The 230,686-nt window shown below is 55.5% G+C and carries 216 protein-coding genes, 2 tRNA genes, 2 other RNA genes, 3 pseudogenes and 1 other annotated feature (2 of these 224 cut by a window edge); of the genes and pseudogenes, 114 read left to right on the top strand and 109 right to left on the bottom strand.

The features are described from left to right. The 4 genes in view from USF70_RS08340 to narI are tightly spaced (each overlapping or abutting the next) and all read left to right on the top strand, a layout consistent with a single transcriptional unit that may run on beyond the window. A protein-coding gene (locus USF70_RS08340) for a nitrate reductase subunit alpha (RefSeq protein WP_320735525.1) crosses the window boundary here: on the top strand, positions 1-2,683 show its 3' portion. The gene continues 1,061 nt to the left of window position 1, outside the view; the window shows 2,683 of its 3,744 coding nt (coding positions 1,062-3,744); its start codon lies beyond the left edge, outside the window; its stop codon occupies positions 2,681-2,683. Further along, a complete protein-coding gene (gene narH / locus USF70_RS08335) occupies positions 2,680-4,215 on the top strand; it encodes a nitrate reductase subunit beta (RefSeq protein WP_023312109.1) in 1,536 nt (511 codons plus the stop codon). The genes USF70_RS08340 and narH overlap by 4 nt, the downstream gene beginning before the upstream one ends. Continuing rightward, on the top strand, positions 4,212-4,922 hold the full coding sequence (narJ, locus tag USF70_RS08330; protein WP_045404951.1) for a nitrate reductase molybdenum cofactor assembly chaperone: 711 nt from the start codon (positions 4,212-4,214) through the stop codon (positions 4,920-4,922). Before narH ends, narJ begins: the two co-directional genes overlap by 4 nt. Then, positions 4,922-5,599, top strand: coding sequence for a respiratory nitrate reductase subunit gamma (gene narI, locus USF70_RS08325; RefSeq protein ID WP_023312107.1), 678 nt, complete (start codon positions 4,922-4,924; stop codon positions 5,597-5,599). The genes narJ and narI overlap by 1 nt, the downstream gene beginning before the upstream one ends. On the opposite strand, the gene USF70_RS08320 is transcribed toward narI, so the two are convergent. Next, entirely contained in the window at positions 5,596-6,492 is an 897-nt protein-coding gene (locus USF70_RS08320) for a DMT family transporter (RefSeq protein ID WP_167818551.1), read from the bottom strand. The genes narI and USF70_RS08320 overlap by 4 nt on opposite strands. A gap of 108 nt (positions 6,493-6,600) precedes the next feature. On the opposite strand from USF70_RS08320, the gene USF70_RS08315 reads away from it, so the two are divergent. Further along, complete coding sequence (locus USF70_RS08315) at positions 6,601-7,044, top strand: Lrp/AsnC family transcriptional regulator (RefSeq protein WP_143346874.1); 444 nt, start codon at positions 6,601-6,603, stop codon at positions 7,042-7,044. A 115-nt stretch (positions 7,045-7,159) separates the two neighbouring features. On the opposite strand, the gene USF70_RS08310 is transcribed toward USF70_RS08315, so the two are convergent. The 6 genes from USF70_RS08310 to USF70_RS08285 all read right to left on the bottom strand — a co-directional run bounded on the left by USF70_RS08310 (position 7,160) and on the right by USF70_RS08285 (position 9,221). Next, a non-coding RNA gene (locus tag USF70_RS08310) (RtT sRNA) lies at positions 7,160-7,290 on the bottom strand. 45 nt (positions 7,291-7,335) lie between these two features. Continuing rightward, a non-coding RNA gene (locus tag USF70_RS08305) (RtT sRNA) lies at positions 7,336-7,466 on the bottom strand. 45 nt (positions 7,467-7,511) lie between these two features. Beyond that, positions 7,512-7,596: transfer RNA gene (locus USF70_RS08300), tRNA-Tyr, on the bottom strand. 35 nt (positions 7,597-7,631) lie between these two features. Further along, a tRNA-Tyr gene (locus USF70_RS08295) sits at positions 7,632-7,716 on the bottom strand. 157 nt (positions 7,717-7,873) lie between these two features. Further along, complete coding sequence (purU, locus tag USF70_RS08290) at positions 7,874-8,716, bottom strand: formyltetrahydrofolate deformylase (RefSeq protein WP_023312104.1); 843 nt, start codon at positions 8,714-8,716, stop codon at positions 7,874-7,876. Positions 8,717-8,762: 46 nt separating this feature from the next. Further along, complete coding sequence (locus USF70_RS08285; protein ID WP_039263576.1) at positions 8,763-9,221, bottom strand: YchJ family protein; 459 nt, start codon at positions 9,219-9,221, stop codon at positions 8,763-8,765. Positions 9,222-9,335: 114 nt separating this feature from the next. Here USF70_RS08285 and rssA point away from each other — a divergent pair, with 114 nt between their 5' ends. From rssA to galU, 3 genes are all read left to right on the top strand, one after another. After that, a complete protein-coding gene (gene rssA, locus USF70_RS08280) occupies positions 9,336-10,238 on the top strand; it encodes a patatin-like phospholipase RssA (RefSeq protein ID WP_023312102.1) in 903 nt (300 codons plus the stop codon). Positions 10,239-10,329: 91 nt separating this feature from the next. Continuing rightward, entirely contained in the window at positions 10,330-11,343 is a 1,014-nt protein-coding gene (gene rssB / locus USF70_RS08275) for a two-component system response regulator RssB (RefSeq protein ID WP_048980116.1), read from the top strand. Between the two features lie 200 nt (positions 11,344-11,543). Next, positions 11,544-12,452, top strand: coding sequence for a UTP--glucose-1-phosphate uridylyltransferase GalU (galU, locus tag USF70_RS08270; RefSeq protein ID WP_033145759.1), 909 nt, complete (start codon positions 11,544-11,546; stop codon positions 12,450-12,452). A 201-nt stretch (positions 12,453-12,653) separates the two neighbouring features. On the opposite strand, the gene hns is transcribed toward galU, so the two are convergent. Beyond that, entirely contained in the window at positions 12,654-13,067 is a 414-nt protein-coding gene (gene hns / locus USF70_RS08265) for a histone-like nucleoid-structuring protein H-NS (protein WP_008502781.1), read from the bottom strand. A 549-nt stretch (positions 13,068-13,616) separates the two neighbouring features. On the opposite strand from hns, the gene tdk reads away from it, so the two are divergent. Next, positions 13,617-14,231 (top strand): thymidine kinase, encoded by a 615-nt coding sequence (gene tdk, locus USF70_RS08260; protein WP_167819561.1) that lies wholly within the window; start codon positions 13,617-13,619, stop codon positions 14,229-14,231. A gap of 65 nt (positions 14,232-14,296) precedes the next feature. Here tdk and adhE read toward each other — a convergent pair whose 3' ends face one another. After that, a complete protein-coding gene (gene adhE / locus USF70_RS08255) occupies positions 14,297-16,975 on the bottom strand; it encodes a bifunctional acetaldehyde-CoA/alcohol dehydrogenase (RefSeq protein ID WP_023312099.1) in 2,679 nt (892 codons plus the stop codon). Positions 16,976-17,453: 478 nt separating this feature from the next. Between adhE and USF70_RS08250 the strand changes: the two genes are divergently transcribed. From USF70_RS08250 to USF70_RS08220, 7 genes are all read left to right on the top strand, one after another. Then, positions 17,454-18,101, top strand: a complete 648-nt coding sequence (locus tag USF70_RS08250; RefSeq protein WP_023312098.1) for a YchE family NAAT transporter — start codon at positions 17,454-17,456, stop codon at positions 18,099-18,101. A gap of 770 nt (positions 18,102-18,871) precedes the next feature. Beyond that, on the top strand, positions 18,872-20,503 hold the full coding sequence (oppA, locus tag USF70_RS08245; protein WP_320735524.1) for an oligopeptide ABC transporter substrate-binding protein OppA: 1,632 nt from the start codon (positions 18,872-18,874) through the stop codon (positions 20,501-20,503). Between the two features lie 84 nt (positions 20,504-20,587). Continuing rightward, positions 20,588-21,508: an oligopeptide ABC transporter permease OppB gene (gene oppB / locus USF70_RS08240; protein WP_008502786.1), complete on the top strand. Its 921-nt coding sequence runs from the start codon at positions 20,588-20,590 to the stop codon at positions 21,506-21,508. A 14-nt stretch (positions 21,509-21,522) separates the two neighbouring features. Continuing rightward, entirely contained in the window at positions 21,523-22,431 is a 909-nt protein-coding gene (oppC, locus tag USF70_RS08235; RefSeq protein ID WP_023312096.1) for an oligopeptide ABC transporter permease OppC, read from the top strand. Between the two features lie 11 nt (positions 22,432-22,442). Then, a complete protein-coding gene (locus tag USF70_RS08230) occupies positions 22,443-23,456 on the top strand; it encodes an ABC transporter ATP-binding protein (protein ID WP_023312095.1) in 1,014 nt (337 codons plus the stop codon). Next, positions 23,453-24,457, top strand: coding sequence for a murein tripeptide/oligopeptide ABC transporter ATP-binding protein OppF (oppF, locus tag USF70_RS08225; RefSeq protein ID WP_023312094.1), 1,005 nt, complete (start codon positions 23,453-23,455; stop codon positions 24,455-24,457). The genes USF70_RS08230 and oppF overlap by 4 nt, the downstream gene beginning before the upstream one ends. Positions 24,458-24,471: 14 nt before the next feature. Next, positions 24,472-25,341, top strand: coding sequence for an ion transporter (locus tag USF70_RS08220; protein ID WP_033145756.1), 870 nt, complete (start codon positions 24,472-24,474; stop codon positions 25,339-25,341). 31 nt (positions 25,342-25,372) lie between these two features. Here the strand turns inward: USF70_RS08220 and USF70_RS08215 are convergent, their stop codons facing one another. Continuing rightward, positions 25,373-25,702 carry an HI1450 family dsDNA-mimic protein gene (locus USF70_RS08215; RefSeq protein WP_006810881.1) on the bottom strand — a complete coding sequence of 110 codons (330 nt, stop codon included), beginning with the start codon at positions 25,700-25,702 and terminating at the stop codon, positions 25,373-25,375. Between the two features lie 33 nt (positions 25,703-25,735). Continuing rightward, entirely contained in the window at positions 25,736-27,196 is a 1,461-nt protein-coding gene (cls, locus tag USF70_RS08210) for a cardiolipin synthase (RefSeq protein ID WP_008502791.1), read from the bottom strand. A gap of 158 nt (positions 27,197-27,354) precedes the next feature. On the opposite strand from cls, the gene USF70_RS08205 reads away from it, so the two are divergent. The 3 genes from USF70_RS08205 to USF70_RS08195 all read left to right on the top strand — a co-directional run bounded on the left by USF70_RS08205 (position 27,355) and on the right by USF70_RS08195 (position 29,321). Continuing rightward, a complete protein-coding gene (locus USF70_RS08205; RefSeq protein ID WP_086379783.1) occupies positions 27,355-27,528 on the top strand; it encodes a YciY family protein in 174 nt (57 codons plus the stop codon). 109 nt (positions 27,529-27,637) lie between these two features. Continuing rightward, positions 27,638-28,273, top strand: coding sequence for a leucine efflux protein LeuE (gene leuE, locus USF70_RS08200; RefSeq protein ID WP_033145755.1), 636 nt, complete (start codon positions 27,638-27,640; stop codon positions 28,271-28,273). Positions 28,274-28,367: 94 nt separating this feature from the next. Further along, a complete protein-coding gene (locus tag USF70_RS08195) occupies positions 28,368-29,321 on the top strand; it encodes a helix-turn-helix domain-containing GNAT family N-acetyltransferase (RefSeq protein WP_033145754.1) in 954 nt (317 codons plus the stop codon). 41 nt (positions 29,322-29,362) lie between these two features. On the opposite strand, the gene USF70_RS08190 is transcribed toward USF70_RS08195, so the two are convergent. Then, positions 29,363-29,659, bottom strand: coding sequence for a YciI family protein (locus USF70_RS08190; RefSeq protein WP_029741731.1), 297 nt, complete (start codon positions 29,657-29,659; stop codon positions 29,363-29,365). Positions 29,660-29,879: 220 nt separating this feature from the next. On the opposite strand from USF70_RS08190, the gene tonB reads away from it, so the two are divergent. After that, positions 29,880-30,608, top strand: coding sequence for a TonB system transport protein TonB (gene tonB, locus USF70_RS08185; protein ID WP_223537848.1), 729 nt, complete (start codon positions 29,880-29,882; stop codon positions 30,606-30,608). Between the two features lie 37 nt (positions 30,609-30,645). Here tonB and yciA read toward each other — a convergent pair whose 3' ends face one another. From yciA to USF70_RS08165, 4 genes are all read right to left on the bottom strand, one after another. Continuing rightward, positions 30,646-31,041, bottom strand: a complete 396-nt coding sequence (yciA, locus tag USF70_RS08180) for an acyl-CoA thioester hydrolase YciA (RefSeq protein WP_008502796.1) — start codon at positions 31,039-31,041, stop codon at positions 30,646-30,648. A gap of 104 nt (positions 31,042-31,145) precedes the next feature. Then, complete coding sequence (locus USF70_RS08175; RefSeq protein WP_025756566.1) at positions 31,146-31,685, bottom strand: septation protein A; 540 nt, start codon at positions 31,683-31,685, stop codon at positions 31,146-31,148. A gap of 56 nt (positions 31,686-31,741) precedes the next feature. Then, a complete protein-coding gene (locus USF70_RS08170) occupies positions 31,742-32,485 on the bottom strand; it encodes a YciC family protein (protein ID WP_032656704.1) in 744 nt (247 codons plus the stop codon). 25 nt (positions 32,486-32,510) lie between these two features. Then, positions 32,511-32,915 carry a YkgJ family cysteine cluster protein gene (locus USF70_RS08165; RefSeq protein WP_180402695.1) on the bottom strand — a complete coding sequence of 135 codons (405 nt, stop codon included), beginning with the start codon at positions 32,913-32,915 and terminating at the stop codon, positions 32,511-32,513. A gap of 282 nt (positions 32,916-33,197) precedes the next feature. Here USF70_RS08165 and ompW point away from each other — a divergent pair, with 282 nt between their 5' ends. Next, on the top strand, positions 33,198-33,830 hold the full coding sequence (ompW, locus tag USF70_RS08160; protein WP_048975124.1) for an outer membrane protein OmpW: 633 nt from the start codon (positions 33,198-33,200) through the stop codon (positions 33,828-33,830). A gap of 46 nt (positions 33,831-33,876) precedes the next feature. Here ompW and USF70_RS08155 read toward each other — a convergent pair whose 3' ends face one another. The 9 genes from USF70_RS08155 to trpL form a co-directional block, all read right to left on the bottom strand. Next, entirely contained in the window at positions 33,877-34,215 is a 339-nt protein-coding gene (locus USF70_RS08155) for a hypothetical protein (RefSeq protein WP_320735523.1), read from the bottom strand. Between the two features lie 126 nt (positions 34,216-34,341). Continuing rightward, positions 34,342-34,575, bottom strand: coding sequence for a sulfurtransferase-like selenium metabolism protein YedF (gene yedF, locus USF70_RS08150; RefSeq protein WP_003856774.1), 234 nt, complete (start codon positions 34,573-34,575; stop codon positions 34,342-34,344). Further along, positions 34,572-35,783 carry a selenium metabolism membrane protein YedE/FdhT gene (gene yedE / locus USF70_RS08145; RefSeq protein ID WP_320735522.1) on the bottom strand — a complete coding sequence of 404 codons (1,212 nt, stop codon included), beginning with the start codon at positions 35,781-35,783 and terminating at the stop codon, positions 34,572-34,574. The genes yedF and yedE overlap by 4 nt, the downstream gene beginning before the upstream one ends. A gap of 180 nt (positions 35,784-35,963) precedes the next feature. Then, entirely contained in the window at positions 35,964-36,773 is an 810-nt protein-coding gene (gene trpA, locus USF70_RS08140; protein ID WP_232937818.1) for a tryptophan synthase subunit alpha, read from the bottom strand. After that, positions 36,773-37,966: a tryptophan synthase subunit beta gene (gene trpB, locus USF70_RS08135; RefSeq protein ID WP_047061021.1), complete on the bottom strand. Its 1,194-nt coding sequence runs from the start codon at positions 37,964-37,966 to the stop codon at positions 36,773-36,775. The genes trpA and trpB overlap by 1 nt, the downstream gene beginning before the upstream one ends. Before the next feature lie 10 nt (positions 37,967-37,976). After that, positions 37,977-39,335 carry a bifunctional indole-3-glycerol-phosphate synthase TrpC/phosphoribosylanthranilate isomerase TrpF gene (gene trpCF, locus USF70_RS08130; RefSeq protein ID WP_320735521.1) on the bottom strand — a complete coding sequence of 453 codons (1,359 nt, stop codon included), beginning with the start codon at positions 39,333-39,335 and terminating at the stop codon, positions 37,977-37,979. 3 nt (positions 39,336-39,338) lie between these two features. Next, on the bottom strand, positions 39,339-40,934 hold the full coding sequence (gene trpD / locus USF70_RS08125) for a bifunctional anthranilate synthase glutamate amidotransferase component TrpG/anthranilate phosphoribosyltransferase TrpD (RefSeq protein ID WP_058841298.1): 1,596 nt from the start codon (positions 40,932-40,934) through the stop codon (positions 39,339-39,341). Continuing rightward, positions 40,934-42,496, bottom strand: coding sequence for an anthranilate synthase component 1 (locus USF70_RS08120; protein WP_047174183.1), 1,563 nt, complete (start codon positions 42,494-42,496; stop codon positions 40,934-40,936). The genes trpD and USF70_RS08120 overlap by 1 nt, the downstream gene beginning before the upstream one ends. 23 nt (positions 42,497-42,519) lie before the next feature. After that, positions 42,520-42,613, bottom strand: a sequence feature (Trp leader region). Next, the gene (trpL, locus tag USF70_RS21740; RefSeq protein WP_106993556.1) at positions 42,590-42,634 is read right to left on the bottom strand and encodes a trp operon leader peptide; all 45 of its coding nucleotides are present in this window, start codon (positions 42,632-42,634) and stop codon (positions 42,590-42,592) included. Its footprint overlaps the feature before it by 24 nt. A 139-nt stretch (positions 42,635-42,773) precedes the next feature. Here trpL and rnm point away from each other — a divergent pair, with 139 nt between their 5' ends. The 3 genes from rnm to rluB all read left to right on the top strand — a co-directional run bounded on the left by rnm (position 42,774) and on the right by rluB (position 45,244). Then, a complete protein-coding gene (gene rnm / locus USF70_RS08115; protein ID WP_032656720.1) occupies positions 42,774-43,655 on the top strand; it encodes an RNase RNM in 882 nt (293 codons plus the stop codon). Further along, entirely contained in the window at positions 43,652-44,272 is a 621-nt protein-coding gene (locus USF70_RS08110; protein ID WP_003856793.1) for an L-threonylcarbamoyladenylate synthase, read from the top strand. The genes rnm and USF70_RS08110 overlap by 4 nt, the downstream gene beginning before the upstream one ends. 96 nt (positions 44,273-44,368) lie before the next feature. Further along, positions 44,369-45,244 (top strand): 23S rRNA pseudouridine(2605) synthase RluB, encoded by an 876-nt coding sequence (gene rluB, locus USF70_RS08105; protein ID WP_023312076.1) that lies wholly within the window; start codon positions 44,369-44,371, stop codon positions 45,242-45,244. A 35-nt stretch (positions 45,245-45,279) separates the two neighbouring features. Here rluB and cobO read toward each other — a convergent pair whose 3' ends face one another. Continuing rightward, positions 45,280-45,870 carry a cob(I)yrinic acid a,c-diamide adenosyltransferase gene (cobO, locus tag USF70_RS08100; protein ID WP_033145744.1) on the bottom strand — a complete coding sequence of 197 codons (591 nt, stop codon included), beginning with the start codon at positions 45,868-45,870 and terminating at the stop codon, positions 45,280-45,282. Then, on the bottom strand, positions 45,867-46,628 hold the full coding sequence (locus USF70_RS08095; protein WP_033145743.1) for a YciK family oxidoreductase: 762 nt from the start codon (positions 46,626-46,628) through the stop codon (positions 45,867-45,869). The genes cobO and USF70_RS08095 overlap by 4 nt, the downstream gene beginning before the upstream one ends. Before the next feature lie 251 nt (positions 46,629-46,879). Here USF70_RS08095 and sohB point away from each other — a divergent pair, with 251 nt between their 5' ends. After that, positions 46,880-47,926: a protease SohB gene (sohB, locus tag USF70_RS08090; protein ID WP_033145742.1), complete on the top strand. Its 1,047-nt coding sequence runs from the start codon at positions 46,880-46,882 to the stop codon at positions 47,924-47,926. 34 nt (positions 47,927-47,960) lie between these two features. Here sohB and USF70_RS08085 read toward each other — a convergent pair whose 3' ends face one another. Beyond that, positions 47,961-48,212, bottom strand: a complete 252-nt coding sequence (locus tag USF70_RS08085; RefSeq protein WP_023312072.1) for a YciN family protein — start codon at positions 48,210-48,212, stop codon at positions 47,961-47,963. A gap of 399 nt (positions 48,213-48,611) precedes the next feature. Between USF70_RS08085 and topA the strand changes: the two genes are divergently transcribed. The 6 genes from topA to acnA all read left to right on the top strand — a co-directional run bounded on the left by topA (position 48,612) and on the right by acnA (position 56,097). Then, a complete protein-coding gene (gene topA / locus USF70_RS08080) occupies positions 48,612-51,209 on the top strand; it encodes a type I DNA topoisomerase (RefSeq protein WP_047651111.1) in 2,598 nt (865 codons plus the stop codon). Positions 51,210-51,396: 187 nt separating this feature from the next. Next, positions 51,397-52,371 (top strand): HTH-type transcriptional regulator CysB, encoded by a 975-nt coding sequence (gene cysB / locus USF70_RS08075; protein WP_008502814.1) that lies wholly within the window; start codon positions 51,397-51,399, stop codon positions 52,369-52,371. A gap of 338 nt (positions 52,372-52,709) precedes the next feature. Continuing rightward, positions 52,710-52,850 carry a YmiA family putative membrane protein gene (locus USF70_RS08070; RefSeq protein WP_213327741.1) on the top strand — a complete coding sequence of 47 codons (141 nt, stop codon included), beginning with the start codon at positions 52,710-52,712 and terminating at the stop codon, positions 52,848-52,850. Between the two features lie 2 nt (positions 52,851-52,852). Then, a complete protein-coding gene (locus tag USF70_RS08065) occupies positions 52,853-53,023 on the top strand; it encodes a hypothetical protein (RefSeq protein WP_032656727.1) in 171 nt (56 codons plus the stop codon). A gap of 138 nt (positions 53,024-53,161) precedes the next feature. Further along, positions 53,162-53,260 carry a small membrane protein YmiC gene (ymiC, locus tag USF70_RS08060; RefSeq protein ID WP_032623144.1) on the top strand — a complete coding sequence of 33 codons (99 nt, stop codon included), beginning with the start codon at positions 53,162-53,164 and terminating at the stop codon, positions 53,258-53,260. A 161-nt stretch (positions 53,261-53,421) separates the two neighbouring features. Further along, positions 53,422-56,097 (top strand): aconitate hydratase AcnA, encoded by a 2,676-nt coding sequence (acnA, locus tag USF70_RS08055; RefSeq protein WP_232937826.1) that lies wholly within the window; start codon positions 53,422-53,424, stop codon positions 56,095-56,097. Between the two features lie 37 nt (positions 56,098-56,134). On the opposite strand, the gene ribA is transcribed toward acnA, so the two are convergent. Beyond that, complete coding sequence (gene ribA / locus USF70_RS08050) at positions 56,135-56,725, bottom strand: GTP cyclohydrolase II (protein ID WP_008501210.1); 591 nt, start codon at positions 56,723-56,725, stop codon at positions 56,135-56,137. A 197-nt stretch (positions 56,726-56,922) separates the two neighbouring features. Here ribA and pgpB point away from each other — a divergent pair, with 197 nt between their 5' ends. From pgpB to yciH, 5 genes are all read left to right on the top strand, one after another. After that, positions 56,923-57,690, top strand: coding sequence for a phosphatidylglycerophosphatase B (gene pgpB, locus USF70_RS08045; protein ID WP_048975163.1), 768 nt, complete (start codon positions 56,923-56,925; stop codon positions 57,688-57,690). 148 nt (positions 57,691-57,838) lie between these two features. Further along, the gene (locus USF70_RS08040; protein ID WP_023312067.1) at positions 57,839-58,147 is read left to right on the top strand and encodes a LapA family protein; all 309 of its coding nucleotides are present in this window, start codon (positions 57,839-57,841) and stop codon (positions 58,145-58,147) included. 6 nt (positions 58,148-58,153) lie between these two features. Further along, positions 58,154-59,323, top strand: a complete 1,170-nt coding sequence (lapB, locus tag USF70_RS08035; protein ID WP_023335944.1) for a lipopolysaccharide assembly protein LapB — start codon at positions 58,154-58,156, stop codon at positions 59,321-59,323. 186 nt (positions 59,324-59,509) lie between these two features. Further along, on the top strand, positions 59,510-60,247 hold the full coding sequence (gene pyrF / locus USF70_RS08030; RefSeq protein ID WP_167818646.1) for an orotidine-5'-phosphate decarboxylase: 738 nt from the start codon (positions 59,510-59,512) through the stop codon (positions 60,245-60,247). Further along, positions 60,247-60,573, top strand: coding sequence for a stress response translation initiation inhibitor YciH (yciH, locus tag USF70_RS08025; protein WP_023312064.1), 327 nt, complete (start codon positions 60,247-60,249; stop codon positions 60,571-60,573). Before pyrF ends, yciH begins: the two co-directional genes overlap by 1 nt. Before the next feature lie 105 nt (positions 60,574-60,678). On the opposite strand, the gene osmB is transcribed toward yciH, so the two are convergent. The 3 genes from osmB to USF70_RS08010 all read right to left on the bottom strand — a co-directional run bounded on the left by osmB (position 60,679) and on the right by USF70_RS08010 (position 62,139). Next, the gene (gene osmB / locus USF70_RS08020) at positions 60,679-60,897 is read right to left on the bottom strand and encodes an osmotically-inducible lipoprotein OsmB (protein WP_008501216.1); all 219 of its coding nucleotides are present in this window, start codon (positions 60,895-60,897) and stop codon (positions 60,679-60,681) included. Between the two features lie 263 nt (positions 60,898-61,160). Further along, entirely contained in the window at positions 61,161-61,913 is a 753-nt protein-coding gene (locus USF70_RS08015) for a DNA-binding transcriptional regulator YciT (RefSeq protein WP_023312063.1), read from the bottom strand. 43 nt (positions 61,914-61,956) lie between these two features. After that, positions 61,957-62,139 (bottom strand): hypothetical protein, encoded by a 183-nt coding sequence (locus tag USF70_RS08010; protein ID WP_024907126.1) that lies wholly within the window; start codon positions 62,137-62,139, stop codon positions 61,957-61,959. A gap of 193 nt (positions 62,140-62,332) precedes the next feature. Between USF70_RS08010 and USF70_RS08005 the strand changes: the two genes are divergently transcribed. Next, positions 62,333-63,202, top strand: a complete 870-nt coding sequence (locus USF70_RS08005) for a crotonase/enoyl-CoA hydratase family protein (RefSeq protein ID WP_320735520.1) — start codon at positions 62,333-62,335, stop codon at positions 63,200-63,202. On the opposite strand, the gene pdeR is transcribed toward USF70_RS08005, so the two are convergent. The 7 genes from pdeR to USF70_RS07970 all read right to left on the bottom strand — a co-directional run bounded on the left by pdeR (position 63,199) and on the right by USF70_RS07970 (position 74,255). Beyond that, positions 63,199-65,190, bottom strand: coding sequence for a cyclic di-GMP phosphodiesterase (gene pdeR, locus USF70_RS08000; protein WP_196354284.1), 1,992 nt, complete (start codon positions 65,188-65,190; stop codon positions 63,199-63,201). The genes USF70_RS08005 and pdeR overlap by 4 nt on opposite strands. 323 nt (positions 65,191-65,513) lie before the next feature. After that, a complete protein-coding gene (locus USF70_RS07995; RefSeq protein WP_048975109.1) occupies positions 65,514-67,448 on the bottom strand; it encodes an exoribonuclease II in 1,935 nt (644 codons plus the stop codon). Positions 67,449-67,536: 88 nt separating this feature from the next. Then, a complete protein-coding gene (locus USF70_RS07990; protein WP_320735519.1) occupies positions 67,537-68,523 on the bottom strand; it encodes a CMD domain-containing protein in 987 nt (328 codons plus the stop codon). Between the two features lie 153 nt (positions 68,524-68,676). Beyond that, on the bottom strand, positions 68,677-69,465 hold the full coding sequence (gene fabI, locus USF70_RS07985) for an enoyl-ACP reductase FabI (RefSeq protein ID WP_003856831.1): 789 nt from the start codon (positions 69,463-69,465) through the stop codon (positions 68,677-68,679). 270 nt (positions 69,466-69,735) lie between these two features. Then, a complete protein-coding gene (locus tag USF70_RS07980) occupies positions 69,736-72,831 on the bottom strand; it encodes a multidrug efflux RND transporter permease subunit (RefSeq protein ID WP_320735518.1) in 3,096 nt (1,031 codons plus the stop codon). 4 nt (positions 72,832-72,835) lie between these two features. After that, positions 72,836-73,744 carry an ABC transporter six-transmembrane domain-containing protein gene (locus USF70_RS07975; RefSeq protein ID WP_320709418.1) on the bottom strand — a complete coding sequence of 303 codons (909 nt, stop codon included), beginning with the start codon at positions 73,742-73,744 and terminating at the stop codon, positions 72,836-72,838. Between the two features lie 124 nt (positions 73,745-73,868). Beyond that, positions 73,869-74,255, bottom strand: a complete 387-nt coding sequence (locus USF70_RS07970; RefSeq protein ID WP_033146540.1) for a hypothetical protein — start codon at positions 74,253-74,255, stop codon at positions 73,869-73,871. Between the two features lie 271 nt (positions 74,256-74,526). On the opposite strand from USF70_RS07970, the gene USF70_RS07965 reads away from it, so the two are divergent. Both USF70_RS07965 and USF70_RS07960 read left to right on the top strand, forming a co-directional pair. Then, on the top strand, positions 74,527-75,231 hold the full coding sequence (locus USF70_RS07965) for a response regulator (RefSeq protein ID WP_320735517.1): 705 nt from the start codon (positions 74,527-74,529) through the stop codon (positions 75,229-75,231). After that, positions 75,228-76,292 carry an ATP-binding protein gene (locus USF70_RS07960; protein WP_033145734.1) on the top strand — a complete coding sequence of 355 codons (1,065 nt, stop codon included), beginning with the start codon at positions 75,228-75,230 and terminating at the stop codon, positions 76,290-76,292. The genes USF70_RS07965 and USF70_RS07960 overlap by 4 nt, the downstream gene beginning before the upstream one ends. Here the strand turns inward: USF70_RS07960 and USF70_RS07955 are convergent. The 7 genes from USF70_RS07955 to pspF all read right to left on the bottom strand — a co-directional run bounded on the left by USF70_RS07955 (position 76,273) and on the right by pspF (position 83,721). Then, positions 76,273-77,214 (bottom strand): ATP-grasp fold amidoligase family protein, encoded by a 942-nt coding sequence (locus tag USF70_RS07955; protein WP_320735516.1) that lies wholly within the window; start codon positions 77,212-77,214, stop codon positions 76,273-76,275. The genes USF70_RS07960 and USF70_RS07955 overlap by 20 nt on opposite strands. Positions 77,215-77,375: 161 nt before the next feature. Then, positions 77,376-78,182 carry a putrescine export ABC transporter ATP-binding protein SapF gene (sapF, locus tag USF70_RS07950; protein WP_023312051.1) on the bottom strand — a complete coding sequence of 269 codons (807 nt, stop codon included), beginning with the start codon at positions 78,180-78,182 and terminating at the stop codon, positions 77,376-77,378. A gap of 1 nt (position 78,183) precedes the next feature. Then, positions 78,184-79,176 carry a putrescine export ABC transporter ATP-binding protein SapD gene (gene sapD, locus USF70_RS07945; protein ID WP_033145732.1) on the bottom strand — a complete coding sequence of 331 codons (993 nt, stop codon included), beginning with the start codon at positions 79,174-79,176 and terminating at the stop codon, positions 78,184-78,186. Beyond that, positions 79,176-80,066, bottom strand: a complete 891-nt coding sequence (gene sapC, locus USF70_RS07940) for a putrescine export ABC transporter permease SapC (protein ID WP_320735515.1) — start codon at positions 80,064-80,066, stop codon at positions 79,176-79,178. The genes sapD and sapC overlap by 1 nt, the downstream gene beginning before the upstream one ends. Next, positions 80,053-81,018: a putrescine export ABC transporter permease SapB gene (gene sapB / locus USF70_RS07935; RefSeq protein WP_023312049.1), complete on the bottom strand. Its 966-nt coding sequence runs from the start codon at positions 81,016-81,018 to the stop codon at positions 80,053-80,055. Before sapB ends, sapC begins: the two co-directional genes overlap by 14 nt. Next, positions 81,015-82,655 carry an ABC transporter substrate-binding protein SapA gene (gene sapA / locus USF70_RS07930; protein WP_048976563.1) on the bottom strand — a complete coding sequence of 547 codons (1,641 nt, stop codon included), beginning with the start codon at positions 82,653-82,655 and terminating at the stop codon, positions 81,015-81,017. The genes sapB and sapA overlap by 4 nt, the downstream gene beginning before the upstream one ends. Before the next feature lie 88 nt (positions 82,656-82,743). Then, complete coding sequence (pspF, locus tag USF70_RS07925; RefSeq protein WP_320735514.1) at positions 82,744-83,721, bottom strand: phage shock protein operon transcriptional activator; 978 nt, start codon at positions 83,719-83,721, stop codon at positions 82,744-82,746. Positions 83,722-83,887: 166 nt separating this feature from the next. On the opposite strand from pspF, the gene pspA reads away from it, so the two are divergent. From pspA to USF70_RS07850, 15 genes are all read left to right on the top strand, one after another. Continuing rightward, entirely contained in the window at positions 83,888-84,556 is a 669-nt protein-coding gene (pspA, locus tag USF70_RS07920; RefSeq protein ID WP_029740507.1) for a phage shock protein PspA, read from the top strand. Between the two features lie 49 nt (positions 84,557-84,605). Next, positions 84,606-84,830, top strand: a complete 225-nt coding sequence (pspB, locus tag USF70_RS07915) for an envelope stress response membrane protein PspB (RefSeq protein ID WP_023312045.1) — start codon at positions 84,606-84,608, stop codon at positions 84,828-84,830. After that, a complete protein-coding gene (gene pspC / locus USF70_RS07910; protein ID WP_023312044.1) occupies positions 84,830-85,189 on the top strand; it encodes an envelope stress response membrane protein PspC in 360 nt (119 codons plus the stop codon). Before pspB ends, pspC begins: the two co-directional genes overlap by 1 nt. 12 nt (positions 85,190-85,201) lie before the next feature. Beyond that, the gene (gene pspD, locus USF70_RS07905) at positions 85,202-85,426 is read left to right on the top strand and encodes a phage shock protein PspD (RefSeq protein ID WP_023312043.1); all 225 of its coding nucleotides are present in this window, start codon (positions 85,202-85,204) and stop codon (positions 85,424-85,426) included. Between the two features lie 197 nt (positions 85,427-85,623). Then, positions 85,624-87,321, top strand: a complete 1,698-nt coding sequence (locus USF70_RS07900; protein WP_320735513.1) for a sugar phosphorylase — start codon at positions 85,624-85,626, stop codon at positions 87,319-87,321. A 14-nt stretch (positions 87,322-87,335) separates the two neighbouring features. Further along, entirely contained in the window at positions 87,336-88,628 is a 1,293-nt protein-coding gene (locus USF70_RS07895; protein ID WP_033145727.1) for an ABC transporter substrate-binding protein, read from the top strand. A gap of 22 nt (positions 88,629-88,650) precedes the next feature. Beyond that, a complete protein-coding gene (locus tag USF70_RS07890; protein WP_023312040.1) occupies positions 88,651-89,532 on the top strand; it encodes a carbohydrate ABC transporter permease in 882 nt (293 codons plus the stop codon). Continuing rightward, positions 89,519-90,361 carry a carbohydrate ABC transporter permease gene (locus USF70_RS07885; RefSeq protein WP_033145725.1) on the top strand — a complete coding sequence of 281 codons (843 nt, stop codon included), beginning with the start codon at positions 89,519-89,521 and terminating at the stop codon, positions 90,359-90,361. Before USF70_RS07890 ends, USF70_RS07885 begins: the two co-directional genes overlap by 14 nt. Positions 90,362-90,389: 28 nt before the next feature. Next, entirely contained in the window at positions 90,390-91,442 is a 1,053-nt protein-coding gene (locus USF70_RS07880; protein WP_094935714.1) for a zinc-dependent alcohol dehydrogenase, read from the top strand. 17 nt (positions 91,443-91,459) lie between these two features. Further along, positions 91,460-92,248, top strand: coding sequence for a sugar phosphate isomerase/epimerase (locus USF70_RS07875; RefSeq protein WP_320735512.1), 789 nt, complete (start codon positions 91,460-91,462; stop codon positions 92,246-92,248). 11 nt (positions 92,249-92,259) lie between these two features. After that, positions 92,260-93,318 carry a Gfo/Idh/MocA family protein gene (locus USF70_RS07870; protein WP_094935712.1) on the top strand — a complete coding sequence of 353 codons (1,059 nt, stop codon included), beginning with the start codon at positions 92,260-92,262 and terminating at the stop codon, positions 93,316-93,318. Next, positions 93,312-95,591, top strand: a complete 2,280-nt coding sequence (locus USF70_RS07865) for a glycoside hydrolase family 65 protein (RefSeq protein ID WP_320735511.1) — start codon at positions 93,312-93,314, stop codon at positions 95,589-95,591. Before USF70_RS07870 ends, USF70_RS07865 begins: the two co-directional genes overlap by 7 nt. After that, positions 95,581-96,246 (top strand): beta-phosphoglucomutase, encoded by a 666-nt coding sequence (pgmB, locus tag USF70_RS07860; RefSeq protein WP_232937839.1) that lies wholly within the window; start codon positions 95,581-95,583, stop codon positions 96,244-96,246. The genes USF70_RS07865 and pgmB overlap by 11 nt, the downstream gene beginning before the upstream one ends. Positions 96,247-96,259: 13 nt before the next feature. Beyond that, a complete protein-coding gene (locus USF70_RS07855; protein WP_087822715.1) occupies positions 96,260-97,342 on the top strand; it encodes an ABC transporter ATP-binding protein in 1,083 nt (360 codons plus the stop codon). Positions 97,343-97,408: 66 nt separating this feature from the next. Next, positions 97,409-98,323 carry an OmpG family monomeric porin gene (locus tag USF70_RS07850; RefSeq protein WP_047060998.1) on the top strand — a complete coding sequence of 305 codons (915 nt, stop codon included), beginning with the start codon at positions 97,409-97,411 and terminating at the stop codon, positions 98,321-98,323. Positions 98,324-98,357: 34 nt separating this feature from the next. On the opposite strand, the gene USF70_RS07845 is transcribed toward USF70_RS07850, so the two are convergent. Beyond that, complete coding sequence (locus tag USF70_RS07845; RefSeq protein ID WP_047060997.1) at positions 98,358-99,368, bottom strand: LacI family DNA-binding transcriptional regulator; 1,011 nt, start codon at positions 99,366-99,368, stop codon at positions 98,358-98,360. 155 nt (positions 99,369-99,523) lie between these two features. Between USF70_RS07845 and USF70_RS07840 the strand changes: the two genes are divergently transcribed. The 3 genes from USF70_RS07840 (at position 99,524) to tyrR (ending at position 103,624) form a co-directional block, all read left to right on the top strand. Then, positions 99,524-100,921: a YcjX family protein gene (locus USF70_RS07840; protein WP_320735510.1), complete on the top strand. Its 1,398-nt coding sequence runs from the start codon at positions 99,524-99,526 to the stop codon at positions 100,919-100,921. Next, positions 100,918-101,970, top strand: coding sequence for a YcjF family protein (locus USF70_RS07835; protein WP_033145715.1), 1,053 nt, complete (start codon positions 100,918-100,920; stop codon positions 101,968-101,970). The genes USF70_RS07840 and USF70_RS07835 overlap by 4 nt, the downstream gene beginning before the upstream one ends. Positions 101,971-102,082: 112 nt before the next feature. Further along, positions 102,083-103,624 carry a transcriptional regulator TyrR gene (gene tyrR, locus USF70_RS07830; RefSeq protein WP_023312028.1) on the top strand — a complete coding sequence of 514 codons (1,542 nt, stop codon included), beginning with the start codon at positions 102,083-102,085 and terminating at the stop codon, positions 103,622-103,624. A gap of 36 nt (positions 103,625-103,660) precedes the next feature. Here tyrR and USF70_RS07825 read toward each other — a convergent pair whose 3' ends face one another. After that, complete coding sequence (locus USF70_RS07825; protein WP_320735509.1) at positions 103,661-104,869, bottom strand: aldose 1-epimerase family protein; 1,209 nt, start codon at positions 104,867-104,869, stop codon at positions 103,661-103,663. Positions 104,870-105,144: 275 nt separating this feature from the next. Next, positions 105,145-105,651: a thiol peroxidase gene (tpx, locus tag USF70_RS07820; RefSeq protein WP_023335907.1), complete on the bottom strand. Its 507-nt coding sequence runs from the start codon at positions 105,649-105,651 to the stop codon at positions 105,145-105,147. Between the two features lie 107 nt (positions 105,652-105,758). Between tpx and ycjG the strand changes: the two genes are divergently transcribed. After that, a complete protein-coding gene (ycjG, locus tag USF70_RS07815) occupies positions 105,759-106,724 on the top strand; it encodes an L-Ala-D/L-Glu epimerase (protein WP_039262897.1) in 966 nt (321 codons plus the stop codon). Here ycjG and mpaA read toward each other — a convergent pair. Beyond that, positions 106,715-107,428, bottom strand: a complete 714-nt coding sequence (mpaA, locus tag USF70_RS07810; RefSeq protein WP_045889286.1) for a murein tripeptide amidase MpaA — start codon at positions 107,426-107,428, stop codon at positions 106,715-106,717. The two genes, ycjG and mpaA, sit on opposite strands and share 10 nt — an antisense overlap. Before the next feature lie 185 nt (positions 107,429-107,613). Between mpaA and USF70_RS07805 the strand changes: the two genes are divergently transcribed. Further along, positions 107,614-109,230, top strand: a complete 1,617-nt coding sequence (locus tag USF70_RS07805) for a peptide ABC transporter substrate-binding protein (protein ID WP_320735508.1) — start codon at positions 107,614-107,616, stop codon at positions 109,228-109,230. Positions 109,231-109,320: 90 nt separating this feature from the next. On the opposite strand, the gene USF70_RS07800 is transcribed toward USF70_RS07805, so the two are convergent. The 4 genes from USF70_RS07800 to USF70_RS07785 all read right to left on the bottom strand — a co-directional run bounded on the left by USF70_RS07800 (position 109,321) and on the right by USF70_RS07785 (position 113,771). After that, positions 109,321-109,884: a DJ-1/PfpI family protein gene (locus USF70_RS07800; protein ID WP_033145709.1), complete on the bottom strand. Its 564-nt coding sequence runs from the start codon at positions 109,882-109,884 to the stop codon at positions 109,321-109,323. A gap of 217 nt (positions 109,885-110,101) precedes the next feature. Next, positions 110,102-110,242: an Ecr family regulatory small membrane protein gene (locus USF70_RS07795; RefSeq protein ID WP_021240268.1), complete on the bottom strand. Its 141-nt coding sequence runs from the start codon at positions 110,240-110,242 to the stop codon at positions 110,102-110,104. 74 nt (positions 110,243-110,316) lie between these two features. Further along, a complete protein-coding gene (locus USF70_RS07790; protein ID WP_320735507.1) occupies positions 110,317-111,549 on the bottom strand; it encodes a sensor domain-containing diguanylate cyclase in 1,233 nt (410 codons plus the stop codon). Positions 111,550-111,641: 92 nt separating this feature from the next. Further along, on the bottom strand, positions 111,642-113,771 hold the full coding sequence (locus tag USF70_RS07785; RefSeq protein ID WP_320735506.1) for a bifunctional diguanylate cyclase/phosphodiesterase: 2,130 nt from the start codon (positions 113,769-113,771) through the stop codon (positions 111,642-111,644). Between the two features lie 456 nt (positions 113,772-114,227). On the opposite strand from USF70_RS07785, the gene USF70_RS07780 reads away from it, so the two are divergent. The 4 genes from USF70_RS07780 (at position 114,228) to dbpA (ending at position 118,365) form a co-directional block, all read left to right on the top strand. Next, positions 114,228-115,370, top strand: a complete 1,143-nt coding sequence (locus tag USF70_RS07780; RefSeq protein WP_059346848.1) for a methyl-accepting chemotaxis protein — start codon at positions 114,228-114,230, stop codon at positions 115,368-115,370. Between the two features lie 154 nt (positions 115,371-115,524). Continuing rightward, positions 115,525-116,508 carry a zinc transporter ZntB gene (gene zntB, locus USF70_RS07775; protein WP_048979165.1) on the top strand — a complete coding sequence of 328 codons (984 nt, stop codon included), beginning with the start codon at positions 115,525-115,527 and terminating at the stop codon, positions 116,506-116,508. A 282-nt stretch (positions 116,509-116,790) separates the two neighbouring features. Continuing rightward, complete coding sequence (locus USF70_RS07770) at positions 116,791-116,964, top strand: hypothetical protein (RefSeq protein WP_305089335.1); 174 nt, start codon at positions 116,791-116,793, stop codon at positions 116,962-116,964. 27 nt (positions 116,965-116,991) lie between these two features. Continuing rightward, positions 116,992-118,365 (top strand): ATP-dependent RNA helicase DbpA, encoded by a 1,374-nt coding sequence (gene dbpA / locus USF70_RS07765; protein WP_033145704.1) that lies wholly within the window; start codon positions 116,992-116,994, stop codon positions 118,363-118,365. A 42-nt stretch (positions 118,366-118,407) separates the two neighbouring features. Here dbpA and ttcA read toward each other — a convergent pair whose 3' ends face one another. The 3 genes and pseudogenes from ttcA to USF70_RS07750 form a co-directional block, all read right to left on the bottom strand. Further along, positions 118,408-119,343 (bottom strand): tRNA 2-thiocytidine(32) synthetase TtcA, encoded by a 936-nt coding sequence (gene ttcA, locus USF70_RS07760; protein WP_033145703.1) that lies wholly within the window; start codon positions 119,341-119,343, stop codon positions 118,408-118,410. 35 nt (positions 119,344-119,378) lie between these two features. Continuing rightward, a pseudogene (locus USF70_RS07755) lies at positions 119,379-119,450 on the bottom strand (hypothetical protein); the annotation flags it as partial. Between the two features lie 156 nt (positions 119,451-119,606). Beyond that, positions 119,607-120,017, bottom strand: coding sequence for an ASCH domain-containing protein (locus USF70_RS07750; RefSeq protein WP_033145702.1), 411 nt, complete (start codon positions 120,015-120,017; stop codon positions 119,607-119,609). A 680-nt stretch (positions 120,018-120,697) separates the two neighbouring features. On the opposite strand from USF70_RS07750, the gene USF70_RS07745 reads away from it, so the two are divergent. From USF70_RS07745 to USF70_RS07720, 6 genes are all read left to right on the top strand, one after another. Continuing rightward, positions 120,698-122,221 carry an EAL domain-containing protein gene (locus tag USF70_RS07745; protein WP_320735505.1) on the top strand — a complete coding sequence of 508 codons (1,524 nt, stop codon included), beginning with the start codon at positions 120,698-120,700 and terminating at the stop codon, positions 122,219-122,221. 494 nt (positions 122,222-122,715) lie between these two features. Next, on the top strand, positions 122,716-123,060 hold the full coding sequence (locus tag USF70_RS07740; protein ID WP_048979167.1) for a DUF1294 domain-containing protein: 345 nt from the start codon (positions 122,716-122,718) through the stop codon (positions 123,058-123,060). A 143-nt stretch (positions 123,061-123,203) separates the two neighbouring features. Then, positions 123,204-123,653, top strand: a complete 450-nt coding sequence (locus USF70_RS07735) for a hypothetical protein (RefSeq protein ID WP_063439760.1) — start codon at positions 123,204-123,206, stop codon at positions 123,651-123,653. Between the two features lie 40 nt (positions 123,654-123,693). Further along, a complete protein-coding gene (locus USF70_RS07730) occupies positions 123,694-123,891 on the top strand; it encodes a hypothetical protein (RefSeq protein WP_023616678.1) in 198 nt (65 codons plus the stop codon). A gap of 3 nt (positions 123,892-123,894) precedes the next feature. Beyond that, a complete protein-coding gene (locus USF70_RS07725) occupies positions 123,895-124,317 on the top strand; it encodes a GFA family protein (protein WP_045888983.1) in 423 nt (140 codons plus the stop codon). Positions 124,318-124,385: 68 nt separating this feature from the next. Beyond that, a complete protein-coding gene (locus tag USF70_RS07720; protein WP_223239581.1) occupies positions 124,386-124,463 on the top strand; it encodes a hypothetical protein in 78 nt (25 codons plus the stop codon). 337 nt (positions 124,464-124,800) lie between these two features. Here USF70_RS07720 and ompC read toward each other — a convergent pair whose 3' ends face one another. Further along, positions 124,801-125,910 carry a porin OmpC gene (gene ompC, locus USF70_RS07715; RefSeq protein WP_033145697.1) on the bottom strand — a complete coding sequence of 370 codons (1,110 nt, stop codon included), beginning with the start codon at positions 125,908-125,910 and terminating at the stop codon, positions 124,801-124,803. 389 nt (positions 125,911-126,299) lie between these two features. Further along, a complete protein-coding gene (gene nifJ, locus USF70_RS07710; RefSeq protein WP_320735504.1) occupies positions 126,300-129,824 on the bottom strand; it encodes a pyruvate:ferredoxin (flavodoxin) oxidoreductase in 3,525 nt (1,174 codons plus the stop codon). Positions 129,825-130,096: 272 nt separating this feature from the next. Between nifJ and USF70_RS07705 the strand changes: the two genes are divergently transcribed. Then, positions 130,097-130,363 carry a DUF333 domain-containing protein gene (locus USF70_RS07705; RefSeq protein WP_023312003.1) on the top strand — a complete coding sequence of 89 codons (267 nt, stop codon included), beginning with the start codon at positions 130,097-130,099 and terminating at the stop codon, positions 130,361-130,363. Here the strand turns inward: USF70_RS07705 and hslJ are convergent, their stop codons facing one another. The 4 genes from hslJ to USF70_RS07685 form a co-directional block, all read right to left on the bottom strand. Beyond that, positions 130,364-130,801, bottom strand: coding sequence for a heat shock protein HslJ (gene hslJ / locus USF70_RS07700; RefSeq protein ID WP_033145695.1), 438 nt, complete (start codon positions 130,799-130,801; stop codon positions 130,364-130,366). A gap of 125 nt (positions 130,802-130,926) precedes the next feature. Beyond that, on the bottom strand, positions 130,927-131,055 hold the full coding sequence (locus USF70_RS07695; RefSeq protein WP_008501283.1) for a DUF2474 domain-containing protein: 129 nt from the start codon (positions 131,053-131,055) through the stop codon (positions 130,927-130,929). Then, entirely contained in the window at positions 131,055-132,065 is a 1,011-nt protein-coding gene (cydB, locus tag USF70_RS07690; RefSeq protein WP_033145694.1) for a cytochrome d ubiquinol oxidase subunit II, read from the bottom strand. Before cydB ends, USF70_RS07695 begins: the two co-directional genes overlap by 1 nt. Further along, a complete protein-coding gene (locus tag USF70_RS07685) occupies positions 132,065-133,465 on the bottom strand; it encodes a cytochrome ubiquinol oxidase subunit I (RefSeq protein ID WP_087822669.1) in 1,401 nt (466 codons plus the stop codon). Before USF70_RS07685 ends, cydB begins: the two co-directional genes overlap by 1 nt. Before the next feature lie 391 nt (positions 133,466-133,856). Here USF70_RS07685 and USF70_RS07680 point away from each other — a divergent pair, with 391 nt between their 5' ends. From USF70_RS07680 to USF70_RS07640, 9 genes are all read left to right on the top strand, one after another. Beyond that, positions 133,857-134,045 carry a hypothetical protein gene (locus USF70_RS07680; protein WP_023335881.1) on the top strand — a complete coding sequence of 63 codons (189 nt, stop codon included), beginning with the start codon at positions 133,857-133,859 and terminating at the stop codon, positions 134,043-134,045. A gap of 82 nt (positions 134,046-134,127) precedes the next feature. Next, a complete protein-coding gene (locus USF70_RS07675; protein WP_033145692.1) occupies positions 134,128-135,537 on the top strand; it encodes a PLP-dependent aminotransferase family protein in 1,410 nt (469 codons plus the stop codon). 271 nt (positions 135,538-135,808) lie between these two features. Further along, entirely contained in the window at positions 135,809-136,954 is a 1,146-nt protein-coding gene (gene ydcS / locus USF70_RS07670; protein WP_087822668.1) for a putative ABC transporter substrate-binding protein YdcS, read from the top strand. Between the two features lie 17 nt (positions 136,955-136,971). Next, complete coding sequence (locus tag USF70_RS07665) at positions 136,972-137,985, top strand: ABC transporter ATP-binding protein (protein ID WP_064672621.1); 1,014 nt, start codon at positions 136,972-136,974, stop codon at positions 137,983-137,985. Between the two features lies 1 nt (position 137,986). Continuing rightward, positions 137,987-138,931: an ABC transporter permease gene (locus USF70_RS07660; RefSeq protein ID WP_214538454.1), complete on the top strand. Its 945-nt coding sequence runs from the start codon at positions 137,987-137,989 to the stop codon at positions 138,929-138,931. Beyond that, a complete protein-coding gene (locus USF70_RS07655) occupies positions 138,921-139,727 on the top strand; it encodes an ABC transporter permease (RefSeq protein WP_029741505.1) in 807 nt (268 codons plus the stop codon). Before USF70_RS07660 ends, USF70_RS07655 begins: the two co-directional genes overlap by 11 nt. Before the next feature lie 24 nt (positions 139,728-139,751). Continuing rightward, complete coding sequence (gene patD / locus USF70_RS07650) at positions 139,752-141,176, top strand: aminobutyraldehyde dehydrogenase (protein ID WP_320735503.1); 1,425 nt, start codon at positions 139,752-139,754, stop codon at positions 141,174-141,176. 183 nt (positions 141,177-141,359) lie between these two features. Continuing rightward, a complete protein-coding gene (locus tag USF70_RS07645; protein ID WP_013096478.1) occupies positions 141,360-141,533 on the top strand; it encodes a GhoT/OrtT family toxin in 174 nt (57 codons plus the stop codon). Between the two features lie 86 nt (positions 141,534-141,619). Next, positions 141,620-142,375 (top strand): alpha/beta fold hydrolase, encoded by a 756-nt coding sequence (locus tag USF70_RS07640; RefSeq protein ID WP_232937864.1) that lies wholly within the window; start codon positions 141,620-141,622, stop codon positions 142,373-142,375. A 71-nt stretch (positions 142,376-142,446) separates the two neighbouring features. Here USF70_RS07640 and USF70_RS07635 read toward each other — a convergent pair whose 3' ends face one another. Genes USF70_RS07635 through USF70_RS07625 form a run of 3 tightly spaced genes read right to left on the bottom strand, consistent with a single transcriptional unit; the run spans position 142,447 to position 148,953 of the window. Further along, positions 142,447-144,624, bottom strand: a complete 2,178-nt coding sequence (locus USF70_RS07635; protein ID WP_232937867.1) for a virulence factor SrfC family protein — start codon at positions 144,622-144,624, stop codon at positions 142,447-142,449. Next, entirely contained in the window at positions 144,621-147,602 is a 2,982-nt protein-coding gene (locus tag USF70_RS07630; RefSeq protein ID WP_048977278.1) for a virulence factor SrfB, read from the bottom strand. Before USF70_RS07630 ends, USF70_RS07635 begins: the two co-directional genes overlap by 4 nt. A gap of 4 nt (positions 147,603-147,606) precedes the next feature. Further along, entirely contained in the window at positions 147,607-148,953 is a 1,347-nt protein-coding gene (locus USF70_RS07625) for an SrfA family protein (protein ID WP_033145684.1), read from the bottom strand. 283 nt (positions 148,954-149,236) lie between these two features. On the opposite strand from USF70_RS07625, the gene USF70_RS07620 reads away from it, so the two are divergent. Both USF70_RS07620 and USF70_RS07615 read left to right on the top strand, forming a co-directional pair. Further along, entirely contained in the window at positions 149,237-150,835 is a 1,599-nt protein-coding gene (locus USF70_RS07620) for an ABC transporter substrate-binding protein (protein ID WP_320735502.1), read from the top strand. Between the two features lie 96 nt (positions 150,836-150,931). Then, positions 150,932-151,165, top strand: coding sequence for a YdcY family protein (locus USF70_RS07615; RefSeq protein ID WP_047647612.1), 234 nt, complete (start codon positions 150,932-150,934; stop codon positions 151,163-151,165). 3 nt (positions 151,166-151,168) lie between these two features. Here USF70_RS07615 and USF70_RS07610 read toward each other — a convergent pair whose 3' ends face one another. Further along, positions 151,169-151,618 carry a DMT family transporter gene (locus USF70_RS07610; protein ID WP_032656841.1) on the bottom strand — a complete coding sequence of 150 codons (450 nt, stop codon included), beginning with the start codon at positions 151,616-151,618 and terminating at the stop codon, positions 151,169-151,171. Further along, positions 151,615-152,133, bottom strand: coding sequence for a GNAT family N-acetyltransferase (locus USF70_RS07605; protein ID WP_032656843.1), 519 nt, complete (start codon positions 152,131-152,133; stop codon positions 151,615-151,617). Before USF70_RS07605 ends, USF70_RS07610 begins: the two co-directional genes overlap by 4 nt. A 148-nt stretch (positions 152,134-152,281) precedes the next feature. Between USF70_RS07605 and USF70_RS07600 the strand changes: the two genes are divergently transcribed. The 3 genes from USF70_RS07600 (at position 152,282) to USF70_RS07590 (ending at position 154,887) form a co-directional block, all read left to right on the top strand. Beyond that, positions 152,282-152,857 (top strand): helix-turn-helix domain-containing protein, encoded by a 576-nt coding sequence (locus USF70_RS07600; protein ID WP_023311983.1) that lies wholly within the window; start codon positions 152,282-152,284, stop codon positions 152,855-152,857. Between the two features lie 65 nt (positions 152,858-152,922). After that, positions 152,923-153,963 carry an NADP-dependent oxidoreductase gene (locus tag USF70_RS07595; RefSeq protein ID WP_087822660.1) on the top strand — a complete coding sequence of 347 codons (1,041 nt, stop codon included), beginning with the start codon at positions 152,923-152,925 and terminating at the stop codon, positions 153,961-153,963. A 255-nt stretch (positions 153,964-154,218) separates the two neighbouring features. Then, positions 154,219-154,887: a GntR family transcriptional regulator gene (locus USF70_RS07590; protein ID WP_023311981.1), complete on the top strand. Its 669-nt coding sequence runs from the start codon at positions 154,219-154,221 to the stop codon at positions 154,885-154,887. A 119-nt stretch (positions 154,888-155,006) separates the two neighbouring features. Here USF70_RS07590 and pqqU read toward each other — a convergent pair whose 3' ends face one another. Continuing rightward, complete coding sequence (gene pqqU / locus USF70_RS07585) at positions 155,007-157,121, bottom strand: TonB-dependent receptor PqqU (RefSeq protein WP_320735501.1); 2,115 nt, start codon at positions 157,119-157,121, stop codon at positions 155,007-155,009. 242 nt (positions 157,122-157,363) lie between these two features. On the opposite strand from pqqU, the gene USF70_RS07580 reads away from it, so the two are divergent. Continuing rightward, positions 157,364-158,425, top strand: a complete 1,062-nt coding sequence (locus USF70_RS07580; protein WP_224978961.1) for a YncE family protein — start codon at positions 157,364-157,366, stop codon at positions 158,423-158,425. Positions 158,426-158,473: 48 nt separating this feature from the next. Here USF70_RS07580 and ansP read toward each other — a convergent pair whose 3' ends face one another. Next, positions 158,474-159,970 (bottom strand): L-asparagine permease, encoded by a 1,497-nt coding sequence (ansP, locus tag USF70_RS07575; protein ID WP_023311978.1) that lies wholly within the window; start codon positions 159,968-159,970, stop codon positions 158,474-158,476. 322 nt (positions 159,971-160,292) lie between these two features. Beyond that, complete coding sequence (locus tag USF70_RS07570) at positions 160,293-161,189, bottom strand: LysR family transcriptional regulator (RefSeq protein WP_320735500.1); 897 nt, start codon at positions 161,187-161,189, stop codon at positions 160,293-160,295. A 112-nt stretch (positions 161,190-161,301) separates the two neighbouring features. Between USF70_RS07570 and USF70_RS07565 the strand changes: the two genes are divergently transcribed. Further along, complete coding sequence (locus tag USF70_RS07565; protein WP_023311976.1) at positions 161,302-161,700, top strand: cupin domain-containing protein; 399 nt, start codon at positions 161,302-161,304, stop codon at positions 161,698-161,700. On the opposite strand, the gene USF70_RS07560 is transcribed toward USF70_RS07565, so the two are convergent. Continuing rightward, on the bottom strand, positions 161,697-163,232 hold the full coding sequence (locus USF70_RS07560) for a methyl-accepting chemotaxis protein (RefSeq protein ID WP_039262861.1): 1,536 nt from the start codon (positions 163,230-163,232) through the stop codon (positions 161,697-161,699). The two genes, USF70_RS07565 and USF70_RS07560, sit on opposite strands and share 4 nt — an antisense overlap. Positions 163,233-163,577: 345 nt before the next feature. Between USF70_RS07560 and USF70_RS07555 the strand changes: the two genes are divergently transcribed. The 11 genes and pseudogenes from USF70_RS07555 to USF70_RS07505 all read left to right on the top strand — a co-directional run bounded on the left by USF70_RS07555 (position 163,578) and on the right by USF70_RS07505 (position 173,983). Next, a complete protein-coding gene (locus USF70_RS07555) occupies positions 163,578-164,117 on the top strand; it encodes an AAA family ATPase (protein ID WP_320735499.1) in 540 nt (179 codons plus the stop codon). Between the two features lie 110 nt (positions 164,118-164,227). Further along, positions 164,228-165,229: an LLM class flavin-dependent oxidoreductase gene (locus tag USF70_RS07550; protein WP_214538452.1), complete on the top strand. Its 1,002-nt coding sequence runs from the start codon at positions 164,228-164,230 to the stop codon at positions 165,227-165,229. Further along, positions 165,226-166,347: a M20 peptidase aminoacylase family protein gene (locus USF70_RS07545; protein ID WP_039262859.1), complete on the top strand. Its 1,122-nt coding sequence runs from the start codon at positions 165,226-165,228 to the stop codon at positions 166,345-166,347. Before USF70_RS07550 ends, USF70_RS07545 begins: the two co-directional genes overlap by 4 nt. 16 nt (positions 166,348-166,363) lie before the next feature. Beyond that, positions 166,364-168,627: pseudogene (locus tag USF70_RS07540) on the top strand (NtaA/DmoA family FMN-dependent monooxygenase). 9 nt (positions 168,628-168,636) lie between these two features. Then, entirely contained in the window at positions 168,637-169,146 is a 510-nt protein-coding gene (locus USF70_RS07535) for a GNAT family N-acetyltransferase (RefSeq protein ID WP_032656866.1), read from the top strand. Positions 169,147-169,155: 9 nt separating this feature from the next. Beyond that, the gene (locus tag USF70_RS07530; protein ID WP_087822655.1) at positions 169,156-170,082 is read left to right on the top strand and encodes an amino acid ABC transporter permease; all 927 of its coding nucleotides are present in this window, start codon (positions 169,156-169,158) and stop codon (positions 170,080-170,082) included. Next, positions 170,066-170,839, top strand: a complete 774-nt coding sequence (locus tag USF70_RS07525) for an amino acid ABC transporter ATP-binding protein (protein ID WP_033145669.1) — start codon at positions 170,066-170,068, stop codon at positions 170,837-170,839. Before USF70_RS07530 ends, USF70_RS07525 begins: the two co-directional genes overlap by 17 nt. Before the next feature lie 9 nt (positions 170,840-170,848). Beyond that, positions 170,849-171,736 (top strand): transporter substrate-binding domain-containing protein, encoded by an 888-nt coding sequence (locus tag USF70_RS07520; protein ID WP_320735498.1) that lies wholly within the window; start codon positions 170,849-170,851, stop codon positions 171,734-171,736. A gap of 166 nt (positions 171,737-171,902) precedes the next feature. Continuing rightward, positions 171,903-172,520: a glutathione S-transferase family protein gene (locus tag USF70_RS07515; protein ID WP_236902719.1), complete on the top strand. Its 618-nt coding sequence runs from the start codon at positions 171,903-171,905 to the stop codon at positions 172,518-172,520. 37 nt (positions 172,521-172,557) lie between these two features. Then, positions 172,558-172,788, top strand: coding sequence for a tautomerase PptA (gene pptA, locus USF70_RS07510; RefSeq protein WP_023335848.1), 231 nt, complete (start codon positions 172,558-172,560; stop codon positions 172,786-172,788). Between the two features lie 193 nt (positions 172,789-172,981). Further along, positions 172,982-173,983 carry a Kdo(2)-lipid IV(A) acyltransferase gene (locus USF70_RS07505; RefSeq protein ID WP_033145666.1) on the top strand — a complete coding sequence of 334 codons (1,002 nt, stop codon included), beginning with the start codon at positions 172,982-172,984 and terminating at the stop codon, positions 173,981-173,983. A 45-nt stretch (positions 173,984-174,028) separates the two neighbouring features. On the opposite strand, the gene USF70_RS07500 is transcribed toward USF70_RS07505, so the two are convergent. Beyond that, positions 174,029-175,714 (bottom strand): NAD-dependent malic enzyme, encoded by a 1,686-nt coding sequence (locus tag USF70_RS07500; RefSeq protein ID WP_320735497.1) that lies wholly within the window; start codon positions 175,712-175,714, stop codon positions 174,029-174,031. Between the two features lie 32 nt (positions 175,715-175,746). Then, on the bottom strand, positions 175,747-176,694 hold the full coding sequence (locus tag USF70_RS07495) for an AEC family transporter (protein ID WP_023311961.1): 948 nt from the start codon (positions 176,692-176,694) through the stop codon (positions 175,747-175,749). 404 nt (positions 176,695-177,098) lie between these two features. Here USF70_RS07495 and USF70_RS07490 point away from each other — a divergent pair, with 404 nt between their 5' ends. Next, a complete protein-coding gene (locus USF70_RS07490) occupies positions 177,099-178,430 on the top strand; it encodes a 2-hydroxycarboxylate transporter family protein (protein WP_033145663.1) in 1,332 nt (443 codons plus the stop codon). A gap of 121 nt (positions 178,431-178,551) precedes the next feature. Then, positions 178,552-179,187, top strand: a complete 636-nt coding sequence (locus tag USF70_RS07485) for a helix-turn-helix domain-containing protein (protein ID WP_213729666.1) — start codon at positions 178,552-178,554, stop codon at positions 179,185-179,187. Positions 179,188-179,214: 27 nt separating this feature from the next. Here the strand turns inward: USF70_RS07485 and USF70_RS07480 are convergent, their stop codons facing one another. Then, positions 179,215-180,693, bottom strand: coding sequence for a PLP-dependent aminotransferase family protein (locus tag USF70_RS07480; protein WP_232937886.1), 1,479 nt, complete (start codon positions 180,691-180,693; stop codon positions 179,215-179,217). 164 nt (positions 180,694-180,857) lie between these two features. Between USF70_RS07480 and USF70_RS07475 the strand changes: the two genes are divergently transcribed. Next, positions 180,858-181,313 (top strand): GNAT family N-acetyltransferase, encoded by a 456-nt coding sequence (locus tag USF70_RS07475; RefSeq protein WP_087822649.1) that lies wholly within the window; start codon positions 180,858-180,860, stop codon positions 181,311-181,313. Positions 181,314-181,381: 68 nt separating this feature from the next. Here the strand turns inward: USF70_RS07475 and USF70_RS07470 are convergent, their stop codons facing one another. After that, a complete protein-coding gene (locus tag USF70_RS07470) occupies positions 181,382-181,684 on the bottom strand; it encodes an ArsR/SmtB family transcription factor (RefSeq protein WP_033145659.1) in 303 nt (100 codons plus the stop codon). A gap of 160 nt (positions 181,685-181,844) precedes the next feature. On the opposite strand from USF70_RS07470, the gene fusA reads away from it, so the two are divergent. Further along, positions 181,845-183,947 (top strand): elongation factor G, encoded by a 2,103-nt coding sequence (gene fusA, locus USF70_RS07465; protein WP_087822648.1) that lies wholly within the window; start codon positions 181,845-181,847, stop codon positions 183,945-183,947. Between the two features lie 79 nt (positions 183,948-184,026). Here fusA and USF70_RS07460 read toward each other — a convergent pair whose 3' ends face one another. From USF70_RS07460 to USF70_RS07450, 3 genes are all read right to left on the bottom strand, one after another. Continuing rightward, the gene (locus tag USF70_RS07460; protein WP_320735496.1) at positions 184,027-184,452 is read right to left on the bottom strand and encodes a DUF3828 domain-containing protein; all 426 of its coding nucleotides are present in this window, start codon (positions 184,450-184,452) and stop codon (positions 184,027-184,029) included. Continuing rightward, positions 184,452-184,814 (bottom strand): hypothetical protein, encoded by a 363-nt coding sequence (locus USF70_RS07455; RefSeq protein WP_069302881.1) that lies wholly within the window; start codon positions 184,812-184,814, stop codon positions 184,452-184,454. The genes USF70_RS07460 and USF70_RS07455 overlap by 1 nt, the downstream gene beginning before the upstream one ends. A gap of 126 nt (positions 184,815-184,940) precedes the next feature. Then, entirely contained in the window at positions 184,941-185,513 is a 573-nt protein-coding gene (locus USF70_RS07450; RefSeq protein ID WP_032656883.1) for a flavin reductase family protein, read from the bottom strand. 109 nt (positions 185,514-185,622) lie between these two features. Between USF70_RS07450 and nhoA the strand changes: the two genes are divergently transcribed. Next, positions 185,623-186,468 carry an N-hydroxyarylamine O-acetyltransferase gene (nhoA, locus tag USF70_RS07445; RefSeq protein WP_320735495.1) on the top strand — a complete coding sequence of 282 codons (846 nt, stop codon included), beginning with the start codon at positions 185,623-185,625 and terminating at the stop codon, positions 186,466-186,468. Between the two features lie 66 nt (positions 186,469-186,534). Here nhoA and USF70_RS07440 read toward each other — a convergent pair whose 3' ends face one another. Then, positions 186,535-187,128 (bottom strand): TetR family transcriptional regulator, encoded by a 594-nt coding sequence (locus USF70_RS07440; protein WP_048978827.1) that lies wholly within the window; start codon positions 187,126-187,128, stop codon positions 186,535-186,537. A gap of 116 nt (positions 187,129-187,244) precedes the next feature. Between USF70_RS07440 and USF70_RS07435 the strand changes: the two genes are divergently transcribed. Together USF70_RS07435 and USF70_RS07430 are read left to right on the top strand one after the other, a co-directional pair. Then, entirely contained in the window at positions 187,245-188,732 is a 1,488-nt protein-coding gene (locus USF70_RS07435; RefSeq protein ID WP_320735494.1) for an MFS transporter, read from the top strand. A 76-nt stretch (positions 188,733-188,808) separates the two neighbouring features. Then, the gene (locus USF70_RS07430) at positions 188,809-190,692 is read left to right on the top strand and encodes a KUP/HAK/KT family potassium transporter (protein WP_320735493.1); all 1,884 of its coding nucleotides are present in this window, start codon (positions 188,809-188,811) and stop codon (positions 190,690-190,692) included. 39 nt (positions 190,693-190,731) lie between these two features. Here USF70_RS07430 and USF70_RS07425 read toward each other — a convergent pair whose 3' ends face one another. The 7 genes and pseudogenes from USF70_RS07425 to USF70_RS07395 form a co-directional block, all read right to left on the bottom strand. After that, positions 190,732-191,958, bottom strand: coding sequence for a Zn-dependent hydrolase (locus tag USF70_RS07425; protein ID WP_320735492.1), 1,227 nt, complete (start codon positions 191,956-191,958; stop codon positions 190,732-190,734). Then, a complete protein-coding gene (locus USF70_RS07420; protein WP_032656897.1) occupies positions 191,955-192,437 on the bottom strand; it encodes an L-2-amino-thiazoline-4-carboxylic acid hydrolase in 483 nt (160 codons plus the stop codon). Before USF70_RS07420 ends, USF70_RS07425 begins: the two co-directional genes overlap by 4 nt. Positions 192,438-192,454: 17 nt before the next feature. Continuing rightward, entirely contained in the window at positions 192,455-193,612 is a 1,158-nt protein-coding gene (locus USF70_RS07415) for a branched-chain amino acid ABC transporter substrate-binding protein (RefSeq protein ID WP_246946248.1), read from the bottom strand. 28 nt (positions 193,613-193,640) lie between these two features. Then, positions 193,641-194,360, bottom strand: coding sequence for an ABC transporter ATP-binding protein (locus USF70_RS07410; RefSeq protein ID WP_320735491.1), 720 nt, complete (start codon positions 194,358-194,360; stop codon positions 193,641-193,643). Continuing rightward, complete coding sequence (locus tag USF70_RS07405; protein ID WP_039262838.1) at positions 194,353-195,120, bottom strand: ABC transporter ATP-binding protein; 768 nt, start codon at positions 195,118-195,120, stop codon at positions 194,353-194,355. Before USF70_RS07405 ends, USF70_RS07410 begins: the two co-directional genes overlap by 8 nt. Further along, positions 195,117-196,223, bottom strand: coding sequence for an ABC transporter permease subunit (locus tag USF70_RS07400; protein WP_320735490.1), 1,107 nt, complete (start codon positions 196,221-196,223; stop codon positions 195,117-195,119). Before USF70_RS07400 ends, USF70_RS07405 begins: the two co-directional genes overlap by 4 nt. A gap of 8 nt (positions 196,224-196,231) precedes the next feature. Then, positions 196,232-197,182, bottom strand: a pseudogene (locus USF70_RS07395) (branched-chain amino acid ABC transporter permease). A gap of 170 nt (positions 197,183-197,352) precedes the next feature. Here USF70_RS07395 and USF70_RS07390 point away from each other — a divergent pair. Beyond that, positions 197,353-198,297: a LysR substrate-binding domain-containing protein gene (locus tag USF70_RS07390; protein WP_320735489.1), complete on the top strand. Its 945-nt coding sequence runs from the start codon at positions 197,353-197,355 to the stop codon at positions 198,295-198,297. A 55-nt stretch (positions 198,298-198,352) separates the two neighbouring features. Here USF70_RS07390 and USF70_RS07385 read toward each other — a convergent pair whose 3' ends face one another. Further along, positions 198,353-199,462 (bottom strand): porin OmpC, encoded by a 1,110-nt coding sequence (locus tag USF70_RS07385; protein WP_033145646.1) that lies wholly within the window; start codon positions 199,460-199,462, stop codon positions 198,353-198,355. 630 nt (positions 199,463-200,092) lie between these two features. Continuing rightward, on the bottom strand, positions 200,093-200,971 hold the full coding sequence (yddG, locus tag USF70_RS07380) for an aromatic amino acid DMT transporter YddG (protein ID WP_047060943.1): 879 nt from the start codon (positions 200,969-200,971) through the stop codon (positions 200,093-200,095). Between the two features lie 221 nt (positions 200,972-201,192). Between yddG and fdnG the strand changes: the two genes are divergently transcribed. Genes fdnG through fdnI form a run of 3 tightly spaced genes read left to right on the top strand, consistent with a single transcriptional unit; the run spans position 201,193 to position 205,785 of the window. Beyond that, positions 201,193-204,240 carry a formate dehydrogenase-N subunit alpha gene (gene fdnG / locus USF70_RS07375; RefSeq protein ID WP_236902698.1) on the top strand — a complete coding sequence of 1,016 codons (3,048 nt, stop codon included), beginning with the start codon at positions 201,193-201,195 and terminating at the stop codon, positions 204,238-204,240. A gap of 11 nt (positions 204,241-204,251) precedes the next feature. Continuing rightward, the gene (gene fdxH, locus USF70_RS07370) at positions 204,252-205,136 is read left to right on the top strand and encodes a formate dehydrogenase subunit beta (protein WP_045888248.1); all 885 of its coding nucleotides are present in this window, start codon (positions 204,252-204,254) and stop codon (positions 205,134-205,136) included. Then, positions 205,129-205,785, top strand: a complete 657-nt coding sequence (gene fdnI / locus USF70_RS07365) for a formate dehydrogenase-N subunit gamma (RefSeq protein ID WP_126786925.1) — start codon at positions 205,129-205,131, stop codon at positions 205,783-205,785. The genes fdxH and fdnI overlap by 8 nt, the downstream gene beginning before the upstream one ends. A 71-nt stretch (positions 205,786-205,856) precedes the next feature. Here the strand turns inward: fdnI and USF70_RS07360 are convergent, their stop codons facing one another. The 3 genes from USF70_RS07360 to ppk2 form a co-directional block, all read right to left on the bottom strand. Then, positions 205,857-206,180 (bottom strand): CcdB family protein, encoded by a 324-nt coding sequence (locus USF70_RS07360; protein ID WP_167818600.1) that lies wholly within the window; start codon positions 206,178-206,180, stop codon positions 205,857-205,859. Continuing rightward, a complete protein-coding gene (locus tag USF70_RS07355) occupies positions 206,180-206,368 on the bottom strand; it encodes a hypothetical protein (RefSeq protein WP_048976763.1) in 189 nt (62 codons plus the stop codon). The genes USF70_RS07360 and USF70_RS07355 overlap by 1 nt, the downstream gene beginning before the upstream one ends. A 101-nt stretch (positions 206,369-206,469) precedes the next feature. Continuing rightward, positions 206,470-207,288 carry a polyphosphate kinase 2 gene (gene ppk2 / locus USF70_RS07350; RefSeq protein ID WP_033145639.1) on the bottom strand — a complete coding sequence of 273 codons (819 nt, stop codon included), beginning with the start codon at positions 207,286-207,288 and terminating at the stop codon, positions 206,470-206,472. 261 nt (positions 207,289-207,549) lie between these two features. Here ppk2 and USF70_RS07345 point away from each other — a divergent pair, with 261 nt between their 5' ends. The 3 genes from USF70_RS07345 (at position 207,550) to araJ (ending at position 209,789) form a co-directional block, all read left to right on the top strand. After that, a complete protein-coding gene (locus USF70_RS07345; RefSeq protein ID WP_167818599.1) occupies positions 207,550-207,918 on the top strand; it encodes a hypothetical protein in 369 nt (122 codons plus the stop codon). Next, positions 207,918-208,424 (top strand): YbjP/YqhG family protein, encoded by a 507-nt coding sequence (locus USF70_RS07340; protein WP_167818598.1) that lies wholly within the window; start codon positions 207,918-207,920, stop codon positions 208,422-208,424. The genes USF70_RS07345 and USF70_RS07340 overlap by 1 nt, the downstream gene beginning before the upstream one ends. Positions 208,425-208,613: 189 nt before the next feature. Then, complete coding sequence (araJ, locus tag USF70_RS07335) at positions 208,614-209,789, top strand: MFS transporter AraJ (RefSeq protein ID WP_320735488.1); 1,176 nt, start codon at positions 208,614-208,616, stop codon at positions 209,787-209,789. 6 nt (positions 209,790-209,795) lie between these two features. Here the strand turns inward: araJ and USF70_RS07330 are convergent, their stop codons facing one another. The 12 genes from USF70_RS07330 to USF70_RS07275 all read right to left on the bottom strand — a co-directional run bounded on the left by USF70_RS07330 (position 209,796) and on the right by USF70_RS07275 (position 224,080). Beyond that, positions 209,796-210,887, bottom strand: a complete 1,092-nt coding sequence (locus USF70_RS07330; protein WP_213787303.1) for an alkylhydroperoxidase domain protein — start codon at positions 210,885-210,887, stop codon at positions 209,796-209,798. Positions 210,888-210,897: 10 nt separating this feature from the next. Then, on the bottom strand, positions 210,898-211,887 hold the full coding sequence (locus USF70_RS07325) for a putative FMN-dependent luciferase-like monooxygenase (protein ID WP_320735487.1): 990 nt from the start codon (positions 211,885-211,887) through the stop codon (positions 210,898-210,900). After that, a complete protein-coding gene (locus USF70_RS07320) occupies positions 211,884-213,491 on the bottom strand; it encodes an ABC transporter ATP-binding protein (protein ID WP_320735486.1) in 1,608 nt (535 codons plus the stop codon). Before USF70_RS07320 ends, USF70_RS07325 begins: the two co-directional genes overlap by 4 nt. Further along, a complete protein-coding gene (locus USF70_RS07315) occupies positions 213,491-214,339 on the bottom strand; it encodes an ABC transporter permease (protein ID WP_320735485.1) in 849 nt (282 codons plus the stop codon). Before USF70_RS07315 ends, USF70_RS07320 begins: the two co-directional genes overlap by 1 nt. Next, the gene (locus tag USF70_RS07310) at positions 214,336-215,280 is read right to left on the bottom strand and encodes an ABC transporter permease (protein ID WP_157189230.1); all 945 of its coding nucleotides are present in this window, start codon (positions 215,278-215,280) and stop codon (positions 214,336-214,338) included. The genes USF70_RS07315 and USF70_RS07310 overlap by 4 nt, the downstream gene beginning before the upstream one ends. Positions 215,281-215,290: 10 nt before the next feature. Continuing rightward, on the bottom strand, positions 215,291-216,910 hold the full coding sequence (locus USF70_RS07305; RefSeq protein WP_221702305.1) for a TIGR04028 family ABC transporter substrate-binding protein: 1,620 nt from the start codon (positions 216,908-216,910) through the stop codon (positions 215,291-215,293). A gap of 149 nt (positions 216,911-217,059) precedes the next feature. Continuing rightward, positions 217,060-218,070, bottom strand: a complete 1,011-nt coding sequence (adhP, locus tag USF70_RS07300) for an alcohol dehydrogenase AdhP (protein WP_039262822.1) — start codon at positions 218,068-218,070, stop codon at positions 217,060-217,062. A 196-nt stretch (positions 218,071-218,266) separates the two neighbouring features. Further along, on the bottom strand, positions 218,267-219,979 hold the full coding sequence (locus USF70_RS07295; RefSeq protein WP_320735484.1) for an ABC-F family ATP-binding cassette domain-containing protein: 1,713 nt from the start codon (positions 219,977-219,979) through the stop codon (positions 218,267-218,269). 694 nt (positions 219,980-220,673) lie between these two features. Then, positions 220,674-222,371, bottom strand: coding sequence for an NAD-dependent malic enzyme (locus USF70_RS07290; protein WP_039262819.1), 1,698 nt, complete (start codon positions 222,369-222,371; stop codon positions 220,674-220,676). A 176-nt stretch (positions 222,372-222,547) separates the two neighbouring features. Continuing rightward, positions 222,548-222,685: a stationary-phase-induced ribosome-associated protein gene (sra, locus tag USF70_RS07285; RefSeq protein WP_008501714.1), complete on the bottom strand. Its 138-nt coding sequence runs from the start codon at positions 222,683-222,685 to the stop codon at positions 222,548-222,550. A gap of 95 nt (positions 222,686-222,780) precedes the next feature. Further along, the gene (gene bdm, locus USF70_RS07280) at positions 222,781-222,996 is read right to left on the bottom strand and encodes a biofilm-dependent modulation protein (protein ID WP_013096534.1); all 216 of its coding nucleotides are present in this window, start codon (positions 222,994-222,996) and stop codon (positions 222,781-222,783) included. Positions 222,997-223,228: 232 nt separating this feature from the next. After that, positions 223,229-224,080, bottom strand: a complete 852-nt coding sequence (locus USF70_RS07275) for a Vmh family MBL fold metallo-hydrolase (protein ID WP_048981277.1) — start codon at positions 224,078-224,080, stop codon at positions 223,229-223,231. 110 nt (positions 224,081-224,190) lie between these two features. Between USF70_RS07275 and USF70_RS07270 the strand changes: the two genes are divergently transcribed. Beyond that, positions 224,191-225,066 carry a LysR family transcriptional regulator gene (locus USF70_RS07270; protein ID WP_221702307.1) on the top strand — a complete coding sequence of 292 codons (876 nt, stop codon included), beginning with the start codon at positions 224,191-224,193 and terminating at the stop codon, positions 225,064-225,066. Positions 225,067-225,073: 7 nt separating this feature from the next. Here USF70_RS07270 and USF70_RS07265 read toward each other — a convergent pair whose 3' ends face one another. Then, positions 225,074-226,033 (bottom strand): hypothetical protein, encoded by a 960-nt coding sequence (locus USF70_RS07265; protein ID WP_064672585.1) that lies wholly within the window; start codon positions 226,031-226,033, stop codon positions 225,074-225,076. 115 nt (positions 226,034-226,148) lie between these two features. Between USF70_RS07265 and USF70_RS07260 the strand changes: the two genes are divergently transcribed. Next, positions 226,149-226,577, top strand: a complete 429-nt coding sequence (locus tag USF70_RS07260; protein ID WP_023311893.1) for an OsmC family protein — start codon at positions 226,149-226,151, stop codon at positions 226,575-226,577. 23 nt (positions 226,578-226,600) lie between these two features. On the opposite strand, the gene USF70_RS07255 is transcribed toward USF70_RS07260, so the two are convergent. Next, positions 226,601-227,506 (bottom strand): LysR family transcriptional regulator, encoded by a 906-nt coding sequence (locus USF70_RS07255; RefSeq protein ID WP_320735483.1) that lies wholly within the window; start codon positions 227,504-227,506, stop codon positions 226,601-226,603. Between the two features lie 114 nt (positions 227,507-227,620). Here USF70_RS07255 and USF70_RS07250 point away from each other — a divergent pair, with 114 nt between their 5' ends. Next, the gene (locus tag USF70_RS07250) at positions 227,621-228,370 is read left to right on the top strand and encodes an SDR family NAD(P)-dependent oxidoreductase (protein WP_320735482.1); all 750 of its coding nucleotides are present in this window, start codon (positions 227,621-227,623) and stop codon (positions 228,368-228,370) included. Here USF70_RS07250 and USF70_RS07245 read toward each other — a convergent pair. The 3 genes in view from USF70_RS07245 to ddpC are tightly spaced (each overlapping or abutting the next) and all read right to left on the bottom strand, a layout consistent with a single transcriptional unit that may run on beyond the window. Beyond that, positions 228,367-229,296, bottom strand: coding sequence for an ABC transporter ATP-binding protein (locus USF70_RS07245; RefSeq protein ID WP_320735481.1), 930 nt, complete (start codon positions 229,294-229,296; stop codon positions 228,367-228,369). The genes USF70_RS07250 and USF70_RS07245 overlap by 4 nt on opposite strands. After that, positions 229,289-230,275, bottom strand: coding sequence for an ABC transporter ATP-binding protein (locus tag USF70_RS07240; protein WP_320735480.1), 987 nt, complete (start codon positions 230,273-230,275; stop codon positions 229,289-229,291). Before USF70_RS07240 ends, USF70_RS07245 begins: the two co-directional genes overlap by 8 nt. Then, on the bottom strand, positions 230,275-230,686 hold the 3' end of the coding sequence (gene ddpC / locus USF70_RS07235; RefSeq protein ID WP_320735479.1) for a D,D-dipeptide ABC transporter permease. Its footprint extends 482 nt past the window's final position; 412 of the gene's 894 nt are visible here — the last part of the coding sequence; its start codon lies off the right edge, out of view; the stop codon is at positions 230,275-230,277. The genes USF70_RS07240 and ddpC overlap by 1 nt, the downstream gene beginning before the upstream one ends.

The following is a 230,686-nucleotide window of genomic DNA, read 5'->3' as shown; positions in this document are numbered from 1 at the left end:
CACGCTGCGCGCAGCCGATCTGGTGGATTCGCTGGGCCAGGAAAACAACCCTGAGTGGAAAACCGTTGCGTATAACAGCAACGGCGAGCTGGTGGCGCCAAACGGCTCTATCGGCTTCCGCTGGGGCGAGAAGGGCAAGTGGAACCTTGAGCAACGCAACGGCACCACCGGCGAAGAGACGGAGCTGCGCCTGAGCATGCTGGGCAGCCAGGACGAGATCGCCGAGGTCGGGTTCCCGTACTTCGGTGGCGAAGGTTCAGAGCACTTCAACAAGGTTGAACTGAAAAACGTTCTGATGCACAAACTGCCGGTTAAGCGCCTGCAGCTGGCCGACGGCTCTACCGCGCTGGTCACCACCGTTTATGACCTGACCATGGCGAACTACGGTCTGGAGCGCGGTTTGGGCGATGAAAACTGCGCAACCGGCTATGACGACGTGAAGGCCTACACCCCGGCCTGGGCGGAACAGATCACCGGCGTGCCTCGCGCGCACATTACCCGTATCGCACGAGAGTTTGCAGAAAACGCGGACAAAACGCACGGCCGTTCGATGATCATCGTCGGCGCGGGTCTGAACCACTGGTATCACCTCGATATGAACTATCGCGGTCTGATCAACATGCTGATCTTCTGCGGCTGCGTCGGTCAGAGCGGCGGCGGCTGGGCACACTACGTCGGCCAGGAAAAACTGCGTCCGCAGACCGGCTGGCAGCCGCTGGCGTTTGCCCTCGACTGGCAGCGTCCGGCACGCCATATGAACAGCACCTCCTACTTCTATAACCACTCCAGCCAGTGGCGCTACGAAACGGTCACCGCGCAGGAGCTGCTGTCGCCGATGGCGGATAAATCCCGCTACAGCGGCCACCTGATTGACTTCAACGTGCGCGCAGAGCGCATGGGCTGGCTGCCGTCTGCGCCGCAGCTGGGCACTAACCCGCTGCGCATTGCGAAAGCGGCGAAGCAGGCGGGCATGTCACCGGTGGATTACACCGTGAAATCCCTGAAGGATGGCTCTATCCGCTTCGCGGCAGAACAGCCGGAGAACGGTAAAAACCACCCGCGTAACCTGTTCATCTGGCGCTCCAACCTGCTGGGCTCGTCCGGTAAAGGCCACGAGTACATGCTGAAATACCTGCTCGGTACCGAAAACGGTATTCAGGGGAAAGATCTCGGCAAGCAGGGCGGCGTCAAGCCGGAAGAGGTGGAGTGGAAAGATAACGGCCTCGACGGCAAGCTGGATCTGGTGGTGACGCTCGACTTCCGTCTGTCCAGCACCTGCCTGTACTCCGACATCGTGCTGCCAACCGCGACCTGGTACGAAAAAGACGACATGAATACCTCGGATATGCATCCGTTTATTCATCCGCTGTCAGCGGCCGTTGACCCGGCGTGGGAATCGAAAAGCGACTGGGATATCTACAAAGACATCGCGAAGAAATTCTCCGAAGTCTGCGTAGGGCACCTCGGCAAAGAGACCGACGTGGTGACGCTGCCAATCCAGCACGACTCCGCCGCCGAACTGGCGCAGCCGCTGGACGTGAAGGACTGGAAAAAAGGCGAATGCGACCTGATCCCGGGCGTAACCGCGCCGCACATTATTCCGGTTGAACGCGACTATCCGGCAACCTACGAGCGCTTTACCTCTATCGGCCCGCTGATGGAGAAAATCGGTAACGGCGGGAAGGGGATCGCCTGGAACACCCAGAGCGAGATGGATCTGCTGCGCAAGCTCAACTACACCAAAGCGGACGGCCCGGCGAAAGGCCAGCCGATGCTAAACACGGCGATTGATGCGGCAGAGATGATCCTGACCCTGGCCCCGGAAACCAACGGCCACGTTGCCGTCAAAGCCTGGGCGGCGCTGAGCGAGTTCACCGGTCGCGACCATACGCACCTGGCGACGAATAAAGAGGAAGAGAAAATCCGCTTCCGCGATATTCAGGCGCAGCCGCGCAAGATTATCTCCAGCCCGACCTGGTCTGGTCTGGAAGATGAGCACGTGTCCTATAACGCGGGCTACACCAACGTTCACGAGCTGATCCCATGGCGCACCCTGTCAGGCCGTCAGTCGCTGTATCAGGATCACCAGTGGATGCGCGACTTCGGTGAAAGCCTGCTGGTCTACCGTCCGCCAATCGACACCCGCTCCGTGAAAGCGGTGATGGGCGCGAAATCGAACGGTAACCCAGAGAAGGCGCTGAACTTCCTGACGCCGCACCAGAAGTGGGGTATCCACTCCACCTACAGCGACAACCTGCTGATGCTGACCCTGTCGCGCGGCGGTCCGATTGTCTGGATGAGCGAAACGGACGCCAAAGATCTGGGTATCGAAGATAACGACTGGATCGAAGTGTTCAACAGCAACGGTGCCCTGACGGCGCGTGCGGTGGTGAGCCAGCGCGTACCGGCCGGGATGACCATGATGTACCACGCGCAGGAACGTATCGTTAACCTGCCGGGGTCAGAAATTACCGAGCAGCGCGGCGGGATCCACAACTCCGTGACCCGCATTACGCCGAAGCCGACCCACATGATCGGTGGCTATGCGCAGCTGGCCTACGGCTTTAACTACTACGGCACCGTAGGATCGAACCGCGATGAGTTCGTGGTGGTACGTAAGATGAAGAATATTAACTGGTTAGACGGCGAAGGTAATGACCAGGTACAGGAGAGCGTAAAATGAAAATTCGTTCACAAGTCGGCATGGTGCTGAATCTGGATAAATGCATCGGCTGTCATACCTGCTCGGTCACCTGTAAAAACGTCTGGACCAGCCGCGAAGGTATGGAGTACGCCTGGTTCAACAACGTGGAAAGCAAGCCGGGCACCGGCTTCCCGACCGACTGGGAAAACCAGGAGAAGTGGAAGGGCGGCTGGATCCGTAAAATCAACGGCAAGCTGCAGCCGCGCATGGGTAACCGCGCGATGCTGCTGGGTAAAATCTTCGCTAACCCGCACCTGCCGGGCATCGACGATTACTACGAGCCGTTTGACTACGACTACCAGAACCTGCACAACGCGCCGGAAAGCAAGCACCAGCCGATCGCCCGTCCGCGCTCGCTGATCACCGGTCAGCGCATGGACAAGATCACCAGCGGTCCAAACTGGGAGGAGATTCTGGGCGGCGAGTTCGAGAAACGCGCCAAAGACCAGAACTTCGAGAACATGCAGAAGGCGATGTACGGCCAGTTCGAAAATACCTTCATGATGTATCTGCCGCGCCTGTGCGAGCACTGCCTCAACCCGGCGTGCGTGGCGACCTGCCCAAGCGGCGCCATCTACAAGCGTGAAGAAGATGGCATCGTGCTGATCGACCAGGACAAGTGCCGCGGCTGGCGTATGTGCATCACCGGCTGCCCGTACAAAAAAATCTACTTCAACTGGAAGAGCGGTAAATCTGAGAAGTGCATCTTCTGCTATCCGCGTATCGAAGCCGGAATGCCGACCGTCTGCTCAGAAAGCTGCGTAGGCCGTATTCGCTACCTCGGCGTGCTGCTGTATGACGCGGACGCGATTGAAAATGCCGCCAGCACCGAGCACGAGAAAGATCTGTATCAGCGTCAGCTGGACGTGTTCCTCGATCCGAACGATCCGAAGGTGATTGAGCAGGCGCTGAAAGACGGCGTGCCGCAGAGCGTGATTGACGCGGCGCAGCAGTCACCGGTGTACAAAATGGCGATGGACTGGAAGCTGGCCCTGCCGCTGCACCCGGAATACCGCACCCTGCCGATGGTCTGGTACGTGCCGCCGCTGTCGCCGATTCAGTCCGCGGCTGACGCGGGCGAACTGGGCAGTAACGGCATCCTGCCGGACGTAGAAAGCCTGCGTATTCCGGTTCAGTACCTGGCGAACCTGTTGACCGCCGGGGATACCCAGCCGGTTCTGCTCGCGCTGAAGCGTATGCTGGCGATGCGTCACTTCAAACGCGCGGAAACCGTAGACGGCGTGACCGATACCCGCGCGCTGGAAGAGGTCGGTCTGACCGAAGCGCAGGCGCAGGAGATGTACCGCTATCTGGCGATTGCCAACTACGAAGACCGTTTCGTGGTGCCGAGCAGCCACCGCGAGCTGGCCCGTGAAGCCTTCCCGGAAAAAAATGGCTGTGGCTTTACCTTTGGCGACGGTTGCCACGGGTCAGACAGCAAATTCAACCTGTTCAACAGCCGCCGCATCGATGCCATGGATGTGACCAGCAAAACGGAGCCGCACCAATGATTGAACTCGTCATTGTTTCGCGTCTGCTCGAGTACCCGGATGCTGCGCTTGCGCAGCATCAGCAGGAACTCTTTGATGCACTCGCGTCATCTGAAAACCTGGATAAAGACGATGCCCAGCGGCTTGGCGTTTTCCTCCGCGATCTGCTGGCGCGCGACCTTCTGGATGCCCAGTCGGACTACAGCCAGCTGTTTGACCGTGGTCGTGCGACCTCGCTGCTGCTGTTTGAACACGTTCACGGTGAGTCCCGTGACCGTGGTCAGGCGATGGTGGACCTGATGGCCCAGTACGAACAGCACGGCCTGCAGCTCGACAGCCGCGAGCTGCCGGATCATCTCCCGCTGTATCTGGAGTACCTGGCGCAGCTGCCGAAAGAGGAGGCGCTGGGCGGTCTGCAGGATATCGCGCCGATCCTGGCGCTGCTCGGCGCGCGTCTTCAGCAGCGCGAGAGCCGCTATGCTGTTCTGTTCGATCTGCTGGTGAAGCTGGCCAACGCCTCGGTCGACAGTGAAAAAGTGGCGGAGAAAATTGCGGATGAAGCCCGCGACGATACCCCACAGGCGCTGGATGCCGTCTGGGAAGAAGAGCAGGTGAAATTCTTTGCTGACCAGAACTGCGGCGAGTCTGAAATCTCCGCTCACCAGCGTCGCTTTGCCGGCGCGGTTGCCCCGCAATATTTGAATATCTCTAACGGAGGACGGCACTAATGCACTTCCTGAATATGTTCTTCTTTGACATTTACCCGTATATCGCGGGCACCGTGTTCCTGGTGGGAAGCTGGCTGCGTTACGACTACGGCCAGTACACCTGGCGTGCGGCCTCCAGCCAGATGCTGGATCGTAAAGGGATGCATGTGGGCTCTAACCTGTTCCACATCGGTATTCTGGGGATTTTTGCCGGTCACTTCCTCGGGATGCTGACGCCGCACTGGATGTATGAAGCGTGGCTGCCGATCGAGGTGAAGCAGAAGATGGCGATGATCGCCGGCGGTGCCTGCGGCGTGATGACTCTGGTGGGGGGCCTGCTGCTGCTGAAACGTCGTCTGTTCAGCCCGCGCGTGCGTGCGACCACGACCGCAGCGGATATTCTGATCCTCTCCCTGCTGATGGTGCAGTGCGCGCTGGGCCTGCTGACCATTCCGTTCTCGGCGCAGCATATGGACGGCAGCGAAATGATGAAGCTGGTCGGCTGGGCGCAGTCCGTGGTGACCTTCCACGGCGGAGCCTCCGCGCACCTGGACGGCGTGGCGTTTATCTTCCGCGTTCACCTGGTGCTGGGTATGACGCTGTTTGTGCTGTTCCCGTTCTCACGTCTGGTGCATATCTGGAGCGCGCCGGTGGAGTACCTGACGCGCAAATACCAGATTGTGCGTGCCCGTCGCTAATTCGCCGTTTTGATACCAACCCCGCACTCGCGGGGTTTTTTTTCGCCCCAGCCCAGATTATTGCCCGCGGCAGCAAACAGGATCAGCGCGCCGCCCGCCAGCTGCGTCAGGTTCAGCGAGTGTCCGAACACCAGATTATCGACAACGATCGCCACCACCGGATAGATAAACGACAGGGAGCCGGTAATGGGCGTAGGCAGCTTCTGGATCGCGCTGTAGAGCAGCTGGTACATAATGCCTGTATGGACGATGCCCAGCGTCAGCAGGATCGGCCAGGGAAAATCACCGGAAAATGACGACATGTTGGCAAACGGTAAAAGCATCACGACGCCCGTCAGCACCTGGATAAAGGCAATATGCTGCGGCGCAACGGATCTGAGCTTGCGGGCAATAATGGCCGTGACCGCATAGAAGAAAGCCGCGGCCATCGCCAGGCCGATTCCGGCGAGCCATTCACCGCCGTGCGCGCCGGTCAGCTCGCTGGAGAGCAAGATCACCACGCCGCCGAAGGCGAGGAACAGCCAGCCCCATTTCACCAGACTAACGCGCTCACCTAAAAACATCCCCATTAAGACCAGCATAAACGGCTGGGTGTTATAGACCACGGTAGAAAGACCAATCGAGATCCGTTCATAGGCCGCGAAGAGCAGCAGCCAGTTCACCACGAGCGCTACGCCGCCGAGAATGGCCAGCAGCAGCGTGGTGCGGGTGAGGGGGCTGAAGGGCTTTTGACTTGCCCGGATAAAAATAAAAAGCGCTATTGCCCCGATAAGACAGCGCCAGAACACCACTTCCGTCACCGGCAGACCGCTGAGTAAAACAAACGCACCGATAGAGCCGGAAATTAACATCGCCAGGCTCATTTGCCAGACGCCTTTATGGAAATCACGCATCATCCACCTCCTGATTGTATGTCACTATTGTCGAAAATCGCTGTCGGGTTTTACAGGGATGAGATAAGGTGAAATGCAGTGATGACTTTTTAAAATTAGGTGAAAACGATGGAATACCTTCTCGATGATATCGACCGTCAAATTTTAGCCTGTCTGGTCGAGGATGCGCGCATGTCTTTGAAGGTGCTCAGCGGACGCATCGGTCTGACTTCCCCCAGCACGGCAGAACGCCTGAAGAGGCTGGAAGAGCGCGGTGTGATTCAGGGGTATGGCGCACGGGTGAATCTGGCGGCGCTGGGGTATACGCTGCAGGCGCTGGTGCGCGTGCGTCCTTTGCCGGGGCTGTTGCATAAGGTGGATAAATACATTCAGGCGATGCCGGAGTGTATTGAGAGCGACAAAGTCACAGGGGAAGATTGCTTTGTGATTAGGCTGGTGGTGCGATCGATAGAGCAGCTGGATGTGCTGCTGGACGGCCTGGCGGAGCATGCCCAGTGCAATACGTCGATTGTGAAGAGTTCGCCGGTGAAGCGTCGTTTGCCAGCGATGTAGGCTTCTGGCTTCTGTCTTCTGTCTTCTGTCGCCGGGTGGCGGCTGCGCCTTACCCGGCCTACAAAGGCGGATTCGGTTCAGTTTTATAATGATTTTTTGGATTATTTGAAAGTGATGGTGGTGGGGGAAGGATTACTCGGCGCGTTGCGCCTCGCCCTTCGGGTCGTTGCCTGCGGCAACGCTTTCTCGCTACGCTCGAATCGAACCTTAGTCGAAGTTTCTCATCCTTCCCCGTTACGGAAATGCATGATGCCTGGTGCAAAAAGGAGGTTTGGATTTATTTGAAAGTGATGGTGGTGGGGGAAGGATTACTCGGCGCGTTGCGCCTCGCCCTTCGGGTCGTTGCCTGCGGCAACGCTTTCTCGCTACGCTCGAATCGAACCTTGGTCGAAGCTTCTCATCCTTCCCCGTTACGGAAATGCATGATGCCTGGTGCGAACAGAGGGTTTAGCGTCATTTGAAGGTGATGGTGGTGGGGGAAGGATTCGAACCTTCGAAGTCGATGACGGCAGATTTACAGTCTGCTCCCTTTGGCCGCTCGGGAACCCCACCAGGGGTAATTCAAATTTTGAGGTCTTGCTGAGAGATGGTGGTGGGGGAAGGATTCGAACCTTCGAAGTCGATGACGGCAGATTTACAGTCTGCTCCCTTTGGCCGCTCGGGAACCCCACCACGGGGTAATGCTTTTTGACTTACCTGCTTCTGCTGGAAGCGGGGCGCATCATATCAAATGAGGCGCCCCTGTAAAGCATTCCTTTAGGTAAATGAAGCTGTTTGCCTGCTTTTTATCCGTAAAGGCGCAAAGCTAATCAATTCATTTTCCGAAAGATTAAAGAATGATGGTTCTGTTGCCGTAGACAAAGACACGCTGCGCCAGCACCTGATACAGCGCACGACTGAGCACGTTCTTCTCAACGTCACGCCCTGCACGCATCATGTCCTCGGCCGTGTAGGTGTGGTCCACGTGAATCACGTCCTGCATGATGATTGGACCTTCGTCCAGGTTGTCATTCACATAGTGCGCGGTCGCACCGATGATCTTCACGCCGCGCTCGTAGGCCTGGTGGTAGGGACGCGCGCCAATAAAGGCCGGCAGGAACGAGTGGTGAATGTTGATGATCTTGTTCGGGAAACGCGCCACGAAGGATGGCGTTAACACGCGCATGTATTTCGCCAGCACCACGTAGTCCGGGTTATGCGCTTCAATGGCCTGCGCCATCAGATCGTCGTGTTCTTCACGGGTATGGCCTTCGTGGCTCACCAGCTCGAACGGAATATCAAAACGCTCGACCAGCGTGCGCAGCGTCTCATGGTTGCCAATAACGGCAGCTATTTCCACGTCCAGACCGCCGTAGTTTGCTTTCATCAGCAGGTCGCCCAGACAGTGTGCTTCTTTGGTCACCAGGATCACGATGCGGCGTCGACCGGCTGGGGTCAGTTCGCGCACGGAACCTTCCGGAAGCGCGCTGTCGAGATCGGCAAGCAGGGTGGTGTCGTTGAAAATACCTTCGAGTTCGGTACGCATAAAGAAGCGGCCGGTACGGTGGTCAACGAACTCGTTGTTCTGCACGATATTCAGTTCATGTTTGTAGCAAATGTTGGTAATTCGTGCGATCAGTCCTTTTTGATCGGGACAGATGGTGCGCAGAACTTTACGTTGTAATGATTGCATCGCCGGGAAATCCTGTTTGTATTTGCGAAGTCTGGGTTGTCAGGCATTACTGCCCGCAACACTTTTTAAATTTTTTACCTGAACCACACGGGCAGGGATCGTTACGACCAAACTGTGGGCGCGTTCCGTCAATATAATACCACTGCCCGCTTTCCTTTAAGAACCGGGAACGCTCGATAATGGCACCAGGTTTATTATTCTCGGTAAAACGAGCAACAAAGCTGACGTAACCTTCATCAACATGACTGCCCGTTGAGAATTCATAGACGGTGAGGCCGAGCCACTGCGTGTTCGCGAAGCCGGCTTCGATGTCCTGTCTGAATTCGGCAGCGTGGCAGGAGGGATGCCAGGTTTTAATCAGGTAGTCTGCGTCTTTGATCACAAAAGCGGTGTAACGTGAACGCATGAGGTGTGACGGGTCTGGTGCAACCTGATCGCCAGACAGATATCGCTGGCAACATAGGCTATACTCCAGAGCGCTACCACAAGGGCAGAGTTGAGACACGATTCTCTTCCTGGAACAAATAATAAAGGCGTAAAACGCTTCGGGTAGCACTATGTTAACTGAGCTGTTGCGTTGACGCTATGTCAGGAATCCAGGGGAAGTAAAACAGGGCTAATGAGAAAGGTTAAAATTGGACTGGCGCTGGGCTCAGGTGCAGCCCGGGGATGGTCACACATCGGCGTGATTAATGCCTTAAACAAGATGGGCATTAACGTAGATATTGTCGCAGGGTGTTCAATAGGATCGCTTGTCGGCTCCGCTTACGCGTGCGGGAAGCTTCCGGAACTCGAGACCTGGGTGCGTTCCTTCAGTTACTGGGACGTCCTGCGCCTGATGGATCTCTCGTGGCAGCGTGGTGGGCTGTTGCGCGGCGAACGCGTCTTTAACCAGTTCCGCCAGGTTATGCCTCTCGAAGACTTCACTGATTGTCAGATGCCCTTTGGCGCCGTCGCGACGAACCTCAGCACGGGACGCGAACTCTGGTTAACCGAAGGGGATATCCATCTTGCCGTGCGCGCCTCCTGCAGCATGCCGGGGCTTATGGCGCCTGTCCCACACAACGGTTACTGGCTTGTCGACGGTGGCGTTGTAAACCCGGTTCCCATCTCTCTGACCCGTGCAATGGGGGCGGATATCGTGATTGCCGTCGACCTGCAGCACGACGCCCACCTGATGCAACAGGACCTCATGCCGGTCAATCTCCAGAGCGAAGATGCCGAGGGCGAGAAACTGGCCTGGCATGAGCGCCTGCGCGGTAGAATCGGGCGTATGGCCGCGCGACGCTCGGTTGCCGCGCCGACGGCGATAGAAATCATGACCACGTCAATCCAGGTACTGGAGAATCGCCTTAAGCGCAATCGTATGGCAGGCGATCCGCCAGATATTCTTATTCAGCCTTACTGTCCGCAAATCTCTACTCTTGATTTCCATCGGGCTGAGGCCGCCATCGCAGCGGGCTCGTTAGCCGTCGAAAAGAAAATGGACGAATTGTTGCCTTTTGTGCAAACAGCACGTTAAGCACCTTTTTTTGACTACTTCAGCAAAATCTGACAGGCGATAGTGCCGATCGCATGCCACTATTTAGTTACTGTCAGCCAGGGGAGGAACCATGACGCAGCCATTGGCCGGAAAACACATTTTGATTGTTGAAGACGAGCCCGTTTTCCGATCGCTACTGGATTCGTGGTTATCCTCGCTGGGAGCAATCACTTCACTGGCTGAAGATGGTATCGACGCCCTGGAAAAAATGATCAGCATTACGCCCGATTTAATGATTTGCGACATTGAGATGCCGCGCATGAATGGGCTGAAGCTGGTTGAACATCTGCGTAACGAAGGCAACCAGACGCCGATTCTGGTGATCTCTGCCACAGAGAATATGGCGGATATCGCCAAAGCATTGCGACTCGGTGTCCAGGATATTCTGCTTAAACCGGTCAAGGATCTGAACCGGCTGCGAGAAACGGTCTTAGCGTGCCTTTATCCGAATATGTTTAATTCCCGGGTAGAGGAAGAGGAGCGTCTTTTCCAGGACTGGGATGCCCTGGTGAGTGACCCTCCTGCTGCGGCGAAACTGTTGCAAGAACTTCAGCCACCCGTACAGCAAACTATTTCGCACTGCCGCGTAAATTATCGTCAGCTGGTGGCGGCTGATCAGCCGGGACTGGTACTGGATATCGCACCTTTATCTGATTCCGACCTTGCGTTTTATTCTCTGGATGTCACCCGTGCGGGGGATAATGGCGTATTAGCCGCGTTACTTCTTCGCGCGCTTTTTAATGGTTTGCTGCAGGAACAGTTATCGCATCAGGGACAACGGCTGCCGGAGTTAGGCAGTTTGCTCAAACAGGTAAACCAGCTTTTTCGCCAGGCTAATTTGCCTGGACAGTTCCCGCTGCTGGTCGGCTATTACCACAGCGGTTTAAAGAATCTGATCCTCGTTTCAGCAGGTCTCAACGCTTCACTGAATACCGGTGAACATCATATTCAGGTGAGTAACGGTGTTCCGCTTGGGACATTGGGTACGGCGTATCTGAATCAAATTAGCCACCGCTGTTCCTCCTGGCAGTGCCAAATTTGGGGCACCGGGGGACGGCTACGCTTAATGTTGTCCACGGAATAAGCAATTGGATCTTAATTTTAAGATTGCTTTACCTGTGTTTTACGGGGAGTGCTACTATCGCTGCCCAGATTCATGCGTATTTGTCCTAATTGATCGGCAACGCGTTCTTTTCAGACCCGGACTGCGGGGCGAGGCTGATATACTCAACGCGTTATTTATTGCATAAAAGTTCAAAACTTGAACAGCTCAGGAGAATTTGAATGGCTGCCCTAAATTCGAAAGTCAGAAAGGCCGTCATCCCGGTAGCGGGATTGGGGACCAGGATGTTACCAGCAACTAAGGCAATTCCTAAAGAGATGCTGCCTCTGGTTGATAAGCCATTAATCCAGTATGTCGTTAATGAATGTATCGCAGCCGGCATCACTGAAATTGTGCTGGTTACGCATTCATCAAAAAACTCTATCGAAAACCATTTCGATACAAGCTTTGAACTTGAAGCCATGCTGGAAAAACGTGTTAAGCGTCAGCTGTTAGAAGAAGTTCAGTCTATTTGCCCGCCACACGTTACCATTATGCAGGTTCGTCAGGGTCTGGCTAAAGGTCTGGGCCACGCTGTGATGTGTGCACATCCTGTTGTAGGTGATGAGCCTGTAGCGGTAATTCTGCCTGACGTAATTCTGGACGAATACGAATCCGATCTTTCTCAGGATAACCTGGCAGAGATGATCAAACGTTTCGACGAAACCGGTAGCAGCCAGATTATGGTTGAGCCTGTTGACGACGTGACGGCATACGGTGTGGTTGACTGCAAAGGCGTTAACCTTGAGCCGGGCGAAAGCGTGCCAATGGTTGGCGTGGTAGAGAAGCCTAAAGCCGACGTAGCGCCTTCAAACCTGGCCGTTGTAGGTCGCTATGTCCTGAGCGCTGAAATCTGGCCTCTGCTGGCGAAAACGCCTCCAGGAGCGGGTGATGAGATTCAGCTGACGGATGCCATTGATATGCTGATCGAGAAAGAGACCGTTGAGGCTTACCATATGAAAGGTAAGAGCCATGACTGCGGTAATAAGCTTGGTTATATGCAGGCGTTCGTAGAATATGGTATTCGCCACAATACTCTTGGTGAAGAATTTAAAACCTGGCTCAAAGAGAGCGTAGGTATTAAGAAATAAGCCACGGTTAGATATGTCCGAAACCGGTGAGGCGCTGCCCACCGGTTTTTTTATGCCCTAAACACTTCCAAAACCTGTCTCAAAGTACAGTTATTAAAATTGCCAAATAATGCTTTATGACAGAGTGTAAGGGGATGTTTGCGACAAATTTAGGTTAAAAAAAATCCCGCATTACGCGGGATTTTTCTGAATACGGCTGGATTAATCCTTGATCAGGAAGTCGTCCAGCTGTTTACCTTGTTCGTCCATGGCTTTCTTGATAACAGCAGGAGTGCGGCCCTGGCCAGTCCAGGTTTTAGTTTCGCCGTTCTCGTCAACGTAGCTATATTTAGCAGGACGAGCAGCACGCTTGGCTTTAGTACCGGTTTTAGCTGCAGCCATGCTGTTCAGCAATTCATTTGGATCGATACCATCAGCAATCAGCATTTCACGATATTGCTGCAGTTTACGAGTACGTTCTTCGATTTCAGCGGCAGCTGCGCTTTCTTCTTCACGACGTTCATTAACTACAACTTCTAATTTTTCCAGCATTTCTTCAAGCGTTTCGAGGGTGCATTCTCTTGCCTGCGCACGAAGAGTACGGATGTTGTTCAGAATTTTAAGTGCTTCGCTCATTGTAGTAATCTCAAACTTATAATGGGGGGTGGTTTGTTGACCTAATAATAGAGCCATAAATTCAGTTGTGCAATAGCCAGGAATGTAAGGAATTCAAAAAATACTAAATAATGCCGCTATTATTAATTACGCTAACTTAAATTTCATCACCCAACAGTCTCGTTTGTTATCAGCTAACCCGGCTGGACCCGGTCGATTGACTCTTTTTTTTGTGACATTTACCGCAGGAATTATAGTTGCGGCGGAGAAATATCAGCCTTTTGTATTAGTTCCCCTCCGTGATGTTAAGACTGAAATAGTTAATAAATAGTGAATTTTAATGAACGGCGATTCCACTATAAAATGCAGTGTTATGTTTGGCTAAACATATAACATATTGGCCAGGCTGAAGGAGTTTACTTCATGTTTTAGCGGGTTATTTTCATGAAAAGAAGGTTGTGAACTCCGCGCTGAAACGCTTCCTCTGTATGCTACATCGCTGATGACCAGACAAATTATGGTACAATGAATCATCGGGAATATTACACATTGATTGGGGTTTTACGGCCAATGGCACAACTTTATTTCTACTATTCGGCAATGAATGCCGGGAAATCCACCGCGTTGCTGCAATCCTCGTACAATTACCAGGAGCGCGGGATGCGTACCGTTGTTTATACGGCTGAAATTGACGATCGCTTTGGCGCAGGGAAGGTGAGCTCCAGAATAGGGCTCTCGTCGCCTGCCAGACTGTTTAACCCGAAAACCGATCTGTTTGAGGACATTCGTACAGAACATGCTTTGCAGCCCATTCATTGTGTTCTGGTAGATGAGAGCCAGTTTCTGACGCGTGAACAGGTTCATGCCCTTTCAGAGGTGGTCGATGAGCTCGATATTCCCGTGCTGTGTTACGGCCTGCGTACGGATTTCCGCGGTGAGCTCTTTGCCGGTAGCCAGTATTTGCTTGCCTGGTCGGATAAGCTTGTCGAATTGAAAACAATCTGCTTCTGCGGTCGCAAAGCCAGCATGGTGCTTCGTCTTGACCAGGCCGGGAAACCTTATGCAGATGGCGAGCAGGTGGTTATAGGCGGTAATGAACGCTATGTTTCAGTCTGTCGTAAGCATTATAAAGAAGCGTTGTCTGTAGGCTCGCTGATGGCGATTCAACACGACAACAGAAAATAACGCCAGCCTTGTTATACAGACATAAAAAAACCCGCCATAAAGGCGGGTTTTTCATCTGCTGCTAATTAAGCGCTTTTCTTCGCTTTCTTATCAGCTTTGATGACAGGAACTTCTGTTTTCACAGCAGCAACGTCACCTTCTTTGAACTCACGACCGTAGAAGGTATCCAGCAGAATCTGTTTCAGCTCGGAGATCAGTGGGTAGCGCGGGTTAGCACCAGTACACTGGTCATCGAATGCATCTTCAGACAGCTTATCTACGTGAGCGAGGAAGTCAGCTTCCTGAACGCCTGCTTCACGGATAGATTTTGGAATACCCAGCTCAGCTTTCAGGCTTTCCAGCCATGCCAGCAGTTTCTCAATCTTCGCAGCAGTGCGGTCACCCGGTGCGCTCAGACCAAGGTGGTCTGCGATTTCAGCGTAACGACGGCGCGCTTGCGGACGGTCGTACTGGCTGAAAGCAGTCTGCTTGGTTGGGTTGTCGTTAGCGTTATAACGGATAACGTTGCTGATCAACAGGGCGTTCGCCAGACCGTGAGGAATGTGGAACTGAGAACCCAGCTTGTGCGCCATAGAGTGGCAAACACCCAGGAAGGCGTTCGCAAACGCGATACCGGCGATGGTTGCTGCACTGTGAACGCGTTCACGTGCTACTGGGTTTTTAGACCCTTCGTTGTAGGACGCTGGCAGGTTTTCCTTCAGCAGTTTCAGCGCCTGCAGAGCCTGACCGTCAGAGAACTCAGATGCCAGCACAGAAACGTAAGCTTCCAGGGCGTGAGTTACCGCATCCAGACCACCGAACGCACACAGTGATTTCGGCATCTCCATGACCAGGTTCGCATCAACGATAGCCATATCTGGGGTCAGTGCATAGTCAGCCAGTGGGTATTTCTGACCTGTTGCATCGTCCGTTACTACTGCGAATGGCGTAACTTCTGAACCGGTACCGGAAGTGGTGGTTACTGCGATCATTTTCGCTTTTACGCCCATTTTCGGGAACTTGTAGATACGTTTACGGATGTCCATAAAGCGCAGCGCCAGTTCTTCGAAGTGGGTTTCAGGATGCTCGTACATGACCCACATGATTTTCGCGGCGTCCATTGGGGAACCGCCGCCCAGAGCGATAATCACATCTGGTTTGAAGGAGTTAGCCAGTTCAGCACCTTTACGCACCACGCTCAGGGTAGGGTCAGCTTCAACTTCAAAGAACACTTCAGTTTCAACGCCAGCCGCTTTCAGTACAGAGGTGATCTGGTCAGCGTAGCCGTTGTTGAACAGGAAACGGTCAGTCACGATGAGCGCACGTTTGTGGCCATCAGTAATCACTTCATCCAGCGCGATTGGCAGAGAGCCACGGCGGAAGTAGATAGATTTCGGAAGTTTGTGCCACAACATGTTTTCAGCTCGCTTAGCAACGGTTTTCTTGTTGATCAGGTGTTTTGGACCAACGTTTTCAGAGATGGAGTTACCACCCCAGGAACCACAACCCAGAGTCAGGGAAGGTGCGAGTTTAAAGTTGTACAGGTCACCGATACCACCCTGAGAAGCAGGGGTGTTAATCAGGATACGTGCAGTTTTCATCATCTGACCGAAGTGGGCAACGCGTTCTGGCTGGTTGTCCTGGTCGGTGTACAGACAAGACGTGTGACCGATACCGCCCATGGCAACCAGTTTCTCGGCTTTCTCTACCGCGTCTTCGAAATCTTTCGCACGGTACATGGCAAGCGTTGGAGACAGTTTTTCATGTGCAAACGGCTCGCTTTCGTCGACAACTTTAACTTCACCGATCAGGATTTTGGTTGTTGCCGGAACGGTAAAGCCTGCGAGTTCAGCAATTTTGTAAGCCGGCTGACCCACGATAGCAGCGTTCAACGCGCCATTTTTCAGAATAATGTCCTGAACGGCTTTCAGTTCTTTGCCCTGCAGCAGGTAGCCGCCGTGGCTGGCGAAACGTTCACGAACTGCGTCGTACACGGAATCAACAACAACAACAGACTGTTCAGATGCACAGATCACGCCGTTATCGAAGGTTTTAGACATCAGTACAGACGCAACGGCACGTTTGATGTCAGCAGTTTCGTCGATAACAACAGGGGTGTTACCGGCGCCCACACCGATCGCTGGTTTACCGGAGCTGTATGCGGCTTTAACCATGCCAGGACCACCGGTCGCCAGGATCAGGTTAATGTCCGGGTGATGCATCAGCGCATTGGAGAGCTCAACAGAAGGTTGGTCGATCCAGCCAATCAGATCTTTTGGTGCGCCAGCAGCGATCGCCGCCTGCAGGACGATATCCGCAGCTTTGTTGGTCGCGTCTTTCGCACGTGGGTGTGGAGAGAAGATGATTGCGTTACGGGTCTTCAGGCTAATCAGTGATTTGAAGATAGCCGTAGACGTCGGGTTAGTTGTCGGAACAATACCGCAGATGATGCCGATAGGTTCAGCGATGGTGATGGTACCGAAGGTGTCGTCTTCGGACAGCACGCCACAGGTTTTCTCATCTTTATAGGCGTTGTAGATATACTCGGAAGCAAAGTGGTTTTTGATCACTTTATCTTCCACGATACCCATGCCGGATTCGGCAACGGCCATTTTAGCGAGAGGGATTCGAGCATCTGCAGCAGCCAGTGCGGCCGCGCGGAAGATTTTATCAACCTGTTCTTGGGTGAAATTGGCATATTCACGCTGGGCTTTTTTAACGCGCTCGACGAGGGCGTTCAGTTCAGCGATATTAGTAACAGCCATAATGCTCTCCTGATAATGTTTAAACTCTTTTAGTAAACCAGCGCTCGATACGTCACACAGTATAGACAGAGCCGATACGACTTGCGTAACACAAAGTAAAACAAAGAGTTACTTTCTGCGTCAGCACACTAATTTACTAAAAGAGCCTTACCTTAGCATCATCCCTTTTTGTCAGGTGATCTCCCTGGGGGCGTAACCAAGATTACTCACTTCTGAGTACGGAAATCATGATCTGCGTCAATTTTCCCCCAAGCTGATACCTTTCAGCAGGGTTATTTCGTTGAGATTTTTCAAGTGTTAAATAATTACGTAAGTAATGGAAGCGACGCTATCATTGATTATACATATGTTTAACATCCTGAAATGATAACGTTTTGCCACAGATTTCGAGTGAAGTATGCTAATAAAAAGGGTATCTTCAGCGCGATTTCTCATGACAAAGTGTCAGTCCCGGGCATGTGTATAAGCGGAGCAAAACGTGATCCAAACGCTCTTTGATTTTCCAACGTATTTTAAATTTTTTATTGGTTTGTTTGCCCTGGTCAACCCGGTGGGGATCATTCCTGTCTTTATTAGTATGACGAGTTACCAGACGGCGGCGGCGAGGAATAAGACCAACCTCACCGCTAACCTGTCAGTGGCGATCATATTGCTCACCTCCCTTTTTCTTGGGGACGCCATTCTCCAACTCTTCGGTATTTCAATTGACTCTTTCCGCATAGCGGGTGGGATTCTGGTCGTGACCATCGCCATGTCCATGATCAGCGGTAAGCTGGGCGAGGATAAACAGAATAAGCAGGAGAAGTCAGAAACCGCCATCCGCGAGAGTATTGGCGTGGTGCCGCTGGCCTTACCGCTCATGGCTGGCCCTGGCGCCATCAGTTCAACCATTGTCTGGGGCACGCGTTACCATAGCCTGATGCACCTGATTGGCTTTTCCGTTGCCATTGCGCTTTTCGCACTCTGCTGTTGGGGAGTATTCCGCATGGCGCCCTGGCTGGTGCGCCTGCTGGGGCAGACGGGCATTAACGTCATAACGCGTATTATGGGTCTGCTGTTGATGGCGTTAGGGATTGAATTCATCGTTACAGGAATTAAAAGCATTTTCCCCGGTTTGCTGCACTGATATTTCGTATGAAAGAACGGAGCCACGGCTCCGTTTTTTTACGTCATTATCAGTAAATCCTATAACTAAAGTTGAAATGCTCACATATCATAATAAATTCTACTAATAATGTTCATTGCTTGTATTTCAATGAGTTATTAATTCCCGCCAAAACCGCCTGCGCAGAAAACCTTCGATCGATCTGTTATTTTACTCACATGATACTCTGGGGCTTGCTGAGAGATAACCGAAATGATATTAGTAAATTCAACATTCCCCTAGATGAATGTGCTAAATAATAACCAGTTGTTAAATTTTTGTACAAAATCACTCGATGATAGCGCAGCGACGCGCGTGTAGAGAAAACTTTCTCTATCTTATTGAATGTCATGATTTTTAAGTGGTGTTCGATGTCCGGCAGGGCTGCCCTCAACGATGCGGTACTCACCGTAAAAGAGAATTGCTTAACAAATTTGCAAAATGTATTGGCGCGCGTTTACGCCATTTGATACTTTCCGGCCTAATATTTTGCAGCATAAAACAAGCAGATGAGAATTATTTTCATATAGTTCTCTTCTCAGATATCCAGTGCAGGTCTCAAACAGGGGAGGCCTGTAAAGAATCGACGCAAGACGGCCATACGAGCGGTCAGTAATAAAAAAGTCGGTGATAGCAAGCAGTAAAAGAAGAACCTGACAGCAGCAAAAAAAACTCCTGCGCTGTACAGGCCCCAAAAGGGGATTACACAGCTGGCGAAGGCCAGTCATTATAATGAGTGGAGTACCAACACAATGTCCATCATCACAAAAAAAAATCTGGTAGCGGCGGGGATTTTAACTGCGCTAATCGCGGGCAACGCTGCAATGGCTGCGGACGTTCCTGCAGGTGTTCAACTGGCGGAGAAACAGACGCTGGTGCGTAACAACGGTGCGGAAGTTCAGTCTCTTGACCCGCACAAAATTGAAGGTGTTCCTGAGTCTAACGTTAACCGCGACCTGTTCGAAGGCCTGCTGGTGACAGACGTAGACGGCCACCCGGCGCCGGGTGTTGCAGAAAAATGGGAAAACAAAGATTTCAAAGTCTGGACCTTCCATCTGCGTAAAGATGCGAAATGGTCCGACGGTACACCGGTCACGGCCGAAGATTTCGTTTATAGCTGGCAGCGTCTGGCGAATCCAACCACCGCCTCTCCGTATGCGAGCTACCTGCAATATGGCCACATCGCCAATATTGATGACATCATCGCGGGCAAAAAATCTGTTACCGACCTGGGCGTAAAAGCGATCGATGCCAATACCTTTGAAGTGACGTTGAGCGAACCTGTTCCGTACTTCTATAAGCTGCTGGTTCACCCGTCCGTCTCCCCGGTACCAAAATCCGCCGTGGAAAAATTTGGTGAGAAATGGACGCAGCCTGCCAATATCGTGACCAACGGTGCCTATAAGCTGAAAGACTGGGTGGTCAACGAACGTATGGTGCTTGACCGTAACCCGCAGTATTGGGATAACGCGAAAACCGTTATTGACCAGGTGACCTACCTGCCAATTTCGTCCGAAGTGACTGACGTTAACCGCTATCGCAGCGGTGAAATCGACATGACCTATAACAACATGCCGATTGAACTGTTCCAGAAACTGAAAAAAGAGATCCCTAAAGAAGTTCACGTCGATCCGTACCTGTGCACCTATTACTATGAAATCAACAACCAGAAAGCACCGTTTACCGACGTACGTGTTCGTACCGCGCTGAAGCTGGCACTGGATCGCGATATCATCGTGAACAAAGTGAAAAACCAGGGCGATCTGCCGGCGTACAGCTATACCCCTCCATACACCGATGGCGCAAAACTGACCGAGCCAGAGTGGTTTAAACAGACTCAGGAACAGCGTAACGCAGAAGCGAAGAAACTGCTGGCCGAAGCGGGCTACACCGCAGATAAGCCGCTGACCTTCAGCCTGCTCTACAACACTTCCGATCTGCACAAAAAACTGGCTATCGCCGTTGCCTCAATCTGGAAAAAGAACCTGGGCGCGAACGTGAAGCTGGAGAACCAGGAGTGGAAAACCTTCCTCGACAGCCGTCATCAGGGCACCTTTGATGTGGCACGTGCTGGCTGGTGTGCGGACTATAACGAACCGACCTCCTTCCTGAACACCATGCTGAGCGACAGCTCGAACAACACCGCGCACTATAAGAGTCCGGCATTCGACAAGCTGATTGGCGACACGCTGAAAACCACTGACGAAGCACAGCGTACAGAACTGTACTCTAAAGCCGAGCAGCAGCTGGATAAAGATTCCGCGATCGTTCCGGTTTACTACTACGTTAACGCCCGTCTGGTGAAACCGTGGGTAGGTGGATATACCGGTAAAGACCCGATGGATAATATCTACGTTAAAAACTTGTATATTATCAAGCATTAATGGCAATGAGTGGGGCGGGCATGCTCGCCCCACGGTGTCTAACCAACGTCACATAATATAGGCACACGCCAGAAGGTACGGGCAATGTTGAAATTTATCCTACGTCGCTGTCTTGAAGCGATTCCAACGCTATTTATTCTCATCACGATTTCCTTCTTCATGATGCGTCTTGCGCCGGGCAGTCCATTTACCGGTGAGCGTACGCTGCCGCCTGAAGTCATGGCGAATATCGAAGCGAAATACCACTTGAACGATCCTATCTCCACCCAGTACTTCAATTACCTGAAGCAGCTGGCCCACGGCGATTTTGGACCGTCATTTAAATATAAAGACTATTCCGTTAACGACCTGGTCGCGTCCAGCTTCCCGGTATCGGCTAAGTTGGGTGCTGCGGCATTCATTCTGGCCATCGTTTTCGGGGTCACCGCGGGCGTTATCGCTGCGCTCAGACAAAATACCAAATGGGATTATGCCGTAATGGGGGTGGCAATGACCGGGGTAGTGATACCCAGCTTCGTTGTCGCGCCATTACTGGTGATGATATTTGCCATTACGCTGAAGTGGCTGCCTGGCGGCGGCTGGAACGGCGGGGCATTGAAGTTCATGATTTTGCCGATGGTGGCATTATCGCTGGCGTACATCGCCAGCATCGCGCGTATCACCCGTGGTTCAATGATCGAAGTGCTGCACTCGAACTTCATTCGTACCGCGCGCGCTAAAGGGCTGCCGATGCGTCGGATTATCTTCCGCCACGCGCTCAAACCGGCGCTGTTGCCCGTGCTTTCCTACATGGGACCGGCATTCGTCGGGATCATCACCGGCTCTATGGTTATCGAAACAATCTACGGCCTGCCCGGCATTGGTCAGCTGTTCGTTAACGGCGCGCTCAACCGCGACTATTCGCTGGTGCTGAGCCTGACCATTCTCGTCGGTGCGCTGACCATTCTCTTTAACGCTATCGTCGATGTGCTGTATGCCGTCATCGATCCGAAAATTCGTTACTAACGCTGGAGCACGCCATGATGTTGAGTAAGAAAAACAGCGAGGCGCTGGAAAACTTCAGTGAAAAACTGGAAGTAGAAGGTCGTAGCCTCTGGCAGGACGCGCGCCGTCGCTTTATGCACAACCGTGCAGCGGTTGCCAGTCTGGTTGTTCTGGTGATCATCGCGCTGTTTGTGACCCTGGCGCCGATGCTGTCGCAATTTACCTATTTCGACACCGACTGGGGCATGATGTCCAGCGCACCGGATATGGAATCAGGCCATTATTTTGGCACGGACTCCTCCGGACGCGATCTGCTGGTGCGTGTCGCTATCGGTGGCCGTATCTCGCTGATGGTAGGTATTGCTGCCGCGCTGGTGGCGGTGATCGTGGGTACGCTCTACGGTTCACTTTCCGGCTACCTCGGCGGCAAAATAGACTCGGTAATGATGCGTCTGCTGGAAATCCTGAACTCCTTCCCGTTCATGTTCTTCGTCATCCTGCTGGTGACCTTCTTCGGCCAAAATATCCTGCTGATCTTCGTGGCTATCGGGATGGTTTCCTGGCTGGATATGGCGCGTATTGTTCGCGGCCAGACGCTGAGCCTCAAACGCAAAGAATTTATCGAAGCCGCGCAGGTAGGCGGTGTGTCCACCGGGAATATCGTGGTTCGCCATATCGTTCCTAACGTGTTGGGCGTGGTGGTGGTTTATGCCTCACTGCTGGTACCAAGCATGATCCTGTTTGAATCTTTCCTGAGCTTCCTGGGTCTGGGTACACAAGAGCCACTGAGCAGCTGGGGCGCGCTGCTAAGCGATGGCGCAAACTCGATGGAAGTTTCACCGTGGCTACTGCTTTATCCGGCGGGTTTCCTGGTCGTTACCCTGTTCTGTTTTAACTTTATCGGCGATGGCCTGCGTGATGCCCTCGACCCGAAAGACCGTTAAGGAGCGCCGTCATGACAATTATTGAAACGGCCACTGCGCCACAGGCGCAACAGCAGAATAACCTTCTGCTGGATGTGAAAGACCTCCGCGTGACCTTTAAAACGCCGGACGGGGATGTTACCGCCGTCAACGATCTCAACTTCAACCTGCGCGCGGGTGAAACGCTGGGGATCGTAGGGGAATCCGGTTCCGGAAAATCCCAGACTGCCTTTGCGCTGATGGGCCTGCTGGCTGCTAACGGCGTGATTGGCGGCTCCGCTAAATTCAACGGTCGCGAAATCCTCAACCTGCCGGAACACGAGCTGAACAAGCTGCGCGCTGAGCAGATCTCGATGATTTTCCAGGATCCCATGACCTCGCTGAACCCGTATATGCGCGTAGGCGAGCAGCTGATGGAAGTCCTGATGCTGCACAAAGGCCTGGGCAAAGCGGAGGCCTTTGAAGAGTCGGTCAAAATGCTGGATGCGGTGAAAATGCCGGAAGCGCGCAAGCGTATGCGCATGTTCCCGCACGAGTTTTCTGGCGGTATGCGTCAGCGCGTGATGATTGCGATGGCGCTGCTGTGCCGGCCAAAGCTGCTGATTGCCGATGAACCTACCACCGCGCTGGACGTTACCGTTCAGGCGCAGATCATGACCCTGTTGAACGAGCTGAAGCGCGAGTTCAACACGGCGATTATCATGATCACCCACGACCTGGGCGTAGTGGCGGGCATCTGTGACAAAGTGCTGGTGATGTACGCCGGTCGTACCATGGAATACGGCAAAGCGCGCGATGTCTTCTATCAGCCAGCCCATCCGTACTCAATTGGTCTGCTGAACGCGGTGCCGCGTCTTGATGCAGAAGGGGAATCTCTGCTCACCATTCCGGGCAACCCGCCAAACCTGCTGCGTCTGCCGAAAGGCTGTCCGTTCCAGCCGCGCTGCCCGCACGCGATGGAAATCTGCAACAGCGCTCCGCCGCTGGAAGAGTTTGCACCAGGCCGTCTGCGCGCCTGCTTTAAGCCGCAGGAGGAGCTGGTATGAACGCATTAGATGAAAAACGCAACGTGCTGCTCGAAATCGCCGATCTTAAAGTGCATTTCGACATCAAAGACGGCAAACAGTGGTTCTGGCAGCCGCCGAAGACCCTGAAAGCGGTGGATGGCGTCACGCTGCGCCTGTACGAAGGGGAAACCCTGGGCGTGGTGGGAGAGTCCGGCTGCGGTAAATCGACCTTTGCGCGAGCCATTATCGGTCTGGTCAAAGCCACCGACGGTAAAGTGGCCTGGCTGGGTAAAGATCTGCTGGGCATGAAGCCCGACGAGTGGCGCGAGGTGCGCAGCGATATCCAGATGATTTTCCAGGATCCGCTGGCATCATTAAACCCGCGTATGACCATCGGCGAGATTATTGCCGAGCCGCTGCGGACCTATCATCCAAAGATGTCTCGTCAGGAAGTGCGCGACCGCGTGAAGGCGATGATGATGAAAGTCGGCCTGTTGCCAAACCTCATCAACCGCTATCCGCATGAGTTCTCCGGCGGTCAGTGCCAGCGTATTGGTATTGCCCGTGCGCTGATCCTCGAACCGAAGCTGATTATCTGCGATGAGCCGGTTTCCGCGCTGGACGTCTCCATTCAGGCGCAGGTGGTTAACCTGCTGCAGAAGCTGCAGCGCGAAATGGGGCTGTCGCTGATCTTCATCGCGCATGACCTGGCCGTGGTGAAACACATTTCTGACCGCGTGCTGGTGATGTATCTGGGGCATGCCGTGGAGCTGGGCACCTATGACGAGGTGTACCATAATCCATTGCATCCATACACCAGAGCGCTGATGTCCGCGGTGCCGATCCCCGATCCCGATCTGGAGAAAAATAAAACCATCCAGCTTCTGGAAGGGGAATTACCCTCGCCGATTAACCCACCGTCAGGCTGCGTCTTCCGCACGCGCTGCCCGATGGCCGGGCCGGAATGTGCTAAAACGCGACCGGTTCTGGAAGGCAGTTTCCGACATGCGGTTTCCTGCCTGAAAGTAGACCCGTTATAATCGCAAGGGCTGACATGATGTCAGCCCTTATTTTTTGCGAGGTAACTGTGTCGCGTATATTCACGTCAGCCCGTCGGCGGCTATATCATTTTTTATTCGACCCTGAAACGGTTTCAGGGCGACGCTTTGAAGGTCTGTGCGGTTTATTTGCGCTCCTCAGCGTGGTAGTCATCTTTATTGAATCGGGTGCCGGGACGCAATACCACCTGACGTTTGACGAATGGCATATCTTTGTCTGGCTTGAGCTGGCGATTACCCTGGTTTTTACCGCTGAATATCTCCTCCGGGTAATAGCCTGGCCCAACCCGGCCAGATATGTTTTCAGCTTCTGGGGATTTATCGATTTAGCCACCATCCTGCCGCTCTATGTCATGTGGCTTTGGCCGGAGATTAGCCTGAGCTATGTCTTTGCCTGGCGCGCGATGCGCGTGATTCGGGTATTACGTATTCTGAAGTTACTGCGTTTTATGCCGTCATTACGCGTGTTCTGGAGTGCGATCGTCAGCGCCCGCCATCAGCTTATTTTGTTCTACTCGTTTATTGCCATCGTTATGATTGTTTTTGGCGCGCTGATGTATTTAATAGAAGGGCCCAAATATGGCTTTACGACGCTCAATGCATCCGTCTACTGGGCCATTGTGACCGTCACCACCGTGGGCTACGGAGATATTACGCCCCACACGCCAGTGGGGCGCATCGTGGCGTCAGTGCTGATTTTGATTGGCTATTCGGTGATTGCGATCCCGACGGGACTTATTACCACACACATGAGCAGCGCGTTTCAGAGCCGCAAGCAACAGCGCAAATGTCCTCATTGCCAGCAGGGCGAACATGAACACGACGCGCGGTTTTGTCACCGCTGCGGCAGTGAATTACCGGAGTAAATAAAAAAGGCTGCAATCGCAGCCTTTTTTATTATTCGCGCCAGAGAATATGGCACAGCTTGTGGTCTTTCTCGCGACAGAGCAGGACGCGGGCGAAAATATCGTTAATTTCGCCGCCGTCTTCATCGGCCAGCCCAATCACCACTTCGGCAAAGAAGTCAGGATTCAGGTCGAAATCAACATGCTCAGCCCAGTCTTCTGAAGGGTCGAACAATTCGGCGCCGCCGCGCTCTTCGAACTGCAGATTAAAGAGGATCACGTCTGCGGGATCGAGGTTATCAACCGCCAGTTCGAGAAAAATGTCATAGGCCTGCTCGAGCGTTTCGTCTTCGGTCAGGCGATTGTTCAGATCCATTTCCATGATGACTACCTGTTTAACATCGTTGGGCACGTTTTACAGCAACGGACTAAAGAAGTAAAACAGTCGTTCGGCAATTCTCTGCCACAGCGGACGTTTTACCCACAGTCTGGCATCCAGTAGCCGCGAGCGGGAGATATAATCATCCTGCACCGCCGCGAGATCGCCGCCAAAGCCGGCATCATCAATGACCAGCGTGATTTCAAAGTTAAGCCACAGGCTGCGCATATCCAGGTTGACCGTGCCCACCAGGCTCAGCTCACCGTCGACGAGAACGCTCTTGGTGTGGAGCAATCCGCCTTCAAACTGATAAATTTTTACCCCTGCGGCCAGCAGTTCGCTAAAGAATGCCCGGCTGGCCCAGCCCACCAGTAGGGAGTCATTTTTGCGTGGCAAAATGATGCTCACATCGACACCGCGCTGCGCGGCGGTACAGATCGCGTGCAGGAGGTCGTCGCTGGGGACAAAGTAGGGCGTCGTCATGATCAGATATTCACGCGCCGAGTAGGTTGCCGTCAGCAACGCCTGATGGATTAAGTCTTCCGGGAAGCCCGGCCCGGAAGCAATAGTATGAATGGTGTGACCGCTCGCCTCTTCAAACGGCATAATATTGCCGTCCGGCGGTGGCGGCAGGATACGCTTGCCGGTCTCTATTTCCCAGTCGCAGGAATAAACGATGCCCATCGAGGTGGCAATCGGACCCTCCATTCGCGCCATCAAATCAACCCATTGACCTACGCCCGAGTCCTGTTTGAAGAAGCGCGGGTCAACCATATTCATACTGCCGGTATAGGCAATATAGTTATCGATCATGATCATTTTGCGATGCTGACGGAGATCCATCCTGCGCAGAAACACGCGCAGGAGATTCACCTTCAGCGCTTCAACCACTTCGATCCCGGCATTACGCATCATGCCCGCCCAGGGGCTACGGAAAAATGCCACGCTACCCGCGGAGTCAAGCATCAGGCGGCAATGAATGCCGCGCCGCGCGGCGGCCATCAGCGATTCAGCGACCTGGTCAGCCATCCCGCCGGGCTGCCAGATATAAAAAACCATCTCGATATTATGACGAGCCAGCTGAATATCGCGGATTAACGCCTGCATGACGTCGTCGGACGAGGTCAGTAGCTGCAGTTGATTGCCCTTAACGCCGCCAATCCCCTGGCGGCGCTCGCAAAGCTTAAAAAGTGAGGAGGCGACGCTGCTGTTCTCCTCGGCAAAAATATGTTTGCAGGCCTTAAGATCGTTCAGCCACTTCGCGGTGGAGGGCCACATGGCACGGGCGCGCTCGGCGCGGCGTTTACCCAGATGAAGCTCGCCGAAAGAGAGATAGGCAATAATTCCCACCAGCGGGAGGATATAAATGATCAGAAGCCAGGCCATGGCAGAGGGTACGGCTCTGCGCTTCATCAGGATGCGTAATGTCACACCCGCGATTAACAGCCAGTATCCCAAAATGACCAGCCAACTCACCACGGTGTAGAAGGTTGTCATAGGTAAAAAAATCCTTTTGAAAGCGTATTGTTATGAGTGTACGCATCAGGATTCATCTGGCAAATAAAAACGCCAGGTAAAAGCGCTGGTTTGCTGCCGGGTTGGGTTTATAATGGCCTTTCTTTTAGAGAAAAAGTGTTAGAGAAAGAGTTGTAGACATGAAGCGCAGTAGAACAGAAGTAGGGCGCTGGCGCATGTTGCGACAGGTGAGTCGTCGCAAGGCTCGTTGGCTGGAAGCACAATCCCGCCGCAATATGCGTATTCACGCCATCAGAAAATGTGGATTGACCAGGCACCGCAATGCGTTGCTGTTCGCAGTCCAGGATATCTGAAACCATGAGGGCACCGTAACGGGTGCCCGCTGATTTTATAGCGTCTGTTTTTTTAGGAATAGCGTATTTGCAGCGATATTCCTGTTGTGTTTAGCAAAAGGAGGGAGAAGTGTTTGCGGAGTTTGGCGTACTGAATTTCTGGACGTATGTTGTCGGCGCGTTTTTTATCGTGCTGGTGCCAGGGCCGAATACCCTGTTTGTGCTCAAAACCGGGATCGGTCACGGCGTTAAAAAAGGGTATCTTGCCGCCACGGGCGTGTTTATCGGCGATGCGGTGCTGATGTTTCTGGCCTGGGCGGGCGTCGCGGCATTAATCCAGACCACGCCGGTATTGTTTAATATCGTGCGCTATCTCGGGGCTTTCTATCTGCTCTGGCTGGGCGGCAAAATGCTCTGGTCAGTGGTGAACCGCCAGAAAAATGCGAATGAGAGCGGCCCCGAACCGGCCAGTATGATCATGAAACGTTCGCTGGTATTAAGCCTGACCAATCCCAAAGCGATTCTGTTCTACGTATCGTTCTTCGTTCAGTTCATTGACGTGAATGCACAGAGTACCGGAACTTCTTTCCTGATCCTCGCGACGACGCTGGAGTTGATAAGCTTTATGTACATGAGCTTCCTGATCTTCTCCGGCGCGTTTGTCACGCGTTATCTGAAAACGAAAAAGAAACTGGCAAAGCTGGGAAACGGGCTGATAGGGCTGCTGTTTGTCGGGTTTGCGGCGAGGCTAGCGTCGCTGCATTGATGGTTTAAAAGGCTCCTGAGGGAGCCTTTTTTATTATGTTTGACAACCCCTCATCCATTAGTTGTATAGTGCAACTTAATGATGAGGGCACAACATGCACAGCGAAACCCCGGTAGTCAGTGTTATTCGACGTTCCTCGCGCCTTATGGTGCGAGAGTTAGGTTTTATGGCCTCGACCCTGGCCTCAACGAATTACTCACCTTCGGCCGTCCATACCCTGGTCGAAATAGCCCTACGCAAAGAGATGACGGCGAGTCAGCTGGTGCAGCTGCTGGGCCTGGATAAATCCAGCGTCAGCCGGATGCTGGCTCGCCTGATTGCCGCGGGCGAACTCGAGGAAGTTACTTCACCTGAAGATGCGAGAGCGAAGAGTCTCAGGCTGACCGCGAAAGGTCATGAGACGGTCAGTAAAATTAATACCTTTAGCAATGAGCGCGTGGTCTCAGCAATAAAGAGTCTGGCTCCTGCGCAGCAGCAGACCATTTCTCAGGGACTTTCCCTTTATGCCAACGCGCTGCTGGCGTGCCGTGAGACAGGCAGCGACACGCGCCCCGACGAGCTCACGATAGTGCAGGGATATATTCCCGGCATGATTGGCCGTGTCGCGGAGATGCACGGGGTCTATTACGCGCGCGAGCATCATTTTGGCCGTTTTTTTGAGGCCAAAGTGGCCGCAGGGGTTGCAGAATTTAGTGACCGCCTGGATAAGCCATGCAACCAGATCTGGCTGGCGGTGATGAACAGCAGGATAGTGGGGTCAGTGGCGATAGATGGCGAGGATTTAGCCCCGGGTGAAGCCCATCTGCGCTGGTTTATTCTCGACGATGGCTGCCGGGGACACGGGGTGGGGAAAAAACTGCTGACCGAAGCGATGCGCTTTTGCGACAGCGTAGGTTTCTCTGCCGTGCATCTCTGGACATTCAATAAGCTGACCGCCGCACGACGTTTATACGAATCGTTTGGATTTACGCTCGTTAAAGAGTGGGAGGGCGATCAGTGGGGAACCCTTATAACGGAGCAGCAGTTTACCCGGCGCAGAGACGCGTAACTTCCACCATAAAAAAGGCTCCTTTCGGAGCCGCTTTGGTTTCAGAACACTTTCTTATACGGTCGAACCGTCACTTTCGCATACACACCTGCGGCAACATACGGATCTGCGTCAGCCCAAGCCTGAGCGCTTTCCTGAGATTCAAACTCAGCAATCACTGTGGAACCGGCAAAACCGGCGGCGCCCGGATCGTTGCTGTCTACTGCAGGCATTGGGCCGGCGGTCAGTAAACGGCCTTCATCCTGGAGCAGCTGCAAACGTGCCAGATGCGCAGGGCGCACAGCCTGGCGTTTTTCGAGCGAATCAGCAACATCTTCAGAGTAAATCACGTAAAACACGGCGAAGCTCCTTAACCGGTAAAAGTGTCAGTTACGTTATGTGAAAGGGCAAACGACTGCAATGTAAAATAAAAACAATGTTAATACCCTGATCTGAATGCGCCTTTTTTGGCCTCTCATGCGCTAAAGTTGCGCCAGAACAAAGTGTCTTATTGAATATGATTGCTATTTGCATTTAAAATCAGTGTTCGGTTTTTTAACGTTGATGATTATGACTTCGATGACCCTTGATTTACCTCGCCGCTTTCCCTGGCCGACGCTGCTTTCTGTCGTGATTCACGGTGCTGTTGTGGCGGGTTTGCTGTATACCTCGGTTCATCAGGTTATTGAAATGCCCGCGCCCGCGCAGCCGATTTCGGTGACAATGGTATCGCCAGCGGATCTCGAACCGCCGCAGGTTGCACCTCCGCCACCGCAGCCGGTGGCTGAACCTGAGCCAGAGCCAGAGCCCGAGCCTGTTCCGCCGCCACCGAAGGAAGCGCCGGTGGTGATCCATAAGCCTGAACCGAAGCCAAAACCTAAGCCGAAGCCAAAACCGGTGAAGAAGGTCGAGGAGCGTCCGAAACGCGAGGAACGTCCGGTTGAACCGCGCGCGACCCAGACGGTCGAGAATGCAGCGCCTTCGCGTCCGGTGATGAATAACACCGCAACCGCGCCTAAGCCGACAGTCAGTGCCCCCGCGGGCCCGCGCGCACTGAGTCGCAACCAGCCTCAGTATCCGGCGCGAGCGCAGGCCTTACGTATTGAAGGCCGCGTACGGGTTAAATTTGACGTCACTGCCGATGGCCGCGTGGATAACGTGGAAATCTTGTCCGCTCAGCCTTCTAATATGTTTGAGCGCGAAGTGAAATCGGCGATGCGCAGATGGCGCTATGAGGCCGGGAAACCGGGCAATGGACTGATCGTGAATATTGTTTTCCGCCTGAACGGCGGGGCGCAGATGGAATAAAAAAAGCCTCCTGATGGAGGCTTTTTTTGCCTGTCGATCAGGCCTGCGGAAGTTGACGAGGTTTACCCTCGCTATCCACTGCAACATAAATAAACAGCGCTTCGGTGGCCTTATAACGCTGCCCAATGGGTTCCGAAGAGACTTTCTTAACCCATACTTCGATGTTGATTGAAATAGAGGTGTTGCCGCGTTTGACGCAGCGCGCGTAGCAGCAAACCACATCTCCCACCGCAACCGGGCGCAGGAAGGTCATGCCGTCCACTCGCACAGTCACCACGCGCCCGTGGGCAATCTCTTTTGCCAGAATTGCGCCGCCCATATCCATCTGCGACATCAGCCAGCCGCCAAAAATATCGCCATTGGCATTGGTGTCAGCGGGCATTGCCAGTGTGCGTAAAACCAGTTCGCCCTGCGGGGCGTTAGTTGTTGTCATTGTTTTAACTCGTAACGGAAGACTTCAGGCGGGATGCTACTATGATTTCACAGCGGAGAGAATAGACCAGAACGCCTGTCGTAGACGTTCTGGTCAGTCGTTAATCAGTGCTTGTCGTCCTGCGGCATGTGGCGATAGATGTATACGCCGCTTAACAGCGTGAAGATAAGAGTCAGCGCGGTCAGGCCGAAGACCTTGAAGTTGACCCAGATATTCTGCGGCAGCCAGAAGGCAATATAGATATTGGCAAGACCACAGAGAATAAAGAAGACCGCCCAGGCGATATTCAGACGGGACCAGACTTCCTGAGGCAGCGTCAGCTCTTTGCCCAGCATGCGCTGGATCAGCGGCTTTTTCATGACCCACTGGCTAATTAACAATGCGCCCGCAAACAGCGCGTAAATAACGGTCACTTTCCACTTAATAAATTCATCGTTGTGGAAGAACAGCGTCAGCCCGCCGAATACGGCGACCAGGACGAAGGTAACCAGCGCCATTTTTTCGACTTTGCGATAGCGCACCCAGCTGTAGATCAGAACAACAGCCGTTGCAACGATCAGCGCAGTGGTCGCGGCATAAATATCGTACAGCTTATAAAAAGCAAAAAAGACCACGAGCGGTAAAAAATCAAGAAACTGCTTCATTCTGTGATTCCATCTTCTGAGCGGGGCGGGAGGCAGCGATGCCACCCGCCTCAGGATTACTGACGAATTAACATATACAGGCGGAACAGATAGACCAGCAGTACCGCTGAAATCAGATTGCTCAGCGTATTCGCCACTACCGCGCCAACGTTCGGCGTTAATACCGCAAAATTCGGTGCAAACAACAGCAGGAGCGTTTTGGCGAGCAGCCAGCCGATCACGGCGGGAGCCACCAGACGCATATTAGCCCATGCCAGTCTGATGCTGCTGCGCATCGCGGTAAAAATCCCCATTTTATCCTGCACCACCATCACAGGCGCAAATGAGAGCACGATAGCCAGTAATACGCCCGGCACCACGACCAGCATAATCCCCATTTGCACCAGCATGGTGGTTAAAAAGATCAGAATAAACAGCTTAGGTAAGACTGGCGCACTCGCACCAATCGCCCGTAAGGCGCTGACCCGGTGACCCGCCGAGACCAGCTGAATCATCAGCAAAACGCCGCCCGCCAGAACCGCATTACCGATCAGGCCCGAGAACGTGGACGCGGCAGACGCCCGCAGCAGAATTTGCTGCTGCTCCGGCGTCATGTTTTGCACCAGTTCAAACAGCCCCACGCTTCCGGCAAGATGGTCGCCCTGGCTCAGGCTGGCAATCTGTTCTTCACTCGGTGAGAAGGCATGGCCCAGCACCACCGTGATAAAGGCACATAGCAACGCGATCAGTAAAAAGGTTATGAACTGATTGCGGAAAAAGTTTCCCGTGTCACGGTAGACAGACTTCGCCGTGATAGACATGCACTCTCCTTGAGTATTGCAGGTGTTAATTAGCCGGCAATTGTACACCGGATGCAACTGCTGTGGCAGCATCAAGGCTTGTATGGAAAAGCATATCTTTGTAAAGCGGCGGTAATCCAACGCGCGCCCGGGCGCGATTACAGGCTTCGTTGACCTGCCCATCTTCCCCCGACATGGCAAATTCCCGGCACGGGCTGGGCCGATCCTCATAAATGGAACATCGGGTAGAGACCCCTGGCTCACCCTGTAGCGCTACGCAGCGGGCCTGCTTTTGGTTTGTGCCGCTCATGCAGCGCAGAAAGGGCGTTAACGGCTCAGTAAGATGAACCGGAACGGTACCGCCGCCATCGCTGGCTTCGGCCCAGTAGAAAGAGACTCGAAAATACGCACAACAGGCTCCGCACGTCATGCACGGGTTGATATCACTCATGGCACACCTGCAAAAGAAGAACGCATCAAATCAACTTGTGAGAGCGATAAATTATCCAGCCGTCAGAGGAAGAGCAAGAGGGGAAAAAGGGAAAATTTTGTAACCGTGAAATGCCAAAAATTGACATGGAAACAACTTATCGCTTTTGGATGCGTAACAAAAAATTAATCCAGATCAATGAATGTTAAGTTACTGGTTTTAATGTGATCTGTAGCAGATCACTTATTACTCATTTGTGAGTATATTCTCATCCGCGATTAAAACCACAACGATGGAGCGGATATGAAAAAATTAGCGGTGGCAGCCCTTGTATTAAGCAGTCTCTCTGGCGGCGCGTATGCGCATGAAGCAGGCGAATTCTTTATTCGTGCCGGTTCGGCTACGGTTCGCCCAACTGAAGGATCGGATAACGTGCTGGGTATGGGCGGTTTTAACGTCAGTAATAACACCCAGTTAGGGTTAACGTTCACCTATATGGCGACGGAAAACGTTGGTATTGAGCTTCTGGCTGCAACGCCGTTCCGTCATCGCGTGGGCCTGGGCGCAACCGGTGATATCGCTACGGTTCACCATTTACCGCCAACGCTGATGGCGCAATGGTACTTTGGCGATGCCAGCAGCAAGGTGCGTCCTTATATTGGCGCCGGTGTGAACTACACCACCTTCTTTGACGAGAAGTTTAACGATACCGGTAAAGAGGCCGGTCTGACTGACCTTAGCCTGAAAGATTCCTGGGGTATGGCGGGGCAGGTCGGTCTGGACTATCTGATTAACCGCGACTGGCTGATTAACGCCTCGGTCTGGTACATGGATATTGATACGGACGTACGCTTCAAGGCGGGCGGTCAGCAGCAAAGTATCAATACTCGCCTGGATCCGTGGGTGTTTATGTTCTCTGCGGGTTATCGTTTCTGATCCCCCGTCAAACTGGCCACAGGGTGGCCAGTTTGCTTTGCTCACTTCAAAACGACGGATAAACCGGCCGCTCATCAAGCTTTACGCAGTGCCTCAGGATCTTTTCCCCATCGTATAAATAGCTGAAAGCGTCGCTGGTCAGGGAATGGAAAAGAATATCGCCGTTGGCAAACGGGATAATTTCGGTATCTCCCGCACGTTTATGTCCCGCACCGGTTTCAAAATGACCTTGCCATCGTTCCTGGGTATGGTCATAAACGTGCAGAATGATCTCGACAAGTCCTCTTTGCGGACAATTAAGGCGCAGGAAGGTAGAAGAGAAATTCAGGGACAGCGCATGGAAGGGAATCAATAAGGCGAAAACCAGTAAAGCTCGTAAATACATCAAACCGCGAAAACCTCCTTCAAAAGGGAAATGAGATTTTACTTAAGTCAAAAATTGCGTTTTTGCCGTGGATCAAGATGTCCTATAATTCAATAGGATAAAGGCCCCTTACGAGGCCCTTAGCGATCACTTCTGAATCAAATACCGAATGGTCGGGCCATCCTGCTGGATATCCAGCACCGTGTAGCCGTGGTTTTTCGCATCCAGCGGAATGTTGTTGATGGACTGCGGACAGTCGCTGACCACTTCCAGAATTTCCCCTTTTTTGAGCTGCGGTAGGGCTTCAAGCGTGGCAACAGCCGGATAAGGGCAGGGTTCACCGACCATATCCAGACGGTAATCGGGCACGATCTCTTTCATGCAGCATTCTCCTGGGTTTCTGTTTTAACACTCGCGCGACGGAAGAAGCGTTTCTCCTGCGCGACAACCAGTAAAAAAGCGACCAGCAGCAGGGCATAGGTGACCAGCAGGCCGCCGAGAGGGCCGAAGGTGCTCAGCAGGTTGACCTTGTCCCAGCTCGTGGCAAGCGCCGGGGACAGATCGTCCCAGAAGTACGCCAGGATCGTCGAGCCGATAACATTTCCCAGGCCCACCCACCAGTAATGCACCTGACCTTCAACGGCGCGGTACATCCAGCCGGTTTCACACCCGCCAGCCAGCACTATACCGAAGCCGAACAGCAGGCCGCCAATGACCGCGTTAGGACCGGCCCACATGATTTTCGGTTCAACGCCGAGCTGAACATAGCTGAAGATACCGATGGCGCTGACCGCCATCCCGGCGATAATCGCCTTCGCCATCATCGTCCGGCCGGTGATCCACATATCGCGAAACGCGGAGGTAAAGCAGATCTGCGCGCGTTCAATGAGCAGGCCAAAACCCACGCCGAACAGCATCGCCAGGCCGAGTTTGGGCTGATTCATCGCAGTGCAAAGCGCCCAGGCGACCATAGCCATAAAGACCAGCATACCGAGGCGGAAACGACGACGCGCCTGGTCCGGCTTCTGGGTTAACGGAGACGCTGCGCTGACTTTTGTCATTTTCACCGGAATGCGGAACAGCGGCAGCAGGGTAAATTTGGCACCGAAGTAAGAGCCGATGGCCGTGGCGACAGCAAAGAACCAGGCGTGAAGCGAAAACTGAGGAATACCCGTAAAGAAAGCGGCCAGGTTACAGCCCATCGCCAGACGGGCGCCAAACCCGGCAATGATACCGCCGACCACCGCCTGCATTATGCGACTACGGCTTTTGGGCATCCGCAACTTAACGTTGTTTGCCCACAGCGCCGCCGCGAAACAGCCGCCGAACATGCCGACGATCATCATCCCGTCGATGCGGGTTAGCGGCGTGCCGTCCAGATGGATGAGTTTAAAGTAACCCCACTCTTCGGTATGCACGCCAGCGAGCTGTAGCAATTGACCACCCCAGCGGGTGAACTCGCCGGTCACGGCCCAGAAGGTGCCGGTGATGCCGAAATAGTAGGTAGAGAGAATGCCTGCCGCGATAACGGCCGGAACAGGTGACCAGAACTTAACCAGGTAAGTCTGTTTGAAGGCGTGCCATGACATGAATAAGCCTCTGAACTCAGAAGGATTAAAGATAAAAAAGAGTCCAGATCATACGCTTGCACGCCAGAATGGAAAGCCATTCACGCCGAAAATATCGACGGGATCAATTTTGAGGTAATCCGTTGTAGAAGGTGGGGAAGGAAGGGGAACCGTCTGACAGGAAGCCAGACGGTAGAGAGGTTATGCTTTACGCGTCGCCGCTTTCATTACGGTCACAAACGCTTTCAGCTCGGCCAGCATCTGCTCTGGCTTGTCCACGTTCTTTTCGATGATCTTCACAATCGCGGAGCCGGAGATGGCACCTGCCGCCTTCGCGTCAACCGCTGCGGTGACCTGATCCGGGGAGGAAATCCCGAATCCCTGCAGCGGAGGCGCGGCATGATACTCGGCCAGCTTCTCCACCAGATGATGCAGCGGCAGTGCGGCTTTATTCTCGGCACCGGTCACGCCCGCGCGGGAGAGCAGGTAGGTATAGCCGCGTCCGTAAGAGGCAATCTGGCGCAGCAGGGCGTCATCGGCGTTCGGCGGGCAGATGAAAATCGGGGCGACGTTATGGCGCATGGCCGCCTGACGGAATGGCGCAGATTCCTCGACCGGCACGTCTGCCACCAGAACGGAGTCGACGCCCACGCGGGCGCACTCGGCGTAAAACTCATCGATACCGCGGTTGAACACCAGGTTGGCGTACATCAGCAGGCCAATTGGAATGGTCGGGTGCTTCTGGCGAATCGCCGCCAGCATCTCGAAGCACTGGGTCGGTGTCACACCGGAGGCGAATGCGCGCAGCGTCGCGTTCTGGATGGTCGGGCCATCCGCCAGCGGATCGGAGAACGGAATACCCAGCTCCAGCGCGTCGGCACCGGCCTCAATCAGGGTGTCGATGATCTTCAGCGACTGTTCCGGGCCCGGATCGCCCAGGGTGACGAAGGGAACGAACGCGCCTTCCTGGCGGGATTTCAGCTCTGCAAATACGTTGTCGTAGCGTTCCATCAGATTTCCCCTCGTGCTTTCAGAATATCGTGAACGGTGAAGATATCTTTGTCACCGCGTCCGGAAAGGTTCACCACCAGCAGCTGCTCTTTTTCCGGGTTTTCTTTCATCATTTTCAGCGCGTGCGCCAGGGCGTGCGAAGACTCCAGCGCCGGGATGATCCCTTCGCTGCGGCACAGCGTTTTAAAGGCTTCCAGCGCTTCGTCATCGGTAATGGAGACATAGTCCGCGCGGCCGGTACTGTTCAGGAACGCATGCTGTGGCCCGACGGACGGGAAGTCGAGGCCGGCAGAAATAGAGTAAGACTCTTCAATCTGACCCTCATCGGTTTGCATCATCGGGGATTTCATCCCGAAGTAGATCCCCACGCGGCCATGCTTCAGCGGCGCGCCGTGTTCACCCGATTCAATGCCGTGACCGGCAGGCTCTACGCCAATCAGGCCGACGCTGGCGTCGTCGATAAAGTCTGCGAACATGCCGATGGCGTTAGATCCGCCGCCAACGCAGGCGATCACCGCATCCGGCAGACGCCCCTCTTTTTCGAGGATCTGCGCTTTGGTCTCTTCACCGATCATGCGCTGGAATTCGCGCACGATAGTCGGGAACGGGTGCGGGCCCGCCGCGGTACCGAGCATATAGTGCGCGGTTTCATAGCTGCCAGACCAGTCGCGAAGCGCTTCGTTACAGGCATCCTTCAGCGTCGCGGAGCCGCTGTGCACCGGGATCACTTCCGCTCCCATCAGACGCATACGGAAGACGTTCGGAGACTGACGCTCAACGTCTTTCGCTCCCATATAGATGCGGCATTTCAGACCGAGCAGGGCGCTGGCAAGCGCAGAGGCCACGCCGTGCTGACCCGCACCGGTTTCGGCGATGATTTCGGTTTTGCCCATACGCTTCGCGAGCAGCGCCTGGCCCAGCACCTGGTTAGTTTTATGCGCGCCGCCGTGCAGCAGGTCTTCACGCTTCAGATACAGCGTGGTTTTGGTGCCTTCCGTCAGGTTGCGGCATTTGGTCAGCGCGGTCGGACGACCGGCGTAATTTTTCAGCAGGTCGGTAAATTCCGCCTGAAACGCCGGATCTTTCTGCGCGCTGACAAACGCTTCTTCCAGCTGGCGCAGCGCGGGCATCAGGATTTGCGGGACGTACATCCCGCCGAACTCACCAAAATACGGGTTAAGTAATGTCGTCATCTTCTCTTCCTTAATATGCACGCAGAGTTTTAAATACCGAGGCCAGCTTGCTGGCATCTTTGATACCCGGTTGGGACTCTACGCCTGAATTGAAATCGAGGCCTGCGCAGCCGGTTTTAGCGGCTTCTACGCAGTTATCCGGGCTTAATCCGCCCGCCAGCAGGACGTTGTCCAGCTTTTCGGCGTTCAGCAGCGACCAGTCAAAACGCTGGCCGGTACCGCCCTGGCCGTTATCGAGGACGTATTTATCCACATGGTTCAGGTTACGCGAGGGCAACGTATCGCCAACGCTTTGCGCTTTCCAGATTTGCACCTGTGGTGCCAGCGCGGCGCGCAGGGCATCGATGTAGCTCTGGTCTTCATCGCCGTGGAGCTGCACCGCGCTCAGGGATAACGCCTCGGCTTTTGCCGCAACGTCTGCAATATCTGCATTGCGGAAAACGCCCACGTAGCTAAGCGGAGCCGCTGCGATGATCTTACGCGCCTGCTCTTCGCTGACCGCGCGTGGAGAGGAGTCCACAAAGATCAGCCCGCCGTAAATCGCCCCGGCTTCATACGCGGCCTGGGCATCCTGTTCGCGGGTTAAGCCGCAGACTTTATTTTCACCCAGCAGCACGCGACGCACGGCCGCGTTGAGATCGTCATGTTCCATCATGGCGGAGCCAATCAGGAAACCGTTGGCGAAGTGGCTCAGCTCGCGCACCTGGGCGTAGCTGTTAATACCGGATTCGCTGATCACCGTAACGCCAGACCCCAGACGCGGCGCCAGCTGACGCGTACGGTTAAGGTCAATGGACAGGTCGCGCAGATCGCGGTTGTTAATGCCGACCACTTTGGCTTCCAGCGCAATCGCGCGCTCCCGCTCCTCTTCGTTGCTCACTTCAGTCAGCACGCCCATATTCAGGCTGTGCGCCACGGCGGAAAGCTGGCGATACTGCTCGTCGTCGAGCACTGAGAGCATCAGCAGGCAGGCGTCGGCCTGGTAAAAGCGCGCCAGCCAGATCTGATACGGGTCGATAATAAAGTCTTTGCACAGGATTGGCTGCGGCGCGATGCCGCTGACGATCGGCAGAAAATCGAAGCTGCCCTGAAAATATTTCTCATCCGTCAGCACGGAGATGGCTGAAGCATGATGCTTATAAATGCCGGCAATACGCGCCGGGTCGAAATCGTCACGAATAACGCCTTTGGACGGGGACGCTTTTTTGCACTCAAGAATAAACGCGGTGCGCGTACCCCGCAGGGCGTCATAGAAACGACGGCTGCTCGGGACGACGTCATTCTGGAAACTCGCAAGCGGCTGCTGTTGCTTGCGGGCTTCCACCCAGATGGCCTTATCGGCAACGATTTTCGCTAAAACGGTCTGCATTCTTTACCCTCTTGCCGCAAGTGCGGTAACGCGATCGTAAGCTGCACCGGAGCGCAGTACATCCAGAACTTTTTGAACGTTGGCCTTCAGGTCTTCCTCACCGTGCAAACGCATCAGCATGGCGACGTTGGCAGCAACGGCGGCCTCATGGGCGACCTCTCCTTTACCTTGTAATAAGCGCGTGAGAATGTCACGGTTTTCTTCCGGCGTACCGCCTGCCAGCGCTTCCTGATGGTATGGCGCAAGGCCGAAGTCGGCAGCGTCCAGCTGATAGCTCAGGATTTCGCCGTCGCGCAGTTCGGCCACCAGCGTTGGCGCATGAAGAGAAACCTCATCCATACCGCCGCTGTGCACCACGGCGGCACGCTGATAGCCCAGCACGCGCAGCGTCTCGGCAATCGGCAGAACCAGCTCAGGGCTGTAAACGCCAATCAGCGCCAGCGGCGGGTGGGCCGGGTTGATCAGCGGGCCGAGCACGTTAAACAGCGTGCGGGTTTTGAGCTGCTGACGAACCGGCATCGCGTGGCGGAAACCGGTGTGGTACTTCGGCGCAAACAGGAAGCAGACGCCCAGGTCATCCAGCGCTTCGCGGGAACGCTCGGCGTTCATATCGAGGTTAATACCGAATGCGGCGAGCAGATCGGAAGAACCTGACCGGCTGGAAACGCTGCGGTTACCGTGCTTCGCGACCTTCAAACCGCACGCCGCCGCCACGAAGGCGCTGGCGGTGGAGATATTGATGCTGTTACTGCCGTCACCGCCGGTACCGACGATATCCGCAAACTGATAGTCCGGGCGCGGGAACGGGGCGGCATTTTCCAGCAGGGCCGTAGCGGCACCGGCGATCTCCTGCGGGCTTTCGCCGCGCACCTTCATGCTCACCAGCGCGGCTGCCAGCTGTTCAGGCTTCAGCTCGCCGCGAACCACGGCGGAGAAGAGCTGATGGCTCTCCTGCTGGCTCAGGGTCTGCGCCTGATACAGTTTTTCCAGAATCGGCTGCAGGGTATTGGTCTGCTCCAGCTTCTGTAACGCCCAGTCCAGCGTCTGCTCCAGCAGGCGGGCGCCGTGGGAGGTCAGGATCGATTCCGGGTGGAACTGCAGGCCGCAGACGCGGTCCGCATCGTGGCGCACCGCCATCACCATGCCTTCAAACGAGGCGTTGATCGTCAGCCCGGCGGGAATATTGCTGCCAACCAGCGAGTGATAGCGCGCGACCGGGAGCGGGTTCGGCAGCCCGGCAAACATCGCCTGGCCGTCATGTTCAATGCTGGACGCTTTACCGTGCAGGATCTCACCCGCCTGGCCGACGTAGCCGCCATAGGCTTCAACAATCGCCTGATGGCCGAGGCAGATGCCGACGATCGGCAGTTTGCCGCGCATACGGGTCAGCAGCTCCGGCATACAGCCGGCTTCGCTCGGTGCGCCTGGCCCCGGGGAGAGCATCAGCACCGGGTTTTGCATGGTGGCCAGACGGTCAATCAGGGTCTGGGCCGGAACGTGGTTGCGGTAGATAACGACGTTGTGGCCATTCGCACGCAGCTGATCTGCCAGGTTATAGGTAAAGGAGTCGATATTATCGAGCAGCAGAATGTCAGCCATCAGAAAATCTCCTGTGCATGGTGTGCGGTAGCAATGGCGCGAAGGACCGCACGGGCTTTACTGCGCGTTTCGTCAGCTTCAGACTGCGGAACAGAATCAAGAACAATCCCGGCACCCGCCTGGACGGTGGCGATACCGTCTTCGACATAGGCGGAGCGGATTACGATGCAGGTGTCGAGATCGCCGTGCGCGGTGAAGTAACCCACCGCGCCGCCGTAGCTGCCGCGACGGCGTCCTTCGGCGGCGGCAATCAGCTGCATGGCGCGGACTTTCGGCGCGCCGCTCAGGGTGCCCATGTTCATGCAGGCGCGGTAGGCGTGCAGCACGTCGAGATCGTGGCGCAGCTCGCCGACCACGCGGGAGACCAGGTGCATCACGAACGAATAGCGGTCGACTTTGGTCAGGTCCGCCACGTAGCGGCTGCCGGGAGTACAAATGCGTGCCAGATCGTTACGCGCCAGGTCAACCAGCATCAGGTGCTCGGAGAGTTCTTTGTGGTCGGTACGCATTTCGAGTTCGATGCGGCTGTCCAGATCGCGGTCAAGCGAGCCATCGGCGCGACGCCCGCGCGGACGGGTTCCGGCAATCGGGTAGATCTCAATCTGACGGCTGGTGGCGTCGTATTTCAGCGAGCTTTCCGGCGAGGCGCCGAACAGCGTGAATTCGTTGTCCTGCATGAAGAACATGTAAGGGCTTGGGTTACTCTTTTTCAGCACGTCGTAGGCTGCGAGCGGCGACGGGCAGGGCAGCGAGAAGCGACGGGATGGCACGACCTGGAAAATTTCCCCGGCGCGAATCGCTTTTTGCATCTGGCGAACCACGGCGCCGTACTGATCGTCAGTCTGGTTAACGTCGCAGGTCATTTTCTCCACGCGCTGCACCGGCAGCGCGGGTGGTGCTTCCGTCATCTGCTGCTGCAGCTGAGCGATGCGGTGCTCAAGACGGTTTTTCTCAGCGGCAGACGGCGTGAACAGGCTTGCCTGGATGCGGGTGTATTGCTTCTGGTGGTCGATCACCAGCAGAGTTTCAGCCAGATAGAAGCAATAATCCGGGCAGCGATTACCCTGCTCGGTTTCCGGCAAATCTTCAAAACCGGCAACCAGGTCGTAAGCAAACAGCCCGCCGAAGAACATCGCTTCACGCTCGTCTTCCGGCACGGTGACCAGATTCTGCAGCAGGCGGAAGGCATCGAAAACGGACAGGGAGCAGAGGCGCGCGTCTTCGTCCAGCAGCTGGCTCACCGGCGGGAAATGCAGAATGCGCATTTCTGGATGGCGTTCATTTTCAATGCCTGACGGCAGGGCGGCATCCAGCAGCGGCAGCAGCGATGCGCCATTGTCTGACAATGCCTTGATGGTGACGGTGTCACCTAAAGCGGTAATGCGCAGCGCGCTGTCGACCAGCAGCAGGCTCTTGAGATCGTCCTTGCTGTCGATATCCGCCGATTCCAGCAGCAGCGTTGCCGGACGAGCCCCGCACACCTGATGAAACAGCGCGGTCGGGTTGTGGCGATAGGCCGCCTCGCAGGTCAGCAGTTCGAGATGAGGTTTGGCTGTTTGCATGTTGTTGTTCTCATATTTTGTTCAAAAAAAAGCCCGCTGGGTAGCGGGCGGGTATCTGTTTGCATTTCGCAGACGCGTGACACTGCCCGAAGATCAGGAAGTGCGCCACCAGCCGTGCAGAGTGAAATGTGCTGTCATTTTCAGATACCTTTCTCGTGTGAACTTGCGTACTAGTTAACTAGTTCGATGGCAAGTTGTCAACCCTTGATTTCAGAATTTCGCGTTAAGTCGGTATCATGGTGTTTTCGGATGTCTCCAACCTGTTATGGGAAGTGCTTTGAGCGATACCACCTACGCCATTATTTATGATTTACACAGCCATACTCAGGCCTCTGACGGCCTGCTGACACCCGAAGCCCTGGTTCATCGCGCCGTTGAAATGCGTGTCGGCACGCTGGCGATAACCGATCACGATACGACAGATGCCATTCCGGCGGCGCGCGCCGAGATCGCCCGCAGCGGGCTGGCGCTGAATCTGGTGTCCGGCGTCGAGATCTCGACCGTCTGGGAAAACCATGAGATTCATATTGTTGGCCTGAATATCGATATAGACCATCCGGCACTTACGGCATTTTTGCAAGAACAAAAAACGCGCCGCAACCAGCGCGCAGAGATGATCGGCGAGCGTCTGGAAAAGGCGCATATTCCGGGCGCGCTGGAAGGCGCGCAAAAGATGGCGAACGGCGGGGCGGTCACCCGCGGTCATTTCGCCCGTTTTCTGGTCGACGCGGGCAAAGCGACGACTATGGCAGACGTCTTTAAAAAGTATCTGGCGCGCGGTAAAACCGGATACGTTCCGCCACAGTGGTGTACAATAAAACAAGCTATTGATGTGATTCATCATTCTGGCGGTAAGGCCGTGCTGGCCCATCCTGGGCGGTATAATCTTTCGGCTAAATGGCTGAAAAGGCTGCTGGCACACTTTGCCGAATGCGGTGGCGAGGCGATGGAAGTCGCCCAGTGTCAGCAGGCGCCCAACGAGCGCGCGCAGCTCGCGACCTATGCCCGCCAGTTCGGCCTGCTTGGGTCACAGGGTTCTGATTTCCATCAGCCCTGCGCGTGGATCGAACTGGGGCGCAAGCTCTGGCTGCCCGCTGGCGTTGAGCCGGTCTGGCAGCTCTGGGAACAGCCGCAGCAAATTGAAGAGAGGGAAGTATGAGTCAGTTTTTCTATATCCATCCGGATAACCCGCAGCCACGTCTGATCAACCAGGCCGTGGAGATCGTCCGCAAAGGCGGCGTGATTGTCTACCCGACCGATTCAGGCTACGCGCTGGGCTGTAAAATTGAAGATAAAGGGGCAATGGAACGCATTTGCCGTATTCGCCAGCTGCCGGACGGCCATAACTTTACCCTGATGTGCCGCGATCTCTCTGAGCTGTCGACCTATGCGTATGTTGATAACGTGGCGTTTCGCCTGATTAAGAACAACACGCCGGGCAACTACACCTTCATCCTGAAGGGCACGAAGGAAGTACCGCGTCGTCTGCTGCAGGAGAAACGCAAAACCATCGGCATGCGCGTGCCGTCGAACCCGATTGCGCAGGCGCTGCTGGAAACCCTCGGCGAACCGATGCTTTCTACCTCGCTGATGCTGCCCGGAAGCGAGTTTACCGAGTCCGACCCGGAAGAGATCAAAGATCGTCTGGAGAAGGTGGTCGAGCTGATTATTCACGGCGGCTATCTCGGCCAGCAGCCGACCACCGTGGTCGACTTAACCGAAGATGCACCGGAAGTGATTCGTGAAGGCGTGGGTGACGTAAAGCCTTTCTTGTAAAGGTATAAGCAGATATACTACGCGGCCATCAAAGCAGGGCTCAGCCCTCTTTTGACCTGATTCGACGCCTGTGAAGGCGACACCTGAGGAAGCTCAATGAGCGAGAAGTTACAGAAAGTGCTGGCGCGTGCCGGCCACGGTTCACGCCGTGAAATCGAAGCCATTATTGAAGCGGGCCGCGTGAGTGTGGACGGTAAAATCGCCACGCTGGGTGACCGCGTAGAAATCGTACCGGGGCTGAAGATCCGCATCGACGGTCATCTTATCTCCGTTAAAGAGTCCGCGGAACAGATCTGCCGCGTGCTGGCTTACTACAAGCCGGAAGGCGAGCTGTGCACCCGCAACGACCCGGAAGGTCGTCCGACGGTGTTTGACCGTCTGCCTAAACTGCGTGGCGCTCGCTGGATTGCCGTCGGCCGTCTGGACGTGAACACCTGCGGTCTGCTGCTGTTTACCACTGATGGTGAACTGGCAAACCGTCTGATGCACCCAAGCCGTGAAGTGGAACGTGAATACGCGGTGCGCGTATTTGGCCAGGTTGATGAAAATAAACTGCGCGATCTGTCGCGTGGCGTTCAGCTGGAAGACGGTCCTGCGGCATTCAAAACCATCAAATTTACCGGTGGGGAAGGCATTAACCAGTGGTACAACGTGACCCTGACCGAAGGCCGTAACCGCGAGGTGCGTCGTCTCTGGGAAGCGGTAGGCGTGCAGGTTAGCCGCCTGATCCGCGTCCGTTACGGCGACATTCTGCTGCCGAAAGGTCTGCCGCGCGGTGGGTATACCGAACTGGATCTGACCCAAACCAACTACCTGCGCGAGCTGGTCGGCCTGACGCCGGAAACCACCTCAAAAGTGGCGGTGGAAAAAGATCGTCGACGCATGAAGGCGAATCAGATCCGTCGCGCAGTGAAGCGACACAGCCAGGTGAGCAGCAGCCGCCGCTCCGGCAGCCGTAACAACAACGGTTAATATAAAAGCCCGGTCAACGAACCGGGCTTTTTTCTTTAGTAATCAATTCCAATTTGCGCTTTGATGCCTGCATCAAACGCATGTTTGACCGGACGCAGCTCGCTGACGGTATCGGCCATCTCCAGAATATCCCGATGACATCCGCGCCCCGTAACGATAACCGTCTGGTGTACAGGACGATTCATCAGAGCATCCAGCACGGCTTCCAGCGGCAGGTAGTCGTAGGCGACCATGTAGGTGATCTCATCCAGCAGAACCATATTCAGAGAGGGATCGGCCAGCATTCTCTTTGCATGCTCCCAGACGGCGAGACAGGCGGCGGTGTCGGTTTCCCGGTTCTGAGTATCCCACGTAAACCCGGTCGCCATCACCTGAAACTCAACGCCGTGAGGCTCAAGTAAATTCCGCTCACCGTTGGGCCATTCGCCTTTGATAAACTGGATCACGCCCACTTTTTGCCCGTGTCCAACGGCGCGTGTCGCCGTGCCGAATGCGGCGGTGGTTTTCCCTTTTCCGTTGCCGGTAAAAACGATGACGATCCCACGTTCGTCCTGGGCTGCCGCGACGCGCGCATCGACCTGTTCTTTCAGACGCTGCTGGCGCTGCTGATGACGTTCTTCACTCATTGCGAAATTCCTGGTTTACGTCCCGGCTGGGCGTCAAAGGTCATCCCGGTTTTGCGGCGGCTGTCGTCGCCCATCAGCCAGAGATAGAGCGGCATAATGTCTGCCGGGGTTTTCAGCTTCTGCGGATCTTCGCTCGGGAACGCGCTGGCGCGCATTTTGGTGCGCGTACCGCCCGGGTTAATGCAGTTTACGCGCAGATGGCGGCTCTGGTACTCCTCCGCCAGCACCTGCATCATGCCTTCGGTCGCGAATTTTGAAACGGCATAGGCTCCCCAATTTGCGCGCCCTTCACGGCCTACGCTGGAGGAGGTAAAGACCAGGGAGCCTGACTCGGATTTGAGTAATAAAGGAAGCAATGCCTGGGTGAGGAAAAACGTGCCGTTGACGTTAACCTGCATCACCTGCTGCCAGATATCCGGATCCTGTTCATCCATAGGCCGCACCTCTCCAAGCAGACCGGCGTTATGCAGCACGCCGTCGAGCCGTGGATAGTGGGTGCTGATGCGTCGGGCTAATTCCTGGCACACCGCGGGCGTGCAGGTCAGTAAATCGAGCGTATACCACGGAACCGGAGTGCCGTATGCGGCCTCAATCTCCTGAGCGACGCTTTTCAGTTTTTCTTCGTTGCGCCCTACCAGAATAACGTTCGCGCCGTACTCGGCGTAGGTCAGGGCTGCCTCGCGGCCAATCCCATCGCTGGCACCGGTGACAAGAATGATCCGGTTCTGCAGCAGATTTTTTTGCGGTTGATAATGCACGGTGGCTCCTCAGGTGCCCGGTGATTCAGTGGCACCTTCATAATGACTTTTCGGCTTTATGCCCGAATTAGCATGAGAATTCAATCAGTCTACAGGACGCATTACTGTAAAATTAACAATTTGCAAATATTTAAACTACACGCCGGGGATTCCTGAAGGCGGCTCGCAGAGGTAATGTCACGAGCGAGACGCATGGGCAGGGCTGTTGTACACTGCCGTGAAAGATTCGTGGTTAAATCAAGGTGGAACGCGTGGAATTACTTTCTCAATATGGGTTGTTTTTGGCCAAAATCGCAACGGTGGTGGTTGCCATTGCGGTGGTAGCCGTTCTGATTGCCAACCTGACGCAGCGCAAGCGTCAGCGTGGGGAGTTACGCATCACCCGCCTGAGCGAGCAGTATAAAGAGATGCAGGAAGAGATGTCTCTCGCGCTGCTTGATAGTCATCAACAGAAACTGTGGCTGAAAGCGCAGAAGAAAAAGCATAAACAGGATGCCAAAGCGGCAAAAGCAAAAGCGAAGCTCAATGCACCGCAGGATAAGGCCGCGCCACGCGTTTACGTGCTCGATTTTAAGGGCAGTATGGATGCGCATGAAGTGTCTTCTCTGCGGGAAGAAGTGACTGCCGTTCTGGCCGTGGCGACACCGCAGGATCAGGTTGTCGTGCGTCTTGAAAGCCCGGGCGGGGTGGTTCACGGTTACGGACTGGCCGCCTCACAGCTGCAGCGCCTGCGTGAAAAACAGATCCCGCTGACCGTTGCTGTGGATAAAGTGGCCGCGAGCGGTGGCTACATGATGGCCTGCGTGGCGGACAAAATTGTTGCCGCGCCGTTCTCCATTATTGGCTCGATCGGCGTGGTCGCACAAATTCCGAACTTTAACCGCTTCCTGAAAAATAAAGAGATTGATATCGAACTTCACACGGCGGGTCAGTACAAACGTACCCTGACGCTGCTGGGGGAAAACACGGAAGAAGGGCGTCAAAAATTCCGCGAAGATCTCAACGAAACGCATCATCTCTTTAAAGATTTTGTACACCGTATGCGCCCAACGCTCGATATTGAACAGGTCGCGACCGGCGAGCACTGGTACGGCGTCCAGGCGCAGGAGAAAGGGCTGGTGGATGAAGTCGGAACCAGCGACGATCTGCTGCTCAATCTGATGGAAGGCCGGGAACTGGTGGGCGTGCGCTTTACCCAGCGTAAGCGACTCCTTGACCGCTTTACCAACAGTGCGGCAGAAAGCGCGGACCGTCTGCTGCTGCGCTGGCTACAGCGCGGACAAAAACCGCTGCTGTAAACAAAAACGCGAGGCATATGCCTCGCGTTTTGCATTAATCGACCAGGTGATACTTCTCTGAAAGCGTATGCGCCAGGTATTTGAACATGTTAAAAACGGCGGTGCTTTTCGGGGTCGGTAAACCCTGTTCGTCAAGGAAGTATTCGCCGCTGAAAATCAGCACGCCATTACGCTGCTCTACGCCGGTGGCTTCAATGCCCGCCAGCGTATCTTCATGGTCACGGATAAGCTTGTTTGCTTCGATAAGCAGAGAGGCTCGGTCAATAGGTTGGGTCGTATTCTGCATAATCCACTCCTTAAACAGTGACAATAGTCTACGCCGAGGGCGCTTTGGGGGCAAATTTTCCCTGTAATGTGAGGGGATAAGGTGCAGGGTCCTGGCTGGCGGGATCTGCTTTTGCATGCTAATAAAGTTGCGTAACGAATTTTATCAGGTAGAGTGTGCGCTTTCGTCATTCTGGCAACAGAATTGCTTGACATTCAACCGGGAATTCGTCACGAATTACACGAGATGTGAGAAAAATACCCGAAAACTCAATCACCTGGGCGTCTTCTCATTAACGTCCGGTAAGTCAAAGGGGTTGATATCTCCTGACGCAGTCGCAATATCATTGGCTCGTCGTCAGCGGAAGGGAAATCAACGTGCGGCGTATTCCTGGAAGAATTAAATTAGGTAAAGGTGAATATGGGTAAAGCTCTCGTCATCGTTGAGTCCCCGGCAAAAGCCAAAACGATCAATAAGTATCTGGGTAATGACTACGTGGTTAAGTCCAGCGTGGGTCATATCCGCGATTTGCCGACCAGTGGCTCAGCCAGCAAAAAGAGCGCAGACTCTACCTCCACCAAAGGGGCTAAAAAGCCTAAAAAGGATGAACGTAGCGCGCTTGTCAACCGCATGGGTGTTAACCCATGGCATAACTGGGATGCACAATATGAAGTGCTGCCCGGGAAAGAAAAAGTCGTTAACGAGCTGAAGCAGCTTGCTGAAAAAGCAGACCACATCTATCTCGCAACCGACCTTGACCGCGAAGGGGAAGCCATTGCGTGGCACCTGCGGGAAGTGATCGGTGGTGATGACAAACGCTACAGCCGTGTAGTGTTTAACGAAATTACGAAGAATGCGATTCGTCAGGCGTTTGAGAAGCCGGGCGAACTGAATATTGACCGCGTAAACGCACAGCAGGCTCGTCGCTTTATGGACCGCGTTGTGGGCTATATGGTCTCTCCACTGCTGTGGAAGAAGATTGCCCGTGGCCTGTCCGCAGGGCGTGTTCAATCCGTCGCCGTGCGTCTGGTCGTTGAGCGTGAGCGCGAAATTAAAGCCTTCGTGCCGGAAGAGTTCTGGGAAGTCGATGCCAATGTGACCACGCCGGGCGGTGACGCTCTGCCGCTGCAGGTGAGCCATCACAACGACAAGCCTTTCCGTCCAGAAAACCGCGACCAGACCATGGCCGCCGTAGCGCTGCTGGAAAAAGCACGCTATCAGGTGCTGGAACGTGAAGACAAACCGACCAGCAGCAAGCCGGGGGCACCGTTTATTACCTCCACGCTGCAACAGGCTGCAAGCACGCGTCTGGGTTATGGCGTGAAGAAGACCATGATGATGGCGCAGCGCCTGTATGAAGCGGGCTACATCACCTACATGCGTACCGACTCAACCAACCTGAGTCAGGACGCGGTCAACATGGTCCGCGGCTACATCAGTGACAATTTCGGTAAGAAATACCTGCCGGAAAGCGCTAACCAGTTCGCCAGTAAAGAGAACTCTCAGGAAGCGCACGAAGCGATTCGTCCTTCTGACGTCTCGGTGTTAGCGGAATCGCTGAAAGACATGGAAGCCGACGCGCAGAAGCTGTATCAGCTGATCTGGCGCCAGTTCGTGGCGTGCCAGATGACGCCAGCGCAGTACGACTCCACCACGCTGACCGTTGGCGCGGGTGAGTTCCGTCTCAAAGCGCGCGGTCGTATCCTGCGTTTCGACGGCTGGACGAAGGTGATGCCAGCGCTGCGTAAAGGTGATGAAGACCGAACGCTGCCGGCGGTAAATAAAGGGGACGAGCTCTCGCTGGTTGACCTCGTGCCAGCCCAGCACTTCACCAAGCCGCCTGCGCGCTTCAGTGAAGCGTCCCTGGTGAAAGAGCTGGAAAAACGCGGTATTGGTCGTCCGTCGACCTACGCGTCCATCATCTCGACGATCCAGGACCGTGGCTACGTACGCGTTGAAAACCGCCGTTTCTATGCGGAAAAAATGGGTGAGATCGTCACTGACCGTCTGGAAGCAAACTTCCGTGAGTTGATGAACTACGATTTCACCGCGCAAATGGAAGACAGCCTCGACCAGGTTGCCAGCCATCAGGCGGAATGGAAAAAGGTACTCGACAGCTTCTTCAGCGACTTTACCGACCAGCTTGAAAAAGCGGAGAAAGACCCTGAAGAGGGCGGCATGCTGCCTAACCAGATGGTTCTGACCAGCATCGACTGTCCAACCTGCGGCCGCAAGATGGGGATCCGCACCGCAACCACGGGCGTGTTTCTTGGCTGCTCCGGCTATGCGCTGTCACCAAAGGAGCGCTGCAAAACCACCATCAACCTGGTGCCCGAGAACGAAGTTCTCAACGTGCTGGAAGGTGACGATGCGGAAACTAACGCTCTGCGTGCCAAACGCCGCTGCAAGAAATGCGGCACGGCAATGGACAGCTACCTGATCGATCCAAAACGTAAGCTGCACGTCTGCGGTAATAACCCAACGTGTGACGGGTATGAGATCGAAGAGGGCGAGTTCCGCATTAAAGGCTATGACGGCCCGATTGTGGAATGCGAGAAGTGCGGCTCTGAAATGCACCTGAAAATGGGGCGTTTCGGTAAGTACATGGCCTGTACCAACGACGAGTGTAAAAACACGCGCAAAATTCTGCGTAACGGGGAAGTGGCTCCTCCGAAGGAAGATCCGGTTCCGCTGCCAGAACTGCCGTGCGAGAAATCCGACGCGTACTTCGTGCTGCGTGATGGTGCCGCAGGTGTCTTTCTGGCCGCCAACACCTTCCCGAAATCGCGTGAAACGCGCGCGCCGCTGGTGGAAGAGTTGCATCGCTTCCGCGATCGTCTGCCTGAGAAACTGCGTTATCTGGCCGATGCGCCACAGCAGGATCCGGAAGGCAACAAAACCGTGGTACGGTTTAGCCGTAAAACTAAGCAGCAGTATGTTGCGGCCGAGAAAGAGGGTAAAGCGACCGGATGGTCAGCCTTCTTTGTCGATGGCAAATGGGTTGAAGGCAAGAAATAATCTTCCCTTACCGTAACTTACCTGTAAAAGGGCCGGATTTCCGGCCCTTTTTTATTGCCTTGTTATTATTTTTTGTTCCGTACTATACAGTCAGGCTATAAATGATATAGTGGTTATAGTTAACCTGTTTCTTATTATTAAATCGTCTTAAGCGATTGACCGCATGCGCTAAATCGGATGGTCTGGCATGAAATTACAGCAGCTTCGTTATATCGTTGAGGTGGTGAATCATAACCTTAACGTCTCTTCTACCGCCGAGGGGTTGTATACCTCGCAACCGGGCATCAGCAAACAAGTTCGTATGCTGGAGGACGAGTTAGGTATCCAGATATTTGCCCGCAGCGGTAAGCATCTCACCCAGGTGACGCCTGCGGGGCAGGAAATCATCCGCATTGCGCGGGAAGTCCTCTCTAAAGTCGACGCAATTAAGTCGGTGGCAGGGGAACACACCTGGCCGGATAAAGGTTCGCTGTATATTGCCACGACGCATACCCAGGCGCGCTATGCGCTTCCCGGCGTTATCAAAGGCTTTATCGAGCGTTATCCCCGCGTCTCTTTGCATATGCACCAGGGCTCGCCAACGCAAATTGCTGAAGCCGTTTCCAAGGGGAATGCAGACTTTGCCATCGCCACCGAAGCGCTTCACCTGTATGACGATCTGGTGATGCTTCCATGCTATCACTGGAACCGTTCTATCGTGGTGACCCCCGATCACCCCCTGGCGGGCAAAGGGTCGGTGACTATCGAAGAGCTGGCGCAATATCCGCTGGTAACGTATACGTTTGGCTTTACCGGACGGTCCGAGCTTGATACGGCCTTTAACCGGGCAGGGTTAACGCCGCGCATTGTCTTTACCGCGACGGATGCCGACGTGATTAAAACCTATGTGCGGCTTGGTCTGGGGGTGGGCGTTATTGCCAGCATGGCGGTGGATCCGGTATCAGACCCTGACCTGGTGCGACTTGATGCGCATGATGTTTTCAGTCATAGCACCACAAAGATTGGCTTCCGTCGCAGCACCTTCCTGCGCAGCTATATGTATGATTTTATTCAGCGCTTTGCCCCTCATTTAACGCGTGACGTGGTTGATACCGCCGTTGCATTACGCTCAAATGAAGATATTGAAGAGATGTTTAAAGACATCAAACTCCCCGAAAAATAATCACACCCGGTATCTTTCCCTTAGGGAAAGATACCGAAATAACGCCTCAAAGCTAAATTAGAATTATCATCATCTGCGTATCCCCTGTCATATAATGTCATTATCCATTTAATCCGTATGGTTATAATGTCGTGAATTGGCGACAAAAGTAGAAACTAATTTACGCCTTCGCAAATTTTTCTTTTCAATTATTTATTTCTGGTCAAAAGATTGAATATTTCATACCTTCCGGTGCGTAAATTCACTGGCTTTTCGGCTAAAGTTTCTTTAGGATTTATCTCAACAGATGATTAATTGTACCAATTGTTTGGTCCTAAATGATAAGCGATGTCGATTGTATGAGGTTAGCAATGCCTTCAGGAAGTGAAGAACCGCAAAGGGATCCTGCGCTCAAGCGTAAAGCCTGGCTGGCGGTCTTTCTCGTCTCTACCCTGTTTTGGGTGGTGGTTGCTCTCCTGGCCTGGAAATATTGGGGTTAAATATGGCAGTGACGGTACGTACAGAAACGGTAAAACAGATGTGTCAGCATCGTGACAACGGCCACAGAGGGCGTAAAGCACCTGCGACTGTTGTACCCGCGTCCTGGAAACTGACGCCGCAGCAGCAAGCGTTTATTGATGTGTTCGCAGAAGACGAACCCAAAAAACAATAATTTAGTTAATTGCGTAATGATGCAAATAGTCTGAATATCGACTCTGCACTTTCGTACTCTTTAATAAATACACATCAGCAATATAGCACTGAGGACTTACCTCGGAACTTTTAATAAATAATGCCTGGTGTCCCTATGATGAATAACATGACGTCTCACAAATACTGGTCATGGATCGGCGTTTTTACCGTGTCGATTCTGTTCTGGAGTCAGCTCATCTGGTTGGCCCTCCACTAAATTGTAAAACCTCGCTACGGCGGGGTTTTTTGTTTTCCCTTTATGGACCAATCCTAAATTTATCAATTTGGGTTGTTATCAAAACGTTACGATATCTTTGTGTTATCTTTAATTACGGCCCTGATGATTGTCGGGGCATCTCTGTGATTAAGGAGGAGCTTATGTCGTTAACCCTACGCGAAGCCAGTAAGGATACGTTACAGGCAGAAAATAAAACCTGGCATTACTACAGCCTGCCGCTGGCTGCCAGAACGCTTGGGGACATTTCGCGTTTACCCAAGTCATTGAAAGTTTTACTGGAAAATCTATTGCGCTGGCAGGACGGTGACTCTGTCACCCTCGATGATATCCAGGCGCTGGCAGGGTGGCTGGAAAATGCCCATGCCGACAGAGAAATCGCCTACCGCCCGGCCAGGGTGCTGATGCAGGACTTTACCGGTGTTCCTGCCGTCGTTGATTTAGCCGCGATGCGCGAGGCCGTTAAGCGTCTCGGCGGAGATACGGCAAAAGTGAATCCGCTTTCCCCCGTTGACCTCGTCATTGACCACTCCGTAACCGTTGACCGCTTTGGGGATGACGACGCCTTTGGCGAGAACGTGCGTCTGGAGATGGAGCGCAACCACGAGCGCTACGTGTTCCTGAAGTGGGGGCAGCAGGCGTTCAGCCGGTTTAGCGTGGTCCCGCCGGGTACCGGTATTTGTCACCAGGTTAACCTTGAATATCTGGGTAAAGCCGTCTGGAGTGAATTGCAGGATAAAGAGTGGGTCGCCTATCCGGACACGCTGGTGGGCACGGACTCCCATACCACCATGATCAACGGTCTGGGCGTGCTGGGCTGGGGCGTCGGGGGTATCGAAGCGGAAGCGGCCATGCTCGGCCAGCCGGTGTCCATGCTTATCCCTGACGTGGTGGGCTTCAAGCTCACCGGCAAGCTGTCTGAAGGCATTACCGCCACCGATCTGGTGCTCACCGTCACCCAGATGCTACGTAAGCATGGTGTGGTGGGCAAGTTTGTAGAATTCTACGGGGATGGTCTGGATTCGCTGCCGCTGGCCGACCGCGCCACAATTGCCAATATGGCGCCGGAATACGGTGCAACCTGCGGCTTTTTCCCCATCGATGACGTCACGCTGGAATACATGCGCCTTAGCGGGCGCAGCGAAGAGCAGGTCGCGCTGGTGGAGGCCTATACCAAAGCGCAGGGCATGTGGCGAAACCCGGGCGATGAACCGGTCTTCACCAGCACGCTTGAACTCGATATGGGAAGCGTTGAGGCGAGCCTCGCCGGACCGAAACGTCCGCAGGATCGGGTTGCGTTGAGTGACGTGCCAAAAGCCTTTGCCGCCAGCAATGCCCTTGAAGTGAACGTGGCGCAGAAAGATCACCGTCCGGTCGACTATGTTCTGAACGGACATCAGTATCAGCTCCCGGATGGCGCGGTTGTTATTGCGGCCATTACCTCCTGCACCAACACCTCGAACCCCAGCGTATTAATGGCGGCCGGTCTGCTGGCGAAAAAGGCGGTAGAGCTTGGGCTAAAACCTCAGCCATGGGTCAAGGCCTCGCTGGCACCGGGTTCCAAAGTGGTATCGGATTACCTGGCGCAGGCCAAACTGACGCCGTACCTTGACGAACTGGGCTTCAACCTCGTGGGCTACGGCTGTACGACCTGTATTGGTAACTCCGGCCCGCTGCCTGAACCCATTGAAACGGCGATCAAGCAGGGTGACCTGACGGTAGGCGCGGTCCTGTCCGGTAACCGAAACTTTGAAGGGCGTATTCACCCGCTGGTGAAAACCAACTGGCTCGCCTCACCGCCGCTGGTTGTGGCATATGCCCTTGCAGGGAACATGAATATCAACCTGGCGACCGACCCGATTGGTCACGATCGCAAGAACGATCCTGTATACCTGAAAGATATCTGGCCATCTTCACGTGAAATCGCGCTGGCCGTTGAAAAGGTCTCAACCGAGATGTTCCGCAAAGAGTATGCGGAGGTCTTTGAAGGCACGCCGGAGTGGAAAACCATCAACGTCGTGGGCTCAGATACCTACGACTGGCAGGATGACTCGACCTATATTCGTCTGTCGCCGTTCTTTGATGAGATGCTGGCCGAGCCGGCACCGCTTAAGGATATCCACGGCGCGCGCATACTGGCGATGCTGGGAGATTCCGTCACGACCGACCATATCTCTCCGGCGGGGAGTATCAAAGCCGATAGCCCGGCAGGCCGTTATCTGCAAAGCCGGGGCGTCGAACGCCGCGATTTTAACTCCTACGGATCGCGTCGCGGTAATCATGAAGTCATGATGCGCGGAACGTTTGCCAACATCCGCATTCGTAACGAAATGGCCCCGGGCGTGGAAGGGGGCATGACGCGCCATCTGCCGGGGACGGAAGTCGTTTCGATCTATGATGCGGCGGTCAAATATCAACAGGAAGGTACGCCGCTGGCGGTGATCGCCGGGAAAGAGTACGGTTCCGGCTCCAGCCGCGACTGGGCGGCGAAAGGTCCGCGTCTGCTTGGCGTTCGCGTGGTCATCGCTGAATCGTTCGAACGTATTCACCGCTCGAATCTGATCGGTATGGGGATCCTGCCGCTTGAGTTCCCGCAGGGCGTGACGCGTAAAACGCTGGGGCTGACCGGGGAAGAGCAGATTGAGATTAGCGGTCTGCAAAATCTGCAGCCGGGGAAAACGGTGCCGGTGAAGTTAACGCGGGCAGACGGGAAAATCGAGGTGCTGGATTGCCGGTGCCGTATTGATACGGCAACCGAGCTGACCTATTACCAGAACGACGGCATTTTACATTATGTGATTCGTAAGATGCTGGACTGATAAAACGAGCCCGGCACCCGTGCCGGGCTTTTTAGCATCACTCTTTCAGCAGATGGCCCATTTTGGCGGCTTTGGTATCCAGGTAGTGGGCGTTTTTCGGGTTTCGGCCGACAATCAGCGGTACGCGCTCGACGATGTTGATCCCCGCTTCGGTCAGGATCTCCACTTTTTTCGGGTTATTGGTCAACAGGCGAACTTCGTCGACGCCCAGCAGCTTGAACATATCGGCGCATAAGGTGAAGTCGCGTTCGTCAGCGGCAAAGCCAAGCTGATGGTTTGCTTCAACCGTATCGTAGCCCTGGTCCTGAAGCGCGTAGGCGCGGATTTTATTCAGCAGACCAATATTACGACCTTCCTGACGGTGATAAAGCAGCACACCGCGGCCTTCTTCTGCAATATGAGACAGGGCGGCTTCCAGCTGGAAACCACAATCACAGCGCAGGCTGAACAGCGCGTCGCCGGTAAGACACTCTGAATGGACGCGGGACAGAACCGGCGTCTGTCCTGAAATGTCGCCATAAACCAGCGCGACATGATCCTGTCCGGTTGCCAGTTCTTCAAAACCCACCATCAGGAAATCGCCCCATGGGGTTGGCAGTTTGGCTTCTGCCACACGTTTAAGCTGCATGTGATTCTCCAGAGTAGGCTGACACGTTTCGTGCCTTTGCCCTGTTTTGCTTTCTGTATCAGTTCATTTTGCCACAAGCTCAGCAGGTTCGCCTAATGGGCACCATGCTATATGAACGTTAAACGCACGATCCGACATATCCACCAGGATGATTAATTTCAGTTATGATTGTGACGCTTAGCGAAAAAGGAGAAGACATGCTTTCAATCGCCAGACGTACGGCAGCAGGTGCGGCCATTTTACTGATTATGCCACTGGCCGTATGGCTTTCAGGCTGGATGTGGCAGCCCGGGCATAATGCCACGTGGCTGAAAACGTTATACTGGATAACGGAAACGGTCACCCAGCCGTGGGGGATTATTACCCACGTACTCCTCTGCGCCTGGTTTCTGTGGTGCCTGCGCTTTCGTTTGCGCGCGGCGCTGGTGCTCTTTGCGATCCTTGGGGGCGCTATCCTTGTCGGTCAGGGCGTGAAGTCCTGGGTTAAAGATCGCGTTCAGGAGCCGCGTCCTTTTGTCGTCTGGCTGGAAAAAACGCATCATGTTCCGGTAGATGAGTTCTACAATTTAAAGCGTAAAGATCGTGGCGCGCTGGTGAAAGAACAGCTTGCGGAACAGCAGGATATCCCGAAATTCTTGCGCAAACACTGGCAGAAAGAGACCGGGTTCGCGTTTCCTTCCGGCCACACCATGTTTGCGGCCAGCTGGGCGTTGCTGGGGGTTGGGCTGCTTTGGCCAAGGCGTCGAACGATTACTATCGTGATTTTACTGGTCTGGGCGACCGGGGTTATGGGAAGCCGCCTGCTGCTGGGGATGCACTGGCCGCGCGACCTGGTCGTCGCCACGCTCATCTCATGGCTGCTGATCATGATGGCGACCTGGCTCACTGAACGATTCTGCGGCCCGCTGACGCCACCGCCAGAAGAGAAAGAAGAAATAGCCGAAAGGGACCAGACAGACGCCTGACGGTTGATATTCCGCATTTTGCCCATAGATCCATGACCTGCGCGTCACTTTTTCCGTTTCGCGCTCGTCGCTAAAATGGTAGTTTATAAGGCTGATTGCGGTGAATTGAACACACTTTATTCGCTTGAACCACATAACGGGAAGTAATGTGAAATATTTACTCATTTTCTTACTGGTATTGGCGATTTTTGTCATTTCAGTCACGTTGGGTGCACAAAACGATCAGCAGGTGACGTTTAACTATCTGCTGGCTCAGGGTGAGTATCGCGTCTCGAGCCTGCTGGCGGTCTTATTTGCTGCCGGCTTTGCCATTGGCTGGCTGGTTTGCGGTCTGTTCTGGCTGAAAGTCCGTGTTTCTCTTGCGCGCGCTGAACGTAAAATTAAGCGACTCGAAAATAACATTGCCCCTGCGTCTGACATCCCGGAAAGCTCTGGTGTGCCGGTCGTGAAGGAATAATCGACTATGCTGGAGTTGTTGTTTCTGCTTTTGCCTGTAGCCGCAGCCTATGGCTGGTATATGGGCCGCAGAAGTGCGCAACAAACAAAACAGGATGAGGCCAACCGCCTCTCCCGCGACTACGTTGCGGGGGTGAACTTCCTCCTGAGCAATCAGCAGGACAAAGCGGTAGACCTGTTCCTCGATATGCTTAAAGAGGATACGGGGACGGTTGAAGCGCATCTCACCCTGGGCAACCTGTTCCGCTCGCGCGGCGAGGTCGATCGCGCCATTCGTATTCACCAGACCCTGATGGAAAGCGCCTCGCTGACCTACGATCAACGTCTCCTTGCGGTGCAACAGCTGGGGCGGGATTACATGGCCGCAGGGTTGTACGATCGCGCAGAAGATATGTTTGCGCAGCTGGTCGATGAAACAGATTTCCGCATCGGCGCGTTGCAGCAACTCCTGCAGATTTATCAGGCCACCAGCGACTGGCAGAAAGCCATTGATACCGCTGAACGTCTGGTGAAGCTGGGTAAAGATAAGCAGCGAGTTGAGATCGCCCATTTCTACTGTGAGCTTGCGCTTCAGCAGATGGGCAACGACGACATGGATAAAGCCATGGCGCTGCTGAAGAAAGGCGCCGCCGCGGATCGCAACAGCGCGCGCATCTCCATCATGATGGGGCGCGTCTTTATGGCGAATGGCGACTACGCCAAAGCCGTTGAAAGCCTGCTGCGGGTTATCGACCAGGACAAAGAACTGGTCAGTGAAACGCTGGAAATGCTGCAAACCTGCTATCAACAGCTCGACAAGCAGGAAGAGTGGGTAGCGTTCCTGCGTCGCTGCGTGGAAGAAAATACCGGCGCCACCGCTGAACTGATGCTCTCTGACGTTGTTGAGCAGTATGAGGGAAGCGACACCGCGCAGGTTTATATTACGCGTCAGCTGCAGCGTCATCCGACCATGCGGGTGTTCCACAAGCTGATGGATTACCACCTGAACGACGCAGAAGAAGGGCGCGCCAAAGAGAGCCTGATGGTGCTGCGCGACATGGTTGGCGAACAGGTGCGCAGCAAGCCGCGCTATCGTTGCCAGAAGTGTGGTTTTACCGCGTATACGCTCTACTGGCACTGTCCTTCCTGCCGCGCCTGGTCCACCATCAAGCCAATCCGCGGCCTGGACGGGCAGTAATTTTTTTAAAACACTCCATTTTAGTTACAACATACTGATCGTTTTTCCACTGTCCTGTGCTCCGTGCGGTTTGCCGGCCTGGCAGGCGCGTAAATGGATCCTGTCAATTTGCGGCGTCGGCAGGTAGAATGCTGGCCGTTTATCTGTTCCGCGCCGCTGCGCGCCCATAGACGAAAAGGGCTGGTCATGACGTCTGTTACATCCTCCACTTCCCGCGTAATTACGGATTCTCCTGTTGTTGTTGCGCTTGATTACAATAAGCGTGACGCTGCACTGGCGTTTGTCGACGGCATCGACCCTCGCGACTGCCGTCTGAAAGTTGGCAAAGAGATGTTCACGCTGTTTGGACCGCAAATCGTTCGCGATCTGCAGCAGCGTGGCTTTAACGTTTTCCTCGACCTGAAATTCCACGATATCCCGAATACCACGGCGCATGCCGTTGCCGCAGCCGCAGAGCTGGGCGTATGGATGGTCAACGTCCATGCATCGGGTGGGGCAAGAATGATGACGGCCGCCCGTGAGGCGCTCCTGCCGTTCGGTAAAGATGCACCGTTGCTGATTGCGGTCACCGTGCTGACCAGTATGGACGAAAACGATCTACGCGACCTGGGCGTGACGTTGTCACCCGCCGAGCATGCCGAACGTCTCGCGCGTCTGACGCAGCATTGCGGCCTGGATGGCGTCGTCTGCTCCGCGCAGGAAGCGGTACGTTTCAAATCAGCGCTGGGCCAGGATTTTAAACTGGTTACGCCGGGTATTCGTCCTGCAGGCAGCGAAGTGGGCGATCAGCGCCGCATTATGACGCCTGAGCAGGCGCTGGCTGCTGGCGTTGACTACATGGTCATCGGGCGTCCGGTAACGCAGTCTGCCAACCCGGCTGAGACGCTTAAGGCTATCAATGCATCGCTGAAACAGGGGGCCTAATGACCGATTCCAACAGCCGTCTGGTCTATTCAACCGATAGCGGGCGTATAGACGAGCCGAAAGCGAAAGTGGAACGTCCAAAGGGGGACGGCATCGTTCGGATCCAGCGCCAGACCAGTGGACGAAAAGGGAAAGGGGTTTGCCTTATCTCCGGCATTGACCTGGATGATGCTGAACTGGCAAAGCTGGCGGCCGAGTTGAAAAAAAAATGTGGCTGCGGCGGCGCCGTGAAAGACGGCATTATTGAAATCCAGGGAGATAAGCGCGATTTAATAAAATCTCTGCTGGAAGCCAAAGGGATGAAGGTCAAACTGGCAGGCGGTTAAAATAAATGAGCCACGGCAAATGCCGTGGCTCGTGTTATATACGTGCGTATGTCAGACCTGAAATGCGTTCAAATATCGCAATACCGGGGAAGGCTTAGATAATAATTATTTGCCAACCTGGTGACCGATAATACCACCGACAGCAGCGCCACCTAATGTACCCAGCGTACTACCATCCGTTAATACTGCACCACCGAGAGCACCGGCACCGGCACCAATAGCGGTGTTACGGTCACGTTTAGACCAGTTAGAGCACGCGCTCAGGGACATTGCTACAGTGATTGCCAGAACAGCGGCGGCTAATTTTTTGCTGGTTAAGGTCATAATACTTTCTCCTGAATTATCGATTCACGGAAAGATGTACACGTTAAGCATAGACGAATCGAATACTTAATTCTGTTCTCCGTGAAAGCTGGTCGCGCAGGCGTTACGTAATCACGCAGGTGATAGTCACTTCCTGTTATATCGCTAACATTAATTTTACGACTTTAATGCAGGTTAAACAGGTAAAAACTCTTAAAGAAGTACCAGGAATCATCTCAGAGAAAGAAGGGCGTATGCGCCCGAAATTCGGGCGCGGAGGGAACTCAGGCGGTCGTTTTAATAATATTGACGATCAGCCCGTCATCTTCCAGTTTATTACGGTGCGCATCGCTCAACCGTTCATCGGTAATCACGCGGCTAAAGCGTGAAACCGGGCCCATCGTATAAGGGTGAACGGCGCCAAATTTAGAGCTGTCGGTCAGCACAATGGCTTCACACTCTTTTTCCAGCACGGCATTCACCACGTCAGAGCGCATCATATCCCGGCCGGTAAAACCTGTCTCCGGCTGCCAGCCGTCAATCCCGATAAAGGCCTTGCTGAAATGAACCTGCTGAACATACTGACGGGTCAGCGGGCCAACCATGCTTTCACTTTTTTTCTGGTAAATACCGCCCAGCAGAATCACCTCGCAGCGCGTCTCTTTGAGCAAATGCGCGATATAGCTGCTGACGGTGATGATGGTAACGTCTTTTTGATCGGCAAGCGTGCGCGCCAGAAGGGCATTGCTGCTGCCGTTTTCAATAAAGACGGTCTCGCCGTTGTTCACCAGGGACGCGGCAAATTCCGCCAGTTCACGTTTGAGCGCGTAGTTATTCATCATGCGCGTCTCTACGTCATCACTGTCCAGCGGGACAGCATATCCGTGCGCGCGACGCAGGTAGCTCTGTTTTTCCAGCAGATTAAGATCCTGACGGATGGTGACTTCAGAAACGCCGGTGGTTTTAGCGAGATCGACTACGCTTACGCGTCCCTGATCGATGACCATCTGCAAAATGAGTTGTTGTCGGGAATTCATAGCATCCATTTAATAAAGCGAAACGAGGTCGGAGACGGTGGAATTAAACTTCCCACGGCGCTTTTGGCTGTCTGTTTTCAGGCGCGTTGTCAGCACCATTCTGAGCAAGAAGTTCAGACTTCAGGATCTCGAGATTACGGATAGCAGAGTGATAATCGCCCGCCACCAGGATATCCAGCACGGTATCAATTCGTTGTGCTACAGCTTGTGCGTCAATAGTCGACATAATCTCACCCCAGGCGCGAAAAGTTAATATTTTCAATGATGCAGAAAATAGGATCAAAAGAGAAGGGAAAAAATGCAATAACTAAATTACATAAACGTAAGTGATAAATTTATTCCCCCTCATGCAGCAGGCTTAATGACTGGATTAGTCTAAAACTGCGCGCAAGGCGCTTTTTTATAAGAGGAATTAGACTATGACAGTTATCAATCAGCCTACCTGCACACTGTTTACCGATACTGAACGGTTCACGCAGCTGTCAGGATATTACGAGGCGGAGCGTCACACGGTCTGGATGATGCTGCGGGCTCAGCCACGTCCTTGCTTTAACCATGCGTTAATAGAGGAGATCATGAACTTTTCATGGCTGGTTCGCCAGTCTGGGATTGCGGTTGATTTTTGGGTAACCGGATCGCTGGTTCCCGAGATGTACAATACGGGCGGTGATTTACAGTTCTTCGTCGAGTGCATTCAGAACGGACGTCGGGAAGCGTTACGGGCGTACGCTCGCGCCTGCGTTGATTGCGTCCATGCGGCCTCACGGGGGTTTGATACGGGAGCCATCACTCTGGCAATGGTAGAAGGCAGTGCGTTAGGGGGCGGGTTTGAGGCCGCTCTGGCGCACCATTTCGTCCTGGCTCAGCGCGATGCCCGTTTAGGTTTCCCGGAGATTGCCTTCAACCTGTTTCCGGGTATGGGAGGATATTCCCTGGTTGCACGCCGTTCAGGCATGAAGCTGGCGGAGGAACTCATCTACAAAGGGGAATCCCATACGGCTGAATGGTACGAACAGCACGGGCTGGTGGATGTCCTGTTTGAACCGGGACAAAGCTATGTCTCCACCCGAACCTTCATCGATACGCTGCGGCCAAAACTGAATGGCGTAAGGGCGATGCTGCGCGCCCGTACGCGCGTTCTGCAATTGCCTCGCAGTGAACTGATGGACATCACGGAAGACTGGGTTGATGCCGCTTTCTGCCTGGAGCCGAAAGATATCGCCTACATGGAGCGTCTGGTCACGCTGCAAAACCGCCATCACGCGGTGGGCCTGCGTAAAGCCAGTTAACGTTGATTTCGCGCTTGATATCGTTTTAGCCATCGCTCGAATGCGGCAGCGGGCATCGGCTTAGCAAACAGAAAACCCTGCCGTTCGTTGACGCCGTTCTTGGTCAGAAAGGCGTCTTCTTTTGCATTCTCCACACCCTCGGCAATCACCTGCAGATTTAACGCCTGCGCCACCGCGACGATAGCGCGCACCAGCGACTGGGAAATAGACTGCTTATGAATATCCCTGACGAAAGATTGATCGAGCTTAATGGCGTCGATAGGGAAGCGGGCCAGCTGAGAAAGGGAAGAGTAGCCGGTGCCAAAATCATCCAGATGAATTTGCGCCCCGAGTCTGCTGAACTGCTGGATCACGGACAGCGCCAGCTCTTCATTTTCGATAAGACAGCTTTCGGTCAACTCAACGTCGACCGGGCAGTATTCAAAATTCAGATCCTTCAGCGCCTGCTTTAAGTCGCTGAAAATAGTCTGGTCGGCCAGCTGGCGTGCAGAGACGTTCACCGCCACGCGCAGGTTTATTCCCTTATCGCGCCATTTTGCCACCTGACGAACCACGTCGAGCATCACCCAACGGCCCAGCGGCACAATCAACCCCGACTCCTCGGCATAAGAGATAAACTCCAGCGGCGGGATCAGGCCGCGTTCTGGCGATTGCCAGCGGACCAGCGCTTCAAGGCTTCTGACTTCTCCACGCCAGGTTATTTTCGGCTGATAGTGGATCAGAAGCTGATCGTTATCCAGTGCCTTGCGCAGGTTGGTATCCAACCAAAGATACTCAAACACGCGCTGGTTCATCTCGGGTGAGAAGACGCAGAACTTGCCCCGGCCGTTCTCTTTGGCGGTGTACATGGCGGTATCGGCGTTGCGAATAACGCTTTCCCGGTCGTTCCCGTGCTGCGGGGCGAGGGCGATACCCAGAGAGCAGCCGGTATAAATCTCAATCAGACCGATTCGGAACGGCTGGCGCAGACGGGTTAAAATGCGCGACGCCATCGCCTCCAGAGAGCCCTGAGAGGTATTGGTGGCCATGACGATAAACTCATCGCCGCCAAGACGCGCCAGCACCTGTTCTTCATCCAGACAGCTCAAAATGGCGAGGGCGACAGCCTGCAACAGCTGATCGCCAAACATATGCCCGTAAGCGTCGTTGACCTTTTTAAAGTTATCCAGATCGAGATACACCACGCCCACCTGCGTGTCGCCGCGGTTATCGATGGCGTCAGAAATCAGATCGTGGATCGCATTGCGGTTTGGCAGGCCGGTGATGGTATCGGTATTGGCCAGCACGCGCAGCCGCTCCTGAGCGCGGCGCTCCTCGGTAATATCGGTCCCGGAACAGATAAGGAAAATTTCATTTTTACCGCTGCCGCTGTGCACGAATTTGTTTCTGAACAGAAACAGGCGCTGCCCTTTACGCGTTTTGATCCAGCGTTCGACTTCGTAGGAGCTGCCGTTGCGAAAAAAACCGGTAATATTGCGCTTTGAGGCTGCCGCTTCGCTGCGGCTCATAAACAGCTTAAATACGTTCTGACCAATGACTTCTTGCTCTTTCAGGCCGGTGTACTCTTCGCTAAGCCGGTTAAAACGCTGAATATTGCCGTGCTGATCGAGAATAACAATGACGGAGTTGGCCTCAGAGACAACCTGCTCCGCGAAAGAGAGCCCCTGAGCCAGATCGCGCGCTACGGAGGGCGTATCGTTCCAGGCGGAAGCGGTGCCTGCCCACTCGTTGCGGGTAATTTTACGGCCCACAAGATGAACCGGGACATCCTCCCCGTACAGGGAGAGCGACATGGAAATGCTGGAGGTAATAACGGTTAAATGACGGATGAGATCGGCCTGTTCATCGTCCAGCGCCACGACCTGAGTGACATCGGCATTTTCGCTGGTGGAAAAGTGCAGAGCGTTGCTGTCAGCTGACAGGCGCCACCACGGGCTGTGAGTTCCCATGTAGCGAAACAGCAAATTCTGCTCCAGATCGTCCATCATGTTTTCTCCCGCAGCTGTTCATTAGCGCACAAATTATTCATTTGCTGTCGACTTTTCCGTTGAGAAACAGCGGCAAAACCGAAGTGAACCTGTTGTTTTTCCCTGCTTTCTTATAATAAAACGAGTCAGGTTAAAAAGGATACCGAGCGTATAGAAATTCACGTAACCGAATATAACAACACTCTTTTACTGTAGATAATTATGGCGGTTTTGGGCGAAGGGATACTGAAAATAGTAAGGAAAAATAATGATTTTGTGGCGGGGATAAAAAGAAAAATTGTCGGCCCTTCCGGAAAGGAAACGGCCGACAATTGAACCGGTTATCAGGCGACAGGGCGCGCGATAATACTGCGGGTTTCCATGCGAACTTCGGCGATAGTAACGTCTATCACGTCGGTGACTTTGTAAACTGTTTCACCTTTAATTTGCACGGTACCGTTTTCCTGGCTACAGACCATTTCGTCACGAACCGCATGCAGGAACGGCGCAGGAATAAACGCGACAGCACCGTTATCGACCAGGCGGACGCGCATGCCCCCGCGGCTGATATCGATGATCTCTGCGGCGAAACGGGTATCCGTACCGGCTTTATCCTGCAGGAAGCGTGCATACAGCCAGTCACCAACGTCACGCTCGGCCATGCGGTTCAGACGGCGACGATCGGCCATCTGCAGCGTGGTGTCCTCCTGAGGACGGGCAATGGTTTCACCTTTGATAATCGCTTTCAGCAGGCGGTGGTTAACCATATCGCCATACTTACGGATCGGCGATGTCCAGGTGGCGTAAGCTTCGAGGCCAAGGCCAAAGTGCGGGCCAGGCTCGGTGCTGATTTCAGCGAAGGACTGGAAGCGACGAATGCGGCTGTCCAGGAAGCCCGACGGCTGCGCGTCCAGCTCGCGGCGAAGCTTGCAGAAGCCCGGCAGCGTCAGCACTTCTTCCGGATCAACGTGCACATCGTGATTTTTCAGCAGGGCCGCCAGCGCTTCGGTATTCGCCGGATCAAAACCGGTGTGGACGTTGTAAATACCAAAGCCCAGCTTGTCGCGCAGCACGCGTGCGGCACAGATGTTGGCGGAAATCATCGCCTCTTCAACGATGCGGTTCGCAATGCGTCGCGGTTCGGCCACGATGTCCAGCACTTCGCCTTTCTCGCCCAGAACAAAGCGATAATCCGGGCGGTCTTTGAACACCAGCGCGTGGGTTTTACGCCACTCGCCGCGGTTCAGGCAGATGCGATGCAGCAGACGGATTTGCGCGGCAATGGCGTCTGATTCAGGTTTCCAGCTACCGGTATTTTCAAGCCAGTCGGAGACGTTATCGTAGGCCAGCTTGGCTTTCGATTCGATGGTAGCGGCAAAGAACTCGATATCGTCTTCAATCGCGCCATCTGCGGCGATAGTCATGCGGCAGGCAAGAACCGGGCGCACTTCATTTGGACGCAGCGAGCAGAGATCGTCTGACAATTCGCGCGGCAGCATCGGAATATTGAAGCCCGGCAGGTAGTTGGTGAACGCACGGATTTTCGCCGCGTCATCAAGCTTGCTGCCTTCGGCAATCCAGGCGGTTGGATCGGCAATGGCGACGGTCAGATGCAGTTTGCCATCGGCGCTCTCTTCAGCGTACAGCGCGTCATCCATATCTTCCGTGCTGGCGCTGTCGATGGTGACAAACTCCAGCGCGGTGAGATCGCGGCGCGTCAAACCTTCGTCCTGCATCTCGGTCGCTACGCCGTTCGGCGCTTCTTTTTCAAGATTGTGGCGTGCCAGCGTGACCCACCATGGTACGAAATGGTCGGCGCCAAAGGTGATGAACTGGGTCAGCTCAGCATAAAAACCGCGATCGCCTTTCAGAGGATGACGGCGCATTTCTGCTACGGCCCAGTCACCTTCTTTAAAATCATGCTCAACGCCACGGGCGGCGCGGCAGGGAATAGCATCTTTCAGCAGGGGATGATCCGGCACGATAGCAAGACGATCGTCTTTTCTCTGCACCTTGCCCACAAAGCGGGTCAGGAACGGTTCGATCAGTTCTTCCGGCTCGGCAGACTCGCGATCCTTCTCGGTATGAATGACGGCCATGACGCGATCGCCATGCATCACTTTCTTCATCTGCGGAGGCGGAATGAAGTAGCTTTTCTGCGCGTCAACCTCAAGGAAGCCAAAGCCCTTTTCCGTGGCTTTTACGACCCCTTCTGCACGCGGCGTCTGGGAATGCAGTTGCTGTTTAAGCTGCGCTAGCAGCGGGTTGTCCTGAAACATAATGTTCTATTTTCGTAGCCATTGAGCGGCTGACAGTTTTACGCGATTCTCACTGTCTCAGCAAGCGCTCTTTGGGTAATTAGTATGGTTATTCCTCTTTACCAAACGCGACTTTCAGACGATTGAGCCAGCCATCAAACGCGCTGCGGGTAAGCAGCGTGATGGCATGTTCGGCGGGGAGTCCCTGATCCGTGAGCGGGGTAAACTGCGCGGCGCTGAAGCGGTCCGGAGAGCGCGTCAGCAGTTCGACCGCCGCCGAAAGTGCGGGGGACGTCAGCGGGATCGCTTCGCGGGTGTTTAAGAGGATCTCTCCGGTCAGGTCGAGCAGCGAAGGCTCATGGCAAAGGACCGGCGTCAGCGCCTCCAGCGCGGGTTCTGCCTGCCAGCGGGACAGCGACTCAAGCTGATGCGCACTCGCATAGCGCAGCTCGACGACGGGCAACAGCGGCACCCAGGCGGCGTGGCTCGCGGGCAGCGTGTGCGGCTGAATATGATGGCCTGGCAACCAGCGAACGGGGTGTCCTAACAGCGCCTGAAAAACCGCGACCACGCGCGCCTGAAAACCAATAAACCCGATAATCTGGTTAATCACCACAATGTCATAGATTGACAGGCCAACCTCATCAAGCTGGTTCTGCGCTTTATCATCAATCACATCAGGAGAGCTGGCGAGCTGGCGGGCATACTGCGTAATTTGTGCCAGACGTCGGTTGCTTTCACGCGAGGAGTCGGGGCCGGGAAGCGGGGCGAGGAGGGCGGCGTAATGGTTACAGAGCCGCTGAACGCCACAGGCCTGGGCGACCGTTAGCGCGGTGCTGAGCCGATCGTAGGCGCTGAGCGTATGCAGGCGGTTCACGGGAATCGAGAGCGGAAACAGCTGGTGGCACAAGGCTCTGGCAGGGGTAAGCCAGCCAGAACAGGCGGCGACAATCTCATCAGGCAGGGCTAAATCGAGCAAAAAACGATCGTCGACGTTAGCGGCTTCGGGCACCAGAGGCAGAACATCCGTCTGCGCGTGGTTCGACTGGGTCTCGTGATACCAGTGGCCTTTGCCGGAAAAACGGCGTTGTTCCATGTGCGTTCCTTGATCTCAAAATGGCGATCAATATCCTGGCGTAAGGCAGATAAAGGGAAAAATATTGTTAGGTGATAACAAATAGCAGAACGGAATAACGAAGGGGCGGTGCGGGGGGAAAACTCTCTTCCCGTGCGGGAAGAGAGTCACAGCTTATTTAATTTCCAGCTCGTTCATTGCAGCGATGTTGAAGCCGCCGTCAACGTGAACCACTTCGCCGGAGATACCAGCGGAAAGGTCAGAGCACAGGAATGCTGCAGAGTTACCCACATCTTCAATGGTAACGGTACGACGAATCGGGGTAACCGCTTCGCAGTGTGCCAGCATTTTACGGAAATCTTTAATACCGGAAGCTGCCAGGGTGCGGATAGGACCTGCAGAGATGGCGTTAACGCGCACGCCTTCAGGACCCATTGCGTTCGCCATGTAGCGTACGTTGGCTTCCAGAGAGGCTTTCGCCAGGCCCATAACGTTGTAGTTAGGGATAGCACGCTCAGCGCCCAGGTAGGACAGGGTCAGCAGGGCTGCGCCCGGGTTCAGCATCGCGCGGCAGGATTTCGCCATCGCAACGAAGCTGTAGGAGCTGATGTCATGAGCGATTTTGAAGCCATCACGGGTAACCGCGTTCACGTAGTCGCCGTCCAGCTGGTCGCCAGGAGCGAAGCCAATGGAGTGAACGAAACCGTCGAATTTCGGCCATGCTTTTGCCAGTTCAGCAAACATGCCGTCGATGCTTTCGTCTTGTGCAACGTCACATTCCAGAACGATGCTGGAACCCAGCTGCGCGGCAAACTCTTCAACACGGCCTTTCAGCTTGTCGTTCTGGTAGGTGAACGCCAGCTCAGCGCCTTCGCGATGCATTGCCTGTGCGATGCCGTATGCGATGGACAGTTTGCTGGCAACGCCAGTCACCAGAATGCGCTTACCGGAAAGAAAACCCATAGCTTTAATCCTTATATTCATTGCTAATTTTGCCTTGTAATTCATAGCGTTACAGGCAGTATTTCAAAATCATTCGAAATTAGCTCGAAATTATAGCCCACTCACAGCCCCTTGTGTCACGATATTTCTCGCTGTTCTCCGAAGACGCCTGTCCCGAAGAATGCGCCGCGGACTCGCGGGGGCTCAAAATTTCAGCATTCGTCCAGTATATCACCCGGCAACAGGTTCACCTCATCCAACCAGCGAGGAAGCGCGATCCCGCGAGGGTATTCACGCTTTCCTGAGATTGTCAATGAAGCGCGCGATGACGATAAAGAAAACCGGTACGAAGAAAATGGCGAGAAGCGTACCGCTAATCATGCCGCCAAATACGCCGGTACCGATGGCATGCTGCGTACTGTCGCTCGCACCATTGGCCAGCATCAACGGAACAACCCCTAAGGTGAAGGCTAACGACGTCATCAGAATAGGGCGCAGACGCTGGCCGGCGGCATGAATGGTTGCCGCCAGCAGGGGCTGCCCCTGGCGATGGAGCTGCCTCGCAAATTCAACAATCAGAATGGCGTTCTTGGCCGACAGGCCGATAAGCGTAATCAGGCCGACCTTGAAGAAAACGTCATTCGTCATGCCGGCAACGGACACCGCGATTACCGCGCCGATAAGACCCAGCGGAACGACCAGCATGACCGCAAATGGAATAGACCAGCTCTCATACAGGGCGGCGAGCACCATAAACACGACCAGTATCGACAGGACGATAAGGCCCGGAAGCTGAGATTCCGATTTTCTCTCCTGCAATGAACTCCCGGCCCACTCGCCAGCCATGCCCTGAGGCAGACTCATGGACACGTCCTCCATAACCTTCATTGCGGTGCCGCTGGACTCTCCCGGCGCCGCATTTCCGATAATGCGAATAGCCGAATATCCCTGATAACGCGTCAACTGCTGGGGCGCAACGTGCCAGGAAAGCGTGGTAAACGTTGATACCGGCACCATCTGACCCATCCGGTTTTTCACTGATAATGTCAGTATCTGCTCAGGCTGCATTCGGTAGGGCGCATCGGCCTGAATGATCACCTGCTGAACGCGGCCGTTGTTCGTATAGTCGTTGACGTAATTTGAGCCCAGGGTGACGGAGAGCGTCTGGTTGATTTCATCAAACGAGACGCCCATCGCTTCCGCCTTTTCTCTGTCCACCTGGAGCGCAAGGCTTGTTCCTTCCGGCAGACCGTCTATATACACGTCACTCAGTTCAGGGCGCTGGTTGGCCTGCAGGACCAGAGCGTCGGCAGCGCGCTTTAACGCCTCGTAGCCCAGTCCCGCTCTGTCCTGCACGTACCAGGTGAAGCCCGACGAGGTGCCCATATCCGAAATGGCCGGCGGGAGCAGGCTCATCGTGACGGCATCAGAGACGTTTGCCATGCTGGCCTGTATCCGGTCGGCTTCCCCCTGGGCCGTCGAGCCCTGCCGATCTTTCCAGTCCTTCAGCGTGGTGAAGGCCATAGCCGAGTTTGGCCCTGAACCTGAAAATCCAAAGCCCAGGATCATAATGTTGCTTTCAATATCCGGCCGGGCCGCAATTTCCTCTTCAAATTTTTTAACCACGTTGAGGGTACGCTGCATCGTGGCATCTGAAGGCAGCTGGATTGAGGACATAAAGTAGCCCTGATCTTCGTCCGGCAGAAAGGACGACGGTAACGAAGACAATCCCAAAAACAGCGCAGCACAAAGCGCAGCGTACAGGAGCAGCATACGCCCGGTTCGCTTCAGAACGGCACCCAGCCCGGCTTCGTAACTGGCGGTGAGCGAACGAAAGCGCGCGTTAAACCCGACCACGAACCTTCCGCCTCCGCTCTTTCCTGGCTTATGCGGCTTGAGTAACGTTGCGCACAGGGCAGGCGTCAGCGTCAGGGCAAGAAACGCGGACAGCAGTATGGAGACCGCCATGGAAATACAAAATTGTCGGTAGATAATCCCGACGGATCCTTCCGCAAACCCCATGGGGATAAAGACGGCGGTCAGCACCAGCGTGATGCCAATAATCGCCGGGGTGATTTCCTGCATGGCTTGCCGCGTAGCGTCACGCGGAGACAGGCTTTTTTCCTCCATCAGTCGTTCAACGTTCTCCACGACCACAATGGCATCATCAACGATAATGCCTATTGCCAGCACCATGCCGAACATCGTCAGAATATTGATGGAGTAGCCGCTCAATAGCATCACCGTGAAGGTGCCAAGAAGCGCGACGGGAGCAACAATCGCCGGGATAAGCGTACAGCGTATCTTGTGCAGAAACAGCAGCATAACCAGGAAGACCAGGACCATCGCTTCCACAAATGTCTGAACAACCTTCATGATAGAAAGTTTCACGAACGGCGCGGTGTCGAAGGGGATCGTAAACGCCATTCCTTCGGGTAACACCCGGGAAAGTTCGTCGATGCGCGCCCGTACGCCGGAAGCCGTGCTCATCGCATTCGCGCCAGGCGAGAGCTGGATTGCTGCCGCCGTTGCGGGCACGCCATTTTCGCGGATACCAAAGGCGTAGCTTTGCAGGCCAGATTCAATCCGCGCAATGTCGGACAGTTTCAGGCGGGCGCCGGATGCGTCAGATTTCAGGGTGATATTCCTGAACGCCTCTACCGAGGAGAGCTGTCCCTTCACGGTGATGGGATACGTCACCCCTTGTCCTGCAGAGGCTGGCTCATCTCCCGTTTTGCCGGGCGAAACAAGGGCATTTTGCTGGCCAACGGCGGTAAGAACATCGCTTACCGAAAGCCCGTAGCCGTGGAGCTTCATGGGATCCAACCAGATGCGCAGCGCTTTTTCGCCGCCAAAGAGCTGAACTTTCCCTACGCCGGGCACGCGACGAAGCTCGTCACTGACGTTTCTGGCAAAATAGTCGCTTAAATCGGCTTCCTCAAATTGACCCGTCGCCGACTTCAGCCCCACCATCATTAAAAAGCCAGAGTTAGCGGCCTCGACGTTGATGCCGTTTTGCCTTACCGCCTGAGGCAGACGAGGCTCGACGATCTTAATCTGATTCTGCAGATCCATCTGCGCCAGCTTGATGTCCGTGCCCGGTTTAAAGGTGACGGTAATCGATGCCGAACCGGTTGTGTCACTGGATGATTCAAAGTAGAGCAAATTATCTACGCCGGAGATTTCGCGCTCGATTAACGATACCACCGACGTGTTCATGATATCGGGGCTGGCCCCCGGGTAACTGACGGAAATAATGATTCCAGGCGGCGCCACCGCCGGATACTGCGCAACCGGCAAACGGGGAATAGACAGGAGCCCTGCCAGAACGATAAAAAGCGCCACTACCCAGGCGAAAACGGGGCGTTCGATAAAAAAATGCGGCATTAAATTAACGTCCGGTTACGTGAATTTCATCATCAGTGGATACGCGCTTGCCGATATCCCTGAGCTGTGAAAATTTCTCAAGAAGCTGCGGCGCGTCATCGAGGCTCGTCGCGAACATCCACATGTAGGTCATCACCGAGTAAATATGTCCGGCGGTGATGCCGGTTGAGCGCGTCATCCAGACGATGGTCAACGTAAAAAGCGCGGCAACAAGCACGCCGACCCACAAATAACCCCACGCCTCGCGGTCAGATAATGCGATACGCAAACGCGCCAGCGTGGAGTAATGGCGGTGAAGGGTAGCCGTGCCCGCCTTATGAACATAATCCACTTCTTTTTCCAGCCGATTATTCAGGCGCATGAACAGCCATTCATTTTTACGGGCATATCCTGAGACAAATCCGAGCAGGATAAATACAATCGCAAAGCAGATGACGCCGGCCCAAAATTCAATAAACAGCAACATGATTGCGGCACCAAAAAGTGAGCTCAGCGAGGTAATAAGCAGGGGAAGGTGCATTTCAAAGAAATCCACATATTCGCGCGAGAGCGTTACCCTGGCGGCGATCGCCGAATGGTTAAGCTGATATTTGCGCTGTGCCAGGACGACGGAAACCGCGAGTCCGGCATAAATGCGTGCAAACGTGCGCGTGTCTACGCTTCGTCTGGCCGCACCGATGAACCACATGCAAAGCACCATCAGGCCATACAGCGCGGCGTTAAGCGTTTCACCGGCGAGGATGGCATTTATCGCGATGCCAGCCAGAACGGGATAAAGTAAAAACGTCACGTTTTCGGCCACCACCAGGAAAAAAGTGACAACCAGTTTTTTCCGGTGCCGTATCGCGAGTTTTTTTAGCGAGTGCATCACTCCGGCAGGTTCAGAAGAACGAAGATTATTACGGTTCATCATTATGGGTAATTTTTATCAGATTTATTAGGTGAGTTATTTTTGTGCAAAATAGCGTGAGGGAGAGTCTACCGCGCGCCTGTTTAGCGGACATGGGCGGTTTGTGGAGGCTGTGTGGAGCAACGGCTCAAATCATTCTCATAATAAGGTACAGCGGGGCTCCACCAAAAAAAATGATCAAATAACACTCGTAGTAAAAGATAAGATCTTCTATATCGGGCATCGCGTTTAACAGAACAGTGAACGTAATAATGAGATAAACAAAAATCACCATCAGCCAGAAGGCGACGACGAGTAGCTCAGTTAACGCGCCGGCTTTATTCTGGATTATCAGAGAGACAACCGACAATGCAATGCAGCCATAGATGATGGGTGAAGAGAGCAGCGTTGAGGCGACTTTTTCATCCATTTTGTGTACCAGCATCAGCCAGGTATAAAGTAATACCCACGACAGCAGCAGGAACAGGGAGTATATACCCAGTTTTTTAGGAGAGAAATATTTAGAAAGTTCCATGTTTATTATTTCAGCCAACTTCATAAAATCTTTAAGAAACAGTGGTAATTTGTAACGCGCAATGCACAAAGGGCTATGCCTCAATAGCGATTATGCGCGGACATTGTCGAGTCTTTATTGACTGAATGTGTAGGCTATGTGGAGAAATAACGGGGCATTTAAATCAACCGGGAAATTTTCGTGACCACGGCACTTTTTCGCGGAGGCTGTGTCTTATTGTGCTAAAGATATCTAATAGCGAGCTCAAAGGGATTTCACCCGCGGAGATAAAATGCACAAAAATACGCTGATCCTTGTTGTTGAAGATGAAGACGAAATCGCCGATATACTGATGAGCTACCTGGAGCGTTCGGGAATGAAAACGCTCCGAGCCAGGCAGGGCGAACAGGCCATAGCGCTCGATCGCCTCCATAAACCGGATCTCATATTGCTGGACATTCACCTGCCCGTATGTGACGGCTGGAGCGTACTTACCACGCTTCGTCAGGAAAATGCTGTCCCCGTCATTATGGTTTCCGCTCTCGATCAGGATGTCGATAAGCTCATGGGGCTGAGGCTGGGCGCGGATGATTACGTGATCAAACCCTTCAACCCTTCTGAAGTTGTCGCCCGGGTTGAGGCGGTGCTGCGCAGGACAAAACCCGCGCTTCAGCAGGCGGGTTCCCAGCCGCTCAGAACGCCATTTATTACGGTCTATCCGGATGACTTCTACGTGGAAGTCACCGTGGGCGCAGAGGTTGTCTCCCCGGTATTAACGACGACCGAATTTAAATTGCTCACATACCTGGTGAGATATCCGCGAAAGGTCTGCTCCCGCGAAGAGCTGCTCAACGCGTGTCTGCCGGAAGGGGATACGCTCGACAGAACGGTCGACAGCCACATGAGCAAGTTGCGTAAAAAACTGGAGCTTGCCGGCCTCTATGGTGTTCCCGAGAGCATCAGAGGCATGGGCTACCGGCTTGGGGAAAAGAAATGAACAAAGAGTCTGTCCTGAGCCGTCAGATCTTAACGTATATGCTGTTGCTGACGTTTACGATCATTGCCATCGCCATACTCGGCTCCTGGTTTTTTTACTCCTTTATTCTGGATCACCTCCCGGGGGGCCCTGCTGCGGGCGATGACGAGCAGATGACGATGTGGGACTGGGTATGGATTGGGACCGCGACAACGATCAGTATGATTATCGCGCTCTTTTTCACGGTCAAACTGTCATCGCGGATCCTCACCCCGCTAAACGCGGTAGCGTCCAGCCTGAAAAAGATTTCTCAGGGCGATCTGGACGCCCGGGCATTCTGCGCCAGTTCCCGGCTGGGTGAGATCAATCACCTGGTGACGGATTTCAATGAAATGGCGGAAAAACTACAGACGCTGGATATTCAGAGGAAATCCTGGAATGCCGCTATTGCGCATGAGCTGAGAACCCCTGTCACGATCTTACGCGGACGGCTTCAGGGGTTGGTTGACGGCGTTTTTACCCCGGATCCGGTGCTGTTTAATAATCTTCTCAAACAGACGGAAGGGTTAACCCGCCTGATTGAAGATCTCCGGGTTATCAGTTCGGATGGCGGGGCGGGATACACGTTATGCCAGTCAAGAACGGATCTAAAAGGGACAATACAGAACGCACTCGATACGTTCATGCCCGAGTTCAGCCGTAAGGCTTTTACCGTCAATACAGACCTGAGGGAGCAGCAGTGCGTATTCGATCCATTGCGCATCAATCAGTGTTTGACCGTTTTATTTGATAATGCCTTACACTATTCAACCTCGCGCACGCTCATCGTGAAAAATGGCGTTTCTGATAAAGGCAATTTTATCCTTATTCAGGACGGGGGACCGGGCATCCCCAGAGAGTTTCATGATTTCCTGTTTCAGCCCTTTCAGCGCGATAATGGCGCCAGACATGTGAACCCGGAAGGCTGTGGTTTGGGCTTGTCGGTGGTAAAAGCCATCATGCTGGCTCATGGTGGCGATGTTACCTATACCTTATCGACGCAAAACCACTCGATATTTAAACTCACCTGGCCCGACTCGTGAGCTTCAGCGGCAGGTCAAATGTGCCTGCCGGCGATAAATGCCATATTTTTCCTAACTTAGCATCCCACTCCTGCGGGGTAATCGTCAGCTTACCGCGTCTCGGACTTAAGGTTATTTCGCTGAAATAGATTTCATCTTTTTTTAGCATAAGGTCAACGCGGCAGTAGTCAATTCCATGCGCCAGCTCCTGGGAGGCCAACAAAGCCTGGCGGAACAAGAGCGGTTCGCCTGGTTCTGCTGAAGTATTTGGATATTCCATCCGGAAGGGTTGTAAGTTCCAGTACCTGTCATAAACGTTGATAAACCCTTTGCCGTTATCATCCGTAAAATCCGCTTCTACATAGTGGGCAACGCCGTGAAAACAATGGATCCTCAGCATTTCGGGCGTTGTGTTCCTGTCAGCGTCGTCGAAGAGATCGACAAACGGCTCGCAAATTATACTCGGCGTAATGTTTTTGTACTGCCATTCGCGCGTGGTGTAGTAAAGATTTTTCTTTAACGCGAGGCTCAGCTTTTTACACGCTTCTTTTTCATTAAATTGCGCTTTGTTTGTACATATTATTGTGCTGCCGCTGTCATGGTTGCACTTAAGGACGAATTTGTCAGGAAGAACTGAAAAATCGATCTGCGACGGCCGGGTATAAACGCCAATTAATGGCACCGTTTTCACGCGCGTTGTTCTGGAGGAAACGTATGCCCGAACGGCGAGTTTATCGGCAAGCATCGTGTAGAAGTTATTATGGTCATAGACCAGACGATGACATATTTTTTCACTCAACGTCGCGGGCGAGTTAATGTCAGGGGTTTTCCCGGTTGTTTTCTTAAGCCTCACGGTATGAAAATGCAGGTCCGTCATTAAAAATGAGCGGCATTTTCTGATGAGATACTCTGTGTATTTTAAAACGTAAGTGGCGGTGTTCATTTCTTCTCCTCCGTAATGTCCGGATATTCTGGAGAAGAACTGTTGATTGATATTGCTTAAAATATGGAGCAGGGATGGAGACGAAAAATTAAAGGATTAAATAGCGCACGCAGGCTACTTAATCCTTAATTTAGTGGGGCAATTTGTGTTGAGCGTCGCGCTTAGCGGTCCTTTCTCCACGCATCGGCGGTTAATGCTTCACCAAAATGACCGGCAATCAGCCGTTTTGTCAGCTCATGAAGCGGAGAGGCCATCACATCCGCCGTGCTGCCGCGCTCGACAACTTCGCCCTGGTGCATGACCATCACCTGATCGCTGATGTGCTTCATCATTCCCAGATGCTGGGTGACGTAGATATACGAGATCCCCTGTTTTTCCTGTAATTCCAGCATCAGGTTAATCAGCTGCGAGCGCATCGACATATCCAGCGAGGCAAGCGCTTCATCCGCAATGATCACTTTTGGCCGCAAAATCAACGCACGCGCCAGGCCCAGACGCTGTTTCTGGCCGGGGGCCAGCATATGCGGGTAGTAGCTTTCGTGATCCGGCAACAGCCCAACCATACGCAGGGTTTCAAATACGCGCTTACGGCGCGCCTCTGGCTCCAGGTCGGTGTTCAGACGCAGCGGAAAATCGAGGATCTGAGAGATGCGCTGGCGCGGGTTAAGCGAGGTCGAGGGATCCTGGAAAATCATGCGGATGCGCTGGCTGCGGAAAGAGTAATCGCCGAACGTCAGAGGATGATCGTCAATCAACACTTCGCCTGCAGTCGGTTCAACCATGCCGGCGAGCATTTTCGCCAGGGTGGATTTCCCGGAACCGTTCTCGCCGATGATCGCCAGGGTCTGTTTTTCACGCAGCGTAAAGCTCAGCGGCTTCACCGCGTCGACAGTTTGACGATGAAACAGCCCCGTGCGGTAGCGAAAGGTCTTACTCAGGTTGCGAACTTCCAGTAAGGTTTCGACCATTTCACTCTCTCTCCATGTTCAGCGGGAAATGACAGGCGTACAGATGATTCTTGGCCCCGGTCAGGCGTGGTGTTTCGATACATTTACGCTGAGCATAGGGGCACCTTGGCCCCAGACGACAGCCTATCGGCAGGGATTCCAGCAGCGGAATCGCCCCCGGCAGGGTATTCAGGCGGCTCTTATGCGGCATCGCGCTGCCAAAATCCGGAATGGCGCGGATAAGCGCCTGCGTATACGGATGATGCGGCGCGCCGATCAGATCTTCACTCGGCGCGGTTTCGACCGTTTGCCCGCAGTACATGACGTCAATTTTATCCGCCCATTTGCTGAGCATTTGCAGGTCATGGCTGATCAGCAAAATGGTGGTGTTGTTATTCTGGTTGAGACGCGACAGCAGGCGGAAAATTTGCGCCTGCGTGGTGGGTTCCATCGCGTTGGTGGGCTCATCCGCAATCAGCAAACGCGGCTGATTTGCCAGCGCGATGGCAATCATCACTTTCTGACATTCGCCGTCGGTCAGCTCATAGGGGAAGCTGCGCATCGCATCTTTGTGATCTTTAATCCCAACGCGGTGTAAAAGCTCGATGGCGCGGCGCTTGCGCCAGCCAACGCGTTGCCACCAGCGGCCTTTATAGGTCCAGCCGGGAATGTTCTGCATGAGCTGTTTACCCACGCGTTCGGACGGGTCGAGACAGGACTGCGGCTCCTGAAAAATCATCGAGACGTTATGCCCGACAAGCTTACGCCGCTCGCGGGGGGAGAGACGCAGCAGATCGATATCGTCAAAACGCATACGGTCTGCCGTCACGCGCCAGTTGTCTTTCGCCACGCCGCAGATAGCCTTGGCAATCAGGCTTTTTCCCGAGCCGGATTCCCCCACCAGCCCGCGTATTTCACCCTCTGCAAGGGTGATGCTGATGCGATCGACGGCTTTAACCCAGCCTTCACCGGTTTTGAATTCGATGGTGAGGTTGCGAATATCAAGAAGCGGCATTATTGCACCCCCGCGTTAATTGCACGGCGAATACCGTCGCCCAGCAGGTTGATAAGCAGCACGCTCACCATAATGGCCGCACCCGGCAGCATGACCGTCCAGGGTGCCACGTAGATCAACTCCAGCGCGTCGCCGAGCATCGCACCCCATTCGGGCGACGGCAGCTGTGCACCGAGGTCGAGGAAACCGAGCGCCGCGATGTCCAGGATCGCCATCGACAGGGCGCGGGTGATCTCAGTGACCAGCCCGGCGGCGATGTTGGGCAGTACGGCAAACCACAGAATGTTAAAGGTCGTCGCGCCGTCCAGACGCGCGGCAACGACGTACTCTTTTTCCAGTTCATCATGCACCATGCTGTAAACCGAGCGCACGATGCGGGGCAGGATAGCCAGCCAGACGGCGAACATGGCATGCGACAGATGCGGACCGGCAAAGGCAACAACAATGATTGCCAGCAGCAGGGACGGGATCGACAGCAGGGTATCCAGAATGTGGTTAAGGACCGCCGAACGCAGGCCATGGCTGGATCCCGCAAAAATACCGAGCGCCAGCCCGCAGATCGTAGCCGCGAGCGTCACCACAAATGCGCCGCCGACCGTCGGGGCTGCACCGCTCAGCAGGCGGCTCAACACGTCACGTCCGAGGTCGTCCGTTCCCAGGAAGAAAGAGACTTCACCGTAGCGCGACCAGGACGGCGGCAGCAGCTGATAGCCAAGGAACTGCTGGTCGATGCCGTACGGCGCGAACCACGAGCCAAAGACGCAAAGCAACACCAGGCCGGCGCAGCCGTAAAGGCCGATCATTGCCGTGGTGTCACCATAGAATTTACGCCACACGGTACGCAGCACGCCGGGCGTGCGCTTTTCACTGTATACGCTATCGTAAGGCATACCATTCCTTATGCTTCAATGGGTTAGCCATGGCACCCAGAATATCGGACAACACGTTAACAATAATCACCAGCGAACCAATCACCATCACGCCCGCAGAAATAGCGGCGTAGTCCTGCTGGCGGATGGCGTTAATCAGCCATCGCCCCAGGCCCGGCCAGCTGAAGACCATCTCGGTGATCATCGCCAGCGTCAGCATGGTGGAAAACTGTAATCCCAGACGCGGAATAACCGGCGGCAGCGCGTTGTGCAGGACGTTGCGGCGCAGTATGGTCAGGCGTGACAGCCCGCGAGTGGCGGCGGCTTTGACGTAGTTCTGGTCAAACACTTCAATAGTGCTCAGGCGCATCAGGCGGATCACTTCGGTTGTTGGCGCAACCGCCAGCGTCAGAACCGGCAATACCATATGGCGCACGGCGCTGACGATCATCTCATGGCGCCACACCGAATCGGACAGCCATGCGTCAATGATGGCAAAACCCGTCACCGTTTTAACCGTATAGAGCAGGTCAAAACGACCCGAAACCGGCAGCCAGCCCATCGTCAGCGAGAAGAACAGCGTCAGCAGCAGCGCCAGCCAGAATACCGGGATGGAAAAGCCGAACAGGGCGAGGGCGCTGATAAACTTATCCTGCCATTTGTTGCGATAGATCCCGGCCAGCATACCCACGGGGATGCCGACCATCAGGGCAAAGCCGAAGGCCAGAATGCACAGCTCCATCGTGGCCGGGAAAACCTCTTTCAGCTGCTGGGAAATCAGCTGCCCGTTGATGCTGGACACGCCGAAATCCCAGTGCAGCAGCCCGTTAAACCAGAACAGCCAGGCATCCCACAGCGACGACCCCTGGAGCGGGGCGTGGGGCGTGAAATAGCTCAGGCTGAAGCCGACAAAGTTCAGGAAAAAGAGCGTCACCAGCAGCAAAAGGAGCCGACGTAAGGTAAAAATAATCATGGTTTTTTCACCTCTTGTTCTTTTTCACGCGACACGCCGGCGAACGAGGCGTTGCCGAACGGACTCAGCACCAGGCCTTTAATATCGTAACGATAGGCCTGAAGACGCAGGGAAGAGGCCAGCGGCAGCACCGGCAGTTCCTGGGCAAGGATCTTCTGCGCTTCATCATAGGCGTCGATGCGGGAGGCCAGCTGCTGGGAAGCCAGCGCTTTTTGCAGCACGGCGTCAAACTCCCGGTTACACCAGTGGGCGTAGTTGGTCTGCGAATTTATCGCCGCACAGCTTAGCAGCGGCCGGAAGAAACTGTCCGGATCGTTACTGTCGGTCGCCCAGCCGGTCAGGGTTAAATCATGATTCATGTCCATCAGGCGCGCCTCCTGGAAACGGCCCTCAACCGGTACGATGATCACTTTGACGCCCACCTGCGCCATATCTGCCTGCAGCAGTTCGGCGGTCTTGAGCGGGCTCGGGTTCCACGCCTGGGAGCTGGTTGGCACCCAAAGCTGCAAAGTGAGGTTTTCCGCCCCCAGCGCCTTCAGCTGTTCACGCGCTTTTGCCGGATTGTATTCCGTAATTTTAGCTTCACCGTCATAGGCCCACGAGGCGCGTGGTAAAATTGAGGCGGCGGTTTCCGCCGTGCCGTAGTAGATCGACTGCATCAAACGCTGGTTGTTAATCGCCAGCGCCAGAGCGTGGCGTACGGCAGGGTTATTCAACGGCGGCTTATCCGTGTTAAAGGCCAGATAAGCGATATTCATGCCGGGGCGTAACGTCAGGCGCAGGCGCGGATCGTCACGCAAAATGGTGAGCTGGCTGGCCGCGGGCCAGGCGAGCACGTCGCACTCCCCGGTGAGCAGTTTCGACAGACGTCCCGTTCCACCTGAACCGAGATCGACCACCACCTGCGGCATCAGCGGGGTGCCGCGCCAGAAATGCTCATGACGCTGCAGACGAATATACTGCCCGGCGCGGTATTCAGCGAGCTGGAACGGACCGGTGCCGACCGGCTGACGATCGAGTAACTCCTGACGATCTTTTTTCGTCAGGTTCGCCGCGTATTCAGCAGACATGACTGACGCATAGTGGGTCGCCAGATGCCAGAGGAAGGAGGCATCCGGGCGCGTCAGCGTAAATTCAACCGTCCGATTGTCCAGCTTGCGCACGCTTTTGACGGTGTCAGCAAACTGCAGGCTGTCGAAATAGGGGAAATTATCCCCGTTAACGTTATGCCACGGGTGGTTGCGGTTAAAGATGCGCTGGAAGGTAAAGACCACGTCATCTGCGTTCAGCTTGCGCGTGGGGGTAAACCAAGGCGTGCGCTGAAACGCGACGTCATCGCGCAGGTGAAAACGGTAGGTTGCGCCGTTATCCAGCACTTCCCAGCTTTCCGCCAGCTCAGGCACCAGACGGTAGGTGTATGGGTCAACATCAAGCAGACGGTCGTAAAGCTGCGCGGCCAGGGTATCCACGATCAGGCCGCTGCCCGCTTTTTGCGGGTTGAAGGTATCAACCTGGCCGCTTACGCAATAGACAAAGCCGCTGTCACGAATGTCAGGCTGGGGAGTTTGCCCGGGCGCGGCAAAGGCCAGGCTGCTAAACAGACCGAGTGCTAAAAAGGACGATAAAACCAGACGCATAATTTTTAAGGTTTTTAGGTTCGATCTGCAAAGTGTATCGCACTTACGCCTGCTTCGTAAAAATGTCTGCAGGTAAGTGCTGATATTGTCAGCGCATTTGATGCTTTTTGAGCAATGCCCTTAACTGATGGTAGGTCAGACCCAGCAGTTCAGCCGCCCGTTTCTGGTTATATTTTGCCGTCTTCAGGCTTTGCTCCAGCAGCTGTTTCTCCTGATCGTTCTGGAACTGGCGTAAATCAAGGGGGAGAGTAGGGACATCGTCTGAAGACGCTGGCGCGGGCAGCGGCGGCGCGCTGCGCTGAAAAGGATCGATAATGATATTGTCCAGCTCCGTCTCGCTGCTGCCGTGACGATAGACGGAGCGCTCCACGACGTTTTTCAGTTCACGGATATTTCCCGGCCAGTGGTAAGCCAGCAGCGTCTCTTGCGCATAATCGCTGAAGCCGGGGAACAGCGGCAGTCCGAGCTCGCGGCACATCTGAATCGCAAACTGGTCTGCCAGCAGCATGATGTCGCTTCTGCGCTCGCGCAGGGGTGGAAGCTGAACGACGTCAAAGGCCAGGCGGTCAAGCAGGTCGGCACGGAATTTCTCCTCCGCCACCATCTCCGGCAGGTTGGCGTTCGTGGCGCACACCAGGCGTACGTTAACCTGCAGCGGCTGGCTGCCGCCGACGCGCTCCAGCTCGCCGTACTCAATCACGCGCAGCAGTTTTTCCTGCACCAGCATGGGCGCGGTGGCCAGCTCATCCAGAAACAGCGTACCGCCGTCGGCGCGCTCAAAGCGTCCGGGATGGCGTTTCTGGGCGCCGGTAAACGCCCCCGCTTCATGGCCGAAGAGCTCGGTGTCGAGCAGGTTTTCATTCAGCGCCGCGCAGTTAAGGGAAATGAAGGGGCCATCCCAGCGCCCGGAGAGGTAATGCAGACGGTTGGCTATCAGCTCTTTCCCCGTTCCGCGTTCACCGACGATCAGCACCGGTTTATTGAGCGGCGCCAGGCGAGAGACCTGTTCCAGCACTTCGAGAAAGCTGTTTGCTTCGCCGAGTAAATTGTCTTTGTATCCGGGCATGATGAAATTAACCACTCCTTAGCGATATTCACCAGGGAAGGATAGTCTGTTGCTGCGCAAAAATCAATCAGACTCTGAAAAATCAATAAGATAAAAACCTGGCATGATGTTTGTATTATCCGTACAGCAGGGCATCGCCCGATAACAGAACTATGAGGATTAGATTATGGGTATTTTTTCTCGTTTTGCCGACATCGTGAACGCCAACATCAACTCACTGCTTGAGAAAGCGGAAGATCCGCAGAAGCTGGTACGTCTGATGATTCAGGAGATGGAAGACACGCTGGTTGAAGTGCGTTCAACCTCTGCCCGCGCGCTGGCGGAGAAAAAACAGCTTACGCGTCGTATTGAACAGGCAACCGCTCAGCTGAACGAATGGCAGGAAAAAGCGGAGCTGGCGCTGCGTAAAGACAAAGAGGATCTGGCCCGTGCGGCGCTGATCGAAAAACAGAAGCTGGCTGATATGGTCGCGACGCTCGAGCATGAAGTCACGCTGGTGGATGACACGCTCACCCGTATGAAGAAAGAGATTGGTGAGCTTGAAAATAAACTTAGCGAAACCCGCGCGCGTCAGCAGGCGCTGACCCTGCGTCACCAGGCGGCAAGCTCTTCCCGCGACGTGCGTCGTCAGCTGGACAGCGGTAAGCTTGATGAAGCGATGGCGCGTTTTGAATCGTTTGAACGTCGTATCGACCACATGGAAGCGGAAGCCGAAAGCCACGGCATCGGCAAGCAGAAGTCGCTGGATCAACAGTTCGCCGATCTGAAGGCTGATGATGAAATCAGCGAGCAGCTGGCGGCACTGAAAGCCAAAATGAAGCAAGACAACCAATAATAATTCCTGCGGCACCTGAGCGTGCCGCATCATAAGACAAGGAGTACACATGAGCGCGCTTTTTCTGGCCATTCCCCTGACAATTTTCGTGCTGTTCGTTTTGCCGATTTGGCTATGGCTGCACTACAGCAACCGTTCTTCTCGGGGCGAACTCTCCCAGAGTGAACAACAGCGTCTGGTGCAGCTCTCCGACGAGGCGAACAAAATGCGCGAACGCATTCAGGCGCTTGAAGCCATCCTGGATGCTGAGCATCCAAACTGGAGGGACCGTTAATGTCTGGACTGAATCTGAACAAAAAGCTGTGGCGTATTCCACAGCAGGGCATGGTGCGCGGCGTTTGTGCCGGGCTGGCTCACTATCTTGATGTTCCGGTCAAGCTGGTCCGCGTGGTCGCGGTGCTATCGATCTTCTTCGGCCTGGCGTTTATTACCCTGGTGGCCTACATCGTCCTGTCGTTTGTTCTTGACCCGATGCCGGAAGGAGAACTGGCTGCGGAGGGAGCCCCGACCAGCAGCGATCTTCTCAATGCCGTTGATGAGCAACTCGCCGCCGGTGAGAAGCGGCTACGGGAAATGGAACGCTATGTCACGTCGGATACCTTTACGCTGAGAAGTCGCTTTCGTCAGCTTTAAGAGAGAGATGAGATGAAACAACACTGGCAACAGGCCGGTCAGAAGGTAAAACCCGGCCTGAAAATCGCAGGTAAACTGGTCCTGCTGACCGCGTTACGGTTCGGCCCGGCAGGTGTGGCGGGTTGGGCGATCAAATCCGTTGCCCGCAAACCGGTCAGAATGGTGCTGGCCGTGGCGCTCGAACCGCTGCTGCAAAAGGTGGCAAAACGGCTATCTCGCCGCTACTTATCCCAATAATTCCCGCTGGCGTTAGCCCTTTCCCTGACGGGGGAGGGACTGGCGACGGTTAACCGCATTTCCTCTTTTCCCGGTTCTTTCTTTGCGGCAGCTCACAATATTGCGCTGAGCTGCTTTGCAATCACCTTTTTCTCCTTTCTGGTCCGTTGACAGATATTTTTCATGGGAGTAGATTGCCACTCCGTGGGACCGCTACCATGGAAAATGAAATGAATACAAAAATTAAAGAACTCATTAATCTTGTTTACGGGGAAACGTTTTCTGACGCCCATCTTAATGTGCTGCTGGAAAATATTGGAAATGCCGCTTCTGTTATTACGGAAAAACGTAAAACGGGTTGGGATGAAAAAGACGTTGTCCTGATTACCTATGCCGATCAGTTTTCAGCGAAAGGGGAGAAGGCGCTACCGGTGTTTACACGTTTTTATAACAGGTGGCTTTCTCGTTCTTTTTCTCATGTTCATCTCTTGCCTTTTTATCCATGGTCTTCGGACGACGGGTTTTCGGTTATTGATTATCACGAGGTTGCACCGGAAACCGGAACGTGGCGAGACGTTGCCGAATTAAAACAGTCAGCCAGTTTAATGTTCGATTTCGTATGCAACCATATGTCAGCCAAAAGCAAATGGTTCGCTAATTACCTGAAGCAAATGCCAGGATATGAAGATTTCTTTATTTCTGTCGATCCTGAAACAGACTTATCCGCGGTGACGCGTCCGCGTGCCTTACCGCTTCTTACACCTTTCACGCTGCATGACGGCAGCGTGCGACACCTGTGGACCACCTTCAGCGAGGACCAGGTCGATCTCAATTTCGCCTCTCCGCAGGTGCTGATCGCGATGGTCGACGTGCTGCTGCATTACCTGATTGAAGGGGCGCGATACATTCGTCTGGATGCGGTGGGATTCATGTGGAAAATACCCGGAACAAACTGCATCCACCTTGAGCAAACTCACCAGCTCATCCAGCTTTTCCGCGCGATTACCGAGGCTGTCGCCCCTGGAACGGTGATTATTACCGAGACGAACGTTCCGCATAAAGATAACGTTGCTTACTTCGGTGACGGCGAAAATGAAGCGCAAATGGTTTATCAGTTCTCTTTGCCCCCGCTGGTGCTGCATGCGGTGCATTCTCAGGACGTCGGGACGCTGAGCCAGTGGGCAGCGTCGCTGACGTTGCCTTCCACTAAAACCACCTGGTTTAACTTCCTGGCCTCGCATGACGGGATTGGTCTGAATCCGTTACGCGGGATTTTACCCGAGTCGGAAATCCTCTCGCTTGTGGAAAAACTTCAGGCTGAAGGGGCGTTGGTTAACTGGAAAAATAACCCGGATGGTACACGCAGTCCTTATGAAATTAATGTGACCTATCTGGATGCTTTAAGTACGCGTGACGGTCTTGATAGCGATCGGATTGCCCGGTTTATTCTGGCGCATGCCGTCCTTTTAAGCTTCCCCGGCGTGCCTGCGGTTTATATCCAGAGCATTCTCGGTTCCCGTAATGATTATGCAGGTGTTGAACGCCTGGGATATAACCGTGCGATTAATCGTGAGAAATACACGGCAGGGCAAATTGATAGCCTGCTTGAAGATAAAAATAGCCTGCGTTCTCAGATCTATTGCTCGTTAAGCCAGTTAATCGCGCTGCGTCGGGCGGAGAAAGCATTCCATCCTGACAGTGAAGCTTATTTCAGTGCGTCAGGTAAACATGTTTTAAAAATCGTTCGCGTGGCGGATTGTGGTGAGAAAGTAACGGCGCTGTTTAATTTCAGTGATGGCATTCAAACGATGGAATCCGATATTCATTCCGGAACGGAGTTGATTTCCGGGAAAGATATTACAGATAAAACGCTGACCCTATATCCATGGCAGGTGTTGTGGATTAAAGAAAACTAAAAAGGACCTTAAAAATGAAAATGCCCAGAATTGTGCTGATTTCAGCACTGGTTTCGTGCGCCTTGTTATCAGGGTGCAAGGACGACAAAAAGTCTGCTGTCACTATTGAGTTTATGCACTCGTCAGTCGAGCAGGAGCGCCAGGCGGTTATCACGAAGCTTATCGAAAAGTTCGAGAAAGAGAACCCTGGCATCACGGTGAAACAGGTGCCGGTCGAAGAGGATGCCTACAACACCAAGGTTATTACGCTCGCCAGAACGGGCGCGCTGCCAGAGGTGATTGAAGTCAGCCATGACTACGCGAAAGTCATGGACAAGGAACAGCTGCTGGATCGCAAAGCTATCGGCGAAGCCATTAAAGCGGTAGGCGAGGACACCTTCTATGACGGCATCTTGCGTGTTGTTCGTACGGAAGACGGTTCTGCCTGGACGGGTGTGCCAGTCAGCGCCTGGCTATCCGGCGTCTGGTATCACAAAGATGCACTGGCTGCGGCGGGTATCCAGGAGCCGCATAACTGGGCGCAGCTGCTGAAAGCCAGCCAGAGCCTTAACGACCCGGCCAAAAAACATTACGGCATTGCGCTGCCCACCGCCGAAAGCGTGATGACGGAGCAGGCATTCTCCCAGTTTGCGCTTTCCGGCGGCGCGAACGTTTTTGATGCCAAAGGGAACGTCAACATCGATACCCCTGAAATGGCAAAAGCCCTGGCGTTTTATAAAGATCTGGCCGCGACCACCATGCCGGGTTCAAACGACGTCATGGAGATCAAAGATGCCTTCATGAACGGTTCTGCGCCGATGGCGGTTTACTCCACCTACATCCTTCCGGCGGTATTCCAGGACGGAAACCCTGCCAACCTGGGCTTCGTCGTCCCAACAGAAACCTCTTCTGCCGTTTACGGCATGGTCACGTCGCTGACGATTACCACCGGTCAAACCGAAGATGAGACCCAGGCGGCTGAAAAGTTTGTGACCTGGATGGAGCAGGCTCAAAACGCAACCGACTGGGTCATGATGTCGCCCGGCGCGGCACTGCCGGTGAACAAGCTGGTGGTGGGCACCGATACCTGGAAAAACAACGATGTGATTAAAGCGTTTGGGCAACTGCCTTACGAACTGATTGCGCAGTTCCCGAATGTGCAGGTATTTGGCGCCGTGGGCGACAAAAACTTCACACGCATGGGCGATGTTACCGGGTCCGGCATCATCAGTTCCATGGTGCATAACGTCACGGTGGGGAAAAAAGATCTCAGCAACACGCTTAGTAACAGCCAGAAGCGTCTGACCGATCTGATTTCACAACGATAGGAGCGCTCTGCGGAAGGAAATTATGAAGACGTTGTTTTCTGGTCGTTCAGATATGCCTTTCGCCATGCTGCTGTTGGCCCCCAGCTTGATTTTGCTGGGGGGCCTGGTGGCCTGGCCAATGATTTCCAATATTGAAATCAGTTTCTTACGTCTGCCGCTTAACCCGCGCATTAGCGCTGTGTTTGTCGGGCTGGATAATTACATTCGCATTCTCAGTGATGCAGCATTCTGGCACTCGCTGTGGATGACGTTCTGGTACACCGCACTGGTGGTGATCGGCAGCACGGGGTTGGGGCTGGCGGTGGCGATCTTCTTTAACCGTGAATTCCGTCTGCGGAAAACGGCACGTTCACTGGTGATTTTATCCTACGTCACCCCGTCCATTTCGCTGGTGTTTGCATGGAAATACATGTTCAACAACGGCTACGGCATTGTGAACTATCTGGGCGTTGACCTGCTGCATCTGTATGACCAGGCGCCGCTGTGGTTCGACAATCCTGGCAGCAGCTTTGTACTGGTGGTGCTGTTCGCCATCTGGCGCTACTTCCCGTACGCGTTCATTTCGTTCCTCGCGATTTTGCAGACCATTGATAAGTCGCTGTATGAAGCGGCGGAAATGGACGGCGCGAATGCCTGGCAGCGTTTTCGAATCGTTACGCTGCCCGCGATTATGCCGGTGCTGGCAACGGTGGTGACGCTTCGCACTATCTGGATGTTCTACATGTTTGCGGATGTCTACCTGTTGACGACCAAGGTCGATATTTTGGGCGTCTATCTGTACAAAACCGCATTCGCTTTCAACGATTTGGGTAAGGCTGCGGCGATTTCTGTCGTGCTGTTCGTGATCATCTTCGCGGTGATTCTGCTGACCAGAAAAAGGGTAAACCTCAATGGCAACAAATAAACGCGTACTGAGCCGTATTGGTTTTTATCTCGGGCTGGCGGTGTTTCTGGTCATCACGCTGTTCCCGTTCTTCGTGATGCTGATGACGTCATTTAAGAGTGCGAAAGAGGCGATATCGCTTAACCCGACCATTTTGCCTCAGGCGTGGACGCTGCAGCATTACGTCGACATCTTTAACCCGCTGATTTTCCCGTTCGTGGACTATTTCAAAAACAGCATGGTGGTGTCGCTGACCTCCTCGGTGATTGCCGTATTTCTCGGCACGCTGGGGGCTTACGCCTTGTCCAAACTGCGTTTTAAGGGCCGCACGACGATCAATGCGAGTTTCTACACCGTCTACATGTTCTCCGGAATATTGCTGGTGGTGCCGCTGTTCAAAATCATCACTGCTCTTGGGATCTACGACACCGAGCTGGCGCTGATTATCACCATGGTGACCCAAACGTTACCGACAGCGGTGTTCATGCTGCGCAGCTATTTCGACACCATCCCGGACGAAATCGAAGAAGCCGCGATGATGGACGGCCTGAACCGCCTGCAAATCATCTTTCGCATCACCGTGCCGCTGGCGATTTCCGGGCTTGTATCGGTGTTTGTCTACTGCTTCATGGTGGCGTGGAACGACTATCTGTTTGCGTCCATTTTCCTGTCCAGCGCCAGCCATTTCACCTTGCCGGTTGGGCTGAACACGCTCTTTAGCACGCCAGATTATATCTGGGGTCGCATGATGGCGGCATCGCTGGTGACGGCGCTTCCGGTGGTCATCATGTACGCCCTGTCTGAACGTTTTATTAAAAGTGGTTTGACCGCCGGTGGCGTGAAGGGCTGAGGCGGCCAATTTTAACAAGGAGTCAGTCATGAAAAAATTAGTTGCGACAGCGCCACGCGTGGCGGCGCTGGTGGAATATGAAGATCGTCCGGTTGCCGTCCATGAAGTGAAAATTCGCGCCCGCTTTGGCGCGCCTAAACACGGTACCGAAGTGGTGGATTTCCGCGCCGCCAGTCCGTTTATTGACGAAGAGTTCAACGCGGAGTGGCAGATGTTCACGCCGCGTGAAGAGGGGGCGGCCCGCGGGATCGAATTCGGTAAGTTCCAGCTGGGCAATATGATTGTTGGCGAGATTATCGAATGCGGTGCTGACGTCACGGAATACCAGATCGGCGACAGCGTCTGCTGCTACGCACCGCTGCAGGAAACGGTGATCGTTAACGCGGTGAATAACTATAAGCTGCGCAAAATGCCGCAGGGCGCCTCCTGGAAAAACGCTGTTTGCTACGATCCGGCGCAGTTCGCCATGAGCGGCGTGCGTGATGCCAACGTTCGCGTGGGCGACTTTGTTGTCGTGGTCGGTCTGGGAGCCATTGGGCAAATTGCGATCCAGCTGGCGAAAAAAGCCGGTGCGTCAATCGTCATCGGCGTCGACCCTATCGAACACCGCTGTGAGATTGCCCGCCGTCATGGGGCAGACCACTGTCTGAACCCAATCGGCACCGATGTCGGTCTGGAAATCAAAAAGCTGACCGGGAAGCAGGGCGCGGACGCGATCATCGAAACCAGCGGCTTTGCAGATGCGCTGCAGTCCGCGCTGCGCGGGCTCGCCTATGGCGGCACTATCTCCTACGTAGCCTTCGCGAAACCGTTCGCGGAAGGCTTTAACCTCGGCCGCGAAGCGCATTTCAATAACGCGAAGATTGTCTTCTCCCGCGCCTGCAGCGAACCCAACCCGGATTACCCGCGCTGGAACCGTAAACGTATTGAAGAGACCTGCTGGGAACTGCTGATGAACGGCTATCTAAATTGTGAAGATCTCATCGACCCGGTAGTCACCTTCACCACCAGCCCGGAAAGCTACATGAAGTATGTCGATCAGCACCCGGAACTGAGCATCAAAATGGGCGTCACTTTTTAAGCTAAGGAAAGCAAAACATGAAAATCGCAACACAAAATCAGGCCTTTTTCCCGGTCAATATCAAGGAGAAATTCGAGTACATCAAAGCGATGGGTTTTGATGGCTACGAAATTGACGGCAAGCTGCTGGTGGAAAACCTCGCCGAGGTAAAAGCGGCGATTAAAGCCACCGGTCTGCCGGTGACGACGGCCTGCGGCGGATACGATGGCTGGATTGGCGACTTCATCGAAGAACGTCGTCTGAACGGGTTAAAGCAGATTGAACGTATCCTGGAAGCGCTGGCGGAAGTGGGCGGCAAGGGCATTATCGTGCCTGCTGCCTGGGGGATGTTTACCTTCCGTCTGCCGCCAATGACCTCCCCACGCAGCCTGGACGGTGACCGCAAAGCCGTAAGCGCCTCCCTGCGCTGTCTGGATGAGGTGGCGGCGCGCACCGGAACGACCGTCTATCTGGAGCCGCTGAACCGCTATCAGGATCACATGATCAACACCCTGGCTGACGCGCGCCGCTATATCGAAGAGAACGGCCTGAAGCACCTGCAGATCATCGGCGATTTCTATCATATGAACATCGAAGAAGACTCGCTGACGGATGCGCTGCATCAGCACCGCGATCTGCTGGGCCATGTGCACATCGCAGATAACCACCGCTACCAGCCGGGCAGCGGCAGCCTCGATTTTGCCAGCCTGTTCGCTCAGCTGCGTGCGGATAACTACCGGGGTTACGTGGTGTATGAGTGCCGTGTTCGCGCCGAGGATCCGGCTCAAGCATACCGGGACTCGCTCACTTACTTGCGTAAATGCTAAGGATGTCGAGCGTGATGAGTGCTTCTACACCTTCGCCTCTGCGCGTCGCCATCATTGGTGCCGGACAGGTCGCGGATAAAGTGCATGCCTCGTATTACGCCACGCGCAGTGATGTTCAGATGGTGGCTGTCATGGACAGCCATCCTGAACAGGCTCGGGCGTTTGCGGAACGTCATGGTATTCCCTCGGTATGGCAGGATGCGCGAGAGATGCTCGAGGCGGTTAAGCCGGATGTGGTAAGCGTCTGTTCGCCTAACCGGTTCCATTTCGGGCACGTCATGGCCGCGCTGGAAGCAGGCTGCCACGTGATGTGTGAAAAACCGCCAGCTATGACGCCGCAGGAAGCCGATCGGATGCGCATGGCCGCGCGCAAGGCGGGAAAAGTGCTGGCGTATGATTTTCACCATCGTTTTGCTCTCGATACGCAACTGCTGCGTGAAGCTGTGATGAAGGGGGCGCTGGGAGAAATTTATTACACCACGGCGCAGGCGTTACGCCGCTGCGGGGTTCCCGGCTGGGGCGTCTTTACCAACAAAACGCTTCAGGGCGGTGGGCCGCTGATTGATATCGGCATCCATATGCTCGATGCCGCGATGTACGTGCTGGGGTTCCCGGCGGTAAAAAAGGTGACGGCACACAGCTTCCAGAGGCTGGGAAACCGTAAAAGCAGCGGCCAGTTTGGCGAGTGGGATCCCACGCAGTTTACCGTTGAAGATGCCCTGTTTGGCACCATTGAGTTTTGCAACGGCGGCATTTTGCGTCTGGACACGTCGTTTGCGCTCAATATCCGTGAACAATCCATCATGAACGTCGCATTCTGCGGCGAAAAGGCTGGCGCCATGCTGTTCCCGGCGCACATCTACAACGACGAAGCCGGTACTTTAGTCACCCTCACGCAGCGTGAAGAGGCTGACGATCGGCGTCATATGCGCAGTATGGATGCCTTCGTACGGCATGTGCAGGGAGAACCCGTCATGATCGCTGATGCGGAGCAGGGGCTGGTTATCCAGCAGCTCGTCGCCGCGCTGTATGAATCAGCAGAAACAGGGGAAAGCGTGACGTTATGCTAAACGTGTCTGTATTAACCGACCCGGGCTTTTGTCCACACAGCCTGAATAAATACGCCTCCATCATGGCCTGCGGTAATGGCTACATGGGGATCCGCGCTGCGCACGAAGAAGATTACACCCAGCAAACCAGAGGCATGTATCTTGCGGGCCTCTATCATCGTGCTGGTCGCAACGAGACCACTGAGCTGATCAATCTGCCGGATATCATCGGTATCGATGTTGAGCTGGATGGCGTCAATTTCACGCTCCTGTCAGGCGAAATCCTCGAGTGGCAGCGCGAGCTGGCGTTTGCTAATGGGGAGCTTCGTCGCAGCGTCGTCTGGCGCTCGCCTGACGGGAAACGCTATCGTCTGGAGAGCCGTCGTTTTGTGTCGCTAGACCAGTTGCCCTTAGTGGCCATGCAGCTTTCGATTACACCGCTCGATGCCGCCACGCAGGCCGTGCTGCAAACCGGCATTGACGCAACGCAAACGAACAGCGGCAGACAGCATCTGGATGAAATGTCGGTCAGAGTGTTCGACCAGCAATATATGCAGGGCGTGTATGAAACGCAGGACCGCGCGTCTGAGATTGTTGTTTCAGCATATTGTCAGCTCTCCGCGAAGAGCGATAGCTGTTTCACCGCCAAAAATCGTCGTCTCAGCGTTCATCATTCGCTGACGATTGCTAAGGGTGACACTGTCACGCTTGAAAAAATCGTCTGGGTGGCACATCGCAGTGATAAAGCACTGTCGCAGGCCTCGTTCGCCCGAAACGCGCTGGCCGATCTTAAGGTCTGTGCGGCAAGAGGCTACGACGCCTTGCTTGAGAGTTCGGCGTGTGCCTGGCAAGAGGTCTGGTGCGATGCTCGGGTGGAGGTGGAGTCTACGGAACATCAGGATCAGATGGCGCTGGATTACGCCGTCTGGCATTTGACGACCATGACGCCAACCCATGATGAGCGAAGCAGTATCGCCGCCAAAGGGCTGACGGGAGAGGGGTATAAAGGCCACGTCTTCTGGGATACCGAAATTTTCCTGCTGCCTTTCCATCTCTTCACGCGACCTCAAATCGCTCGTAGTCTGCTGCGCTATCGTTGGCTCAACCTGGCCGGGGCGCGGGAAAAAGCCCGTCGCAACGGCTGGCCCGGCGCGTTGTTCCCATGGGAAAGCGCCGCCAGCGGGCTGGAAGAGACGCCGGAGTTCGCGGCTATCAACATCCGAACCGGCACGCGCCAGAAGGTGGCCTCCGCGCTGGCGGAACACCACATCGTGGCGGACATTGCCTGGGCCGTCGTCGCTTACTGGCAGGCGACGCAGGATGAGACCTTTATGCGAAACGAAGGCCTGACGCTGCTGATGGAAACCGCCGCGTTCTGGATGGGCCGCGCGACGGAAATTAATGGTCGTCTCGAAATCCATGACGTTATCGGACCGGACGAATACACCGAGCATGTGAACAACAACGCGTATACCAACTATCTGGCCTGGCACAACGTCGCCTGCGCTCGCCAGTTTATGGCGATGTTTGGGCGCGAGGATGAAGGTTTTACGCAGAAAGCGACACGGTTCCTGACGTGCTTATGGCTGCCGGAGGCCAATCCAGACGGTGTGATCCCGCAGGATGATACCTTCATGGCCAAACCGGCCATCGATCTCAGCCGCTACAAAGCCAAAGCGGGTAAGCAGACCATTCTGCTCGATTATTCCCGCGCGGAAGTCAACGACATGCAGATCCTTAAGCAGGCTGATGTGGTGATGCTTACCTACCTGTTGCCGGAGCGGTTTACCCCGCAGCAGTGTGCCGCCAATCTGGCGTTCTATGAGCCCCGCACGATCCATGACTCTTCGCTGAGCAAGGCCATTCACGGCATTGTGACTGCCCGCTGTGGTGACGTCGAAGGAGCCTACGCCTTCTGGCGCGATGGCGTCGCTATCGATCTTGGGGACGACCCGCACAGCTGCGATGACGGAATTCACGCCGCTGCGACCGGCGCTATCTGGTCCGGCGTCATTCAGGGCTTTGCCGGTATGCAGATAGTGGATGGGGAGCTGCATCTTTCGCCCAGGTTGCCGGCCCACTGGCGAAGACTGGCATTCCCGCTGCGCTGGCGAAATGCAACGCTGCACTTCACCTGTGAAAACGAGGTGTTAACCATTGAAGCTTCGGCACCTTCCATGCTGACGCTGTGGGGCAAGACGCTACACGTATCGGGGCGGACAGTTTGCGCTTATAAGGATTTTCTTGCACCTGTTAATGGGACCGCTACCACGGAGGGGCGCCATGACGCTTAAGGCGGTTGTATTCGATCTGGACGGTGTGATCACCGATACCGCACACCTCCATTTTCTGGCCTGGCGTGCAGTGGCGGATGAAATCGGCATCACCTTCGACGAAGTGTTTAACGAACAGCTGAAAGGCATTAGCCGCATGGATTCCCTGCAGCGCATCCTGAAGCATGGCGGGAAAGAGGGGATGTTCAGCCATGAGCAGTACCTCGCGCTGGCGACGAAAAAGAACGCGCTTTATGTCCAGTCTCTGGCGTCGCTGACGGAGGATTCACTGCTTCCCGGTATTCGCGACGTGCTGGCGGATATCCGTGCGGCGAAGGTCAAAATTGGGCTCGCCTCCGTTTCCCTGAATGCCCCGGGGATCCTGCACGCGCTGGGCATTCATCAGGCCTTCGATTTTTGTGCCGATGCTTCCCGTATTCGCCGTTCAAAGCCAGACCCGGAGATCTTCCTTGCTGCCTGTGCAGGCCTGAATGTGCGTCCTGACGCGGCTATAGGTATCGAAGATGCACCTGCAGGCGTTGAGGCGATCAACGCGGCGGGAATGCTATCGGTTGGGATTGGATCTGGCCTGAACCATGCGGGTTTACAACTTCATTCAACGCGGGAACTGACCTGGAAATGCCTGACCGAGTTTTGGGCATCCCGGACGTATTGATAAGGAATTAACAATGGCTCAACTGTCCCTGAAACACATTCAGAAAATCTATGATAACCAGGTCCACGTGGTTAAGGATTTCAGTCTCGAAATCGAAGACAAGGAGTTCATCGTCTTCGTCGGGCCTTCGGGCTGCGGGAAATCCACGACGCTGCGCATGATTGCCGGTCTGGAGGAGATCAGCGCGGGTGAACTGATTATTGACGGGGTGTGCATGAATGACGTGCCCGCCAAGTCTCGCGATATCGCGATGGTGTTCCAGAACTATGCGCTTTATCCGCATATGACGGTCTACGACAACATGGCGTTCGGCCTGAAGATGCAAAAAATTGCGCCTGTGGTTATCGACGAGCGCGTTAACTGGGCGGCACAGATCCTCGGATTACGCGAGTACCTCAAGCGTAAACCGGGCGCGCTGTCCGGCGGCCAGCGACAGCGCGTGGCGTTGGGCAGGGCGATCGTGCGCGAAGCGGGCGTGTTCCTGATGGATGAACCGCTCTCCAACCTTGATGCCAAGCTTCGCGTGCAGATGCGGGCTGAAATCAGCAAGCTGCACCAGAAGCTCAACACCACGATGATTTACGTGACTCACGACCAGACGGAAGCCATGACGATGGCGACCCGAATCGTGATCTTAAAAGACGGCATTATTCAGCAGGTTGGCGCTCCGAAGCAGGTGTACAACGAACCGGCAAACGTGTTTGTTGCTGGGTTTATCGGATCGCCAGCCATGAACTTTATTCGCGGTGCTATCGACGATCGCTATTTCGTCACGGAAACGCTGCGTCTGGCGATCCCGGAAGACAAGCTCGCTTCACTGAATGCCGCAGGGTATCAGCGCAAAGCGGTGGTATTTGGGATCCGCCCGGAAGATATTCTCACTCTGCAGAGCAGTGGTAAAAATATCGCGGCGAAAGTCAGCGTAGCCGAACTGACCGGCGCAGAATTTATGCTTTACGCCACCGTTGGCGGTCATGAGCTGGTGGTTCGCGCTGGCGCGGCGAATGATTATGCCGCAGGGGATAATATCAATATCCAGTTCGATATGAATAAGTGCCATTTCTTCGACGCTGAAACCGAAGCGGCTATTAGATAAGAAAGGTGTTCGCCGGAAATGAAAATTTCCGGTTTTTTTGTTTGTTACTTATAAAGGGAAAATTAAATGAGTACTCTACTAAGAAGTGCTGCGCTCGTTCTGTGCGCAGGAGTTAGCTGTGCACAAGCATCAGAAGCAGCTAAACAGTGGGAATTTAATATTGGCGCAATGTATGAAATCGAAAACGTTGAGGGGCAGGGCGACGATAAAGATGGATTATATGAACCTTCCGTATGGTTCAATGCAACCTGGGATGCGTGGACTATTTCGCTGGCGATGTATCAGGAGGGGCCGGTTGATTACAGTAGTATGACCCGTGGAACCTATTTCGATCGTCCTGAATTTCAATTACGCTATCGCTTTATCGGAACCGATAATTTCACCTTCGGTCTGACCGGCGGTTTCCGTAATTATGGTTATCACTTTAAAGATGAGCACGGTGCCAAAGACGGCAGCGCTAATATGCAGCGCTACAAAGTTCAGCCTGACTGGGATATTAAATTAACCGACGACTGGCGTTTTGGCGGCTGGTTTGCCATGTATCAGTTTGCTAACGATCTGCAAAAAACCGGCTATGCTGACAGCCGCGTTGAAACCGAAACGGGTTTTACCTGGACCATTAACGAAACCTTTGCGGCTAAAGTGAATTATTATTTAGAGCGCGGCTTCAATATGGACAGTTCCCGTAATAACGGCGAATTTTCTACTCAGGAAATTCGTGCCTATCTGCCCATTTCGTTAGGCCAGACCACCTTAACGCCTTATACCCGCCTGGGGCTCGATCGCTGGTCTAACTGGGACTGGCAGGACGATCCTGAGCGTGAAGGACACGATTTCAACCGACTCGGTCTCCTCTACGCTTACGATTTCAACAATGGTTTATCCATGACGCTGGAATACGCCTATGAGTGGGAAAACCACGATGAAGGCGAAAGCGACCGCTTCCACTATGCGGGGGTTGGCGTAAACTACGCGTTCTGACCGACTGCACGCCAGGGGCACTTCGCCCCTGGTTTTAGCGAAGGGAAGCAGCCAACAAAAAGTGGGTATCAACCAGCACTTTTTGCGGGGCGGGATGACCCGCAATACGCCTGAAAAGAAGATCGCAGCTCTCTTCCCCCAGCTTTCGGGTGGGGATATCAAAGCCGCCAGGTGCGGGCGTTAAAATGAGAGACAGCATCGGGTCACTGTATCCGGCTATCACCACCTGCTCCGGGATCATCAGGTTCAACTCATCCGCCGCGCGATAGAGGCTAAGTAACTTCATGCTGTCGGTAGCGAATACTGCATCAGGCGGCGTGGGTGAAGACAACAATTCCAGCGCCGCCGTAAGCGCACTCTCATGGGTATAACCGCCATCCCTGATCCAGTCCGGGTTAAGGGCAATATGGTGCTTTTCCAGACTGGCTTTATAGCCCGCAAGGCGATCGATCGAAACATGATAATCAAGCGGGGCATGCAGACAGGCAATTTTACGGCGTCCGTTTTTAATAAAGGTTTCGGTCAGCGTGGCGCTGTCATGGAAATTATCCGTGTCGACGGAATAGATATTTTGATACTCACCTTCCACTTTACCGATAACCACTACCGGTACGCCATACGCATCCAGAGTGGTGAAAAAGGATTCATTTGCCGGTGAGCTCAGCATAATGATCCCTTTGATCATCTTCTGTTTTATTTTACTCACGCATTTCAGCAGATCGTCTTCGCTGCTTTTTGACGTTTGTAAAATAACGTCAAATCCTTCTTCTTCCGCTTTTGCCGTAATGGCATGCAGGACATCGGAGAAAAAAGGATTACCGGCAGTGGTTTTGGTTGAACGGGTCGAAATAACCATAATGGCATCGAAGCCTGAAGAAGTCAGGGCGCGGGCCAGTTTGTTGGGCTGATAATTTAATTCGTCAATCGCCTTCAGCACTTTTTCACGCGCTTCGGGAGAAATATTCGTTTGTTTATTCAGAACGCGGGAAACGGTTGATTTCGATACGCCCGCAACCCGTGCGATATCATAGATGGTGGGTGACATACACCTTACTCACTCCGGACTGACAGCAATACCGTTCATCTTACTGGAGAGAAAACGGCAATAGCAATAAATAAGAATTGATAATCAACGATCTGCCCCCATTTATTGTATTCTGAAGCCATGCATTCAAGGCTTCCAGGCAAAGAAGGACGGCGATGAAGCGACTTAAAAACGAAATCAATTCACTGGTGAACCGCGGCGTTGACCGTCATCTGCGTCTGGCCGTGACGGGGCTGAGCCGCAGCGGTAAGACGGCGTTTATCACCGCGATGGTGAACCAGCTCCTGAACCTGCACGCCGGGGCGCGTCTGCCGCTGCTCAGCGCGGTGCGGGAAGAACGCCTGCTGGGCGTGAAGCGCGTTCCTCAGCGTGATTTTGGGATTCCACGTTTTACCTATGACGAAGGGCTGGCGCAGCTCTATGGCGATCCGCCCATGTGGCCGACGCCGACGCGAGGGGTGAGTGAAATTCGCCTCGCGCTGCGCTTTCGCTCCAATGAATCCCTGATGCGCCACTTCAAGGATACTTCTACGCTGTACCTTGAAATCGTCGATTACCCCGGTGAATGGTTGCTCGACCTGCCGATGCTGGCGCAGGATTACCTCAGCTGGTCCCGCCAGATGACGGGCTTGTTACAGGGGCAGCGCGCCGGGTGGTCGGCCAAATGGCGACAGCTGTGCGAAGGCCTGGACCCGCTTGCGCCGGCCGATGAAAACCGTCTGGCGGCCATTGCCGAAGCCTGGACGGCGTATCTGCACCAGTGCAAACAGGAAGGGTTGCACTTCATTCAGCCGGGTCGCTTTGTCCTGCCGGGTGATTTAGCGGGCGCGCCTGCGCTTCAGTTCTTCCCCTGGCCGGACGTGGACGGGGTGGGCGAGTCGAAGCTGGCGCAGGCCTACAGGCACACTAACGCCGGGATGCTGCGCGAGCGTTACAATTACTACTGTGAAAAAGTGGTCAAGGGATTCTATAAAAACCATTTCTTGCGATTTGACCGTCAGATTGTGCTGGTGGATTGTCTGCAGCCGCTCAACAGCGGGCCGCAGGCCTTCAACGATATGCGCCTGGCGCTGACGCAGCTGATGCAAAGTTTTCACTACGGGCAGCGGACGCTGTTTCGCCGTCTGTTCTCACCGGTGATCGATAAACTGCTCTTTGCGGCCACCAAGGCCGATCACGTCACGGTCGATCAGCATGCCAATATGGTATCGCTGCTGCAGCAGCTGGTGCAGGACGCCTGGCAAAACGCCGCCTTCGAAGGGATCGGCATGGATTGCCTTGGGCTTGCGTCCGTGCAGGCAACGCAAAGCGGGCTGATTGATCTTAACGGCGAGAAAATACCGGCATTACGGGGGAACCGGCTCAGCGACGGTGAACCGCTTACCGTCTATCCGGGCGAAGTGCCTGCGCGGCTGCCGGGTCAGGCCTTCTGGCAGAACCAGGGCTTCCAGTTTGAAGCCTTCCGCCCGCAGGCAATGAGCGTCGATCGGCCATTACCACACATCCGTCTGGATGCGGCGCTGGAGTTTTTGATTGGAGATAAATTGCGATGACGGAACCGTTAAAACCGCGCATAGACTTTACCGGAACGCTTGAGCATGATCCTCAGGAGGCGTTTAAAACCGCGCAGACGTTCAGCGGCACGCAGGCTGATAACTTTGCCCCGGCCCTGACCGAGGAGCCCGGCGTCGAGGAAGGTCCTGCTGAGGCCGTTGTGGAAGCCGCCCTGCGTCCAAAACGCAGCCTGTGGCGCAGGATGGTCACCGCCGGTCTGGCGCTGTTTGGCGTAAGCGTGGTTGGGCAGGGCGTGCAGTGGACGATGAATGCCTGGCAAACTCAGGACTGGGTCGCGCTGGGCGGATGTGCCGCGGGCGCGCTGATTGTGGGAGCGGGTATCGGGTCGGTTGCCACCGAGTGGCGGCGGCTCTGGCGTTTACGCCAGCGCGCGCACGAGCGTGATGAAGCGCGGGATCTGCTCCACAGTCACGGCACCGGTAAAGGCCGCGCGTTCTGTGAAAAGCTGGCCAGCCAGGCCGGAATCGATCAGTCGCATCCGGCGCTTCAGCGCTGGTATGCCGCCATCCATGAAACCCAGAATGACCGGGAAGTGGTGACGCTCTACTCCCATATGGTTCAGCCGGTGCTGGATGCCCAGGCGCGACGCGAGATCAGCCGTTCTGCGGCGGAATCCACCCTGATGATTGCCGTCAGCCCGCTGGCGCTGGTCGATATGGCCTTTATCGCCTGGCGTAACCTGCGCCTGATCAACCGTATCGCGAACCTTTACGGCATAGAGCTGGGTTACTACAGTCGACTCCGGCTGTTCAAGCTGGTCCTGCTCAATATCGCGTTTGCCGGGGCGAGTGAACTGGTGCGCGAAGTCGGAATGGACTGGATGTCGCAGGATCTGGCGGCGCGTCTTTCCGCTCGTGCCGCGCAGGGTATCGGCGCGGGATTATTGACCGCGCGTTTGGGGATTAAAGCGATGGAAGTCTGCCGTCCGCTGCCGTGGATTGATGGCGATAAGCCCCGGCTGGGGGATTTCAGGCGCGAGCTGATCGGCCAGCTCAAAGAGACGCTCAATAAAAAACCGGCTCCGTGAGGTTTTGTTCACTTATCGTGCTGGCTGTCAATATTTGTTGACAGCCATCTTCCCGATCACCGTGTTCTGGCATATCATTTTACTGTTATTGGCTTAAAACGGTGAATTTCCCATGCGTCTTGAAGTCTTCTGTGAAGACCGTCTCGGTCTGACCCGCGAGTTACTCGATCTTCTTGTTTTACGTAGCATTGATTTACGTGGCATTGAGATCGATCCTGTCGGGCGAATTTACCTCAATTTTGCCGAAATTGAATTTAATACCTTCAGCAGCCTGATGGCGGAAATCCGCCGTATCGCTGGCGTTACGGATGTACGCACCATTCCCTGGATGCCCTCTGAGCGTGAACACCTGGCGCTGAGCGCGCTGCTGGAAGCGATGCCTGAGCCGTTCCTCTCCCTGGATTTGAAAAGCAAAGTTGAGCGCGTCAACCACGCGAGCTGCCAGCTTTTCGCGCAGAGTCAGGAGAAGCTCAGCAATCATAACGCCGCGCAGCTGATCCCCGGCTTTAACTTCCAGCGCTGGCTGGACAGCAATCCGCAGAACACGCTTAGCGAGCATGTGGTGATTAACGGGCAGAATTTCCTGATGGAGATCACGCCGGTCTATCTGAAAGGGGAAGGGAATACCCGCGTGTTGACCGGGGCGGTGATCATGCTGCGCTCGACGTTACGCATGGGGCGCCAGCTGCAAAACCTCTCCAGTCAGGATGTCGGCGCGTTCAGCCAGATTATTGCCGTCAGCCCGAAAATGCGTCATGTGGTTGACCAGGCGCGCAAGCTCGCAAGCCTGACCGCGCCGCTGCTGATTACCGGGGATACCGGCACCGGGAAAGACCTGCTGGCTCACGCCGTGCATCTGGCGAGCCCGCGTGCGGCTAAGCCTTATCTGGCACTTAACTGCGCCTCTATTCCGGAAGATGCCGTTGAAAGCGAGCTGTTTGGCCACGCTCCAGAAGGCAAGAAAGGGTTCTTCGAGCAGGCTAACGGTGGCTCCGTGCTGCTTGACGAAATCGGCGAAATGTCGCCGCGCATGCAGGCTAAGCTGCTGCGTTTCCTGAACGACGGAACCTTCCGCCGCGTCGGTGAGGATCACGAAGTGCATGTGGACGTGCGCGTCATTTGCGCCACCCAGAAAAACCTGGTGGAACTGGTGCAAAAGGGGATCTTCCGCGAAGATCTCTATTACCGCCTCAACGTCCTGACGCTGAATATTCCCCCGCTGCGCGATTGTCCGCAGGACATCATGCCGCTAACGGAGCTGTTCGTCGCCCGCTTTGCCGACGAGCAGGGAGTGCCGCGTCCGAAGCTGTCTGCCGATCTCGGCACGGTGCTCATGCGCTACGGCTGGCCGGGCAACATTCGTCAGCTTAAAAACGCCGTTTATCGTGCGCTGACCCAGCTGGAAGGCTATGAACTGCGTCCGCAGGATATTCTGTTGCCTGATTACGACGCGGGGACGGTATCGGTTGGCGAAGAGGCGATGGAAGGTTCGCTGGACGATATCACCAGCCGTTTTGAGCGTTCAGTGCTGACGCAGCTGTACCGCAGCTATCCCAGCACCCGCAAGCTGGCAAAACGCCTTGGCGTCTCGCATACCGCGATCGCGAACAAGCTGCGTGAGTATGGGTTGAATCATAAGAAAGGCGACGAATAACAAAAAGCCTCTGTAAAGAGGCTTTTTACTTTATGGTTATTCCTTCGCCATAGGCGTGCTAACGATTTCTGTTTTTGTCTCTCCCTGAATCGATGCAATCCTGTTTTCGACCTCTTTCACCTGCTGCGGGCTGTGCAGCAGGGTATAGGTCAGGTCAAACTGCGCGCTGGCACCGGGCTGCAGCTGCTTAACCCGCTTCTGCTCGCGTTCAATCGTCACGGGGTAGGCGTAGCTGGTGCCTGGCTCAATGCCCGTGACGTAGCCCTGCTTCAGCGTGTCGGTGTTCTTCCATAAGGTCAGCACGGGCAGCTGGCGGGTATCAAACTGGATTGACGCGCCTTTATCTCCGGCTTTATTGACCACCGCCGCAAGCGTTTCGTGGTTATTGTCCGCGAGCGGTTTAATGTTAAAGACCATCTCATCAAAGCCTTTTGTCGGCCCGGCATAGGTTTGCCAGTCGTTAACCCCCGCTTTGGCGTAGTCATTGAACGGGCTCACGCTCGCCGCCGGCGCAAGGAAACGCGCGCCTTCTTCAAGGATCGGCGTGCCGAAGTTGCTGTGATAGATGATTTGGTAATCGTGAGGGTAATCCGCATGGTTGGTCAGAACATCGTGCAGGCTGAACTGGTTAGTTCCGGGAACGTAGCGCAGTTCGGTCATGGTTTGCAGATCCGATTTTTTAAACGTGCTCTCTTTGATCAAACCCCGAACGCGGATTTCATGCGGGGCGGCATCGGCGATTTCAACCTCGACCTGCGAAACGGGGGTATTACCGGCCCTGCCGTGCAGGGTGTAAATTTGCCCGTCCGCGGTGACCGGATGTCCTGTCCACTCATAGCCACAGCGCACCATCATCTCGTTGAAACCATCCAGCCAGCCGAGACCGTTGCGGCTCTCAAGATTGATATATGCCGGATTAACGACCTCTTTAACGGGCGAATTCCACCCCAGTCGGGTGCCAAAGCCTTCTACATGCAGAAGGTTCATCCCGCGGGTCGGGCTCAGGGTGATGGTGAGGCCATCTTTGCTGCTAATAATGATGACTTTGCTGCCTTCCTGTTTACCACCGTGTAAGACTTTTTGCTCAATGCTGAACGTTTGGTCTTTAACTTTCAGCTCATCACTGGAAATCTTCCAGTTTCCTTTCTCTACGCTGCTTTCAGCGCTTGTCAGCACCCAGGTTTTAGCCGCTGCATGGCCAGAAATCAGTACCGCAAGGAGCGTAAAAGCGAATTTAATCTTCATATTTTATCCTTTTTGCTGAAACGATTATTTTCTTTCGTAAGCAAATCTAATGTTTAGGCAAAAAGGGAAATGTGATGTGCTTCACTGCGGTCGGAAATAGAGGATTTTAACGATTATTATGCGTTATTGATCACGTTAATGTTACGCGTCGACATTTTTATTGCATGATTAATGTGATTTGTGAACATTTATGCTTTATCGATTCAGCTTTAATGTAATAAAAAACCCCGCCGCGGCGAGGTTGAGAATAAGTTGTATAGAATGCTAAGTACTTATTATGCTTTCAGCACGTCCAGCGCGGCAGTGTAATCCGGCTCGGTGGTGATTTCGTTAACCAGTTCGCTGAAGACAACGGTGTCGTTTTCATCCAGAACCAGTACGGCACGTGCCGCCAGACCTTTCAGTGGGCCTTCCGCGATGCTGACGCCGTATTTCTCGAGGAAATCTGCGCTGCGCAGGGTGGAGAGGGTAATAACGTTGCTCAGGCCTTCGGCACCGCAGAAACGGGACTGGGCAAACGGCAGGTCAGCAGAAATGCACAGCACAACGGTGTTGTCCATTTCAGTCGCCAGCTGGTTGAATTTACGCACGGACGCGGCACAAACGCCGGTATCAATGCTTGGGAAAATGTTCAGTACTTTGCGTTTACCCGCAAACTGAGCCAGTGTGACGTCAGACAGATCTTTAGCCACCAGAGTAAAAGCCTGCGCTTTGCTGCCAGCCTGCGGAATGGAACCTGCAACAGCAACCGGGTTGCCCTGGAAATGAACGAGTTGTGACATAGATATCTTCCTGTTTACATATAGTTAACGTCGGGGCTAGTGTATGCCATCAGCGGATAACACGGCAAACCAAATTTTTCGCCTTTCCGGGCCGCAAGGAGTCAGTGATGAGAAGCGTTAAGGTCTATGAAGAAGCCTGGCCATTGCATACCCCGTTTGTGATCTCCCGCGGCAGTCGAAGTGAAGCCAGCGTGGTCGTGGTTGAAATCGAAGAAGAGGGGGTTAAAGGTGTCGGGGAATGTACGCCTTACCCGCGCTATGGAGAAAGTCCTGCGTCGGTGATGGCGCATATCATGACCCTGGTGCCTGACCTGCAAAAAGGGCTCACGCGCGAGGCGTTACAGCAGCGTTTACCCGCCGGGGCTGCGCGCAACGCCATCGACTGTGCGCTCTGGAGCCTTGAGGCCGCCAGGCAGCAACAATCGCTGACGTCCTTGCTGGGGGTGGCGCTGCCGGAGTCCGTCGTGACGGCGCAAACGGTCGTGATTGGTGAGCCGGAGCAGATGGCTGCCAGCGCAAAAGCGCTCTATGACGCCGGGGCCACGGTGCTAAAAGTGAAGCTCGACGATCGCCTGATCAGCGAGCGGATGGTCGCCATTCGCTCGGCGGTTCCCTCGGCCACTCTGATTGTTGACGCCAACGAGTCGTGGCATCCCGAGGGGCTTGCCGCCCGATGCCAGCTGCTGGCCGATCTTGGCGTGGCGATGCTGGAACAGCCTCTGCCAGCGAAGGATGATGCGGCGCTGAAGAATTTTATCCATCCGCTGCCCGTCTGTGCGGATGAAAGCTGTCATACCCGCGAGAATTTGAGCGCGCTTAAGGGCCGCTATGAGATGGTCAATATCAAGCTCGACAAGACCGGCGGGCTGACAGAAGCGCTGGCCCTGGCGGCGGAAGCGCAGGCGCAGGGCTTTTCCCTGATGCTGGGATGCATGCTCTGCACATCCCGGGCGATCGGCGCGGCGCTACCGCTGGTCAATCAGGTCCGTTTCGCCGATCTGGATGGCCCGACGTGGCTGGCGGTCGACGTTTCACCGGCGCTTAATTTTACCAGCGGCGTGCTTCATCTTTGAGGCTGCCAGCGCAGTAGCTCCATCATCGCGTTTAAGTATTTTTCGCTGGCTTCGTCGGAGGAAATTGGCGGGAATTCAGCGGTGATGCAGGGCAGGCTCAAATCGGCGCACCAGCTACCGAAGGATCCGGGTGTTTCATAGCCGACGCTGGTGACGAGCGGCAGGGCGAAAGCCTGCGCCAGCCACGCGCCCAGTTCGGAGTGACGCGGATCTTCAATGCAGGCCAGCGGATCGTGGAAGGAGACAACCCAGGCGGGGTGGATCTTATGGATAAGCTGGCACAGCGCCTGCGTTTCCGGCTCCGAGCCAGGCTTGTCTCCCGTCAGCAGCACCACGTCCCGCTCCTCGGCGGAGCTGTTCCAGCGATAAACCGTTTCTCCGGCGCGCCAGTTTGCCGCCGGGAAATTACGGTTCAGGTCAACGCCCCTCGCATTCGCCCGTAATCCAAGCTGACAGCCGTCCGGATTGACGGCAAGAATCACGTGGTGACGGCGCAATGAAGGCGTCAGCGTCCGCAGCGCGCAGGAAAGCGTGACGATGGACGAGTTCTCATCTCCGTGCGTGCCGGCAATGATCAAACCGCTGCTGCGATCGGCATCGGGCGCCGGGAACCAGATCAGCGATGCGCCTAAAAATGAGCGGCCATATTGCTCAGCGCCCGGCGGAAAGGCCCCGCGCTCCGCTCGTGGTCGGGTGATTGCCATACGAAATCCTGATAAAGAAGTCTCTATTGGCAGTGTTGTGCAAAACCCGCTGTTAATCAAATAGTTTCCGTAACGCTTGAGAATTGCCTTAAATCACTATTCAGGCGTAAGGTATTTGCATTTCTCTGTTTCGAAACAAATAATTACGCATCTGCTTGTTACCTGAATTCATCAAAGGGGATCTTATGAAGCATCCTGTTTCGCGTCTTTGCGCTGCACTGTACCTGTGCGGACTCTCTACACTCTCGTACGCTGCTGATGTGCCCCAGGGCACGGTACTGGCGCAAAAACAGGAGCTGGTCAGGCATATTAAAGACGAGCCGGCTTCGCTCGATCCGGCAAAAGCGGTGGGATTACCCGAGATTCAGGTGATTCGCGATCTTTTCGAAGGGCTGGTGAATCAGAACGAGAAAGGGGAGCTGACCCCCGGCGTGGCGACGCGCTGGCAGAGCAACGATAACCGTATCTGGACGTTCACCCTGCGCGACAACGCCAAATGGTCTGACGGTACGCCCGTCACCGCGCAGGATTTTGTCTACAGCTGGCAGCGTCTGGTTGACCCGAAAACCACGTCTCCGTTTGCCTGGTTTGCGGCGCTGGCGGGCATCAATAACGCGCAGGCCATTATCGATGGCAAAGCGGCGCCAGATACCCTGGGCGTGACGGCGGTGGATGCCAGAACCTTACGCGTCCAGCTGGACAAACCGCTCCCGTGGTTTAGCAACCTGACGGCAAACTTCGCCTTCTATCCGGTGCAAAAAGCGAACGTTGAAAGCGGGAAAGAGTGGACGCGTCCGGGCGCCCTGGTGGGTAACGGCGCGTACGTCCTGAACGACCGGGTGGTGAATGAAAAACTGGTTGTCGTGCCGAATACGCACTACTGGGACAACGCGAAAACTGTCCTGCAAAAAGTGACCTTCATTCCGATTAATCAGGAATCGTCCGCCACTAAGCGCTTTCTGGCGGGGGATATTGATATCACTGAATCGTTCCCGAAAAACATGTATCAGAAGCTCCTGAAGGACATTCCGGGACAGGTGTATACGCCGCCTCAGCTCGGGACATATTACTATGCGTTTAACACGCAAAAGGGCCCGACGGCCGATGCCCGGGTGCGTCTTGCGCTGAGCATGACTATCGATCGCCGCATTATGGCGGAAAAGGTATTAGGTACAGGCGAGAAGCCGGCCTGGCATTTCACCCCTGACGTGACGGCGGGCTTCACCCCTGAGCCTTCACCGTTCGAGCAGATGTCCCAGCAGGAGCTGAACGCTCAGGCGAAAACGTTGCTCCAGGCCGCAGGTTACGGCCCGCAGCGTCCGCTGAAGTTGACCCTGCTGTACAACACCTCGGAAAACCACCAGAAAATCGCCATTGCGGTGGCGTCCATGTGGAAGAAAAATCTCGGTGTGGACGTCAAACTGCAAAACCAGGAGTGGAAAACCTATATCGACAGCCGTAATACCGGCAATTTTGACGTGATCCGCGCGTCATGGGTAGGCGATTACAATGAGCCGTCGACCTTCCTGTCCCTGCTGACCTCCACCCACAGCGGCAATATCTCGCGTTTCAATGAGCCGGCCTACGATAAAATTATCCACCAGGCGACGCTGGAAACCACGGCGAAAGCGCGTAATACGGACTACAACATGGCGGAGAAAATCCTCGTGGAGAAAGCGCCTATCGCGCCAATTTACCAGTACACCAATGGTCGTCTGATTAAGCCCTGGGTGAAAGGCTACCCTATTAATAACCCGGAAGACGTGGCGTATAGCCGGACGATGTATATCGAGAAGCACTGATGTTTTATGAGACCTGGCGCGAGAATGCGCCAGGTCTGCAATACGCGGTACTGCTTCATCCGCTATGCGTGGCCCGATGCCGGGTCTCTGTTATTCTAATAGCGCATTAAACTTCGCCAGCCACTGCGGATGCGCGGGCCAGGCGGGAGCCGTAACCAGGTTACCGTCTACATGGGCCTGGTCGATGCCGATGGCGGCGTAGTGTCCGCCGCTGAGACGGACTTCAGGCGCACAGGCCGGGTAGGCGCTACAGGTTCGTCCTTTCAGAATGCCCGCGGCAGCAAGCAGCTGCGGGCCGTGGCACACCGCGGCAATCGGCTTACGCGCGGCGTCAAATGCCTGTACCAGCTTTAAGACGTCCTCATTTAACCGCAGATACTCGGGCGCTCTCCCGCCGGGGATGAGCAGCGCGTCGTAGTCCTGCTCCTTTACGGCTGAAAAATCGGCGTTGAGGGTAAAGCGGTGACCGGGCTTTTCGCTGTAGGTCTGGGCGCCGTCAAAGTCATGGATTGCCGTCATGATGTAATCGCCCTTCGGTTTGTCGGGGCAGACCGCATCCACCTGATGACCAATCATCTGCAACGCCTGAAAAGGCACCATGGTTTCGTAATCTTCGGCGTAATCGCCAACCAGCATCAGGATCTTCTTGCTCATCTTTCCTCACCTCTATCAATAAAGATGATTAAGATATAGCCTGGCGTGGGTGAATTGCCGGAAATAAAAAAGCCCGTCAGAGCACGGGCAACATAAGCAAATGAATAAGTGATTCGTTATCAACGTTGTTGGAGGATAACGCCGCGTATTTTACGCGGCTGTAACGGAAGCAGATACCTGACATATTCGGTAGGTGAAACAAGCGATTAAACGTGCGTTACGGTGCATCGAAGGTCGGGTAAAGGCTATTTTCCAGGAACTCGACGAGATACCAGATCTCACCGCTAAAAATAAACCAGAAGCCAAATATAATAAGGAGTAAAATAATTAAGGTGAGTATTATTTCTGTTTTTCCCATTGCGGCTTTTACCCACCTGAAGCTAATTGATTCGAGGTGGGCATTGTAGCGGGGCTTTTCCGGATACTCCAGTTTCATGCCGCAAGGACTTTATTGCGTCCGTCATTTTTAGCGCGATACAGCGCATCGTCCACGCGCTTAAACAGCTCGTCAATACTCTCTCCCTGATTGTGCCGCGCCACGCCGATGCTGACGGTAAACCGCGGCAGGCCCGGAATCGTAATGCGGGCAACGGCTGCGCGGACTGACTCGGCAATCTGCATCGCGGTATCGAGAGAGGTGCGCGGCTGCAGGATAACGAACTCTTCGCCACCCCAGCGGAACACCATATCGCCCTCCCGACTACAGGCTTCCAGCGTCCGGGAAAGGGCGATAAGCACCTCATCGCCTTTCAGATGGCCGAACAGGTCATTAATGTTTTTGAAATGGTCGGTATCCACCAGCAGCAGGCTAAATTGCTGCTGCGCGGGAAGTTTATTCAGATTGCTTTGATCGGTAATCGCGTAAAACTGGCGCCGGTTGAGTAACCCCGTCATGGAGTCACGTAACGCCGCATGTTCCAGCTCCTGCTCCAGCCTTTTTTGCTCGGTGATATCGTGGATGATGCACAGCATCAGCTTGTCACCGTAGATCTCAATGGGCCCGGCATACGTCTGAACGTGGCGGGTGGATCCATCGGCAAGGCGGTGAACAAAATTGAGCGGCTTGTGACCACCGGGCAGCGCGGCAATCGCAGTCATAATGGGCATCACATCTCGCCCCAGCGTATTGATTTCCCAGGTATGCTTAGTGCACATGTCATCATGTGAATAACCATAAAAATTGAGCGCGGCCAGATTCGCATCGACGATTTGACCGTCGCGGGCCGGATCGATTAACAGCATCGGGGCGCTGTTGGTCAGAAAAAAACGCGCATAAAAACCCTGTTTTTTCCGACGGTAGGTAGCGGAACGGCTGGCCTTCAATCCTGAGAGTATTTGTTGGGAGATGCCCTCGAAAACAATCACATCGCCCCAGGGCGCGTAGTGGGCAAGCGAGAGGCGACAGCTTAATGGCGTATCCTGTCCATCCCGGCTCGTTGTCCAGATTTCGACGATCTCCTGCTCTGTTTTCAGTTCAGATACATACATCGACAGGACGGTTTGCGCACTGGCTGAATAGATCCCTTTGCGCAGGTCATCGAGCGTTTTATCCCCCATGATCTGCGTTGCGGCCACATTCGCAAAAATGATCTTTTCCGACACGGGTGAAACGAGCCACACGGGTGTTTTAATTACATTCAACGCATCAAAACAAGGTTGCGACATAGGCGTTTCCTGTTCATCGACAACATGTGCCTGACAATCATGACTGAATTGACTCGCGTGTACTCCCTTGAAACATACTCCACTTAACCCCGTCAGGCATGATTTTTTTGAGAAATAAATGCGGGGTCCGTTTGAATTTTATTAATGGGTATAATCTGTTTGTCTGAGTTTATCTGCAGCAGTAGCCACGGTACCTGTTCGGCAGGTAAGGGGCGGGAGAAAAGATATCCCTGCAGGTAATCGCAGCCGAGTCGGGTGAGAACCGCCTGCTGTTCTTCCGTCTCGATCCCTTCTGCCACCACATTCATCTCCATGGTCCGGGCGATACTGATAATGGTTTCAACCAGCTTGTAGCTTTTTTCATTTTCCAGCATCGACGTGACAAAGCTTCTGTCGATCTTGAGCTCTTTTGCCGGAAGCACGCTCAGCATCAGAAGGTTGGAATAGCCCGTCCCAAAATCATCAATCGAGACAACGATCCCCGCATGATTAAACGCATTGAGCAACTCAATGCTGCGGTCGAGATTTTTAAGCGCGGTGCTTTCCGTTACCTCAAGGATCAGGCGGGACGGAGACAAGCTATATTTTTCCAGCATCGACGAGACGATCTGGAAAATATCCGGCTGTTCAAACTGGATGGGGGATAGGTTGAGAGACAGCGTCCACTGGCTGAAACCTTGCTCTGTCCAGAAATGAAGCTGTCGGCATGCCGCTTCAATGGCCCAGTTACCTACCGGAATAATTAAGCCCGTTTGCTCCAGAGAAGGGATAAACAGATTAGGCAGCACAACCCCTTGCTCAGGATGCCGCCAGCGCAGAAGGGCTTCAAAACCGTGAATGGTTTTCTCTCCCGCATGCCAGGTTGGCTGGTACCACAGTTCAAACTGATCGCGCTCAAGCGCCTGCGAAAGCTCCTGCAGGAAACCGGGTTTTGCCGGGATCGCCGTTGACATCTCGGCCCGGTAAATCGCCCAGCCGTTGCGGCCCTCTTCCTTGACGCGATGTAGGGCTGCATCCGCCTTGAGCTTTAGCTCGTGCAGCGTTTCGCCATCCTGAGGATAGAGGCTTACGCCCGCGCTGATCGTCGTGCTTAACGTATGTCCGCAGACGGACAGAGGGCGTCGCACATCTTCAAGCAGCGCGGTGACCAGCGCGTTGAGCCTGTCGTCGTCACATTCCGGCACCAGCAGGATAAAGGCGTCGCCTCCCAGCCTTGCCAGGGTCATCTCGCGCGTGAGCCGGGCCGTGATGCGCTGCGCGACCGTGATCAATAGCTCATCACCGACGCTGTGACCCCACGTATCGTTAACGCGTTTGAAGTGATCGACGTTCAGGAAAATAACCGCAAATGGCTTCTTGCTCAGCAGCGCGCTGCGCAGACAATCCTGCATGCGGAGATCCATCTGGTGGCGGTTTGCGAGCCCGGTGAGCGCGTCAAAACGCGCCTGTAGCTCAAGCTGGCGGTTGAGCTGATGCAGATTATCCGTCAGCCGGATGGTGCGCCGGTGGGAATCGATCAGCGAAATGATTAACATCACGCCGAGCAGGCAGAGCGTGGTGACCGACACCCAGATGGATAACCCCAGCTCGCCGATCCCGCCCGGGAGGGTATGCGCCATTTCCTGAAACTGCGCGGCACTCATGCCGGTATAGTGCATCGCACAAATGGCGGCACCCATGATGAAGGCCGCGAGAATGCGATTGATAAAGACGCCTTTGTGTTTATCCCGCAGGCGGAAAGCCAGCCACAGCGCCGTGCCGGAGGCAACAATGGCAATAACCACGGACAACCCCACGAGGCGGCGATCCCAGATGATGCTGCCATCCAGCATCAGGGCCGCCATACCGATGTAGTGCATCGACACCACGCCAGCACTCAGGATTGCCGTGGCAAAGATCAGTCGAAAGGGAGAAAGTTTTTTGCCCGCGACGGCAATATTAAGTGCCGTGGCTGATGCAACCACCGCGACACCCAGTGACGCAAGGGTTAACCAGAGGTCGTAGCTCATCATCATGGGCATTTGCATCGACAGCATGCCGATAAAGTGCATCGACCAAATGCCAATGCCCAGCGTGACCCCACCGGCAATGCGCCAGAACAGGGCAGCCTTTCGGCTGGAGAGGGGGATCTTTCCGGCGCTGTCCAGCGCCACAAAGGAGGCGATAAACGCCACCAGATAAGAGATAGCGATTAACACAGGGTCCCACGATATATTGAGCATTATGCAATCCCACGCCTGAGAGGGTTACCGATTTCGCCTGCCGGATACATCTTTATCGGGCAACGAACATGCGCATTCAAACCATATTAGTTATTTATCGTGAAAAATGACCAGTCATATTAATACTCTAAAACTTATTAAGAATATAAAATATATTCTCTCGTTAATATATTAAGCATTGCTAAACAAGAATGAATAACAGTAGCAAAGCTCCTTAAATATGAAGGCGATCGTGTCGTCTCACCGCGGGCGATACTATCGCTTAACATGGCTGGAGACCAGTATCACAGCATGCTGAGCAGAACATTTTCACTAATACGCTTTTTTTATCTGACTTAACGTAAATCTCAGGGTGCTAACGGCGAAACAAAAAACAAGCGTCGTTTGCGATGAAAAACTTCCGGGCCAATGCTATAAGTCTAAGTGCCGACCAAAATATAAAACGTGGGTATTATCATGCTAAAAAATATTAGTGTAAGGACCTTTATTATCGGGTTCCTTTTCTCTCTTTTTTTGGTAAGTGCAGGTGTCGTTGTTCTATTTTCCAGCAATACGTCTCTCTTTATTTCGCTTAATGTTATCAATTTCGTTGCGCTATTTTTGCTCTGGGTCTATATGACGAAGTATCTTGTGACGCCGATCAATACGGTGAAGAGAAGTATTGAGGAGGTGACCGCAGGTAACCTTGGCGTATCTATCCCTGAATTTGGCAATAACTGCGCGGGCCGACTCATCCCCGGCATAAACAGCCTTTCCGGCAATATTGCGACGCTGGTGCGTGAGATCAGGGCATCATCGCAAACCGCCATGACCTTATCGGATCAACTCTCGGCACGTAGCGCTCAGCTTTCGGTGAAAACCGAACAGCAGTCTGCGTCTTTGGTGCAAACCGCAGCCAGCATGGAGCAAATGGCCGCGAGCACCAAAAACAATGCCGATAACACCCGCCTGGCGAGCGAGCAGGCAAATGTGGCGACGTTACAGGCGCGCAAGGGCGGCGAGCTGATGGGGCAGGTCGCCAGCAATATGCAGTCCATTACCGAATGCGCGCAGCAGATGACGGAGATTATTTCGCTCATTGACGGCATTGCGTTCCAGACAAATATCCTGGCGCTCAACGCGGCCGTGGAGGCGGCAAGGGCGGGCGATCATGGCAAGGGTTTTTCTGTCGTCGCGGAAGAGGTAAGAAACCTGGCACACCGCAGCGCGGAGGCCGCGAAGAATATCAAAACGCTGATTGAAGTCACCAGCAGTAACGTCACGCAGGGAGCCAGCGTTGTGTCACAGGCAGAGAAAAACATGCATGAAATCGTGACCGGCTCGGGAAATGTCAGCCGCTTAATGGACGACATTTCCGCGTCAACCTCAGAGCAGGAGAAAGGCATTTCTCAGATTACCCTGGCGCTATCGGAGCTGGAGCGGGTCACGCAAAGTAACGTGGCAATGGCAGAGGAACTCAACGGTTCGTCTGATGTACTGCGTAATCAGGTGATTGAGCTGCAGACCCGGACGCGTAATTTCAGGCTCGATCAGTCATCCTTGTCCTCATCACCTGGCGGTTCGCCATCCTTCCTCCAGCGGCCAGAGCACTCTCTCTGACAGCACCTCAAAGCCTGGCATGCCAGGCTTTTTTCATGCCTCCGCCTGGTATGTACAATTCCTGAGCGATTTCAGCGCGATGGGATACATAGTTGTTGCTTAACACCTGATGAAAGCTAGACTGACACCGAAGAGCTAAAAAGGTGGAGGCGCTGTGGAAAGCATTAAAGGATCTGAACTTAACGTTCCAGACGCAGTTTTTGCGTGGGTGCTGGATGGTCGCGGCGGTGCGCGACCGCTGGAAGATAATGATGTGATCGATAGTGCGCATCCCTGCTGGCTACATCTGAACTACACCCACCCGGACAGCGCTGACTGGCTGGCCTCGACGCCGCTCTTGCCCAATAACGTGCGCGATGCGCTGGCGGGTGAAAGCCTGCGGCCCCGCGTGAGTCGAATGGGTGACGGGACGCTGATCACCCTGCGCTGCATTAACGGCAGCACGGATGAACGCCCGGATCAGCTGGTTGCGATGCGTGTCTACATGGACGATGGGCTCATTGTGTCGACCCGCCAGCGAAAAGTTCTGGCGCTGGATGACATTGTCAACGATCTGAAAGAGGGCACCGGGCCGGTCGACTGCGGCAGCTGGCTGGTGGACGTCTGCGACGCCCTTACCGATCATGCGAGTGAATTTATTGAAGAGCTGCACGACAAAATCATCGACCTGGAAGATAACCTGCTCGATCAGCAGATCCCGCCGCGCGGTTTTCTGGCCTTATTGCGTAAGCAGTTGATTGTCATGCGCCGCTACATGACGCCGCAGCGCGACGTGTATGCGCGTCTTGCCAGCGAAAGGCTCACCTGGATGAATGACGATCAGCGACGCAGAATGCAGGATATTGCCGACAGGCTGGGGCGCGGGCTGGACGAGATTGATTCCTGTATTGCCAGAACGGCGGTGATGGCGGACGAAATCGCGCAGGTGATGCAGGAGTCGCTGTCGAGAAGAACCTATACGATGTCCCTGATGGCGATGGTGTTTTTACCCAGCACGTTTCTTACCGGGCTGTTTGGCGTGAATCTGGGTGGAATTCCGGGTGGCGCTTATCGCTACGGCTTTACCGCGTTTTGCGTGATGTTAGTTGTTTTGATTGGTGGTGTTGCATGGTGGTTGCATCGTAGTAAATGGCTGTAAATTTACGCTTTTTCCAGCTTTCAACGGGATCAAAACGCTCTTTTAATTGAGCGAAGTCAATAAACATCTACCCCGTAAGGTGCAATATTACTCCCGCAGGTGAATGCAACGTCAAGCGATGGGCGTTGCGCTCCATATTGTCTTACTTCCTTTTTTGAATTACTGCATAGCACAATTGATTCGTACGACGCCGACTTCATAGTCGGCTTTTTTTTGCCTCCTGATTCTCAGCGTCTACCCTAAAAGGGACGACAGCAAATTCTGGAGGGAATGATGAGCATCCTGAACGCTCTGCTACTGCAACAATCGCGTCAATCCGATCCCGTCCCCACCGATCCGGTGCCAATGCCCGATCCCATCCCGCGTCCGCAGCCGATGCCCGACCCGCCGCCAGATCAAGAACCGATTAAATTGTCGCATCGAACCGCGAGATCTGCGAGGATACGCGCCATCTGACCGCAAAGATGACCACGAGAGACTACTGTGACCGCTTTTTCTACCCTGAATGTTCTGCCCGCCGCCCAGCTCGATAACCTCAACGAGTTGGGTTACCTCACGATGACGCCTGTTCAGGCGGCCGCGTTGCCCGCCATCCTTGAGGGCCGTGACGTGCGCGTGCAGGCGAAAACGGGCAGCGGGAAAACGGCGGCATTTGGCCTTGGCCTGTTGCAGCACATCGATGCGGCGCTTTTTCAGACCCAGTCTCTGGTGCTGTGCCCAACCCGCGAACTGGCAGACCAGGTCGCGGGTGAACTGCGTCGCCTGGCGCGTTTCCTGCCAAACACCAAGATTTTAACCCTCTGCGGCGGACAGCCGTTCGGCGCGCAGCGTGATTCACTTCAGCATGCGCCGCACATCATTGTCGCAACGCCCGGCCGCCTGCTGGATCACCTGCAAAAAGGCACCGTCTCGCTGGATGCGTTACAAACGCTGGTGATGGATGAGGCAGACAGGATGCTGGATATGGGCTTCAGCGATGCGATTGACGAGGTGATCCGTTTCGCCCCGGCCGATCGTCAGACGCTGCTGTTCTCCGCGACCTGGCCGGAGGCCATCGCCGCCATCAGCGGGCGCGTGCAGAAAAATCCGCTCACCATTGAAATCGACAGCGTCGATGCGCTGCCCGCCATCGAGCAGCAGTTCTTTGAAACTTCGCAGCAGGGGAAAATTTCGCTCCTGCAGAAATTGCTGAGCCAGCATCAGCCTGCGTCCTGCGTGGTGTTCTGTAATACCAAAAAAGACTGTCAGTCGGTCTGTGATGCCCTGAATGCCGCCGGCCAGAGCGCATTGTCGCTGCATGGCGATCTGGAACAGCGCGATCGCGATCAGACGCTGGTCCGCTTCGCTAATGGCAGCGCCCGCGTTCTTGTTGCAACCGACGTCGCTGCGCGCGGTCTGGATATTAAATCCCTGGAGCTGGTGGTGAACTTTGAGCTGGCGTGGGACCCTGAAGTGCACGTGCACCGTATTGGCCGTACCGCGCGCGCGGGAAACAGCGGTCTGGCGATCAGCTTCTGCGCGCCGGAAGAGGCGCAGCGCGCCAACATTCTCTCTGAGATGCTGCAGATCAAGCTGAACTGGATGAATGCACCGGCCAGCGCCAGCATTGTGCCGCTGGAGGCTGAAATGGCGACGCTGTGCATTGATGGCGGTAAAAAAGCCAAGATGCGTCCAGGTGACGTATTAGGGGCGCTGACCGGGGACGTGGGGCTGGACGGGGCGGATATCGGTAAGATTGCGGTCCATCCGGCGCATGTCTACGTAGCGGTTCGCCAGGCGGTTGCCCATAAGGCATGGAAGCAGCTGCAAAACGGGAAAATTAAGGGTAAAACCTGTCGCGTACGTCTGCTGAAATAAAGAATGGAGCGTCTCAGAAGGTCCTTCTGAGACGCTAATCGCTTACTTCACTTCAAGCACGTTGAGACGCAACTCTTCAAACTGATTGTCATCTTCTTCCGGCTGCCAGCCTGCTGGCTGCATGGGAATATCTTCCCGATCAAACGCCAGGTCTCCGCCGTTCACAACTTCTGACTCGTGGTTGATGCCTTTAAAGTCGAACAGCTCCACATCCGCGAGATGGGAAGGGACAACGTTTTGCATCGCGCTGAACATGGTTTCGATACGCCCTGGATAACGCTTATCCCAGTCGCGCAGCATGTCGCCAATTACCTGACGCTGCAGGTTCGGCTGAGAGCCGCACAGGTTACATGGAATGATCGGGAAACCTTTAGCCTGAGAAAAACGCTCAATGTCTTTTTCGCGGCAGTAGGCGAGAGGGCGGATCACAATGTGCTTGCCGTCATCGCTCATCAGCTTAGGCGGCATGCCTTTCATCTTGCCGCCGTAGAACATATTGAGGAACAGCGTTTGCAGGATATCGTCGCGGTGATGGCCCAGCGCAATTTTGGTCGCGCCCAGCTCCGTCGCGGTACGATACAGAATGCCGCGGCGCAGACGAGAGCAGAGTGAGCAGGTGGTTTTCCCCTCCGGGATTTTCTCTTTCACAATGCCGTAGGTGTTTTCTTCGACGATTTTGTACTCAACGCCCAGCTTCTCGAGGTATTCCGGCAGAATGTGCTCCGGGAAGCCCGGCTGTTTCTGGTCAAGGTTGACCGCCACCAGGGAAAATTTCACCGGTGCGCTTTGCTGAAGATTACGCAGGATCTCCAGCATGGTATAGCTGTCTTTACCCCCTGACAGGCAGACCATGATGCGGTCACCTTCTTCAATCATGTTGAAGTCTGCAATGGCTTCGCCCACGTTACGGCGCAGTCGCTTTTGCAGTTTATTCAGGTTGTATTGCTCTTTTTTGTTAATCTCTTGATTCTGTTGCATTTAGTACTACCTTCGGAGCCAGCAGGGGCAAATATTGTATGCCGCGTATGGTACGGATTCCGGCGGCGAATACCAGCACGTTTTACAGCTGCGTTAAATCTGGAGCCCTATAATGATTCACATCATGCAGGCTTAAGGGTAATGGCTAGTGATGCCGGGGTGATGCGTTATATCGACAAGGGTAGCTTTAAAAAGCCTGACAAACCTGGGAGGGCATCAGAAGGGTGCAGGCTCGCTGGGATAAGTATCACTTTTATCTCAGCTTACAGCACCTCAACCAAATCAAATTCTTCCGCGATCAGTTCCATATCTTCAGAAAAATGGCCTTCGCGGAAGAAAAATCGCTGATGCTCTTTCTGCCAGTATTCAAGGCTTAAATCGCCTTCACCCTCTTTGCGAGCGAATTCTTCATTTACATCGCAAAAACGCACCAGCCGCATTGAAACCAGCCGGATCACACAGACCGGGACATTCTGGCCATCAAGAATTATGTTGTAGCTCCCCATCCGCGGAGCAGACACATCCTGCGCGTACGAGGCAAAAGATCCGCAGGTGGCCGTTTTGATTCCTTTTTTAATAAGGTCCGCAAGCACGCTCGCCATTTCCGGGCCGTCACCCATTTGCCAGGCCACTGCGCCTGGGTACTTCATTTTTAATTCTTCAACCTGAACCATTCAAATCCCTTCTTAACTCTTAACCAAAAGAATCGGAATAGCGGTTTTAGCATAAACCCCCTCGACTGTAGAAGCATAGTCGCCTTTCCTTGCATTTTTAGTTCAGGTGGGAAGGAAAACAAAGCGTTGCGCGTATTGCCCTGGTAAATATATCCTTACGAGGTTATCTGTGTGGTGAATCTGCTGTCTGCAGCCAGGCGCGTGGCTTTGAATATCAGTAACGAGTCACCTGGATGCAACCAGCACCACGCTTTTTCTTAAAATTTTATCCCATTGGAAGGGTTTAACGTGTTCAAGCTTAGTTCATCTCTACTGGCTATTTTCCTGCTGTCAGGCTGTAGCTCCGATCTGGTTCTCAGTCCACCTAAACAACCCGAATACAAGTCAATGCCTGAAATAACCCAGTCTGTGACGCCAACGCAACAGCGTGCAATCATGGCCGGCGAAAGACCAGACTGGTCAGAAAGAACCCCGATCAATACAATAAAGCGATATTAATAGACATTTATCCACCAGGGCTGCCGTTCGGCGGCCTTTTGTTTCCCCTCAATCTGGCTGGCAAGAACATTTCTGACGCCTGGCATGGTAATTATTACGTTATCGACCATGCTTAAGACAATGACAATTCAATCACTTCACCATCGTTGAAGCGGCTACTTCACTTAAATCGAGAACTCTAAATGCGCCATGCATCTATCCCCGTAGCTGCAGCCACGACAATGTTTTTGCTCGGCGTTTTTATCATCAATTTGCAGGTCTGGTATTCTGCACGGGCTGATAGCCTGGCAGAGGCGCACTACGTCGTGCGGAACATGAATGTTATTCTTAAAGAAGCTCGTCATGCGACTGAGATGGCAAAGCAACTTGCCGAGAATGAGTGTGATGCTGAAGGGCAATATCGGCTGGGCACCGAGGCGGCATTACAGCCTCACCTGAGAACGATCGTTATTCTGAAAAATGATGCGGTCTGGTGCTCCTCGTTACCGGGAAACCGCGTATTGTTGGTCAACAGCTCAGTGCTGCCTGAGTCATCATTGCTCCTCGTCCCTTCGGCCAGTACCGTCAACGGTCTTCCGGTTCTCTTATATCAGACAATTCACGCCGGAAGCCGAATCATCGTTAGCATCAGCGATAGCCATATCCGGGATGCGCTGGATATGCCTTTAAATGGCGTTGAATATTCCCTGAGAGTAGGCAATAGCCTTTTAGGCCTGACAGGCGATGTGACGGCGGCAGACCCTACGAAGAAAGAGGTATTAACGGTAAAAGCCTCTGGTTATCCTTTCTCGGTACAATTCAACTCTCCACCTCTTTTTAGCCTTAAGAGATTATTCAATCGAGCCGGAGGCGTGGTGTTATTCCTGCTGATAATATCGTCTCTTTCTGCTTATATTCTTCAACGCTATATTTCTAAGGATGTTTCACCCGAAGAATCACTGCGCATCGCCATTTACAGAAATGAAATTATTCCGTATTACCAACCCGTTGTGAGCGGCAAAGAGGGAACCTTACGGGGTGTGGAGGTGCTGGCCAGATGGAAGCATCCTCAATCAGGGTTTATTTCTCCCGCATCCTTCATTCCTCTTGCTGAGAAATCCGGTTTAATTATTCCTTTGACTCAAAGCTTAATGAGGCAAGTTGCAATACACATGAATGCTATTGCGACATTGCTGCCAGAAGGCTTTCACGTAGGGATTAACTTCAGCGCTTCTCATATCGTTGCGCCCACCTTTGTTGAAGAGTGTCTCCACTACAAGCGCAGCTTCACTCAACAGGATCTCAACCTCGTCATTGAGGTGACGGAGCGTGAACCACTCGACATTGATGAACATCTCGTTAATACATTGAATGAGTTACATAGCAACGGATTTGCCATTGCGCTGGATGACTTTGGTACGGGTTATTCCGGTCTGTCCTATCTGCAGGATCTGCATATTGATTACATTAAAATCGACCAGAGCTTTGTTGCCAGGGTTAATGCGAATGAGGACTCAACGCTAATCCTTGATTCGGTACTGGAGTTGGCCAAAAAACTCTCAATTAGCATCGTGGCGGAAGGCGTTGAAACAGAAGAGCAGCTCGATTACCTCACACGCAATCATATCCGGTTTTTACAGGGTTTTTTCTTTTACAAACCTCTTCCTTTCAAGGAACTGGTCAAAGTTGTCTTGTCGAAGCCAAAAGTTAAGGTCAGGGTGGAATAATGTTTATTCGGTTGTTTCTGAGGAAATAAAAAGGGGGGACATCATCCCCCAAAAATGCAGACCATTATTGTTTTAATCACGGTAATATTTTGTTATGTATTGACCGGATGGTCAAATTAATTGTTTTCAACATTCTCTTTGGGATTCTTAAGCAAATGGGGGCTTTGGAATATTAGCTGTCTAACGTTTAGTTTGACTTTAATCAAAATTGTCGCATCCTCTTAAGAATGATGGATGCAATGATTATTGCTTTGTTAAAACAATGCACTTACGCTGTGTTTTCGACGTAAGTTGCTTCAGGTTAATTTTTTAAGAAAAAAATGCTAGCGGCCATAGCATAATGAAATAATGCTTACTTATTACCGCAGTTTAAATATTAACCAGTAAAGGCCGGGGCGCAGTTTGCATTTAGAATAGCTGTCTCATTCTGAGATTTTCGTCAGTTAGCGTATAATGCGTCATCCAAAACCGCTAAACACTCCGTGACTCGTGCTATGACCCTTAATCGCTTTTGTTATTTACTCCTGATTATCGCTGCGATCGGCAGCCTTCTTGCTACCCATCCTCTGGTCATGTGGTTTCTGGCGATCAACGTGATGACGTTGGTCATGTATGGCGCCGATAAAATGGCGGCGCGGAAGGGGATGCGCAGGGTTCCGGAAGCGACATTGCTGGTATTTGGCGTGACAGGTGGCTGGCCTGGCGCCATTGTGGGCCAACAACTCTTTCGCCATAAAACCCAAAAGCAGCCCTTTAAAAGCTACTTTTTCATCAGCGTCGTCGTCAGCATCGCCATGATGGCTGCGGTTTACCATTTTTCTTCTTATTCTCTTTTATGAGCGTTGGCTGGGACTGCTGACGGTAAGGCATATCTTTAATTTATTCCTCCGTCACTGCCAATAGTAGTAGGACTATTCTTAAGTGGTTGCTGTTTTTTGCACAATCTGAATAATACGTGCAACAACACGGACGACAACATCCCATGAAAATAGAATCTCTTATCCTGGCAGTGCTGGTGCTCTTTTCTGCGCCTTCCTGGTCTGCTTTTCAGGAGCGGGAATATAATACCTGGTATATAAAAAATGCGGTCCTTTATGATATGACGCAGACATCGGAAGGTTTCCCTGTCATGGTGAGCGTCTCCCAGCCTGGGAGAAAATCCGCTAATTTACTGGTGTCATATATTACTGAAGGCCGTTGCGGTGAGAATAACCTGCCGCTAAATGTGAATGGCAAAGTACTGCCCGCCAAATATTATTGCGTTCAGGTAGGACAGAACAGAATTGAACATTTTTCAGTGGTTGATGCGGACAGCGTCAATGGCATGGTGACGCATTTAAAATCCGATTTCACGATCCTCCTGCAAAACGATATCAAGATTTGGGCTGCAAACATCAAAACGCCAAAATACGGTTTGACGCCGCGTTTTTAAAAATCCTGCTAAGCTTGTTGGTTGGACCAGGAGCGTAAGCATGATGAACAAAGATGAACAAACCGGATTAGTGGGGCTGGCAATCGGGGCCGCCGTTATTGGGCTGGTTTCAGCGCAGAAACCGATCCATCGCAACAGCATTGTCGATGAACTGGTCAGGCTCGGCAGGCAAAAAGGCGATGGCGTAGAAGATGAGGTTTTCGTTAAGGCTGCCGAGCTGGTGAGAAAAGGGGTATAGCCCATGGCTGAAAGACGAAACGCGAAGTGCCATTGCGGCGCGGTGGCGTTCACCGTTGAGCTCACTGATGGTCTGAATACCGCGCGGCGCTGCAGCTGTTCCTTTTGTCGCATGCGGGGCGCGGTCGTCGTCTCTGCGCCGCTGTCAGGCATTAAGGTGACCAAAGGTGAAGATAAGCTCACCGAGTACCGCTTTAACACGGGAACGGCACGGCATTTCTTCTGCTCGGTATGCGGGATCTACACGTTCCATCAGCGGCGTTCTAACCCAAACGAATATGGCGTTAATGTCGCCTGTTTTGAAAACGTTTCACCTTTTGATTTTCCAGAGGTGAAGGTGATGGACGGCGTTAACCATCCCATGGATGGGGATAGTGGGGTATTAGGTTATCTCTCTTTTCGCGAGAAAGGGGAAGATCAGGCATGATTGCCGCCTGGCCACTCTTTTACTCCTCCGGCTATAGTAGGCAGTGGGTAACTGAAACAGGAGAAACTATGCTCTGTGTTGAAAAAGACGATCCGCGTGAGGCCCCTGAATCAGGTGATAAAAAGCCTCAACCTGTGAAAAAATAACGCGACATACGCGTTTACCCGCCACCGGCACCGCTGGTGGCTTTTTATTTCCAGGGACAATAGTTAACTGCCATCCAGATGGTTTAATAGCGCCCCGAGATGCCCGACGATATCACCAAAATCAAAAATTAACGCCATCCACAGCAATGCTAAAAGGGTAAGTAAGGCAAGGGATACACGACCAAACAACGCTGTTATCCTTAGTGAAGAAAGGGCTATCACCGCAGTTTAACCAGCTTACTTTCAACTTTCCCTCAACCAACCCCTTTCTTAAACTGTCTTATGTGACGAACTTCAAAAAACAAGCGAGCCCGCATGATTATGCGGGCTCTGACAATCAGAACTGGTAAACCAGGCCTAACGCTACAACATCATCGGTGCTGATGCCGTTGTCTTTGTAGAAGCTGTCATCTTCATCCAGCAGGTTGATTTTGTAATCAACGTAGGTGGACATGTTTTTGTTGAAGTAATAGGTGACCCCTACGTCAGCGTATTTAACCAGATCCTGGTCGCCCTGGCCGTTGCCCAGATCCTTACCTTTCGACTGCAGGTAGGAAAGGGACGGACGCAGGCCGAAGTCGAACTGGTACTGCGCGGTCACTTCGAAGTTCTGGGTTTTGTTCGCCACGGCGTCGGTATTATCACCATACGGTGTCATATTGCGGGTTTCAGAATACATTGCCGCCAGATAGATGTTATTGGCGTCATACTTCAGGCCCGCCGTCCAGGCATCCGCCTTGTCTCCACCTGCTGTGGTATTCATGACCTGCTCGTTGGTGCGGTCAGAAGAGGTATACGCGGCACCCGCAGTAATCCCCATGCCGAAGTCATAGGTAGTAGAGATACCAAAGCCGTCACCGTTCTCGTGACGCGTGTCGCGACCGTTGTTGGTGCCTTCCTGGTTGTTGCTGGCGTCTTCATTTTTGCCCTGGTACTGCAGCGCAAAGTTCAGGCCCTGCACCAGACCATAGAAGTCGGTGTTACGGTAGGTTGCCACACCGTTGGCGCGGCCGGTCATGAAGTTGTCGGCTTTGGTGTAGGAGTCGCCACCGAACTCAGGCAGCATATCGGTCCAGCCTTCCACGTCGTACAGGACACCGTAGTTACGACCGTAATCGAAGGAGCCGTAGTCACCCACTTTTACACCGGCGAAGGCCAGACGCGTCCAGGACTGATTATCAGACCCTTCCGTGTTATTGGCCTGAATGTTGTATTCCCACTGCGCATAGCCGGTCATCGTGTTGTTGATCTGCGTTTCACCCTTGAAACCCAGACGCATATAGGTTTGATCGCCGTCAGCACCTTTGTTATCGGAAAAGTAGTGCAGACCATCTACTTTTCCGTACAGATCTAATTTGTTACCGTCTTTATTATAAATTTCTGCTGCTTGAGCAGAACCAGCTATTAACAGAGCCGGAATCATCAGAGCCAGTACTTTTCTTTGCATTGTGATATTCCTTTGCAGTTGTTTTTATTTAATTACCTGTTGAACTTTCAGAATGAGAAAGTTGTCTCATGCTAAATCACTCCCGTGTAAGAGTAATAAAATATAATTGTTACGAACTAAGTAAAATCTAAACCGAATAAATCGGTAGAAATGATCATTGGTTTGATGAATGATTTAAAAGTAACTATATTAAATTGAAATTATTAATCAGGCGTTAATTAAGGTAATCTGGCCGGCGTTATATGCCTGTAAGATGATTCATCCATAATTAACATGAATGCTATTAAGGAAACTAAATAGATATTCAATGATTATCTGGATTCGCCCGGTGTGAATACGCCGGGCTTTTTTTATGGAAAAAAAATGCCCGGACAAGCCGGGCAGGGGAACTAGTCGCTGGTTGGTTTTTCGGCTTTACCCGCCATCTGCGCCAGGAAGTCATAGCGTTTTTGCAGGTCAGCAGCGGCATCTTTCCAGAGCTGCCCGGCCACTTCCGGCTGCTGGGCGTTAAGGCGACGGAAGCGCTGTTCCTGCATTAACGTCTCGGCCAGGGCATCCGACGGCGGACGCGAATCCAGCGCCAGCGGTAATTTACCCTCGTCTGCACGACGCGGGTCGAACCGGTACAGCGGCCAGAAGCCGGTCGCGGTCAGCTGGCGCATCTGGTCGTGGCTGAGGGCCAGATCGTAGCCATGCTCTTCGCAAGGGCTGTAGGCAATGATCAGCGACGGGCCAGGATACGCTTCCGCTTCCTGAATCGCTTTCACCGTCTGGTTAAGCTGGGCACCCAGCGAGATTTGCGCGACGTAAACGTGACCGTACATCATCATGCTCACGCCGAGATCTTTGCGCGCCTTGCGTTTACCGTGTTCGCCGAATTTCGTTACCGCGCCTAACGGCGTCGCTTTCGACGCCTGGCCGCCGGTATTGGAATAACACTGCGTATCCAGAACCAGAATGTTGACGTTTTCGGTCAGGCTCAACACGTGATCCAGTCCGCCAAAGCCGATATCGTAAGCCCAGCCGTCACCGCCAATCAGCCAGATTGATTTTTCGACCAGAGCGTCAGCGTCGGTCAGCAGCTGTTCAGCCCCCGAAACGCCCTGCAGCGCGCGGCGCAGCTCAGCAACCTGCTCACGACGTTCTTCTGGCGTCGCGTCCGCATGAAGCGCGTCATTGAGCTGAGCGGGGATCTGCCCGGCAAACTGCTCCAGCAGGCGCATCACGCGCGCGCGGTGCTGGTCGACGGTCAGGCGGAAGCCCAGGCCGAATTCGGCGTTGTCCTCGAATAGCGAGTTTGCCCACGCCGGACCGCGCCCATTCGCGTCGGTGGTGTACGGCGTAGAAGGCAAATTGCCCCCGTAGATGGATGAACAGCCGGTTGCGTTGGCAATCAGCATCCGGTCACCGTACAGCTGGGTAAGCAGCTTGATATACGGCGTTTCACCGCAGCCGGAGCAGGCCCCGGAGTACTCAAACAGCGGCGTAATCAGCTGTGACGTACGAATATCAATACGTTCCAGTTTGCTGCGATCGATTTCCGGCAGATTCAGGAAGAAGTCATAGTTGACCTTCTCCTCTTCGACGTGCTCCAGACGCGACATCATATTGATGGCTTTGATCTCCGGATCCTGCCTGTCTTTCGCCGGACAGACCTCGACGCACAGGTTACAGCCGGTGCAATCTTCCGGCGCGACCTGCAGAACGTATTTCTGTCCGCGCATATCGCGAGATTTCACATCCAGCGAATGCAGGCTGGCAGGCGCGGCTTCCATCTCTTCCGGTGAAACCACTTTGGCACGAATGGCGGAGTGCGGGCAGGCCGCAACGCAGTGGTTGCACTGTGTACACAGCTCTTCTTTCCAGATGGGGATCGCTTCGGCAATGTTACGTTTTTCCCAGCGCGTGGTGCCCATCGGCCAGGTGCCATCCGGCGGTAGCGCGGAGACGGGCAGGGCATCGCCCAGGCCGGCCAGCATCGCCGCCGTCACGGTCTTAACGAAATCGGGCGCCGCATCGGACACCACCGGAGGGCGGTTCGGGCTTGCGGCATTCACCGGCTGCAGCGTTACCTCAAACAGCGATTCGCGTGCCAGCGCCAGCGCCTGCCAGTTTCGCTCGACCAGCTCCTGGCCCTTGCTGCTGTAGCTTTTAGCAATCGCACCCTGCAGCTCCACCAGCGCGCTGTCGCCTGGCAGAATATTGGTCAGATGGAAGAAGGCCATCTGCATAACGGTATTAATACGCGCAGCCAGGCCACATTCGCGGGCAATTTTTGCAGCGTTGACCACGTAGAAACGGGCTTTTTTCTGGTTCAGCACCGCCTGAACTTCCTGCGGCAGCCGCGCCCAGACTTCGTCCGCGCTGTACGGCGTATTGAGGAGGAAAATGCCGCCGGGCTTCAGGCGCTCGGCCATCTGGTATTTATCGATAAACTGCAGCTGGTGGCAGCCAACAAAATCGGCCTGAGAGATAAGATACGCGGAGCGGATGGGCTGTTCGCTCACGCGCAGGTGGGATACGGTCAGGCCGCCTGCTTTTTTGGAGTCGTAGACGAAGTACCCCTGGGCGTACCACGGCGTGGAGTTGCCGATAATTTTGATGTTGTTTTTGGTCGCGGAGACGCTGCCGTCGCTGCCCAGACCGTAGAACAGCGCCTCAAGTTTGGCGGTCGAGAGCAGGGTGTTTTCCGGCAACGACAGGGAAAGATTCGTCACATCATCATAAATGCCGACGGTAAAGCGCGGTTTGGGTTTCGCTTCGCTTAACTCGTTGAATACCGCCAGCACGCAGTCCGGCCCAAACTCCTTGGAGGACAAGCCATAGCGACCGCCAATCACGCGCGGCAGCGTTTCACGTTCGCCCTGATTAAAGGCTTCTGCCAGGGCGGTCATCACATCCAGATAGAGGGGTTCCGCCTGCGCGCCCGGCTCTTTGGTACGGTCGAGCACCGCCACAGCGCGCGCGCTTTCAGGCAGAGCCGAAAGCAGATGTTTGGCCCAGAACGGGCGATAGAGACGCACCTTAAGCACGCCAACTTTTTCACCGCGCGTCAGCAGCTCGTCAACCACCTCTTCACAGGTCCCAATGGCTGACCCCATCAGCACAATTACCCGTTCCGCCTGCGGATGGCCGTAGTACTCAAACGGTTTGTACTGCCGGCCGGTTGCGGCGGCAAAGTCATTCATTGCCTGTTCAACATGGTCGTAAACCGCGTTGTACCAGGGGTTCGTGGCCTCGCGGGACTGGAAATAGGTATCCGGGTTCGCCGATGTTCCGCGAATAACCGGGTGTTCAGGATTAAGAGCCCGGGCGCGATGCGCGTCGATTTCCGCCTGCGGCAGCAGATTCAGGATAGTGTCGTCGGCCAGCGGGACGATTTTGTTGATTTCGTGAGAGGTGCGGAAACCATCAAAGAAGTGAATAAACGGCACGCGGCTTTTGAGCGTGGCGATATGCGAAATTAAGGCAAAGTCCTGCGCTTCCTGAACGCTGCTGGCGCATAGCATCGCGCAGCCGGTCTGGCGCACGGCCATCACGTCGGAGTGGTCGCCAAAGATAGAGAGCGCGTGGGTGGCAACGGTACGCGCGGCAACGTGCAGAACGAAGGGGGTCAGCTGACCGGCGAGTTTGTAAAGCGTAGGGATCATTAACAGCAATCCCTGTGAGGAGGTAAACGACGTGGAAAGCGCGCCGGTCTGAAGCGCACCGTGTACCGTGGCAATCGCACCGGCTTCAGACTGCATCTCAACCACTCTCGGGACATCGCCCCAGACGTTTTTTAACCCGTTACCCGCCCAGGCATCCGCCTGCTCGGCCATGGTAGAACTTGGCGTAATCGGGTAGATGGCGATAACTTCACTGGTGCGAAACGCGACTGAGGCAACTGCACCATTACCGTCAATAGTTTGCATAGGACAACACCCTTACATTGCGCAAAAAAATAGGGGTCTGTATTACGGCAACAAACCCTGAATATTATCTGTGTATTCTAGCAAACGAGGGATTTTACGATTTTCGCTTTTGTGTCCTTGGTATTCCTGCCATCAATGAGTAGATCAAACTTTTGGCGAAAAAATTGCGAGAAATTGTTTCCGGAGCGCATAAATACGCACTTCCACTCTCGACGACAAGGGATGTGATGCCTATTATGCATAGGTTTCGCATTATTCATGGGGGAGAGAGCATGCGCTCAGCATTTTGGGTAGGGTGTGCCGCGTTATTGTTGTCGGCATGTAGCAGTGAGCCAGTCCAGCAGGCAACGGCAGCCCACGTGGCGCCGGGAATGAAAGCGGCGATGTCCAGTTCAGGTCAGGCCAACTGCGCGATGATTGGCGGTTCGCTGTCTGTCGCCCGCCAGCTTGATGGTTCTGCTATTGGGATGTGCGCCTTGCCAAACGGCAAACGCTGTAGCGAACAGTCGCTTGCCGTTGGAAGCTGCGGTAACTACTGATTATTCTACACGCTTAAACATCAGCGTTTTATCGGCTGTCGCCAGGGTTAACTGGTCCTCAGTCAGGTCGACCTGCGCCCCTTGGCGCAGCATGTCGCCGATGGTCTGATCCAGCTCATTCAGCTGCGGCTCAGTACAGAGCTTGCGCGTCATGGCCAGCGTTTTAACCTTCAGCTCGCCTTCGGACAATTTCCCCTGTCCGTTGAAGCGGTTACACATCTGGCCAGAAACGCTGATGTTATTCACCAGGCTGATATCTGGCAGCGCGCCAAAGCTGAGCTCAGGTTGCGTTGTCGCGGTCTTCACGGCCTTACCGTTGACATTTTCCAGCACAAAGCGGTGGTTTTTAAGTTGCTCCGGCTGTACGGAGGCTTTGCCCGGATTAACGCAGCCGGAAAGGACAAGACTAATAACGCTTAACGCAATGAGCTTTTTCATTTTTCTTCTCAAACTATAAATACCGTGAATCTTTTTCCAGTGTAACGATACTCTGCCGTGCGTTAATGGGGTTTATCTGAAAGTGCTGGGAGGAGCGGGCAACGCAGCGGTTGCCCGGAATAACGTTAATGAGATTTAAATCCTGCCGCCGTCATCAGCATGCGGAAGAGCATACTGACAGCAGCCAGCGCCAGTACGCTGCCGCCCCAGATAATGGCCAGCCACAGCAATCTTTTCCATACCGGTTGTTGCATCAGTGATAACCCTCCCCATGCTGAACTTTGCCGCGAAACACGTAGTAGCTCCAGAAGGTGTAGACCAGAATAACGGGAATGATCAACAGCGCGCCCACCAGCATAAAGCCCTGGCTTTGCGTCGGGGCGGCGGCCTGCCACAGGGTGATCGACGGTGGAATAATATGCGGCCAGATGCTGATCCCAAGCCCGCTAAAGCCGAGGAATATCAGTCCCAGCGTCAGAATAAACGGACGGCTATGGCTGGCGGGATTATTCAGGCAGCGCCACTGGTACAGGCTAAAAATCACCACCAGAGCAGGGACCGGCAGCAGATAAAACAGATTCGGTAGCGTAAACCAGCGCGCAGCGATGGCCGGTTGCGCCAGCGGCGTCCAGAGGCTGATCGCCGCAATAAATGCCAGCAGCACGATTAACAGCGTTTTCGACACCTCACGCATCCGCTCCTGCAGCGCGTTTTCACTTTTCATCACCAGCCAGGTAGAGCCTAACAGCGCATAAGCCACCACCAGCCCCGCGCCGCAAAACAGGTTAAACGCGGTAAACCAGTCAAAGGGGCCGCCGGTATAGGCCCGGCCGGTGACGGTAAAGCCGTTAATGACGGCGCCTACCGTCACGCCCTGGGTGAACGTTGCCAGAATTGAACCGCCAATAAACGCCTTATCCCAGAAGGGGCGGTGGGCCGGCGTGGCTTTAAAGCGAAACTCAAATGCCACTCCGCGGAAAATAAGTCCGATCAGCATTAATGTTAGCGGAATGGTCAGGGCATCAACGATCACCGCATAGGCCAGCGGGAATGCGCCGAACAGGGCGGCACCGCCAAGCACCAGCCAGGTTTCATTTCCGTCCCAGACCGGCGCGACGCTGTTGACCATCACGTCGCGATCGTCGGCGTTCTGCGTGGCCGGGAACAGAATGCCAATCCCCAGATCAAAACCGTCCATCACGATATACATCAGCGTGGCGAAGACGATGATCACAAACCAGATAATGGAAAGGTCGATACCCATTATGGCTGCTCCTTATGTTCAGTTGTGACGGCAGAAAGCGGGCGCGCCGGACGTCCGTCGGACTCGGTGGCGAAAGTTTCATGCGGCTGCGGGCCTTTTCGGATGAGGCGCACCATATAGCTGTAGCCCACGCCGAATACCGAGGTATAGACGACGAAGAAGGCCAGCAGGCTTACGCTCATATGCAGGTCACCGTGGGCAGAAACCGCATCCTTCGTTCGCTGGAGTCCGTAGACCACCCACGGCTGGCGGCCCACTTCGGTGGTGATCCACCCGGCCAGGATGGCAATCAGCCCGGTTGGCCCCATCAGCAGCGCAAACCACAGGAAGGGGCGAGACGAATACACGCGTTTTTTGTAGCGCAGCCAGAGAGCCATCACCCCGAGCAGCAGCATCAGCATGCCCAGGCCCGCCATGATGCGGAATGACCAGAACACGATGGTGGAATTCGGACGGTCTTCCTTCGGGAACTCCTTGAGAGCCGGAACCTGTTTATCAAGACTGTGCGTCAGGATAAGACTCCCCAGCGCTGGGATCTCCAGCCCAAAGCGGGTGCGCTCCTGCTCCATATCCGGCCAGCCAAACAGCAGCAGCGGGGTAGGCTCACCCGGCGGATTTTCCCAGTGGCCTTCAATGGCGGCAATCTTGGCGGGCTGGTGCTTTAAGGTGTTCAGACCGTGCATATCGCCAACCATGGCCTGGATGGGGGCGACAATCAGCGTCATCCACAGCGCCATCGAAAACATTGCCCGTATGGCAGGGGTATTATTGCCGCGCAGCAGATGCCATGCCGCGGATGCGGCCACAAACAGGGCGCTGCTCAGGAATGCGGCTATCGACATATGCAGCAGGCGGTAAGGGAAGGAGGGGTTAAACACCACGGCGAACCAGTCCACCGGCACGACCTGACCGTTGACGATCTCATAGCCCTGCGGGGTCTGCATCCAGCTGTTCGACGAGAGGATCCAGAAGGTAGAAATAATAGTGCCCAACGCCACCATGCAGGTGGAGAAGAAGTGCAGACCCGGCCCGACTTTGTTCCAGCCGAACAGCATCACGCCGAGGAACCCGGCTTCGAGGAAGAAGGCGGTCAGCACTTCATAGGTCAGCAGCGGGCCGGTAATGCTGCCCGCAAACTGTGAAAATCCGCTCCAGTTGGTGCCGAACTGGTAGGCCATCACCAGCCCGGAGACCACGCCCATGCCAAAGTTGACGGCAAAAATCTTCGACCAGAAATGGTACAGCGAGCGCCAGACCGGATTTTTGGTTTTCAGCCACAGCCCTTCGAGTACGGCAAGATAGCTTGCCAGGCCGATGGTGATCGCCGGGAAAATAATGTGAAAGGATACGGTAAAGGCAAACTGTATCCGTGCAAGGTGAAAAGCATCTAAACCAAACATGCACAGCCTCAATGTCAAACGGTGTGCTGTTATGGTATAGGGGCAACGTTCGGACTATCAGACGCAGAAAAGTGATTTTTAACCATAACAGTTGACTTAAAACTCATGCTTTAGTCATCTGATATACCTCGCATGAGGAATAAAAACCGTCTTTTTATGAATTTTACGCATAAAACTGCTTGCCTTGTCGTCTGCGCCGTGCGTTAATGGCCCTCTGGTTTTGAGTCCAAATAAATATCTGACGTAGTTTTATAAAGCAGTTCTCATCACGTTGTGCCTCTCCGCAGCCTCTCTTGGGTCTTTATCTACTTTCCGATTCGTTTTGTTTAAAACCATTATTGCCCAATCGGCCCATTAGTAATTTACGTTTTTACGTTCACAGGAGAACCCTATGACTTCTTATATTCATTTCCGCTGCCCATGCTGTCATGGCTCGCAGTACCGTACCTCAGTCTTTGATATGTCTGAGAAAAACCCACTCGGCGCGAAATGCATCTTTTGCAAATCGTCGATGATTACGCTCGATCACCTGGCCGCCGCGCGTCAGGCGCAAAGCCACGTTACCGAGTACCGTAAGTAATTCGTTTCACGAACTATAACAGTTAGCTAAATCTTCTCTTTTTCTCCTGCTGATATACACTGTCGGTCACAAGGAGAATTTGATGAAAAAATACCAGCGTCTGGCGCAACAAATTATCTCGCAGATTGAGCTTGGCGTATGGCTGCCGGGCGATAAGCTGCCTTCGCTGCGAGAGCAGGTGGCGAGCAGCGGCATGAGTTTTATGACCGTTGGCCACGCGTATCAGATGCTGGAAAGTCAGGGGCGCATTGTCGCCAGACCGCAGTCGGGCTATTACGTTGCCTCGCGCCCGACCGCCCATCAGCCTGCTCCACCTGCCCAGGTGATGCGTGACGAAGTGGTGGATATCAACACCTACATCTTCGACGTCTTACAGGCCAGCCGCGACCCGTCCGTTGTTCCTTTTGCCTCCGCGTTTCCCGATCCCCGACTTTTCCCGCTGCAGCAGCTCAACCGCTCGCTGGCGAACGTCAGCAAAACCGCGACGGCGATGAGCGTGATTGAGAACCTGCCGCCGGGTAACGTCGATCTCCGCCACGCCATTGCCCGTCGCTATGCGCAGCAGGGAATGAACATCTCCCCGGAAGAGATTGTGATCACCGCAGGCGCGCTTGAAGCGCTCAATCTCAGCCTGCAGGCGGTAACCGAGCCGGGCGACTGGGTGATAGTCGAAAACCCGTGTTTCTACGGCGCGCTGCAGGCGCTGGAACGCCTGAAGCTCAAAGCGTTGTCGATTGCGACGGATGTCCGCGAGGGGATTGATCTGAATGCCCTTGAACAGGCGCTGAAGGAGTACCCGGTTAAAGCCTGCTGGATCATGACCAACAGTCAGAACCCGCTTGGCTTCACGCTGAGCGCGGAGAAAAAAGCGCAGCTTGTCGCGCTGTTAACGCAGCACAACGTCCCCCTGATTGAAGACGATGTCTACAGCGAACTCTATTTTGGCCGCGAAAAGCCGCTCCCGGCGAAGGCATGGGATCGTCAGGACATGACGCTGCACTGCTCGTCCTTTTCAAAATGCCTGGTGGCCGGTTTTCGCATCGGCTGGGTTGCGGCAGGAAAACACGCGAGACGCATTCAGCAGCTGCAGCTGATGAGCACGCTCTCCACCAGCTCACCCGTGCAGCTGGCGCTGGTGGATTATCTGGCGACGAAACGCTACGACGCCCATCTGCGCCGCCTGCGGCGTACCCTCGCCGAGCGAAAACAGCAGGCCTGGCAGTCTCTTTTGCGCCATATGCCTGCCGGCGTCAAAATTCACCATAACGACAGCGGCTACTTTTTATGGCTGGAGCTTCCGGCGCAGCTGGATGCGGGTCTGCTCAGCGAAAAAGCCTTAACGCATCACATCAGCATTGCGCCCGGAAAGATGTTTTCCACCTCCGACGCGTGGACACCGTTCTTCCGGTTTAATACCTCCTGGGCCTGGGGAGAGCGAGAAGAGCAGGCGGTCATTCAGTTAGGAAAATTAATTAGCACGATGCTGGAATAAACTTTTCTCCGTTATTTAAATAATCAATTCTTATCCTGATGACGGCGCTGCGAATATTTCGCGGTGCCCTGTCATAGGAAATCTGCATACCGTCTCTCGCGGCTAACTCCTTGTCTATAATCCAGTTAACGGGGAATGCGCCCTCGGTCACACCTTGATGAAATTTCCTGAAGCCGTACGGTGCGGCGCATTTGCGCGGTCTACGTTTAATAAGGGAGATATTTTTACGGCACGGCTGCCGCTAAATTTCATTGCGACAGGAGTAACTCTTATGAGCAAACATTTTGCCCGCAGCAGCCTGTGCGCGCTCGGCATGACTATCATGACAGCGCAAGCCGCAGAACCACCAAAGGCCATCGGCGACGGGGAAGGTCGGCTGGATATTATCGCCTGGCCGGGATACATCGAACGCGGACAGACGGATAAAAATTATGACTGGGTCACCCAGTTTGAAAAAGAGACCGGGTGTGCGGTCAACGTCAAGACGGCGGCCACGTCGGATGAAATGGTCAGCCTGATGGCGAAAGGGGGCTATGACCTGGTCACCGCCTCGGGTGACGCCTCCCTGCGCCTGATAATGGGTAAACGCGTTCAGCCCATTAACCCCGAGCTCATCCCCAACTGGAAAACGCTCGACGCGCGGATTGTAAAAGGGGAATGGTTTAACGTCGGCGGGAAAGTCTACGGCACGCCGTATCAGTGGGGGCCAAACCTGTTGATGTACAACACCAAAACCTTCCCGACGCCGCCGGACAGCTGGAGCGTGGTCTTTACCAAACAGGATCTGCCGGACGGTAAAAGCAATCAGGGACGCGTGCAGGCGTATGACGGCCCGATTTATATCGCCGATGCCGCGCTGTTCGTCAAAGCCACTCAGCCGCAGCTGGGTATCAAAGACCCGTACCAGCTCACCGAAAAACAGTATGCCGCCGTGCTCAAGGTGCTTCGCGACCAGCACGCGCTGATCCACCGCTACTGGCACGACACCACCGTTCAGATGAGCGACTTTAAAAATGAAGGCGTTGTGGCCTCCAGCGCCTGGCCGTATCAGGCGAATGCCCTGAAGGCTGAGAACCAGCCCGTTGCCACCGTCTTCCCGAAAGAGGGGGTGACCGGCTGGGCGGATACCACCATGCTGCACGCGCAGGCAAAACACCCGATGTGCGCCTATAAGTGGATGAACTGGTCGCTGACGCCGAAAGTTCAGGGCGATCTGGCGGCCTGGTTTGGCTCCCTGCCCGTGGTTGCAGAAGGGTGTAAGGCCAGCACGCTGCTGGGTGATAAAGGCTGCGAAACAAACGGTTATAACGAGTTCGACAAAATCATGTTCTGGAAAACCCCCATCGCAGAAGGCGGCAAATTTGTCCCTTACAGCCGCTGGACGCAGGATTACATCGCCATCATGGGCGGTCGTTAATTGCCCGGGAGCAGAACATGACGTACGCGGTAGAGTTTAACAACGTTTCCCGTCTGTACGGCGACGTACGGGCGGTGGATGGGGTCACCATTGCTATTCGTGACGGAGAGTTTTTCTCCATGCTGGGGCCTTCGGGCTCCGGCAAAACCACCTGCCTGCGTCTGATAGCGGGTTTTGAACAGCTGTCAGGCGGCACGATTTCTATCTTCGGCAAAGAGGCGAGCGAACTGCCTCCCTGGGAGCGGGATGTGAACACCGTCTTTCAGGACTACGCGCTGTTCCCGCATATGTCGATTCTCGACAATGTTGCCTACGGGCTGATGGTCAAAGGCATCGACAAGAAAAAACGCCATGCGCAGGCCCGTGATGCCCTGGAAAAAGTGGGCCTGAGCTTTGCCGTTGCCCGCAAACCCTCGCAACTTTCCGGCGGCCAGCGACAGCGTGTCGCCATCGCCCGGGCGCTGGTCAATGAGCCGCGCGTCCTGCTGCTGGATGAGCCCTTAGGTGCGCTCGATCTCAAACTGCGTGAACAGATGCAGTTCGAGCTGAAGAAGCTTCAGCAGGAACTCGGCATCACCTTTATTTTTGTCACCCACGATCAGGGCGAGGCCCTTTCCATGTCAGACCGGGTGGCGGTGTTCAATAACGGGCGCATCGAGCAGGTGGATACCCCGCGCGATCTCTACATGCGTCCGCGCACGCCGTTTGTCGCCGGTTTTGTCGGCACGTCCAACGTCTTTGATGCGGGCCTTGCGCAGAAAATTTGCGGTATGGAAGGCAGCTATTCCCTGCGCCCGGAACATATTCGCCTTAATGAGGGCGGAGACGTTCAGGTTCAGGGCATCGTGCAGGCCGTTCAGTATCAGGGAGCGGCCACGCGGCTGGAGCTGAAGCTCGCCGATGGCGCCAAACTGCTGGTGAGCCAGGCCAATCTCAGTGAAACCTCGTCGCTGAGCGGCATTGCGCCGGGGCAGGCGGTGATGGCGTCGTGGTCACGCGAGGCGATGATTCGCCTGCACGAGGAGAGGTGAAATGTCTATGAGCGTTGTGCATCCTCCCGCCTCGCACGGGCGCTTAAGCCGCATGACGGCGCTGTTCTGGCGTAAACCGTCGCTCGGCCTGTTCCTGCTTCTGCTCGCGCCGCTCATGTGGTTTGGCATCGTCTATTTAGGATCGCTTCTGACCCTGCTGTGGCAAGGTTTTTACACCTTTGACGATTTCACCATGGCCGTCACGCCGGATCTGACCCTGGCGAACATTCAGGCGCTTTTTAACCCGGCAAACTACGACATCATCCTGCGCACGTTAACCATGGCGATTGCGGTGACGATAGCCAGCGCCATCCTGGCATTCCCGATGGCCTGGTACATGGCGCGATACACCCGCGGCAAGTGGAAAGCGTTTTTCTATATCGCCGTGATGCTGCCAATGTGGGCGAGCTACATCGTCAAAGCCTACGCCTGGACGCTGCTGCTGGCGAAGGATGGGGTGGCGCAGTGGTTTCTCAACCATATGGGGCTGGAGCCGATCCTGACCTCACTCCTTACGCTCCCGGCAATTGGCGGCAACACCTTGTCCACCTCCGGGCTGGGACGGTTTCTGGTCTTCGTCTATATCTGGCTGCCGTTTATGATCTTGCCCGTCCAGGCGGCGCTGGAACGCCTGCCTGCCTCGCTACTGCAGGCCTCAGCCGACCTCGGCGCGCGCCCTCGTCAGACCTTTCGCTACGTCGTTCTGCCGCTGGCGATCCCGGGTATTGCCGCGGGCTCAATATTCACCTTTTCCCTGACGCTGGGGGATTTCATCGTTCCACAGCTGGTGGGGCCGCCGGGCTACTTCATCGGTAATATGGTCTACTCGCAGCAGGGTGCCATTGGCAATATGCCCATGGCCGCCGCGTTCACGCTGGTGCCCATCGTGCTGATTTCACTCTATCTGGCGTTCGTGAAACGTCTGGGAGCATTCGATGCACTCTGAACGCGCACCGCTGTTCCTGAAAGTGGCAGCGTGGGGAGGCGTCATCTTCCTGCACTTCCCGCTGCTGATTATCGCGACCTATGCCTTTAATACCGAAGATGCGGCCTTCAGCTTTCCGCCGCAGGGGCTGACGCTGAAGTGGTTCAGCGTGGCGGCGGGGCGCGGCGATATTATTGAATCCGTGACGTTGTCACTTCAGATTGCCGCGCTCTCCACCGCGATTGCCCTTGTGCTTGGCACGCTTGCTGCAGCGGCGCTGTGGCGAAGCGAGTTTTTTGGCAAGAATGCGATCTCGCTGTTGCTGCTGTTGCCGATTGCGTTACCGGGGATCATCACCGGTCTGGCGCTGCTGACGGCATTCAAAACGATTGACCTTGAGCCGGGGTTTTTCACCATCGTGGTGGGACACGCCACCTTTTGCGTGGTGGTGGTGTTTAACAACGTGATTGCCCGGTTCAGACGCACCTCCTGGAGCCTGGTGGAAGCGTCGATGGATCTCGGGGCCGACGGATGGCAAACCTTCCGCTATGTGGTGCTGCCCAATCTGGGTTCCGCGCTGCTGGCCGGGGGAATGCTGGCGTTTGCCCTGTCGTTTGACGAGATAATCGTCACAACGTTTACGGCGGGACACGAGCGCACGTTACCGCTGTGGTTGCTCAATCAGCTCGGTCGTCCGCGCGACGTGCCGGTCACCAACGTCGTAGCACTGCTGGTGATGCTGGTGACAACTATCCCCATTCTGGGAGCCTGGTGGCTAACCCGCGACGGCGAGAATATCGCCGGCAGCGGGAAATAACAGTGAATTCAACAGGAAAATGCTATGCAAACACAACTGCTGATAGAGGGAAAACTGGTAACCGGAGAGGGAGAAAAACAGCCGGTCTATAACCCGGCCACTGGAGAACTCCTGCTGGAGATTGCCGAGGCGTCAGCGGCTCAGGTCGACGCGGCGGTTCAGGCGGCCGACCGTGCTTTTGCGGAGTGGGGACAAACCACGCCGAAAACCCGTGCCGAGTGCCTGCTGAAGCTGGCGGATGCGATTGAAGCGCATGGGGAGGACTTTGCCCGGCTCGAATCCCTCAACTGCGGCAAGCCGCTGCACTGTGCTCTGGGAGATGAAATTCCGGCGGTGGTCGACGTTTTCCGTTTCTTTGCCGGGGCCGCCCGCTGTTTGAACGGGCTGGCCGCCGGGGAGTACCTTGACGGCCACACGTCGATGATCCGCCGCGATCCGGTGGGCGTGGTTGCCTCTATTGCCCCCTGGAACTATCCGCTGATGATGGCGGCCTGGAAGCTAGCCCCCGCGCTGGCGGCAGGAAACTGCGTGGTGATTAAGCCCTCAGAGATCACGCCCCTGACCGCGCTGAAGCTGGGAGAGCTGGCAAAAGATATCTTCCCGGCAGGCGTTCTGAACGTCCTGTTTGGCCGGGGTAAAACGGTCGGCGATCCGCTGACCGGGCATGAAAAGGTCCATATGGTTTCGCTGACCGGTTCGATTGCTACCGGGGAACATATCATCGGCCATACCGCGTCCTCCATTAAACGCACCCACATGGAGCTGGGCGGTAAAGCGCCGGTTATCGTCTTTGATGATGCTGACCTGGATGCGGTTGTCGAAGGGGTGCGGACGTTTGGTTTCTACAATGCCGGACAGGACTGTACGGCGGCGTGCCGGATTTATGCCCAGAAGGGTATTTATGCCGCGCTGGTGGAAAAGCTGGGCGCAGCGGTCGCCAGCCTTAAAATGGGGGCGCCGGAGGATGCCTCGACCGAACTGGGACCGCTCAGCTCGGCGGCCCATCTTTCACGCGTCTGTCAGGCCGTCGATGAGGCGAAAGCGCTCGGTCATATCCGCGTTGTCACCGGCGGGAGCAAAAAAGAGGGGGCGGGCTACTACTTCCAGCCAACCCTGCTGGCGGGGGCAAAGCAGGACGACGCCATCGTTCAGCGGGAGGTGTTTGGCCCGGTGGTGAGCGTCACCAAATTTGACGACGAGGCGCAGGTGCTGGCCTGGGCGAACGATTCGCAGTATGGCCTGGCGTCATCGGTCTGGACCAAAGACGTGGGCCGCGCCCATCGCCTGAGCGCGCGCCTGCAGTACGGCTGCACCTGGGTGAATACCCATTTTATGCTGGTGAGCGAAATGCCGCACGGGGGCATGAAATTATCCGGCTACGGCAAAGATATGTCGGTCTACGGGCTTGAGGATTATACGGTTGTGCGGCATGTCATGATCAAACACTAAGTCCGCCATGCCTGGCCGCATGCGCGGCCAGGCGTTTCCCGCACCCGCCATGAGTGTTACGCAAGATACTCAATTGTTATTATCCGTAATCTTTAAGTGGTTATTCTGTAACGAAAAAACTTGATCTGTATCAACATATGACGCATATTGCGTGCGGTTATTTTTTCGGCTCTGGTATACAGAATGACGTTGTATCAAAAGATGTTGGTTTTTTACGCAATCATGGCTTCCATCTGCGCATTAATTACCTGGTTCCTCTCTAAAGACCGCAAACGTATCCGTCTGCTCAGCGCTTTTCTGGTGGGGTCAACCTGGCCAATGAGCTTTCCCGTTGCGCTGCTGGTCTCGCTTTTCTGAAGCACGCTTCCATTTTTAAAAGATGAATATGGCATTCCCGATACGCTAACTGTATAAATACACAGTGCATCGTAAAAGGAGTGCTTATGAACAGTTTTTACTCGCAGCAGGCCGGCTGTACCGTGCGCTGGCATGACCTGCCCGGCACCGGCGATCCCGTGGTGTTCATTCACGGGCTGGGCTGCGCCTCTTCCTATGAATATCCCCGTGTCGTTCATGACCCGCTGTTTGGCGCGCGCAGAGCGATTCTCATCGACTTGCCCGGCAGCGGCTACAGCGACAAGCCTGAACGCTACAGCTATAAAACCACCGACCAGGCCCACGTTGTGGCGGAGCTGATTGACCACCTTAAGCTGGATGCCTTCTGGTTATACGGCCACAGTATGGGCGGCAGCATTGCTATCGAAACGGCGGGGCTGCTTGCAACGCGCGTGAAGGGGCTGATGGTGTCAGAGCCCAATTTTCATTCGGGTGGGGGGATGTTCAGCCGGTCTATTGCAGCGCAAACCGAGCAGAAGTTTCTGATGCAGGGCTATGACGCCATGCTCAGCGCGGAAAAAACGGCGTGGGCAGGGTGTCTGCAGAGTAATGCGCCGTATGCCGTCTGGCGGGGCGCATCGAGCCTGATGGCGGGCATAGAGCCCGAATGGGAAGCGCAGTTCCTGTCACTTCCTTGCCCGGTAACGTTGATTTTCGGCGAGCTGTCTCTGCCGGATGACGATGTGGACAATCTGAAGCAAAAGGGCGTTGAGGTAAAAATTATCCCTGCGGCGGGGCATTCGATGTCGTGGGAGAATCCGTCTGCGCTGGCACAGACGTTAGCCGGGTGTATGACGATGTGATTATTGTGCAATTTATCATCGTTGCGAAATGTAGGCCGGGTAAGCGCAGCGCCACCCGGCAACAAAGGCGGCTACTTTATCAAAGCCCGTAGTGCCTGACGTGCGTCAGGCTGAACATCATGCGGATGCTGGTAATCAATGTTCTCTATCGCGCGGCTATAGAGGGCGACCAGCCAGTCGTAAACGTATGCGGTGGCCGCATGCACAGGCTGTTCCCCCAGGCGCGTCAATCGAGGCTCCGCGCTGCTGACCACTGGCGTGACGAAGATTGCCTGCCCCTTGCGGATGCGGCTTGCCGGACGTGTAGCCACGGGCGTCTGGTCATAACCCAGCCAGCCAATGAAATTGCCCATCACGGCATGCAGCTGTGCCGCGCTGCTTTTATCCGCTTCGACGATACGCTGAAGCTGTTGAGGCAGATTAAGCCGGTAGCTGGTGACCACCAGCACATCCGCGATTTGCTGTAATACCGAAGGCTCCAGCCCGAGGCGCGCGGCCGTGGCCTCATTGCGGCTCCACTGACGCAGATGATTTATCCAGACTCTGTGCGCCAGGCGCGCTTTGTCTTTTGTCTGGAACAGGCCGGTGCTTTCCTGGGTATTCTCGGCAAACAGGTCAATAGTGTCCGTAAACAGCCCGTTCACCTGCTCCTCGCGCGGCTGCTGAACGGCGAGCAGCGTTTCAAAGGCTTTCAGCGGCGGCAGCAGGCCTTCAAGCAGTTCGCCGTGGCGGGCGGCGCTGCTTTGCAGCGTGCGCACCATATTTTCGGCCTGAGCGCGTCTTGTCCCCGGCTCTTCAACCAGCGGTGCCAGATAGCTCTGCATCAGCGATGAGAGCTCCTGTCGCAGCAAGCCTTTCAGCGTGCCGAGACGCTTCTGTCGCTGCGCGGGCAGCGTGGCCTGAGACAGCCATTCGATGACGCGCTGCATGCTGTGGCTGTCCAGCGCCTGCAGCGTGCCCCAGCGTAAACCCGGCTTTCCGAGCAGATGCTGTACGGCTTCATCGAGATTCTGTCGGGTGGTAAAGCGGGCGTCGTGTGGCGTAATCGCCCATACCAGCCCCGGCAGGGCAGATTCTTCAGCAGGCTGCGTCTCCTTGACCCAGTTCATCAGCACTTTTGCTTTTTTGGCCGTCTGTTCGTGCTGCGCCGTCGCATTACAAATCACCAGCACATCCGGCTGAAGCTGTTGACGGTAATGCTCGAGCAGCCACTGGGACTTCGCCTGGCGTAGCGGGTCGGCACGGTTATCTTCAAAAACAGGAATATCAATAATATCGACGTTATCCAGCGCGCCGTTCTCAACCGGCAGCACCAGCTCGCGGGTCAGGAAGGCCAGCACGTCGACGGGGATGCTGATGGCGTTAAGCATTTCACCGCTATTTAGCGGATGAAGCAGCGTCTCCTGCGCGTCCTGAAGATCTAACGTGCCGTCGTGCGTCAGGAACCCTTCACCCGGCAGGCCAAAGCTGTCCACCAGCAGGCTAAGCGGGGCAGCAAGCTCGCCGGCATGGCTGGTCTGGTGCAGCACATGGGCCAGTTTTAACCACTGCTGGGTCAACTCCTGCTGCTCGCCCCACAGCAGCGACCAGACGCTGGCCCGCGTGCTGAGATCGAGAGAAGGCACCAGCCGGGCGAACTCATGCCACAGGGCATCATCAATTTGCTGCTTAGCGGCGGGTACGGTGCTTTGCCAGAAGCGGGCAATCGCACCCACTTCCTGAGCCGTTATGCCGGGCACGCCCTGCGGCTGGCGCAGCCCGCGCCATTTCTCCAGACGTGTCTCAATGACCGCCTTATCCACCGCGCGCATCTGCGGATGCAGCGTCGTGCGGGCAATAAACAGCTGTACCAGCTCGGCCTCGGTGACCAGGCTCAGACGCAGCGGGAACGCCTCATCCGCCACCTCCGGGCTTTCCGGCGTGAAGCGGACGGCCATGTTGGTGAGGGCATGTCCCGGATTGATATGCGAAAAATAGTCAAAGGTGCGCTGGCCCGGCGTCACGTTCAGGCGTCCATTACCGCTGCCGCACAGGGATAACAGCAGATGGGCTTTCGCGCTCTGCGAATGACCGTAAAGCCCAATACTGCTCTGGCGGGTCATGGCGCGTTCAATGGCCTGCTCCCGCGCCTGCGCCGCGTTGATGCGAGCAAGCAGGGCGTCGGCATCGTTATCCAGCACAGGGGCGTTCAGGCGCGTCTCATTAATCCACCCGATTAAGGCCTGAGTGGTGGTCGTCGTCACTGTCATTTCAGGTATACGCTCCCGCTGTCGATCCAGTAGTGGCTACCGCTGTGTCGGCGATCGGCCAAGGTATTCAGTTTGAAGGTTAATGCGTCAGGGGCAACCGGCGTGCCGTCCTGCAGCCAGGCATCGCTCAGCTCGAAGGCCTCAGGACCTTCCTGCTTGCTGCCGCCGCAGAGCTTCAGCCGCACGTTCAGCACGCCGTCACCGGCAATGGCTTTCGCCAGTTCAGCCGAGTTGATGCTGAGCGTGTAGAGCGGCGTGGCGGGCCAGCGCGCGTTCGCCAGCTGGCGGAAGCCGAGGGTAACGTTACCGCGCAGCGGGAAGTGCAGACGCGCGTCGAGCTTCGCGCCCGGCTTATCGAGGTCGATATCCTGATACCAGACGTTTTCCTCGCGCAGGGTATTAACGGTGTTATCCAGCACGCCGAGATACCGCACGGTTGAATACGCGCCAATGTCTGCGGCTTTAAAGTTGAAGCGCGGCAGACGCAGGTCGAGCGCCAGGCTGCAGAGCATGGCCCCCACCGCGGCCGTTGATTTCGGGTTGCCAATGCGCCCCTGCTGGCTGAACGGATACCACTCGTGCACCTGGTATTTATCCAGCCAGACGATGCGGTTGACCGGCACCGGCTGCAGATGACGAATCAGCGCCTGAACGCCAGGCAGGCAGCCGGGGCGTCCGGTGATCAGCAGAATATCGCAGCTGTAATGGGATATCGCCTCGCACACCGCGTGGAGCGGCGAGGCCAGCGTAAATTGCCCGGCCAGCATCGCATCCTGCATTTCGCGGAAGTTCACGTGCAGCGGCACGGCGAACAGGTCAAACGCGTCTGAACCCGCAGGCAGGGCATGATCGATCGCCTGCTGCAGATAATTCATTACGTTGCGGGTCGGTTTCTGCGGCAGGAGATCGCCAAAGGTGGCATGCAGACCGGCCAGCGGATCGTCAACGTCGCTCGATTCCCACGCGGCAAGAATAGCGTGGCCAATCGGCATAAAAAGCTGAAGCGCCGTTTGCTGGCGGAGTACGGCCTGGGTGTCTATGCGCCCGGAGTCACCGAACAGTGACGCCATCAGCAGCGAAGCGTCCGCGATACCGGATTTCTGCAGCTGCGTTTGCAGGGCAGGCAACACGTAGCGCTGAATCACGTCCAGAAGCGTATCGTCGCCCGCGACCTTAAAGCCTTCACGGAACAGCAGCTGCGGGGTGATTTTGACGTTATTGCCGGAACCGTCATCCAGCTGATAATGGGTAATCGCCATATCCGTTGTGCCGCCGCCGATGTCGATGGACGCGACGCGCAGCGCGCGGCCCGGCTGGCTACCCGGCTCAGGCTCACGGTCCGGGCGGGCCAGGGAGGCGAAGAAGGCTTCGGTCTGACCGCCAAAGCGGGAGATCGCTTCGTTATACAGCCAGACCAGCTGACCGCAGCTTGCTTCATCCCACTCCATCTGGATTTCAGGAACCGGCACCACGCTTTTATCCTGCTGTTTGCGGGTGACAAAATCCTCATCCTGCGGGTGCCAGCCCATCGCTTTCCAGACGATGGCGATGGCTTCAAACATGCGGCGACGGAAAATCTCGCGCTCCTGCTTTGGCATGGCCGAGGGCAGGGTCAGGATCAGGGTGCGTAGCTGGCGCGGTGACGCGGGGAAGCCCAGACGCAGGCGCGTGGCGACGCTGTTGATCTGCCCCAGCGCCTGCGCCAGCAGCTCGCACAGCATGTGCGTCATCAGCGTACTGCGGCTGTACTGCGGCGAGAAGACCGGCAGCCGCTCGTCCTGCGGCAGCGTGAAGAGCGGTTCGCCGTCATCGTTCATCAGGTTCATCAGCGGAAACGCGGTGGCAAGCGGCTCACGCTGGGTTTTGCTGTTCATCTGGCTAAAGCGCCAGTCCTGCACGACCGGCGTTTCATCCCACAGGTAGCGACGCGGGCTGGAGATGCCGCTGTTGCCTTCGGTCCCAAGACGCTGCATCGCCAGCTTGCGGGCTTCATCGCCCACGCGAACAATCGACGGCCAGACAAAGGCATCTTCGCGACCGCTTTCAACCGAGAAGTGCTGCTTGCCAAAACGCGCTTCCGAAAACTCAAGACGGCTGGTGAACAGCGGCGCATTCAGGAACTGCGGCTCGCTTAATGAGCGTACCTGCAGCTCGGCGGTCTGGCGCAGGCCATCGTTCGCGTCGCCGTGGTCTTCGATAATGACGCCGCAGGTGTGGGTATTGCCCACGTCGAGGATCAGGTCGACCGGAATGGCAGGCGTGCTGAGCGTATGGGTAACAAATTTCACTTCCGGCACGGTAAGCTGTTCACCGAGCATGGTCAGCAGGTTAAGCCAGTGGGCCTGATATTCAAACCCGCGCATCGCCTGCTGGAGATCGCGTTCTGAGCGGTTTTCAACGCCGTCGGCATACTGGGTAAAGGCCTCGCGCAGCCAGCCGTCAATCCAGGTCTGGTCGAGGAAACTTTCTACCTCATTGTCTCGCCAGGCCAGCGCGAATCGGGTCCCGTTCAGAATATCGTTTTCAACCGGGGACAGGGCGGACGTGGCGTGTTCTGCAATCTGGCTGTCAAGGGCGAGCGTGACGCGGTGCGTATTGCCTGCCGTATCGGGTGTATCCAGCCTGCGCACCTGAACGCGGGCCCAGTTATCCGGCCCCTCAACAAAGGTTCGCGGCGGGTTGAAGCGCAGGAACGGAACCGGAAGCCAGACGCCGTCCAGCACCGCCAGGGACTGATGCAGCGGGATGGTGGTTTCCGGCTTAACCACTTCAGGCTGCCCGCCGTTCGTTCCCGGCACGGTATAGCGCCCGTTAACCAGGTCGAAATCGAGCCGCAGCAGCGGGCCGTTCGCGGTTTTACGTACGAAGCGCCCGTTGCTGGCGGTGTCCTGCGGCGTCAGACCGAAATCAAGGAACTGCACGCCGCTGTTGGCAATAAGCGTGACGCTTTGTTTATAGTCGCAAAGATTAACCAGCATAGGATCAGGCACCTGCTTTCTTGAACGTCAGGGGAACGACGGTATTGGCATCATAACGGGCGCGACATTCTGCGATATCGCTGGCGCCTGCTTTACAGGCAACCTCCGGCATCGGGTAGCGGGAGCCGTCGGTGCAGCGAGCAGTACCGCGACTTTTAATCATCAGCTCGCCGTTGCTGTGCAGGCCGGAGAACACTTCCGCGCGGCAGACAACGTTGTCGCCATGGACAACCCGGGCGAAGCCCTTATTGTTCTGGATCTGATAGCGCATTGAAGGCGGTTTGCCGGTAACCGGATCTTTCACGTCCAGAACCGCACGCCAGGTGCCGTTCAGGAAACGCGTCGATCCCGCTTTCACCTGATTCGCTTCCATCACCATTGCATCTTTCGGGATGGCGACAATCACCACCGGGGCAGGCTGTGGCGCAGGCGCCAGAGCAGGCTCTTTTTCTTTGCTTGCCAGGACCTCTGCCTGATGCAGCGGTAATTTCATGGCCAGCGGCTCAACCGCTTTGATCGGCTTTGGTGCTATCTCTACGGGCTGGGGTGCGGGCACCGGGGCGGGCTCAGCGGAAGGCGACTGTTTTGGCCACAGCAGCGGTGCGGCAATGGCGGCAACGATCGCGACGGCAACCGGCAGCGTCCACAGGGGAACGCGGCGCTTTTTCGCGACGATCGGCACAGCCGGTTCCTGAACGGGTTGCGCAACGGCCGGGGCCGGCTCTGGCTCATACAGATCTTCCGGCGTGATGCGCACCACCGAGGAAGGGGCGATCAGCGGCTCGTCGGCGTGTTCAAAGGCTACAACCGGTTCTGGCTCAGGCTCGGGTTCAGGATCTTCAATCACAACGGGGGCGGGCTCAGGGACCAGCGATTCACGCAGGCAGTCGAGAACATCGTCGCGCGCATTCTCGTTCAGGTTGACGAACCCCCAGAAGCTGATGACCGGCTTTCCGTCCACCAGGAAGAGGAAGTTTTCACCCGGGAACTGAAACGCCTTCGACAGCAGAGAACCAAAAAGCTGCTGCGCGGTTTTGGGCGACAGGAGGCATTTCTTGCTTAACGACTCAACGCTGGCTAGCGTGTTTTCCAGGTAGCGCAGGGCGCGATAACGGTCATCTTCATCGGCCGCTTTCCAGCTGGTTACGCTCCCTTCAACGGGGGAATACCAGTCCACGCGGTCACCGCTGTCGTTGACCTGCGGAATAGCCAGACAGTCGACGATGGCCTGTTGTTTGCGCAACCGGAGCGCTTCCCGGATTTGTAACGCTGATTCAAAAACGGCTTGTCCGCCGCCGCCCACGGCCTGAAAGTCATCCAGGTTACCGCTGCGTAAAAGAGTTTTTGCCACGATTTGATCCCATATACTTCTTCACACCGTTACTTTAACGAAACGAGGAAGCAACCAAACGGGGGAAGAGACGCTAAAAGGACCGATTTCTTGCGGCATAGAAAGTGACGGTTGTGCTTGACGGATAATGGCCCTTAAGGCAAATCACCTTTTCGGGCGCTGGCTGTTAAAACAGCAAAAAACGCGGCTTTAGAATAACCTGATAGTGTTTCGTTATTTGCCAGGTCATATCGCCTGTGCTGTTATTACTGTCTTATATAATAAAACTGTCAGGGTTATAACCATGTCTACAGGGAAAACACTGCTCGCCCTTGCGCTGAGCGCGCTGTTACCAGCCGGTGCCGCATCGGCGGCAAACAACGACACCCTTATTTACTGTTCTGAAGCGTCCCCCGAGTCCTTCAACCCGCAAATCGCCAGCTCTGGCCCGTCTTTTGTGGCCAGCTCTCAGGTACTGTACAATCGCCTGATCAACTTTGACCCGGTGAAAAACACCCCGGTCCCGTCGCTGGCGGAGTCCTGGACGATTTCGCCGGACGGCAAGACCTATACCTTTGCCCTGCGCAAAGGGGTGAAGTTCAACAGCAATAAATACTTCAAACCGACGCGCGATTTTAACGCCGATGACGTTATTTTCTCGGTTCTGCGTCAGAAAGACCCTAAACACCCTTATCACAACGTGTCGCAGGGCAACTACGAATACTTTAACGACGTCGGGCTCGATAAGCTGATTCAGGACGTGAAAAAGGTCGACGACTATCACGTTCAGTTCACCCTCAGCGAGCCTAACGCCGCGTTTCTGGCCGACTGGGGGATGGATTTCGCCTCGATTCTTTCCGCCGAATACGCCGACGCGATGCTGAAAAAAGGCACGCCTGAAAACGTGGACACCTGGCCGATTGGCACCGGGCCTTATGTCCTGCAGCAGTACAAGGTAGATTCACTGATCCGCTACGTCGCTAACCCGAACTACTGGGAAGGCGATGTGCCGACGAAGCATCTCATCTTCTCCATCACGCCGAATGTGGAAACCCGTCTGGCGAAGCTGCAGACCAACGAGTGCCAGATTATTCCTGCACCGTCCCCGGTTCAGTTTGACGCCATCAAGAACAACAAAGACCTGACGCTGCACTTGGTCGATGCGCTGAACGTCGGCTATCTGGCGTTTAACACCGAGAAAAAACCGTTTGATAACGTGCTGGTGCGCCAGGCGCTTAACTACGCGACCGACAAGAAGGCTATCGTCAATGCGGTCTTTATGGGTTCCGGTACGGTGGCAAAATCGCCGATCCCGCCAAATATGCTGGGCTTTAATAAAGACCTGAAGGACTACAGCTACGATCCTGAAAAAGCGAAAGCGCTGCTGAAGCAGGCGGGGCTGGAGAAGGGGGCGGAAGTCACGCTGTGGTCAATGCCGGTTCAACGTCCGTACAACCCGAACTCGCGCCGTATCGCCGAGATGATCCAGAGCGACTGGGCGAAAGTCGGCGTGAAGGCCAAAATTGTCTCTTACGAGTGGGGTGAATATCTCTCCGGGATGCGTAAAGGCGAACATGACTCCGCGCTGTTTGGCTGGATGTCCGATAACGGCGACCCGGACAACTTTGCCGACGTGCTGCTGGGCTGCAACAGCATTAAAACCGGATCAAACGCCGCGCGCTGGTGTGATAAGGGTTATGATGATCTGGTGCAAAAAGCGAAGCTGACCAGCAGCCCGGCGGAGCGCGCGAAACTCTACGGCCAGGCGCAGGAGATTTTCTACCAGCAGGCGCCGTGGATCGCACTGGCAAACGGGAAAACGTTCTATGCGACCCGCAGCAACGTGACCGGATACAGCGTGAGCCTGATGGGCAGCGATTTCTCTAAGGCGAAGCTGAACTAATATGTTGCCCGGTGGCGCTGCGCTTACCGGGCCTACGGTTCCCCCTGTAGGCCGGGTAAGGCGCAGCCGCCATCCGGCGATTTACAAGGAGTGACAATGTCACATTTAAATGAAGTTACCGCCCGTGTCGATGCCGCCATTGAAGAGAGCGTCATCACCCATATGAATGAACTGCTGATCGAATTAAGTGATGATGCAGAGCTCAGCCGTGAAGAACGCTACACCCAGCAGCAGCGTCTGCGTACCGCGATTTCGCACCACGGTAAGCAGCATAAAGAGGAGTTGGACGCGCGTGAGGAACAGCTGACCAAAGGCGGCACCATACTGTAACGTTCAAAACTGGCGTCGCGCCACCAGCCAGGCCCCGACGACCAGCATCACCGCGCCGCACACCGGGCCAATCAGGGCGCGCAGCGGAATGCCGTTGCTCCTCAGCACGTCCATCACCAGCCCGCCAATCAGCTGGCTTGCCACCAGCACGGCGATAGTCGTGGCCGCGCCAACGTTCTGATATCCGCTGATGCTGGCAAACACGAAAAACGACCCCAGCAGCCCCGGGATAAGCGTCCACCACCGCACCGTTGCGGCCAGCTCGCTGAATCCGGCGACGCCCTGTTTCAGCAGCAGAATGCTGACAAACAGCACAATGCCGACCAGGGAGTTCAGCAGCATCGCGATAAGGATCGTGGAGGAGGACTGGGTGATGCGCACCATTAAGGTGTTTTGCACCACCAGACCAATTCCCGCCGCCACCAGAAACGCCAGGGTCAGGGATTGATTCATGGGATAGCGTCCGGATCGCTGCGCTCGTCGAGCTGCAGCTGCATAAAGGTTAAGTCCAGCCAGCGGCCAAACTTGGTTCCCACCTGCGGCATCTGCCCCGTGGTGACAAAACCAAGCGTTTCATGGAGATGAATCGAGGCATGGTTTTGCGCTTCAATACCAGCCACCATCACGTGTTTACCGATGGCGCGGGCCTCGTTTATCAGCGCGATCATCAGCGTGCGGCCAATGCCTTTGCCCTGATGGTCCGGGTGGACGTAGACCGAATGCTCAACCGTATGACGGAAACCGTCGAAGGCGCGCCAGTCGCCGAAAGAGGCGTAACCGGTGATAACGCCGTTTTCTTCACTCACCAGAACCGGGTAACCCGCGAGCGTGCGCGCCTCAAACCACGCGATTCGGTTATCGGTATCGACGGTTTTATCGTTCCAGATCGCGGCAGTATGCAGCACCGCGTGGTTGTAGATTTCTCCAATCGCGGCGCAGTCTTCTTTGCAGGCATGACGAACGATCATGATTAACCCTCTGTGTGTTGTTCACTATAGTATTACGTTATTCCTACGATATTACACAATCGTATCGCCCGATCGCTACGGCATAAGCCATATTTTTTTGTTATCAAAAGCCCATTGAAATGCCGTTCATACACTATAGTATGACGTCATGAACACCATAACAGACACGATGAATCAACGTATTAGCGCAAGAATTCGCCTTGAACGCGAGTCTCGCGGATGGTCCCTGAGCGAGCTTGCTGACCGGGCCGGGGTCTCGCGCGCGATGATCCACAAGATAGAGCGCGGAGACAGTAGCCCGACAGCTACCTTGCTGGCCCGTCTGTCCGGCGCGTTTGGCATCAGCATGTCCACGCTCATTGCCCGGGCCGAAATGCAGGAGGGCAAGCTGCTGCGCCTTGCAAACCAGCCCGTCTGGCGAGATCCACAGACGCACTACCTCCGCCGCCACGTTTCTCCCCGCACCGATCTGCCCATCGACCTTGTTCAGGTTGAACTGCCCGCGGGCAGCGATGTTCCGATGCCTGCATCTTCTTACGCGCTGGCACGTCAGCTTATCTGGCTCCAGTCCGGCGAGCTGGTGTTTCAGGAGGGCGATACGCGCCACGAAATGCACGCCGGAGACTGTCTCGAGCTGGGGCCGCCAAATGACTGCCGGTTCATCAACGAAACGAATGAAACCTGCATCTATCTGGTTGTACGGCTTAACCAGTCTGCCTCGTAATGCTAATGCGATAACGCCGTTCGTGAGCCAGGCTGTAATGACATTTGCACCAGAAGGAGATCCCGATGAATCAACCTGTTTCGCAAAATCGCCGCTGGGTACTGGCCTCCCGTCCTCAGGGTGCGCCGGTCGCGGAAAATTTTCGTCTCGAAACGCAGCCGGTTCCCGCCCCGGCTGAAGGGCAGCTTTTGCTGCGTACCGTCTGGCTGTCGCTGGACCCGTACATGCGGGGGCGCATGAGCGATGCGCCATCCTATTCACCACCGGTTGAGCTGGGCGCGGTGATGGTGGGGGGAACGGTCAGCCGCGTTGAGCAGTCAAATCATCCCGACTTCAAAGCCGGGGAGTGGGTGCTGGGCTACAGCGGCTGGCAGGAATATGAACTCTCGGACGGCAGCGGCCTGGTGAAGCTGGGCGAAAATCCGTCACATCCTTCCTGGGCGCTGGGTATTCTGGGTATGCCGGGCTTTACCGCCTATATGGGATTGCTGGATATCGGGCAGCCAAAAGCGGGCGAAACGCTGGTGGTCGCCGCGGCGACAGGCCCGGTTGGCGCGACCGTCGGGCAGATCGGTAAAATCAAAGGTTGCCGGGTGGTCGGCGTCGCCGGCGGGGCTGAAAAATGCCGCCATGCCGTTGAGGTCCTCGGGTTTGACCTGTGTCTGGATCATCACGCGGCCGACTTTGCCGAACAGCTGAAACGTGCCTGTCCGCAAGGAATTGACGTCTATTATGAAAACGTCGGCGGGAAAGTATTTGACGCCGTGCTGCCGTTACTGAATACCTCCGCGCGCGTGCCGGTGTGCGGCCTGGTGAGCGGCTACAATGCGACGGGCCTGCCCGAGGGGCCGGATCGCATGCCGCTCCTGATGGCGACCATCCTGAAGAAACGCATTCGTATGCAGGGCTTTATCATCGGCCAGGATTACGGTCACCGCATTAAAGAGTTCCAGGAAGCAATGGGACGCTGGGTGCAGGAGGGCAAAATCCACTATCGTGAACAGATAACGGACGGGCTGGAGAACGCGCCCGAGGCGCTGATTGGCCTGCTCGAAGGGCTTAACTTCGGCAAAGTCGTGATTCGCGTCGCGGGTGACAATAAATAAACAGCATTATGGCGGGGTTTCCCGCCATATTTATTTGTGAAGATACGATATATTGTCTTTAATTAATGGACATGGCATTTCGCGCCCGCATCCCGGATGGGCCCGGAACCAATAAAAAAAACAAACTTTACTTTTTTGATGTTTTTACGTACTTCCCACCACCAGGCATGACGATACAGGATATATCGGACCAGCGTCGTTTTATTAAAACTGGCGTTTAAAAATAGCATTAAGTTTTAGCTACAGGAATTGAACATGCTTGATTTGGACCACTTAGAAAAAGCCCAAAGGGTCAGTCTTACCATGCAAGTTGAACACAGTTTGAAAGGAGCGTTAATTACAGGCTCACTCAAACCTGGGGCACGACTGATTACGAAAGAGATTGCCGATAAATTAGGAACCAGTATTACCCCTGTTCGCGAGGCGCTGTTGCGCCTGGTGTCATCAGGGGCGCTACACGCCACGCCGGCGCAGGCATTTCTGGTTCCGGAGGTCACGCTGGAGCGCTATAACGAGATTAACGCTATCCGCAAGCAGCTTGAGCCGATGGCGGTCGCCGCGGCCTGTCAGAATATGTCTGATAGCAAACTGGAGGCGTTGCGCAAATTGTCGGATGCCTTTCATGAGGCCATGCGCAACGGGAACGTCCAGCAGGCATTGCATGCGAATCGCGTCTTCCGGTTTACGCTTTATCAGTATGCGGAAATGCCTACGCTTAATGCATTAATTGAGCAGCTCTGGGTGCGCATCGGGCCCTGTATGAACTATCTACATCAGGAGCTTAACGACATCAAAGCCTCGACATATCACTATGACGAACTGCTTTCCGCCCTGGAGCGAAGAGATGTTGTTGCCTGCCAGAAGGCGATTGATAAGGTGATTGATGAAGCGAATTTGCTTTTACAGCGACAATATTTTAACTAAGAGATTATTTAGCAGAGCGACTATATTTCGCCCCTAATTATTTATCTGGTGAATAACTCCTGATGGTTTATTGCCATCAGGAGCGTTATTTCATTAATTAAATAAACTTTTCTTATCGCTTACTCGAAGCGATAAGAGACCGACAGCCCGACCCCGTAGTTACGGCCTGGTGCAGGCTCGTAATAACGACCGTTTGACTCGTTGACAATAACCGAGCCCGCGTACTCTTTATCGAACAGGTTGTCGACGCGGCCAAAGACGTCCATGCCCCAGCTGCCGTAGTTGAATTTATACCCGGTGTTCAGCCCGACCACCGTATACGACGGCGCTTTCGCCGTATTCTCGTCGTCGGCCATGATATCGCTCATGTAGCGCACGTCTGAACCCGCGTACCAGCCTTCCTCCGGCTGCCAGCCAAACGAGACGTAACCCATGTTGCGGGCAATGCCCGGCATCCGGTTACCGTTACAGTCTGCGTCGCTGCAGACGTTAGTCCGGTAGGTGGCATCCAGGTAAGTCCACGCCATCTTCAGCTTCCAGTTCTCGGCAAACTGCTGGTCGAGGGAGACTTCCACCCCCTGACGACGGGTTTTACCGGCATTTTTATAGCTGGTACGCCCGCCAGAGCTGGCATCCACCACGATCTCATCATCCGTATCGGTGCGGAACAGCGCCGCGGTCAGCAGGCCATTGCCGATGCGGGTTTTGCTGCCCACTTCATACGTGTTGTTGGTGGACGGCTGCAGGCCGATGTTCAGGCCGCCCTGGTTATCGGCGCGATAGGAGAGCTCGTTGATGGTTGGCGTTTCGAATCCACGCCCTGCGGCAGCGTAGAGGTTCCATGCGTCCGTCACCGCATACTTCACGGAACCGGCCGGGAGCCACTTGTGATAGCTCGCGTCACCGCTGTCATCGCCGTTGCCCGGCGTAATGTAATGGTCGTTGGAATCAAACCAGACCGAGCTGTAGCGCACTCCTGCATCTACCGACAGTTTCTGCGTCAGCTGCCAGCTGGTTTGCAGGTAAGGGTCAACGTTCCACATCAGGTTACGTTCGTTTCGACGCTTATCACCCTTCACGCCGTAATCCGGCACGCCGTTGTTCATCACGAAGTTCTCGTATCCGCGACGATCTTCGCTCAGGTTTTCGTAGTTCAGGCCGGTGGTAAATGTTACCGGCACCAGCAGCTCGCCGCGGTGCGTCCAGCGGGTATCCACGCCCTGATAGTGTCGCTGCATATCGATCACACCGCCGGAATGGGAGGCTTTCAGCTGCGGCTGATACGGAATCGACTGGTACTGCGTCATTTCACGCTCGCCGGCGTACATCATCACGCTGAGATCGTCCTGGGTGCTGAGCTGACGATCGTAGCGCAGGCCGGCCTGGGTCTGCTTGATGGTCTTGCGGGTGTTGTACTGATCGCCGCGCGGAGACTGACGCGAATTGTTCTGCCACTCCTGATAGCTTAGCCCGCCCGGATCGTTGGCCTTCATGTCCACGCTGTTGAAAATCAGCGTCAGCTTGCTGACGTCGTCAATACGCACGCCCAGTTTGGCGTTAGCGAGGTTTTTGCGCGCGCCGCTGTGGTCGCGGTAGCCTTTGGTGGTGAAGCGGGTGGTGGAAACGGTGTAATCCACATCGCCCACGTGGGTGCCGTCACCCATCGCGCCGGTGGCTTTCATGCCGTAGCGCCAGGTACCGTAGCTGCCGTAATAGCTGCTGGCTTCAATGGTCGGCGGCTGCTGCCCGGTCTGGGTGTTGATGTTAATCACGCCGCCGGAGGCGTTGCCGTACAGGGCAGAGAAGGGGCCGCGCAGCACTTCAACGCTCTCCACGCTGGAGAGATCGATGTTAGAGGTCTGGCCCTGTCCGTCCGGCATGGTGGCAGGGATACCGTCGACATACATACGGATACCGCGCACGCCAAACGTTGAGCGGGCACCAAACCCACGCATTGAAAGCTGGAGATCCTGGGCATAGTTCTGGCGGTTCTGAATTTGCAGTCCCGGGACGCTGCCAAGAGATTCAGACAGGTTGATGCGCGGCGCGGCGTGGCGCATGTCATCGCCATTGACGACGCTGACCGCGGCCGGGGTATCCAGTTCCGATACGGTTTGCGGCGTGGCGCTGACGATCATGGTCTGTTCCTCCGCGCTCATTGCGGTTAGCGGCGCGAAAATAACGGGAACCAGCAGCAGCGGGAGAGAAGCCTTACGGGCAGAAATGATTTTCATGAATAAAACCGGTTGTGGTGTATAAACGAACCAAATGGAACATGTCCATACATGTTAAAGGTTTTGTAAATGTTTTGAAAACTATAACCGCACATTGCGTTAATGAAAGGCGAGACGCGAAAGAAAAACTCCACATTCAGTTCATTAATGATTACTATTCTCATTATCAAAAGGCAATGCCATGACGTTGCCTGCCGGAAGTGATGTCAGCCCAACCCCCTCTTTTCAAAAAAGGAATTGTTATGTCTTTACGTCATCTGTGCTCGCCGCGTCTGAGCCTGTCACTGCTGTCTGCCACTTTACTGCTTGCCGGGACGTTCCAGGTGCATGCCGCCGAAGAGGTGCTGCGTAAAGCGGTGGGCAAAGGGGCGTATGAAATGGCGGTCAGCCAGCAGGAGAATGCGCTGTGGGTGGCGACCTCGCAAAGCCGCAAAACCGATAAGGGCGGAGTTATCTATCGCCTTGACCCGGTCACGCTGGACGTGACGCAGGCGATTCATAGCGATCTCAAACCCTTTGGCGCCACGCTCGACGGCGCGACGCAAACCCTGTGGTTTGGCAACACCATCAACGGCGCGGTGACGGCCATCGATGCGAAAACGGGCGACGTGAAAGGGCGTCTGGTGCTCGATAATCGCCAGCGCAGTGAAACCGTGAAACCGCTGCAGCCGCGCCAGCTGGTGGCGGATGACGCGAGTAACACGATTTACATCACCGGCGTCGGCAAAGAGAGCGTGATTTGGGTGGTGGATGGCGCCACGCTGAAGCTGAAAGAGACCATTGCCAATACCGGTACGTACAGCACCGGTCTGGCGCTGGATGCGCAGGCAAAACGTCTGTACACCACGAATGCGGACGGCGAGCTGGTAACCATTGATACGGCCACCAATAAAATCCTGAGCCGCAAAAAGGTGCAGGATGACGGTAAAGAGCACTTCTACCTGAACCTCAGCCTCGATACCGCCGGCCAGCGCGCGTTCCTGACCGATTCAAAACAGCCGGAAGTGCTGGTGGTGAACCTGAAAGACGGCAGCGTGATCGAGAAAATCGCCGCGCCGGAGTCACTGGCGGTCCTGTTTAACCCGGCCCGCAATGAAGCCTATGTGACGCACCGTGAAGCCGGTAAGGTGAGCGTGATTGACGCGAAAACGTATAAGGTCACAAAAACCTTCGACACGCCGATCTACCCGAACAGCCTGGCGCTCTCTGCGGATGGCAAAACCCTGTACGTGACGGTGAAACAAAAATCGACTCGCCAGCAGGAAGCCACCCAGCCTGACGACGTCATTCGTATCGCGCTGTAAATAAAAAAGGGAAGGCATTTGCCTTCCCTTTTTGATGCTTACGGACGCTTAACGCGAGGTTTCTTCCACCAGCGGTGCGTCGTGTTTTTCATCGTCGTGATGAACCGGCGCGGTGCTGTGAATTTCGTGAACGCGCTTACGCACGCCGAACCAGCCGGCAATCAGCAGTACCGCCAGCAGCGGAATGGTCGCAATGGTGTAAGTACCGTTCGGGTAGTCAAACGCCATCAGCACCAGCACGCTGAACAGGAACAGCAGGGTGAGCCAGGAGGTCACCGGTGCGCCCGGCATCTTGAAGCTCACATCAGCCGCTTTGCCTTCTTTGATCGCTTTGCGCAGACGCATCTGGCAGACCACAATGAAGGCCCAGGAGGCGATAATCCCCAGTGCAGCCACGTTCAGAACGATCTCAAATACGCGGGACGGCACCAGATAGTTCAGGAACACGCCAAAAACGTAAACCACCAGCGTTGCCAGAATCCCCGCATAGGGAACCTGCTGCTTGCTCATCTTTGACATGAACTTCGGCGCAGAACCGCCCATCGACATGGAGCGCAGGATACGACCGGTAGAGTAAAGACCGGAGTTCAGGCTGGAGAGCGCCGCCGTCAGGACCACGATGTTCATGATGCTGCCAACGTAAGGCACGCCGAGCTTAGAGAAGAAGGTCACAAACGGACTCTGACCTGCCTGATAGGCAGTCCACGGGAGCAGCAGAACCAGCAGCACCACGGAACCGACGTAGAACAGACCGATACGCCAGATCACGCTGTTAATGGCTTTTGGCACCATGGTCTGCGGATCTTTACATTCACCTGCTGCGGTACCCACCAGTTCGATGGAAGCGAAGGCGAACACCACGCCCTGAACCAGGACCAGCGCAGGCAGCAGACCGTGCGGGAAGAATCCGCCGTTATCGGTTATCAGGTGGAAGCCGGTGGCATTGCCGTCCAGCGGCTTGCCGCTGCCGAGGAAGACGGTACCCACGACCAGGAACACCACGATGGCCAGCACTTTTACCAGCGCAAACCAGAACTCCATCTCCGCGAACCACTTCACGCCGATCATGTTCATGGTGCCGACAATCGCCAGTGCGCCAAGCGCAAAGACCCACTGCGGCACATCGCCAAACGCGCCCCAGTAGTGCATATACAGCGCAACGGCGGTGATATCGACAATACCGGTCATCGCCCAGTTGACGAAGTACATCCAGCCCGCAACGTAGGCCGCTTTTTCACCGAGGAATTCACGGGCGTAAGAGACGAAGCTTCCGCTGGAAGGGCGATGCAGTACCAGTTCGCCCAGCGCACGAAGAATGAAGAAAGAGAAGATCCCGCACACCAGATAGACCAGGGCGAGAGCCGGGCCAGCCATTTGCAGACGCGCACCCGCACCTAAAAACAGACCCGTTCCGATAGCGCCGCCGATGGCGATCATTTGAACCTGACGGTTGCCCATCGCTTTGTGGTAGCCCTCTTCGTGGGAGTTCAACCAGCGACGTTTAGCAGCATGATGATCGGCTGCGCTTTTATTGCTTGTTTTCATTGAGTTACCTGTTTGCCTGTCTGAACCATTATCGTGATAGTCCTGCCTGGCAGAGCGCAATACAAACGATTGCTTCTGCGCAAACACATGTCGCCTTCCCAGTCATTCTGCGTATGGATAAGGCGAAACATGGCGAGGCATCCTACCTGCAATTCATAAGCGACGCAAAATATAACCGTGCCGAAAGTGATGCACGTCGAAGGAAATCGTGTGGTCAGAGCAGACGGCGATCACAACACGCTGAATCGTGATGAGTTTTTAGACAAAACATTTGGCGGGTTGATTATTTAATCATCAGAATTTCTTAATTATTACCAGGTGGTCAAGATTTTGACTGCTGGAGAGCATCTAACAGTAACCTGAAAGCGGTAGTGTGCTGGCGACGGCTCGGATAATAAAGGTGATACCCCTCGAAAGTAGGGCACCACGATTCAAGGACCCTGACGAGCCGTCCGTGATTAAGCGCCCCCAGAACCGACGCCTCCGGCACGTAGGCTAATCCGAGGCCATTCTCAGCGGCGTCGATGCGCTGCGACAGGCTGCTCAGCGTAAGCTGCCCATCAACCCGAACGCGAAGCTCGCGCCCGTCGCGTTCAAATTCCCAGTGATACAGTCCGCCGCGCGTGGGCAGGCGCATGTTGATGCAGCGGTGTTCAGCAAGCTGCTCCGGCGTCTGCGGCACGCCAAAGCGAGCCAGATAATCCCTGGAACCGACCACGGCCATGCGCATATCCGGCGCTATCCGTACCGCAATCATATCTTTTGCCACCTGTTCACCCAGGCGTACTCCCGCGTCGAAACGGCCATCCACGATATCCGTCAGGCCGTTATCTACCGTCACTTCGACGTTAATCTCAGGATACTGCACCATAAACGCCTTCAGTACCGGCCAGAGCACGGCGTCCATCGCATGCTCGCCGGCGACGATGCGAACAGAACCTGCGGGTTTGTTGTGTGCGCTGCGAAGCGTCGTGAGCTCCTGCTCAATCTCCATCAAATGCGGGCTTAAGCGCGTAAAGAGCTGCTCACCCGCCTGGGTGGGAACAACGCTGCGGGTTGTGCGGGTTAAAAGGCGAACGTCGAGCCGCGCTTCAAGCTTGCGCATGGCATGACTCAGCGCCGATTGCGAGACGCCCAGCTGCGCCGCCGCGCGCGTAAAGCTGCGCTCGCGGGCGACCACCATAAAAGAGAGCAGGTCGTTGAAATTATCTTTTAGCATCGCGATTGCCTCTATTTATGAATTTCAATCATATTTCCTATCTGATTATGCACACTAATGCTCCGGATTGCTTTGCGCTACTGTTAACGCAACAGTAAACGAGGAGCATAAGATGAAAATTATCCGCAGCGGATCATTACCTTCAGCAAAAGGACCGGAAGCCTGGTTCACCGGCACCGTCCGCATTGACGCACCATTTCAGGCGAGCGAACCTGCCAGCGTCGGCGGGGCAACCGTGACCTTTGAGCCGGGCGCGCGCACCGCGTGGCATACGCATCCCCTTGGGCAAACGCTGATTGTGACGCAGGGTCGCGGCTGGTTACAGGAGTGGGGCAAAGCGGCGGAAATATTGAATCAGGGCGATATCGCCTGGATCCCACCCGGCGTAAAGCACTGGCACGGCGCAAGCGCGCAAACGGCGATGACGCATATTGCCATCGCCGAATCCGTTAACGGCAGCCCGGTTGCATGGCTGGAAAAAGTCACCGACGAGCAGTATCCGAACGGCTAACCGCCAAAAACGGCAATCGCCTGCTGCAGGCGCGTGGTGCGCTGCGTCAGGTGATTCGCCGCGTGAGTGACGTTATCCACCATCCCCGTATTGTTGTGGGTCATTGCGCCGATACGGGAGATAGAGGCGTTGATGAGCGTCAGCGCCTGGGTTTGCTCCTGCGTGGCGTGGCCGATCTCCTTAATCAGGGAGGAGACCCGCAGCACGTTGTCGATCATAACCGTCAGCTGCGTTTCGGTTTGTTCTACCTTCTCCACGCCAGCGTTGACGCTGGCGACGTTTTTCTCAATCAGCGCTTTGATCTCTTTCGCCGCCGTCGCGGAGTGCTGCGCAAGATTGCGCACCTCGGCCGCCACCACGGCAAAACCGCGCCCGGCTTCACCTGCACGCGCCGCTTCCACGGCCGCATTCAGCGCAAGAATATTGGTCTGGAAGGCGATACGATCGATAACGCTGATAATATCGACGATCTGGCTGTTATCCTGCGACACGGATTGCATCATACCGATGGTCTCTTTCATCATCGCTTCACCGCGGTGGGCGCTGTCGCGGGTGCGATCCGCCATCTCCGTGGCTTCTTTAGCCGTTTCTGCAGTCTGCTCCACCGCGCTGGCGATCTCTTCCACCGCCGACGCGGTTTGCTGCAGAAAGTCTGCGGTCTCTTCTGAACGCGTCTGCAGCGCTGCACCTTCTTTCGCGACCTGCTGGCTGATGGTGCCAATCCCGCTGATTTGCGCCCCGACGTCGTCAACCAGCGAATTGAGGTTCAAGCCTGATTGATTTACCAGACGCATCATCAGCCCGATGTCGTCGATCCTGTCAAAATGGTAATAGTCCGTTTTACGTCCTGAAACCACGCGCTGCATCTGTTGCACAATAGATTTTACCGGACGGGCGATCTGCGCATGAAGATAATAGGTCAGGGCAATAAACAGCAGCGCCAGACTTCCCGACTGCACAAGTTTATCAGGGAATAAATACACCGCCAGGCAGGAGAGTAACGCCGTCGTCGCAATACCCAGATGGATGCGTTTACTGGTGCTAAGACATTTAAAGAGCGACATAAACGAAAATAAACCGCGCCGAACCAGTAACCCTTTATAAAAGCGGTAATGTTTTAATTCGTTATTACGCACTTTTGCATACAGTTTTTCACTGGCCGCAATCTCTTCCCGTGCGGGTATATTTCGCACGGAAATATAGCCCGTCAGGGATCCACCCTGCCAGACCGGCGTCACGTTAGCCCGCACCCAGTAGTGGTCGCCATTATGACGACGGTTCTTCACCAGCCCCGTCCAGGTCTCACCCTGCTGCAGGGTATACCACATGTCGCCAAACGCTTCGGCAGGCATGTCGGGATGGCGGATGAGGTTATGCGGCTCACCCAGAAGATGTTCTTCTTTATATCCGCTGGCTTCAATAAAAGCGGAATTAGCATAGGTAATATGGCTTTTGGTATCGGTGGTCGACATTAACGTCGAACCATCGTTAAGTAAATACTCGTTTTGTGTAACGGGACTGTTACGCCTCATGAGTAACTCCATGATGATGTGCAAGAATAAAAAATGCCCGGAAAATGCTCCGGCAAGAGTAATGTGATTATTTTTATATAACGGCCTGCTGCATATTCTCTCTGAAATTCTGACTGCCTGAAATACCCGTTGTTCATTATTTTTAATTTGCTAATGTTCTCGAATGTAATAAAAATGAAAATATTTCTAGGGGCGTGTTCTGGCGTCGCTGCAAATAAACGACATAACCCAAACTGAAAGAGGGAGATCGTCTCTCAGGAAAAATTGTCATGTTGAAATAGCGTTTCGTTAACAGGATGAAAACGCTATCATTTGGTCAGTTTTCGATAACACAGTGAGGCTGAGGTGAAAATTAACGTCATCGGGACCAGCGGGAGCGGAAAAAGCACGCTGGCGAAGCAGATTGCGACCGAACTGGCTATTCCCTATATCGAGATGGACAGACTCTACTGGCGACCTGACTGGCAGGGAACGCCGGACGATGTGTTTCAGGAAAAGCTGGAGCAGGCGCTACAGGCTTCGCCAGACTGGGTGCTTGACGGCAACTATAACCGCACGCGGCCGGTGAAATGGCGTAATGTCGACGTTGTGGTGTGGGTGGATTATGGCTTTGCCCGCACCCTCTGGCAGGCGGTCACCAGGGCAGTCAAACGCGCCTGGCATAAGCGCGAGCTCTGGCCCGGCACCGGGAACAAAGAGAGTTTCCGGCGCGCGTTCTTCAGCAGAGAGTCCATTCTCATCTGGACGATGAAAACCTGGCGTAACAACCGCGCGCGTTATGAAGCCGATCTGCAAAACCCGCAGTATGGACATATTCGCTTCGTCCGCATTACCCGGCGCGGGCAGGGGAAAACGCTGATTGCCGACTTAAAGTCTTATTCTTAGCATGGTTTTATATATCTGATTTCCGGCAAACTAAATGTAAATTAATTGTTTCTCAGTGGTGAAATGCGCCTTTAATAATGTCGACATGTTAAGTCAAACGAGAACGCAACATGTCATGGCGAATCAGCATTCTGGATAAAAGCCCCATCGCTGAAAACGAAACGGCTGCCGATGCACTGGCGCGTACGCTGGCGCTGGCGCAGCAGGCAGAAAATCTGGGCTATCACCGCTTCTGGATTGCCGAACACCACAACACTCCCCACCTTGCCAGCCCCTCGCCGGAGCTGCTGATTGCCTGGATCCTCGGGCAAACCACGCGCATCCGCGTCGGATCCGGCGGCGTGATGCTTCAGCACTACAGCCCTTATAAAGTCGCCGAGAATTTCAACGTGCTGGCCGCGCTGGCGCCCGGCCGCGTGGATCTCGGCGTCGGAAAAGCCCCCGGCGGGCTGCCGCTCTCAACCCGCGCGCTGCAGCAGGGGCTGAATCAACAGGAAAAGGGCAGCTTCGCCGAACAGCTGGCCCAGCTCGATCGCTGGATCCGTCCTGAGCATCAGTCTCATGAAGAGGCCGTTCGCGCCACGCCGCTGCCGCCGCTGCCTGCCGAGGGTTTCCTGCTGGGCGCGAGTATCGATAGCGCGCTGCTGGCCGCCGGGCTCGGCTGGCACTTTGTCTTTGCCGCGCATCTGAACGGTGACCCTGAGCTGCTGCGCGAGGTGGTTTCGACCTGGCGTAAGCACAGCGCACGGGACGTGATTGTGGCGGTACAGGCGATTGTTGCGCCGACGCAGGCCGAAGCGGAAGCCCTGGCGCAGAAGGTCGAAGTGTGGGGCGTTGAGCTGGCAAACGGCCAGCGTGTCACCGTGGCCAGCGAAGAGCAGGCCTACGCCTTTGCGCGCCAGGCGGGCAGCGAGCCGGTGCGCATTGCACGTCGGGCGCAGTCGCTGCTGGCGGGTACGGCTGAGTCGGTGCTCGAACAGCTTAACGCCCTGCATGAAAAGTGGGGCATTGACGAATTTATCATCGACACGCCGGTCGCGGAGGGGGCAACGCGCGTCGCGTCGCTGCGCCTGCTTGCCGAGGCGCGTCTTAACAAGGAGGTCACCGTATGAGCTTTGGCGAACAGCTGATTGCCTGGCGTCGCGAGCTGCACCAGAACCCGGAGCTCTCCGGCCAGGAAGTGGAAACCACAACGCGCCTGCGCCAGTGGCTGACGAATGCTGGGATCACCCCGCAGCCTTACGACCTGTCGACCGGGCTGGTGGCGGAAATCGGCTCGGGCAACAAACTGATTGCGCTGCGCGCGGATATCGACGCCCTGCCGATTGAAGAGCGCAGCGGCGTGCCGTTTAGCTCCCAGCGTGCAGGCGTAATGCATGCCTGCGGACACGATATCCACACCAGCGTGATCCTCGGCGCCGCGTTAAAGCTGAAAGAGCGGGAAGCCTCGCTTAACGGCCGGGTGCGGATCCTGTTTCAGCCTGCCGAAGAGAACTTTGGCGGTGCGAAGAGCATGGTGCGGGCCGGTGCCCTGCGTGACGTCAGCGCCATCTTCGGCATGCATAACGAGCCCGGCCTGCCGGTCGGTGAGTTCGCTACCCGCGGCGGGCCGTTTTATGCCAACGTCGATCGCTTCGTGATCCGCATTACCGGTAAGGGCGCGCACGCCGCACGTCCGCACGAAGGTAATGACGCCATCGTGCTGGCGAGCCAGCTGGTGACGGCGCTGCAAAGCGTCGCCAGCCGCAACGTCAATACGCTGGATTCGGTGGTGCTGAGCGTGACGCGCATTGCAGGCGGTAACACCTGGAACGTGCTGCCGGAAAGCGTCGAGCTGGAAGGCACGCTGCGCACCCATCGCACGGAAGTACAGCAGAACGTGAAAGCCCGCGTGGGCGAAATCGCCGCCGGGTTTGCCAGCGCCTTCAGCGCGCAGATTGACATTACCTGGTATGCCGGGCCCACCGCGCTGGTGAACGACGAGCGCTGGGCCGATTTCGCCACCTCGGTCGCCAGAGAAGCAGGCTACGAAACCCGGCACGCCGAGCTGCATATGGGCGGGGAAGATTTCGCGGTCTATCTGCAGCAGATCCCGGGGGCGTTTGTCAGCATCGGCAGCAACAGCCCGTACGGTTTACACCATCCGGCATTCAATCCGGATGAGGCATTAATTGAGCCCGCTGCCCGCTATTTTGCACAGCTTGCGGAAAAAGCCCTGCAACACGTTTAATTCTGGAGAGGTGAATATGTCTGCACATCGTCAACTGCGGCTCGGGACCATTTTGCATGGTGCATCGGGAAATATGTCCGCCTGGCGTCACCCTGAGGCCGTCGCCGATGCCAGCATCAATTTTGATTTCGTCAAAGCGACGGCGTTAAAGGCGGAGGAGGGCAAACTTGATTTTTTATTCGTTGCCGACGGTCTCTATATCAACGAGAAATCGATCCCGCATTTTTTAAACCGCTTTGAACCGCTGACGGTGTTATCCGCTCTCGCCAGCATCACCTCGCGCCTGGGGCTGGTAGGAACCTTATCCACCTCCTACAGCGAGCCTTTCACTACGGCGCGCCAGTTCGCCAGCCTCGACCACCTCAGCAACGGACGCGCGGGCTGGAACGTGGTGACTTCGCCGCTGGAAGGGTCAGCGAAGAACTTTTCCCGTGAAAAACATCCCGAGCACGCGCTGCGCTATCGCATTGCGGATGAATATCTCGACGTGGTGAAAGGGCTATGGGATTCCTGGGAAGGTGATGCCTTTGTGCGCAACAAAGAGAGCGGTCAGTTTTTTGACCCGGCCAAATTGCATACCCTGGACCACCACGGTGATTTCTTCCAGGTCGCCGGGCCGCTGAATATTGGTCGAACGCCGCAGGGGCGGCCGATTGTCTTTCAGGCGGGCGCGTCGGACGACGGGAAAAAGCTGGCGGCGAAACATGCCGACGCCATTTTTACCCATCAAGAGACCCTCGATGAGGCAAAAGCGTTTTATCGCGACGTGAAGCAGCAGCTGGAAAGTAACGGACGCCGCGCGTCAGATTTACATATTTTCCAGGGCGTCAGCGTGATTGTGGGTAAAGACGCCGATGACGTGGAAAACCAGTATCAAACCACGGCGGCGCTGGTGTCGATTAACGATGCCCTCAACTACCTCGGACGCTATTTCGAACATCACGATTTCAGCCAGTACCCGCTCGACGAACCGTTCCCGGATATCGGCGACTTAGGCAAAAACAGCTTCCGCAGCACCACTGATGAAATTAAGCGTAACGCCCGCGAGCGCAGCTTAACCCTGCGTCAGGTGGCGCTGGAAGCCGCCTCGCCGCGACCGCGCTTTTCCGGTACGCCGGAAGAGGTGGCCGACGGCCTGCAGGCCTGGTTTGAAGGCTATGCCGCAGACGGCTTCATCATTCAGGGCGGTACGCCGGACACCTTCCCGCGCTTTGTTGACCAGGTGGTGCCTGTTTTACAGGCGCGCGGCCTGTTCCGTACCGACTACCCGGGCACCACGCTGCGCGAAAGCCTCGGCTTAGACGAACCTAAAAACCAATACACACAACAATAAAAGAGAACCCCGCTATGCAGAAAACAACGCTTATTCTGGCGCTCGCGCTGGCCTTTACCCCTGCCGTCTGGGCAGAGAATGTGAATATTAACGGCACAGGCGTGAGCATCGAGGCCAATAAAACACCGGTTAATACCGTCAAAAACAGCGAGGCGGTGGCACAGCTGCCGAAAGATTATCGCTTCGCCGTGCCGGGGAAATTTACCGTGGCGGTGGCGGGCCTCAATCAACCGCCGCTGACGGTGTTTTCCGATGACAACAAAACGCTGCTGGGGAGTGAAGTGGACGTCGCCCGTCTGGTCGCAGACAGCCTCGGGCTGGAGCTGAACGTGGTGCCAACCTCCTGGGAAGACTGGCCGCTGGGCGTGGCTTCCGGGAAATATGATGCCGCTATCAGCAACATCACCGTCACCAAAGAGCGTAAAGAGAAGTTTGACTTTGCCACCTACCGCAAAGATTCCCTCGGGTTCTACGTGAAATCAACCAGCCCGATCAAGTCGCTGCAGAAGGCGGAAGACATCGCCGGGCTGCGGATTATCGTCGGCTCCGGCACCAACCAGGAGGCCATCCTCCTGGCCTGGAATGCCGAAAACCTCAAGAAGGGGCTGAAGCCCTTTACCCCGATCTACACCAAAGACGATGCGGCACAAACGCTGGCCCTGCAGTCCGGGCGCGCGGATGCCTACTTTGGCCCGAACGTGATTGGCGCCTGGAAAGCGGCGCTGAACGGGAAAACCAAACTGGTGGGTAGCGTCGACGGCGGCTGGCCGAAGGCGGCGCACATCGCGGTTACGCTGAAGAAAGGCAGCGGGCTGGTTGAGCCGGTGCAAACCGCGCTGAACGGCGTGATCAAAAACGGCGACTACGACAAAGTGCTGAACCGCTGGGGGGAAGGCGTTGAGCGTATTCCTCAGTCAGAAGTGAACCCGGCTGGCCTGGGCGATTAAGGAGGCGTGATGAGCGAACGATTTCGTGATGTTTCCCCGGAAGACGCCGAGCTTCAGCCCATTATCGAAGGGCTGTTCGGTGAATATGCCGCCCGCTACGGGGACTACTTCTCCAAAGACGCGGAAGTTGAGCTTACAGAGTGGTATTTAGCGCCGCAGGGGCTGTTTATCGTACTGGAGCGCGACGGGAAGATTATCGCCACCGGCGCGTACAAACCTTTCGACGAACGCACCGCGGAAATCAAACGCATCTGGACGGACAAAACCCTGCGTCAGCAGGGGCTTGCCGGACGCGTGGTGCAGGAGCTTGAGCGCAGGGCGGTGCTGGCAGGATATAGCCAAATCTACCTGACAACCGGTTTTCGCCAGCCGGAAGCGGTCAGGCTCTATCTCAGCCAGGGCTATCAGGCGCAGTTCGATCTGAACCGCGATCCGGAAGAGTACAGCCAGCCGCCGTTTGATGGTCGGCTGCGCTTCACCAAAACGCTGGTACGTGAAGCGTTCAGTAAAACCGCATGAGGAACGACGATGAGCAACGTTGAAACCATTAAGGTGGTCCCGGCGCGTTATCCGCTGCGGGCCGTCGGCGCCGCGGTGGCGCTGTTTGTCCTGGCGGTCGTGATTCAGTCCGTGGCCTTTAACCCGCGCTGGGAGTGGACGGTGTTTGCCCGCTGGTTCTTTGACCCGGTGATCCTCGAAGGCGTCGGGCAGACCCTGCTGCTGACGCTGATCGGCACCGCGCTGAGCGTGGTGCTTGGCGGCATGCTGGCGCTGGCGAGACTCTCTTCATCCTGGCTGCTGAGCAGCCTGGCGTGGGCCTATATCTGGCTGTTTCGGTCGCTGCCGCTGATCGTGGTGCTGATCATTCTCTACAACTTTTCCTATCTCTACGATACGCTTTCGCTCGGCGTGCCGTTCACCGGCATCACCTGGGGCAGCTTTGAAACCATCAACGTGCTGGGTCAGTTTTCTACCGCCGTGGTGGGGCTCACCCTGGTGCAGAGCGCCTATACCGCCGAGATCGTTCGCGGCGGATTCCTCGGGGTCGATCACGGCCAGTATGAGGCCGCCGCCGCGCTCGGTCTGCCGGCCTGGCGACGCACGGTGCGCATCATTTTGCCTCAGGCGCTGCGCACCATTCTGCCGTCGGGGTTCAATGAAATCATCAGCCTCGCCAAGGGTACGGCGATGGTATACGTCCTGGCGATGCCGGAGCTGTTCTATACCATCCAGATGATCTACAACCGCACGCAGGAGGTGATCCCGCTGCTGATGGTCGGTGCCGCCTGGTACCTGGCGATCACCACCGTCCTGTCCGCTATCCAGTATGGCGTCGAGCGCGCGCTTGCCCGCAGCGAACGCCGCTCTGCCGTTAACCAGAACCGTGCCGTCCGTCGCACCCGTTCTGTCACCACCACGCCAGCACAGGAGCCCGTCCATGCAAGCCTCTCCTGAAGGACATATTTCGATTACCGGCGTCAGCAAGTATTTCGGTCGCCATAAGGCGCTCGACAACGTTTCGCTGGAGATCCCGCCCGGGTCCGTGACGGTCATCCTCGGGCCGTCCGGCTCCGGTAAATCGACGCTGCTGCGCACCATTAACCACCTGGAGCGCGTCGACGAAGGCTTTATCCAGATCGACGGAGACTACATCGGCTATCGCCGTGAGGGCGACAGGCTGTATGAGCTGAAGGAGAAGGAGATCCTCAAGCAGCGCGTCAACGTGGGCTACGTGTTTCAGAACTTCAATCTCTTTCCCCACCTCACGGTGCTGGAAAACCTGATTGAGGCGCCCATCGCGCATAAAAAGCTCAGCAAAAAAGAGGCGGTGGAAAGGGCGTACAGCCTGCTGGATGTGGTCGGGCTGCGGGACAAAGCCGATGCCTGGTCTCGTCATCTCTCCGGCGGGCAGCAGCAGCGTATTGCCATTGCCCGCGCGCTTGCGCTGCGTCCCCGCGTGATGCTGTTTGATGAGCCCACCTCGGCGCTGGATCCGGAGCTGGTGGGGGAAGTGCTGGACGTGATCAAAAAGCTGGCCCGGTCCGGCACCACGCTGGTGGTGGTTACCCACGAGATCGGCTTTGCCCGGGAGGTGGCGGATCAGGTGGTGTTTATGGTCGACGGAAAAATCGTCGAGCAGGGAAGCAGTGACGAGGTATTAAACCGTCCGTCACATGCGCGAACGCGCCAGTTTCTCTCCAAAGTCTTGTAAGGAGTGCCAATGAAATATGGACTTCTGGCGGGGCTGGTCTTCACGACGGCGAGCCACGCCAGCATTGATTTGAAAGCCAACGAGCAGCCGCTGCCGGTGACGGTGGATCGTCAGGCCGTGGGGAAGATCCCCGCCAATTACAAATTCGTTGAGCCGGGTACGCTGACGGTCGCCGTTTCGGCGCTGAATTCTCCGCCGCTGGCGCTGCTGGCCAGCGATAACCGCACGCGCATTGGCAGCGACCCGGATATCGCCCGCCTGCTGGCGGGCAGCCTGGGGCTAAAGCTGAAGCTGGTGCCGACGGCGTGGGAAGACTGGCCGCTCGGGATCGCCTCCGGGCGCTACGACGTGGCGCTGGTGAACATTGCGGTGACCGAACAGCGTAAAGAGAAATTTGATTTTGCGACCTACCGCGTCGATTCGCTGGCGTTTTCGGTGAAATCCACCAGCGAGATTCAGTCAATCAAAAGCGCGGAAGATCTGGCCGGGAAAAAGGTGATCGTCGGCTCTGGTACGAATCAGGAACGCATCCTGCTGGGCTGGAACGAAGAGAACAAAAAGGCGGGAAGGGCGCCTGCGCTGCCGGTCTATCTCCACGACGATGCCTCGGGCAATCTCTATATTCAGTCCGGCAGGGCTGACGTGTTCTTCGGCCCGCAGTCGGTATCGGCCTATAAGGCTGCGCTCACGGGCAAAACCCGCGTCGTCGGTTTAGGGCCGAAAAAAGCCTATGTCGCCACCACCACCAAAAAGGGCAATGAGCTGGTGTACGCGCTGCAGGCCGCGCTGGACGGCGCGATTAAGCGGGGTGATTACCTGAAGGTGCTGGCGCGCTGGGGCGAGCAGGGCGAAGCGGTGGCGCAGTCGGAGGTCAACCCGCCTGGGATAACCTACTAATGGTGCTCTATACCCAAAATAATTCGAGTTGCAGGAAGGCGGCAAGGGAACGAATCCCCGGGAGCGTACACAAGTACGTGACTGGGGTGAGTGAGTGCAGCCAACGCACCTGCAACTTGAAGTATGACGGGTATACACTTAGGGTTTTCATCCCTGCGGAGGCAACATGATTAAACTCTATGGCGTACCCGGCTGGGGCTCGGCGATCGGTGAAGTGATGCTAACCCTGGCCGATATCCCTTATCAATTTATCAACGTGGACGGGTTTGACCAGCCCGGCCCGCAGCGTGAGCTGCTGCAAAAGCTCAACCCGCTGTGTCAGGTACCCACGCTGGAGCTGGAAAATGGCGCCATCATGACCGAAACGGCGGCGATTGCCCTGATGGTGCTCGACAGATGTCCCGATCTCGCGCCGCCCGTGGGGCAGGCCGAACGCCAGCAGTTTCAGCGCTTGCTGATCTGGTTTGTGGCCAACGTCTATCCCACGTTTACGTATGCGGACTATCCCGAACGCTGGGCACCGGATGCGCCTGAACAGCTGCAGAAAAACTGCATCGAATACCGGAAATCTCTCTATTTGTGGTTCGATAATCAGCTCAAGGCCGCCCCGTTTGCGCTGGGTGAACGGCTGACGCTGCTGGATGTGTATATCGCGGTGGCGCGCACCTGGGGGCCACGCCATGACTGGTTTGCAACCAATACGCCGAGGTTTACGGCTATTGCGGACACCGTATGTCAGCTGCCGGAACTGCACAAGGTGTTAAAGGCCAACGGTATTATCTGATAACGTGGAGCCCTGACTCACAACTGGAAGCCTGCATATGCCACACGTAGATATCAAATGTTTTCCCCGCGATTTGAACGACGAACAAAAAACCGCACTGGCCGAGGATATTGCTGAGGTCATTATTCGCCATTTCAACAGCAAAGACAGCTCGGTGTCCGTTGCGTTGAATCAGGTGAACCAGGAGGACTGGAAAGCGCAGGTCTGGGATACCGAAATAGGACCGAAGCTGGACGAATTAATCAAAAAGCCAGGCTATTCAATGTAAGCGCAATTGCCGGGGGGAACTCTTCTCCCCGGTTTTTCCCCGCCTCGTCTTCCCGCTTTTTCGCAAAAATCGATAAAAATGCGTTTTATCTTATCCGTTACACTTTACGTTTCTGGCTGACAGCCCATCAATCCTTAGGAAAGATCTCAAACAGAATCAGTTAAGGACAGACACGCTAAAGGATAATTTTCTCATGACAAAATTACCCCGTTTTTCACTCGCCTTTCTTCACCCTCGTTACTGGCTAAGCTGGGCTGGCATCGCCGCGCTGTGGCTCATCATGCTGCTCCCTTATCCGCTGCTGTTCCGAATCGGCCACAGTCTTGGACGGCTGGCGATGCGCCTGCTTCCGCGCCGCGTTGAGATTGCCCGCCGCAACCTGGAACTCTGTTTTCCGGAGATGAAAAAGGCGGAGCGAGAGTCACTGCTGCAGCGTAATTTTGAATCGGTAGGAATGGGGGTAATCGAAACCGGGATGGCATGGTTCTGGCCTGCGTGGCGGGTGAAGAAATGCTTTACCGTGACGGGTTATGAGCACATGGAAAAGGCGCGGGCAAAGGGAAATGGCGTGGTGCTCGTTGGCATGCATTTTCTCACCCTTGAGCTGGGCGCGCGGATCTTTGGCATGCTCAACCCCGGCATTGGGGTGTATCGTCCGAATAATAACGCGCTGCTGGACTGGCTTCAGACGCGCGGGCGCCTGCGCTCCAATAAAACCATGCTCGATCGTCATGATTTAAAGGGCATGATCCGCTCGCTGAAGCAGAATGAAATTTTGTGGTACGCCCCGGACCATGACTATGGCAAAACCAATAGCGTCTTTGTGCCGTTCTTTGCGGTTGCGGATGCCGCCACGACCGCTGGAAGCTATATGCTGGTCAAAAGCGCTAAGCCTGCCGTCATTCCCTTTGTGCCGCGCCGCCGGGCGGACGGTACAGGCTACGAACTGATTATTCTGGAGGATATCAGCGAGTCGCTGCAGGGGGGCGATAAAGAATCTGTTGCGACGCAGATGAACAGGGCGATTGAGCAGGCGGTACGGATGGCGCCAGAACAGTATATGTGGCTGCACCGGCGCTTCAAAACGCGTCCTGAAGGTCAGCCTGACCGGTATGCCCGCCGCAAGAGCGTGGCACCAAAGGCTGATATCCTGTCTGCCGCCGATCTTTCCGAACGGTCGGGCGTCCAGCATTAAGGCAGCAATCCAGCCCTCACCGTGCAGTGAGGGCTGGATCGAGGCTTACAGCGCAGACCTGCGGTACGGCGCATAGTCCGCCTGCCACCAGGTCTTCTCAATACGCGCCATCAGCGTCTCATCATCTATCGCCGGAGCCACGCCCTGTTCAATCGCGGCCCGGGCGACGGCGACGGCAATCTGGCGTGAAACCGTTTCAATCTGATCTACCGGCGGCAGCAATCCGCCTTTTTCCGTGGTGACCAGCGGAGACTGCGCGGCCAGGCTGCGGCTTGCTGCCATCAGCATCTCTTCCGTCACCCGGCGCGCGTTGCAGGCCAGCACGCCCAGCCCCAGGCCCGGGAAAATATAGGCGTTGTTACACTGGGCGATCTCGTAGTGTTTATTCTCCCAGAATACCGGGGCGAATGGGCTGCCGGTGGCCACCAGCGCGGCACCCTGGGTCCAGGCGATAAGATCCTGCGGCTGGGCTTCCGCCCGCGAGGTCGGGTTCGAGAGCGGCATGATGATCGGGCGCGGACAGTGGCGATGCATCTCTTTGACAATCTCTTCGCTGAACAGCCCCGGCTGGCCCGAAACGCCGATCATCACCGTAGGATGCGCGTTTTTCACCACGTCCAGCAGGGAAATATTTTGCGAGTCTACCTGCCAGCTGCAAACGGCGTCGCGCGCGGTAAGCAGGTTTTTCTGGAAATCGAGCAGGTTGGTCATGTCGTCGGTCAGCAGGCCGAAGCGATCGACCATAAAGATCCGCCTGCGCGCTTCGGACTCGCTCAGGCCGTCATCCACCATCAGCGCCACAATTTTTTCAGCTATTCCGCATCCGGCAGAGCCGCTGCCCAGGAATACCACGCGCTGGTCGCGAATGCGCGTGCCCGCGGCATGGGCCGCCGCCATCAGCGTACCGGCGGTCACGGCGGCCGTGCCCTGGATATCATCATTGAAGCAGCACAGCTGGTCGCGGTAGCGCTGAAGCAGCCTGGTGGCGTTTTTCTGCGCAAAGTCCTCAAATTGCAGGAGCACATTGGGCCAGCGCGCTTTAACGGTGCTGACAAACATATCCATAAACTCAGCGTACTGGTCGTCGCTGATGCGCGGGTGGCGCCAGCCCATGTACATCGGGTCGTCGAGGTGCTGCTGATTATTGGTGCCGACATCCAGCATAATCGGCAGGGTAGAGGCCGGATGGATCCCTCCGCAGGCGGTATACAGCGACAGCTTACCAATTGGGATACCCATTCCGCCGATGCCCTGATCGCCAAGCCCTAAAATACGTTCCCCGTCCGTCACCACAATCACGCGAACGTCGTTGCGCGAAAAGCTTTGCAGCATCTCATCAATACGATGGCGATTCGGCCATGAAATAAACAGGCCGCGCGCGCGTCGATAAATCGTGGAGAAATGCTCGCAGGCTTCACCGACCGTCGGGGTATAGATAATCGGTAACGTCTCTTTGAGATGCGAACGCAGGAGGTTATAAAAGAGCGTTTCATTGGTGTCCTGAATATTTCGCAGGTAAACATGACGTGAAATATCGCTTTTAAAATGGCAGAACTGCACCCAGGCGCGCTCGGTTTGTTCTTCAATGGTTTCAACGTTGTGCGGCAATAACCCGTGCAGATTAAAATTGTCACGCTCTTCTTTAATGAATGCGAGTCCTTTATTTAGCAGCGGATTTTCCAGCAATACGGCCCCGTTATAGGGGGTGTACAGAACTTCTTTCCGGGACATGGTTAACTCCTGAATTTTTTATTTAAAGCAGATTAAGAGATGAAATAGATCATAATGCCTTCGGTCACGACCCCGACGGCAGTGCCAATTAATATGGAAGAGGATGCGGTATCAATATAGGTATCGCTGCGTAAAGCAAACATCCCTGCGGCAATCGCGGAAGGCGTTGCGCCAATAATGACGACCTGCTGCAGTAAGGTGTGGCTCAGGCCAAAGGCGATCCCTGCGGCGGCCATCATTGCCGGCTGAATAAGGTTTTTAATACTGATGTTGGTAAACGTCTGCACGTTCAGTTTTGGACGCTCACCGTAAAACAGCAGGCCGAGGGCAAACAGGGATAGTCCGCCTGAAACTTTGCCAACCATTTCGATAGGCATGCTGAGAATGGACGGTATCTGCACGCCGGCCAGGCTGAGCAAGACGCCGGAGACCGGGATCCAGACGATAGGATTGCGCGCCGCCTTGATGAGGTTTTGCACGATCATCGCGCCCGGGTGCAGTGCCTCCAGGCCATCTTGACCGTTTTTATCACCCATACGAATCAGGACGATAGTCAGAGGGATCATGATAACGCTGGTAATAATATTGCCAATCAGCACGCCGATAAATCCTTCCGGCCCAATCAATACCGCCAGGACCGGTGCGCCAAAGTAGGCCATATCCGGAAAGGCGCAAACCAGAGACTGAATGGCGCTGGTTTTGATATCGTGGCGGAAAACGTAGCGCGAAATAAATAGCGTCAGTAAATACGACCCCATTAAACCGACAACTAAAACGGCCATAAAGGTCAGGTTCTTAATTTTATTCGGGTCGGTATGCAGTGCACCGATAAAAAGATGGAAAGGAAGGGCGAAACGAATCACCACGGTTGCCATAACGTTTGCATCTTCACGCCGGGAATATCCCAGCTTTCCACTTAGCCATCCAAGTAACATTATAAAGACGAGCGGAAACAGTGACTGTAATAGTAATGAAGGCATAGTATTTCCTGTAGGGTATTTTATGTGTTTTATTGCAGCGCTAATCTAGCGCTTAGAAAGCAGGGCAGGAGTGACAAGGGTCACACTCTCTCTGGTTTTATTAATTTCAAAAAGATTGCATTAGTTGGATAACTAATGCTTTCGTCAAATATTGATAAGACGCAAGAAAGCGACAATGGCCGCCATAAATAACTTTAGTTACTTAATACTGAATTAAGTTATTTAAAAGCAAAGAGCCGAACTGTTCACATTTCTCCCGGCAGGCCCGTGCTAATTTCATGTTGAGCCTGTTTTTAGAAAAGGCCATCTAAGTCTTTATTTATATTTAAGAACATTTATTCGTATCAGGAATAGTTTCAGTTATTCCTTTCTCTGTTTATCCGAACACAAATTCAGGTGATTATATGAAAGATAATCCTGTACCGACTTCTGAACTGTCGACCTCGCGTTTTGCCTTTGGGCTCAACAATACCGAGGTGGGCACGGTCCCGTTGATGCTGTTCGTCGGGATTGCCGCGATTGTGGCGACGTCCGCCTGGGCAGGGCTGCTGCCAAAAAATATGATTGGTGGACTCGCGGTCATCATGACCCTCGGCTTCGCGTTTGCCAAAGTAGGGCGTCAAATCCCGGTGCTGAAAGATATCGGCGGCCCGGCGATCCTGTGCCTGATGGTCCCCTCCGTGCTGGTCTATTTTGGCGTATTCGGGAAACATACCCTTGATACCGTGCATCTGCTGATGAAAGAGGCGAATCTGCTCTATTTCGTCATCGCCTGCCTGGTGGTCGGCAGCATTCTGGGGATGAACCGGGTGCTGCTGATCCAGGGGATGATGCGCATGTTTGTTCCGCTGGTGGCCGGAACATGCATGGCCGTGCTGAGCGGCCTCATTGTGGGCTCACTGTTTGGTTATACGCCTTACCACACCTTCTTCTTCATCATTGTGCCCATCATCGGCGGCGGGATTGGCGAGGGGATTTTGCCGCTGTCCCTGGCCTATTCGGCAATACTGGGGCAGACGCCGGACGTCTACGTTGCACAGCTGGCACCCGCTGCGGTCGTCGGGAATATCTTCGCCATTATTTGTGCGGGCTCGCTGGCGCGTCTCGGCGCGAAACGCCCTGCGCTTTCGGGAAATGGCATGCTTACGCGGAGTAAAGACGACGCCAGCCTTTTTGCCGGGGCGCAAAGCACGCAGCAGACGGATTTTCATCTGATGGGGGGCGGATTGCTGATGGTGTGCGCGTTTTTCATCGTCGGCGGATTGTTTGAAAAACTGGTACACATTCCCGGCCCGGTGCTGATGATCCTGATTGCCGTTCTGTGTAAATACTTCAGGGTGATCCCGGCCTCAATGGAGCAGGGCGCGCACAGTTGCTATAAATTCGTCTCGGCTGCGCTGGTCTGGCCGCTGATGATCGGCCTGGGGATGTTATACGTGCCGCTTGAAAGCGTGGTGTCGGTCTTCTCGGTGGGATACGTGGTGGTATGCGGTTCGGTCGTGATTGCGATGGCGCTGAGCGGCTACTTTATCGCGTCGCGTCTGAATATGTATCCTGTTGAAGCGGCCATTGTGACCTGCTGCCACAGCGGGCTGGGCGGAACGGGGGACGTGGCCATTTTGTCCGCGTCTAACCGGATGTCGCTGATGCCGTTCGCGCAGATTGCCACCCGCATCGGCGGCGCGTCGACGGTGATTTTCGCCACGCTGCTGATGGGCTGGATAATGGCGCACTGATCCGAAACGTCAGGATGCTGAATCGCAACGACATTTTCAGGGTGCCGCTGCGGTTCAGTCCTTTATAAAACTCACCGCGCTGTATAGAATTACCGCACCCACAGCGACGGGATACCACACGATGACCGGAAGAGTTGATTATCAGATTGAAAAATATCTCCTTACCGAAGCCGCCGAGCCGGAGCGCCTGACGCGCCAGTGGGCAGAGGTGATGGAGGAATGTCGTGAGCAACAGTCCGGTGCTGAGGAGCGGCTGCGCCTCGCGTTGCTTAATGTGGATTACGTCACCAGCTTCGAGCTGCCCTTCAGGCTGCTCCTTACCCGTGCGCCCCAGCTGATAGACATTGTCAGAAAAGAGCTTCAGCTCAGTCAGAAAAATGTTCTGTTTAACGGCAAGCGCTTTGGCTGCGTCTATAGTCTTAAAACGGATCTCGGCGGAATACCTGACGAATTTACCTATCAGCTGAAAACGCGTATCCAGCGCAGTGACGCGACAGGATTCAATGAAGTGCCTTACCGGCAAATTGCCCAGCAGGTTAAAGCCCCGAAGGAACGACTTAAGCTGGCGCTGGAAAACGGGCTGTCGGTGACGGCACTCGACGGGCTTTTCTGGTTTGGCATTCAGCGCATCGCGGCCGATGTGCAGAGATTACGCAAAACGGGGATGAGGATCGTGACGTCCGACGCCGAGGTGTTTGATACGCTCACCAAAACAACCCGGCGGATCCCTGTTTATAGCCTTGCTCGCCCGGAATGAGTATTCGCCGCTGACCGGTCGACGGCATCAAACATGACGGAAAATTGCGGCCAGTTTTTTTACAGCATCTTCTATTTCCCTTTCCGTGTAAGCAGCAAATCCCATCAAAAAACCGGTGGACGCGGGGGGACCTGCATATAAATTGGTAAGACCAAGTATATCAACACCCGCGCGTCGGGCGGCGGTGGCTATTTCTTTCTCGTATATGCCGTGCTTCAGGTGACAAGGCATTTGCATTCCCCCCGCAGGCGTTTCACAGGTAACATATTCGGAGAGATATTCGTCCATCATGCTTGCCAGCGTGTCGCGACGAGCAACATAAATACTCCGCATCTTACGAACATAGGCGCCAAAATGGCCTCCCTCCAGAAATTTAGCCAGCGTCAGCTGGGTTATTGAGGCGGTGTGACCATCCATTAATGTCCTCGCCATGGTAAAGGGCTCTGTCAATTCTGAGGGAACGATCATGTAGGCAATTCGCAGCCCAGGGAACAGAGACTTAGTGAACGTGCCGATATAAATTGTCCGGTTATACGTATCAAGCCCCTGAAGACTGGCCATAGGCTTACCTTGGTAGTGAAACTCGCTGTCATAGTCATCCTCAATAATCCAGGCTCCGTAACGGTTTGCCCATTTAACAACTGCCAGTCGTCGGTCAAGAGAGAGCGTCACCCCGGTGGGGTACTGATGAGAAGGCGTAAGGTAGATCGCCCTGGCAGGCTCGGTCAGAGAATTAAGCCCGTCAACCGAGATGCCTTTTTCATCAAGAGGAACCGGAATACAGCGAAGCCCTGCAGCGCTGAACGCTTTGTGTGCCCCTTGATAGGAGGGATCTTCAATGACAATGCCATCCCCGGCGTCCATCAGCACGTGGGAACAGAGCGCAAGCGCCTGTTGAGAACTTGTCAGAACGATGACCTGTTCTGCCCTCGCACGCGTTCCGCGCTCAAGGTTGACATATTCCGCAATTGCCCGTCGCAGACGTTCTATACCCTGGGGTGGACTTTGCTCTAACGCCTGGTGCTGAAACTCCTTCAGTACCTGTCGCTGAAGACGCTCCCAGATCGGAAGGGGAAACATGCGGGTTTCAGGAATGCCGGGCGCAAGGGGGCGAGGTGAAGAAAACTCGCGGATCCCGCCGCTTTCATAAACGATCTTTCCCCGGACGCTGAGTTTTGCTTTTCGTATCTCAGCGGTTGGCTGATGCTGTCGAGGACGGGGTTTTAAAAAACGCGCGCTGGAAGAGACGAAGCTCCCTCTGCCTGTTTGTCTCTCAATAAAACCTTCGGCATGCAGGCTGGAGTAGGCCGCTTCAATGGTGTCCCGGGAAACGCTGAGAGAAGCCGCCAGAGCGCGTGAAGCAGGAAGGGCCTTACCGTGAGATAATATCCCTTCCAGTATCAGCATTCGTATTGCTCTCTGGATCCTTTCATGAAGCGGTAGCGATCCGTTAGCGGGGTCGTTAATCCATGCCTTAACCGTTTCTAGCTGCGCGTGCTTAAACATTACGTTGTCCACTTTCCCTCTGTATCTCTTGATTCTAAAGCAATAGTGCACGCAGCAGGATGAAAAATTGGTCTGCCTTGATGGCGAGAATTGGCGGGGCAAAACGTGCCATTCAGCGAATACACTCTTCCTGAAACGAATAAACGGATAAGCAAAGAGGCAATATGAATAATACGAGTGTGATAATTGAGGCAGTTAAAGAACGTGATTTTGAAAGCTGGATGCCGCTATGGGGAAAATATCAGGCGTTTTACAACGTCGATCTGTCCGGGGCAATTACTGAACGAACCTGGCAACGATTTTTCAGCCCCGTTGAGCCGCTATTCTGCGTGGTGGCACGATGTAATGGAGACGTAGTGGGTTTTGCGCATTATCTTTTTCACCGTTCGACATGGGCTGAGAGCGATTACTGCTACCTCGAAGATTTATACGTCTGCGAAGCCGTAAGGGGCAAACACATTGGCAAACAGTTAATAGAATATGTTCAGAGAGAAGCGAGAAAACATCATGCCAGTCACCTTTACTGGCATACGCATGAAGCCAACTATCGCGGGCAACGATTGTACGACTGGATTGCGAAGAAAAGTGGAATGATTGAATATCGTATGCACGTAAGATAAACCCCTCTGCTGAAATTATGCCCCTTACATCTTTACGGGGCATTTTTCAGGGGATAACAGGTATATCCTTATGATTTAGCCTGTAAAAGTATCTCCATCAGCCCTGGAAAACGGGCATCCAGATCCTCTCTTCGCAACGAAATCATGTTCTCCCGCCCCTGCGGGCGCTGCCAGATAACGCCGCTGTCGCGCAGTACGCGCCAGTGGTGGGTCATTGTCGATTTCACCACATCCTCCGGGCGCAGCGCGTTACAGCTGAGTTCGCTGCCATCGGCCAGACGGCGAATTATCGCAAGCCGGAGCGGGTTGCCGAGGGCAAACAGCACATTTTCCAGCAGTATTTGTTCAGTTTCAGGGTGGTTTGGGATCATCGTTTTCCTGCGTTTGGCGTCAGATTGAGCTATATCAACAATAGGTCAACCGTTAAAAAATAGTTCGATAATACTCGTACAATAGGACTATTATAGCAAACGAACGAATGCACGACCATCCTGGTCGTCACAGACAAGTCATAGTGACTAAGGAAATATCATGCCCCGACCCATCCCTCTCGAACGTTATCGCAACATCGGTATCTCCGCGCATATCGATGCCGGTAAAACCACCACCACTGAGCGCATCCTGTTTTACACCGGGATGAGCCACAAGCTGGGTGAAGTACACGATGGCGCGGCAACCACTGACTGGATGGCGCAGGAGCAAGAGCGCGGGATCACGATTACCTCCGCGGCCGTCAGCTGCTTCTGGCCGGGTATGGACAGAGGCTATGAGCCGCACCGGATCAACATCATCGACACCCCGGGCCACGTGGATTTCACCATTGAGGTGGAACGTTCCATGCGCGTGCTCGACGGCGCCGTGATGGTGTATGACTCCGTGGGCGGCGTGCAGCCGCAGTCGGAAACCGTCTGGCGTCAGGCCAATAAATATCACGTTCCGCGTCTGGCCTTCGTCAACAAAATGGACCGTCCGGGTGCCGATTTCTTCCGCGTCGTACGGATGATGCAGGAGCGCCTGAAGGCCAATCCGGTGCCGATTGTCATCCCGGTGGGCGCAGAAGATCATTTCACCGGCGTGGTGGATCTCATCAAGATGCGCACCATTCTGTGGGACGACGCGACGCAGGGCATGGTGTTCACCTATGCGCCCGTGCCGGACGATTTGGTCAGTACCGCCCAGGAATGGCGGGAAAAAATGGTCTCTGCGGCGGCGGAAGCCAGCGACGAGCTGATGGACAAATACCTGGAAACCGGCGACCTGACGGAAGCGGAAATTATCAAAGGGCTGCGTATTCGCACCATCTCGGGTGAAATTCAGCCGATGCTGTGCGGCAGCGCGTTCAAAAATAAAGGCGTGCAGCGCATGCTCGATGCGGTCATTGAGCTCATGCCATCGCCGCTGGACGTGCCTGCCATTGATGGCGTGGATGAAAAAGGGCAGCACGCGGAGCGTCATCCAAGCGATGATGAGCCGTTCTCGGCCCTGGCGTTCAAGCTGATGAGTGACCCGTACGTTGGGCAACTGACCTTTATCCGCGTGTACTCTGGCGTGCTGCGCAAAGGCGACGCGGTGTACAACCCGGTGAAAGAGAAGAAAGAGCGCATCGGGCGTATCGTGCTGATGCATGCCAACGATCGCCACGAGGTGGACGAACTGCGCGCCGGAGACATTGCGGCCTGCGTTGGGCTGAAGGATGTGACTACCGGCGACACGCTCACCGATCCGAATGCCGTGATCACGCTTGAACGCATGGAGTTCCCGGATCCGGTTATCTCGCTGGCGATCGAGCCGAAAACCAAAGGCGATCAGGAGAAAATGGGGATCGCGCTGCAGCGTCTGGCGGCGGAAGATCCGTCTTTCCGCCTGCATACTGACGAAGAGTCCGGCCAGACCATTATCTCCGGGATGGGTGAGCTACACCTTGAGATCATCGTCGACCGCATGAAGCGTGAGTTTGGCGTTGAGGCGAACATTGGCCGCCCACAGGTAACCTACCGTGAAACCCTGCGTAAAACGGTGAAGGATATCGAAGGTAAATTTGTTCGTCAGTCCGGCGGTAAAGGGCAGTACGGCCATGTGGTGCTGAGCCTGGAGCCGCTGGAGCCCGGGAGTGGCTTTAAATTTGAAGATGCCACCAAGGGCGGCGTGGTGCCGCGCGAGTATATCCCGTCCGTTGAGAAAGGGCTGCGGGAAGCGATGAACAGCGGCGTGCTGGCGGGCTATCCGGTCGTTGATGTCAAAGCGACGCTGACGTTTGGCTCGTATCACGACGTCGACTCGTCTGAGATGGCGTTCCGCATGGCGGCGATCCTCGGCTTCAAAGAGGGCGCCCGCAGGGCGGATCCGGTGATTCTCGAGCCGATCATGCACGTGGAGGTGGAAACGCCGGAAGAGTACGCCGGTAACATTATGGGCGATCTCTCCTCCCGCCGCGGCATGGTGCAGGGGATGGCAGAGCAGTACGGAAGCCAGATTATTCGCGCTGACGTGCCGCTGGCAGAGATGTTTGGTTATGCCACGACATTGCGCTCGATGTCCCAGGGACGCGCGACGTATACGATGGAGTTCCATCATTTTGCGGAAGCCCCGCGGAATGTTGCGGATGAGATTATTTCACGACGTGCGAAGAGTTAATTAACTGCACATGGTAGTCGTTGGGCTACCATGTGCTTTTTCCTCTGCGACAGAGGGCGTTTCCTTTCATATTACGTTGTTACTTAATCAGCGTGGCCGAGCGAACTTTCCATACGCCTTTTTCCTGAACGAGACAATCTGCTACAACGTGATCTTGTTTCTTCCCAAACGCGATATAGACGTTTGTGCAAACGGCATCAAAATCAGAATGTAAGACGGTTATCTGATCCCAGTCTTCATCCCAGTCCTGTGATTTGATAAACATATCCGCATCTGGCATGTCTTTTTCGTTACTGTCGCCAGAGTACATTTCTTTAATTGCTGCGATAGTCTCTGCGGCAACGTAATTATTCATAATGTCCGGATTGAGTACAGGCGGTTTGTTCTGATCTAACTGCGCGATATACCATTGATTGAATTTAAGCGCCGCCTGGCCCAGTGCATAAATGTTATCTGCGACAGCGAACGGAGACAGGGCGAAAAGTAAAAAGAAGAGTGTTTTCATTAGTCATGCCTGAACAGTTCGTAATGAGGCTGTATGTTTCGGTAGGCCGGTCCTGGATACAGAGAGCGTTGTACAAAATCGCTGATCCACTGCTGACCATCGTATATGCAAACGTGCCCGCTATCGTGGCCCGCAATATTCTGGATAACGGCTACGTCACCAGCATGAGGTTGATCGTATACCAGGCGGAATCCAGCATTGACCAATGTTCGCCCCATGTCTTTTGCCAGACGCGTATTGGGGATTTTTAATCTTCCACCCGTTCTGATCGCTTCGGTGACGTAGTGAGCACAATAACCCGTACTCTTCGGTTGGGCGTGTGATTTGGCATACGAGATTGCGCCATCTTTATTCCATGTCATTGATATTTCCTTAACGCGAGAGTGCTAATGCAGCAACTCCGGAAATATCCTCCGTTTTAAAACGCAATGGCAAACATAAAATGCCATAGAAATTTACTATAATTCAGTATGATATGATTAAGTAAATCAATCCAGCGCCTTCACCATCTTCCCGCTCGCGACAAACGTTCCGGCCCCAAGATGATGCAGGGTATTCAGCTTATCCCCGTCAAACTGCCAGCGTCCGGCGACAAACGCGCGTTCATCGGCTGCCGCTGAAACCACTTCACCAAACAGGGTATCGTATTTTTCTGCCGCTGAGGTGACGGGTAATAACCGACACTCCATCCACGCCAGACATTTTTCTTCTATCACCGGCAGGCCAAGTTCAGGACCGTTCACGACCGGGATCCCGTAGCAGTTAAATTTGTCCTCATCGCGCCCGCTGACGCTACCGACCGCGTATGTCCAGTTGGCGGCCGCCACGCCGGGGATGACGATGCCAAACTTCCCGCTGCGCTCAATCAGCTCGCGCGACCATGTGCTTTTATCCACGACTATTGCGATGCGCGGCGGTTCAAACTCAACGGGCATTGACCATGCGGCGGCCATCACGTTGCGTCTGTCGAGGCTTTCATCCCGACTGGTGATAAGCACAGTTGGGCCGTGGTTCAGCAGACGGCTGGCATGACGTAATTCAACGGGGCGAAAGTGGCTCATAGGATCTCCTCATCTACACCGATGTAGTATGACGAAAAAGCACGTAAATCAAAGTGGATGCGTAAAATTAGTTTATAAACAGAACATCTCAATCAAAGGAAACTGATGCATGTCCCCATTTCAGACCGCCTATTTTGCCCGCATCGGCTGGGCGCAACCGACGCGGGTGGATATCGATACCCTGCGCGCGCTGCATTTACATCACAACTGTGCCATCCCTTTTGAGAATATTGATGTCGTTCTGCCGCGCGAAATCCAGCTTGACGATCGGTGTCTGGTCGACAAGCTGGTCACCGCACGTCGCGGAGGGTACTGCTTTGAGCAAAACGGCCTGTTCGAGCGCGTCCTGCGTGAAGTCGGGTTTACGGTGCGTAGCGTGCTGGGGCGCGTGGTATTAGCGAATCCGCCGCAAATGCCTCCGCGCACGCACCGTCTGCTGCTGGTTGAGCTTAACGGTGAGCGCTGGATTGCCGATGTGGGGTTTGGCGGCCAGACGCTGACGGCGCCGATTCGACTGCTCGCTAATGAAGAACAGGAGACGCCGCACGGGCTGTATCGTCTGCTGAGCGAGGGGAACGACTGGGTGCTGCAGTTCCGTCACCACGAGCACTGGCAGTCGATGTACCAGTTTGACCTGACGACGCAGTATTTCAGCGATTACGTGATGGGGAATTTCTGGTCGGCGCACTGGCCGCAGTCGCATTTCCGTCATCATCTGCTGATGTGTCGCCATATGCCGGACGGCGGCAAGCTGACGCTAACCAACTTCAACTTTACCCACTGGCAGAACGGTCACGTAGAAGAGCAGATCCATTTGCCGGATGCTGAGGCGCTTTACCAGCTGATGCAGGAACGCTTTGGGCTGGGCGTTGACGATGCAAAACACGGATTTTCACTGGCGGAGCTGACGGCGGTAATGGCGGGCTTTGATACACATCCTCAGGCCGGGAAATAATGCGCAAAGGGGTCGGCCCCTTTGCCGTACCGTAAGCCGGGCAGGGCGTAGCCGCACCCGGCAACATCACTGCTGAGACGAGCTAGAAAACAACTCGAGCGTGATTAATTTATCAAGATGGTTGTTAAAGGCGGCTTCGTCCATTTCGGGCATGTTTAAGATATACATTCCGTCAAGACCGCACACCAGACCAATCAAGCGCCAGGCAATATTTTCCGCCCGATCGCCCGGATTTAACGCCCCGGCCTCCGTTCCCGCTTTGATAAGCGCCACCGTTTCCTGGTGCCACATCTCCATGGTCATCACATAGGCGCCTTTGATGTCGGCATCGCGGCTGGCGAGGATCTGCGCTTCACGCCACAGGCGAATATAGGGTTCAAACCTCCCGTCATCGCTGCCGAGCATGGCATGAAGCTGTTCCCGCCAGCCGGCCTGTTTACCCGCGACATCCGCATCCAGCAGCTCGCGAATTAGCCGTACGAAGGCCAGCGATTTTAGCTCGCCGCCGGACGTAAAATGATGATGCACCTGGCCGGTGGCGACTCCGGCCTCGGCGGCAATACGGCGTACCGTCATTGCCGCCAGTCCTTCAGCCAGCGCCACGCGCATGGCGGCCTGTAAGATGGCTTCCCGCCGTTCATCCTTGCTCAGATATCGCATGTTTACTCACTCTCAATGGGAATGAAACGAGTGTAACAAAAAGCTGGACATGCGTTCAACTTTACGTAGGATCGCATCCTGGACATGTGTCCATGTTTTAAAACAAAAGGAAATTTATGTTTCGTCAGTGGTTAGCGTTAGTGATTATCGTGCTGGTGTATATCCCGGTGGCGATCGACGCGACGGTGCTGCACGTGGCGGCGCCGACATTGAGCATGACGCTGGGCGCCAGCGGCAATGAATTGCTGTGGATCATCGATATTTACTCGCTGGTGATGGCGGGAATGGTGCTGCCGATGGGCGCCCTGGGTGACCGCATTGGCTTTAAACGACTGCTCATGATCGGCAGCACGCTGTTTGGCCTGTCGTCGCTGGCGGCAGCGTTTGCCCCGTCAGCAGGCTGGCTTATTGCGGCGCGCGCCTCGCTGGCAATCGGCGCGGCGATGATTATTCCGGCCACGCTGGCTGGGATCCGTACGCTGTTTATCGACGCGCGGGATCGTAACATTGCGCTCGGCGTCTGGGCCGCGGTGGGGTCCGGTGGCGCGGCGTTTGGCCCGCTGATTGGCGGTATGCTGCTCGAGCATTTCTACTGGGGCTCGGTGTTTTTAATCAACGTGCCGATCGTGCTGGTGGTGGTTTCGCTGGCCGCACGTTTTGTGCCTCCTCAGCAGGGCCGCCCGGAGCAGCCGCTGAATATCAGCCATGCCATTATGCTGATTGTGGCGATTTTGCTGCTGGTCTACAGCGCAAAAACAGCCCTCAAAGGCGCACTGTCGCCGTGGGTGGTCGCGTCCGCGCTGGTTACCGGCTCGGTGCTGCTGTTTATCTTCGTGCGTATTCAGCTCCGCGCCCGCGTGCCGATGATCGACATGCGTCTGTTCTGCCATCGCATCATTTTGAGCGGCGTGGTGATGGCGATGACCGCCATGATTGCCCTGGTCGGGTTTGAGCTGCTGATGGCCCAGGAGCTGCAGTTTGTTCATGGCTTTACGCCGTTTGAAGCGGGAATGTTCATGCTGCCGCTGATGGTGGCGAGCGGGTTTAGCGGCCCGATCGCGGGTGTGCTGGTCGGGCGATTAGGGCTACGCATCGTCGCGGCTGGCGGAATGGGGCTCAGCGCCGTTAGCTTTATCGGCCTGTCGATGCTTGATTTCAGCACGCAGCAGCTGCTGGCTTCTGCCCTGATGGTGCTGCTCGGCTTTAGCGCCGCCAGCGCGCTGCTGGCCTCGACCTCGGCGATTATGGCCGCTGCGCCGAAAGAGAAAGCCGCCGCTGCGGGGGCCATTGAAACCATGTCCTATGAACTGGGCGCCGGGCTGGGGATCGCCATCTTTGGTCTGCTGTTGACCCGCAGCTTCTCGGCGTCGATTGACCTGCCGCAGGGGCTGAACGCCTCGCTCGCAGATAAAGCCTCGTCATCCATTGGTGAGGCGATGAAGGTGGCGCAGGATCTGACCCCGACGCTGGCGGAGTCGGTGATTGAGGCGGCGAAAAGCGCGTTTATCACCTCGCACAGCGTGGCGCTGGGCAGCGCGGGCGGAATGCTGCTGTTCCTGGCTGTGGGGATCTGGTTCAGCCTGGCGAAGGTCAAGCCGCAGTAATACAGGGCGCGCGGTTGGCGCGGGCGGGGCAGATGGGCTATGTTTTTAAAGGATTATCTGACTCTTGCTGGAAAATATGAGCCCTCGTCACAGCAGTGAACCGTCCCAACCGCTCTCCCGGTTAACCCTGCTTGCAGGGGGCGCGCTGGGCGTCGTTTTTGGTGATATCGGCACCAGCCCGCTTTATACCTTCCGCACGGTGCTGTCGCTCTCTGAGCATGACCCTACGCCCGGCGTCATACTGGGCCTGCTCTCCCTGATTACCTGGACACTCATCCTGGTAACGTCCATAAAATATGCCGCCTTTGCCATGCGAATTGATAATCATGGCGAGGGGGGCATCATGGCCCTGATGTCGCTTCTGGTGGAGAAAGGCAAAGGCGGGCGTTGGGTTATTTTTTCCGCCCTTATCGGTGCCGCTTTAATTTACGGTGACGGCGCGATAACCCCGGCAATCTCCGTGCTTTCTGCCCTTGAAGGGCTGGAGATGGTCATTCCTGAATCTCAGCCGTACATATTACCCCTGACGGTGGCGGTTCTGCTGGGGCTGTTTCTTCTTCAGCCTTTTGGCACTGCGCGAATAGGGAAAATATTTGGCCCGGTCATGGCGGTTTGGTTTTTGGCGATTGCTGCCCTGGGCGTGCGGGGGATCGTACAACACCCCTCGGTATTGCTGGCCCTCAACCCTGCGTACGGCATCGCGTTTTTGTTTTCGAACGGGTACACCAGTTTCCTGGTCCTGGGCGGCGTTTTTCTCTGCGTGACGGGGGCCGAGGCCCTGTATGCAGACATGGGGCATTTTGGCAAAAAGCCCATCTGGCTTGCCTGGTACGGCATCGTCTTTCCTTCGCTGCTGCTCAACTATGCCGGCCAGTCAGCGCTGATTCTGGCCGGTGCCGACAGCAAGCAAAACCTTTTCTACACGCTCTGTCCGCCTGTGCTGCAGGTTCCGCTCATTATTCTTGCCGCGCTGGCGACGATCATCGCCAGCCAGGCGATTATCACCGGCGCTTTTTCCATGACGCGCCAGGCCATACAGCTTGGCTGGTTACCCCGATTGCGCATCAAGCAGACGGCGGCGGAAAGCTACGGCCAGATTTATATCGGGATAATCAACTGGCTGCTGATGGGGGTGACCATCGGGCTGGTGGTGTTCTTTAAATCCTCCGATAAGCTCGCCGCCGCGTACGGCATTGCCGTGTCGTTAACCATGCTGATGACCACGGGGCTGCTGTTTGTGGCAATGCGCGAAGTGTGGCGCTGGAGCCTCGCCAGCAGCGCGGTGATTGCCCTCTGTTTCCTGGTGATTGATGCCACCTTCTTGTTTGCCAATCTGATTAAGGTCCTGGAGGGCGGCTATATTCCGCTGCTGATGGCCGCCGCTATTTGTACGGTGATGCTGATCTGGCACCGCGGCGTTAAGGCGGTATCCGCATCGGTGGGCGAGAAGGGCGTCAGCGTGGATGCGTTCTTTGCCCAGCTTCAGCAAAAAAAGGTGCCCAGAGTCGCGGGCTCCGCCGTCTTTTTGACCCGGACACAGAACAATATCCCGCCGGTCATGCGCTGGCACGTCGCGCGAAACCGGGCGCTACAGCAGGATGTTTTGTCGCTTACCATTGATATTCTGAATGTGCCCTATGTGGGGGAAGAACAACGCATCAGGGTAGAGCAGCGCGCGCCGGGCTACTGGCATGGCGTGGCGCAGTATGGCTTTATGGAACACCCGGACATCCCGCGTTTGCTGCAGGGTGTCAGCGAGATTAACGCGCTTTTTGCCACGGATGACGCCACCTGGTATGTCGGGCATGAAACCATTGTGGCAGGCGAAGGTGAGGCAGGTATGGCGGCCTGGCAACGGCACATCTTTGCGTTCATGAAGCGCAACTGCACGCACGTCATCAACCACTATCACCTTCCCAGCGATCGGGTTGTCGAAATCAGCCGACGCGTTGCCGTGTAGATTCTGGCGAAAGCAGATGTCCTCTGCTTTCGCACCGTTCTATCTCTCCAGGGCCGCGGACAGAACGCTATGCAATAACACGTTCGCCCCTTTTTCCGACCATTCTGGCAGGATCCTCTCCGCTTCGTTATGGCTGATGCCTTTCACGCAGGGGATAAAGATCATGCTGGCGGGCGCCATTTTGCTGACATAGCAGGCGTCGTGTCCCGCCCCGGAGACCATCGGTTTCGACGAATAGCCCAGTTCCGCCACGGCCTTCTCCGAACGCGCCAGGCATTCGGCGTCAAACGCGATGGGCGCGTAGTCGAAAATACGCTCAACGGCAGCCGCGACGCCGCGCAGGCTGAGGCTTTCAGCCACCTTATGCAGCGCAGCTTCCATGGCTTCCAGCGCCTGCTGCATAGGATGGCGAAACTCAACGCTGCATTCCACGCGAGACGGCACGACGTTGCGCGAGTTTGGCGTAACCTTCGCCATACCGATCGTCGCGCGTCCGTCCGGCGCATGCCGGTAGCCAATCTCTTCCACCTTCAGCGCCAGCTCTGCGAAGGCGGTCAGCGCGTCGCGGCGGCTGTGCATCGGCGTCGTGCCCGCGTGGGCGGCGAATCCGTCCAGCGTCAGGGTAAACCAGCGCTGGCCCATTGCCGCGCGGACTAACCCGATATCAATGGCTTCATCTTCCAGGATCGGGCCCTGTTCGATGTGCAGTTCGTAGCAGGCGTGAACCTGAAACGCGCGGGCAGGGGTTTCACCCCGGTAGCCAATGCTATCCAGCGCTTCGCCCACGGTGATGCCATCGTTATCCGCGCGGGCATGGGCGTACGCTTCGCTAAACTGTCCCGTCCAGACCCCTGAAGAGAGCATAGCTGGCGCAAAGCGCGCGCCTTCTTCGTTAGTCCAGTTCACCAGCACAACGTCACGCTCGGTCTCAACGTTATGATCGTTAAGGGTGCGCAGTAGCTCCAGCCCGGCCAGCACGCCGTAAACACCGTCGTAGTTACCGCCCAGCGGCTGGGTATCCAAATGTGAACCCGTCATGACCGGGGCAAGCTGCGGGTTTTTCCCCGCGCGACGGATAAACATATTGCCCATGCTGTCGACCTCGCAGGTGAAACCCGCGTCCAGCGCCCAGTCGCGCAGCAGGTTACGGGCAATCCGGTCTTCCTCGCTCAGCGCCAGGCGGGTCACGCCGCCGGCGGGCGTGCCGCCGATCTGCGCCATCATCTCTAGCGTTGACCACAGCCGTTCGGCGTTGACGCGGATCATGTTTTGTCCTTACTGCTGCGGTAGCGGAAATCACAGCACGAACCGCCCTGCATGATGGTGGTCGTGCGGGTCAGCTTCACGTCAGGCGCATAGCCAACGATGAATTTTTCATCGCGCGCGCAGGAGAGCAGATGACCAATCTCGCCCAGCCCCATTTCGTGATACATCTCCGCGTAACGACAGCGGGTCACGTTGTAGTTGTACTGCTGGTCGTCGGCGTCGATCACCTTCACGTCCAGGGCGTTATCTTTCTCCCACAGATACTGCAGGGCGATGAAGCTCTTTACGTCCGCGCCGTTGGGTTCTTTGCTGGCAAACGCTTTGCCAGCGTCAATCGCGGCCTGCTCAATGGCCTCGCCAATGACCGCCTGGGCGCGGGTTTTCCCTATCTCGCGCACCAGGATTTCATAAATTGGCTTTATAATTTCTGCTTCAATTTTGCGGCGGGCGAGAATGCCCAGCTCGTTATTATCACTCATCACATTGCCTCGCTGCGTTACTTCGCTTTTGCGCCACCCAGCACGGTCTGCGGCTGCCATTTGCCGTCGACAACTTTGTAAACGGTGAACGACGGCGATTTCAGGTTACCTTCTTTATCAAACGCGATCTGGCCGGTGACGCCGGAGTAGCTGATGGCGCGCAGGGCTGGCAGATAGTCGGACGGCTCAACGGAGTCTGCTTTTTCCATCGCCGCAACCAGCACGCGGGTGGCGTCATAGGCGAACGGGGCGTGCAGTTCGATATGGGTGTGGTAGCGGGACTGATAGGCCTGTTCGAATGCCTTTCCACCCGGCATCTGGTCAACGGGCAGACCCGGCTCCAGCGCCACCACGCCTTCGCCTTCTTTCTGCGCCAGCTGCAGGAACGTCTGGCTGACAAATCCGCCTGCGCCCATCAGCGTGGCGTTCATGCCCAGCTGTTTGATACGACGCGCCAGCGGTGCAGCCTGGCTATCGACGCCGCCGAAGAAGATCAGATCGGCGTTTTTACTCCGGATGGCGGTCAGCACGGCGCTGAAATCCACCGTTTTGTCATCAACGTACTGACGATCGACAACCTTCACGCCCTGCGCTTCAAGGGATTTAATAAACTGGTCCGCCAGTCCCTGACCAAAGGCGGTACGGTCGTCGATCACCGCAATGCGTTTGGCTTTCAGCGTATTGACCGCGTACTGACCGGCTAGCTGACCGCCGTCGTCGTCGTGGCCCATCACGCGGAAGCTGGTATCAAAACCCTGTTTGGTATAGGCGTGACCGGTCGCGACCGGTGCCACCTGTGCGATGCCCGCATCGTGATAGACGCGTGCGGCAGGAATGCTTGTTCCGGTGTTCCAGTGACCGACAACGCCCGCCACGCCGCTATCCACCAGACGCTGCGCCACGGCCACGGCGGTGCGCGGGTCGGACTGATCGTCTTCGGACTGCAGTTTGAAGGTCACCGCTTTGCCGCCGATGGTCGGGTGCTGCTTGTTAATGTCGTCAATGGCCAGCTGCGCGCCGTTCTCCAGGTCCTTACCGATACGGGCAGACGGGCCGGTGAGCGGGCCTGCCAGACCGATAACCACGGTTTCGCCGTCGGCGGCCCAGGCTCCGGTAGAGGCAAAGCTGCCGAGGAGGATAGCGGCGCTAAGCGCACTGATTTTTACTGTTTTCATTGTGTTTCCCTGATGTTGGCTGGTGTTGTTAAACGGGCATTTCGCCCAAATAAATCTGTGCAATCTGGTCGTCATTGAGCAGCGCTTTCGATTCGCCATGATGAACAATGCTGCCGCTGTCCATCACCCACGCGCTGTCGGTCACCTCCAGCGCGAGACGGGCGTTTTGTTCGATGAGCAGCAGGGCAACGCCGCGCTCGCGCAGGCCGGCAATGACGGCAAAAATGTTTTCTACCATCTTCGGGGCGAGGCCCATCGAGGGTTCGTCGAGGATCAGCAGGCGCGGGTGGCTGAGCAGGGCGCGGTTAAGGGCCAGCAGCTGTTGTTCTCCGCCGGACAGCAGGCCGGCGAGCTGATGCTGGCGTTCGCCCAGGCGCGGGAAGCGCTCGAAGATCTCGTTCATCTCGCGCTTAACGGTGACAGTGTCACGCCTGAGCCAGGCGCCCATCTGCAGGTTTTCCACCACCGTCATTCGGGAGAAGATCCCCCGGCCTTCCGGGACCATCACCAGACCGTCACGGAGCAGGGTTTCGGGCCTGTGCTTACGCACCGCTTTACCGTTGAATTCAATACGGCCGCTAAAGCTTTCCAGCCCGGTAATAGCGCGCACCGTGGAGCTTTTCCCCGCGCCGTTAGCGCCGATCAGCGTAGCCTGTTCGCCCTCGCGCAGGGTAAAAGAGACATCGCGTACGGCCTGAATGCCGCCGTAATGCACGTCCAGACGTTCCACCTTCAGTAATTCAGACATGGGCGTTGCCTCCAAGCCAGGCGGCGATCACCGCCGGGTCGCGACGCACGCTCTCCGGCGTGCCGCTGGCGAGCGTTTTGCCGTAATCAAGCACCGTCAGGCGATCGCAGATGCCCATCACCAGCTTGACGTCATGTTCGATCATCAGCAGGGTTTTGCCGTCATCGCGAAGGCGGATAAGCAGCTCGCCGAGCGCCACTTTTTCAGCAGCGTTCATCCCGGCGGCGGGTTCGTCCAGCGCCAGCAGCAGCGGATCCGTTGCCAGCGCGCGGGCAATCTCCAGACGTCGCTGATGGCCATACGCCAGATCGCAGGCGCGGTAGTGGGCGAACTTCGCAATGCCGGTGTACTCCAGCCAGTGCCAGGCCAGCTCCCGGGTCTGTTTCTCTTCTTCGCGAGCGCGTTTGTGGCGGCTCAGCGCGGCCCACAGGCCGTTGCGGGTGCGCACGTGGCGGCCCACCATCACGTTTTCCAGCACCGACATGTCGTTAAAGAGGCGCACGTTCTGGAAGGTGCGCGCGATCCCGGCGGCGGTGACTTTCTCAATGTGCTTTGGGAAATAGGGCTTATCTGCAATGGAAAATTCACCGCTGTCCGCCGGATAAAGCCCGGTGATCAGGTTAAAACAGGTGGTTTTTCCCGCCCCGTTAGGACCAATCAGGCCGTAGATCTCGCCCTTGTTCACGGCGATCGAAACGTCATCCACGGCGGTAAGCCCGCCGAAGCGTTTGGACATGTTGCGTACGGTTAACAGACTCATGTATTCACCTCCTTGTGGCGTACCGGCCAGATCCCGGCAGGACGCACCAGCATGACCAGCACCAGCGCCAGGCCGTAGAACAGCTGACGCAGCACTTCCGGGTCAATCAGTACCGTACCGAACAGCGCCTGCTGAACCGGGGCTGCCTGACTGCGCAACAGTTCCGGCAGGGCGGTAAGCAGTATCGCGCCGAGGATCACGCCCGGAATGTGTCCCATCCCGCCCAGCACCACCATCGCCAGCACGGCAATGGATTCCTGTAACGTGAAGGATTCCGGGGAGACAAAGCCCTGGAACGCGCCGAACAGGGCACCCGCCACGCCGCCAAAAGAGGCACCCATCGCAAAGGCCAACAGCTTATAGTTACGCACGTTGATGCCCATCGCGCGGGCCACATTCTCATCTTCACGGATGGCGTGCCAGGCGCGGCCAATACGGGAATGCTGCAGGCGCAGGCAGACAAAAATAATCGCCACAATCACCAGCATCAGCAGGTAGTACCACAGCCACAGGGCGGGCACTTTGAAACCAAACCAGTGGTATACGCCGCTGAACTTCAGGCCGAACAGATTCAGCGTATCCACCCCGGTAATGCCCTTTGCACCGTTGGTGATGTTCACCGGACGGTCGAGGTTGCGCATCAGGATGCGGATGATTTCGCCAAAGCCGAGGGTCACTATCGCAAGGTAGTCCCCGCGCAGCTTCAGCGTGGGAGCACCCAGTAAAATGCCGCAGACCGCAGCGACGAGCGCCGCCAGCGGAATAATCAGCAGATATGAGGTGTGCAGCCCGTCCGGGAACCAGACGTTGAGGATCGGGAAAACCTCCAGCAGGTGTGGCGAGGCCATCAGCGCGGCGAGATAGGCGCCGACCGCGTAAAATGCGATAAACCCCATATCCAGCAGGCCGGTATAGCCCACAACAATATTGAGTCCCAGCGCCAGCATGATGTAGAGCAGGGCGAAGTCGATAACGCGCACCCAGTAGTTGCCGCCAAGCTGCGTGGCCACCACGGGCGCAACCAGCAGCGCGAGGCAGAACAAGCTCATGCCTGACCAGAATTTGCGCGTCGCCGCCGGGGTTTGTAGTTGAAGCGTTGTCATTGTTTCCCTCACGCCCTGTGCGCTACGCGCTCGCCCAGCAGGCCTGCCGGACGGAAGACCAGCACCAGAATCAGAACCATGAAGGCAAAGACGTCCTGATAGTTACTGCCGAAGACGCCGTGGGTCAGTTCACCCAGGTAACCTGCGCCCAGCGCTTCGATAATGCCGAGCAGGATCCCGCCAATCATGGCGCCACGAATGTTGCCAATGCCTCCCAGCACGGCGGCGGTAAAGGCTTTGATCCCGGGCAAAAAGCCCATCGAGAAGCTGGCGTTGCCGTAGTTGCTGGCCATCATGACGCCTGCCAGCGCGGCGAACACGCCGCCAATGGCGAACGTCAGGGTAATAATGGCATTGGGGTTAACCCCCATCAGCGTGGCAACGCGCGGGTTTTCCGCCACGGCGCGCATGCCGCGCCCCAGGCGGGTGTATTCCACCAGCAGCCATAGCCCCGTCATCACCGCAAGCGCCAGCGCCACGGTAACAATGCCGGTGACGGTCACAATCGCAGGGGGATGCATTTCACTTCCCGACGTCACGGCGATCGGTTCCATGGGCAGGATCTATGGGAACATCAGCGGATTGCGCGTCCAGATAATCATCGCCACGGTTTGCAGCAGGACCGAGACGCCGATACCCGAAATAAGCGGTGCCAGGCGCGGGGCGTTGCGCAGTCGACGGTAGGCAAAGCGCTCCACGGCCATTGCCAGCAGGGCGCAAACGGCCATGGCAATCGCCAGGGCAACGCCAAGCTGCAACAGCAGCGGCATGTGAGGAAAGGTGGCGTTCAGGGCGTTAATGGCGGAAAGGGTGGTGAGCGCACCGACCATCAGAATATCGCCGTGAGCAAAGTTAATAATGCGCAAGATGCCATACACCATGGTATAGCCCAGCGCGATCAGCGCGTAAATGCTGCCCAGCATCACACCGTTGATCAGTTGTTGTATGAGTGTATCCAACGTCTGTTCCCGCAAAGTCTTCTTTCTGCGGCTACCATCCGATAAATGAATTTAATTGTAAAATACACATATATTATTTCTTATGATAAACCGCTATTGTTTTATCTTAATGATTTATATAAAGATAATGTAATCGCGTTCTCTGGTGAAAAGCCTAAAGAAATCAACATATGAATAAAACAGAACAATCGGCGGGTTTGCCTGCGTATGCAGACAGTCGCCTGGCAAACGATCCGCCGCTTCGGGCCGTCCGTGCCTTTGAGGCCATCGCCCGGCTGGGCAGCGTCACGCTTGCCGCGCAGGAGCTGGATATCTCACCGTCGGCGGTCAGCCATCAGCTCAAGGTGCTCGAAGGGTATCTGCAAATGCCGCTGACGGAACGTCAGGGGCGCAGGCTGGTGCTGAGCCAGCATGGACGTGAATATTACCGTTCGATCCGTGCGGCGTTTAACGTGCTGCGCCAGGCAACGGAACATCTGGCCGGGCAGGCGCAAACGCGTCAGGTCACCATCAGCCTGATCCCGCTTTTTGGCATGGGGTGGTTTATCCCGCGTCTGCCTGATTTTATGCGTGCCAATCCGCAGACCGAGATCAACGTAGTGTATGCCAACCATCGTAACTATCTGAGCGATGCGTCGGATATGTCGATTCGTTTTGGTAACGGCCAGTGGGCGGGCTATCAGAGCGAAAAGCTGATTTCCGGACAGATGGTGCCGGTGTGCAGCCGCGCGTTTTTGCGCATTCATGGCCATATCGACACGCCTGAGCAACTGCTGCAAATGCCGCTGCTGCATGATGAGGAGCGCACCACGTGGCCGCAGTGGTTTCTGCTGCAGGGGGTAAAACGAGCTCTGCGGCGCAGCGGCCCCCTGTTTGAAGACGGGCTGTTAACGCTGGCGGGCGTGCAGGCCGGGCTGGGCTGCGCGCTGATGCGCGAGCCGCTGATCGCGCCTTATCTTGAGAGCGGCGAGCTGGTGAAGATATTTGACTTACCCATTGATGACGGGCGCGACTATCACCTCTGCGTGCGTTCGGATTCGGAGATGACCGAGGACGGTAAGCTGCTGCAAAACTGGCTGCGCCGGGCGGCGAGCGGGGAGCCGTCATCCGGGTAAAAGTGACGGATAAAAAAAAGCCAGCTTATTCAGCTGGCTTTTGTACAGACAAGATTTAGAACTGGTAGGTCAGACCCAGCGCAACGATGTTGTCGGTACCGATGCCTGCCTGGCGAGTGAACTGGTTGTCGTCGAGCAGGTTGATTTTGTAATCCACGTAGGTGGACATGTTTTTGTTAAAATAGTAGGTCGTGCCAACATCGATGTATTTAACCAGATCCTGGTCGCCGAAGTTTTCGATGTCTTTACCTTTGGACTGCAGGTAAGCGATGGATGGGCGCAGGCCAAAGTCGAACTGATACTGAGCCACAACTTCGAAGTTTTGCGCCTTGTTTGCAAAACCGTAGATGTCGCTGCGATTACCGTTAGAGGTACCGAAGCGGGTTGCGTTATAGGTCTGAGAGTACTGTGCAGCAAGGTAAATGTTGTTCGCGTCGTATTTCACACCACCGCTGTACACTTCAGCGCGGTCGCCTTCACCGTATACGCCAGCCGCATTCTGGTCAGCGGTACGACGTGAAGAGGACATTGCGCCACCCACGCTGAAGCCTTCACCCAGATCGTAAGTCAGGGACGCGCCGTAACCGTCGCCGTTCTGGTTCAGCAGGCTGCGACCGCTGGTGTTTTCACCGCTTACGCTGCCATTTTTGCCCTGATACTGCAGAGCAAAGTTCAGGCCGTCAACCAGACCAAAGAAGTCCTGGTTACGGTATGTCGCAACGCCGTTTGCACGAGACTGCAGGAAGTTGTCGGCACCGTAGGTGTCGCCGCCGAATTCTGGCAGAACGTCGGTCCAGGAGGTCACGTCGTAAATTACGCCGTAGTTACGACCGTAATCAAAGGAGCCTGCTTCAGCAAACTTCAGACCGGCAAACGCCACACGGGTCCAGGACTGGTTGTCGCCTTCGTCTTTGTTACCCTGAATCTGGTATTCCCACTGGCCGTAGCCGGACAGCTGGTCGTTAACCTGAGTTTCGCCCTTGAAGCCGATACGCATGTAGGTTTTATCGCCATCTGCGCCAGCGTCATCAGAGAAATAGTGCAGACCTGTTACTTTACCGTACAGATCCAGCTTGTTACCGTCTTTGTTGTAAATTTCGGCAGCGTTAACAACGCCTGCTGCCAGCATGGAAGTGACTGCCACTGCAACTAATTTAAGTTTCATCTTAAATGTTCCTTATAATTTTTTTTGAGTATTTCCTGAACCACTGTAAACGATTTCTAAACGAGGCTGTTCGTCAATGGCATGCTATTTTTAAAAATCTCGTAGTCTTATTTCAATAATAAGTTTCAAAATATTATAGATAATTTCAATTAGTGTGATCTCGATCGTGCAAAAAGGCGATTATTCAAACAATGCGACCGAATTTCATACGATTAATAATTGTGTATTCTGCGGGACTATTGCTATCGCTATAATTTCTGCGTGTTTTAGTCTATTGCGTTAGATTTCGGTATTGTCGATGCTTTGAGGGGGTTATTATTATTGTTTTGACTTAAGAACAGTAGGTTAGGGGTAAATCACGACGTATATTGCGAATATTGCCATGAACACGTCAGAAATGAATTATTGCATTTAATGCTATCCATGACGTTAATATTCGCAGTTAATTAATTTCATGGTGTTGTCAGTTTGTGTCAATTATCTTTTCGGCCGTTTACAGAAGACGGCAAATATAAACCGAATTTAAACGGAAATGCGATAATTATGATAAATATTCCGAGGAGCGATCACACTTTAAATTTATGTTAATTATGTTGCCGGGCTGAAATTCGCCCGGCCGTTAGAGAAGCATTATTTTCTAGTTGCGTACCAGCAGAGCAACGACCCGGCGCAGACCATCAGCGCGCCTTGCCAGAACGAGAATGAGAGGGGCGAACTCAGCACTGCGGCGGCAAGCGCGGCGGAGAGGACAGGGGTAAAATAGGATACGGCAGCGAGTACCGTGACGTTACCGTGAAGGATGCCAATATTCCATGCGGCGTAACCAAACCCAAGCGCAATACCGCACATGACCAGTTTCACCATCACCGGAAGCGTGAACACCATCTCGGGCTGATCGCTCAGGAAATATTTCACCCACAGGCTCAGCGCGGTCAGCAAAACAAACAGGGTAATGCCGTTTTGTCCTTTCGCAAATTTGCTGGTGACCGTGCAGTAGGCGGCCCAGATAAATGCCCCGGCAAACGCCAGCGCGTAGCTCAGCGGGCTGGAAACGATATTGCGGGTTATTTCATCAAGATGTAAACCCTGTTCTCCGCCCAATACCCAGCAGACGCCCAGCAATGAGACGGCTAAGCCGGGGATCACCCACAGGGTTGATTTTTGTCCGTTGAACAAGATGGCAAACACAATGGTCAGGCTTGGCCAAAGGTAATTGACCATGCCCACTTCAATCGCCTGCGATCGCGTTGCGGCATAGCCCAGCGACAGCGCCAGGCATATTTCGTAGCTGACAAATAAAACGCTGCCGGCAATAAGATAGCGGGGTGAAAACCGCCTGATATCAGGAAATCCTACCGTCACCAGACACAGTAATCCGCTCAGCGTGTAGATCATTGCCGCACCGCCTACCGGGCCCAGTCCCTCACTCACGCTGCGAATAAGGCCGACCATGGTGCTCCATAACAGTATTGCCGCCAGCCCAATAAGCGTTGCTCTCTTTCTGTCCATTACTTCGCCATTGCAATAAAAATCAGAGGAAAAATGTATCGCATTCATCCTGACGCTGTCGCCAATTATTCTCTTAAACCGTTAATCAAAAAGGAGTATTTAAAGGTTCCGGGGGTGACTATTAAGGGGGTGAAGGCAGATGACCTTGATTTGACGCAAAAAAAACAGGGGCTTTGCTGTTAGTTTGCGGCGCGAAGTCTTATATGAAAACGAGGACAACAATGGACGTCAGCCGCAGACAATTTTTTAAAATCTGCGCGGGCGGTATGGCCGGAACAACGGCAGCCATGCTGGGATTTGCTCCCAAAATGGCGCTGGCTCAGGCACGCAACTATAAGCTGCTGCGCGCAAAAGAGATCCGTAACACCTGCACATACTGCTCCGTAGGTTGTGGGCTTTTGATGTATAGCCTGGGCGATGGCGCGAAGAACGCCAGAGAAGCGATTTACCATATTGAAGGGGACCCGGATCATCCGGTGAGCCGCGGGGCGCTTTGCCCGAAAGGGGCGGGGCTGCTGGACTACGTTCACAGCGAAAACCGCCTGCGCTACCCGGAATACCGCGCGCCGGGTTCCGACAAGTGGCAGCGTATTTCCTGGGATGAGGCCTTCTCCCGTATTGCCAAATTAATGAAAGCCGACCGCGACGCCAACTTTATTGAAAAGAACGCCCAGGGCGTAACGGTTAACCGCTGGCTTTCCACCGGGATGCTGTGCGCGTCTGCGGCGAGTAATGAAACCGGCATGCTGACGCAAAAATTTGTGCGCTCTCTCGGCATGCTGGCGGTAGACAACCAGGCGCGCGTCTGACACGGACCAACGGTAGCAAGTCTTGCTCCAACATTTGGTCGCGGTGCGATGACCAACCACTGGGTTGATATCAAAAACGCTAACGTCGTGGTGGTGATGGGCGGTAACGCCGCTGAAGCTCATCCGGTGGGGTTCCGCTGGGCGATGGAAGCGAAAAATAACAACGATGCGACGCTTATCGTCGTCGATCCGCGCTTTACGCGTACGGCATCGGTGGCCGATATCTATGCGCCGATCCGCTCCGGTACGGACATTACGTTCCTGTCCGGCGTGCTGCTGTACCTGATCGAAAACAACAAAATTAACGCGGAATACGTTAAGCACTACACCAACGCGAACCTGCTGGTGCGGGATGATTTTGCCTTCGATGACGGGCTGTTTAGCGGCTATGACGCCGAAAAACGCCAGTACGATAAAACGTCCTGGAACTATCAGTTCGATGAAAACGGCTACGCGCTGCGTGATGAAACCCTGACGCACCCGCGCTGCGTGTGGAACCTGCTGAAACAGCACGTTTCCCGCTATACGCCGGAGGTGGTGGAAAACATCTGCGGCACGCCGAAAGCGGACTTCCTGAAGGTGTGTGAAGTACTGGCCTCCACCAGCGCCGCCGACAGAACCACCACGTTCCTGTACGCGCTGGGCTGGACGCAGCACACCGTTGGCGCGCAGAACATCCGCACCATGGCGATGATCCAGCTGCTGCTCGGCAACATGGGCATGGCGGGAGGCGGCGTAAACGCGCTGCGCGGTCACTCCAACATTCAGGGGCTGACCGACCTCGGTCTGCTCTCCACCAGCCTGCCGGGCTACCTGACGCTGCCGTCGGAAAAGCAGGCCGACCTGCAAACGTATCTTGAGGCCAATACGCCGAAAGCGACGCTGCCGGACCAGGTGAACTACTGGAGCAACTATCCGAAGTTCTACGTCAGCCTGATGAAATCCTTCTACGGCGACGCGGCGCAGAAGGAGAACGACTGGGGCTTTGAGTGGCTGCCGAAGTGGGACCAGGCGTACGACGTCATCAAGTACTTCAACATGATGGATAAGGGCGACGTCACGGGCTATATCTGCCAGGGCTTTAACCCGGTGGCCTCCTTCCCGGACAAGAACAAAGTCGTTCGCAGCCTGAGCAAGCTGAAGTACATGGTGGTTATCGATCCGCTGGTGACCGAAACGTCCACCTTCTGGCAGAACCACGGGGAATCGAACGATGTCGATCCGGCGTCGATTCAGACAGAAGTGTTCCGCCTGCCGTCCACCTGCTTTGCGGAAGAGGACGGTTCGATTGCCAACTCCGGCCGCTGGCTGCAGTGGCACTGGAAAGGCCAGGATGCGCCGGGCGAAGCGCGTAACGACGGCGAAATCCTGGCCGGGATTTACCATCGCCTGCGCGAAATGTACCGCACCGAAGGCGGCAAGGGCGCTGAGCCGCTTTTAAAAATGGGCTGGAGCTACAAGCAGCCTGACCATCCTGAGTCAGAGGAAGTCGCCAAAGAGAACAACGGCGTGGCGCTGGCGGATCTCTATGACGCCAGCGGCAACCTGGTGGCGAAGAAAGGCCAGCTGCTGAACAGCTTCGCGCTGCTGCGCGATGACGGCACGACGGCGTCGTCCTGCTGGATCTACACCGGCAGCTGGACGGAGCAGGGCAACCAGATGGCCAACCGCGACAACGCCGACCCGTCCGGGCTGGGCAATACGCTGGGCTGGGCATGGGCGTGGCCGCTGAACCGTCGCGTGCTGTACAACCGCGCGTCTGCAGACGTAAACGGCAGGCCGTGGGATCCGAAACGCATGCTGATCCAGTGGAACGGGGCGAAGTGGGCGGGGAACGATATCCCGGACTACAACACCGCCGCGCCGGGCAGCAACACCGGGCCATTCATCATGCAGCCGGAAGGGCTGGGACGCCTGTTTGCCCTCAACAAGCTGGCGGAAGGGCCGTTCCCGGAACACTACGAGCCGATGGAAACGCCGCTCGGCACCAACCCGCTGCATCCGAACGTGGTCTCCAGCCCGGTGGTGCGTATCTACGAAGACGACGTCCTGCGCTTAGGCAAAAAGGACAAGTTCCCGTACGTAGGGACGACCTATCGCCTGACCGAGCATTTCCACACCTGGACCAAGCACGCGCGGCTTAACGCCATCGCGCAGCCGGAACAGTTTGTGGAGATCAGCGAGACGCTGGCGAAGGCGAAAGGCATCGCCAACGGCGACCGCGTGAAGGTAAGCAGTAAGCGCGGCTTTATTCGCGCGGTGGCGGTGGTGACCCGTCGTCTTCAATGCCTGAACGTGCACGGCCAGCAGGTGGAAACCGTCGGGATCCCACTGCACTGGGGCTTTGAGGGCGTGGCGCAGAAAGGCTACATCGCCAATACCCTGACGCCAAACGTCGGCGATTCCAACTCGCAAACGCCGGAGTACAAGGCGTTTCTGGTCAACATCGAGAAAGCGTAAGGAGCGATTAAATGGCGATGGAAACACAAGACGTTATCAAACGCTCCGCGACCAACCCGATTACCCCCGCGCCCCGCGCTCGGGACTACAAGGCAGAGGTCGCCAAGCTTATCGACGTCTCCTCCTGCGTGGGCTGTAAGGCCTGCCAGGTGGCCTGCTCGGAGTGGAACGATATCCGCGACGAGGTGGGGCACTGCGTTGGGGTCTACGACAATCCAGCGGATCTGAGCGCCAAATCCTGGACGGTGATGCGCTTTAGCGAAACCGACCAGAACGGCAGGCTGGAATGGCTCATCCGTAAAGACGGCTGTATGCACTGTGAAGATCCGGGCTGCCTGAAGGCGTGCCCGTCTGCCGGCGCAATTATCCAGTACGCCAACGGGATCGTCGACTTCCAGCAGGACAACTGTATCGGCTGCGGATACTGCATCGCGGGCTGTCCGTTTAATATCCCGCGCCTCAATAAAGAGGATAACCGGGTATATAAATGCACCCTGTGCGTGGACCGCGTCAGCGTCGGGCAGGAGCCTGCGTGCGTGAAAACATGTCCGACCGGGGCGATCCACTTCGGCACCAAAAAAGAGATGCTGGACGTGGCGCAACAACGCGTGGACAAGCTGAAAGCGCGCGGCTACGAGAATGCGGGCATTTATAACCCGCAGGGCGTGGGCGGTACGCACGTGATGTATGTGCTGCACCATAACGACCAGCCGGAGCTGTACCACAACCTGCCGAAGGATCCGGCGATCGATACCTCCATCAACCTGTGGAAAGGGGCGCTTAAGCCGCTCTCGGCGGCGGGCTTTATCGCCACCTTTGCCGGGCTGATTTATCACTACATCGGTATCGGGCCAAACAAAGAGGTGGATGAGGACGAGGAGGAGCATCATGAGTAAGTCGAAAACGATCGTGCGCACGAAGTTTGTTGACCGCGCCTGTCACTGGACGGTGGTGATCTGCTTCTTCCTGGTGGCGGTGTCGGGGATCTCGTTCTTCTTCCCGACGCTGCAGTGGCTGACCGAAACCTTCGGCACGCCGCAGATGGGGCGCATTCTGCACCCGTTCTTTGGCGTGCTGATTTTCGTGGTGCTGATGTTTATGTTCGTGCGCTTTGTCCACCACAACATCCCGGACAAGCAGGATATCCCGTGGGTGAAAGGGATCGTCGAAGTCCTGAAGGGCAACGAGCATAAGGTCGCGAAGGTGGGAAAATACAACGCCGGGCAGAAGATGATGTTCTGGACCATCATGAGCATGATTTTTGTGCTGCTGGTGACCGGCGTGATTATCTGGCGTCCGTATTTTGCGCACTATTTCCCGATTCAGGTGATTCGCTACGCGCTGCTGATCCACGCCACCTCGGCCATCATTCTGATCCACGCCATCCTGATCCATATGTATATGGCGTTCTGGGTAAAGGGATCGATTAAAGGGATGATTGAAGGGAAGGTGAGCCGCCGCTGGGCGCAGAAACACCACCCGCGCTGGTATCGTGATGTGGAACGACTGGAAGCGAAACAGGAAAGCACGGAAGGAATGAAGTAAGACCTGCGCCGTCGGCTTTGCCCGGCGGCGCTGCGCTTGCGCGGACAGGGCAAATGCCTGACCGGCTGGCGTCATGTGTTAGTCAATAAACGATCAACTGCCGCTATAACGTCATGACGTGCGTGGCGTAAGTTACAAACAAAGTCTTTAGGATTTATTTTGTTATTGTTAAGGTTGGTTATCATTGGCGAAGAAATCAGAAATGTTTCAAAATCGATATTTACGCCTGGAGCCAGATGGCTCTGCCATAACGGTAATTTATTATTTCTCGCGAGTGGCACAATGACGCGCGTGGCAAGATCATCATAACAATCATCCTGAATGAGCATATAATAGGGAAGCTTATCCCGGGTGGCCGCAGATGTATTTCGGAAAACATTAAATTGTCTCAGCATTAAAGCACCCTGAAAAACTCATCATCAGTAATGGTTCCATGTTTTTCGACAAACTCATTCATTGAGCGAATAAATGAACGATCCGCTTCTGATGGCTGACGCGGGTCAGCGGAGTCTGGTGCGGTGTTGCTCGACGGTTTTGCCGATTTTATGCGTTGGGAGGGTGTGTGCTCTGCTGGGTATGTCATAGTATCTCCTTTGTTGGTGCGGTCATTATCAACCGCAGCCAACAAAAAACAATACCGTATCCCCTGGTAATCTACATTCTGCGAGGCGTATTCCAGTAATTTCAGAACCGCTCCTCCACATACCGGAACGGATATTTTGTGGGTTTGACTTTACCAATTTTACGTTTCGGTAAATCCACTTTTTCGACGTGAATTTCTTTATAGGGAATTTGGGTGAGCAGGTGCGAAATAATATTCAGGCGCACGCGTTTTTTATCTTCTGAACGCGCTACAAACCACGGCGCCCAGGCGGTATCTGTCGCTTCAAACATGGCGTCGCGCGCGAGGGTATACTCGTCCCACAGGTTAAAGGATTTAATATCCATCGGCGATAGCTTCCAGATTTTACGACCATCGTTAATACGGTCGCGCAGGCGGCGCTCCTGCTCTTTAGGCGTGACCTCCAGCCAGTATTTCAGCAGGATAATCCCGGCATCCACCATCGCTTTTTCCATCACCGGCGCACCATCTAGAAACTTTTCAACCTGCTCGGGGGTGCAGAATCCCATTACCCGCTCGACGCCCGCGCGGTTGTACCAGCTGCGGTCGAAAATGACGATCTCCCCGGCGGCAGGTAGATGGGGAACATAACGCTGAAAATAGAGCTGGGTTTTCTCTTTCTCGGTGGGTGCAGGGAGGGCAACAACGCGAAACACGCGAGGGCTGACGCGTTCGGTGATCGCTTTAATGGTGCCGCCTTTACCCGCTCCGTCGCGTCCTTCAAAAACAATACACACTTTTAGCCCTTTGGCGACGACCCACTGCTGGAGCTTAACCAGTTCAACGTGGAGGCGACGTAGCTCTTGTTCATACTCTTTGGTCTTTAACGGAGCATTCTTTACGACATCAACAGCGACACTGGTTTTCTTTTTGCTTCCCATGATGGTCATCCTCAGATTGTCCGGCGCGGAAAAAAGCGAGGCCGCACTATGAAGTGTAATCCACCTGATATTATACGTATTGTTTTTAGGTAATTAATTTAACAACACTTTTTCAAGCAGTAACTTAGGCGTTCACGAAGGTGCTTAGCACCCGTTCCCCTTTTAGAACGTCACGGATGCGAAAAATCAGCACGTTTAATCCCACACGCTAAATGTGGTTAACGTGATAATTTCGGTCTTATTTACTTAAAGGAACTAAGAATGAGTTGGAATAAAGAAGCTGCGGTTTCGTATCTCCGTTCACACGCTCTGGGGCACTCTCATAGTGAATGTGCGAAGTTTACCCGCCTGGCCATTCTGGCTGGAGGCGTTAAGGTGCCGAACACAGATTATGCAAAAGATTATGGGGCGCAGTTATTACGTGCTGGGTTCAGTGAGCTGCCGCCCGGCTCTACTTTAATTTCTGGCGATGTGGCTGTGATACAGCCGTATCCTGGCGGAAATGGCATAGGTCACATGACTATGTATGACGGTACGCAGTGGATTTCTGACTTTGTTCAAAAAAGCATGTATCCGGGGCCTGGGTACCGCAAAATGCAACCATCCTTTAAAATTTACATGATGCACTGATGAAAAGGGTATTTTTATCATTCGTTATGCTGCTGCTGGGATGTAGTTCGGCTGCCCGTCAAGATCAGAGCGCGCAAGACGCTACCGAATCATTTTATAAATCCTATCTTTCCGCATTCGGCAGCGATGAAGCGAGGCCTTATCCTGCCGACGCACTGCGTAAATATGTTTCTGCAGATACTATTGCTCGCATTAGCGCCATTCAGGAAATCTCTGAACAAGAGTTAATCGAATCTGATTATTTTACGTATACCCAGGATTACTCTCGCGATTGGATACCTGCGTTACAAGTGGGAAACGCAAGGCCATTTTTAAACGGTGAAGTAGTCCAGGTCATTGAGGGGGCGGGTGATGGAAGAAGCATACATCTTGAAGTCTTTCTTCGTCGTGAAGGTGATGCATGGAAAATCTACCGCGTTCGTGACATAACGAACAATCACGAGCACCCAATTTTCAATGCTGGCGCTATTACACGCGCTAAATCAGCGGCAGAAAGCGAACTGTAAAAGCTAAACCTTAAAACCTTTGAAGCCCTGACACCAGTCGGGGCTTTTTGTTTGCCATTCCCGCCGCGTAGCAATTGGAGAAAACTCCTGAATTAATGGATTAACCTGCCAGCCAACGGATTTGAACTGGCTCACCATACAAGATTATTCAATAATGTCCGTCGCGTGTGATTAACCAGTGGTTGAAGTATGAAAAAGACAATTTTTTCGTTGGCGCTTGGCACATTTGGCCTGGGAATGGCCGAATTTGGCATTATGGGCGTGTTAACCGAGCTGGCACATGACACCGGTATTTCGATTCCCTCCGCCGGGAATATGATCTCGTTTTATGCGTTCGGTGTGGTGATTGGCGCCCCGATTGTGGCGCTGTTCTCAGGCAAGTTTTCGTTAAAAACCACGCTGCTGTTTCTGGTGGCGATGTCCGCTGTCGGCAATGCCCTGTTCACGTTTTCCACGTCCTATTTCTGGCTGGCGGTGGGGCGGCTGATTTCCGGCTTTCCGCACGGGGCTATTTTTGGCGTCGGGGCGATTATCCTGTCTAAAATTGCGCCTCCGGGTAAGGTGACGGTCGCGGTGGCTGGGATGATCGCCGGCATGACCGTGGCCAACCTGATGGGCGTTCCGCTGGGGACCTGGCTCGGGCACCAGTTTAGCTGGCGCTATACCTTTTTTCTGATTGCCGTGTTCGATGCGCTGGTGATCCTTTCGGTTCTGCTCTGGGTGCCGGACATCCGCGACACATCAGAAATCAAATTAACCGAGCAGTTCCACTTTCTGAAAAAACCAGAACCCTGGCTTATCTTTGCCGCCACCATGTTTGGCAACGCCGGGGTGTTCGCGTGGTTCAGCTTCGTTAAGCCGTTTATGGTCAACGTCTCCGGTTATTCAGAAGGGATGATGACGGCCATCATGATGCTGATGGGGCTTGGCATGGTGTTGGGCAATCTATTGAGCGGTAAGCTCTCGGGGCGTTTTAGCCCTCTGCGCATTGCGGCCACCACCGACATGGTGATTGTCGCCTCGCTGCTGCTGCTTTTCGCCTTTGGTGAACTGAAAACGGCCTCGCTGATCATGGGCTTTATCTGCTGTGCCGGGCTGTTCGCGCTCTCTGCGCCGCTACAAATTCTGCTTCTGCAAAATGCGAAGGGCGGTGAGATGCTGGGGGCGGCAGGGGGACAGATGGCGTTTAATCTCGGCAGTGCGATTGGCGCGTACTTTGGCGGGATGACGATCGTCCTCGGCTTTAGCTGGCGTTACGTCACGCTGCCGGCGGCAATACTCTCTTTCTCAGCCATGAGTGCACTGCTGATCTACGGTCACCTGCGGGCCAGACGGGCTCCGGCTAACGCTCGCGCGCTAGCCTGACAGGCTTCAGGCAAGCCAGGGCTCACCCAGGGTCAGCATCAGGCGGTTGGCCCAGGCGAAGAACGCGGCGGACTGCACCAGATCGAGCTGCGCTAAGGTATCCAGCCCCTCTTTTTCCAGCGCGGCCAGGTGCAGCGGCGTGGCGGCAGGCGGCGTGACCGACAGCGCCGCCGCAAAATCGATTTCCGCCTGCCAGCGTGCGGATTGCCCCTCGCTCAGGGACCGCCCCGGCCGCACGGCCAGCAGGGCCTCTACCGCCGCGTCATCCTTTGACAGCTGGCTGGCTTTACGCGCATGGACAGATGCGCAGTAAATGCAGCCGTTGATTTTACTGGCGACCGTTGCGGCCAGCTCGCGCTCGGCGCGCGGCAATCCCCCCGATGTATAAAAAATGCCTTTATCCGTTAACGTGCGCTGTTCAAGCACCGGCAGGTTGCGCGCCAGCAGGCGGAAGTACTCGGAATCGGTATGGCCAAATTTCGCCAGGATGGCAACCTCATCGTCACGGAAATCCGCCAGCGGTTTGGCCGCTATCCACGGTTCCCATCCCAGCTCCTGCTGGGTGAACGCGACGGGGGCCGCCTTTCCGGTGACCGTTGTTGCGGTCGTGTGCCAGATGCCTGCCGCCACCGGCGCATCGCTTTTGGCGACGGGCCTGTCATTCAGCAGCCGCAGCCCGGTGATGAGTCGGCTCTGGAAGCTCACAAACGCAATAAGCTGCGCCAGGGTAACAATGCCTTCCTTGCTCCATCCCGCCTGGGTCAGCGCCTTTAACGCTGCGGGCGTCGCTTCGACGGGGGAGAACGTCAGCAGGCGCGCGAAGTTCAGCGCCGGGGTCAGGCGTTCTGAGGTGGGATCGGCCAGGCCAAACCCCGCATAGTGCGCGGCCAGCGCCTCCGCGCTGTGCCACCTGGCGACTTTTGCCGCCACGGCGAAGCGCTCGTCGAGTGCAAAATCAGCATTCTGCTGGCTAAAGAGAATTTCGTAGCTGCCCTGCGCGTGGCGCGTGGCGGCATCACGCGTGGCGCGCGCCTCTGCCAGAGGGGAACCGGGTTTAATTTCCGCCAGCTCGGCGAGAATGTCCTGACTTAACGACATAGGTGTCTCCTCAAAGGATGTGGGGGGCAATACGTTCGGCGATCAGTTCGATGGACCGCAGCGTGTCGCGATGCGTGGGTTCGACCGAATGGACCTGGAATGAGATATCCGTGGCGCGCCTGAGAATGGAGTCGGCATTCAGCGAATGCTGCACCGTATCGGGCGAACCAATATGGGCGTCAAACTGGCGGCGATAATCGGTGACGTTGTCACCTTTAACCACGTGCCCGGCAGCGCGATGCTGCTGGGCCTGTTTCGTGAGGCCCGGCGTTGCGACCCTGAGCGCATAGTCGTCGCTGTCGGCGACGAACGCCGTACGGGAGGCCAGAATGCGCGGTGCGATGCCCGCAGGCAGCGCCTCAAGGTAGGCATCCACAATCGGGTTCTGGATCTCGTCGAGCGTTAAATCCAGCCGATCTGCCGGGCGCGGCTGCGTGCGGGAGAGCATTAAACCGTGTCCGGCCCGGGCGGCGCGAACGGCTCCGTCAACAGAGAAGGTGGCAATCCAGATACGGTCGGCAAGCTGTGGCGCAGGCGGGTAAAGGTGGTTATCCGGATGGGTCAGCGAATCCCCGCGCCAGGCGCTTTGGATAACATGCAAATGGTCAGCAAACGCCGCGCCGCGCTCCTCGAACGTCAGGCCGAACGGCAGAAATGAGGTCGGTGTGCCGCCCGAACCAAAACCGACCTCAAGACGACCATCGGCGAGTAAATCGAGCACGGCGGCATCTTCGGCGACGCGCAGCGGGTTTTCCATCGGCAGGGTGATGATGGCCGTGCCCAGCCGGATGGTTTCGGTATGCGCGGCTACGTGCGCCAGAAACAGCAGCGGCGACGGCAGGCCGCCTTCACTTTCGTGGAAGTGGTGCTGGGCAATCCAGGCGCTGTCAAAACCGTGGCGTTCGGCGTGGCGGATCTGTTCAGTTGCCAGACGATAGCGCTCCTTCGGCGCAGCGTCGTCGAGCAGGCGGGTGAAAAATCCCAGGCGTTTTCGCGTCATGCGAACTCCTCCGTAGCGGGTGAAAAATGGGGAATGGCGTCAATCAGCTCGCGGGTATAGTCGTTCTGCGGCGACGCGAATAAGGTTCCGACGTCGCCCTGTTCGACCACCTGACCGCCGCGAAGCACCGTGACGCTGTGGGCGATCCGGCGGACGGTTGACAGATCGTGCGTGATAAAGAGGTAGGTCAGTCCCAGCTGCTGCTGCAGCTGCTGAAGCAGAGCCAGGATCTGCGCCTGCACGGTGACGTCCAGCGCGGAGGTGGCTTCGTCCAGCACCAGAATGGTCGGCTCCAGGATCAGCGCCCGGGCAATGGCAACGCGCTGGCGCTGTCCGCCCGAAAGCTCCCGGGCGGTGCGGGTCAGGAGTTCGACGGGCAGGGCAACCCGCTGCGCCACCGTCTCCACCCGGAGCTTTCGCTCCGCCTTACTGAGGTGAGAAAAGTTCTTCAGGGGCTCCTCGATGATCTCGAACAGCGTCTGTCGCGGGTCGAGAGAGGCAAACGGGTTCTGGTAGACGAACTGGATCTTCTGGCGCAGTTGACGGCGGGCCTCGCGGCTGAGCGCGGTGGCATCAATATCATCAATAATGACCTGTCCGCTGTCGGCCTGTTCAAAACCGAGCAAAATACGGGCGAGGGTGGTTTTCCCAGAGCCGGATTCACCGACCAGCGCGTGCGTGCTGCCGCGCCTGACGTCAAACGTCACCCGATCCAGCGCCTGAAGCTGATGACCTTTGCCCAGGGAGAATTGCTTGCTGATGGCCCGGGCGCGAATGGCCGGGGACGCGAGCGGGAGACCGGCTACCGGGGCGATGGTCAGGCGCTGGCCCTGGAGATCGCTCAACAGCTGGCGGGTGTAGGCGTGCTGCGGCGTGCGGACGATATCGCCGGTGTTCCCCTGTTCCTGAACCTCGCCATCGCGAAACACCAGCAGCCTGTCCGCGCGCTGTGCGGCCAGCGCCAGATCGTGGGTGACAAACAGAACGGCGGTACCCGATTCCCGGCGCAGGATATCCAGCAGATCGAGAATACGTTTTTGCACCGTCACATCCAGCGCGCTGGTGGGCTCATCGGCAACGATCACGTCCGGGCGCAGCGCTATCGCGATGGCAATCAGCACGCGCTGTTTCATCCCGCCGGAGAGCTGATGGGGATACTGCGTCATGCGCTGTTCGGGGTGGCTCAGGCCGACCTTTGTCAGCAGGGCGAGCACCTGCTCGTCGCGCTCGGCGCGGGTCACCTTCTGGTGGAGCTGAACGATCTCTCCGACCTGCGCCCCGATGGTCTTCACCGGGTTGAGCGAATTACCCGGATCCTGCGGTACCAGGCTAATTCGCGCGCCGCGAAGGGTATCGAGGCGCTTCGCGGACCATCGGCTAATCTCCTCGCCGTTGAGCGATATTTTTCCCGCATCGCGCCGGGCGTTATCGGCCAGCAGGCCAATGATCGCCTGCGCCGTGGTCGTCTTGCCGGATCCGGATTCGCCGACGAACGCCAGCATTTCCCCTCGTCCGAGCGTGAAGCTGACGTTATGCACCACCTCTCGCCACTGGCGAGCGGTACGGTAGCTAATCGTCAAATTTTCCACTGAGAGAACGGTCATTAGCGACCTCCGCTGAACTGTTGGCTGATACGGTTGGTGGCCAGCACCACGGCGATGACGACGACGCCGGGGAAGGTGGTGAGCCACCAGGCGGTAGAGAGATAGTTACGGCCTTCGGCAATCAGTAAGCCCCATTCCGGCATGGGCGGCGGGGTGCCGTAGCCGAGAAAGCTCAGCGTGGAGAGCGCCAGGATTGCCTGACCAAACTGCAGCGTGGCAAAGGCGAGGACGGCGGTTAACGCATTGGGCAGGATGTGTCGCCACAGCACGGCGAAAAACGTCCCGCCGCTGCCAAACGCCGCTTCGACATAATCCGTATGCCGGATACGCACGACTTCACCGCGCGCGAGGCGGGCGAAGCTGGCAATGGAGGCAACGCCGACGGCAATCGCGGCGTTAACGGTGCCAAATCCGAGCAGAATAATCACCGTCAGCGAGAGCAGCAGAGACGGGATGGAGAGCAACACGTCGACGAAGCGCATCAGCAGAGACTCGACGCGTCCGGCGAACGCTCCGGCGATCACCCCTAAACCGGTACCGACCACCAGACCCATCGTCACGGCGGCCAGCGCCGCGCTCAGGGAGTGTGACGCGCCATAAACGATACGCGTATAAACATCGCGGCCGAGCTGATCTGTGCCGAGCCAGTGACCGGCCTGCGGTGCCAGGCGCTGTGCCCCGGCGATGCCCTCAATCGGGCTGTAGTGGGTTAACAGGCCGGGCGCCACGGCGGCAAAAGCGGCGAGAATAATGACTCCCCATGCCAGCCACAGTCCCGGCTGCCATTCCACTCCCTGCCAGGCTGGAACGCGTTTTCGCGCGGCGGCCGCGTAATCGACCAGACTCATGATGCACCTCCGGTAACGGTTTGCAGACGGGGATCCAGCAGCGGCATCAGCAGATCCACCAGCAGATTGATCAGGACAAAACCGAGGGCGGAAATCATCACTACCGCCTGAAGCACGGCGATATCCTGATTATTCACCGCCTGCTGGGTCAGCTGTCCGAGCCCGCTGCGGCCAAAAACGGTTTCGGTGATCAGCGCCCCGGCAATCAGCTCGCCCAGCAGCAGCCCGGCAATGTTCAGGACCGGCAGCAGGGCGTTGCCGGCCACGTGACGCCATAGGACGGCGGTTTCACTCAGCCCTTTGGCACGGGCGACGGCGACAAACGGCTGCGTCGCCACCTGGTCCAGACTGCGCATCAGAATTTGCGCCAGCGGGGCGGAAATCGGGATCGCGACGGTCACAATCGGCAGGATCAGCCCCTGCAGCGGCGTCGGGTTAATCACCGGGATCAGCCGCAGCTGAAAAGAAAAGAGCTGGATGAGGGCAATCCCCAGCCAGAACGTCGGTAAGGAGATAAACAGGACCGGCAGAGACTGAAGGGTATTGCTCAGCCAGCGCAGACCCGGCAGACGCGATGCAAAGGCCAGCGCAAAGGCCAGCAGGACCGCGAGTACAAACGCGGGCAGGGCGAGGCTCAGGGTATCCGGCAGATTGCTGGCAATCAGCTCGCTGACCGGCACGCCTGCCTGTAGCGAATAGCCGAAATCCCCGCGCAGCATCGCCAGCAGCGTGTGGCCGTATTGTTGCCACAGCGGGCTGTCCGCGCCGTAGGCCACGCGCATCTCCTCGATTTGCGCCGGGCTTAAGCCCAGGTCCGGGTTCTGAAATTTAATCAGCACCGCGTCGCCCGGCAGCACCTGGAGCAACACGAACGAGAGGGTAAAGGCGGCCCACAGTACCAGCAGCCCGTGCCCAAAGCGTTGAAGAAGTGCGTGGCGCATCGTCAGCTCCTCAGTGTTTCTCAATCCACGCGCCGTAGAACGACGGGCGGCCTACCGCTTCAAAATTGACGCCTTTCAGCCACGGCGCACCGGCGAAGACCTGCGGCTCCTCGAAAATCGGAATGACGTAGGCGTTATCCAGCAGGTAGCGCTGGGCGTCTCCCGTCAGCTGCAGGCGTTTTTGCGGGTCGACCTCAGCCGAAATGTTCACCAGCAGCGCATTCAGCCTGTCGTCACGGAAGTTTTTGACCTTGTCGCTGGATCCGCCTTTTTGCAGCAGCGCGTCGCGGTTAGCCGGGTAGAACATGCTTTTCACCACGTCCGGATCGGCGCGGCCCACTTCGGAGACGGTTAACGGGGTTTTCAGCGGGTCAAGGTTATCCAGCGTGCGGCTGCCTGCGTCTCCGGCTTTGACGCTCAGCGCCACGCCCACCTGGCGCCACTGCTGGGCAACCAGCTGCAGCACCTCTTTGTTTTGCGGCTGCGGCAGGGATTCATACACCGTCAGCGCCAGACGTTGGCCGTCTTTGGCGCGGATCCCGTCGCCGCCTGCTTTCCAGCCCGCGTCGTCCAGCAGCTGGTTGGCTTTTGCCGGGTCAAAGGTCAATTTGTCGCTGAGATCGACAAAGCCTGCGGCGGAACCGGCAATCACGGATTTCGCCTGCGGATAGTTGGCCGAGAAGAGGGTCTCGACCACCTGTTTTGCATTGGTGGCATGCAGCAGCGCCTGGCGAACGCGAATATCGGAGACCAGCGGGTTATCCGGGCGGAAGCTGATGCTGTCGTTCACCCCGCGCGTCGGGGCGGCGTAGATCTTATAGCCCTGATCGGTCGCCTGCTTTTCGTCATACGCCTGCACCTGGCGAATAAAGTCGGCCTGACCCGCCAGCAGGGCGCCCACGCGCACGCTGTCTTCCTGGGTCACGATAAACTTGATGCCGTCGAGATTGGCTGGCCCCTGCTGCGCCAGATTTTTCGGCCCCCACTGGTAGTCTTTGCGCGCTTCGAGCGTCACTTCACGACCCAGCTTCTCGTCCTTCACCACAAACGGGCCGGAACCAATGATGTGGCGGGCATCTCCCAGCTCTTCGAAGTTGCGCTTCAGCGTGCTGAGCGAGACCAGACCGGAGCCAATGGTGGCGGTGCCCTGCAGGAACCCCGGCGACGGTTTTTTGAAGTAGAACTTCACGGTCAGCGGGTCGATGACTTCGCTGCGATCGTAGTTATTGATCACTTCTGACACCGGCAGGCGCTGCGCCTTATTGCCTGAACCGTAGGTATCAAAGTTTTTCGCCACGGCGTTGGCGTCCAGCGGCGTGCCGTCGGAGAAGGTGATGCCGGGACGAAGCTTAAAGGTGTATTCGGTTTTATCGGCGTTGGTGGTCCAGCTTTCGGCCACCCAGGGTTCCACCTGCAGCGTTTTTGGGTTCTGCCACGTCAGTTTGTCGGTGATTTGATTCAGAATGCCGCCGTTCGGGTAAAAGCCACCGGCAGGCGGATAGAGGTTGGTGTGCGCCTGTTGCTCCAGATAAATCAGCGTGCCGCCTTTGACGGGCGCATCTGCGGCCCAGGCTGCGGTTGTCGCCAGAATCAGCGCCGTCAGCAGCGGCAGACGAAATGGGGTTTGCATGGTGAATTCCTTTGTTATCTTCTTGTTAGCGTCGGATTCATCATCGGGCGCGGGGGAAAACAAGGGAACAAAGGAATTAAGATAAGGATTGCCGGAAAATGGCTATAAAAAAACCGCCCCAGCGAGGAGCGGTAATGAAAGATGAACGATTATGAACGTAGGTCGATCACCATACGGCCGCGGATCTGGCCCTGTTCCATCTCTTTAAAGATGGCGTTGATGTCCTCGATTGGACGCATCGTGACTTTCGGCACCACCTTACCTTCAGCGGCGAACTGGAAGGCTTCCTGCAGATCCTGACGGGTGCCGACCAGGGAACCCACCACCTGGATGCCGTCCAGCACCAGACGCGGAATGTCGAGGCTCATCGCTTCCGGCGGCAGGCCAACGGCGACCACGCGGCCACCGGCACGCACGGCGTCAACGGCTGAGTTGAATGCGGCTTTTGCGACGGCAGTAACGACTGCGGCATGCGCGCCGCCGGTTTTCTCCTGCACAATTTTCGCGGCGTCTTCGCTGCGTGAGTTGATGGTTAAATCTGCGCCCATGCTGGCCGCCAGCTTCAGCTGTTCATCGTTAACGTCGAGAGCGATGACTTTGGCGTTAAAGACGTTTTTGGCGTACTGCAGCGCAAGGTTGCCCAGCCCGCCCAGACCGTAAATCGCAATCCACTGGCCTGGTTTGATTTCGGACACCTTCACCGCTTTGTAGGTAGTAACGCCGGCACAGGTGATGCTGCTGGCCGCAGCGGATTCCAGACCGTCCGGCACTTTTACCGCGTAATCCGCGGTGACGATGCACTCTTCCGCCATGCCGCCGTCAACGGAGTAACCGGCATTTTTCACGTCGCGGCACAGGGTTTCGTTGCCGGTATTACAGTATTCACAGTGGCCACAGCCTTCAAAAAACCAGGCCACGCTTGCGCGGTCGCCGACTTTCAGCGACTTCACGCCGGGGCCGACTTCTTTTACGATACCAATCCCTTCGTGGCCCAGGATAACCCCGGTTTTATCGCCAAAATCACCGTTCTTCACGTGGAGATCGGTATGGCATACGCCACAGCATTCCATCTTCAGCAGGGCTTCCCCGTGCTTTAGCGGGCGTAAGGTTTTTTCGGTGATATTGACCTGATGATCCTGAGTGACAACAGCAGCCTTCATGTGTATCTCCTTGTTCATGATGAGTATCTGCATAGCAGGTGTAATACCCCTCAAGGATTAGTGGTTTGGCGCTGTAATGCAAGGCAACGGCAACATAATGTCATTATTTAATCCATTTTCAGAATAAGAATACGGCGTTCCTCTAATAATTTAGGGGGAAAATACTGGCCCGACGAGAGACTCGCCGGGCGCAGACTTACAGCTGTGCCTCTATCTCCTCAATCTCTTTACGCCATTGCGCCTGCAGCTGCGGCTTTTGATGCTTCGGCTTACGCGCCAGATCGTCTTCCAGCAGCGTTTCCAGCGCGACCAGCCGTTCGAGCAGATCGTCATACGGCGAGGGTTGAACCGTCGCAGCGTCGATGGCGGGCGCGGTGGATGTCGCCAGCCCCGCGCTTTCACGCAGGCGCTCAAACACCGCTTCTGCATCGTGCCACTCGCTCAGCTTTCCCTCTTCAATCAGCCAGAAACGGTTGCAGCTTTGGCTAATTAGCTGACGATCATGGCTGACCAGCAGGACGCCGCCTTCAAACTGCTGAAGGGTTTGCGCCAGCGCCTCTTTGCCTTCCATGTCGAGGTGGTTGGTCGGCTCATCCAGCATCAGCAGGCTGTAGCGGGCAAGCGTCAGGCCAACGAACAGCAGGCGCGAGCGCTCGCCGCCGCTGAGCGTGCTGACCGTTTGCCCGTGACGCGCCCACGGGAAACCCGCGCTTATCAGCGCCATTTTGCGGTTCTGCGGATCCGGCGCGAAAGGCTCCAGCGCGTCGAGCAGCGTGGCGTTGTCCGCAAGCTGGTGAAGCGTCTGGTCGTAATAGCCTGGCGACACGCGCGGATGGATTTTCAACCCGCTGTTTGCGGACTCATCGGCAAACTGTTGCCAGATAAGCCTCATCAGCGACGATTTGCCGCAGCCGTTACGACCGACAATCGCCACGCGATCGCCGCTTTTTAGCCGCGCCATTTCGATGCTGAATAACGCCGGCAGGCCAGGTGCAGGAGGAACGTCGAGATTCTCCATTTCCAGCAAACGGTCGGCCCGCAGCGCGTCGCCGCGCAGGGTTAACGTCCACGGGCTGCCTGCCGTGAGCGCCGTCTGGCTCTCCTTCAGCCGTTCGACCTGTTTTTCCATCTGTTTGGCTTTGCGGGCCAGGTCTTCGTTGTCGTAAACCTTGCCCCAGGTCGCCAGCCGCTTCGCGCTGGCGGTCACGCGGTCGATCTCCTTTTGCTCCGCCTTGTGGCGCTGCGCGTCGCTTTCATCCTTTGCTTCAAGCGCCTTGCGGGCGGCCGTGCAGGGAAGGGCGAAGTAGTGCAGCGTTTTATCGCGCAGGATCCAGCTGCCGTTAGTGACGGCGTCCAGCAGCTGTCGGTCGTGCGAGACCAGCACGAAGCTGCCTGACCAGTTCTGCAGAAAGTGTTCCAGCCAGAGCATGGTCGGCAAATCAAGGTGGTTGCTGGGTTCATCGAGCAGGAGCAGATCCGGCTCATGAATCAGCGCCCGCGCCAGCAGCAGGCGGGTGTGCTGCCCGCCGCTCAGCGTGGCGGATTGCAGCGTCATATCCTGCGGCGTGAAGCCCATGCCTGCCAGCAGCGTTTCGGCTTTCCAGCGCAGGCTATCGCGCTCGGCTAAAGGCAGCTGTGCGAGTACGGCATCCAGCATGGTCAGCGGGAAAATGGCGTCCGGGAGATGTTGCTCCACGCGCGCCATCAGGCAGTGCCCGGCCAGCGCGACCGTTCCGGCGGCGGGGGAGTCAGTGCCGTCCAGCGCCTTCAGCAGCGTGCTTTTGCCGCAGCCGTTGTCGCCCAGCAGGCCAATGCGGTCGCCTTTTTTCAGCGTAAAGGAGAGTGAGTCGAAGAGCGTGCCAAACGCCGTATCAACGCGTAAAGATTGTGCAGTGAGTAAAGTGCTCATTGTTGCTTACCCAAGAGTTACAGGCATGTTTATGCCTCGTCAAACATCGCTGACGATAACTCAGTAAGCCCGAGAGAAGGGATTTCAGGGGTTGGTGTCTTCGCTCAAGCAGAAGTTATCGCAGCACGATACCGATAACGCTTGAGCTGGTGCGATCACCAAATGTATGTGAAACATTGAAAATTTCACAGTACAGCATAATTGGCCTCCTTATATATTCAGTAGGTTAATGGATGAAGGGAGTGTAGCGGGGGAAAAGGAGTTTGGCTAGTGGGGGGCGAATCTAATTCCCTCTCCCTTTGGGAGAGGGTTAGGGTGAGGGGAACATACGGCTGTCGTGGTCATTCCGTTCACTTTAAGTTCCTTGCTACTCTGTAATGACAACACCTGTGAACGTGCCAGGGTGGCTCAGTCGCCACCACCCTGGCGACCCTGGCTCCCGGCGGTAAATCGCCGCTTCGCGGTGCCCTCGGCTTATTCCTTCAGGCTATCGGGTCGGGCATCCCTGCAGGCCACGCCCTCTCGGCGCATCCCTGCGCCTCGCCCCGGCCTGCAGGAAACGCCTCGGCGATTTACAGCCGGACCAGGGCGTGGCTGCAAGTTAATCATTTCGCTTCGAGAATCTGAATCGCTACTGGTTAATGAATTTATTGAAAGTCCCTCTCCCGAAGGGAGAGGGACCGGTCGGAGCGGATTAAATCGAGGTACGACGATAGCTGCGGTATTCAGGTTTCCAGAAGTTGTCGTCGATGGCCTGCTGCAGCGCGTCGGCAGAGGTTTTCACCGCCACGCCCTGCTGCTGCGCCATTTTACCTACCGCAAACGCGATAGCGCGCGACACCTTGTGAATGTCTTTCAGCTCCGGCAGCACCAGCCCTTCACCGTTGTTGACCAGCGGCGAGTAGCCCGCGAGGGTTTCGCTCGCCGACATCAGCATCTCATCGGTAATGCGGGACGCGCCGGAGGCGATCACGCCCAGCCCAATGCCCGGGAAGATGTAAGAGTTGTTGCACTGGGCGATCGGATAGGTTTTATCCTTCCACACCACCGGGTCGAACGGGCTGCCGGTCGCGACCAGCGCGTTACCTTCGGTCCAGGCGATGATGTCCTGCGGGGTGGCTTCCACGCGGGAGGTCGGGTTGGAAAGCGGCATCACGATAGGGCGCTCGCAGTGCTTGTGCATCTCGCGAATGATCTCTTCGGTGAAGAGACCGGTTTGCCCGGAAACGCCGATCAGAATATCCGGCTTCACGTTGCGCACCACGTCCAGCAGGGAAAGGACTTCGTTGTCGGTATCCCAGTTTTTCAGGTTATCGCGCTTCTGCACCAGCTTGTTCTGGAACGGCAGCAGGTTCGGCATAGCGTCGGTCAGCAGGCCGAAACGGTCAACCATAAAGACGCGGGAGCGGGCCAGCTCTTCGCTTAAGCCTTCGCGCTGCGTCTGGGCGATGATCTGCTCGGCGATACCACAGCCCGCAGAGCCTGCGCCCAGGAAGACGATTTTCTGGTAGCTCAGCTGGCTGCCGGCTGCGCGGCTGGCAGCGATAAGCGTACCCACGGTCACGGCCGCGGTACCCTGGATGTCGTCGTTAAAGGAGCAGATCTCATCGCGATAGCGGTTCAGCAGCGGCATCGCGTTTTTCTGCGCGAAGTCTTCAAACTGCAGCAGAACGTCCGGCCAGCGGTGCTTCACGGCCTGAATGAAGTCGTCGACAAACTGATAGTACTCGTCGTCGGTAATGCGCGGATGGCGCCAGCCCATATAGAGCGGATCGTTGAGCAACTGCTGGTTATTGGTACCGACGTCCAGCACCACCGGCAGGGTATACGCCGGGCTGATGCCGCCGCAGGCGGTGTAGAGAGAGAGTTTACCGATTGGGATCCCCATCCCGCCAATGCCCTGGTCGCCGAGGCCGAGAATACGTTCGCCGTCGGTCACCACAATCACTTTGATATTGTGGTTTGGCACGTTCTGCAGAATATCGTCCATGTTGTGACGGTTCTGATAGGAGATGAATACCCCGCGTGAACGACGGTAGATCTCTGAGAAACGCTCGCAGGCCGCACCCACCGTCGGGGTGTAGATCACCGGCATCATCTCTTCGAGATGGTTCTGCACCAGGCGATAGAAGAGGGTTTCATTGGTGTCCTGAATGTTGCGCAGGTAGATGTGCTTGTCGATTTCGGTTTTGAAACCCTGATACTGGATCCACGCGCGCTCCGCCTGTTCTTCAATGGTTTCAACCACTTCGGGCAGTAAACCCAGCAGGTTAAAGCTGCTGCGCTCTTCCATGCTGAAGGCGCTGCCTTTGTTGAGCAGGGGGAATTCGAGTAAAACCGGTCCGGCGTATGGGATGTATAAGGAACGATGTTTTTTCAGTTTGTTGTCCATGTCACTCACTCTTTTTATGAAGATCCGTCCCTGACACTGCTGTTTGTCATCTTTCTGGCCTGTGCGATGGGGTGCGGTCAGGCGGTATTATAAAGGAGCTAAATATTAATTACCGCAACACATAAACAAAAACACCATCGGGATTACCGATGGTGTTCTGGATCTCAGTCTGGAACTTACTTGCCGGCGTGGCGTTTTCTGCCGGTGGCGTGAGTGACCTGCGTTTCGTGGTCGCCTTCAATCACCACTTTACGCTGATTTGAAAGCTTGTAATTCAGTCCCAGAATATGGCGTGCCTGACGGTTCGATTTCATGTTAACTCCTCAATCCTGTTGATAGTTTTAAGGACCAGTTTGCTCACGCAAACGAAATGTAACCCCTTAGGTTGCAGATCCAGCTTAGCAGGTTTTTACAAGGGTGCGTTTTGCCCGCTGACGACGTAGTTAATGGTCTGCTGGTAGATGTCACTGAGGATGTCATTATCCGTGGATTCCACCCACTTGGTCAGTTCCATCAAAATGTCATCTTCAGTCACAGCACCGTGCTCGGCGTGAAGACCCTGCGCAATCGCGTTAACGAGTTCAGGTTGTGCTGCTGCAGTATTAGCCGGGTAATAAGTAAACATGCTGCCTCCGTGTCGTTGTCTGTTTAATGGTACGGCTCGCAAAAAATTTAATTCATAAACAGAATGGCAAATATTTTCCCGGTTGTGGTTCAGATTCATCTTAGAAATAAAAATGACATAAGTGCATGCTTTTATGCGCTTTTAAAAGGTGTGGCTATATCGACGGGTAACGGCGGGGATATTTTGGTGGAGCTCCTGCTATCGCGGAAATATAGCAGGAGCCGTTTTTAAATTACCACTTCATTTCGCCAGTATTCACTTTGGCGCTTAATTCCAGCGAGCTTTCATCCGCCAGGCCCGGATACTGTTTTTTCAGGGTGCTGATAACGCCTGCGGAATCTTTATGCGCGGCTAAAGCCTTTTCAAAGCGCTGCAGATAGTCGCGGGTAAACTCAATCGCGCCAGTGCCCGCTGGAGGAGTGCCCAGGTAGTGGCCCGGGATCACGCGTTCAGGTTTGTGCGCGGCCATATTCTCCAGCGTTTCCTGCCACTGCTTGCGGCTTTCCGGCGTCTGGGTGTCTGCCGTCCAGACGTGAATACCCCAGGCTACCCCGGTGCCGCCGAGGATCGTTTTTGCCGACGGGATCCACACATAGGCCGCATAGCTGTCTGGCTGTTCGATGTCGATCTTTTCCCCGTCAACCATAAACGTGGTGGAGGCAAGCACCTGCGGAACGACCAGCTCCGTTGGCGCGCCGTCCTTCATCTGCGGCCCCCAGAAGGCGAGCTTGGCATCTTTGGTGGCTTTAATATGGTCAACCACATGCTGTGTGGCCACCACTTTGGCATTCGGGAAGGCTTTGACCAGCGGCTGCAGGCCAAAATAGAAATCCGGATCGCCGGAGGTGATCACAATCTTGTTCAGGGTTTTACCGCTGCGGCGAATTTTCTCTACCAGCGCTTCGCCATCCTTCACGCTGAACTGCGCGTCAAACAGCACCGCCTCTTTCGGGCCGGAAACCAGCGTGGAGGAGACCGGGAAAATGCCTTTTTCCTGCGGGTTATAGGTATCAATGGTCAACGGCGCGGCAAAAACCGCCGGAGTGAAAAGGGTGGAAAGCAGGGCAAGGTGAGTGAATTTCATGCTGTTGTCTCTGTTGTTCAGGAATGTGTCTATTGTACGGATATTCTCATTTGCCAGAATTCCTGAAACAAGACATGCTTAGTTTCATAAATCGAGCAAATGGAGCTTATATGGATCGCGTTATCGCCGCTCAGGTCTACAACCGGATATGCGAGCTGGGCAGTTTGAGCGCGGCGGCCCGCGCGTTGGGCATTTCCCGACCGATGGTGAGCCGCTACCTTGAACAAATGGAGAAGTGGGCGGGAACGCGGCTGGTAAACCGCTCCACGCGCAAGCTGACGCTGACCGCGGCAGGGGAAAAGGTGCTGCAAAAAACGCGGACGCTCTCGCAGATTTCGCAGGAAATCGAAGGCCAGTCGGAGAAAGATCTGCCGTCCGGCACGCTGCGGGTGGCCTGCGCCCATTTTACCGCCATGCACCTGATTGCACCGGTCCTGCCCGGTCTGCTCTCGCGCTACCCGCAGCTGCGCATCGAGCTGGACGTGAATAACCACCCGGTCAGCCTGGTGGGAGAGCGCATTGATGTCGCCGTGCGCATTACCGACAACCCCGAACCCGGCATGATTGCCCGCCGGCTGGGGGAGTGTCGCTCGGTGCTTTGCGCCTCGCCGGAGTACCTGGCACAGCACGGTATCCCCGTCAGCCCTGAAGAATTAGCGCAGCACAACTGTCTGCACTACAGCTTTTTTGCCGGGCAGTCCTGGCACTTCGTGACGCCGGGAGGGGAAAGCCTGAGCGTGGCCGTCAGCGGCAACCTGAGCGCCAGCATCTCTTCGCTGTTGATGGACGCGGCGATTAAGCACTGCGGTATCGCCATGCTGCCGGAGCGCGAAGCGTCTGCCGCGCTGGAGAAGGGATTGCTGGTGCCGGTGCTGGAGGCGCTTGAGCCGAAACCGCTTGCCATCCATGGCATTTATCAGTCCCGGGAATACCAGCCTGCCGCGCTGCGCGTGTTCCTTGACGAACTGTCGCGCTACCTGGCATAAGAAAGGATTACTTCGCCTTTAGCCAGGGAGACGTCGTGCTCCAGAAAATAATATCGGCACCGAGATAACTTTCGCCGAAGCGGACAAATTCCGCTTTGGTGAACGGTTTTCCGGTCTGAGGATCCTTATAGGTCAGGGTCGGCTCCTGAACCGCCATGGCGATGAGCGGCAGCGTCTGTTTATTTTTATGGAAGAAGGGATAGGCGTTCTTCATGTGGGCCTTGCGGTTGGGAACAATGTCCGGCCCACCCAGACCGATATTGTTAGCGCTGGCATACGCAAACAGACGCCCCATGTAGTTGTGGTCATTATCCCATTCGCACGGCCAGAAGTTCACGTACTGCACCACGTGAGATTTCTGAAAAGCCTTTCGCGCAAAGGCCAGGTTTTCCATTTCACCCGCGAAATAGCCGTCGCAGGTAAACCCGACGGGCGGATTTTTTTCGTCGAGATCAATGGCGGTTTCGGGCAGGTTTACCCCATACACCTCGCCATCAAAGCGTTTCGCGAGTGCGGCCAGCAGTGCCTGGTAGCGCTGGCGCACGGCGGGATCCCACTGACGCGCCACCCATCCTGAACCGACCGGCTTGCCTTCGCCTGGGTTATCGAACTGCGGCGCAATCCCGCCACCGTACTGCGTGTCGCGCATCAGATAGTCCGGCACGTAGCGGGCGTCCGGCTCAAAGAAACGATCCTGGATTTGAATAAAGAGTTTTTTTCCGGCGGCCTTAACGCGCGCCAGATCCTGTTCAATCCGCGAGAAGTCATAGCTGTCCTTCTCGGGTTCCAGCAGGCGCCAGTTGTAAACGATCTGCACGCCGCCGATATCGCTTCGCGCAACAAGCGGGAACGCCGCGTCGAGATCGCCCGAGCTGGTATAGATAAAGTTCTCCGGCGTTTTCGCCAGTGAAGAGAGCGACAGAGCCAGCGTGGTTACGGCAACGGCCATCCTGATTTTTAGCGCCATATCATTATCCTTTTTGTCGGTACAGCAGGTGAAAGTCCTGGAATTGTCTGTGTTCCAGGGTGGGTCAGATGCGTAGTCTATACTTAACCCTTTGTAAGCCAAAAGGAGAGCAAGAATGACTATTCATAAGCACGGTTCGGCACACTGGTCTGGCGACATTAAGCGCGGAAAAGGAACGGTTTCCACCGAGAGCGGCGTTCTCAATCAGCAGCCTTATGGTTTCAATACCCGCTTTGAGGGCGAAAAGGGGACCAACCCCGAAGAGCTGATTGGCGCGGCACATGCGGCCTGCTTCTCAATGGCGCTGTCGCTGATGCTCGGTGAAGCGGGTTATACCGCCGATTCCATTGATACCACCGCGGACGTCTCTCTGGATAAAACCGACGGCGGCTTTGCCATCACTAAGGTTGCCCTGAAAAGCAAGGTGACCGTTCCCGGCATCGCCCCGCAGCAGTTCGACGGCATTATTCAGAAAGCAAAAGCGGGCTGTCCGGTCTCGCAGCTCCTGAAAGCTGAGATTACGCTGGACTATAAGCTCAATTAAGCCACAGCCGGGTTTGCGCCCGGCTATCCCTTCAGCGCGGCGGGGAACACCTCCGCCAGCCAGGCAATAAACACCTTCAGGCGGTGCGTCAAATGCCGGTTCTGCGGGTAAACCACATGAAACGGATACGCGGCAGGGCGCCAGTCGCCCAGGATCGCCGCCAGCGTGCCCGCCTGTAAATACGACTTTGCCGAATACTCAAAGGTTTGAACGATCCCCAGCCCCGCCGCGGCAGCCGCCAGATGGGTATTACTTTCATTGACGCCGAGATAGTGCGGAATGTTGATTTCCAGCGCCTCGCCGTTCTGCCGGAAGCGAAACGGAAAGGGCCGTCCGGTGACGGGCGAGAGATAGCTAATCAGCTTGTGGCCGTTGCGCAGCTCCTGCGGATAGGCCGGGACGCCGTGATTTTTCAGGTAACCCGGCGTCGCGCAGGTGACCATTTCGGCGTTACCGAGATGACGGGCGATGAGGGTTGAATCGTCCAGCGGCCCGCCGCGGATCACGCAGTCTACGTTACCGCTGATGAGATCGACCGGCCGGTCGGCCACGCCAAGGTCGATGCGGATATCCGGGTAGCGCCGCATAAAGTCCGGAAGCAGGGGAATGAGGACGTCCCGTGCGGTGGAGCCGCCCACGTCAACCCGCAAATGCCCTTTTGGCGTCGCGCGGGAAATGCGAAACGAGGTGTCGATATCTTCGATATCAATCAGCACCCTGAGCGCTTTTTCATAGTATTCCATCCCTTCAGGCGTCGCGACCACCCGGCGAGTGGTGCGGTGCAGAAGGCGTATCTCCAGGTGCGACTCTAGCGATTTAACCAGCTTGCTCAGCGTGGCGATCGGCATATTCAGCGAGTCCGCCGCGCGGGTAAAACTGCCGGACTCCACGACCCGCGTAAAGGCGCGCATCGCCATGAGCTGGTCCATGATGACCTCGGATTATTTCTGTTTGTGAATAGTCATTTTCATTTTTGCCCATTTTTCACTAATGCCGCAAGGGCTAAAGTTTGTCCAACGCAAACCCAACAAAAGGTAAATGACATGAACACGACTCTTTCAGGAAAAATTGCACTGGTCACCGGCGGCAGCACCGGCATTGGTCTTGCCACGGCGCAGGAACTGGCGGCGCAGGGCGCGAAGGTGTACATCACCGGTCGTCGTCAGGCCGAGCTGGACGCGGCGGTGGCGGAAATTGCTTCTGATGCTGTGGGCATTCGCGCGGACGTCTCAAAGCTTGCCGATCTGGATGAGGTTTATGCCCGGATAGCCAAAGAAGAAGGCCGTCTTGATATCCTGTTCGCCAATGCCGGTGGCGGCGATATGCTGCCGCTGGGCGCGATAACCGAAGAGCAGTTTGACCGGATTTTTGGCACCAACGTCCGCGGAGTGCTGTTCACGGTGCAGAAGGCGCTGCCGCTGCTGTACGCCGGATCGTCGATTATTCTGACCGGATCGACGGTGTCCATTAAAGGGACGGCCAACTTCAGCGTCTACAGCGCCAGCAAGGCCGCCGTGCGCAACTTTGCCCGCTCCTGGGCGCTGGATTTGCAGGGCCGCGGGATCCGCGTCAACGTGGTGAGCCCGGGCCCGATCAAAACGCCAGGTCTCGGCGATCTGGTGCCGGAAGAACACCGTCAGGGGCTGTACGACGCGCTGGCCGCGCAGGTACCGCTGGGGCGTTTAGGCGCGCCGGGCGAGGTGGGTAAAGCGGTGGCGTTTCTGGCCTCCGACGCGGCCAGCTTTATTAACGCCATCGAGCTGTTTGTGGACGGCGGGATGGCGCAAATCTAACCCAGACTGCGCCAGCAGCGCACGTTACGGCCCTCACGTGAGGGCTGTAGCGGCTGCGGCTGTTCACACCCCTGCGCTGCCATCGGACAACGGTCGCGGAAAAAACAGCCTTCGGGCAGATGACGATTGCCGGGAAGCTCCGTTTTGCGTAACGCCAGATTTTCATCCAGCGGCTCCCCTGTGCGGGGAACCGAGTCGAGCAGCAGACGGGTATAGGGATGGTGCGGCTCGCCAAGCACCTGCGCGGCGCTGCCCAGCTCCACAATCTGCCCGAGGTACATCACCGCCACGCGGTCGCTCATGTGTCTGACCACCGAGACGTTATGCGAAATTAACACGTAGGTCAGATTACGCTGCTGTTGCAGGTTCACCAGCAGGTTGAGGATTTGCGCCTGCACGGAGATATCCAGCGCGCTGGTGGGTTCATCAAGCACGATAATATCGGGGTCGGACGAGAGCGCCCTTGCGATGGCGATGCGCTGGCGCTGCCCGCCGGAGAAGGCGTGCGGAAGCCTGTCGAGATATTCCGGGCGAATGCCCACCTGCAGCGCCAGGTTTTCTGCCAGCTGGCGGCGCTCGCGCTCGCTGCTGCGTTTTTGCACCCACACCGGCTCGGTGATGATGCGCCAGACCGGCAATCGCGGGTCGAGGGAGGAGAGCGGATCCTGAAACACCATCTGCATGCCGCCCGCGTGGTGCGCCCGCTGACACGCGCCGGTGCTGGGCTTAAGCATGCCCATCAGCAGCTGTGCCAGCGTGCTTTTCCCGCAGCCGGACTCACCGACAATGCCCAGCGTTTCCCCGCGACGGATCTGGAGATCGAGCCCGTTGAGGGCATGGACCTGTTCCGTCACGCGGCCCAGCCATTTTTTGCGCGCCGTAAAGTTCACGTGCACGCTATCCAGTTCCAGCAGTACATCAGACATGGTGTTTCTCCCGTTGCGGATACCAGCAGGCGGCCTGTTGGCCTTCTGCGCCACTGGGCGCTAAGCGCGGCGTTTCGCTGCATTTCGCCCCGGCGGCAAAGCAGCGCTCGCGGAAGGCGCAACCCTGCGGAAGCTGGCTGAGGTTGGGCACCGTGCCGGGGATGGCGGGAAGCAGGTCGCGCGGCTGGCCGTTTTCCGGCGCGCACCGCAGCAGGCCGATGGAGTAGGGATGCACGGGGCGGTGGATCAGCGTTTGCGTGGCACCGCTCTCGATCACGCTCCCGGCATACATCACGTACATTCTGTCGCAGAGCTGCGACACCACGGCCATATCATGGCTGATAAACAGCACCGAGGTCCCGCTGGCCCGCGCCTTATGCTTCAGCAGGCGCAGCACCTGGAGCTGGACGGTAACGTCCAGCGCGGTGGTCGGTTCGTCGGCGACGATCAGCTCCGGCTCGCAGGAGAAGGCAAGGGCGATCATCACCCGCTGGCGCATGCCGCCGGAGAGTTCAAACGGATAACGCTCCATGACCTGCTTCGCGTCCGGGATTTGCATCTCTTCCAGCAGGGTAATCGCCTTCTGCTGCGCCTCGCGCCGCGAAAGCGGCTGATGCTGGCGGATCACCTCCACCATCTGTTTGCCAATCCGCCGCGTCGGGTTGAGGGCGGTCATGGGCTCCTGAAAAATCATCGCCACTCGGGCACCGCGCCACTGGCGAAGCTGCTTCTCGGACGCCGTCAGGACGTTTTCACCGAGTAACTTCACCTGACCGTGATGAATGCGGTAGCTTGCTTCCGGCAGCAGCCGCATGGCGAGCATGGCGGTCACGGATTTGCCCGAACCCGACTCGCCCACCACGCCGACAATTTCGCCCCTGCCGATCTCCAGCGAGACGTGGTTCAGCGCGTGGACCTCTCCGCGAAAAATCGGGAAGCTCAGGTGCAGGTCTTCAATACGTAATACCGGTTCGGTCATCACTGTTTTCCTCCCGATTTCGGATCCAGCAGATCGCGGATACCGTCGCCAAACAGGTTAAAGCCCACGGCGGTAATCAAAATCGCCGCACCGGGAAAGGCGCAGTACCACCACTGGTCCAGGACGTAGTTACGGCCAACGGCCACCATCGCCCCCCATTCGGCGGTCGGCTGCTGCGCGCCCAGGCCGATAAACCCCAGCGTGGCGGCCATCAGAATGGCGCTGCCGATGTCCAGCGAAGCCTGCACAATCAGCGGCGGCAGGGCGTTGCGCAGGATATGCCAGCGGATCAAATGCCAGCGGGACGCGCCAAAGGTGCGGGCGGCCTGGACGTAGGTAAACTGGCGCACCACCAGGGTTTGCCCGCGCGCCAGGCGGACGTAAAACGGGATGCGGACAATCGCAATCGCC

Origin of the sequence: Enterobacter sp. 237C8, assembly GCF_034106865.1 — a bacterium.
GTDB lineage: Bacteria > Pseudomonadota > Gammaproteobacteria > Enterobacterales > Enterobacteriaceae > Enterobacter > Enterobacter asburiae_B.
Note: the sequence above shows the minus strand (reverse complement) of the source record. Positions and strands in the feature narration are given on the sequence as shown.

Coding starts and splice junctions, on each gene's coding strand:
- narH (WP_023312109.1), top strand. CDS start 2,680: ATGAAAATTCGTTCACAAGTCGGCATGGTGCTGAATCTGGATAAATGC.
- narJ (WP_045404951.1), top strand. CDS start 4,212: ATGATTGAACTCGTCATTGTTTCGCGTCTGCTCGAGTACCCGGATGCT.
- narI (WP_023312107.1), top strand. CDS start 4,922: ATGCACTTCCTGAATATGTTCTTCTTTGACATTTACCCGTATATCGCG.
- USF70_RS08320 (WP_167818551.1), bottom strand. CDS start 6,492: ATGCGTGATTTCCATAAAGGCGTCTGGCAAATGAGCCTGGCGATGTTA.
- USF70_RS08315 (WP_143346874.1), top strand. CDS start 6,601: ATGGAATACCTTCTCGATGATATCGACCGTCAAATTTTAGCCTGTCTG.
- purU (WP_023312104.1), bottom strand. CDS start 8,716: ATGCAATCATTACAACGTAAAGTTCTGCGCACCATCTGTCCCGATCAA.
- rssA (WP_023312102.1), top strand. CDS start 9,336: ATGAGAAAGGTTAAAATTGGACTGGCGCTGGGCTCAGGTGCAGCCCGG.
- rssB (WP_048980116.1), top strand. CDS start 10,330: ATGACGCAGCCATTGGCCGGAAAACACATTTTGATTGTTGAAGACGAG.
- galU (WP_033145759.1), top strand. CDS start 11,544: ATGGCTGCCCTAAATTCGAAAGTCAGAAAGGCCGTCATCCCGGTAGCG.
- hns (WP_008502781.1), bottom strand. CDS start 13,067: ATGAGCGAAGCACTTAAAATTCTGAACAACATCCGTACTCTTCGTGCG.
- tdk (WP_167819561.1), top strand. CDS start 13,617: ATGGCACAACTTTATTTCTACTATTCGGCAATGAATGCCGGGAAATCC.
- adhE (WP_023312099.1), bottom strand. CDS start 16,975: ATGGCTGTTACTAATATCGCTGAACTGAACGCCCTCGTCGAGCGCGTT.
- oppA (WP_320735524.1), top strand. CDS start 18,872: ATGTCCATCATCACAAAAAAAAATCTGGTAGCGGCGGGGATTTTAACT.
- oppB (WP_008502786.1), top strand. CDS start 20,588: ATGTTGAAATTTATCCTACGTCGCTGTCTTGAAGCGATTCCAACGCTA.
- oppC (WP_023312096.1), top strand. CDS start 21,523: ATGATGTTGAGTAAGAAAAACAGCGAGGCGCTGGAAAACTTCAGTGAA.
- USF70_RS08230 (WP_023312095.1), top strand. CDS start 22,443: ATGACAATTATTGAAACGGCCACTGCGCCACAGGCGCAACAGCAGAAT.
- oppF (WP_023312094.1), top strand. CDS start 23,453: ATGAACGCATTAGATGAAAAACGCAACGTGCTGCTCGAAATCGCCGAT.
- USF70_RS08220 (WP_033145756.1), top strand. CDS start 24,472: ATGATGTCAGCCCTTATTTTTTGCGAGGTAACTGTGTCGCGTATATTC.
- USF70_RS08215 (WP_006810881.1), bottom strand. CDS start 25,702: ATGGAAATGGATCTGAACAATCGCCTGACCGAAGACGAAACGCTCGAG.
- cls (WP_008502791.1), bottom strand. CDS start 27,196: ATGACAACCTTCTACACCGTGGTGAGTTGGCTGGTCATTTTGGGATAC.
- USF70_RS08205 (WP_086379783.1), top strand. CDS start 27,355: ATGAAGCGCAGTAGAACAGAAGTAGGGCGCTGGCGCATGTTGCGACAG.
- USF70_RS08195 (WP_033145754.1), top strand. CDS start 28,368: ATGCACAGCGAAACCCCGGTAGTCAGTGTTATTCGACGTTCCTCGCGC.
- tonB (WP_223537848.1), top strand. CDS start 29,880: ATGACCCTTGATTTACCTCGCCGCTTTCCCTGGCCGACGCTGCTTTCT.
- yciA (WP_008502796.1), bottom strand. CDS start 31,041: ATGACAACAACTAACGCCCCGCAGGGCGAACTGGTTTTACGCACACTG.
- USF70_RS08175 (WP_025756566.1), bottom strand. CDS start 31,685: ATGAAGCAGTTTCTTGATTTTTTACCGCTCGTGGTCTTTTTTGCTTTT.
- USF70_RS08170 (WP_032656704.1), bottom strand. CDS start 32,485: ATGTCTATCACGGCGAAGTCTGTCTACCGTGACACGGGAAACTTTTTC.
- USF70_RS08165 (WP_180402695.1), bottom strand. CDS start 32,915: ATGAGTGATATCAACCCGTGCATGACGTGCGGAGCCTGTTGTGCGTAT.
- ompW (WP_048975124.1), top strand. CDS start 33,198: ATGAAAAAATTAGCGGTGGCAGCCCTTGTATTAAGCAGTCTCTCTGGC.
- USF70_RS08155 (WP_320735523.1), bottom strand. CDS start 34,215: ATGTATTTACGAGCTTTACTGGTTTTCGCCTTATTGATTCCCTTCCAT.
- yedF (WP_003856774.1), bottom strand. CDS start 34,575: ATGAAAGAGATCGTGCCCGATTACCGTCTGGATATGGTCGGTGAACCC.
- yedE (WP_320735522.1), bottom strand. CDS start 35,783: ATGTCATGGCACGCCTTCAAACAGACTTACCTGGTTAAGTTCTGGTCA.
- trpA (WP_232937818.1), bottom strand. CDS start 36,773: ATGGAACGCTACGACAACGTATTTGCAGAGCTGAAATCCCGCCAGGAA.
- trpB (WP_047061021.1), bottom strand. CDS start 37,966: ATGACGACATTACTTAACCCGTATTTTGGTGAGTTCGGCGGGATGTAC.
- trpCF (WP_320735521.1), bottom strand. CDS start 39,335: ATGCAGACCGTTTTAGCGAAAATCGTTGCCGATAAGGCCATCTGGGTG.
- trpD (WP_058841298.1), bottom strand. CDS start 40,934: ATGGCTGACATTCTGCTGCTCGATAATATCGACTCCTTTACCTATAAC.
- USF70_RS08120 (WP_047174183.1), bottom strand. CDS start 42,496: ATGCAAACAGCCAAACCTCATCTCGAACTGCTGACCTGCGAGGCGGCC.
- USF70_RS08110 (WP_003856793.1), top strand. CDS start 43,652: ATGAGTCAGTTTTTCTATATCCATCCGGATAACCCGCAGCCACGTCTG.
- rluB (WP_023312076.1), top strand. CDS start 44,369: ATGAGCGAGAAGTTACAGAAAGTGCTGGCGCGTGCCGGCCACGGTTCA.
- cobO (WP_033145744.1), bottom strand. CDS start 45,870: ATGAGTGAAGAACGTCATCAGCAGCGCCAGCAGCGTCTGAAAGAACAG.
- USF70_RS08085 (WP_023312072.1), bottom strand. CDS start 48,212: ATGCAGAATACGACCCAACCTATTGACCGAGCCTCTCTGCTTATCGAA.
- topA (WP_047651111.1), top strand. CDS start 48,612: ATGGGTAAAGCTCTCGTCATCGTTGAGTCCCCGGCAAAAGCCAAAACG.
- cysB (WP_008502814.1), top strand. CDS start 51,397: ATGAAATTACAGCAGCTTCGTTATATCGTTGAGGTGGTGAATCATAAC.
- USF70_RS08070 (WP_213327741.1), top strand. CDS start 52,710: ATGAGGTTAGCAATGCCTTCAGGAAGTGAAGAACCGCAAAGGGATCCT.
- USF70_RS08065 (WP_032656727.1), top strand. CDS start 52,853: ATGGCAGTGACGGTACGTACAGAAACGGTAAAACAGATGTGTCAGCAT.
- ymiC (WP_032623144.1), top strand. CDS start 53,162: ATGAATAACATGACGTCTCACAAATACTGGTCATGGATCGGCGTTTTT.
- acnA (WP_232937826.1), top strand. CDS start 53,422: ATGTCGTTAACCCTACGCGAAGCCAGTAAGGATACGTTACAGGCAGAA.
- ribA (WP_008501210.1), bottom strand. CDS start 56,725: ATGCAGCTTAAACGTGTGGCAGAAGCCAAACTGCCAACCCCATGGGGC.
- pgpB (WP_048975163.1), top strand. CDS start 56,923: ATGCTTTCAATCGCCAGACGTACGGCAGCAGGTGCGGCCATTTTACTG.
- lapB (WP_023335944.1), top strand. CDS start 58,154: ATGCTGGAGTTGTTGTTTCTGCTTTTGCCTGTAGCCGCAGCCTATGGC.
- pyrF (WP_167818646.1), top strand. CDS start 59,510: ATGACGTCTGTTACATCCTCCACTTCCCGCGTAATTACGGATTCTCCT.
- yciH (WP_023312064.1), top strand. CDS start 60,247: ATGACCGATTCCAACAGCCGTCTGGTCTATTCAACCGATAGCGGGCGT.
- osmB (WP_008501216.1), bottom strand. CDS start 60,897: ATGACCTTAACCAGCAAAAAATTAGCCGCCGCTGTTCTGGCAATCACT.
- USF70_RS08015 (WP_023312063.1), bottom strand. CDS start 61,913: ATGAATTCCCGACAACAACTCATTTTGCAGATGGTCATCGATCAGGGA.
- USF70_RS08010 (WP_024907126.1), bottom strand. CDS start 62,139: ATGTCGACTATTGACGCACAAGCTGTAGCACAACGAATTGATACCGTG.
- USF70_RS08005 (WP_320735520.1), top strand. CDS start 62,333: ATGACAGTTATCAATCAGCCTACCTGCACACTGTTTACCGATACTGAA.
- pdeR (WP_196354284.1), bottom strand. CDS start 65,190: ATGATGGACGATCTGGAGCAGAATTTGCTGTTTCGCTACATGGGAACT.
- USF70_RS07995 (WP_048975109.1), bottom strand. CDS start 67,448: ATGTTTCAGGACAACCCGCTGCTAGCGCAGCTTAAACAGCAACTGCAT.
- USF70_RS07990 (WP_320735519.1), bottom strand. CDS start 68,523: ATGGAACAACGCCGTTTTTCCGGCAAAGGCCACTGGTATCACGAGACC.
- fabI (WP_003856831.1), bottom strand. CDS start 69,465: ATGGGTTTTCTTTCCGGTAAGCGCATTCTGGTGACTGGCGTTGCCAGC.
- USF70_RS07980 (WP_320735518.1), bottom strand. CDS start 72,831: ATGCCGCATTTTTTTATCGAACGCCCCGTTTTCGCCTGGGTAGTGGCG.
- USF70_RS07975 (WP_320709418.1), bottom strand. CDS start 73,744: ATGATGAACCGTAATAATCTTCGTTCTTCTGAACCTGCCGGAGTGATG.
- USF70_RS07970 (WP_033146540.1), bottom strand. CDS start 74,255: ATGGAACTTTCTAAATATTTCTCTCCTAAAAAACTGGGTATATACTCC.
- USF70_RS07965 (WP_320735517.1), top strand. CDS start 74,527: ATGCACAAAAATACGCTGATCCTTGTTGTTGAAGATGAAGACGAAATC.
- USF70_RS07960 (WP_033145734.1), top strand. CDS start 75,228: ATGAACAAAGAGTCTGTCCTGAGCCGTCAGATCTTAACGTATATGCTG.
- USF70_RS07955 (WP_320735516.1), bottom strand. CDS start 77,214: ATGAACACCGCCACTTACGTTTTAAAATACACAGAGTATCTCATCAGA.
- sapF (WP_023312051.1), bottom strand. CDS start 78,182: ATGGTCGAAACCTTACTGGAAGTTCGCAACCTGAGTAAGACCTTTCGC.
- sapD (WP_033145732.1), bottom strand. CDS start 79,176: ATGCCGCTTCTTGATATTCGCAACCTCACCATCGAATTCAAAACCGGT.
- sapC (WP_320735515.1), bottom strand. CDS start 80,066: ATGCCTTACGATAGCGTATACAGTGAAAAGCGCACGCCCGGCGTGCTG.
- sapB (WP_023312049.1), bottom strand. CDS start 81,018: ATGATTATTTTTACCTTACGTCGGCTCCTTTTGCTGCTGGTGACGCTC.
- sapA (WP_048976563.1), bottom strand. CDS start 82,655: ATGCGTCTGGTTTTATCGTCCTTTTTAGCACTCGGTCTGTTTAGCAGC.
- pspF (WP_320735514.1), bottom strand. CDS start 83,721: ATGCCCGGATACAAAGACAATTTACTCGGCGAAGCAAACAGCTTTCTC.
- pspA (WP_029740507.1), top strand. CDS start 83,888: ATGGGTATTTTTTCTCGTTTTGCCGACATCGTGAACGCCAACATCAAC.
- pspB (WP_023312045.1), top strand. CDS start 84,606: ATGAGCGCGCTTTTTCTGGCCATTCCCCTGACAATTTTCGTGCTGTTC.
- pspC (WP_023312044.1), top strand. CDS start 84,830: ATGTCTGGACTGAATCTGAACAAAAAGCTGTGGCGTATTCCACAGCAG.
- pspD (WP_023312043.1), top strand. CDS start 85,202: ATGAAACAACACTGGCAACAGGCCGGTCAGAAGGTAAAACCCGGCCTG.
- USF70_RS07900 (WP_320735513.1), top strand. CDS start 85,624: ATGGAAAATGAAATGAATACAAAAATTAAAGAACTCATTAATCTTGTT.
- USF70_RS07895 (WP_033145727.1), top strand. CDS start 87,336: ATGAAAATGCCCAGAATTGTGCTGATTTCAGCACTGGTTTCGTGCGCC.
- USF70_RS07890 (WP_023312040.1), top strand. CDS start 88,651: ATGAAGACGTTGTTTTCTGGTCGTTCAGATATGCCTTTCGCCATGCTG.
- USF70_RS07885 (WP_033145725.1), top strand. CDS start 89,519: ATGGCAACAAATAAACGCGTACTGAGCCGTATTGGTTTTTATCTCGGG.
- USF70_RS07880 (WP_094935714.1), top strand. CDS start 90,390: ATGAAAAAATTAGTTGCGACAGCGCCACGCGTGGCGGCGCTGGTGGAA.
- USF70_RS07875 (WP_320735512.1), top strand. CDS start 91,460: ATGAAAATCGCAACACAAAATCAGGCCTTTTTCCCGGTCAATATCAAG.
- USF70_RS07865 (WP_320735511.1), top strand. CDS start 93,312: ATGCTAAACGTGTCTGTATTAACCGACCCGGGCTTTTGTCCACACAGC.
- pgmB (WP_232937839.1), top strand. CDS start 95,581: ATGACGCTTAAGGCGGTTGTATTCGATCTGGACGGTGTGATCACCGAT.
- USF70_RS07855 (WP_087822715.1), top strand. CDS start 96,260: ATGGCTCAACTGTCCCTGAAACACATTCAGAAAATCTATGATAACCAG.
- USF70_RS07850 (WP_047060998.1), top strand. CDS start 97,409: ATGAGTACTCTACTAAGAAGTGCTGCGCTCGTTCTGTGCGCAGGAGTT.
- USF70_RS07845 (WP_047060997.1), bottom strand. CDS start 99,368: ATGTCACCCACCATCTATGATATCGCACGGGTTGCGGGCGTATCGAAA.
- USF70_RS07840 (WP_320735510.1), top strand. CDS start 99,524: ATGAAGCGACTTAAAAACGAAATCAATTCACTGGTGAACCGCGGCGTT.
- USF70_RS07835 (WP_033145715.1), top strand. CDS start 100,918: ATGACGGAACCGTTAAAACCGCGCATAGACTTTACCGGAACGCTTGAG.
- tyrR (WP_023312028.1), top strand. CDS start 102,083: ATGCGTCTTGAAGTCTTCTGTGAAGACCGTCTCGGTCTGACCCGCGAG.
- USF70_RS07825 (WP_320735509.1), bottom strand. CDS start 104,869: ATGAAGATTAAATTCGCTTTTACGCTCCTTGCGGTACTGATTTCTGGC.
- tpx (WP_023335907.1), bottom strand. CDS start 105,651: ATGTCACAACTCGTTCATTTCCAGGGCAACCCGGTTGCTGTTGCAGGT.
- ycjG (WP_039262897.1), top strand. CDS start 105,759: ATGAGAAGCGTTAAGGTCTATGAAGAAGCCTGGCCATTGCATACCCCG.
- mpaA (WP_045889286.1), bottom strand. CDS start 107,428: ATGGCAATCACCCGACCACGAGCGGAGCGCGGGGCCTTTCCGCCGGGC.
- USF70_RS07805 (WP_320735508.1), top strand. CDS start 107,614: ATGAAGCATCCTGTTTCGCGTCTTTGCGCTGCACTGTACCTGTGCGGA.
- USF70_RS07800 (WP_033145709.1), bottom strand. CDS start 109,884: ATGAGCAAGAAGATCCTGATGCTGGTTGGCGATTACGCCGAAGATTAC.
- USF70_RS07795 (WP_021240268.1), bottom strand. CDS start 110,242: ATGGGAAAAACAGAAATAATACTCACCTTAATTATTTTACTCCTTATT.
- USF70_RS07790 (WP_320735507.1), bottom strand. CDS start 111,549: ATGTCGCAACCTTGTTTTGATGCGTTGAATGTAATTAAAACACCCGTG.
- USF70_RS07785 (WP_320735506.1), bottom strand. CDS start 113,771: ATGCTCAATATATCGTGGGACCCTGTGTTAATCGCTATCTCTTATCTG.
- USF70_RS07780 (WP_059346848.1), top strand. CDS start 114,228: ATGCTAAAAAATATTAGTGTAAGGACCTTTATTATCGGGTTCCTTTTC.
- ttcA (WP_033145703.1), bottom strand. CDS start 119,343: ATGCAACAGAATCAAGAGATTAACAAAAAAGAGCAATACAACCTGAAT.
- USF70_RS07750 (WP_033145702.1), bottom strand. CDS start 120,017: ATGGTTCAGGTTGAAGAATTAAAAATGAAGTACCCAGGCGCAGTGGCC.
- USF70_RS07745 (WP_320735505.1), top strand. CDS start 120,698: ATGCGCCATGCATCTATCCCCGTAGCTGCAGCCACGACAATGTTTTTG.
- USF70_RS07740 (WP_048979167.1), top strand. CDS start 122,716: ATGACCCTTAATCGCTTTTGTTATTTACTCCTGATTATCGCTGCGATC.
- USF70_RS07735 (WP_063439760.1), top strand. CDS start 123,204: ATGAAAATAGAATCTCTTATCCTGGCAGTGCTGGTGCTCTTTTCTGCG.
- USF70_RS07730 (WP_023616678.1), top strand. CDS start 123,694: ATGATGAACAAAGATGAACAAACCGGATTAGTGGGGCTGGCAATCGGG.
- USF70_RS07725 (WP_045888983.1), top strand. CDS start 123,895: ATGGCTGAAAGACGAAACGCGAAGTGCCATTGCGGCGCGGTGGCGTTC.
- USF70_RS07720 (WP_223239581.1), top strand. CDS start 124,386: ATGCTCTGTGTTGAAAAAGACGATCCGCGTGAGGCCCCTGAATCAGGT.
- ompC (WP_033145697.1), bottom strand. CDS start 125,910: ATGCAAAGAAAAGTACTGGCTCTGATGATTCCGGCTCTGTTAATAGCT.
- nifJ (WP_320735504.1), bottom strand. CDS start 129,824: ATGCAAACTATTGACGGTAATGGTGCAGTTGCCTCAGTCGCGTTTCGC.
- USF70_RS07705 (WP_023312003.1), top strand. CDS start 130,097: ATGCGCTCAGCATTTTGGGTAGGGTGTGCCGCGTTATTGTTGTCGGCA.
- hslJ (WP_033145695.1), bottom strand. CDS start 130,801: ATGAAAAAGCTCATTGCGTTAAGCGTTATTAGTCTTGTCCTTTCCGGC.
- USF70_RS07695 (WP_008501283.1), bottom strand. CDS start 131,055: ATGCAACAACCGGTATGGAAAAGATTGCTGTGGCTGGCCATTATCTGG.
- cydB (WP_033145694.1), bottom strand. CDS start 132,065: ATGGGTATCGACCTTTCCATTATCTGGTTTGTGATCATCGTCTTCGCC.
- USF70_RS07685 (WP_087822669.1), bottom strand. CDS start 133,465: ATGTTTGGTTTAGATGCTTTTCACCTTGCACGGATACAGTTTGCCTTT.
- USF70_RS07680 (WP_023335881.1), top strand. CDS start 133,857: ATGACTTCTTATATTCATTTCCGCTGCCCATGCTGTCATGGCTCGCAG.
- USF70_RS07675 (WP_033145692.1), top strand. CDS start 134,128: ATGAAAAAATACCAGCGTCTGGCGCAACAAATTATCTCGCAGATTGAG.
- ydcS (WP_087822668.1), top strand. CDS start 135,809: ATGAGCAAACATTTTGCCCGCAGCAGCCTGTGCGCGCTCGGCATGACT.
- USF70_RS07665 (WP_064672621.1), top strand. CDS start 136,972: ATGACGTACGCGGTAGAGTTTAACAACGTTTCCCGTCTGTACGGCGAC.
- USF70_RS07660 (WP_214538454.1), top strand. CDS start 137,987: ATGTCTATGAGCGTTGTGCATCCTCCCGCCTCGCACGGGCGCTTAAGC.
- USF70_RS07655 (WP_029741505.1), top strand. CDS start 138,921: ATGCACTCTGAACGCGCACCGCTGTTCCTGAAAGTGGCAGCGTGGGGA.
- patD (WP_320735503.1), top strand. CDS start 139,752: ATGCAAACACAACTGCTGATAGAGGGAAAACTGGTAACCGGAGAGGGA.
- USF70_RS07645 (WP_013096478.1), top strand. CDS start 141,360: ATGACGTTGTATCAAAAGATGTTGGTTTTTTACGCAATCATGGCTTCC.
- USF70_RS07640 (WP_232937864.1), top strand. CDS start 141,620: ATGAACAGTTTTTACTCGCAGCAGGCCGGCTGTACCGTGCGCTGGCAT.
- USF70_RS07635 (WP_232937867.1), bottom strand. CDS start 144,624: ATGACAGTGACGACGACCACCACTCAGGCCTTAATCGGGTGGATTAAT.
- USF70_RS07630 (WP_048977278.1), bottom strand. CDS start 147,602: ATGCTGGTTAATCTTTGCGACTATAAACAAAGCGTCACGCTTATTGCC.
- USF70_RS07620 (WP_320735502.1), top strand. CDS start 149,237: ATGTCTACAGGGAAAACACTGCTCGCCCTTGCGCTGAGCGCGCTGTTA.
- USF70_RS07615 (WP_047647612.1), top strand. CDS start 150,932: ATGTCACATTTAAATGAAGTTACCGCCCGTGTCGATGCCGCCATTGAA.
- USF70_RS07610 (WP_032656841.1), bottom strand. CDS start 151,618: ATGAATCAATCCCTGACCCTGGCGTTTCTGGTGGCGGCGGGAATTGGT.
- USF70_RS07605 (WP_032656843.1), bottom strand. CDS start 152,133: ATGATCGTTCGTCATGCCTGCAAAGAAGACTGCGCCGCGATTGGAGAA.
- USF70_RS07600 (WP_023311983.1), top strand. CDS start 152,282: ATGAACACCATAACAGACACGATGAATCAACGTATTAGCGCAAGAATT.
- USF70_RS07595 (WP_087822660.1), top strand. CDS start 152,923: ATGAATCAACCTGTTTCGCAAAATCGCCGCTGGGTACTGGCCTCCCGT.
- USF70_RS07590 (WP_023311981.1), top strand. CDS start 154,219: ATGCTTGATTTGGACCACTTAGAAAAAGCCCAAAGGGTCAGTCTTACC.
- pqqU (WP_320735501.1), bottom strand. CDS start 157,121: ATGAAAATCATTTCTGCCCGTAAGGCTTCTCTCCCGCTGCTGCTGGTT.
- USF70_RS07580 (WP_224978961.1), top strand. CDS start 157,364: ATGTCTTTACGTCATCTGTGCTCGCCGCGTCTGAGCCTGTCACTGCTG.
- ansP (WP_023311978.1), bottom strand. CDS start 159,970: ATGAAAACAAGCAATAAAAGCGCAGCCGATCATCATGCTGCTAAACGT.
- USF70_RS07570 (WP_320735500.1), bottom strand. CDS start 161,189: ATGCTAAAAGATAATTTCAACGACCTGCTCTCTTTTATGGTGGTCGCC.
- USF70_RS07565 (WP_023311976.1), top strand. CDS start 161,302: ATGAAAATTATCCGCAGCGGATCATTACCTTCAGCAAAAGGACCGGAA.
- USF70_RS07560 (WP_039262861.1), bottom strand. CDS start 163,232: ATGAGGCGTAACAGTCCCGTTACACAAAACGAGTATTTACTTAACGAT.
- USF70_RS07550 (WP_214538452.1), top strand. CDS start 164,228: ATGTCATGGCGAATCAGCATTCTGGATAAAAGCCCCATCGCTGAAAAC.
- USF70_RS07545 (WP_039262859.1), top strand. CDS start 165,226: ATGAGCTTTGGCGAACAGCTGATTGCCTGGCGTCGCGAGCTGCACCAG.
- USF70_RS07535 (WP_032656866.1), top strand. CDS start 168,637: ATGAGCGAACGATTTCGTGATGTTTCCCCGGAAGACGCCGAGCTTCAG.
- USF70_RS07530 (WP_087822655.1), top strand. CDS start 169,156: ATGAGCAACGTTGAAACCATTAAGGTGGTCCCGGCGCGTTATCCGCTG.
- USF70_RS07525 (WP_033145669.1), top strand. CDS start 170,066: ATGCAAGCCTCTCCTGAAGGACATATTTCGATTACCGGCGTCAGCAAG.
- USF70_RS07520 (WP_320735498.1), top strand. CDS start 170,849: ATGAAATATGGACTTCTGGCGGGGCTGGTCTTCACGACGGCGAGCCAC.
- USF70_RS07515 (WP_236902719.1), top strand. CDS start 171,903: ATGATTAAACTCTATGGCGTACCCGGCTGGGGCTCGGCGATCGGTGAA.
- pptA (WP_023335848.1), top strand. CDS start 172,558: ATGCCACACGTAGATATCAAATGTTTTCCCCGCGATTTGAACGACGAA.
- USF70_RS07505 (WP_033145666.1), top strand. CDS start 172,982: ATGACAAAATTACCCCGTTTTTCACTCGCCTTTCTTCACCCTCGTTAC.
- USF70_RS07500 (WP_320735497.1), bottom strand. CDS start 175,714: ATGTCCCGGAAAGAAGTTCTGTACACCCCCTATAACGGGGCCGTATTG.
- USF70_RS07495 (WP_023311961.1), bottom strand. CDS start 176,694: ATGCCTTCATTACTATTACAGTCACTGTTTCCGCTCGTCTTTATAATG.
- USF70_RS07490 (WP_033145663.1), top strand. CDS start 177,099: ATGAAAGATAATCCTGTACCGACTTCTGAACTGTCGACCTCGCGTTTT.
- USF70_RS07485 (WP_213729666.1), top strand. CDS start 178,552: ATGACCGGAAGAGTTGATTATCAGATTGAAAAATATCTCCTTACCGAA.
- USF70_RS07480 (WP_232937886.1), bottom strand. CDS start 180,693: ATGTTTAAGCACGCGCAGCTAGAAACGGTTAAGGCATGGATTAACGAC.
- USF70_RS07475 (WP_087822649.1), top strand. CDS start 180,858: ATGAATAATACGAGTGTGATAATTGAGGCAGTTAAAGAACGTGATTTT.
- USF70_RS07470 (WP_033145659.1), bottom strand. CDS start 181,684: ATGATCCCAAACCACCCTGAAACTGAACAAATACTGCTGGAAAATGTG.
- fusA (WP_087822648.1), top strand. CDS start 181,845: ATGCCCCGACCCATCCCTCTCGAACGTTATCGCAACATCGGTATCTCC.
- USF70_RS07460 (WP_320735496.1), bottom strand. CDS start 184,452: ATGAAAACACTCTTCTTTTTACTTTTCGCCCTGTCTCCGTTCGCTGTC.
- USF70_RS07455 (WP_069302881.1), bottom strand. CDS start 184,814: ATGACATGGAATAAAGATGGCGCAATCTCGTATGCCAAATCACACGCC.
- USF70_RS07450 (WP_032656883.1), bottom strand. CDS start 185,513: ATGAGCCACTTTCGCCCCGTTGAATTACGTCATGCCAGCCGTCTGCTG.
- nhoA (WP_320735495.1), top strand. CDS start 185,623: ATGTCCCCATTTCAGACCGCCTATTTTGCCCGCATCGGCTGGGCGCAA.
- USF70_RS07440 (WP_048978827.1), bottom strand. CDS start 187,128: ATGCGATATCTGAGCAAGGATGAACGGCGGGAAGCCATCTTACAGGCC.
- USF70_RS07435 (WP_320735494.1), top strand. CDS start 187,245: ATGTTTCGTCAGTGGTTAGCGTTAGTGATTATCGTGCTGGTGTATATC.
- USF70_RS07430 (WP_320735493.1), top strand. CDS start 188,809: ATGAGCCCTCGTCACAGCAGTGAACCGTCCCAACCGCTCTCCCGGTTA.
- USF70_RS07425 (WP_320735492.1), bottom strand. CDS start 191,958: ATGATCCGCGTCAACGCCGAACGGCTGTGGTCAACGCTAGAGATGATG.
- USF70_RS07420 (WP_032656897.1), bottom strand. CDS start 192,437: ATGAGTGATAATAACGAGCTGGGCATTCTCGCCCGCCGCAAAATTGAA.
- USF70_RS07415 (WP_246946248.1), bottom strand. CDS start 193,612: ATGAAAACAGTAAAAATCAGTGCGCTTAGCGCCGCTATCCTCCTCGGC.
- USF70_RS07410 (WP_320735491.1), bottom strand. CDS start 194,360: ATGTCTGAATTACTGAAGGTGGAACGTCTGGACGTGCATTACGGCGGC.
- USF70_RS07405 (WP_039262838.1), bottom strand. CDS start 195,120: ATGAGTCTGTTAACCGTACGCAACATGTCCAAACGCTTCGGCGGGCTT.
- USF70_RS07400 (WP_320735490.1), bottom strand. CDS start 196,223: ATGACAACGCTTCAACTACAAACCCCGGCGGCGACGCGCAAATTCTGG.
- USF70_RS07390 (WP_320735489.1), top strand. CDS start 197,353: ATGAATAAAACAGAACAATCGGCGGGTTTGCCTGCGTATGCAGACAGT.
- USF70_RS07385 (WP_033145646.1), bottom strand. CDS start 199,462: ATGAAACTTAAATTAGTTGCAGTGGCAGTCACTTCCATGCTGGCAGCA.
- yddG (WP_047060943.1), bottom strand. CDS start 200,971: ATGGACAGAAAGAGAGCAACGCTTATTGGGCTGGCGGCAATACTGTTA.
- fdxH (WP_045888248.1), top strand. CDS start 204,252: ATGGCGATGGAAACACAAGACGTTATCAAACGCTCCGCGACCAACCCG.
- fdnI (WP_126786925.1), top strand. CDS start 205,129: ATGAGTAAGTCGAAAACGATCGTGCGCACGAAGTTTGTTGACCGCGCC.
- USF70_RS07360 (WP_167818600.1), bottom strand. CDS start 206,180: ATGCTGAGACAATTTAATGTTTTCCGAAATACATCTGCGGCCACCCGG.
- USF70_RS07355 (WP_048976763.1), bottom strand. CDS start 206,368: ATGACATACCCAGCAGAGCACACACCCTCCCAACGCATAAAATCGGCA.
- ppk2 (WP_033145639.1), bottom strand. CDS start 207,288: ATGGGAAGCAAAAAGAAAACCAGTGTCGCTGTTGATGTCGTAAAGAAT.
- USF70_RS07345 (WP_167818599.1), top strand. CDS start 207,550: ATGAGTTGGAATAAAGAAGCTGCGGTTTCGTATCTCCGTTCACACGCT.
- USF70_RS07340 (WP_167818598.1), top strand. CDS start 207,918: ATGAAAAGGGTATTTTTATCATTCGTTATGCTGCTGCTGGGATGTAGT.
- araJ (WP_320735488.1), top strand. CDS start 208,614: ATGAAAAAGACAATTTTTTCGTTGGCGCTTGGCACATTTGGCCTGGGA.
- USF70_RS07330 (WP_213787303.1), bottom strand. CDS start 210,887: ATGTCGTTAAGTCAGGACATTCTCGCCGAGCTGGCGGAAATTAAACCC.
- USF70_RS07325 (WP_320735487.1), bottom strand. CDS start 211,887: ATGACGCGAAAACGCCTGGGATTTTTCACCCGCCTGCTCGACGACGCT.
- USF70_RS07320 (WP_320735486.1), bottom strand. CDS start 213,491: ATGACCGTTCTCTCAGTGGAAAATTTGACGATTAGCTACCGTACCGCT.
- USF70_RS07315 (WP_320735485.1), bottom strand. CDS start 214,339: ATGAGTCTGGTCGATTACGCGGCCGCCGCGCGAAAACGCGTTCCAGCC.
- USF70_RS07310 (WP_157189230.1), bottom strand. CDS start 215,280: ATGCGCCACGCACTTCTTCAACGCTTTGGGCACGGGCTGCTGGTACTG.
- USF70_RS07305 (WP_221702305.1), bottom strand. CDS start 216,910: ATGCAAACCCCATTTCGTCTGCCGCTGCTGACGGCGCTGATTCTGGCG.
- adhP (WP_039262822.1), bottom strand. CDS start 218,070: ATGAAGGCTGCTGTTGTCACTCAGGATCATCAGGTCAATATCACCGAA.
- USF70_RS07295 (WP_320735484.1), bottom strand. CDS start 219,979: ATGAGCACTTTACTCACTGCACAATCTTTACGCGTTGATACGGCGTTT.
- USF70_RS07290 (WP_039262819.1), bottom strand. CDS start 222,371: ATGGACAACAAACTGAAAAAACATCGTTCCTTATACATCCCATACGCC.
- sra (WP_008501714.1), bottom strand. CDS start 222,685: ATGAAATCGAACCGTCAGGCACGCCATATTCTGGGACTGAATTACAAG.
- bdm (WP_013096534.1), bottom strand. CDS start 222,996: ATGTTTACTTATTACCCGGCTAATACTGCAGCAGCACAACCTGAACTC.
- USF70_RS07275 (WP_048981277.1), bottom strand. CDS start 224,080: ATGAAATTCACTCACCTTGCCCTGCTTTCCACCCTTTTCACTCCGGCG.
- USF70_RS07270 (WP_221702307.1), top strand. CDS start 224,191: ATGGATCGCGTTATCGCCGCTCAGGTCTACAACCGGATATGCGAGCTG.
- USF70_RS07265 (WP_064672585.1), bottom strand. CDS start 226,033: ATGGCGCTAAAAATCAGGATGGCCGTTGCCGTAACCACGCTGGCTCTG.
- USF70_RS07260 (WP_023311893.1), top strand. CDS start 226,149: ATGACTATTCATAAGCACGGTTCGGCACACTGGTCTGGCGACATTAAG.
- USF70_RS07255 (WP_320735483.1), bottom strand. CDS start 227,506: ATGGACCAGCTCATGGCGATGCGCGCCTTTACGCGGGTCGTGGAGTCC.
- USF70_RS07250 (WP_320735482.1), top strand. CDS start 227,621: ATGAACACGACTCTTTCAGGAAAAATTGCACTGGTCACCGGCGGCAGC.
- USF70_RS07245 (WP_320735481.1), bottom strand. CDS start 229,296: ATGTCTGATGTACTGCTGGAACTGGATAGCGTGCACGTGAACTTTACG.
- USF70_RS07240 (WP_320735480.1), bottom strand. CDS start 230,275: ATGACCGAACCGGTATTACGTATTGAAGACCTGCACCTGAGCTTCCCG.